The sequence below is a fragment of the Plantibacter cousiniae (nom. nud.) genome, from assembly GCF_977070315.1.
This window is the reverse complement of the sequence record NZ_CDRVEU010000003.1, coordinates 225,872-456,557: the sequence shown is the minus strand read 5'-3', so window position 1 is coordinate 456,557 and position 230,686 is coordinate 225,872. Positions and strand designations below refer to the sequence as shown.

208 protein-coding genes, 1 tRNA gene and 1 riboswitch (2 of these 210 cut by a window edge) are annotated in these 230,686 nt (G+C 59.2%); of the genes, 100 read left to right on the top strand and 109 right to left on the bottom strand.

The features are described from left to right. Positions 1–309 carry the 3' portion of a Nudix family hydrolase gene (locus ACW55A_RS08845; RefSeq protein WP_455808438.1) on the top strand. 642 nt of this gene lie to the left of the window's left edge, so only the last 309 of its 951 coding nucleotides appear in the window; its start codon lies beyond the left edge, outside the window; its stop codon occupies positions 307–309. Positions 310–581: 272 nt separating this feature from the next. On the opposite strand, the gene ACW55A_RS08840 is transcribed toward ACW55A_RS08845, so the two are convergent. The 3 genes from ACW55A_RS08840 to ACW55A_RS08830 are packed head-to-tail and all read right to left on the bottom strand — an operon-like array spanning position 582 to position 4,177. Beyond that, on the bottom strand, positions 582–1,160 hold the full coding sequence (locus ACW55A_RS08840; RefSeq protein ID WP_003363999.1) for a cob(I)yrinic acid a,c-diamide adenosyltransferase: 579 nt from the start codon (positions 1,158–1,160) through the stop codon (positions 582–584). 15 nt (positions 1,161–1,175) lie between these two features. Further along, positions 1,176–3,212, bottom strand: coding sequence for a sensor histidine kinase (locus tag ACW55A_RS08835; RefSeq protein WP_455808439.1), 2,037 nt, complete (start codon positions 3,210–3,212; stop codon positions 1,176–1,178). A 44-nt stretch (positions 3,213–3,256) separates the two neighbouring features. Then, positions 3,257–4,177: a putative 2-dehydropantoate 2-reductase gene (locus ACW55A_RS08830; protein ID WP_074805042.1), complete on the bottom strand. Its 921-nt coding sequence runs from the start codon at positions 4,175–4,177 to the stop codon at positions 3,257–3,259. A 169-nt stretch (positions 4,178–4,346) separates the two neighbouring features. Here ACW55A_RS08830 and ACW55A_RS08825 point away from each other — a divergent pair, with 169 nt between their 5' ends. Then, positions 4,347–4,826 (top strand): YajQ family cyclic di-GMP-binding protein, encoded by a 480-nt coding sequence (locus ACW55A_RS08825; protein WP_003304827.1) that lies wholly within the window; start codon positions 4,347–4,349, stop codon positions 4,824–4,826. A 121-nt stretch (positions 4,827–4,947) separates the two neighbouring features. Beyond that, complete coding sequence (locus tag ACW55A_RS08820) at positions 4,948–5,778, top strand: mechanosensitive ion channel family protein (RefSeq protein WP_003363993.1); 831 nt, start codon at positions 4,948–4,950, stop codon at positions 5,776–5,778. Positions 5,779–5,953: 175 nt separating this feature from the next. Here the strand turns inward: ACW55A_RS08820 and ACW55A_RS08815 are convergent, their stop codons facing one another. The 9 genes from ACW55A_RS08815 to ACW55A_RS08775 all read right to left on the bottom strand — a co-directional run bounded on the left by ACW55A_RS08815 (position 5,954) and on the right by ACW55A_RS08775 (position 15,744). Then, a complete protein-coding gene (locus tag ACW55A_RS08815) occupies positions 5,954–6,505 on the bottom strand; it encodes a hypothetical protein (RefSeq protein WP_498810883.1) in 552 nt (183 codons plus the stop codon). Between the two features lie 44 nt (positions 6,506–6,549). Next, positions 6,550–6,819 carry a PAAR domain-containing protein gene (locus tag ACW55A_RS08810; protein ID WP_003431441.1) on the bottom strand — a complete coding sequence of 90 codons (270 nt, stop codon included), beginning with the start codon at positions 6,817–6,819 and terminating at the stop codon, positions 6,550–6,552. Next, positions 6,816–8,366 (bottom strand): type VI lipase adapter Tla3 domain-containing protein, encoded by a 1,551-nt coding sequence (locus ACW55A_RS08805; protein ID WP_498810884.1) that lies wholly within the window; start codon positions 8,364–8,366, stop codon positions 6,816–6,818. The genes ACW55A_RS08810 and ACW55A_RS08805 overlap by 4 nt, the downstream gene beginning before the upstream one ends. 125 nt (positions 8,367–8,491) lie before the next feature. Continuing rightward, positions 8,492–10,282 carry a T6SS effector phospholipase Tle3 domain-containing protein gene (locus ACW55A_RS08800; protein WP_498810962.1) on the bottom strand — a complete coding sequence of 597 codons (1,791 nt, stop codon included), beginning with the start codon at positions 10,280–10,282 and terminating at the stop codon, positions 8,492–8,494. Beyond that, complete coding sequence (locus tag ACW55A_RS08795; RefSeq protein ID WP_498810885.1) at positions 10,192–10,551, bottom strand: T6SS effector phospholipase Tle3 domain-containing protein; 360 nt, start codon at positions 10,549–10,551, stop codon at positions 10,192–10,194. Before ACW55A_RS08795 ends, ACW55A_RS08800 begins: the two co-directional genes overlap by 91 nt. Then, a complete protein-coding gene (locus tag ACW55A_RS08790; RefSeq protein WP_498810886.1) occupies positions 10,548–13,109 on the bottom strand; it encodes a type VI secretion system Vgr family protein in 2,562 nt (853 codons plus the stop codon). The genes ACW55A_RS08795 and ACW55A_RS08790 overlap by 4 nt, the downstream gene beginning before the upstream one ends. Before the next feature lie 312 nt (positions 13,110–13,421). Beyond that, entirely contained in the window at positions 13,422–13,754 is a 333-nt protein-coding gene (locus tag ACW55A_RS08785; protein ID WP_044310423.1) for a hypothetical protein, read from the bottom strand. 28 nt (positions 13,755–13,782) lie between these two features. Further along, complete coding sequence (locus tag ACW55A_RS08780) at positions 13,783–15,333, bottom strand: AmpG family muropeptide MFS transporter (RefSeq protein WP_003431435.1); 1,551 nt, start codon at positions 15,331–15,333, stop codon at positions 13,783–13,785. Positions 15,334–15,387: 54 nt separating this feature from the next. Further along, positions 15,388–15,744, bottom strand: coding sequence for an MGMT family protein (locus ACW55A_RS08775; RefSeq protein ID WP_003431434.1), 357 nt, complete (start codon positions 15,742–15,744; stop codon positions 15,388–15,390). A 159-nt stretch (positions 15,745–15,903) separates the two neighbouring features. On the opposite strand from ACW55A_RS08775, the gene ACW55A_RS08770 reads away from it, so the two are divergent. After that, positions 15,904–16,911, top strand: coding sequence for a DUF481 domain-containing protein (locus ACW55A_RS08770; protein ID WP_003431433.1), 1,008 nt, complete (start codon positions 15,904–15,906; stop codon positions 16,909–16,911). A 54-nt stretch (positions 16,912–16,965) separates the two neighbouring features. Here ACW55A_RS08770 and ACW55A_RS08765 read toward each other — a convergent pair whose 3' ends face one another. Then, the gene (locus tag ACW55A_RS08765; RefSeq protein WP_498810887.1) at positions 16,966–17,724 is read right to left on the bottom strand and encodes an SDR family oxidoreductase; all 759 of its coding nucleotides are present in this window, start codon (positions 17,722–17,724) and stop codon (positions 16,966–16,968) included. Between the two features lie 278 nt (positions 17,725–18,002). On the opposite strand from ACW55A_RS08765, the gene ACW55A_RS08760 reads away from it, so the two are divergent. The 3 genes from ACW55A_RS08760 (at position 18,003) to groL (ending at position 20,740) form a co-directional block, all read left to right on the top strand. After that, positions 18,003–18,497, top strand: coding sequence for an FxsA family protein (locus ACW55A_RS08760; protein WP_003363969.1), 495 nt, complete (start codon positions 18,003–18,005; stop codon positions 18,495–18,497). 256 nt (positions 18,498–18,753) lie between these two features. Beyond that, positions 18,754–19,047, top strand: coding sequence for a co-chaperone GroES (locus ACW55A_RS08755; RefSeq protein WP_003304675.1), 294 nt, complete (start codon positions 18,754–18,756; stop codon positions 19,045–19,047). A gap of 49 nt (positions 19,048–19,096) precedes the next feature. Next, a complete protein-coding gene (gene groL, locus ACW55A_RS08750; RefSeq protein WP_002555022.1) occupies positions 19,097–20,740 on the top strand; it encodes a chaperonin GroEL in 1,644 nt (547 codons plus the stop codon). A gap of 82 nt (positions 20,741–20,822) precedes the next feature. Here the strand turns inward: groL and ACW55A_RS08745 are convergent, their stop codons facing one another. Continuing rightward, the gene (locus tag ACW55A_RS08745; protein ID WP_455808445.1) at positions 20,823–21,563 is read right to left on the bottom strand and encodes a phosphatase PAP2 family protein; all 741 of its coding nucleotides are present in this window, start codon (positions 21,561–21,563) and stop codon (positions 20,823–20,825) included. A gap of 177 nt (positions 21,564–21,740) precedes the next feature. On the opposite strand from ACW55A_RS08745, the gene colR reads away from it, so the two are divergent. The 5 genes from colR to ACW55A_RS08720 all read left to right on the top strand — a co-directional run bounded on the left by colR (position 21,741) and on the right by ACW55A_RS08720 (position 25,535). Continuing rightward, positions 21,741–22,424, top strand: a complete 684-nt coding sequence (gene colR / locus ACW55A_RS08740) for a two-component system response regulator ColR (RefSeq protein ID WP_002555020.1) — start codon at positions 21,741–21,743, stop codon at positions 22,422–22,424. Beyond that, positions 22,414–23,703, top strand: coding sequence for a sensor histidine kinase (locus tag ACW55A_RS08735; protein WP_003431432.1), 1,290 nt, complete (start codon positions 22,414–22,416; stop codon positions 23,701–23,703). The genes colR and ACW55A_RS08735 overlap by 11 nt, the downstream gene beginning before the upstream one ends. Positions 23,704–23,903: 200 nt before the next feature. Further along, positions 23,904–24,584 carry a class I SAM-dependent methyltransferase gene (locus ACW55A_RS08730; protein WP_003405955.1) on the top strand — a complete coding sequence of 227 codons (681 nt, stop codon included), beginning with the start codon at positions 23,904–23,906 and terminating at the stop codon, positions 24,582–24,584. A 19-nt stretch (positions 24,585–24,603) separates the two neighbouring features. Further along, on the top strand, positions 24,604–25,311 hold the full coding sequence (locus ACW55A_RS08725) for a lipopolysaccharide kinase InaA family protein (RefSeq protein ID WP_498810888.1): 708 nt from the start codon (positions 24,604–24,606) through the stop codon (positions 25,309–25,311). After that, complete coding sequence (locus ACW55A_RS08720) at positions 25,308–25,535, top strand: hypothetical protein (RefSeq protein WP_003363953.1); 228 nt, start codon at positions 25,308–25,310, stop codon at positions 25,533–25,535. The genes ACW55A_RS08725 and ACW55A_RS08720 overlap by 4 nt, the downstream gene beginning before the upstream one ends. Positions 25,536–25,555: 20 nt before the next feature. Here ACW55A_RS08720 and ACW55A_RS08715 read toward each other — a convergent pair whose 3' ends face one another. From ACW55A_RS08715 to ACW55A_RS08705, 3 genes are all read right to left on the bottom strand, one after another. After that, entirely contained in the window at positions 25,556–26,662 is a 1,107-nt protein-coding gene (locus ACW55A_RS08715; protein ID WP_248695140.1) for a DUF1513 domain-containing protein, read from the bottom strand. A 16-nt stretch (positions 26,663–26,678) separates the two neighbouring features. Beyond that, positions 26,679–27,743 (bottom strand): imelysin family protein, encoded by a 1,065-nt coding sequence (locus ACW55A_RS08710; RefSeq protein ID WP_003413318.1) that lies wholly within the window; start codon positions 27,741–27,743, stop codon positions 26,679–26,681. A gap of 61 nt (positions 27,744–27,804) precedes the next feature. Next, the gene (locus ACW55A_RS08705; RefSeq protein ID WP_498810889.1) at positions 27,805–29,232 is read right to left on the bottom strand and encodes a di-heme oxidoreductase family protein; all 1,428 of its coding nucleotides are present in this window, start codon (positions 29,230–29,232) and stop codon (positions 27,805–27,807) included. A gap of 208 nt (positions 29,233–29,440) precedes the next feature. Between ACW55A_RS08705 and ACW55A_RS08700 the strand changes: the two genes are divergently transcribed. Beyond that, positions 29,441–30,070 carry a pyridoxamine 5'-phosphate oxidase family protein gene (locus tag ACW55A_RS08700; protein ID WP_065350489.1) on the top strand — a complete coding sequence of 210 codons (630 nt, stop codon included), beginning with the start codon at positions 29,441–29,443 and terminating at the stop codon, positions 30,068–30,070. Positions 30,071–30,113: 43 nt separating this feature from the next. Here the strand turns inward: ACW55A_RS08700 and ACW55A_RS08695 are convergent, their stop codons facing one another. From ACW55A_RS08695 to ACW55A_RS08665, 7 genes are all read right to left on the bottom strand, one after another. Further along, complete coding sequence (locus ACW55A_RS08695) at positions 30,114–31,166, bottom strand: DUF6708 domain-containing protein (RefSeq protein ID WP_498810890.1); 1,053 nt, start codon at positions 31,164–31,166, stop codon at positions 30,114–30,116. After that, a complete protein-coding gene (locus tag ACW55A_RS08690) occupies positions 31,153–34,623 on the bottom strand; it encodes a toxin VasX (protein WP_498810891.1) in 3,471 nt (1,156 codons plus the stop codon). Before ACW55A_RS08690 ends, ACW55A_RS08695 begins: the two co-directional genes overlap by 14 nt. Next, positions 34,620–35,606 (bottom strand): DUF4123 domain-containing protein, encoded by a 987-nt coding sequence (locus ACW55A_RS08685; RefSeq protein WP_498810892.1) that lies wholly within the window; start codon positions 35,604–35,606, stop codon positions 34,620–34,622. Before ACW55A_RS08685 ends, ACW55A_RS08690 begins: the two co-directional genes overlap by 4 nt. A gap of 93 nt (positions 35,607–35,699) precedes the next feature. Beyond that, positions 35,700–37,022 carry an imelysin family protein gene (locus tag ACW55A_RS08680; RefSeq protein ID WP_498810893.1) on the bottom strand — a complete coding sequence of 441 codons (1,323 nt, stop codon included), beginning with the start codon at positions 37,020–37,022 and terminating at the stop codon, positions 35,700–35,702. A 179-nt stretch (positions 37,023–37,201) separates the two neighbouring features. Continuing rightward, entirely contained in the window at positions 37,202–39,253 is a 2,052-nt protein-coding gene (locus ACW55A_RS08675) for a putative bifunctional diguanylate cyclase/phosphodiesterase (RefSeq protein ID WP_003431422.1), read from the bottom strand. Positions 39,254–39,656: 403 nt separating this feature from the next. Beyond that, a complete protein-coding gene (gene sodB, locus ACW55A_RS08670) occupies positions 39,657–40,238 on the bottom strand; it encodes a superoxide dismutase [Fe] (protein ID WP_003313497.1) in 582 nt (193 codons plus the stop codon). 192 nt (positions 40,239–40,430) lie between these two features. Further along, positions 40,431–41,033, bottom strand: coding sequence for a LysE/ArgO family amino acid transporter (locus tag ACW55A_RS08665; protein WP_044310413.1), 603 nt, complete (start codon positions 41,031–41,033; stop codon positions 40,431–40,433). 94 nt (positions 41,034–41,127) lie between these two features. Between ACW55A_RS08665 and ACW55A_RS08660 the strand changes: the two genes are divergently transcribed. The 3 genes from ACW55A_RS08660 to ACW55A_RS08650 all read left to right on the top strand — a co-directional run bounded on the left by ACW55A_RS08660 (position 41,128) and on the right by ACW55A_RS08650 (position 44,044). Next, a complete protein-coding gene (locus ACW55A_RS08660; RefSeq protein ID WP_003431419.1) occupies positions 41,128–42,027 on the top strand; it encodes a LysR family transcriptional regulator ArgP in 900 nt (299 codons plus the stop codon). Positions 42,028–42,101: 74 nt separating this feature from the next. After that, positions 42,102–43,094, top strand: a complete 993-nt coding sequence (locus ACW55A_RS08655) for an NAD-dependent epimerase/dehydratase family protein (protein WP_003363927.1) — start codon at positions 42,102–42,104, stop codon at positions 43,092–43,094. 98 nt (positions 43,095–43,192) lie between these two features. Then, positions 43,193–44,044 carry a hypothetical protein gene (locus ACW55A_RS08650; RefSeq protein ID WP_003363925.1) on the top strand — a complete coding sequence of 284 codons (852 nt, stop codon included), beginning with the start codon at positions 43,193–43,195 and terminating at the stop codon, positions 44,042–44,044. Positions 44,045–44,170: 126 nt separating this feature from the next. On the opposite strand, the gene ACW55A_RS08645 is transcribed toward ACW55A_RS08650, so the two are convergent. The 3 genes from ACW55A_RS08645 to ACW55A_RS08635 are packed head-to-tail and all read right to left on the bottom strand — an operon-like array spanning position 44,171 to position 46,751. After that, positions 44,171–45,220 carry an alkene reductase gene (locus ACW55A_RS08645; RefSeq protein WP_003431417.1) on the bottom strand — a complete coding sequence of 350 codons (1,050 nt, stop codon included), beginning with the start codon at positions 45,218–45,220 and terminating at the stop codon, positions 44,171–44,173. Between the two features lie 21 nt (positions 45,221–45,241). After that, positions 45,242–46,408 carry an MFS transporter gene (locus ACW55A_RS08640; RefSeq protein ID WP_003431415.1) on the bottom strand — a complete coding sequence of 389 codons (1,167 nt, stop codon included), beginning with the start codon at positions 46,406–46,408 and terminating at the stop codon, positions 45,242–45,244. 28 nt (positions 46,409–46,436) lie between these two features. Next, positions 46,437–46,751 (bottom strand): ArsR/SmtB family transcription factor, encoded by a 315-nt coding sequence (locus ACW55A_RS08635; protein WP_003363918.1) that lies wholly within the window; start codon positions 46,749–46,751, stop codon positions 46,437–46,439. 164 nt (positions 46,752–46,915) lie between these two features. On the opposite strand from ACW55A_RS08635, the gene ACW55A_RS08630 reads away from it, so the two are divergent. After that, positions 46,916–47,515 (top strand): acyl carrier protein phosphodiesterase, encoded by a 600-nt coding sequence (locus ACW55A_RS08630; protein ID WP_003363917.1) that lies wholly within the window; start codon positions 46,916–46,918, stop codon positions 47,513–47,515. Here ACW55A_RS08630 and ACW55A_RS08625 read toward each other — a convergent pair. Both ACW55A_RS08625 and olsB read right to left on the bottom strand, forming a co-directional pair. Further along, positions 47,473–48,267: a lysophospholipid acyltransferase family protein gene (locus ACW55A_RS08625; protein ID WP_046719031.1), complete on the bottom strand. Its 795-nt coding sequence runs from the start codon at positions 48,265–48,267 to the stop codon at positions 47,473–47,475. The genes ACW55A_RS08630 and ACW55A_RS08625 overlap by 43 nt on opposite strands. After that, positions 48,267–49,022 carry an L-ornithine N(alpha)-acyltransferase gene (gene olsB, locus ACW55A_RS08620; RefSeq protein WP_003405915.1) on the bottom strand — a complete coding sequence of 252 codons (756 nt, stop codon included), beginning with the start codon at positions 49,020–49,022 and terminating at the stop codon, positions 48,267–48,269. Before olsB ends, ACW55A_RS08625 begins: the two co-directional genes overlap by 1 nt. Before the next feature lie 233 nt (positions 49,023–49,255). Here olsB and ACW55A_RS08615 point away from each other — a divergent pair, with 233 nt between their 5' ends. The 4 genes from ACW55A_RS08615 (at position 49,256) to ACW55A_RS08600 (ending at position 52,518) form a co-directional block, all read left to right on the top strand. Beyond that, on the top strand, positions 49,256–50,362 hold the full coding sequence (locus ACW55A_RS08615) for a serine hydrolase domain-containing protein (RefSeq protein ID WP_455808450.1): 1,107 nt from the start codon (positions 49,256–49,258) through the stop codon (positions 50,360–50,362). Next, a complete protein-coding gene (locus ACW55A_RS08610) occupies positions 50,359–50,688 on the top strand; it encodes an amidase (protein WP_455808452.1) in 330 nt (109 codons plus the stop codon). The genes ACW55A_RS08615 and ACW55A_RS08610 overlap by 4 nt, the downstream gene beginning before the upstream one ends. 89 nt (positions 50,689–50,777) lie before the next feature. Further along, positions 50,778–51,359 carry a YceI family protein gene (locus tag ACW55A_RS08605; RefSeq protein WP_011268811.1) on the top strand — a complete coding sequence of 194 codons (582 nt, stop codon included), beginning with the start codon at positions 50,778–50,780 and terminating at the stop codon, positions 51,357–51,359. 1 nt (position 51,360) lies between these two features. Then, positions 51,361–52,518, top strand: coding sequence for a phospholipase D-like domain-containing protein (locus ACW55A_RS08600; RefSeq protein WP_455808453.1), 1,158 nt, complete (start codon positions 51,361–51,363; stop codon positions 52,516–52,518). A 41-nt stretch (positions 52,519–52,559) separates the two neighbouring features. On the opposite strand, the gene ACW55A_RS08595 is transcribed toward ACW55A_RS08600, so the two are convergent. From ACW55A_RS08595 to ACW55A_RS08585, 3 genes are all read right to left on the bottom strand, one after another. Continuing rightward, entirely contained in the window at positions 52,560–52,793 is a 234-nt protein-coding gene (locus ACW55A_RS08595; RefSeq protein ID WP_003313478.1) for a DUF6124 family protein, read from the bottom strand. A gap of 572 nt (positions 52,794–53,365) precedes the next feature. Further along, positions 53,366–53,902: a type VI secretion system amidase immunity protein Tai4 gene (locus tag ACW55A_RS08590; protein ID WP_498810894.1), complete on the bottom strand. Its 537-nt coding sequence runs from the start codon at positions 53,900–53,902 to the stop codon at positions 53,366–53,368. 307 nt (positions 53,903–54,209) lie between these two features. Further along, the gene (locus tag ACW55A_RS08585) at positions 54,210–55,733 is read right to left on the bottom strand and encodes a fumarate hydratase (RefSeq protein WP_455808454.1); all 1,524 of its coding nucleotides are present in this window, start codon (positions 55,731–55,733) and stop codon (positions 54,210–54,212) included. Between the two features lie 179 nt (positions 55,734–55,912). Between ACW55A_RS08585 and ACW55A_RS08580 the strand changes: the two genes are divergently transcribed. Continuing rightward, a complete protein-coding gene (locus ACW55A_RS08580; protein WP_498810895.1) occupies positions 55,913–56,851 on the top strand; it encodes an iron-sulfur-binding ferredoxin reductase in 939 nt (312 codons plus the stop codon). Positions 56,852–56,998: 147 nt separating this feature from the next. Here the strand turns inward: ACW55A_RS08580 and pyk are convergent, their stop codons facing one another. Beyond that, positions 56,999–58,450 carry a pyruvate kinase gene (gene pyk / locus ACW55A_RS08575; RefSeq protein WP_498810896.1) on the bottom strand — a complete coding sequence of 484 codons (1,452 nt, stop codon included), beginning with the start codon at positions 58,448–58,450 and terminating at the stop codon, positions 56,999–57,001. A gap of 176 nt (positions 58,451–58,626) precedes the next feature. On the opposite strand from pyk, the gene ACW55A_RS08570 reads away from it, so the two are divergent. Both ACW55A_RS08570 and ACW55A_RS08565 read left to right on the top strand, forming a co-directional pair. Then, positions 58,627–59,022: a tetratricopeptide repeat protein gene (locus ACW55A_RS08570; RefSeq protein ID WP_003363891.1), complete on the top strand. Its 396-nt coding sequence runs from the start codon at positions 58,627–58,629 to the stop codon at positions 59,020–59,022. Between the two features lie 203 nt (positions 59,023–59,225). Continuing rightward, positions 59,226–59,585 (top strand): PilZ domain-containing protein, encoded by a 360-nt coding sequence (locus ACW55A_RS08565; protein WP_003363889.1) that lies wholly within the window; start codon positions 59,226–59,228, stop codon positions 59,583–59,585. Positions 59,586–59,613: 28 nt separating this feature from the next. Here ACW55A_RS08565 and ACW55A_RS08560 read toward each other — a convergent pair whose 3' ends face one another. The 3 genes from ACW55A_RS08560 to ACW55A_RS08550 form a co-directional block, all read right to left on the bottom strand. Further along, on the bottom strand, positions 59,614–60,957 hold the full coding sequence (locus tag ACW55A_RS08560) for a DUF58 domain-containing protein (RefSeq protein ID WP_455808455.1): 1,344 nt from the start codon (positions 60,955–60,957) through the stop codon (positions 59,614–59,616). Beyond that, entirely contained in the window at positions 60,954–62,012 is a 1,059-nt protein-coding gene (locus ACW55A_RS08555; RefSeq protein ID WP_248685412.1) for an AAA family ATPase, read from the bottom strand. The genes ACW55A_RS08560 and ACW55A_RS08555 overlap by 4 nt, the downstream gene beginning before the upstream one ends. Positions 62,013–62,197: 185 nt before the next feature. Then, positions 62,198–63,091, bottom strand: coding sequence for a LysR family transcriptional regulator (locus ACW55A_RS08550; protein WP_003363886.1), 894 nt, complete (start codon positions 63,089–63,091; stop codon positions 62,198–62,200). A gap of 283 nt (positions 63,092–63,374) precedes the next feature. Between ACW55A_RS08550 and speB the strand changes: the two genes are divergently transcribed. The 8 genes from speB to ACW55A_RS08510 all read left to right on the top strand — a co-directional run bounded on the left by speB (position 63,375) and on the right by ACW55A_RS08510 (position 73,820). Further along, on the top strand, positions 63,375–64,334 hold the full coding sequence (speB, locus tag ACW55A_RS08545) for an agmatinase (protein ID WP_240880284.1): 960 nt from the start codon (positions 63,375–63,377) through the stop codon (positions 64,332–64,334). A 368-nt stretch (positions 64,335–64,702) separates the two neighbouring features. Beyond that, positions 64,703–66,205 (top strand): purine-cytosine permease family protein, encoded by a 1,503-nt coding sequence (locus ACW55A_RS08540; RefSeq protein ID WP_498810897.1) that lies wholly within the window; start codon positions 64,703–64,705, stop codon positions 66,203–66,205. A 42-nt stretch (positions 66,206–66,247) separates the two neighbouring features. Further along, positions 66,248–67,108 (top strand): sugar phosphate isomerase/epimerase family protein, encoded by an 861-nt coding sequence (locus ACW55A_RS08535; RefSeq protein ID WP_455808457.1) that lies wholly within the window; start codon positions 66,248–66,250, stop codon positions 67,106–67,108. Continuing rightward, positions 67,105–68,139: an isopenicillin N synthase family dioxygenase gene (locus tag ACW55A_RS08530; protein WP_054082073.1), complete on the top strand. Its 1,035-nt coding sequence runs from the start codon at positions 67,105–67,107 to the stop codon at positions 68,137–68,139. Before ACW55A_RS08535 ends, ACW55A_RS08530 begins: the two co-directional genes overlap by 4 nt. 35 nt (positions 68,140–68,174) lie before the next feature. Continuing rightward, positions 68,175–68,969 (top strand): transporter substrate-binding domain-containing protein, encoded by a 795-nt coding sequence (locus ACW55A_RS08525; protein WP_096106761.1) that lies wholly within the window; start codon positions 68,175–68,177, stop codon positions 68,967–68,969. A 176-nt stretch (positions 68,970–69,145) separates the two neighbouring features. Further along, positions 69,146–70,663, top strand: a complete 1,518-nt coding sequence (locus tag ACW55A_RS08520) for an amino acid ABC transporter permease/ATP-binding protein (protein ID WP_122265440.1) — start codon at positions 69,146–69,148, stop codon at positions 70,661–70,663. Then, positions 70,660–72,261, top strand: a complete 1,602-nt coding sequence (locus ACW55A_RS08515; protein ID WP_455808458.1) for a 5-guanidino-2-oxopentanoate decarboxylase — start codon at positions 70,660–70,662, stop codon at positions 72,259–72,261. The genes ACW55A_RS08520 and ACW55A_RS08515 overlap by 4 nt, the downstream gene beginning before the upstream one ends. Positions 72,262–72,392: 131 nt before the next feature. Continuing rightward, positions 72,393–73,820, top strand: coding sequence for an aldehyde dehydrogenase family protein (locus tag ACW55A_RS08510; RefSeq protein WP_096127807.1), 1,428 nt, complete (start codon positions 72,393–72,395; stop codon positions 73,818–73,820). 154 nt (positions 73,821–73,974) lie between these two features. Here the strand turns inward: ACW55A_RS08510 and ACW55A_RS08505 are convergent, their stop codons facing one another. The 4 genes from ACW55A_RS08505 to ACW55A_RS08490 are packed head-to-tail and all read right to left on the bottom strand — an operon-like array spanning position 73,975 to position 78,467. After that, positions 73,975–75,192 carry a DUF4350 domain-containing protein gene (locus ACW55A_RS08505; RefSeq protein ID WP_455808459.1) on the bottom strand — a complete coding sequence of 406 codons (1,218 nt, stop codon included), beginning with the start codon at positions 75,190–75,192 and terminating at the stop codon, positions 73,975–73,977. Then, entirely contained in the window at positions 75,189–76,778 is a 1,590-nt protein-coding gene (locus ACW55A_RS08500) for a DUF4129 domain-containing protein (RefSeq protein WP_455808460.1), read from the bottom strand. Before ACW55A_RS08500 ends, ACW55A_RS08505 begins: the two co-directional genes overlap by 4 nt. Further along, positions 76,765–77,745, bottom strand: coding sequence for a stage II sporulation protein M (locus ACW55A_RS08495; protein ID WP_498810898.1), 981 nt, complete (start codon positions 77,743–77,745; stop codon positions 76,765–76,767). The genes ACW55A_RS08500 and ACW55A_RS08495 overlap by 14 nt, the downstream gene beginning before the upstream one ends. Then, entirely contained in the window at positions 77,742–78,467 is a 726-nt protein-coding gene (locus tag ACW55A_RS08490) for an RDD family protein (RefSeq protein ID WP_044308898.1), read from the bottom strand. Before ACW55A_RS08490 ends, ACW55A_RS08495 begins: the two co-directional genes overlap by 4 nt. A gap of 180 nt (positions 78,468–78,647) precedes the next feature. Here ACW55A_RS08490 and sbcB point away from each other — a divergent pair, with 180 nt between their 5' ends. Then, positions 78,648–80,078 carry an exodeoxyribonuclease I gene (gene sbcB, locus ACW55A_RS08485; protein WP_003431386.1) on the top strand — a complete coding sequence of 477 codons (1,431 nt, stop codon included), beginning with the start codon at positions 78,648–78,650 and terminating at the stop codon, positions 80,076–80,078. Between the two features lie 73 nt (positions 80,079–80,151). Here the strand turns inward: sbcB and mvaT are convergent, their stop codons facing one another. Continuing rightward, complete coding sequence (gene mvaT / locus ACW55A_RS08480; protein WP_002554971.1) at positions 80,152–80,532, bottom strand: histone-like nucleoid-structuring protein MvaT; 381 nt, start codon at positions 80,530–80,532, stop codon at positions 80,152–80,154. A 358-nt stretch (positions 80,533–80,890) separates the two neighbouring features. Between mvaT and purU the strand changes: the two genes are divergently transcribed. Both purU and ACW55A_RS08470 read left to right on the top strand, forming a co-directional pair. Beyond that, positions 80,891–81,742, top strand: a complete 852-nt coding sequence (gene purU / locus ACW55A_RS08475) for a formyltetrahydrofolate deformylase (protein WP_003363851.1) — start codon at positions 80,891–80,893, stop codon at positions 81,740–81,742. A gap of 76 nt (positions 81,743–81,818) precedes the next feature. Then, positions 81,819–82,019 carry a hypothetical protein gene (locus ACW55A_RS08470; protein WP_455808464.1) on the top strand — a complete coding sequence of 67 codons (201 nt, stop codon included), beginning with the start codon at positions 81,819–81,821 and terminating at the stop codon, positions 82,017–82,019. A 49-nt stretch (positions 82,020–82,068) separates the two neighbouring features. Here ACW55A_RS08470 and ACW55A_RS08465 read toward each other — a convergent pair whose 3' ends face one another. Next, positions 82,069–83,541 (bottom strand): inorganic phosphate transporter, encoded by a 1,473-nt coding sequence (locus ACW55A_RS08465; protein ID WP_003363847.1) that lies wholly within the window; start codon positions 83,539–83,541, stop codon positions 82,069–82,071. 205 nt (positions 83,542–83,746) lie between these two features. Continuing rightward, a complete protein-coding gene (locus ACW55A_RS08460) occupies positions 83,747–83,944 on the bottom strand; it encodes a hypothetical protein (protein WP_002554967.1) in 198 nt (65 codons plus the stop codon). Between the two features lie 857 nt (positions 83,945–84,801). Between ACW55A_RS08460 and pcaR the strand changes: the two genes are divergently transcribed. The 5 genes from pcaR to ACW55A_RS08435 all read left to right on the top strand — a co-directional run bounded on the left by pcaR (position 84,802) and on the right by ACW55A_RS08435 (position 90,150). Further along, positions 84,802–85,644: a pca regulon transcriptional regulator PcaR gene (gene pcaR, locus ACW55A_RS08455; RefSeq protein ID WP_003363842.1), complete on the top strand. Its 843-nt coding sequence runs from the start codon at positions 84,802–84,804 to the stop codon at positions 85,642–85,644. Between the two features lie 156 nt (positions 85,645–85,800). Beyond that, the gene (locus ACW55A_RS08450) at positions 85,801–86,658 is read left to right on the top strand and encodes a CoA transferase subunit A (protein WP_003363839.1); all 858 of its coding nucleotides are present in this window, start codon (positions 85,801–85,803) and stop codon (positions 86,656–86,658) included. Beyond that, entirely contained in the window at positions 86,658–87,437 is a 780-nt protein-coding gene (locus ACW55A_RS08445) for a CoA-transferase subunit beta (RefSeq protein ID WP_003363836.1), read from the top strand. Before ACW55A_RS08450 ends, ACW55A_RS08445 begins: the two co-directional genes overlap by 1 nt. Next, positions 87,437–88,636, top strand: coding sequence for a 3-oxoadipyl-CoA thiolase (pcaF, locus tag ACW55A_RS08440; RefSeq protein WP_455808465.1), 1,200 nt, complete (start codon positions 87,437–87,439; stop codon positions 88,634–88,636). The genes ACW55A_RS08445 and pcaF overlap by 1 nt, the downstream gene beginning before the upstream one ends. Before the next feature lie 212 nt (positions 88,637–88,848). After that, complete coding sequence (locus ACW55A_RS08435; protein WP_058408078.1) at positions 88,849–90,150, top strand: MFS family transporter; 1,302 nt, start codon at positions 88,849–88,851, stop codon at positions 90,148–90,150. Positions 90,151–90,217: 67 nt separating this feature from the next. Here ACW55A_RS08435 and ACW55A_RS08430 read toward each other — a convergent pair whose 3' ends face one another. The 3 genes from ACW55A_RS08430 to ACW55A_RS08420 are packed head-to-tail and all read right to left on the bottom strand — an operon-like array spanning position 90,218 to position 95,973. Further along, on the bottom strand, positions 90,218–91,678 hold the full coding sequence (locus ACW55A_RS08430) for an AdeC/AdeK/OprM family multidrug efflux complex outer membrane factor (RefSeq protein WP_003431378.1): 1,461 nt from the start codon (positions 91,676–91,678) through the stop codon (positions 90,218–90,220). Continuing rightward, a complete protein-coding gene (locus ACW55A_RS08425) occupies positions 91,675–94,809 on the bottom strand; it encodes an efflux RND transporter permease subunit (protein ID WP_044308897.1) in 3,135 nt (1,044 codons plus the stop codon). Before ACW55A_RS08425 ends, ACW55A_RS08430 begins: the two co-directional genes overlap by 4 nt. A 3-nt stretch (positions 94,810–94,812) precedes the next feature. Further along, positions 94,813–95,973: an efflux RND transporter periplasmic adaptor subunit gene (locus ACW55A_RS08420; protein ID WP_498810900.1), complete on the bottom strand. Its 1,161-nt coding sequence runs from the start codon at positions 95,971–95,973 to the stop codon at positions 94,813–94,815. 254 nt (positions 95,974–96,227) lie between these two features. Here ACW55A_RS08420 and pmeR point away from each other — a divergent pair, with 254 nt between their 5' ends. From pmeR to ACW55A_RS08405, 3 genes are all read left to right on the top strand, one after another. Continuing rightward, on the top strand, positions 96,228–96,887 hold the full coding sequence (gene pmeR / locus ACW55A_RS08415; RefSeq protein WP_003363819.1) for an auxin-lysine conjugate-binding transcriptional regulator PmeR: 660 nt from the start codon (positions 96,228–96,230) through the stop codon (positions 96,885–96,887). A gap of 292 nt (positions 96,888–97,179) precedes the next feature. Then, a complete protein-coding gene (locus ACW55A_RS08410; protein ID WP_003363818.1) occupies positions 97,180–97,383 on the top strand; it encodes a hypothetical protein in 204 nt (67 codons plus the stop codon). Next, positions 97,364–98,497, top strand: a complete 1,134-nt coding sequence (locus ACW55A_RS08405; RefSeq protein ID WP_032609153.1) for a DUF3396 domain-containing protein — start codon at positions 97,364–97,366, stop codon at positions 98,495–98,497. Before ACW55A_RS08410 ends, ACW55A_RS08405 begins: the two co-directional genes overlap by 20 nt. A gap of 14 nt (positions 98,498–98,511) precedes the next feature. Here ACW55A_RS08405 and ACW55A_RS08400 read toward each other — a convergent pair whose 3' ends face one another. Both ACW55A_RS08400 and ACW55A_RS08395 read right to left on the bottom strand, forming a co-directional pair. Beyond that, the gene (locus tag ACW55A_RS08400; RefSeq protein WP_498810901.1) at positions 98,512–100,008 is read right to left on the bottom strand and encodes an MDR family MFS transporter; all 1,497 of its coding nucleotides are present in this window, start codon (positions 100,006–100,008) and stop codon (positions 98,512–98,514) included. A gap of 127 nt (positions 100,009–100,135) precedes the next feature. Continuing rightward, complete coding sequence (locus ACW55A_RS08395) at positions 100,136–100,306, bottom strand: hypothetical protein (protein ID WP_164989056.1); 171 nt, start codon at positions 100,304–100,306, stop codon at positions 100,136–100,138. A gap of 165 nt (positions 100,307–100,471) precedes the next feature. Between ACW55A_RS08395 and ACW55A_RS08390 the strand changes: the two genes are divergently transcribed. Beyond that, positions 100,472–100,711, top strand: coding sequence for a hypothetical protein (locus ACW55A_RS08390; RefSeq protein WP_498810902.1), 240 nt, complete (start codon positions 100,472–100,474; stop codon positions 100,709–100,711). Here the strand turns inward: ACW55A_RS08390 and ACW55A_RS08385 are convergent, their stop codons facing one another. The 9 genes from ACW55A_RS08385 to bglX form a co-directional block, all read right to left on the bottom strand. After that, the gene (locus tag ACW55A_RS08385) at positions 100,712–101,335 is read right to left on the bottom strand and encodes a flavin reductase family protein (RefSeq protein WP_003406312.1); all 624 of its coding nucleotides are present in this window, start codon (positions 101,333–101,335) and stop codon (positions 100,712–100,714) included. A 143-nt stretch (positions 101,336–101,478) separates the two neighbouring features. Continuing rightward, positions 101,479–101,796: a hypothetical protein gene (locus tag ACW55A_RS08380; RefSeq protein WP_003363807.1), complete on the bottom strand. Its 318-nt coding sequence runs from the start codon at positions 101,794–101,796 to the stop codon at positions 101,479–101,481. A 591-nt stretch (positions 101,797–102,387) separates the two neighbouring features. Then, positions 102,388–103,713: an MFS transporter gene (locus tag ACW55A_RS08375; protein ID WP_003363806.1), complete on the bottom strand. Its 1,326-nt coding sequence runs from the start codon at positions 103,711–103,713 to the stop codon at positions 102,388–102,390. A gap of 215 nt (positions 103,714–103,928) precedes the next feature. Next, complete coding sequence (locus ACW55A_RS08370) at positions 103,929–105,476, bottom strand: hypothetical protein (RefSeq protein WP_498810903.1); 1,548 nt, start codon at positions 105,474–105,476, stop codon at positions 103,929–103,931. Further along, entirely contained in the window at positions 105,473–107,167 is a 1,695-nt protein-coding gene (locus ACW55A_RS08365) for a molecular chaperone HscC (RefSeq protein ID WP_044308891.1), read from the bottom strand. Before ACW55A_RS08365 ends, ACW55A_RS08370 begins: the two co-directional genes overlap by 4 nt. 166 nt (positions 107,168–107,333) lie before the next feature. Further along, positions 107,334–109,595, bottom strand: coding sequence for a PAS domain-containing protein (locus ACW55A_RS08360; protein WP_498810904.1), 2,262 nt, complete (start codon positions 109,593–109,595; stop codon positions 107,334–107,336). A gap of 337 nt (positions 109,596–109,932) precedes the next feature. Next, a complete protein-coding gene (locus ACW55A_RS08355) occupies positions 109,933–111,267 on the bottom strand; it encodes a sigma-54-dependent transcriptional regulator (RefSeq protein ID WP_044308889.1) in 1,335 nt (444 codons plus the stop codon). 6 nt (positions 111,268–111,273) lie between these two features. Then, on the bottom strand, positions 111,274–113,031 hold the full coding sequence (locus tag ACW55A_RS08350) for a sensor histidine kinase (RefSeq protein WP_455808469.1): 1,758 nt from the start codon (positions 113,029–113,031) through the stop codon (positions 111,274–111,276). Positions 113,032–113,100: 69 nt separating this feature from the next. Next, on the bottom strand, positions 113,101–115,398 hold the full coding sequence (gene bglX / locus ACW55A_RS08345) for a beta-glucosidase BglX (protein ID WP_060708217.1): 2,298 nt from the start codon (positions 115,396–115,398) through the stop codon (positions 113,101–113,103). 299 nt (positions 115,399–115,697) lie between these two features. Between bglX and ACW55A_RS08340 the strand changes: the two genes are divergently transcribed. After that, positions 115,698–116,411, top strand: a complete 714-nt coding sequence (locus ACW55A_RS08340) for a TPM domain-containing protein (protein WP_080376716.1) — start codon at positions 115,698–115,700, stop codon at positions 116,409–116,411. Positions 116,412–116,437: 26 nt separating this feature from the next. Continuing rightward, complete coding sequence (locus tag ACW55A_RS08335; RefSeq protein WP_003431360.1) at positions 116,438–117,055, top strand: TPM domain-containing protein; 618 nt, start codon at positions 116,438–116,440, stop codon at positions 117,053–117,055. Between the two features lie 56 nt (positions 117,056–117,111). Here ACW55A_RS08335 and ACW55A_RS08330 read toward each other — a convergent pair whose 3' ends face one another. Beyond that, positions 117,112–118,065, bottom strand: a complete 954-nt coding sequence (locus tag ACW55A_RS08330) for an alpha-xenorhabdolysin family binary toxin subunit B (protein ID WP_498810905.1) — start codon at positions 118,063–118,065, stop codon at positions 117,112–117,114. A gap of 59 nt (positions 118,066–118,124) precedes the next feature. Then, positions 118,125–119,348, bottom strand: a complete 1,224-nt coding sequence (locus ACW55A_RS08325) for an alpha-xenorhabdolysin family binary toxin subunit A (RefSeq protein WP_498810906.1) — start codon at positions 119,346–119,348, stop codon at positions 118,125–118,127. A 296-nt stretch (positions 119,349–119,644) separates the two neighbouring features. On the opposite strand from ACW55A_RS08325, the gene ACW55A_RS08320 reads away from it, so the two are divergent. From ACW55A_RS08320 to ACW55A_RS08305, 4 genes are all read left to right on the top strand, one after another. Further along, entirely contained in the window at positions 119,645–120,865 is a 1,221-nt protein-coding gene (locus ACW55A_RS08320) for a class I SAM-dependent methyltransferase (RefSeq protein WP_455808473.1), read from the top strand. Positions 120,866–121,006: 141 nt separating this feature from the next. After that, positions 121,007–122,155, top strand: coding sequence for an L-threonine dehydrogenase (gene yiaY / locus ACW55A_RS08315; RefSeq protein ID WP_455808475.1), 1,149 nt, complete (start codon positions 121,007–121,009; stop codon positions 122,153–122,155). Between the two features lie 23 nt (positions 122,156–122,178). Continuing rightward, on the top strand, positions 122,179–122,640 hold the full coding sequence (locus ACW55A_RS08310; RefSeq protein ID WP_003431350.1) for a GNAT family N-acetyltransferase: 462 nt from the start codon (positions 122,179–122,181) through the stop codon (positions 122,638–122,640). A gap of 504 nt (positions 122,641–123,144) precedes the next feature. Beyond that, on the top strand, positions 123,145–124,011 hold the full coding sequence (locus ACW55A_RS08305) for a pectate lyase family protein (RefSeq protein WP_498810907.1): 867 nt from the start codon (positions 123,145–123,147) through the stop codon (positions 124,009–124,011). A 133-nt stretch (positions 124,012–124,144) separates the two neighbouring features. Here the strand turns inward: ACW55A_RS08305 and ACW55A_RS08300 are convergent. The 12 genes from ACW55A_RS08300 to ACW55A_RS08245 form a co-directional block, all read right to left on the bottom strand. After that, positions 124,145–124,218: transfer RNA gene (locus tag ACW55A_RS08300), tRNA-Gly, on the bottom strand. Between the two features lie 158 nt (positions 124,219–124,376). Beyond that, positions 124,377–125,258: an alpha/beta fold hydrolase gene (locus ACW55A_RS08295; protein WP_455808687.1), complete on the bottom strand. Its 882-nt coding sequence runs from the start codon at positions 125,256–125,258 to the stop codon at positions 124,377–124,379. 126 nt (positions 125,259–125,384) lie between these two features. Beyond that, on the bottom strand, positions 125,385–126,077 hold the full coding sequence (locus ACW55A_RS08290) for a pseudouridine synthase (protein ID WP_455808688.1): 693 nt from the start codon (positions 126,075–126,077) through the stop codon (positions 125,385–125,387). Positions 126,078–126,112: 35 nt separating this feature from the next. After that, positions 126,113–126,349 carry a cysteine-rich CWC family protein gene (locus ACW55A_RS08285; protein ID WP_455808689.1) on the bottom strand — a complete coding sequence of 79 codons (237 nt, stop codon included), beginning with the start codon at positions 126,347–126,349 and terminating at the stop codon, positions 126,113–126,115. A 41-nt stretch (positions 126,350–126,390) separates the two neighbouring features. Continuing rightward, positions 126,391–129,726: a dermonecrotic toxin domain-containing protein gene (locus ACW55A_RS08280; protein ID WP_455808690.1), complete on the bottom strand. Its 3,336-nt coding sequence runs from the start codon at positions 129,724–129,726 to the stop codon at positions 126,391–126,393. 130 nt (positions 129,727–129,856) lie between these two features. Then, positions 129,857–131,674 (bottom strand): allophanate hydrolase, encoded by a 1,818-nt coding sequence (gene atzF, locus ACW55A_RS08275; protein WP_498810908.1) that lies wholly within the window; start codon positions 131,672–131,674, stop codon positions 129,857–129,859. 35 nt (positions 131,675–131,709) lie between these two features. Next, on the bottom strand, positions 131,710–135,411 hold the full coding sequence (uca, locus tag ACW55A_RS08270; protein ID WP_498810909.1) for an urea carboxylase: 3,702 nt from the start codon (positions 135,409–135,411) through the stop codon (positions 131,710–131,712). Positions 135,412–135,520: 109 nt separating this feature from the next. Continuing rightward, positions 135,521–136,138, bottom strand: coding sequence for an urea amidolyase associated protein UAAP2 (locus ACW55A_RS08265; RefSeq protein WP_002554928.1), 618 nt, complete (start codon positions 136,136–136,138; stop codon positions 135,521–135,523). 11 nt (positions 136,139–136,149) lie between these two features. Then, positions 136,150–136,875 (bottom strand): urea amidolyase associated protein UAAP1, encoded by a 726-nt coding sequence (locus tag ACW55A_RS08260; protein ID WP_455808693.1) that lies wholly within the window; start codon positions 136,873–136,875, stop codon positions 136,150–136,152. Then, positions 136,872–137,654 carry an ABC transporter ATP-binding protein gene (locus ACW55A_RS08255; protein WP_455808695.1) on the bottom strand — a complete coding sequence of 261 codons (783 nt, stop codon included), beginning with the start codon at positions 137,652–137,654 and terminating at the stop codon, positions 136,872–136,874. Before ACW55A_RS08255 ends, ACW55A_RS08260 begins: the two co-directional genes overlap by 4 nt. Further along, the gene (locus ACW55A_RS08250) at positions 137,651–138,466 is read right to left on the bottom strand and encodes an ABC transporter permease (RefSeq protein ID WP_455808697.1); all 816 of its coding nucleotides are present in this window, start codon (positions 138,464–138,466) and stop codon (positions 137,651–137,653) included. Before ACW55A_RS08250 ends, ACW55A_RS08255 begins: the two co-directional genes overlap by 4 nt. A 27-nt stretch (positions 138,467–138,493) precedes the next feature. Next, positions 138,494–139,561 (bottom strand): putative urea ABC transporter substrate-binding protein, encoded by a 1,068-nt coding sequence (locus ACW55A_RS08245; RefSeq protein ID WP_498810910.1) that lies wholly within the window; start codon positions 139,559–139,561, stop codon positions 138,494–138,496. A 63-nt stretch (positions 139,562–139,624) separates the two neighbouring features. After that, a riboswitch (guanidine-I (ykkC/yxkD leader) is annotated at positions 139,625–139,727 on the bottom strand. 394 nt (positions 139,728–140,121) lie between these two features. Here ACW55A_RS08245 and ACW55A_RS08240 point away from each other — a divergent pair. Beyond that, complete coding sequence (locus ACW55A_RS08240; RefSeq protein ID WP_248670523.1) at positions 140,122–140,583, top strand: hypothetical protein; 462 nt, start codon at positions 140,122–140,124, stop codon at positions 140,581–140,583. A 194-nt stretch (positions 140,584–140,777) separates the two neighbouring features. Further along, complete coding sequence (gene ung, locus ACW55A_RS08235) at positions 140,778–141,470, top strand: uracil-DNA glycosylase (RefSeq protein WP_003405314.1); 693 nt, start codon at positions 140,778–140,780, stop codon at positions 141,468–141,470. A gap of 24 nt (positions 141,471–141,494) precedes the next feature. On the opposite strand, the gene ACW55A_RS08230 is transcribed toward ung, so the two are convergent. From ACW55A_RS08230 to ACW55A_RS08215, 4 genes are all read right to left on the bottom strand, one after another. After that, positions 141,495–142,529, bottom strand: coding sequence for an AbrB family transcriptional regulator (locus ACW55A_RS08230; protein ID WP_003431330.1), 1,035 nt, complete (start codon positions 142,527–142,529; stop codon positions 141,495–141,497). Then, a complete protein-coding gene (locus ACW55A_RS08225; RefSeq protein WP_003363746.1) occupies positions 142,522–144,036 on the bottom strand; it encodes a tripartite tricarboxylate transporter permease in 1,515 nt (504 codons plus the stop codon). Before ACW55A_RS08225 ends, ACW55A_RS08230 begins: the two co-directional genes overlap by 8 nt. A 1-nt stretch (position 144,037) precedes the next feature. Then, positions 144,038–144,496: a tripartite tricarboxylate transporter TctB family protein gene (locus tag ACW55A_RS08220; protein ID WP_054082100.1), complete on the bottom strand. Its 459-nt coding sequence runs from the start codon at positions 144,494–144,496 to the stop codon at positions 144,038–144,040. Positions 144,497–144,558: 62 nt separating this feature from the next. Further along, the gene (locus tag ACW55A_RS08215) at positions 144,559–145,536 is read right to left on the bottom strand and encodes a Bug family tripartite tricarboxylate transporter substrate binding protein (RefSeq protein WP_003425279.1); all 978 of its coding nucleotides are present in this window, start codon (positions 145,534–145,536) and stop codon (positions 144,559–144,561) included. A 468-nt stretch (positions 145,537–146,004) separates the two neighbouring features. On the opposite strand from ACW55A_RS08215, the gene ACW55A_RS08210 reads away from it, so the two are divergent. Both ACW55A_RS08210 and ACW55A_RS08205 read left to right on the top strand, forming a co-directional pair. Continuing rightward, positions 146,005–146,676: a response regulator gene (locus tag ACW55A_RS08210; protein WP_003363740.1), complete on the top strand. Its 672-nt coding sequence runs from the start codon at positions 146,005–146,007 to the stop codon at positions 146,674–146,676. Further along, the gene (locus ACW55A_RS08205) at positions 146,669–148,051 is read left to right on the top strand and encodes a sensor histidine kinase (protein ID WP_003431327.1); all 1,383 of its coding nucleotides are present in this window, start codon (positions 146,669–146,671) and stop codon (positions 148,049–148,051) included. The genes ACW55A_RS08210 and ACW55A_RS08205 overlap by 8 nt, the downstream gene beginning before the upstream one ends. Before the next feature lie 10 nt (positions 148,052–148,061). On the opposite strand, the gene ACW55A_RS08200 is transcribed toward ACW55A_RS08205, so the two are convergent. Beyond that, the gene (locus tag ACW55A_RS08200; RefSeq protein ID WP_003431326.1) at positions 148,062–148,883 is read right to left on the bottom strand and encodes an HDOD domain-containing protein; all 822 of its coding nucleotides are present in this window, start codon (positions 148,881–148,883) and stop codon (positions 148,062–148,064) included. 110 nt (positions 148,884–148,993) lie between these two features. Continuing rightward, the gene (ygfZ, locus tag ACW55A_RS08195) at positions 148,994–149,935 is read right to left on the bottom strand and encodes a CAF17-like 4Fe-4S cluster assembly/insertion protein YgfZ (RefSeq protein WP_058416734.1); all 942 of its coding nucleotides are present in this window, start codon (positions 149,933–149,935) and stop codon (positions 148,994–148,996) included. Between the two features lie 152 nt (positions 149,936–150,087). Between ygfZ and ACW55A_RS08190 the strand changes: the two genes are divergently transcribed. Then, positions 150,088–150,342, top strand: coding sequence for an FAD assembly factor SdhE (locus ACW55A_RS08190; RefSeq protein WP_003363729.1), 255 nt, complete (start codon positions 150,088–150,090; stop codon positions 150,340–150,342). Next, positions 150,326–150,790: a protein YgfX gene (locus ACW55A_RS08185; RefSeq protein WP_498810911.1), complete on the top strand. Its 465-nt coding sequence runs from the start codon at positions 150,326–150,328 to the stop codon at positions 150,788–150,790. The genes ACW55A_RS08190 and ACW55A_RS08185 overlap by 17 nt, the downstream gene beginning before the upstream one ends. On the opposite strand, the gene ACW55A_RS08180 is transcribed toward ACW55A_RS08185, so the two are convergent. Continuing rightward, a complete protein-coding gene (locus ACW55A_RS08180) occupies positions 150,759–150,908 on the bottom strand; it encodes a hypothetical protein (protein ID WP_499140264.1) in 150 nt (49 codons plus the stop codon). The genes ACW55A_RS08185 and ACW55A_RS08180 overlap by 32 nt on opposite strands. Before the next feature lie 253 nt (positions 150,909–151,161). Here ACW55A_RS08180 and ACW55A_RS08175 point away from each other — a divergent pair, with 253 nt between their 5' ends. The 7 genes from ACW55A_RS08175 (at position 151,162) to ACW55A_RS08145 (ending at position 156,793) form a co-directional block, all read left to right on the top strand. Beyond that, on the top strand, positions 151,162–152,445 hold the full coding sequence (locus tag ACW55A_RS08175; protein ID WP_498810912.1) for a tyrosine-type recombinase/integrase: 1,284 nt from the start codon (positions 151,162–151,164) through the stop codon (positions 152,443–152,445). Positions 152,446–152,521: 76 nt separating this feature from the next. Further along, positions 152,522–152,944, top strand: coding sequence for a hypothetical protein (locus ACW55A_RS08170; protein ID WP_058822994.1), 423 nt, complete (start codon positions 152,522–152,524; stop codon positions 152,942–152,944). A gap of 348 nt (positions 152,945–153,292) precedes the next feature. Further along, positions 153,293–153,970, top strand: a complete 678-nt coding sequence (locus ACW55A_RS08165) for an HNH endonuclease signature motif containing protein (protein ID WP_058822993.1) — start codon at positions 153,293–153,295, stop codon at positions 153,968–153,970. Positions 153,971–154,114: 144 nt separating this feature from the next. Continuing rightward, complete coding sequence (locus tag ACW55A_RS08160) at positions 154,115–154,405, top strand: hypothetical protein (RefSeq protein WP_024669253.1); 291 nt, start codon at positions 154,115–154,117, stop codon at positions 154,403–154,405. Positions 154,406–154,610: 205 nt separating this feature from the next. Beyond that, entirely contained in the window at positions 154,611–155,009 is a 399-nt protein-coding gene (locus ACW55A_RS08155) for a hypothetical protein (RefSeq protein WP_498810913.1), read from the top strand. A gap of 41 nt (positions 155,010–155,050) precedes the next feature. Then, positions 155,051–156,319: an Ig-like domain-containing protein gene (locus tag ACW55A_RS08150; RefSeq protein ID WP_498810914.1), complete on the top strand. Its 1,269-nt coding sequence runs from the start codon at positions 155,051–155,053 to the stop codon at positions 156,317–156,319. Positions 156,320–156,517: 198 nt separating this feature from the next. Continuing rightward, positions 156,518–156,793: a hypothetical protein gene (locus ACW55A_RS08145; protein ID WP_498810915.1), complete on the top strand. Its 276-nt coding sequence runs from the start codon at positions 156,518–156,520 to the stop codon at positions 156,791–156,793. A gap of 301 nt (positions 156,794–157,094) precedes the next feature. On the opposite strand, the gene nadB is transcribed toward ACW55A_RS08145, so the two are convergent. Further along, positions 157,095–158,702, bottom strand: coding sequence for an L-aspartate oxidase (gene nadB / locus ACW55A_RS08140; RefSeq protein WP_498810916.1), 1,608 nt, complete (start codon positions 158,700–158,702; stop codon positions 157,095–157,097). 497 nt (positions 158,703–159,199) lie between these two features. Here nadB and rpoE point away from each other — a divergent pair, with 497 nt between their 5' ends. The 11 genes from rpoE (at position 159,200) to pdxJ (ending at position 169,552) form a co-directional block, all read left to right on the top strand. Further along, a complete protein-coding gene (gene rpoE, locus ACW55A_RS08135) occupies positions 159,200–159,781 on the top strand; it encodes an RNA polymerase sigma factor RpoE/AlgU (protein WP_002554912.1) in 582 nt (193 codons plus the stop codon). Positions 159,782–159,814: 33 nt separating this feature from the next. Then, entirely contained in the window at positions 159,815–160,405 is a 591-nt protein-coding gene (locus ACW55A_RS08130) for an anti sigma-E factor RseA C-terminal domain-containing protein (protein WP_003395810.1), read from the top strand. A gap of 8 nt (positions 160,406–160,413) precedes the next feature. Further along, positions 160,414–161,373 (top strand): MucB/RseB C-terminal domain-containing protein, encoded by a 960-nt coding sequence (locus ACW55A_RS08125; protein WP_248697723.1) that lies wholly within the window; start codon positions 160,414–160,416, stop codon positions 161,371–161,373. Between the two features lie 284 nt (positions 161,374–161,657). Next, complete coding sequence (locus ACW55A_RS08120) at positions 161,658–163,103, top strand: DegQ family serine endoprotease (protein WP_003363717.1); 1,446 nt, start codon at positions 161,658–161,660, stop codon at positions 163,101–163,103. 171 nt (positions 163,104–163,274) lie between these two features. Then, on the top strand, positions 163,275–165,071 hold the full coding sequence (gene lepA / locus ACW55A_RS08115; RefSeq protein WP_024660706.1) for a translation elongation factor 4: 1,797 nt from the start codon (positions 163,275–163,277) through the stop codon (positions 165,069–165,071). Between the two features lie 9 nt (positions 165,072–165,080). Next, on the top strand, positions 165,081–165,935 hold the full coding sequence (gene lepB / locus ACW55A_RS08110; protein WP_003363711.1) for a signal peptidase I: 855 nt from the start codon (positions 165,081–165,083) through the stop codon (positions 165,933–165,935). A 114-nt stretch (positions 165,936–166,049) separates the two neighbouring features. Next, positions 166,050–166,427: a DUF4845 domain-containing protein gene (locus ACW55A_RS08105; RefSeq protein ID WP_003384196.1), complete on the top strand. Its 378-nt coding sequence runs from the start codon at positions 166,050–166,052 to the stop codon at positions 166,425–166,427. After that, complete coding sequence (rnc, locus tag ACW55A_RS08100) at positions 166,424–167,113, top strand: ribonuclease III (RefSeq protein ID WP_455808705.1); 690 nt, start codon at positions 166,424–166,426, stop codon at positions 167,111–167,113. Before ACW55A_RS08105 ends, rnc begins: the two co-directional genes overlap by 4 nt. Then, positions 167,106–168,008 carry a GTPase Era gene (gene era / locus ACW55A_RS08095; RefSeq protein WP_003363707.1) on the top strand — a complete coding sequence of 301 codons (903 nt, stop codon included), beginning with the start codon at positions 167,106–167,108 and terminating at the stop codon, positions 168,006–168,008. Before rnc ends, era begins: the two co-directional genes overlap by 8 nt. 60 nt (positions 168,009–168,068) lie before the next feature. Further along, complete coding sequence (gene recO, locus ACW55A_RS08090; protein ID WP_003413003.1) at positions 168,069–168,752, top strand: DNA repair protein RecO; 684 nt, start codon at positions 168,069–168,071, stop codon at positions 168,750–168,752. 59 nt (positions 168,753–168,811) lie between these two features. After that, positions 168,812–169,552, top strand: coding sequence for a pyridoxine 5'-phosphate synthase (pdxJ, locus tag ACW55A_RS08085; RefSeq protein ID WP_005746594.1), 741 nt, complete (start codon positions 168,812–168,814; stop codon positions 169,550–169,552). 8 nt (positions 169,553–169,560) lie between these two features. Here pdxJ and cmoB read toward each other — a convergent pair whose 3' ends face one another. The 4 genes from cmoB to lon form a co-directional block, all read right to left on the bottom strand. After that, the gene (gene cmoB / locus ACW55A_RS08080) at positions 169,561–170,520 is read right to left on the bottom strand and encodes a tRNA 5-methoxyuridine(34)/uridine 5-oxyacetic acid(34) synthase CmoB (protein ID WP_054082104.1); all 960 of its coding nucleotides are present in this window, start codon (positions 170,518–170,520) and stop codon (positions 169,561–169,563) included. Continuing rightward, positions 170,517–171,260: a carboxy-S-adenosyl-L-methionine synthase CmoA gene (gene cmoA / locus ACW55A_RS08075; protein WP_003363698.1), complete on the bottom strand. Its 744-nt coding sequence runs from the start codon at positions 171,258–171,260 to the stop codon at positions 170,517–170,519. The genes cmoB and cmoA overlap by 4 nt, the downstream gene beginning before the upstream one ends. Positions 171,261–171,360: 100 nt before the next feature. Beyond that, complete coding sequence (locus ACW55A_RS08070) at positions 171,361–171,753, bottom strand: protease inhibitor I42 family protein (RefSeq protein WP_003363696.1); 393 nt, start codon at positions 171,751–171,753, stop codon at positions 171,361–171,363. A 198-nt stretch (positions 171,754–171,951) separates the two neighbouring features. After that, positions 171,952–174,369, bottom strand: a complete 2,418-nt coding sequence (gene lon / locus ACW55A_RS08065; RefSeq protein ID WP_455808706.1) for an endopeptidase La — start codon at positions 174,367–174,369, stop codon at positions 171,952–171,954. A gap of 178 nt (positions 174,370–174,547) precedes the next feature. Between lon and ACW55A_RS08060 the strand changes: the two genes are divergently transcribed. The 4 genes from ACW55A_RS08060 to ACW55A_RS08045 are packed head-to-tail and all read left to right on the top strand — an operon-like array spanning position 174,548 to position 178,880. Then, positions 174,548–175,222 (top strand): methylamine utilization protein, encoded by a 675-nt coding sequence (locus ACW55A_RS08060; RefSeq protein WP_044308864.1) that lies wholly within the window; start codon positions 174,548–174,550, stop codon positions 175,220–175,222. Continuing rightward, the gene (locus ACW55A_RS08055; protein ID WP_044308863.1) at positions 175,219–177,573 is read left to right on the top strand and encodes a bifunctional diguanylate cyclase/phosphodiesterase; all 2,355 of its coding nucleotides are present in this window, start codon (positions 175,219–175,221) and stop codon (positions 177,571–177,573) included. Before ACW55A_RS08060 ends, ACW55A_RS08055 begins: the two co-directional genes overlap by 4 nt. A 3-nt stretch (positions 177,574–177,576) precedes the next feature. Beyond that, positions 177,577–178,452 (top strand): DUF3034 family protein, encoded by an 876-nt coding sequence (locus ACW55A_RS08050; RefSeq protein ID WP_003363690.1) that lies wholly within the window; start codon positions 177,577–177,579, stop codon positions 178,450–178,452. Continuing rightward, positions 178,452–178,880 carry a group I truncated hemoglobin gene (locus tag ACW55A_RS08045; protein WP_003363688.1) on the top strand — a complete coding sequence of 143 codons (429 nt, stop codon included), beginning with the start codon at positions 178,452–178,454 and terminating at the stop codon, positions 178,878–178,880. Before ACW55A_RS08050 ends, ACW55A_RS08045 begins: the two co-directional genes overlap by 1 nt. A 302-nt stretch (positions 178,881–179,182) precedes the next feature. Here ACW55A_RS08045 and ACW55A_RS08040 read toward each other — a convergent pair whose 3' ends face one another. Then, positions 179,183–180,184: a GntR family transcriptional regulator gene (locus tag ACW55A_RS08040; RefSeq protein ID WP_498810917.1), complete on the bottom strand. Its 1,002-nt coding sequence runs from the start codon at positions 180,182–180,184 to the stop codon at positions 179,183–179,185. Between the two features lie 338 nt (positions 180,185–180,522). Between ACW55A_RS08040 and ACW55A_RS08035 the strand changes: the two genes are divergently transcribed. The 8 genes from ACW55A_RS08035 to ACW55A_RS08000 all read left to right on the top strand — a co-directional run bounded on the left by ACW55A_RS08035 (position 180,523) and on the right by ACW55A_RS08000 (position 188,390). Next, positions 180,523–181,896 (top strand): amidase, encoded by a 1,374-nt coding sequence (locus ACW55A_RS08035; protein WP_498810918.1) that lies wholly within the window; start codon positions 180,523–180,525, stop codon positions 181,894–181,896. A gap of 76 nt (positions 181,897–181,972) precedes the next feature. Further along, positions 181,973–182,854 (top strand): polysaccharide deacetylase family protein, encoded by an 882-nt coding sequence (locus ACW55A_RS08030; RefSeq protein ID WP_455808709.1) that lies wholly within the window; start codon positions 181,973–181,975, stop codon positions 182,852–182,854. 27 nt (positions 182,855–182,881) lie between these two features. Further along, entirely contained in the window at positions 182,882–184,222 is a 1,341-nt protein-coding gene (locus ACW55A_RS08025) for an MFS transporter (protein WP_003363677.1), read from the top strand. A gap of 10 nt (positions 184,223–184,232) precedes the next feature. Beyond that, entirely contained in the window at positions 184,233–184,994 is a 762-nt protein-coding gene (locus ACW55A_RS08020) for an SDR family NAD(P)-dependent oxidoreductase (protein ID WP_096105207.1), read from the top strand. 127 nt (positions 184,995–185,121) lie between these two features. Then, entirely contained in the window at positions 185,122–185,871 is a 750-nt protein-coding gene (locus tag ACW55A_RS08015; RefSeq protein ID WP_003363672.1) for an SDR family NAD(P)-dependent oxidoreductase, read from the top strand. A gap of 22 nt (positions 185,872–185,893) precedes the next feature. Beyond that, on the top strand, positions 185,894–186,193 hold the full coding sequence (locus ACW55A_RS08010; RefSeq protein WP_003431302.1) for a hypothetical protein: 300 nt from the start codon (positions 185,894–185,896) through the stop codon (positions 186,191–186,193). Beyond that, positions 186,190–187,197: a CobW family GTP-binding protein gene (locus tag ACW55A_RS08005; RefSeq protein WP_455808710.1), complete on the top strand. Its 1,008-nt coding sequence runs from the start codon at positions 186,190–186,192 to the stop codon at positions 187,195–187,197. Before ACW55A_RS08010 ends, ACW55A_RS08005 begins: the two co-directional genes overlap by 4 nt. Next, positions 187,194–188,390, top strand: a complete 1,197-nt coding sequence (locus tag ACW55A_RS08000) for an ABC transporter substrate-binding protein (RefSeq protein ID WP_003363666.1) — start codon at positions 187,194–187,196, stop codon at positions 188,388–188,390. Before ACW55A_RS08005 ends, ACW55A_RS08000 begins: the two co-directional genes overlap by 4 nt. A gap of 183 nt (positions 188,391–188,573) precedes the next feature. Here ACW55A_RS08000 and ACW55A_RS07995 read toward each other — a convergent pair whose 3' ends face one another. Next, on the bottom strand, positions 188,574–190,997 hold the full coding sequence (locus ACW55A_RS07995; RefSeq protein WP_498810919.1) for a glucose/quinate/shikimate family membrane-bound PQQ-dependent dehydrogenase: 2,424 nt from the start codon (positions 190,995–190,997) through the stop codon (positions 188,574–188,576). Between the two features lie 443 nt (positions 190,998–191,440). Here ACW55A_RS07995 and ACW55A_RS07990 point away from each other — a divergent pair, with 443 nt between their 5' ends. Both ACW55A_RS07990 and ACW55A_RS07985 read left to right on the top strand, forming a co-directional pair. Then, positions 191,441–191,668 (top strand): VF530 family protein, encoded by a 228-nt coding sequence (locus tag ACW55A_RS07990; RefSeq protein WP_187599223.1) that lies wholly within the window; start codon positions 191,441–191,443, stop codon positions 191,666–191,668. 52 nt (positions 191,669–191,720) lie between these two features. Then, a complete protein-coding gene (locus tag ACW55A_RS07985; RefSeq protein ID WP_003363659.1) occupies positions 191,721–192,380 on the top strand; it encodes a Pr6Pr family membrane protein in 660 nt (219 codons plus the stop codon). Between the two features lie 15 nt (positions 192,381–192,395). On the opposite strand, the gene ACW55A_RS07980 is transcribed toward ACW55A_RS07985, so the two are convergent. The 6 genes from ACW55A_RS07980 to ACW55A_RS07955 form a co-directional block, all read right to left on the bottom strand. After that, positions 192,396–193,163: a siderophore-interacting protein gene (locus tag ACW55A_RS07980; RefSeq protein ID WP_058408381.1), complete on the bottom strand. Its 768-nt coding sequence runs from the start codon at positions 193,161–193,163 to the stop codon at positions 192,396–192,398. Beyond that, positions 193,160–193,750: a PadR family transcriptional regulator gene (locus tag ACW55A_RS07975; protein WP_003431287.1), complete on the bottom strand. Its 591-nt coding sequence runs from the start codon at positions 193,748–193,750 to the stop codon at positions 193,160–193,162. The genes ACW55A_RS07980 and ACW55A_RS07975 overlap by 4 nt, the downstream gene beginning before the upstream one ends. Positions 193,751–193,837: 87 nt before the next feature. Next, entirely contained in the window at positions 193,838–196,975 is a 3,138-nt protein-coding gene (locus ACW55A_RS07970) for a transglycosylase domain-containing protein (protein ID WP_498810920.1), read from the bottom strand. Between the two features lie 154 nt (positions 196,976–197,129). Next, a complete protein-coding gene (locus ACW55A_RS07965) occupies positions 197,130–197,843 on the bottom strand; it encodes a hypothetical protein (RefSeq protein WP_096106709.1) in 714 nt (237 codons plus the stop codon). Positions 197,844–198,501: 658 nt separating this feature from the next. Continuing rightward, a complete protein-coding gene (locus tag ACW55A_RS07960; protein WP_498810921.1) occupies positions 198,502–199,167 on the bottom strand; it encodes a hypothetical protein in 666 nt (221 codons plus the stop codon). 110 nt (positions 199,168–199,277) lie between these two features. Continuing rightward, positions 199,278–200,408: an OpgC domain-containing protein gene (locus ACW55A_RS07955; RefSeq protein WP_455808713.1), complete on the bottom strand. Its 1,131-nt coding sequence runs from the start codon at positions 200,406–200,408 to the stop codon at positions 199,278–199,280. Between the two features lie 294 nt (positions 200,409–200,702). Here ACW55A_RS07955 and ACW55A_RS07950 point away from each other — a divergent pair, with 294 nt between their 5' ends. The 3 genes from ACW55A_RS07950 to ACW55A_RS07940 all read left to right on the top strand — a co-directional run bounded on the left by ACW55A_RS07950 (position 200,703) and on the right by ACW55A_RS07940 (position 202,634). Further along, positions 200,703–200,984, top strand: coding sequence for a type B 50S ribosomal protein L31 (locus ACW55A_RS07950; RefSeq protein ID WP_003363645.1), 282 nt, complete (start codon positions 200,703–200,705; stop codon positions 200,982–200,984). 151 nt (positions 200,985–201,135) lie between these two features. Beyond that, on the top strand, positions 201,136–202,227 hold the full coding sequence (gene ddlA, locus ACW55A_RS07945) for a D-alanine--D-alanine ligase (RefSeq protein WP_498810922.1): 1,092 nt from the start codon (positions 201,136–201,138) through the stop codon (positions 202,225–202,227). Further along, the gene (locus ACW55A_RS07940; protein WP_058416675.1) at positions 202,224–202,634 is read left to right on the top strand and encodes an NUDIX hydrolase; all 411 of its coding nucleotides are present in this window, start codon (positions 202,224–202,226) and stop codon (positions 202,632–202,634) included. The genes ddlA and ACW55A_RS07940 overlap by 4 nt, the downstream gene beginning before the upstream one ends. Positions 202,635–202,704: 70 nt before the next feature. Here ACW55A_RS07940 and metR read toward each other — a convergent pair whose 3' ends face one another. Further along, on the bottom strand, positions 202,705–203,622 hold the full coding sequence (gene metR / locus ACW55A_RS07935; protein WP_003431263.1) for a transcriptional regulator MetR: 918 nt from the start codon (positions 203,620–203,622) through the stop codon (positions 202,705–202,707). A 106-nt stretch (positions 203,623–203,728) separates the two neighbouring features. Between metR and ACW55A_RS07930 the strand changes: the two genes are divergently transcribed. The 3 genes from ACW55A_RS07930 to ACW55A_RS07920 all read left to right on the top strand — a co-directional run bounded on the left by ACW55A_RS07930 (position 203,729) and on the right by ACW55A_RS07920 (position 206,294). Continuing rightward, complete coding sequence (locus ACW55A_RS07930; RefSeq protein WP_498810923.1) at positions 203,729–204,463, top strand: hypothetical protein; 735 nt, start codon at positions 203,729–203,731, stop codon at positions 204,461–204,463. 123 nt (positions 204,464–204,586) lie between these two features. Next, complete coding sequence (locus ACW55A_RS07925) at positions 204,587–205,579, top strand: alpha/beta fold hydrolase (protein WP_054082112.1); 993 nt, start codon at positions 204,587–204,589, stop codon at positions 205,577–205,579. A 67-nt stretch (positions 205,580–205,646) separates the two neighbouring features. After that, positions 205,647–206,294 (top strand): DsbA family oxidoreductase, encoded by a 648-nt coding sequence (locus ACW55A_RS07920; protein WP_060708194.1) that lies wholly within the window; start codon positions 205,647–205,649, stop codon positions 206,292–206,294. Positions 206,295–206,473: 179 nt separating this feature from the next. Here the strand turns inward: ACW55A_RS07920 and aauR are convergent, their stop codons facing one another. From aauR to ACW55A_RS07870, 10 genes are all read right to left on the bottom strand, one after another. Continuing rightward, entirely contained in the window at positions 206,474–207,802 is a 1,329-nt protein-coding gene (aauR, locus tag ACW55A_RS07915) for a two-component response regulator AauR (RefSeq protein WP_072366763.1), read from the bottom strand. A 10-nt stretch (positions 207,803–207,812) separates the two neighbouring features. Beyond that, a complete protein-coding gene (aauS, locus tag ACW55A_RS07910) occupies positions 207,813–209,720 on the bottom strand; it encodes a two-component sensor histidine kinase AauS (RefSeq protein ID WP_044308848.1) in 1,908 nt (635 codons plus the stop codon). 60 nt (positions 209,721–209,780) lie between these two features. Next, positions 209,781–210,515 carry an amino acid ABC transporter ATP-binding protein gene (locus ACW55A_RS07905; RefSeq protein ID WP_003363626.1) on the bottom strand — a complete coding sequence of 245 codons (735 nt, stop codon included), beginning with the start codon at positions 210,513–210,515 and terminating at the stop codon, positions 209,781–209,783. Next, complete coding sequence (locus tag ACW55A_RS07900) at positions 210,512–211,177, bottom strand: amino acid ABC transporter permease (RefSeq protein WP_002554865.1); 666 nt, start codon at positions 211,175–211,177, stop codon at positions 210,512–210,514. The genes ACW55A_RS07905 and ACW55A_RS07900 overlap by 4 nt, the downstream gene beginning before the upstream one ends. Next, a complete protein-coding gene (locus tag ACW55A_RS07895) occupies positions 211,177–211,923 on the bottom strand; it encodes an amino acid ABC transporter permease (RefSeq protein WP_498810924.1) in 747 nt (248 codons plus the stop codon). The genes ACW55A_RS07900 and ACW55A_RS07895 overlap by 1 nt, the downstream gene beginning before the upstream one ends. A 128-nt stretch (positions 211,924–212,051) precedes the next feature. Further along, positions 212,052–212,966 (bottom strand): glutamate/aspartate ABC transporter substrate-binding protein, encoded by a 915-nt coding sequence (locus ACW55A_RS07890; RefSeq protein ID WP_003363622.1) that lies wholly within the window; start codon positions 212,964–212,966, stop codon positions 212,052–212,054. A 346-nt stretch (positions 212,967–213,312) separates the two neighbouring features. Then, entirely contained in the window at positions 213,313–214,851 is a 1,539-nt protein-coding gene (glpD, locus tag ACW55A_RS07885) for a glycerol-3-phosphate dehydrogenase (RefSeq protein ID WP_003431248.1), read from the bottom strand. A 520-nt stretch (positions 214,852–215,371) separates the two neighbouring features. Further along, positions 215,372–216,127, bottom strand: a complete 756-nt coding sequence (locus ACW55A_RS07880) for a DeoR/GlpR family transcriptional regulator (RefSeq protein WP_003363617.1) — start codon at positions 216,125–216,127, stop codon at positions 215,372–215,374. A 99-nt stretch (positions 216,128–216,226) separates the two neighbouring features. After that, positions 216,227–217,732: a glycerol kinase GlpK gene (gene glpK / locus ACW55A_RS07875; RefSeq protein WP_003363615.1), complete on the bottom strand. Its 1,506-nt coding sequence runs from the start codon at positions 217,730–217,732 to the stop codon at positions 216,227–216,229. 61 nt (positions 217,733–217,793) lie between these two features. Next, positions 217,794–218,651 carry an MIP/aquaporin family protein gene (locus ACW55A_RS07870; protein WP_003363613.1) on the bottom strand — a complete coding sequence of 286 codons (858 nt, stop codon included), beginning with the start codon at positions 218,649–218,651 and terminating at the stop codon, positions 217,794–217,796. 253 nt (positions 218,652–218,904) lie between these two features. Here ACW55A_RS07870 and ybaK point away from each other — a divergent pair, with 253 nt between their 5' ends. Continuing rightward, on the top strand, positions 218,905–219,474 hold the full coding sequence (gene ybaK / locus ACW55A_RS07865; protein ID WP_499140263.1) for a Cys-tRNA(Pro) deacylase: 570 nt from the start codon (positions 218,905–218,907) through the stop codon (positions 219,472–219,474). Positions 219,475–219,482: 8 nt separating this feature from the next. Here ybaK and ACW55A_RS07860 read toward each other — a convergent pair whose 3' ends face one another. Further along, complete coding sequence (locus ACW55A_RS07860) at positions 219,483–220,556, bottom strand: ABC transporter ATP-binding protein (RefSeq protein ID WP_455808720.1); 1,074 nt, start codon at positions 220,554–220,556, stop codon at positions 219,483–219,485. Next, a complete protein-coding gene (gene argF / locus ACW55A_RS07855; RefSeq protein ID WP_003363607.1) occupies positions 220,553–221,473 on the bottom strand; it encodes an ornithine carbamoyltransferase in 921 nt (306 codons plus the stop codon). The genes ACW55A_RS07860 and argF overlap by 4 nt, the downstream gene beginning before the upstream one ends. Before the next feature lie 453 nt (positions 221,474–221,926). Between argF and plzR the strand changes: the two genes are divergently transcribed. From plzR to grxD, 3 genes are all read left to right on the top strand, one after another. Continuing rightward, complete coding sequence (plzR, locus tag ACW55A_RS07850; protein WP_032609138.1) at positions 221,927–222,220, top strand: PlzR type 4 pili assembly inhibitor; 294 nt, start codon at positions 221,927–221,929, stop codon at positions 222,218–222,220. Between the two features lie 132 nt (positions 222,221–222,352). Next, complete coding sequence (locus ACW55A_RS07845; protein WP_455808721.1) at positions 222,353–224,461, top strand: molybdopterin oxidoreductase family protein; 2,109 nt, start codon at positions 222,353–222,355, stop codon at positions 224,459–224,461. 88 nt (positions 224,462–224,549) lie between these two features. Then, positions 224,550–224,876 carry a Grx4 family monothiol glutaredoxin gene (grxD, locus tag ACW55A_RS07840; RefSeq protein WP_002554852.1) on the top strand — a complete coding sequence of 109 codons (327 nt, stop codon included), beginning with the start codon at positions 224,550–224,552 and terminating at the stop codon, positions 224,874–224,876. Positions 224,877–225,002: 126 nt separating this feature from the next. Here the strand turns inward: grxD and bfr are convergent, their stop codons facing one another. The 4 genes from bfr to pyrC all read right to left on the bottom strand — a co-directional run bounded on the left by bfr (position 225,003) and on the right by pyrC (position 227,818). Then, positions 225,003–225,473: a bacterioferritin gene (gene bfr / locus ACW55A_RS07835; RefSeq protein WP_002554851.1), complete on the bottom strand. Its 471-nt coding sequence runs from the start codon at positions 225,471–225,473 to the stop codon at positions 225,003–225,005. A 200-nt stretch (positions 225,474–225,673) separates the two neighbouring features. Continuing rightward, positions 225,674–225,892 carry a bacterioferritin-associated ferredoxin gene (locus tag ACW55A_RS07830; protein ID WP_003350768.1) on the bottom strand — a complete coding sequence of 73 codons (219 nt, stop codon included), beginning with the start codon at positions 225,890–225,892 and terminating at the stop codon, positions 225,674–225,676. A 208-nt stretch (positions 225,893–226,100) separates the two neighbouring features. Next, the gene (gene rnt / locus ACW55A_RS07825) at positions 226,101–226,778 is read right to left on the bottom strand and encodes a ribonuclease T (RefSeq protein ID WP_003363600.1); all 678 of its coding nucleotides are present in this window, start codon (positions 226,776–226,778) and stop codon (positions 226,101–226,103) included. Then, positions 226,775–227,818, bottom strand: coding sequence for a dihydroorotase (pyrC, locus tag ACW55A_RS07820; RefSeq protein ID WP_003363598.1), 1,044 nt, complete (start codon positions 227,816–227,818; stop codon positions 226,775–226,777). Before pyrC ends, rnt begins: the two co-directional genes overlap by 4 nt. A gap of 149 nt (positions 227,819–227,967) precedes the next feature. Here pyrC and ACW55A_RS07815 point away from each other — a divergent pair, with 149 nt between their 5' ends. Continuing rightward, positions 227,968–228,870, top strand: coding sequence for a flagellar protein MotY (locus ACW55A_RS07815; protein WP_003363596.1), 903 nt, complete (start codon positions 227,968–227,970; stop codon positions 228,868–228,870). A 120-nt stretch (positions 228,871–228,990) separates the two neighbouring features. Further along, a complete protein-coding gene (locus ACW55A_RS07810; protein ID WP_003363593.1) occupies positions 228,991–230,208 on the top strand; it encodes an argininosuccinate synthase in 1,218 nt (405 codons plus the stop codon). A gap of 355 nt (positions 230,209–230,563) precedes the next feature. Here the strand turns inward: ACW55A_RS07810 and ACW55A_RS07805 are convergent, their stop codons facing one another. Continuing rightward, a protein-coding gene (locus ACW55A_RS07805; protein WP_058397258.1) for a hypothetical protein crosses the window boundary here: on the bottom strand, positions 230,564–230,686 show its final stretch. It continues 405 nt past the right edge of the window; only the last 123 of its 528 coding nucleotides appear in the window; its start codon lies off the right edge, out of view — the gene reads right to left on this strand; the stop codon is at positions 230,564–230,566.

Sequence of the window (230,686 nt, the reverse complement as noted above, 5' to 3'; positions counted from 1 at the left end):
TACGCCAGTCGCGGGCGTCCGTTCCCTGAGAACCGTTGGCTGGCGGCGTCATGCCATAACGCAGAAGAGCTGGCTTTGGCAGAGCAGATGGGCGTGGATTTCGTCACCCTGTCGCCTGTTCAGTCAACCCTGACCCACCCCGATGCGCAACCGCTGGGCTGGCAGCAGGCAACGCAACTGATTGCAGGCTTCAACAAGCCGGTCTTTCTGTTGGGTGGCGTAGGCCCTGCCGAGCGTCAACAGGCCTGGGAAAGCGGCGCACAGGGCGTGGCCGGGATTCGCGCGTTCTGGCCTGACGAGATCGTCTGACGCTCAGCAGAGGACGCAGAGCTCCCAGAACGGCATGCCCACGCAGAGTAACTAGCGTTATACACATGTCTGCTCTTGATTCTGGCCGCAGGCCGTGGGAGTGAGCTTGCTCGCGAAGAGGCCAGTAAAACCCCTGAAAATGGGGCGTCTGGACCAACGTCTTTGTGAGCGATGCGAACCGCCGCCCGCTCAATCCCACAAGGCCTATACATAACGCCAGGCCGCTGGCGTGAGGGTGTCTTCTGTGATGCTCCGTGTAATGGATATGCCCGTCAAACCGGCTTGGGCGCGGGCTGCCAAAGGATCTCGGCAATGCCCTGTCTTCTGGCGATCAATCGAGCAGCGACGAACAGCAGGTCCGACAGCCTGTTGATATACGCCAGCCCTGCGCCTTCCAGCGGCTCGACAGCATTCAGATGCTGACAGCGACGTTCTGCACTGCGCGCCAGGCTGCGGCAGATGTGCGCTTGGGCGATCAGCGATGAACCGCCTGGCAAAATGAAATTCTCCAGTGGCCCCAGTTCGTCATTCCAGACATCGATGGCGGCCTCCAGTCGCTCGACCTCGGCTTCGTTCAGCGCCTTGTAGGTCGGCATGGCCAGTTCGCCGCCCAGATCGAACAGACGGTGCTGACACGGTGCAAGTACTTCGATCACTTCCTTGAGGGCCGGGACGCGCTGAGCTTCATCGATCAACCCTGCCAGCAATAGCCCCAGCTGGCTGTTGAGCGTATCGACCTCACCGATGGCCTCGACGCGCGGATGATCCTTGGAGACCCGACGGCCATCGCCCAGACCGGTTTCACCGGCATCGCCAGTGCGCGTGTAAATCTTCGACAAACGAAAGCCCATTGATGCGATTCCTGATCAGGATTTTGAAATGACCTGCTGCTGAACGCTCACCTGGTTGGCCACCAGCGGTAGACGCAGCGTAAAGCAGGTGCCTGTGCCGAGAGAGGAATGTACCTCCATCTGGCCTTTGTGGTTGTTGGTGACAATGAAGTAGGACACCGACAAGCCCAGTCCGGTGCCCTGGCCGATTTCCTTGGTGGTGAAAAACGGCTCGAACGTACGCTTGCGGATGTTCTCCGACATGCCGATGCCGTTGTCCTCGACCTGGATCTCGGCCCACGGCGGATTGAGGCGCGTGCGCAGGGTGATGCGCCCGGGCTCTTCGCTCTCCGGCCGCTGGTGAATGGCCTGCGCGGCATTCTTCAGCAGGTTCAGCAGCACCTGCTCCAGCTCGTTGGCAATGCACGGCACCGGACCCAGTTCGGGGTCGAACTGACGGATGATGTGCTGGCCCTTGAAGTCGAAACCGATGGTCAGATCGAAGTCGTTACTGGCGATCTCCACGGCCTGATCGATCAAGGCAGGCAAGTCGCAGGGTGATAACTGACGACTGCTCAGGCGGCTGAAATTGAGCATGTGGCTGACAATTTTTGCAGCCCTGGCACCGGCCTGCTGAATGCCGTCGAGCAGTTTGGGCACTTCGCGGCTTTCCAGGTAATGGTTGACCTGCGCCAGATCGACGCCGTCGGCCTCGGCCTGCTCGATGTTCTTCGGCAGCTCCGGGGACAGCCGCCGGCGGATGTTCTGCACGTTGTGCAGAATGGCGCCCAGCGGGTTGTTGATCTCATGCGCCATGCCTGCTGCGAGCCCGCCGACGGACAACATTTTTTCCGACTGCACCATCATTTCTTCCAGTGATATGCGCTGGGTGATGTCATCGATCCGGATCACCACGCCGCGCCCGGCATCACCGGTCAATGGGTAGAACGTCAGCGCGTAGTGGCGGGACTCGTCATTCTTGATCCAGGTCACGCGCTCGATCTTGGTCACGCTGTGGCGCTCGACGGTGTGCTTGATCTGCGGCAGAAACGAGCGCATCGGCTCGAAGGCCAGGAAGATCGGCTGGTTCAGCGCTTCGTCCAGAGTCGTCCCGGACAATGCCGTCGCCTCCTGATTCCACTGGGTGACGTACAGCTGTTCATCCAGCGCGATCATCGCCGACGGCATCGAGTCGATGATGCTGTTGAGGTAGTTCTGGAAGCCGGTGAGCTTCTTCTCGATCTTGCTGCGCACCTGGACTTCCAGCTCCAGCTTGCGGTTGGTGTGGCGTGTCTCCTCCGCCAGCCCTTGGGCCTGATCGTAGGCTTCCTGCGAGTCGTCCCGCGCGCGCTTGAGTTGCTGTTCACGCGCTTCGATACGCGACAGCATGGTGTTGAACGCCTCGGCCAGGCTGCCGATTTCATCCTCGTTACCGGGTTCTGCGCGGAGTGCGTAGTTCTCTTCGCGGGTCACCTGCCGGGACAGTTCTTCAAGCTGATAAATAGGTTCAGTAATCAGGCGCCGAATCTGCCGTGCCACCACCAGCCATAGCAACACGCTGAACACCAGAATGCCCAGGCTGGCAGTCAGCGTACCGGTGTAAAACGCTGGGGGCAGCTCGCTGCTGGCAACCAGCAACAGATGCCCTGGCGGCTCGTCGCCCTTCGGTACGGTAATGACCTGCGTACTGCGAAATTCGGTCAGGCGCCAGTTGTCCATGTCTTTGAAGTGTCTGGGCAGCTCAAGGCTTTCGCCCTGATGCATCTGCTCAAGCCGCTCGCCGTTGTTGTCATACAGGGCTGCGGCACGTAACGGCCCGTAGCTTCTCAGTTCCTTGAGCAGCGCGCGCGCCTCATCAGGCGAGTACAAGGCCCGTTCGTTGAGGTTGGCGCTGCTAATCAGCCGGCCAATGGTCTGCAGGGCCTGCGGAGCCATCGCCTCCTGAGAGATGTAATAGGCCGCGCTGATGAAGGTCAGGTTGGCGACCAGCAGTACGGTGGTCATCAGGACCAGCAGGGCGGCCAGCAGTTTCTGGCCGACTGGCAGGTTTTCCAGGCGTTGGCGCAAGCGCATTGGGCAAGTCGCAGTGACGGGTGATGCGAGCAGGGTAGCGCGGGCTAGTCGGTACGCAAACCCTTGCTTGCCAGATGGGCTGTCAGACGCGTCTGCAAATGCTGCAGGTGCGGTGCGGGGCTGCCATGACGCGCTGCGGCTGCGCACGCATAACCCAGCAGGTAGCTGATTTCGGTGCGTCGTCCGTGAAGCACATCCTGATACATGGATGAATAGTTGGAGGCGGTCGCCTGGATGACCCGCAGCACTTCGGCATGCAGCTCCTGCGCGGCCGCTGGCTGGCCGCAGCGGCCCAGCAGCTCGGTCAGCTCGGCGCACAGCGTGGCGACCTCGCAGGCGTGCTCGAGCAGGCCACCATTACGGCAGTCATGCAGCACCGTCAGCGGGTTGATCGCGCAGTTGAGGGCCAGCTTGCGCCACAGGCGGGTCAGGATGTCCGGCGTCCATTGGTGGGGAATGCCACTGTCGTGCAAGTCCTGCAGAAGCGCGGGGGCTGTCGGGTTGGATGCATCCCCCAGCCAGTTGAAACCATGGCCAGCGAACCTGACGTGCCAGTCCGATTCCAGAAACGCGCCTTCGGTGCTGGAGGCAAACAGGCAGCGCGCGTGGGGGATTTGCGCAGCCACTGCGTCCTGGCTGCCCAGGCCGTTCTGCAACAGGATGACGTCGGCCTGCGCCGTCAGTCGCGGAGCCAGCTGAGCGACAGCCTGCTCGGCCTCGTAAGCCTTGCAGGTCACCAGCAGTCGTTCGATGGGTTGTCGATGGTCGGCGGTCTGCGCTTCGACCGGGTACGCATGGGCAATATCGTTCTCGACCAGCGTCACGCAGCTGCCATTGGCTTGATAGGCGGCCAGCCGATCAGCGTTGCGAAGGATCAACCGCACCGGCAGATTCGCGCGTGCCAGTCGCGTCGCCCAGAGACTGCCCAGGCTGCCTGCACCGAGAACATGCCATGTCACCGCCATCACAGCGGCACGTTATGGCGCTGAAGCGGTCTGCAGAAGGTGAAAACAAGGATGTGCATGGAAGGCTCACAGTGAACGCTGGAAAAGTCTCGTTATAATGAGCGTTCTTTCACACCGTCAAGTCATGCGTGCCCGAATTGTGCGCACGCCGTTTATCTGGAGAACATACATGCCCTCGTTCGACGTAGTGTCCGAATTGGATAAACACGAAGTCACGAATGCCGTCGACAACGCTATCAAAGAGCTGGACCGTCGCTATGACCTCAAAGGCAAAGGCACGTTCGAGTTCAAGGAACTGACCGTCACGCTGACTGCAGAAGCAGACTTCCAGCTGGAGGCCATGATCGAAATCCTCAAGCTGGCGCTGGTCAAACGCAAGATCGACGCGAAGTGCCTTGAGATCAAGGACGCTTATGCTTCCGGCAAATTGATGAAGCAGGAAGTCATCTTGCGTGAAGGCATCGACAAGGAGCTGGCGAAGAAAATCGTCGCTCACATCAAGGAAGCCAAGCTCAAGGTCCAGGCCGCCATTCAGGGCGAGCAGGTGCGGGTGACCGGCAAGAAACGCGATGACCTGCAAGAAGCCATCGCAGCGCTGCGTGCCTACGATTCGGGCATGCCGTTGCAATTCAACAACTTCCGCGACTGATCGTTGCATTGAAAGCCGGGGAACCCTGCGTTCCCCGGCCAGTCCGAATCGCCCTGAGCATTGAAATGACGGCAGGCCGCCGTAGTTTTGATCGCAGTTCGTGACGAGTAAGGAGATAACGATGGATTTAAACGCAGAAGTCGGTCATCTGTGGCAAGCGTCGCAGGCCTGGATTCCGATGATCATGGAGTACGGCAGCCGCTTGCTGCTGGCAGTCGTTACATTGTGCGTAGGCTGGTGGCTGATCAACCGGCTGACCGGCAAACTGGGCGCCTTGCTGGCCTTGCGACACGCCGATCTGGCCTTGCAGGGCTTTGTCAGCAACCTGGCCAACATCATTCTGAAAATCCTGCTGGTGGTCAGCGTCGCGTCGATGATCGGCGTGGAAACCACCTCGTTCGTGGCGGCGATCGGTGCGGCCGGTCTGGCGATCGGTCTGGCGTTGCAAGGCAGCCTGGCGAACTTCGCCGGTGGAGTACTGATTCTGTTGTTCCGCCCATTCCGTATCGGTGACTGGATTGAAGCCCAGGGTGTGTCGGGAACCGTCGACAACATCCAGATCTTCCACACCGTGCTGCGCACCGGCGACAACCGTACCGTGATCATTCCCAACGGCAACCTGTCCAACGGCATCATCACCAACACCAACCGTCAACCGACCCGCAAGATCACCTTCGACATCGGCGTCAGCCACGATGCGGATTTGAGGAAAGCATTGCAGGTCCTGCTGGACATGGCAGACGACCCACGCGTACTCAAGGACCCGGCCCCCCAGGCTGTGGTGGCTGCGCTGGGGGAGAACGCAATTACCTTGTCCCTGCGCGTCTGGACCAGCAGTGGCGACATGGGCGACGTGACGTCGATGTTCAACATCGAAGCGCGCGACCGCCTGAAGGACGCAGGCATCGAGATCCCACTGCCGCAACGGATTGTGCGGGTGGTTCAGGAATAGTTGTGAGTGCGGTATGAAAAAGCCCTGGCTCGTGAGAGTCGGGGCTTTTCTTTATTTGCAGGTTCAGGAAAAGGCTCTTTTCATGATTGATGATTGTCTGCCTTCAGCGATGCCCGGGCGCTTTACCGTCTGTTGATACGAACATGCCTTTCAGCTCTCCGGCACAAAAAGTAGGTTATTTACTGTAAATGTAACCGTCGTCGTCCTCATCTTCCTCGTTGATATCTTTGAGTTTTTCTTGATGAGGCACCGGGTAAAGACCCAGTACAGCCGCTATTCCCGCAGATATGCCCATGAGGAATGGGGTCGGCTCGGGATACTGCGAAAGTTTCCGATCGGGATCCTCTGTGGGATTAACGCCGCTGCCAGCGGGGAGCTTCATTATCTTCATACCATCAGCGGTGAGAATGCAGCGAGGCGGGACTATCTTGCCTTCAAACATTTCCACTATTTCGGCGTTGGGTAAGGGGGTGAGCGGCTCACTGACCTGTGCACCCGATTCGCTATGCGTGAACAAGAACTTCTCGCCGCTTTTCTCGATACGAATCCTTGGCTGATTCTTGGGCTTTGTGGCGTAGTCACCAATCAACTCGTCACACGGGGACACTGACTCTTGCGCACAGCCCGCTAATAGAACCATCCCGGCGACTAAATGCACCCCTACGACGGCCTGACAAAAACGCGTGTACATGTTTCTTCCTTGTTCCAATTGAGGGGGCAGTTCCATGTCGTTTCCTGTACTTGCGCTGCATGACCTGATCACGAAATATCCTAAATCACTCGCACATTCATGGCGTGGCTGGCCACACCCTGACAGCCGCACGCCAGTCGGTGGCCGTGCAGGACCACCGGTATGCCGTTCAGTTTTCGGGTGGGGTGGCCTTCGATAAAGGCGAATTCTCCTGAATGAAGCGGGCAGGTGGCTTTGTCGCCCAGCACGGCCGGAGGCTTGCCGTTGAGGGTGTGGGTGCCTGCCAGTTGGCAGGACACCACTCGGCCACCACTGCTGGTGGCGTCGCCCAGGCAGACGGGATAACTCACTCCGCAGGTGCCCCGCCGGTTGGCGAGCCGAAGGTGAACGGGTCTGCGCCGCGGTTCTGGCTGTTCTTCGCTTTGCGGGCTTCATCGGGCGGGCGGACCATTTGTACGGTCAGGCTGCCATCGGTGCCGGCGTAGACCACGGCACTGACGCCGCCATCCTTGTAACTGGCGATGGTCGCCAGATTGATCTCGACCAGCGCACCACTGACCCCGGTATTGCCCAGACGGCGGCCGATGTCGTAGCCCTCTTCGACATTGCCCAGCTCAAGACCGTGGCCGTCCTTGTTCAGGTCGTGCAGGGCATTGTTGAGGGCAATTTCCGCTTCAGGGTTGTTGGTGCTGTCGTAGAACACCCGCACAGGTTTCTGACCCTCAGGCAGTGTGTCTAGTGCCTTTAGCCAGGCGGCTTGCAAGGCTTTGGCTTGCAAGGCCGGTTTCAGACGCTTGCCGTTTTCATCCTGCATGGGCGCCTTGATCGGGCGGTGCAGATAGCCGAGTACCGGCGCAGCATCGAACTCCTTGACCTGATGCTGACCCCAACGGATTGGCAGCCAGGGGGAGGGCTCGAAGTTGCCAGGGCCGCGATTGCTGATGGTCTTCCAGAGGGTGGGGAGCTGGGATTGCCAGTAGGCGGTGGACATGGTGCTCGGGGCATCCGGTACCTTGGGATTATAGGTGCCTGCTCCTGCTTCATACAGATTCTTGTCACGCTCCCAGTAAAAAGCCCACAGCTTGCCCAGATCGCTACTTTTGTTTTGATTGTCATCTGAATCGTTAGTCGCATAGGGACGGATGTAGTGATCCACTCGATCCGATCGAGTAACCAGCAGGCCGGTCATGCTTTCAAATACCGTTGGAACTACTTGAGCGTTTTTTGGCATGCCCGGAGTACCTGCAACGCGTAATCCGTTTCGCGTGACATCACCGTCTTCACTTACTATTAGCGCTTGAGGTACTTGCAGGTTGTCCTCAAAAAAACTGAATAAACGGTTAAGTATTTTTTGAGCGTGAGTAGTGTTTTCAGCGTCTTGCCACAAGAATAACGTCACACCTAAAGTAGCGGCGTTGCGCCCGTTGAGAATGTTGTCGGCGGCACCTGTGTCTGATGGTTGTTTTGGGGGGGCAATTGCAAACGTCGGGATGGGCCAATATGGCACAGCCACATCTGCAGAATGTTGGAAGGCTACGCGTATATTGATGTCTCTAGTAGTCTCGCGTGAACTCAGACCGGGATTGTAGTCCTTTGCATCTGACGAGTATATTGAAACGAAATTGCTATTTTTTTTAACGATCTCTCGCCAGATTGACGATTGATGCCAGCCATGTACTGCCATTCCTACCCCCCGGATTTCCAAGGCGTAATTTCGTTTTTGAGTGGCCTGTTGATCTGATATCTGTGCTGCAACGTTGGATTTGTATGCCGCCAGTTCGACTTTTTCATGAGCAACGGCTTTGCCCCACCAGTGACCACTGTAGGTCAGCAGCACAGTGCCAAAAATAGCCGCAATGCCCCAGCGCGTTACCGAGTGTATGTCACGGAGTTCCATGTTGTTTTCCTGTGCGTTTAAATAGACTAGCAGGACAAATCCTATCCAGAGGGAAAGCAGTATTCCTATTATCCAGATATACGGCTTCAGCTTGGGTCGTATCAAGGCTTTCCTTGGGTACGCCGTCATTTAGAGACTCCGTTAATCTGAGAGCCTGTGAGTAAGGATGGCGGTGTTAATGGTACTAGCTCTGGCGGGGGGAATATGCCTCGTTCGTAGTAAGCATTACTGGCTTTCACCAATGCCTGAGCTTCGTCGCTAAGTTTTATCCAGCCAGGCAGTTTCTCAACAACTTCAAATTTCTTCTTGTCCATCTTCCAATCCGCAATCGCCACCAGCACATCACGCATCGCCGGGTCGTCCAGGCATTTCGCCTGACCAATCGCGATATCCATCGCCGTTACCCATTGATGGTTTTCCGGGCTTCGCAACAGGCCCGAGTGATAGCTATTGAAGTCCAGCACCTCGGTCGAATTGCTTTCATCCATGAACTCACGTATTTCGTCCGGCGTGTCCTCGCGCAGTATCTCGTAAGTATCCGAAGGCCTTGGTGCGCCGTCGCCTGTCAGTCTTCGCTTGATTATGATGCGGGTCTGTTGACCTGGCGCTTTGCCCATATTCCATTGGGCAAGCTCTCGCTCCAGGTCTATCGATCCTGTGTGGTTGCGCACAAAGTGCCATCTGAGCTTGGCCCTTGGGTTGCCCACGGCATTGGCTTTGTTAGCGTCATCGGGCCTGTCACGCCCTGATTTGTTCTGATCGCCCTTGTAATTCTCCTCCTCCCCGCCAAACATAGCGGGGGCGTGTGGTGGATACAGTTGTTCAGCGTTGATCAGTATCCTATGCCCTTCTTCTGTAGGGCCTTTCGAAAGGAGCCCTGCGAACCAACTGTCGCCGGCATAGCGAGATTCGTTTTTGGCGCGCAACAGGTCATAGCCTGGAGGCTTTCCAACCATGACCGGAGAATCGTCACGGTAGCGCTTGGTCCACATGCGTTGATAAAAGCGCACGGCCTTCAATTCAGCCATAGGGTTGCGAGTACTGTCTTTGCCATGGATGTCCCACACCCCAAACGTGCCGATGCCTCTTACGTCATCCAGTGCAACGGTGGTGTCGTCCGGGCAGAAATACAGGTATACCTTGCCGCGGTTATCACGCTCAGGGAATACCGTCAGGTTACCGACTTTGCCCTTGTCTTTGCGCGTACCTTGTGTCGGTGACCACTGCGGGCCGCTTCTTCCGCAGTAGGTTGCGGGGTTGCACAGGTCTGAAAGCGGCGGCTGGGTGTGGGGTGCCTGAGTCACCTGTGCCACGATGCGAGTCAGTGTGGTTAGCGTGTCTTGATCTTTGGGGGTGACTTCCGGGAACAGGCAGTAGGGCGTGTCCACCATGATGATGGTGTCCGCGCAACGATGCCCCCCGTCCACCAGCAGTGCTTGCGCCAGCAGGGTAATCAACGTGCCTTGGCTATGCGCCATGATCGTGATGGTTTCGTCGGGAGACACCCTGCGTATCTCCTTGACCATCATCGCGAGCCGGTGAGCAGCCAGCACGTAATAACGTCGATGTGGGTTATCCCCCAGAAAATGTGTGTTGGGTAGCGTCTTTCGGGCAATCTTAAGGCGCATGGTGAGTGGCAGGCCCTTGTCATACATTTCCAGCAGGTTATTGGTGGCATTGACAAAATAACCACCGGCCTTGCCAAAATGCCGATCCAGGCGATTACCTTGTATGTCCTGATACTGGTCACGCAGTTTAGTGGGGGCGTTGTTCTTGTCCCGGCTGATTTCGCTGGGGTCGGCCCGATATCCCCAATAAAAGGGAATCAGCAGGCTGCGCGTTTTCGGGTCGTCAGTATCACGTCTGTAAAGATGGGTGTCTGGGTCGTCGAGTAGCTGTTTATCTTGATCTTCCAGTTGTTGTTTGGCTCTGAGTTTTTTTTCGCGATGTCGTACTCAGCCCCGTATCGCCCCGGCACCAGATCCGGCCGGTCCAGTCGCTCATTCACCCCCTGACACAACCCGCTCTCCACCATGCTGTACGACGCCCCCGGGTCATTCACACCGTGCAGAAAGATCACTACGCCTGGCAAATCGCCGGGCACTTCCATTTTGCAGGTGGTGTTGAGGTTGGGGATCAGGCGTGTGTTGCCTTGGGCAACGGCGTATTCATCGGCGCCGTTCATTGCGCACCTCCTTTCGGGGTGCCGCTGCGCAGTGCCGATACTTGCGCCTGATGCATCATTTCGCGTTCCACGCGCTCGGTCAGTCCGTCTGCGTTCGTCATTCCTTTCACTAGGCTTCCATCTTCCAGTTTGATTTCATACGAGTGATCCGCTGCTGCCCGCGGGCTTTGTTCGCTGTGGCCGGGGTAGTGGAAGGTGACCTGCTGGGCGGCGGGGTCGCGGCCGAAAGAAGGGATCGCAGCGCTGTCGGTCTTGGGGCCGATCCAGTCGTGTTCGCTGGCGTGCACAGTGACTTTGCCCTGTGAGCCGATCTCGACGCCGCCGCCAATCTTGATGTAACTGCCGTCATCGGCGACCAGGCGGATGGTCGGCGCGGTGATGACCACTTCGCCTTCGACGGCCGAGACGTGCAGGTTTTTCTGGGCATTGAGGGCGATGTCGTCTTCCTGCGCTTGCACCAGCACCTTGCCGCGGTTGGCGATGGCGCTGATGCCTGCATCCTGAGCGAAGGCCGACAGCCCTTTGCCTGCTTGCAGGTGCATGGCCGCGCCGCTGGTCAATTGCAGGTTGTCCTGCGCAGTGGTGTCGTGATTTTCACCCGCATAGTGAACCTGCGAGCGTGGTGTGGCGCTGGCAATGCCGGCGGCAGCGGTCATGGCCAGTACCGGGTCGCCCAGGCCGTTATTGTCCGGCGCGGGCCATTGGTCGAGCGACTGGCGCAAGGCTTCCATACCTTTGACATCCACCGCCTGACTGCCACGTGCGGCTGCGGTTTCGCCGAGGGATTTGAACAGCTCGCCGCACTCGGCCAGCAGTTTGAGCAGCTCTTCGCGATCCAGCTGTGAGCCTTTTGCGTCGGTACGCGCATAGGTGGTCAGCAACATGCCTTGCGCGGCACGCAGGGCGATGGCGGCATCGGTGCGCAGTTCTGCGCCGTTGCCGCGTGGCTGAGCGGTGCCGTCAGTACGCGGATCGGTCAGTTTGCCCAGGTTGAGGGCAGTGGCCTGATGGGTCGTGCCCATGCGTGCGCGCAGCGAGCCCGGCGTGTCATCGAACAGCAGTTCGTTGAAGCCGCTGCCTTTGTGTTCCTGGGTGCGGATCCCCGACAGCGTGCGGTTGCCGGGCAGCCCCGAGGCCTTGCTGAAGCGTGGCGGCAGATTAATGTTGTTGTAGAGTACCGACGTCACCAGAGGCCGGTCGATATCGCCCGCCAGAAAGGTCACCAGCACTTCCTGGCCGATGCGTGGCATGAACTGATGCCCGAAGCCGCTACCGGCACTGGGCATCGCCACTCTTAACCAGGTGGTGCCTTGCGGTAGGCTGTCGCCGCGCTGCCAGTGGAACCTGACCTGTATCCGCGCCAGTTCATCAGTGAACACTTCCTCACCTTCCGGCCCGACCACGATGGCGCTCAGAGGGCCCGGAATGCTCGGGCGCGGGACGGTGATCGGATGACGGTAGGGGATTTTGTGGCGAATGCACACGAACTCGTTTGTGTAGCCCGCGCCTTCGTCCGACAGGTAATTGTTGCTGCCCTCATGCTTGACCGATATCAGCAGAAAACTGCGATCTTCAGCAGAGCCGCGGTCATGATCAAAATGTTGGGTCAGTTCAAAGGTGTGGCCAGGGTACATGGCGCGGCAGTTACTGTTGCCGGTGAATGTCTTGCCCTGAACTTCAATGGCCTCCAGACGCTGACGTACCAGGCGTTCACCGTCATTGAAGGTGCCGTGGCTGTAGTGATCGAGCACGTCATACACTTCATACGAATCGACGTTGCCCTGCTCGTTGAGACTCGGCATGCCAACCGGCAGCGAATTGCGCGGCTGCTTGTAATCGAAAGTCTGAATGGACATGCGCCCCGACTGCAGGCGTCGATGGCTGCGCCATTCGGTAATCGAATCCGCTGTCTCGGTAACGGATGCACTGTGATAACGAATGGTGGGCTGTTGCGGCAGGGGCGAGAGGTCACGCGAGTGATCAAGAATGATCAGCGTGTGCTTTTCCTGATTGTGATCGAAATAGAAGAACAACCCTTCGTGTTCCAGCAAGCGCAATACAAAGGTCAGATCGCTTTCACGGTACTGGGTGATGTAACTGTGTGTCTTGAGTGGCTGGCTGAGTTGAAACTCGAAATCGGGCAACGCGCCATAGGCCGCAAATACCGTTCGGATAACGGCTTCGATGGTCTGTTCCTGAAATATGCGCGAGTCGACGCGTCGCGAGAGCATCCACAGCCAGGGGCTCAGTGTTGCGCTGTAACGTGCCAGACCGCCGTCGCTGCCTTCCAGGCTGAAGGCACTGATATAGCCATTGATGAAGCGCGACTCGCCGGTGGCCAGCTCTATTGCCAGTTGTGCAGGCTGGCCGATCTGCGATTTGAGCTCCAGGCCGGCATCGCGACTGATCATCGATAACTCGAAACTGAACAGCTCGGACAGGCTTTCAGTGCCGGAAAAACGTTCCAGCAGGAGTTCCTGTTCGTCACGGGCAACGGTCGTCAGTTTGATCAGACGACGGTTTTGTGGCGCAAATAGCGCCGTTAGATCCTTTAACATTGTTGCTCCGTTATATAAAACCAGCCGCTCGTTCCGAGCGAGAGTGCTGATATAGAGAGGTGGGTGAGTCTATAGACTTCTTTCCGGGGGCACACAGTTAAATTGCAAAGGGCCATTACCGAGCGACATTACTCCTGAAGGCGCGGTGAGGTAGTGAGGAATGGCTAACGATGTCGTCGGCCAATTCATAAGAAGCTGTAGTGCGTTTCTTACGGCTTAATGAGAGACGCCACGAGGAAAGACTGTAAGGGGAGGGCGCGCGATATGAAAAAAGCCCTGGCGGGTGAGCGTCAGGGCTTTTTTATTCGGCGATTACTGCAGGCTTATATTGGCCAGCGTAACGATAATGCCGATTGCCGCGACGACGGCGGCGACTGCGTTGATCGAGAACACCGTGCGCAGGGTTGTGGAGAGTCTCCACGGTTTCACGGCGAATGCATAAATCATCAGAAAGATGATCGCGAAGATTTCAACCTGCGCGAGCAGCACTACGGCGCTGCCAAACGCCATTGACCCGGACAGGGCATCAGCATCTCGCGACAGATAATATGTCAGCAGGGTGCCGATGATGGGCAGCCAGATCCCCAGGCTGATAAGGATCAGGGGAACGGGGTTGAAAGCGCGTGCTTTGTTTTCGGTGTCCAATGTTGTTCCTTGAAGGGTTGGCCAGGGCTCAGGGCTTGTCGATAACGGAAGCCTCTTGAGGCGGCTCGGTCTTCGCCGTGCGTATCTCTCGGTTCCATTGCAGGATGATCATCACCAGCGTCGGAATGCCCAGCAGCGCGGTGATCAGGAAGAAGTTGTGGTAGCCGTACTTTTCCACCACCACACCGGAATAGCCGCCCAGCAGGCGCGGTAGCAGCAGCATGATGGAGCTGAGCAAGGCGTATTGCGTGGCGGAGAACTTCAGGTTGGTGAGGCTCGACAGGTAGGCGACGAACGCCGATGTCGCCAGCCCGGAACTGAGGTTGTCCAGCGAGATGGTGAGGATCAGCATCTTCACGTTCGGGCCCATGTCCGCCAGCAACAGGAACAGGATGTTGGTCGAGGCTGAGGTCAGGCCGCCGATGAACAGGATCGGCATGATGCCGAAGCGCACGATCAGCAGTCCGCCGATACCGGCCCCCAGCAGGGTCATGATCAGTCCGAAGATTTTGCTGACGCTGGCGATCTGGTCCTTGGTAAAGCCCTGATCGATGTAGAACACGTTGGCCATGACGCCCATCACCGTGTCCGACATCCGGTAGGTCGCGATCAGGCCCAGCAGCAGCAGCGCCTGCCAGCGGTAGCGCATGATGAAATCGTTGATCGGAGTGAGCACCGGTGCCAGTCCGCGGCGACCCATCGAGGACAGGCAGGCGATGGTCAGGAGCGTGTAGAGAATCGCGCGTAAAAACGCCCGGTCTTCCAGCAACAGGTCCATCCAGCTGGTGCCGTTGAACAGCACGCTGGCGAAGTCGGTATTGTAAAGTTGGGTAAACATCGCCGGTACGGAGACCAGCAGCACAATCAGCACGAACACCGAGGCCAACTGGTGCGAAAAGCCATAGCGCGCTGCCGACAGCTGGGTGCGCAGCGGCACCGGCGGCTCGCGCATGATCAGTGTGGTGACCAGGGCGGGCAGCATCAGCAGACCGAACAGCACATAAGTACCGGTCCACGCCGAATGCTTGTAGGCAAAGCCCGTCGAGCCGAAGCCCTCGGCGAAATACAGTGCACCCGCGGTCGCCAGCAGTGCAGCGACCCGGTAGCCGGACATGTAGCTGGCGGCGAGGGCAGCCTGTTGCGTGTCCTGGGCAATTTCCAGGCGATAAGCATCAATGGCGATGTCTTGCGTTGCGGAGGCGAAGGCCACCACTACGGCAATTGCGATCAGCCAGGACAAATGCTTCTGCGGATCGCAGAAACCCATGCCGATCAGGCCGAGAATCACCAGGCTCTGTGCCAGCACCAGCCAGGAGCGACGTCGCCCGAGTTTGCCGAGCAGGGGCAGACGCCATTGGTCGAGCAATGGCGACCAGACCCATTTGAAGGCGTAGGCAAGGCCGATCAGGCTCGCATAGCCGATGGTCTCGCGCGCGACACCGGCTTCGCGCAACCACACGGACAATGTCGAAAAGACCAGCATATAAGGCATGCCCGCAGCGAATCCGAGCAGCAGTAACACTAATGTCGACGGGCTGGCATATGCGGCGAGCGCGGCGCGCCAGGTTTTACGGGGCATGGGCTGGAATCTGCCTCAGGTTACGAAAACAAAGGGCGCACTCTAACCGCTGTGCTATAGGGGACGCCAGCCATGGCGCTGCATATCAACCCGATTATTCACAATGGTCACGCCCTCGGCGCGTAAACGTGCCCGTTGTTCGTCACCGGAAACGCTGCCGGGCGGCAGACTGAGCCGACCACCGGCGCCCAAAACCCGGTGCCAGGGCAGGGAAGAGCCGTCCGGCAGCTGGCTCAACGTACGTCCCACCCAGCGTGCAGCTCGGCCCAGGCCCGCCAGTTCGGCGAGTTGCCCGTAGGCGACTACTTTGCCTTCCGGTATCTGCGCCATCGTCAGGTAGAGGGCGGTGCGTCGCGCCTCGCTCGGCGATTGTCCTGCCGGGTAAAGTAATGTTAAGTCCGGGTCTGCCACGCGATAATCCTGTATAAAAACGATATTGATTGTCGTTCAGTGAACTTTTGGTTGTCCGGGCTGTCAGTTACCACCGTGCTTGGTGGTACATGGATCGTCCCGTCACCTCCCCCGCAGGAAAATGCCCGATTCCCGCCTTACAGAGCCTAGTTATCGCTTATGTTGTCCAGAACCCTGTTGTGCCTTGCAATCACTGCTGTTTCCACTCCATTGCTTGCCGATACCGTCTGGTTGAAGAATGGCGATCGCCTGACCGGCACAATCAAGGTGTTCGACGGCGGCAAGTTGCTGCTGCAGACCGAATACGGCGGCGCTATCGCGCTGGACTGGAAACAGGTCAAGACCCTGAAAAGCGATCAGCCGTTGCTGGTCAAGCAGGATGAGCATGGCGGCGAAGTCTCCAATTCGCTGCAGGCTGCGGATGACGGCAAGGTCGTGCTGGCCAATGGCGATGCGCCCAAGACCGTCGATCTGGCAAGTATCCATCAGATCATCAAGCCCAAGCCGGTTATCACGGATCTTGTCTGGAAAGGCAACATCGATGCGGCGCTGGATTTCCAGCAGGCCGAAAACGATACCAATGATTACAACGTCGCCTTCAAGACCTCGGCTCGTCATGGCGACTGGCGTCACAACGCCAAGGGCGATTACAACCGCGAGACCACCGACGATGTGGTTGGCACTGACAACTGGAGCGCCGAGTACTCGCTGGACCGCTTCCTGACCGAGAAATTCTTCTGGGACGGCCGCGTCAGCTACAAACGCGACAAGGTCGAGGATCTGTCTCGCCAGCGCGTCGTAGGTACCGGTCCAGGTTACCAGCTGTGGGATGACGAACTGGGTGCATTCAAGGTCGGTGCGCTGCTTAACCGTACCGATTTCGAGTTCTCCAACGACGAGAAGGAAAACTTCTATTCCGTTGCCGGCACCTGGGATTACAACCGTTACCTGATTGGCAAGAAGGTCGAATTCTTCACCAACGGCGAGCTGGGCAAGCCGCTGAGCTCCGTTGCCGATTACTCGCTGGATGTCGAGGCGGGGCTGCGCTACAAGGTGACCGACTGGGCGTCGCTTAACCTGAAAGCCGAGAAGAACGTCATCAGTGGTTCGAGCAATGGCGATGTCGACAAGACGCGCTACACCGCTGGCTTCGGCGTAAGCTGGTAAGCGAAGGGCGGGCGGCGCACACCCTGTGCGTCGCCCGCTGCTTTTACGCGCTGACTAGATTCGCATCGCGCCGTCCAGCTCAAGGATGCGTCCGCTGAAATAATCATTCTCCAGAATATAAGCCACCGAGTGTGCAATCTCGTCCGGCCTGCCCATGCGCTTGAGCGGGATCGCTGAGGTCATCTTCTCCAGGGCTTCGGGGCGCATGCTGCCGGTCATTTCGGTTTCAATGAACCCAGGCGCCACACCTGCCACGCGAATGCCGTAGCGGGCCAGTTCCCTTGCCCAGGTAACCGTCGCAGACGCCACGCCAGCCTTGGCTGCCGAGTAGTTGGTCTGTCCGATATTGCCCGCACGTGAAATCGACGAGATATTGATGATCGCGCCCTGACTCTTCTGCTCGATCATTTTCGCCGCCACTTCGCGGGTGCAGAGGAAGACGCCGGTCAGGTTGACGTCAATCACCGCCTGCCATTGCGCAAGGCTCAGTTTGGTCATCTCGCCATCCTTGACCTTGACCAGCAGGCCGTCACGCAGAATACCGGCGTTGTTGACCAGGCCATGAATGGCGCCGAAATCCTCGGCGACCTTGCTGACCGTGTCGACGACCTGTTCTTCATTGGCAACATTGCACAGATAAGCGCGAGCCTTGACCCCGAGTGCCTCACAGGCGGCGACAGCCTGATCGAGTTTCTCCTGATCGAGGTCCAATAGCGCCAGATTGGCGCCTTTGCCGGCCATGTATTCGGCCATGGCTCTGCCCAGCCCCTGGCAGCCGCCGGTGATGATTATCAGCTTGTCTTTCAATTCCATATGCGTGCCCAATCACAGTTGATCGTTTCCATGGCATCACTGGCGGGTTGCGAGTGCTTATGCCATAGCCAGAGCACGTTATAGGCTGTTTTTGCGCGTTCGTCTCGGCTCTGCCATCTAGCCCTGAAATACACCGATACACGTTTGTGAAGGCCTGGTTCAGCTCACTTGTGCGCATAATTTAGCGGTAAGCCAGATGCAGGGAGCTTGAATTAACGATCTTCTGACATCACATACGGTCTACTCGGAAGGCATTCTTCCCTTGAGGAACTCATTTGATGCGTGTTTTTTTGCTGCTGTTTCTATTATTCCCGGTACTTGAGCTGTTTCTGCTGGTTCGTGTCGGGATGTCCATCGGCTTTCTCTGGACGTTCCTGCTGGTCGTCGCGACGTCGATGCTCGGCTTGTTCGTGATGCGCGTAGCCGGTTTCGCGACGGCGCTGCGTGCACGCGAAAGCCTGGCGCGTGGCGAGTTGCCTGCGCAGGAAATGCTCGAAGGCCTGATGGTTGCCGTGGGCGGCGGCCTGCTGCTGTTGCCTGGTTTCATCAGCGACATTTTGGGTGTGATCTGCCTGCTGCCGATCACCCGTCGTCTGCTGATCAACAAGGTCCGCCAGCGCGCCCAGGATCAGGCCATGCGTCAGCGTGCCTTCGCCGATGATTTGCAGACACCTGCCAATCAGGGTGCTTCGAGTCATCGCCCGACGGCGATTCACCAGCCTACCCGCGAGCCCGACGTCATCGAAGGCGAGTTCGAGCATCGCGACAAGTAATCTTCCACACCCCCCGGCAGCGCGGCACCTCAGGGTGCCGCGTTCGTTTTGACCAGCCGGTTCGGGCGTAAAAAATTTCTACCCAAGACTTGTAATCACTTTGCTCGCCCTTATGTATGGGTCACCGCAAGGTTTCTGGCCTGAAGGCCAGACCGTATTCTGCGGTTCGCGCGTCGAACCGTAACCGGCAAGTCCGGATTTAAACCGGCCGGTGCACTCACCGGACGATCAAACAAACATAATCAGGAGATCGACAATGAAGCTTCGTCCTCTGCATGACCGCGTCGTCATCCGTCGCAGTGAAGAAGAAACGAAAACTGCCGGCGGTATCGTTCTGCCAGGTTCGGCTGCTGAAAAGCCTAACCGCGGCGAGATCGTTGCTGTGGGTACCGGCCGCGTGCTGGACAACGGCGAAGTACGTGCGCTGGCTGTGAAAGTGGGTGACAAGGTTGTGTTCGGCCCTTATTCCGGCAGCAACACAGTGAAAGTAGACGGCGAAGACCTGCTGGTGATGAGCGAGAACGAGATTCTTGCTGTCGTCGAAGGCTGAGTGCTCCCGCTGACTTCCGTTACTACTAAGTATTCAAGGAATAATGATCATGGCTGCTAAAGAAGTTAAATTCGGCGATTCTGGCCGCAAAAAAATGCTCGCCGGTGTAAACGTCCTGGCTGACGCAGTTAAAGCGACCCTGGGCCCTAAAGGCCGCAACGTTATCATCGAGAAAAGCTTTGGCGCTCCGCTGATCACCAAAGACGGTGTGTCGGTTGCCAAGGAAATCGAGCTTAAAGACCGTTTCGAAAACATGGGCGCGCAGCTGGTCAAAGACGTTGCCTCCCGTGCCAACGATGACGCCGGTGACGGTACTACTACCGCTACCGTTCTGGCTCAGGCTATCGTCAACGAAGGCCTGAAGGCTGTCGCTGCCGGCATGAACCCGATGGACCTCAAGCGCGGCATCGACAAGGCGACCATCGCCATCGTTGCAGAGCTGAAGAAGCTGTCCAAGCCTTGCACCGACACCAAGGCTATTGCCCAGGTCGGCACCATCTCGGCCAACTCCGATCACTCCATCGGCGACATCATTGCCGAAGCCATGGAAAAAGTGACCAAAGACGGCGTTATCACCGTTGAAGAAGGTTCGGGTCTGGAAAACGAGCTGTCTGTTGTAGAAGGCATGCAGTTTGACCGTGGTTACCTGTCCCCGTACTTCATCAACAAGCCGGACACCATGGTTGCCGAGCTGGACAGCCCGCTGCTGTTGCTGGTCGACAAGAAGATCTCCAACATTCGCGAAATGCTGCCGGTTCTGGAAGCAGTCGCCAAGGCTGGCCGTCCTCTGCTGATCGTTGCCGAAGACGTTGAAGGCGAAGCGCTGGCCACTCTGGTTGTCAACAACATGCGCGGTATCGTGAAAGTTGCAGCCGTCAAGGCTCCAGGTTTCGGCGATCGTCGCAAGGCCATGCTGCAGGACATCGCTGTTCTGACTGGCGGTACCGTTATCTCCGAAGAGATCGGCCTGAGCCTGGAAACCACTACCCTGGAACACCTGGGTAATGCCAAGCGCGTCATCCTGAACAAGGAAAACACCACCATCATCGATGGTGCTGGCGTGAAAACCGATATCGACTCGCGTATCTCCCAGATCCGTCAGCAAATCGGCGACACCAGCTCGGACTACGACAAGGAAAAACTGCAAGAGCGTCTGGCCAAGCTGTCTGGCGGCGTTGCAGTGATCAAGGTCGGTGCCGGTTCCGAAGTCGAGATGAAAGAGAAGAAAGCCCGCGTTGAAGACGCCCTGCACGCAACCCGCGCAGCCGTTGAAGAAGGCGTGGTACCTGGCGGTGGCGTGGCACTGGTTCGCTCCCTGCAGGCTATCGAAGGTCTGAAAGGCGACAACGCTGATCAGGACGTCGGTATCGCTCTGCTGCGTCGTGCAGTCGAAGCGCCTCTGCGCCAGATCGTTGCCAACTCCGGTGACGAGCCAAGCGTTGTTGTTGACAAGGTCAAGCAGGGTTCGGGTAACTTCGGTTACAACGCTGCTTCCGGCGAATACGGCGACATGATCGAAATGGGTATCCTTGACCCGGCCAAAGTGACTCGCTCTGCTCTGCAGGCCGCGTCCTCCATCGCCAGCTTGATGATCACCACCGAAGCGATGATCGCTGACGTGCCTGAAGACAAGCCAGCAGGCGGCGGCATGCCGGACATGGGCGGCATGGGTGGTATGGGCGGCATGATGTAAGCCGGCTTTACCCCTTAAGCTACGCCCATAAAGAACCCCGCCTTGTGCGGGGTTTTTTTATGGCCTTTCTGTGCCGGACCAATCAGTGCGTCGGTTGTATGTTGCTGTTCGCGAGGCCCTTGGGTTCGGGACGATAAAGCACGAAGTAATAAACCCCCAGGCAGATCAGCCAGCAGAACACTGCGGTCCAGATGTTATGGGAAAAGAAGTGCGCACCTTGCAGCATTCGCCCGACAGAGAAAACAGTTCCCAGGCCAAACGCCAGAGTCAGACCCATTTTCGCCATCCGTGGGCGACGGTCGCGAAGGGCGAAGAACAGTGCGAACAGGGTAAAGCCGGTCGCCGCATGCCCGCCCGGCCAGCAGCGTCCTGGTTTATCGGTCGCAGGGCGTGGGCTCAACAGTTCGCTGTAGGTTTCCTGACCACCGAATTCTTTCAGGCTCCAAGGGCATTGCACTGAAGTCACCACTTTCACCGGGGTAACGAAGGCGGTGGAAAGCGCCATGGACAGCACCAGGCAACCCAACTCTCTGCGCCACGGGATCAGGCGCTCTACCTTGAAGGACGCCGCGAAGCCGATCATGGCCAAAGCGCCGAATACCATGACCAGCTGTTTGGCGCGGTCGTGGAGAACGTCTTCGAGAAAATAACTGTGCCTGCCGACGAACTGCCCGCTGACGGGATCGAAGGCCAGCTTGGCGATGTCCATGTCCAGTGACGTCAGTTCCAGCAGCATGAGGATCAGCGCCACGGCAATGGGGATACCCAGGTAAATCCACGGGTTGATCGAACGGGAGTAGGGTGGGGCGACGGTTTTCGACATATCGAATCCAGATCTTTGAAGGGCATGCCGCGATTATTGTGTGCGACGGTTCGTCTCAAAGTGTGTCATGAGCCTTATGAATCATAGGTGAAAAAATCGTCATGCCATATCGGCGCTGGCCCTGACGCCCACTTCGTCTTAAGCTGCGCCAGCCCAAACTGCATATGAGAGTGCTTTATGCGAATTCTTCTGGTTGAAGACAACCGCGACATCCTGGCGAACATGGCCGATTACCTGGGCATGAAAGGCTATACCGTCGACTGCGCCCAGGATGGCCTCTCAGGACTGCATCTGGCAGCCACCGAGCACTATGACCTGATCGTTCTCGACATCATGCTGCCCGGTATCGACGGCTACACCTTATGCAAGCGCCTGCGCGAAGATGCCCGGCGCGACACGCCAGTCATCATGCTGACTGCCCGCGATCAGTTGGACGACCGCCTACAGGGTTTTCGCTCCGGTGCTGACGACTACCTGCTCAAGCCATTCGCCCTGTCTGAACTGGCCGCGCGGATCGAAGCGGTATTGCGTCGTGCCCAAGGCGGCGGGCGGCGTACCTTGCAGGTGGCCGATCTGGTCTATGACCTTGACACCCTCGAGGTGACACGTGAGGGGCGCATGCTCAAGCTCAACCCGGTCGGGCTCAAGCTGCTCGCCGTGCTGATGCAGAAGAGCCCGCATGTACTGCGCCGCGAGATTCTGGAAGAAGCCCTGTGGGGCGACGATTGCCCGGACAGCGACAGCCTGCGCAGCCATGTGCACCAGTTGCGTCAGGTGATCGACAAACCGTTTGGCAAACCGCTGTTGCAGACCGTGCATGGCGTGGGCTATCGCTTGGCCGAGGGCCGGGATGGAGTTTAAACAGAGTCTTGCCCAACGGATCATCATTGCCTTTGCATTGATGAGTGCACTGGTCGCCGGGTCGTTCGCCATCGGAATCATTTCCACCGTTCACCTGGTCGAAGAAAAGCTGATTTCCGCCGGCCTCGGGGGTGACCTCAACCGCCTGATGCTGATGGACAGTGTCAGCGACTGGAGCCACCGGCCCAAGCCCGACCAGTTGTTCTACTTTAGCAATGGTCCGGGTGACTTCGATCTGCCCAAGGATATTCGTCACCTCGAGCCAGGCTTCCACGAGGTGTTCCGTGGGCCGTTGTCCTACCACGCCATGATCGAGGTGGTGGATGGCCGGCATTACGCCCTGTTGCAGGATCAGAGCGATTTTGAAGAGCGTGAGCGGGTGCTGTTCGCCGTCGTGCTGGTCGGCTTCGTTCTGGCGCTGGCGCTGGCGGTGTTTCTGGGTTGGGTGCTGGCGCGCCGGGTCATGGCGCCTGTCGTACGTCTGGCCCGGCAGGTTCGTCACCGTGATCAGCTGCTTGGACTGGCACCGCCATTGGCGCCCGACTATGCCGCTGACGAAGTCGGCGAGTTGGCGGTGGCCTTCGATGCAACATTGGGTCGCTTGCGGCAGGCGCTGATCCGTGAGCGTATGTTTACCAGCGACGTGAGTCATGAACTGCGTACGCCGTTGATGGTGCTGGCCAGCTCTTGTGAGCTGCTGCTGGAAAACCCTGCGCTCGATCTGCGCGGCCGTCGTCAGGTCGAGCGTATCGGTCGCGCCTGCGAAGAAATGCGCGATCTGGTGCAAACCTTCCTCATGCTCGCGCGCACCCAGCGCGAAGACCCGGCCATGACGCCCAAGGCCACGCTGGTCGGGGTGGCCGAGCAATTGATCTCCCAGTGGCGTGACCCGATAGAGAGCAAGGGGCTGCAGTTGACCTACACGCCGCCTGCCGATGACCAGCTGTCCGATATTCGTTACAACGCGACCTTCCTGCATGCCGTGATGGGCAACCTGCTGCGCAACGCGCTGCATTACACCGATCACGGATTCATTGCGCTGACCCTGCACGCTGAAAGCTTCACCGTGGAGGACAGTGGCGTGGGCATTCCCGAGGAAAAACGCGAGGCGATGTTCGAGCCTTTCGTACGCGGCAACGAGCAGCGCGGAGAGGGGCTGGGCCTCGGGCTGTCACTGGTGCAGCGCATTTGCACCAATCAGGGATGGAGCGTCGATCTCACCCCTATGGAACCCCATGGTTGCCGGTTCAAGGTGACGCTCAACGTGGTCAAACCCTGACCTTCCTCTCGAGTAGACCGACCTGATTGGGTAGCGGCCAATTGACTGCACTTCGTCGATTGGCCACACACGGCCTCTAACTCTCTGTAAAATCTCGAAACACCTGACGTTAAAAGGTAACATTTTTTTCACATTCAGATGACCTGACGGTGACGGCGGTGCCTTTAGTTTGGCCCCCATCAACATCAGGAGCTGCTCTCATGAGCGATCGCATCGAACTCGAGTTTTCCCGAAAGTACGACAAGACACATGCCCGCCAGTACCTGGAAAAGCACCAGGACGGTATCTGGCGCAAACTGTCGCATCATCGCGATGAACAGCTGGCGAGAAAGGCTCTGCACATGGCCGGGGACCCGGGCCTGGTGCTGGACCTGCCTTGTGGTGCGGGACGCTTCTGGCCATTGTTGGCCGAGAAGCCGAACCGCTCGATCATTGGTGCCGATAACTCCGCAGACATGCTCAGCACCGCCTGTGCCTCGCAGCCGGCAGACGTTGTAAAAAGGGTACAACCTTTGCAGACATCTGCCTTTGCCATCGACCTGCCTGATAACGCAGTAGACAGCATCTTCTGCATGCGCTTGTTGCACCATGTTGGTCAATCCAGCGACCGGATGGCTCTATTGCGCGAGTTTCAACGCGTAACCCGTGACAGCGTGATCGTCTCCCTCTGGGTGGATGGCAATTTCAAGGCATGGAAGCGTGCGCGCCTGGAGAACAAGCGTCAGCAGAAAACTGGGCGGGAAAGTTACCAGAATCGTTTTGTGTTACCTGTTGTTACCGCAGAAACCGAATTTGAGCAGGCAGGATTTCGCATTCAGAACCGAATGGATTTCCTGCCCATGTACGCCATGTGGCGAGTCTATGTCCTACGTAAAAGGTAAAAAGATGGGTTTGCAGTCCGTGAAAGAACCAGTTGTGAACCCGATCCAGAATGAGTTCGATCAGTTCTGGAGCCAGCGTGGCGAATGGGTTGAAGAACCCAATGTGCGTCGCGGTGGAGAGAGTGGTGTGCAGCGGCTGGTCATGGACGATGGGCAGACCCTCTATGCCAAACGTCAGACAGGTCACATCTACCGTAGCCTGCTGCACCCGCTGGGCCGACCTACCGTGCTGCGTGAGCGCGAGGCGCTTGAAGGGCTTCGCAAGCTTGGCGTCGTCGTCCCCGAAGTGGTGTTTTGCGGTGCCGAGCGGGGCGAGGACAATGCCTGGCGGGCGTTGCTGGTGACGGTGGCGCTGGAGGGCTTCGAGGAAATTGAAAAATGGCAGGCTGCCGGAGGGCGCGAGCGCCATGGCGAGCTGTTCTATGAGCGCGTGCTCAAGGAAGTGGCAGACACTCTGGCCCGCATGCACCTTGGCCGCTGGCAGCACAGCTGTCTGTACATCAAGCACATTTTCGTGCGGGTGACAGGGGACGGGCCGGACGCCAACGTCGAGGTCGCCTTGCTCGATCTCGAAAAGGGCCGTCGTCGCCTTACCGCGCAAGGCGCAGCCCAACACGATATGAAACAGCTACGACGCCATTCGTCATTCAGCGCTGCAGACTGGCAGAAGTTGATCTACTTTTATCAAGCAGCGTTTGGCAGCTCTATCAAAGGTTTAGAGTCATGAAGCTAGAAATGGCAAGAGGTCTGTTTATCTTCGGTGCGCTGGCAGTTGCCACCGTCGCCGTGGCGGCGCTTGAACAACCGTCCACCCGCATACTTACCACGCAGCATGGCGAGGGCTACTGCCCACTGCCACGCGTGGCGAAGAGTCTGGTGAACGTACAGCCGGACCACGACCTTTTGCTGTTCATGTACAGCCTGGCGCAGGGTACCGGGGTTAAAAACTGAAGCCCTCACAGGCCCGGTATCTAACCCACCTCAGCCAGGTGAAGATGGTTGTCCCACAGCCCGGCCGGCAGGTCCAATGGCTGGGCCAGCAGCTGCGCTTTGCGGCAATCATAAAATCGGCAGCGTCCCTGGCCTGAGGTCACGACAAAGCCATCGGTCACAGCCCCCACGCCCGCGCAGTCCGGCAAGGGCGCATCCAGTTTCAATGCGCCACTGTCCAGATCCCAGATAAAGAAGCGGTTGCCGCGGGGTGCCGTCAGGGCCACCAGTCGCAGCTCGCTGTGTACTGCGACGCTGGCGGTGTAGTGGGCCATCGCGCGCAATTGCTCCTCTGCCACCGGAAACGCCTGGAATGGCTGGCCTGGACGCTTGATTGCCAGCAGCTCGGCCAACTCGTGGCTGTCGCCCATGAACTGTTGACCCGCGACGATGGTGCCATCGCTGGCGATGCCCATGTGGCGTACGCTGTTCATCTGTTGGGAAAGCGCTTCCTTGCTGAGCAAGGTGCCGTCACGCTGCATGATGACCAGGCTGGGTTGCATGGCATCGAGGTTCATCTCTACCCGACTTTCCGCTTCGGTGCGAATGCCGCCATTGGCGATCACCAGCGTTTCACCGTCCGGCATCCACGAGACCTGGTGCGGACCGATGCCATGCGTGGGGATCTCGGCCCAGTGCACCAGGCGCTCGTCAACGAAGCGGTAGACGCCCAATAAGCCGCGGCCTGGGTCACGGGTGTCGTTTTCCGTCGCATACAGCCATTCGCCGTCGCGATGGATCACCGCATGGCCGTAGAAGTGGCGGTCAGGCTGCGAAACGATGGTTTGCAGCAAGCGGCCATCGCGCAGATCGATCAGGTAGCTTTCAGTGCCAGGACGACGGGCGATGAACACCGCGAGTGGCAGGTCGGGATGATTGATGATGTCGTGGCAGCGCTGGCCCACCTGGGTCGCGAATACCTGCGTCCCGTCGAGCCTGAAACCCACCGCATAGTGCTTTCCGTCGCCATCGTCGCGAGCGGAAAGCAATAAGGGGCGTGTGTCTTTCTGCCGGAACAGTGTCCAGCCACCCAGCGTGCAGGCGCTGCGCAGAAGACTGCCGAGCGCCATGGCCTGACGTCGCAACATCACATGTACCTCTTGATCAATCGCCGTCGTTGGCGTTGAAACCCAACTGAATGCCGAGTGCCTTGGCCAGCTCGCCTTCGTGCAGGCGGTGCACGGCGTTCAGGCTGTCGTAAAACGCATTGAGTTGCTGGCGTCCTGCATCCGTGGCCAGCAGGTCGGCCAGTGGCGGCTTGAGTTCCGACAGCAATTTTCGGCTGTTAGCGTAGGCGGCGTCGATTTTGTCGGCCAGCGGTTTCTGCTCGGCGGGCAGCAGGCTGCGCAATCCCTTGTTGTCGACACCGGTCCACACCGTTTCGGCGCTGATCAGGCTGGCTTCCAGGCTGCTGAGCGACGACTTGCTGCGCCACGCATCTGCCTGGAATGGCTGCGGCTGCCCCTTGCTCTGACGACCCAGTGGCGTGCCAAGTTTCTTCTTCAGGCTGTCGAGCGCGGTGACCTGAACCCGCAGCAATTCGGCAATCGCCTCGTGGGAGTCGGCGTAGCGCTGATTGGGGAACTTGCTCAGTTGCGCGAGCATGCCGTCGGTGCTGTTCCAGCTGTTGAGGATTTCTTCGGCAAGCAGCTTTTGGCGCTCACCGATGGCCATCAGCAGCGGGCAGTAGCGCGCTTTCTGCTCGGCATTGGCCATGTCGATGTCAGCGTCGAAGAGGATGTATTCGTAGGCGGACAAACCCTGCACCACGACACTGGCCTTGGACAGTTCCTGAGCGGTGATCTGTGGCTGTGCAGTCACCAGTTGCTCGACCTGACGGCCCACCAGGTTTTTCTTGTCCGGCCAGAACTGTATTTGCCAGGCGCGGTTGCCTTCGGCCAGAGGACCGATCAACAGCGGTTGCAACTCTGCCCAGGTCTTCTGTGCTTTCAGAAAGTCGGCGCGGGCTGTGGCCAGATCAGTCTTGCCCTGGCAGAACGCCAATGCGCTGGCTGCCAACTGACGATCAGCCTCCACCCAACGGCTGTAAGTCGGCAGGATGACCTGTTTGGCAATCGCTGCGGACGTCACTGCCTGAGGATCGGATGGCGAGCAGGCACCCAAAGCAAGTGCCGCAAGGCTGGTCAGCAACAACTTGGGTCGGAACATGTCCGGCTCCTTATTTTTGAAAGGACGATGTTTGAACAGGAAGATTCTGCAAAGGGCGCAATCATAACGAATTCAGGAAGGCCAGCAGCGCTTCACGTTGCTGTGCGTCAAAAGCCAGAACCTGGCGCTGCGCCGCCTGGGCTTCGCCGCCGTGCCAGAGTATCGCCTCAAGCACATTACGTGCGCGACCGTCGTGCAACAGTTGGGTGTGTCCGCTTACGGTGCCGGTCAGGCCGAGCCCCCACAAGGGCGGGGTGCGCCACTCACTTCCGCTGGCCTGGAACTCGGTACGGTTATCGGCCAGCCCTTCGCCCATGTCGTGCAGCAGCAAGTCGCTGTACGGGCGAATCTCCTGATTGGCCAGCTCAGGCTCGGCGGCGTCGCTACGGGTTTTGAAAGAGGGGGTGTGGCATTGCTGGCAGCCCGCCTGGAAAAACAGGTTCTTGCCTGCCAGCACCTGCGGGTCGTCGACCTTGCGACGTGCTGGAACAGCCAGGTTGCGGGTGTAGAACTCCACCAGACGCAGGATGTTGTCGCTGACTTCCGGTTCGCCATCCGGACCGTTGCCATTGGGCGCGGCCAGGCAATCGGTCTGGGCCGGCGTGCAGTCATCGAAAGGCCGCAGGCTGGTGGTCAGCCCCATGTCGCCGGAAAACGCGTGCACGTTCTGCTGGTTGAGGTTCGGCTGTCCGGCTTTCCAGCCAAACCTGCCCATCACTACTTTTTGCCGAGCATCATCCCAGACCCAGTTGGGACGTCCCGAGATGCCATCGGCGTTCTTGTCATCGGGGTCGGCATTGGCAAGGATGGCCTCATCGGCAATGGCCTCGAGCAAGCCCAGGCCGATCATCGGCGGAGCTACGCGTGCCGAGATGTGCGTATCGGGGTGCATGGGGCCGTAGCCCAGCTGGGTAATCCTGAGGGTCGGCTGGCGCAGCTCGACTGAGGTGCCATCGCGAAATTCGACCGTTAGCGCATCGTACTCGACCCGCACCTTGCCCTCGGGCGCTACGCCGGGGTTCGACATGTCCTGCAATTGCCCGCCGTAAACCGGTTCGGGCAGCACACCGTTGCGCTTTATAAGGTCGGCATAGGCCGGGTCATCAGGAATCGACAGCCTGACCAGCATCGACACGGCATTGCTGTCGCCAGCTTCCGGCGGATGGCCGCGACCGTCCTTGATATGGCAGTTCTGGCAGGCATTGGTGTTGAACAACGGCCCAAGCCCGTCGCGAGCCGTGGTAGTCGAGGGCGCAATCACCCACGGGCTGCGGAAAAAGCTGTTACCGACACTGAAGTCCAGCCGCCGCACGGGGGACAGATTGGCCGAGGGCATCGAGAAAGCGTTCTGATCGCTCTTCCTGACGGTGGCGCTGCCAGCGGACAAGGCTTCTCCCGGCTCGGCGTGCGTGAAACGCGGGGCGTCATCGCACGCGCTCACGGCCAGAGTCGTAAGCAAGGCAAGGGATAGACGGAGCCGCGTACTCATACACATCCTGCAACGAGGCGAAAATCGGGGCGTGCAAGCTTAGCAGCCTCGTGCGGTTTGAATAAGAGGGATTATCGTTTGCCTGCTCTTACGTAATGCGTTGTTACGAATCTCTGAGGCTGGTCTGGTCCCGGCATTTTTGCCTATGCTGCACATGTCGAAGTTGACAGCACACACGCAGATAAAACACCCAGCAGAGACCACATCAATGGATAACCCGGAAAACAGCGCGTTCGTGACCACCACCGAGGCACTGGAAGCGCTCTATGGCCCGATTGCTCCTCCTTCCATGACCAAGGAAGTCGACCATATTCACGCGGTTTACCGGCCCTTCATCGAGTCGGCACCCTTTGTTGTGCTGGCCTCTGCCGGGCCTGACGGCCTTGATGCGTCCCCGCGTGGTGATCAGGCGGGCTTCGTGCATATCGAGGACAACAAGACGCTTTATCTGCCTGACCGGCGCGGCAACAACCGCATCGACACCTTGCGCAATATCATCAGCGACCCACGTGTCGCGTTGCTGTTCCTCATCCCTGGCGTGGGCGAGACCTTGCGGGTCAACGGAACAGCGCAGATATCGGTTCAGCCCGAACTGTTGTCGCGTTTCGAAGTGAACGGCCAACTGCCCAGGTCGGTGCTGCGCATCTCCGTGACCAGCGTGTACTTCCAATGCAGCAGGGCAACCATCAGGTCCGGTTTATGGGATGCAGCCCGGCACATCGAACGCAGCGCGCTGCCGACTGCCGGGCAAATACTAAAAGCGGTTTCGGCCGAGCAGATCGATGGTGACGCCTATGACAAGGCTTTGCCGGGACGCATTGCGGATACGTTGTATTGATCATGGCTGATACCGTATTGCGCCTCTTGTGGTCATCTCTTGATCAGACACCGGTTTTGCTCTGATTTTTTTCCTTCTCAAGAAAGTAGTCAAAGATACTCATACCCTTGCGAAGACTTTTGCGGACTTCTTCACTTTCCTTGATCAGCTCGGCGCTAGGAGATTGCCATTGTTCGCGGGGCAGGGGTTTGGACCAGTCCTGTACTGCTTTGGGAAATGCCGTTTTCGGCAGTTGCTTGACCCAGCTGGCGACGTGGCAGGGCAACGTCCAGCCGCTGAAAAACTGGATCAGCAGAAAGCCGAACAGGTAGCGCAAGCAGCCGTGGTCAAGCAGATAGTCACGGCGACACATGTGGAAAAACGCCACAGTGCCTTCCTCCAGGTCAGTGCCCATCATGGGCTTTCGCAGGGCGCTTGGACCTTCTTCCATGTAGGCGCGGATCGCTTCCCACTCGCTGACTGCCATGCCGAGCGTGAAGGTAGGCACCGTGAGCCACATCACCTGGCTATCCGAGGCGTCTACGAAGCCGATCATCAGAGCGAATTTCTGCTGAGTGCCGTATTGCGTTGCAACTGTGCTGCTGCTGACGCAGGCAATTATTTCTTCCCAAGGGATAAACCGGGGCGGTTGGCCACGCTTGGCGACATAGGCCACCTCGCGGCGCTGACGGTTGAAGCGGATGGGGGGAGTGGAGATTTGGTGAATAGCTTGAAGTAAAAATAAGCCGTAGCTGCTTATCAAAAATGAAAAGAACCCCCAAATAGGCCAATTAGGTGAAAAGGCGGTGACTACGATTTCGAACACCGGGCGCCCAGTGTTTATATGATCAAGGGCTCCGAGCCCAAGACATATCGTGAAAATGAACAAAGCGATGCCCACTATAACGCCTAGGTAACAGCGAACTGAAAATTCTATTTTTGGAACGCCCATCGCAAAGTCAAGATAAATTTCATTGGTGGCTTGATGGAGTTGTTGCGGGCTAGTAACCGCCACGCCCGTTATTAAAGGAAGTGGTGCAAGATAAAAAATACTTGTGCTGGATTGATGTTCGGTATCGCCAGCTTGACGGGAGCGATTATAGTTATAATTGGTCATCCAGAAACTCTCTTTTGATCTGAACGGTCGGCAATGCAATTTTCTCCGTCTGGTAGGTTGGTACCGCTTTTATTGGTTTGTTTAGCACATCCATACCTAGTGCTATGCGGTAAGTTAGATATCCTCTGTCTGCGTTTAAGTAAGTTGATGCTAATGCTGGCTTAACAGCCAAGTGTAATGCCAACATGGCATTGTGTCCCTGCCAGCCTATTGGGATTTCCAACGCCAATGTTAAAGGTGAAACAGAAAAAACAGACAGCTTATTTCTAAGCGTCTCGCTAACATTCTGTTTATGAGATGAGTGTTGAAGCTCAGCTTCCCACCGTAGTGAAGTGTCTTCAAAGCTGGCTTGGGTCAAGCCTGGCAATACCAGGTGCAAACTACGTACAGATTCACCCTCTGTAAGTCCATGAGTAATACCGTTATCAAAAATAGTAGGCAGCAGGTTGATCTCTGCAAGTCGTTGTGAATGAGTGCTCCAATCCCAGGCTTGGGGCTCGTTACCCCACATACAGTAGAGCAACCACTGTTGCTGTTCCTCCAGGTTGGAGTAGTTGAATATGGCCTCGCCGCCCAGCTGAAGTGCGGTGAAGGCGAGTCCCCAAGGTGTGAGCTGAATCGAAAGTCTTAGGAATCTTGGTCCTCTGGTAGACCACGCTATGCTTGCCACTTCTTTTTTAGAGTAAGTGGTATCAAGGTAAATATCCTTCAATATGCCTATCAGTTCTTTGCCGGTCTGTAGCGTCAAGGCAGCGTTCACGCCGGTAGCGCCAACGTCACCTGTCAGCGCCATGAGCGCTCCTATTTTTTCACCCGATGTGCTGCACATCAGCGCTGTTTGCCATTTTTCCCAATTATTCCATGCCGTACCTGCTCCGCCCAATAAACTCAGCGGAGCAATAAATGCTCCCAACCCCAATCCTATTTTTCCGAGACGAGCAGTGAGCAGCTTTCCTCCCGTTTCAGAACTTTCGACCGCTAGGGCTCGGAGAGCATTATCGATCATTGCAACGTACACCGCTTGAAAGACTGATAACGCTGCCGAAGCCACACTACTGAACCCACCGATAGCTATTACAATTTCTTTAATGGTTCTACGATTGTCAGAGCCTCTCCAAACACTCCAAACCTCCCCCAGATTCCCAACCTGCAGACACACCGCCAGTAACGGAAAGAAACTCCCCTTCAACGCAGCCGCAGCTGCCCCTTGAGTCGCGTACCCCTTAAATGCTCCCGCCCGCACCTTTTTAATTTCGTCATTGAGCGCTTGCAGTTGCGGGTCAGTGATGTCCAGTCGCACGCCAATCGCGCCGTTGCGCGGGTTACCGGTCGGGGTAATGGCTTTTTCCAGGTCTCGGCGCAGCGCGTTGCGTTTGTTGCGGGTCTGGAGCAGCTGCTGGTTGATGTATTGCCGCTCGTACAGCAAACCTTGGTGTTGATCCGCTGTGAGTGTGCGGCGGTTGATGAGTTTGGTAAGGCAGTTGCGTTCTCTGATGAGGTCGTCTTCGCTGGCAAGCAGCTGATTCAAGCGCGCGAAGTTGTCGCGAAATTTTGTCACGTCGGCTTCGTCGGCAATTCGCAGGGTGACGGCTTCCTGTTGCAGCGCCACCAGCATGCCCAGTCGTTGGGCTCGATTGCTTGCTCTGCCGAAGTTGTCCAGATGCTGGCGTAGTTGCGGGCTGTTCAGCTTCTGTTGCATCTCAATCAGCCAACGCTCCAGATGCAGGGCGACGGCCGGGATATAACTGGCATTGACGGCTTGATGAAAGGGTAGGGCGGCGGGGTCCAGGTTCAGACTGTTGGTCCAGTGATTGCCCATGATGTGGCTGATATCAGCGATGCGCCTTTGCGCATCGGCCAATCCGTCGCTGAAGTTGCGAATATCATCCAGCCACTTGAGCAGGTTGCCTGATTTGGCGCGCAGAAAGTCCATGTCCAGACGCCCATAGAACACCGGCAGAATGTAGTGGGGGTTATCGTGAAAGTAGTCGCTGACCTTCCGCAGGCTTTCGTCGGTGCGGCACAGGTCGCGGGTGCAGTTGAGCTCCATCGCCAAGGCGCTTTTCAACTGGTCGGGATGGTCTGGATCGAAGTACCAGGCACTTCGATAGAGTTCCCCCTGAGTGAACAGGCTCACGCGATCGTGGGTAATATCGTCGAGTCGTTGCGTCCAGCGTTGAAGGTGCGAGCGCTCCTGGGACAGATAAGCGTGCATTTCTTGGTGGCGAACGAGATCGTAAATACCTCGTGAGCCGAGTCCGACGCCGTTCAGCGTGCCCTGGCTGTTCTTTTCCAGCGCTTCAATGTCGTCTTCCAGTTGTTCATGGAGTGGTTGGCCAAGCGCGAGCAGCATCTGTGAGTGCTTGTTTTCCATGTTCAGTCTGGCAAATCTGGCTTGCGGCCGTTCGGTGTAGGCGCCCCCGCGCATGGCGGAATACTGCCCCGCTGAAGTAGTCGCTGGCACAGGTCCCTGATGGTGTTCCCGGTGCCAGTCATTGCGCGCATTGAGGTAATCATAAATGCGGCTGCGTTGTTCAGGCGTGGTGTTCTTCAGCAGTTTCGAGTCCGGGTTTGTCTGCCGGGCAGTGTTGTCGCCAACGCTCATCAGTGTGTCAATGTAGCTGGCCGTTATGTAACGCATTTCATTGTCGTTACGCTCACGCCACTGGTTGAGCCAACCCACCACCTCGTCCTGTTCCTGCGCAAGGTCGCGCAGCATGCCGATGCTGTCGTCGAGTACCAGATACAGGTGATTCAGTTCGTAGAACGGGTTGAGTGTGTTTTTCAACTCGCCGATATGCGCCTCGCGAAACAGCGGCAGATGCTCCCAGACATAGTCCTGTTGTTCCTCCTCTGGCATATCGGGTGTAGTGCATTGTTGTGCCGGCAACTCGGCGAGTTCGGCAAGCTGCTCTCTGACTTGCTGTTCGACGCGAAGGTGGACGCCGCCTTGCTGGCAATCGGCTTCAGCCAGATTTACTTTCTGCATGAAATAGAAACGGTCTGCTGCGCTGTCCAGCACGCGGGTGCATTTGGCTGCTGTCCATTGCAGTTCGGCATAGGCAACATGCAACGTCGTATCGCGGGCAAAGATCAGGGTATGCTCGCCAATCGTGGTCTGCCTGACATCCTGAGCGACTTCCCGGTCCTGCCAGAGCAGTTTGGTCGGTACGCCGCTTTCAAGGCGATACTCATGCAGATAGCCGCTGCTTTCATCAATCACATACAGATAGCCGTCACGTACCAGACGCAAGCCGAGCGGTCGTTTCAAGTCTCGGTAGCCGTCGGTATCCGACGGGTTGTGAAGCCGTTCCACGCGGCCGTAACGCAATGGCAATAGCTGGACTTTGGTGCCCATCAACGGGCAGTTACTCGTACTGTTGCGGGCATCAATATGGGTTCTTGCTCTGGCCTCCCAATAGGCTTTGTCTACAGGCGAAAGTGTTTTGCGACTCATGGCCGGGTTGCTCCGTGCTGTTCGCGACTGCGTTTCACTGCCAGCCAGTTGGCCTGTTGAATACGCTGAGATGGCGTCAGAGAGGACTTTTCATCCATCAGCGTTCTGATATCAGGATGCGAGTCGTCCGGCTGGGTAGCCAGAAAGCAGATGACGTTGGCGTAATGGAAAATATCCGCTTCGCTGTTGAAGCCTGCTTCATAGGCTGTGAAGGCCAGTGCATGCACATGGCCGTATCGCGACTTCAGACCTGTGGATGTGAGGTAGGCCGGAAAAAATGTGCGCAGGTGCTGGTCAAGACTGATCACGATCAGGCGAAACGCAACGTCACTGATGGCCTCCATCTGCCGATCGCTCATCCGATACAGGATCGTGTTGTCATGAATGGCTGACTCACCATGACGCTCGTGCTTTATCCAGTGTTCAGTGATGACATCTGCTGCATAAACACTGTCGATAGGGCCGAACAACCGATTATCGGTATGTGCCGGATGAAGCCCGAGCAGCGCGTTTGCGACGGGCGGGTCTGAAAGGTTCAAATAGCAGGCCTCGCCTGCTGGTTTGTCAACGAACACCAGCCAGCGCAGATGGTCAGCCACCGTCTTGTGGCTGGCATCACTGAATAGCAGCAGACCCCATTCTTCGCGCGCGTGAGTCAGGAAACTTGAAAATGTCGGGTCGTATGGGCCATCGATCTGAATCAGGGCGGGCGAGATATCCAGCAATTCGCTGAAGCGGGTTTGCAGGAACAGCAGTGTGCAGACAGGGGAGGGGTTCCACTCGAAAAGCTTTCTTCTCAGATCGGGAAGATTGATGGCGTTGAGCAGCAGATAGGCGTTTTTCGCCCATGGCAGATCATCAGGGCCGGATTCAAATTCAAACATGAGCGCGCTTTGAAGGGGAACGAGGCGCGGATACTCGGTGGTGTGGTGTCTGCCTTCAATACCCGAAAACCAGTTTAGGAAAGGCCCTACAAATATCACTGAAAGATCTTTGGCCTACGGGTCGATCAGACACAAAAAATGCCGGTCAGCGAACTGACCGGCATCAATGGTTGCCGCAACAAACGCGTTTGATCAGAACTCGTGATCGGCGTTGTCCGGGTTCAGGTCAGTGATGCCCAGCTTGCCAGCCGCCTGTTCGATGGCGCCTGTCTGTTTGACCAGCGCGGCGATGGCGTCACGCACCACCTGATTGCCAGCTGTGTTGCCGGCAGCGATCAACTGGTCGAAATGCTCGCCCTTGTTCGCATGATCGACGATGACCTGCAACTTGGCCTGCGTGTCGTCCAGGTCGGCGCGCAAGGTGGCGTCGGTGGCGGGATCTACCTTGGCGACCAGAGACGAAAGGCTCGGCCCGCTGACCTTGCTACCGTCGGTGCGGGTGTACTCGCCCAGATAAACGTTGCGAATGCCCTTGCCGTTGTAGAAGTGCGAGTTGTGCGTGTTGTCGCTGAAGCAGTCGTGTTCGTCTTCGCTGGAGTTGGCTTCCAGTGCGACTTTCATGCGCTCGCCCGCCAGTTCACCCAGCGACAGGCTGCCCATGCCGAAGAGCATCTTGCGCAGGCCGCTTTCACCGGGTTCGGCTTCCAGCGTGGCGCGGTAGTTGTCGGGCACGCCGGCCTTCCAGTTACCGGACATTTCTTCGAGGTCGCTGACCAGCAGGTCGGTGACGGCCTTGAGGTAGGCACGGCGGCGATCATTGTGGCCGCCGGTCGCGCCAGCGCCTTCCAGGTAATCGCTGGCCGGACGTGCGCCGGCACCAGGGCCGGTGCCGTTCAGATCCTGGCCCCAGAGCAGGAATTCGATGGCGTGGTAGCCGGTGGCGACGTTGGCCTCGGAACCGCCCAGCTCGTTCAGGCTGGCGAGTTTTTCGGAGGTGATTTCCTTCACGTCGACCTTGTCTTCGCCGACCTGAATTTCGGTGTTGGCGATGATGTTGGCAGTGGCGCCCGGGTTGCCCAGCGCGTGCTGGTAATCCTTGGCCACATAGTCGATCAGGCCTTCGTCCAGGGGCCAGGCGTTAACCTGTCCTTCCCAGTCGTCGATGATGGTGTTGCCGAAGCGGAAGACTTCGCTCTGCATGTAAGGCACACGCGCAGCGATCCACGCTTCGCGGGCCGCTTTCAGGGTTTCATCGTTGGGCTTGGCCAGGAAGGCGTCGACGGCAGTGCTGAGTTTTTTCGCGCCGGCCTCGGCATCGTCGAACACGGCGGACACCATGTTGGCGTAGTTCGCGACCACAGCCTTGGCCGCCGCGTCGTCAGTCTGGGCCGCGGCTGCCGGAGCAGCGGCTGGCGCGGGTGCCGGGGCGGCAGCCTTGTCCTTGCCTTCGCCACAACCGGCGAGAGAGATAGCGATGGCCAACAGACTAGCGGTTGCCAGAGGCATACGAATCATGACGGAATCCTGCGTCGATAAAGGTGATGGCGGGGTGCGCCCATAAAATCTGCGACATAATGCGAAAGATTTGCATTCGGTGTAAAGGCAAAAAGCCTGTGTCGGCGTATTCGGACATCCGGCAGGTTGTAACAGTCGGTTTCAAGATGACGTGAATGGCCGGAAGTGTGCAGGTCGGCTCACAGGCTGGTGGCGTGGTCCTGACGCGACTGCTTGAGGTAGGCCAGCAACTCCCGACCCTGCAACGGCTTGCTGTACAGATAGCCCTGGCCTTCATGACAGCCCTCGGTCACCACGTAGGCCTCCTGCTCGACGGTCTCCACGCCTTCGGCAATGACTTGCATGCCCAGGCTTTTGCCCAACTGGATAATGGCTCGCACGATAGTGGCGTCATCGTCGTCGTCAATCAGGTCCTGCACGAAGCTGCGGTCAATCTTGATCTTGTCCAGCGGCAGACTTTTCAGGTAGCTCAGCGATGAGTAGCCGGTGCCGAAGTCATCAATGGCAATCAAGGCGCCGGAGCGTCGCAAGCTCAACAGGTGCTGGGCGGCGGTGTTGATATCTTCCATCAGCCCGGTTTCGGTCACTTCCAGTTCCAGGCTGCGCGGTGGCAAGCGGTAGATCTGCAGCAGGTTGTTGACCACACGCGGCAACTCCGCGTGATGCAACTGCACAGTCGACAGGTTGACTGCCATGCGCAAGTCGGTAAAACCCTGGTCGAGCCATTCGCGCAGTTGGCGGCAGGCCTGATCCAGCACCCATTCCCCGATGGCGATGATGCTGCCGTTCTGTTCGGCCAGCGGGATGAATACGTCCGGCGGCACCAGGCCATGTTCCGGATGCTGCCAGCGGATCAGCGCTTCCACGCCGACGATACGGTGATCGCGATAGCTGATCTGCGGTTGATAGACCAGATACAACTGATTGAGTGGCAGGGCTTCGCGCAGGTCTTTTTCAAGTTCGCGGCGGCGGCGCATTTCGCTGTCTACGCTGGCGATGTAGAACTGATACCGGTTACGCGAGCGGGCCTTGGCCAGCGTCATGGTCTGCTCGGCTTTTTGCAGCAGCTTCTCGGTGCTGTCGCCGTCTTCGGGAAACAGGGTGATGCCGATGGTTGCCCGCAGTCGAATCTGTTGATCACCGACGATGAAAGGCGCTTCCAGCTCATCCAGAATATTTTGCGCCAGCTCTGCCGCCTCGTAGGGCTGCTCGATGTTGGATTGCACCAGCGCAAACTGGTCGCCACCCAGGCGCGCCAGTGCCCCGAGTCGCACGCTGTGCGCGCGCAGACGGTCAGCGAGTGCGAGCAGCAATTGATCGCCGGACTGGTAGCTGAACTGTTCGTTGATGCCTTTGAAGTCATCCAGACCCACGCACAACACCGCCACTCGGTGTTGCTGGCGTCCTGCATCGTCCAGAATCCTGTCCAGCCCGGTCTGCAACTGAAGTCGGTTGGGCAGACCGGTGAGGAAATCGTATTGCGCCATGCGCTGCAGGTTGTTTTCGGCCTCATGGCGCAGGTAAGTGTGGCGTTCGATGGAGGCCAGCAACTGGTTGGCGGTGTTGACCCAGATCCCAAGTTCGTTTTTCTCGTGGCCTTTAAGCAACGGCAATTGGTGTTCGCTGGGGCGGTCGGGGTTGATCGCGATCAGGTGCTCGATGATCTTCGACAGCGGCTTGGTCAGCAGCCAGTGATAGACCAGATACAGCACCAGCCCCATTGCCAGCGCACGCAGCACGCCCGCGACAAAGATGATTCCGGCATTGACCAGAAAGCTTTCACCGTAATTGGCCGTGTCCAGCGTGATGCGCAGGTCGCCGTAATACTCGCTGTAGGGGCTGCGGCCTACCAGTTGAGTGGTGAAGCTGCGTTCCTGGCCAAGGATGAGGTCTGTCAGCCACCGCGTAGGGGACGTCTTCAGCGGCCGGTCTTTCTCGGCGAGCAGGCTTTCGTTAGGGTGCCCGATGGACGCCATGCGCACCGAGTCATCCTGAAACAGGCCTTCGATGACCTGCATGCCCATCTCGCGGTCCAGGCTGTAGACGGCCTGTGTCGACGGATCGCGGAACATGCCGAGAATCCGCTCGGCGTCGCTCGCCACAGCCTGACGTGTCTTGTAGGCGTCGAAGACGATTTGCGCACAGCTGAGCAGGACGCCTACCAGAAGCGCCGAAAGCAGCACAACGCGCAGCAACTTTACCGACAGGCTGTTCTTGAGTTCCAGCTTCAATGGCCGTTCCTTAGTTAGTGTCGGAGGGCATATCGCCTCATGACCCTCGAAAAACCAGACCCGCACGCCGTGACCTTGTCACAACCGGTGCGCCTGGCTGATCTTCGCGTTCCTTGCACCTGCTGGCCAAAGCCACCTCAATGCGTCGGGTGGCCAGGTAGGTAACTAGAGCAGAACACTGTAAAGAATTACGTCATAGAGAATTAAGTTGTATTACGAGTCAGCGAGCGTTTTCCGACAATACACAAAGTACGAGCGGCAGGCGAAAAAAGATTTGCGATTCGCCTGACCGGCAGGCAGGCGGTTGACGCTATATGTGAAACAAACGTCTGGCAGGCGGCCCTTACAGGCCTGGAAACATAAAAAACCCGACGCGAGGCCGGGTTTTTCGATGAGGCTGGAATCAGGCTGCGAATTGCTTGGCCACGAAGTCCCAGTTCACCAGGTTCCAGAACGCTTCTACGTACTTCGGACGCAGATTGCGGTAGTCGATGTAGTAGGCGTGTTCCCACACATCGCAGGTCAGCAGCGGGGTGTCGCCGCTGGTCAGCGGGTTGCCGGCACCGATGGTGCTGGCCAGTGCCAGGGAGCCATCAGCCTTCTTCACCAGCCAGCCCCAGCCGGAGCCGAAAGTGCCGATGGAAGTCTTGCTGAACTCTTCCTTGAACTTGTCGAAGGAACCGAACGCCTTGTTGATGGCTTCGGCCAGAGCGCCGGTAGGCTCGCCGCCAGCGTTAGGAGCCAGGCAGTTCCAGTAGAACGTGTGGTTCCAGACCTGAGCGGCGTTGTTGAAGATACCGCCCGAGGAGGTCTTGATGATCTCTTCCAGGGTCTTGCCTTCGAACTCGGTGCCAGGCACCAGGTTGTTCAGGTTCACGACGTAGGTGTTGTGGTGCTTGTCGTGGTGATATTCCAGAGTCTCCGCAGAAATGTGCGGCACCAGAGCGTCTTTGGCGTAGGGCAGTGGCGGCAATTCAAAAGCCATGGTTTATCTCCTTTCAGGTCAATTGCGGTAGTCGCACGGCCGATCACGGGCGGCCAGATACAGCATGCACCGGGAGTTTTACTCTTTTGCGGCGCAGACCCCGGATCATAGCACCGGGTCTGCGCCTTAACCACGCAACAACTGTGTGGGATAGAGGTTCCCACGGGTTTGACTCTGCGGTCATGAAATCCGTCAGGCCGAGCGGATCAACTGCACGGCCACGCTGAACATCATCACTGCGATCATCAGGTCCAGCATCCGCCAGGTGGCAGGTCGGGCCAGCCAGGGAGCCAGCCATGCCGCGCCCAGGGCGAGGCTCGAGAACCACAGCAGCGAAGCGCTGGCTGCACCGGCGACATACGCGCCAGGCACGCCCTGTTGTGCGCCCAGCGAGCCAATCAGCAACACGGTGTCCAGATAGACGTGCGGGTTGAGCAAGGTAACGGCCAATGCGCTGAGCAACACGGTGCGCAGTGATTTTCTGCCAACCGCTGCGCTGTGTTCCAGGCTCTGCCGCGAGCAGGCGCGGCGTAATGCCTGCAGGCCATACCAGCTCAGGAATATCACGCCGCCCCAGCGTGCCACCGCCAGCAGCATCGGATTCTGCGCCAGCACATTGGCCAGACCGAACACGCCTGCAGCCACCAGGATGGCGTCGCAGACAATGCACAGCATCGCCACGGCCACATGATGTTCACGACGCAGGCCCTGAGCCAGCACAAAAGCATTTTGAGTACCGATAGCCATGATCAGGCCTGCCGCGATCAGCAGCCCATTGAGGTAGCTTTGCCACATGAGGATGTTCCATTGAGCGGATTCAGGTAGCCATTCTCAGAGGGTGAGGGTTATAAGGAAAACCAATAATCTTCATCGCTCATTAGGAAAACTGATGTTCGATTACAAATTGCTGTCGGCGCTGGCGGCCGTGATCGAGCAGGCCGGGTTCGAGCGCGCCGCTCAGGTGCTTGGGCTTTCTCAGTCAGCAGTCTCGCAACGCATCAAATTGCTGGAGGCGCGCATTGGCCTGCCGGTGCTGGTACGCGCCACGCCGCCGAGCCCGACCGACATCGGCCGGCGCCTGCTCAATCACGTGCAGCAGGTCCGCCTGCTGGAGCGCGATCTGCAAAGTCAGGTACCGGCACTGGACGAGGAGGGCATGCCCGAGCGTTTGCGAATCGCCTTGAATGCCGACAGTCTGGCAACCTGGTGGGCGCCGGCCATTGGCGCGTTTTGTACGCAACACCGTTTGCTGCTGGATCTGGTTGTCGAAGATCAGGACGTAGGCCTCAAGCGCATGCGCGCCGGTGAGGTGGCGGCCTGCCTGTGTGGCAGCGAGCGTCCGGTGGCGGGGGCCCGCAGCCAGTTGCTGGGGGCCATGCGCTATCGGGCGCTGGCCAGTCCCGCGTTCATCGCCCGCCATTTCCCGGACGGTGTCAGCCCAGAGACGCTCGCCAGATCCGCTGCCTTGGTATACGGCCCGGACGATCTTCTGCAGCATCGGTATCTGGCTATGTTGGGTGTTCAGGACGGCTTCGAGCATCATTTGTGTCCTTCCTCCGAAGGTTTCATCCGTATGATCGAGGCGGGCATGGGCTGGGGGCTGGCGCCCGAGTTGCAGGTGCGCGACCAGTTGCGCAACGGCACGCTGCTCGAATTACTGCCGGACCGTTGCATCGATGTGCCGCTCTACTGGCATCATTGGCGCAATGGTGGGCAGCTTCTGACGCGCCTCACCGAACATCTTGCGCAACATTCGGCTCACTGGCTGGTGCCGCTGAGCGAAGACTGATCGTCAACAGGATCATGTGTAATCCATGCAGGCAGGGTTTTGCCTTTCCTGCAGACGCGTTAACGGAGCGGTAAATGAAGATTCTGGTCACCGGCGCGAGCGGCTTCATCGGCGGACGCTTTGCGCGTTTTGCCCTTGAGCAGGGCATGAGCGTGCGGATCAATGGCCGTCGTGCCGAAGGTGTCGAGCACCTGGTCAGGCGCGGTGCCGAGTTTATTCAGGGCGACCTCGCCGATCCTTATCTGGTGCGCGCACTGTGCGATGACGTGGAAGCGGTCGTGCATTGCGCGGGCTCGGTCGGTACGTGGGGACGTCGCCAGGATTTCATGCAGGGCAACGTGCAGCTCACGGAAAACATCGTCGAGGGCTGCCTGAAACAGAGGGTGCGAAGGCTGGTTCATCTATCTTCGCCGTCGATCTACTTTGATGGCCACTCGCACCGTGGCATCAAGGAAGAGCAGGTGCCCAAGCGCTTTCACAATCACTACGCGGCCACCAAGTACCTGGCCGAGCAAAAGGTCTTCGGTGCCGAAGAGTTCGGGCTGGAAGTCATTGCCCTGCGGCCACGCTTTGTCACCGGCGCGGGCGATAACAGCATTTTCCCGCGTCTGCTGCACATGCAGCGCAAGAGGCGCCTGGCGATTGTCGGCAACGGCTTGAACGTGGTGGATTTCACCAGCATGCAGAACCTCAACGAAGCCCTGCTGAGCAGCTTGCTGGCAACGGGTTCTGCACTGGGCAAGGCCTACAACATCAGCAATGGCACGCCGGTCCCGCTGTGGGACGCGATCAATTATGTGATGCGGCAGATGCACTTGCCTCAGGCCACCCGTTATCGTTCATACGGGCTGGCCTACAGCGCCGCGGCGATCAATGAGGCCGCCTGTATGCTGTGGCCGGGCAGACCTGAACCTACCCTGTCGAGAGTGGGCATGCAGGTCATGAACAGGGATTTCACGCTTGATATCAGCCGCGCCAGGCATTATCTGGATTATCAGCCCCAGGTCAGCCTGTGGACGGCGCTGGATGAATTCTGTGGCTGGTGGCAGGCACAGCACGCGATCTGAATGCGGCAGTGGCACAGTGAGATTGATTCTGCGCTGTTGTTATACTGCCCAACTTTGATCTACGAACTTTGATTTAACAGCTTCCTGAAGGGTTATTCATGCGCAACGATCCCTACGACGACGTCGATGACGTTCCCAGCCTGAGCGCCAAGGACGATGATGACGACTTCGCGCCGAGCAATAGCGCACGCGAGCGCACCACCGTCTATTCGCGCACCACGCCTGTAGTCAAGGTCAAGGCGCCGAGCACCGGGCCTTTGTGGGCATTGGTCGGTGCGTTGTTCATTGCTTTCTGCGGTCTGGGCTGGTGGAGCTTTCAGCAGGTTTCCCTGATGGAGCAGCAGTTGGTGGCGACTCAGGAAAGCTTTGCGCGCATCAGCGAAGAAGCGGCGGGGCGCTTGCAGGATATTTCCGGCAAGGTGGTCGCGACCGAAGCGCTTTCCAGTGATGGAGAGGCGCTCAAGCAGCGTATCAAGTTGCTGGAAGCGCAACTGGAAGATCAGGACAAACAACGCGAAGGCGTTGAAGGTCAGCAGGGCAGTCTCGACAAACGTCTGGAGCAGATGGCCGCGCAAACCGCCCAGCAGCAGAGTGAAAACGCGCAGTTGCAGGAACAGCTCAAAAGCGTTGTCGCTGAACTGACCACGCTCAAGGCCGCGTTGCCTGACCTGAAGACCGCTCAGGCGGATCAGGGCAAGCTGGATGCGCAGATCAAAAGCGTGGCGGCCGATGTCGCCACGTTGAAAAAGCAGGGCAACCCGTCTGCCGCTGTCGAACGCCTGGAACAGGACCTGATGGTGCTGAAAAGCGAACAGGAAAACCGCCCGGCGCCTTCGGCAGAAGCCAATACGGCCGAGTTCGATGCGTTTCGTGCTCAGGTGACTCGTAACATCAATACCCTGAACAGCCAGATCCAGAACCTGTCGCAACAGCTCAACGCACGCCGTTGACCTTGGCATCCTCTGCCGCCTTCAGTGCGGCAGTTCGCCGAGGGAGCGCTGGCCAGTAAATCCAGGTGCAGATACGAAGAAACCCCGATTCCTGCGAATCGGGGTTTCTGGTCTTACGACAGCGGTTTACATCCGTGGGTAGTCGATGTAGCCGACTGGCCCTTTGCCGTAGAACGTTTCCGGATGGGCTTCATTCAGAGGCGCATCGCTGGCCAGACGCTCGGGCAGGTCCGGGTTGGCGATGTAAGGCACGCCAAAGGCAATGGCGTCGGCCTTGCCTTCTGCCAGCCAGGCGTTGGCAGTGTCCTTGGTGAATTTCTCGTTGGCGATGTAGACGCCGCCGAAATCCTTCTTCAACTGTGGGCCGAGGCTGTCTTCAGCATCACGCTCACGGGCACAGATGAACGCGATACCGCGCTTGCCGAGCTCTTTAGCCACGTAGCTGAAGGTTTCGGCGCGGTTTGCATCGCTCATGTCGTGCATGTCGAAGCGAGGCGAGAGGTGAACGCCTACACGGCCAGCGCCCCAGACTTCGATGACGGCATCCGTGACTTCCAGCAGCAGACGCGCACGATTTTCCACCGAACCGCCGTACTCGTCGGTGCGCTGGTTGGTGCCGGTCAGCAGGAACTGTTCAAGCAGATAGCCGTTGGCGCCATGCACTTCCACGCCGTCGAAGCCCGCCGCCTTGGCGTTTTCCGCACCGACGCGATAGGCCTCGACGATGTCACCGATTTCCGCCAGTTCCAGCGCCCGCGGGGTTGGCAATGGGGTGATCGGGCGCATCAGGCTGACATGGCCTTCGGCTGCGATTGCACTTGGCGCGACCGGGGTTTCGCCGTTCAGGTAGGCAGGGTGGGAAATACGGCCCACGTGCCACAACTGCAGGGCAATGCGGCCACCGGCGTTATGCACTGCCTTGGTGATGTTGCTCCAGCCACGCACCTGATCGTTGGACCAGATGCCCGGGGTGTCGGGGTAGCCCACGCCCATTGGCGTCACAGAGGTGGCTTCGGTCAGGATCAGGCCCGCCGAGGCACGCTGAACGTAATACTCGGCCATCATCGCGTTCGGTACACGGCCTTCATCGGCACGGCAGCGCGTCAGTGGGGCCATGATGATGCGGTTGGGCAGTTGCAGATCGCCCAGGGTGATCGGGTCAAAGATAGTCGTCATGTGTCGAATCCTCGTAATTGATCAATGCGTAGCAGGTGCCAGCTCGGGGTTGCCGGTCTGGCGAAAGGTAATCAGGGTAATCAGCAGCGCCAGCACGGCCAGGATGGCGGCGGCCAGCGGTACGCTGGTCAGGCCCAGACCGTGGGCGATGACGCTGCCACCGACCCAGGCGCCCAGCGCGTTGCCGACGTTGAAGGCGCCGATGTTCAGGGTTGACACCAGGTTCGGTGCGGCTTTGCCGAACGTCACCACGTTGATCTGCAGGGCCGGGACGGCGGCGAAGGCCGCGACTGCCCAGAGGAACAGGGTGATTTCAGCCGGGATCAGCGCGGTGCTGGTCCAGCTGAGCACGGTGGAGATCACCGCCATCGAGACGAATACGCCAATCAGCGTGGACGCCAGGCGGCGGTCGGCCATCTTGCCGCCGATCACGTTGCCGGCGGTCAGGCCCAGGCCGATCAACAGCAGGGTCCAGGTCACGCCGTTGGGCGATACGCCGGTGACTTCGCCGAGCAGTGGGGCGATGTAGGTGAACAGGGTGAACATGGACGCTGAAAACAGCGCAGTCATGGTCAGCGACAGCCAGATGCCGGCCCCTCTGAGGGCGCCGAGTTCAGCGCGCATGTCGAGCTTTTCTTCGTTGCGGTTGGTCGGCAGGAAGCGGATCAGGCCGATCAGCGCAATCACCCCGATGACCGTGACGGCCCAGAAGGTCGAGCGCCAGCCCGCGTATTGACCCAGCGCAGTACCCAGCGGCACGCCCAGTACGTTGGCCAGTGTCAGGCCGGTGAACATCAAGGCCACCGCTGAGGCACGCCGGTTGGCGGGCACCAGACCTGCGGCAACCACCGAGCCGATGCCGAAGAACGCACCGTGACACAGTGCAGTCACCACGCGGGCGAACATCAGGACGTTGTAGTCACTGGCCAGCGCACAGAGCAGATTGCCGATGATGAAAATCCCCATCAGCGTGACCAGCGCGGCCTTGCGCGGCAGTTTTGCCGTGGCCATGGCCATGAACGGTGCACCGACAGCGACGCCCAGCGCATAGCCGGTCACCAGCCAGCCTGCACCGGGGATCGATACGCCGAGGTCGGCTGCCACATCGGGCAGCAGGCCCATGATGACGAATTCGGTGGTGCCGATGGCGAAGGCGCTCAGGGCCAGAATGAGTAGCGAAAGAGGCACGGGGCAACTCCTGGTAAACGTTGGAAAATCAGGTCGGGTTGTTCAGTTCTTCAACCAGCGCCTGAACGAATGCCTGTATGACTTCTTCGTTGCGTCTGAAGAAATGCCATTGGCCGACCTTCTTGCTGCTGATCAGACCAGCGCGTTGCAAGGTCGCCAGATGGGCCGAGACAGTGGATTGTGACAATCCCGCACGCTGATCGATCTGTCCGGCGCACACGCCGTGTTCGATCGAGTACTCCTGGGCGGGAAAGCTCGCACGCGGGTCTTTCAGCCAAGTCAGGATTTCTCGGCGGACCGGGTGGGCCAGGGCTTTTATTATGTCGTCGAGGTCGATCTGCATGTCGTTCTCACAGGCGGTGTAGCGATATATCGCGATAGAACGAACCTTATATCTATATTTCGCGATATACAAATATGATTATGTGCTTAGGATCAGCCAAATCGCTATATCGGGTTATAACGATATATGGACAGCGGGCCCGAAAGCGGCCTAGGCTTGCAGCCATGAACTACTTGGCACATCTTCACCTTGGCGGGCACCGGCCCGCCCAATTGCTTGGCAGCCTGTATGGCGATTTCGTCAAAGGTCCGCTGCCGGGACGTTTTCCTGCGGAACTGGAGGCGGCGATTCGTCTGCACCGCAGCATCGACGCCTTCACTGACAGTCATCCGCTGATCAAGGCCTCCATTGCCCGCTTTCCGCTCCAGAGACGGCGCTATGCCGGCATCATGCTCGATGTTTTTTTCGATCACTGCCTGGCGCGCGACTGGCATCGTTATGCCGACCTGCCGTTGGACGCATTCACCCGCAAGGTCTATGGCACGCTGGCTGCCGAGCCACAATTGCCCGAGCGGCTGGCGCTGATCGCACCGCGCATGGCGGCGCAGGACTGGCTGGGGTCGTATCGGGATTTCGGAGTGCTGGAGCAGGTGTTGAGCGGGATATCCCGACGCCTGTCAAAACCCGAAGGGCTGGCCGGCGGCATGCAGGAACTGCAGGCGCTGTACCAGCCCTTGAGTGCGGATTTCGCCGAGTTCTATCCGCTACTTGAGGATTTCGCTCAGGCCGCTCGGGCCGGACGCGAAACCACGTCGCTCGGCTGAACCGGCGGCTCGCCAAACAACGCCACCTGAACGGCCTGCTGGGCCTTGAAGGCCAGTGCGGCGCGTTCCTGGTCAGCGGTCGGAATCGGTGTCAGCAGGTGAATATGCACATCGCTCTGCTCGTTGGCGAACAGTCGGCGCAAGTGCGACAGCAAGTCATCGTCGCCAATGAATGGGGCGATCGGGTCCGGCTTGCCGTCACGCGAGTAACCAATGGCCACCGGCTGGATCGGCACGCCAGCGTCGATGGCGCTGGACAGCAGACGACCGTGAAAGGTGCGCAGGCTTTTGCCGTCCGTGGTGGTGCCTTCGGGGAAGATCAGCAGCGCGTTGCCTTGCTGCAGATGGTTGCACATCTGCTTCTGGATCAGACGGCTGTCGCCCGATCCGCGACGAATGAACAGCGTACCGGCCTTCAGCGCCAGCCAGCCCGCTACCGGCCAGGTCCGCACTTCGGCCTTCGACAGAAACGACAGCGGCGCGAGCATGCCGAGCAGGGCGATGTCGGTCCATGACACATGGTTGCTGACCCACAGCATGGGTTGGGTTGGCAGTTGACCTGTCACGGTGACGCGAAACGGCAGGGCATTGGTCAGGCGTGCCATGAACCAGCGGCTCCAGCGCTGCCTGCGCTCCATCGAGCCTCCGATCCTGGTGCGTTCCAGGACCGCGAACGCGCTGGCAATCGTCAATCCGAGCGCTACGACCAGTAGCACCCGGACTACGCGGGCATAGCCGCGCAACCGGCTCATCACACGGCCGCCTTGAAGTGGCGGGCATAGCGCGGGCACAAGTCGTCGCGCTTGAGCAGGATGAACACGTCGGCCACCTGGAAGTCTTCGTCCCAGCACGGTTCGCCGCAGATCTTGGCCCCCAGACGCATGTAGGCCTTGAGCAGCGGTGGCATCTCGCAGATCACATTGCTCGGGATGTCGAGGGTCGGCAGCGGATTCTTCGGCTCGGCGCGCAGGTGCTCGTTGCACAGGTAGCGTTCGCGCAGGCGTTGCATGATCGCATGGGCCTGAATACCGCCGTCCTGCATCGGGATGCTCGCGCAGCCCATCAGGTAGCTATAACCGCCTTCGTTGAGCACCTCGGCCAGTTCGCTCCACAACACTGCGATGGTGCCGCCGTTGCGATAGGCCGGATCGACGCAGGTGCGACCCAGTTCTAGGATCGGCCCTTGCAGATTGACCAGCCCGTGCAGGCTGAATTCCTCTTCGCTGTAGAAGCGTCCCAGCGTGTTGGCGGCCTGATGGTCGAGCAGCCGGGTCGTGGCAACCAGACGCCCGGTGTTCAGGTCGCGTACCCCGATGTGCGAGCAGTGAACATCGTAATCGTCGATGTCCAGGCCTTGTTCAGCGCCGTTGAGACGGGCGTTGAACTCTTCGCTGAACACACTGAAACGCAACGCCTGTGCTTCCTGCAAGGCGCGCGCTCCAATCAGGCGCTCGGCCTGAAGACGACGTTCAGAAGTGTTGTCACGAATGCGGGCGATCTGGGTCATACGAATCTCCATGAGCCAGCCTTGCAGATGCAGAAAGGGCTGGTGACTGATTTGTCCAGGCGCTTTGCCGTACTTGCAGGCTAGGGAGATGGCGTGTCATGCCTGTGAAGCTTTGGTGATGGTTGTGTGACGGGAAACGCTGTGGCCATTTCCTCTGCGTCTGCTCTTCGGTTGATAGCTGACCGTCATGAAACGCTGATACGGTGTGCGGATCATTCTGTAGAGGCCTTGTCATGCCGCGTGGATTTGTCCGTCTGTGTCTGGTTCTGATCCTGGGCTTCAGTGCCCAGGGCGTCGTTGCTCAAACATGGCCGGCAGAGCAATGGCCTTCTCAGTCTGTGCCGCGATCGGCGGCCATCGAAGAGCTCGAGGCCTACGCCTTCCCGCCCCGTGACGACGCCACGCGCAAGGGCATTCGCACCGATGCGCTGCTGGTGGTTCGTGATGGCGAAGTCGTGTACGAGCGCTACGGCGGTGTGACCACCGCGCAAACGCCGCACCTGACCTGGTCGATCAGCAAAAGCATCATGGCGACGGTGCTGGGGGTGGCGTTTGCAGAAGGACGCTTTCAACTGAATGATCCGGTGGCGAAGTTCTACCCGCCGTTCAAGGCGCACCCCGATATCGCCATCAAAGACCTGATGCACTGGGCTTCGGGTCTGGATTGGCAGGAAGACTACGAATACGCACCGCTCAACTCCTCGGTGGTCGCCATGCTCTACACCCGCGGGCGCGACGACATGGCGCGCTTCACCGCCGATCACCGCGCTGCCCACCCCCCCGGCAAGACTTACCTCTACTCCAGCGGCGATAGCACCGTTCTGGCGGCGGCCTTGAAAAAGATGGTCGGCGATGATGCTTATCCGGGTTACCCATGGACCGCGCTGTTCGACCCGCTCGGCATCCGCAGTGCGGTCTGGGAAACCGATGGCGCGGGTACATTTGTAGGTTCTTCCTATGCCTACATGACCGCCCGCGATCTGGCCCGCATCGGCCTGCTGATGCAGCGCGGCGGGCAATGGCAGGATCGGCAGTTGCTCAACAAGGAGTGGATGGGCTTCGTGCTGACGCCGTTTGCCGGTGAGGGCGTGGATGCCAGTGTTGAAGTGCCCGCTGGCCAATGGTGGCTCAACCGCACTGCCGATGGCGGCAAAGGACCGTGGCCGGACGCTCCCCCTGACACCTTCGCGGCATTGGGGCATTGGGGGCAGGCGCTGTATGTGATTCCCGATCAGAAGCTGGTGATCGTGCGCTATGCCGATGACCGCGACAGTACCTACAACCACAATGAGATGCTCAAGCGCGTACAGGCCGCGTTTGGCAAGGAGGGCGGTCAATGAGCACGCGCCGAATGTTCATCCTGCGCCGTCCCTTCAGCAGCCTGCTGTTGCTGATGGTTGCCGCACTTGCCGTGATCGCCTGGCAGTACCGTGTGAACCTGCAGGCGTTCCCGACCATCATCAGTGCCTACACCGCCAAGGAATACTGCTCGTGCAGGTACGTCATGAATAATTCCGAAGTGTATTGCCAAGGCTACATCAAGCAGTATCTGCCCAGCACGCTGGTCGACGACAGCAGTCAAAAACGGGTCATTGCCAGCGGCCTGGGACGCACTAGCAGCGCGTCCTGGCAGGGTGAGCGACAGGGTTGTCGCCTGCTGCCATGAGGGCCTGATGAATTGCCGCCGAACGCGGGCGTTTGCCAGCGGTCAGACAGGCGGATAAGGTGGCCCTCAATTGCACGTCTGGAGTCTGCATGCTCACTATGAATCGCCTGCTGCTGGTCATGCTGGCCGCAGTGGCGTTACCTGCCCATGCGAACTGGTATCTGGATAACGAGTCGTCGCGACTCTCGTTCACCTCGACTAAAAATGCCGATATTGCCGAAGTGCATCGCTTTCTGGTGCTGCACGGCAAAGTCGACGCCAAGGGGCTGGCTGAAGTGGAAGTTGAAACCGATTCAGTCAGCACCGGCATTCCGCTGCGCGACGAGCGCCTTCGAGAGCAGGTGTTTCAGGTGCGCAAGTTTCCGGCTGCTCAGATCAATGCGCAGTTAGACATGCGCCCGATCAATAACCTCGCGCCCGGCGCACAACTGGAACTGCGTTTACCGCTGACCGTCAGCCTGCGCGGCAAGACCCACAGCTATAACGCCGAGCTGCTGGCGACGCGTCTCGACGAGCGGCGATTTCAGGTCGTGACGCTCGAGCCGCTGGTGATCCATGCCCAGGATTTCGATATGGCCCCGGACTTCAAGGCCTTGCGCAACGCCGCAGGATTGTCGGCGGTGAGCCTCTCGGTCCCGGTCGGGGCTGTCCTGATCTTCACGGCGCGCTGATATGAACGGTGCGATTTTTCCGTGGCGTGAAAACAACCGCTTTCAATTGCTGATCGACGGCCCTGCGTTCTTTCCGCGCATGATCGCAGCCATCGATCGCGCCGAGCAGCAGGTCGATCTGGAGTTGTACCTGGTCGAAGCCGGGGCCTGCGCCGACGCTATCGTGCGCGCGCTGGTCGAGGCGGGCAGGCGTGGCGTGATTGTGCGCTGTCTGTTCGATGACTTCGGTTCCAAAGCCTTCGACGCCGGCCTGCGCAAGCAACTGACCGATGCCGGTGTGATTCTGCGTTTCTACAATCCGATCCACTGGCGGCGCGGCGTGCGCAACTTCTACCGCGACCATCGCAAACTGCTGGTGGTGGACAAGGCCTTGGCCGTGGTGGGCGGCACGGGTGTGACCGACGAGTTCTGGGAGCCGGACAAGGACGCCAGCCAGTGGCACGAAGTGATGGTCGAAATCACCGGGCCGCTGGTGATTGACTGGCAGGCGCTGTTCAACCGGCAGTTTCACGCCAACGCCCGGCGTTTCGCCTGGCGTCCGAAAGAAAACTTCGGTCTTGATCACCTGCCCAAGGCCCCGACAACCGGTGAGGGCCTGGGCCGCGTGGCGTATGCCGATTCCCGCCAGCACCGCGACATCCTGCAATCGCTGGTGCGTGCGCTGAACACCGGGCAAAAGCGGATCTGGCTGGCAACCCCTTACTTTCTGCCCACCTGGAAAGTTCGCCGCTCTTTGCGCAGGGCTGCGGCGCGTGGCGTTGATGTGCGTTTGCTGCTGACCGGACCACGCACCGATCACCCGTCCGTACGCTACGCCGGTCACCGCTACTACCCGCGCCTGCTGCGTGCCGGGGTCAAGGTGTTCGAATACCAGCCGTGCTTTCTGCACCTGAAAATGGTCCTGATCGACGACTGGGTGAGTCTTGGCTCGTGCAATTTCGATCACTGGAATCTGCGCTTCAACCTGGAAGCCAACCTCGAAGCCCTCGACCCAGGGCTGACCCGCGACGTGGTCGCCAGCTTTGAAAAAGACTTCGCCCTGAGCGCCGAGACCACGCTGGCAGACTGGAAGGCCAGACCGCTGTGGCGACGGGTCAAGCAGCGCTTGTGGGGCTGGATCGACCGGCTGGTGGTGAACTTGCTGGATCAGCGTAACTGAGGTTTGCGCGGGGCCGAGCGTGGCCCCGGGTTGTCATCCGGTCAAACGATGCATTCCAGTGAGCGATCAACCATGGCTTTGGCCATCTCGGCCATGTGCAACACCGAAAACGCCAGATCACGGCTGGTGCCCTGAGTGCTGTCGCCGGACTCATAGGCCGTCGTGATGATGCAGCGCAGCAGATCCGAAGCGTAGTTGAGCGCTTCCTCCTGGCTGACGGATGCGTTGACGGTGAACAGGGCGGTGGGCGGGTCGGGGACGATTTTATCGGGCATGTTTGCAACTCCTGATCAATGAAAGGAGCCGCCCCTTTCGCTACCAAACGATCAGGGTGGCGGCCGTACGCAGGTTGGTAGACCGGTGACCAGGCAAGCCGGTGCGTCCGAAGACGCCAAGCGCACGGCCACCATAAACGCAGGCCGAAAAAATGCGCCTTGAGAAGGTGGCGCATTGCGCACAGGTCACTCAGGTCTACCAAACCTGATCGCTGATTGGGCAGCTACCGATGAAGGCTAGAGACCTGAATAGCCAAGCGCAAGAGGCCGGGATTTTCTCGGAAATTTCCTTCAATTGGAAGGGAGGCGTCCTGCTGATAATTCCTACAAGAATTATCGAGATGGGTTTTCTGAAGATGTTTTCGGCGTAGGTGGGGGGTAGTGACGAGGGCTGTTCGTCAGTACTTCAGCAAGCAGTACATCACCGAGGGCGAGACGTTAAGCAGCTATCGGATCACAGTGAATCAGCATGATGTGTCTGCGCCCTATAGATAATGTGCGGAGTAGGGTGCTTGTAATGAAAATAGCCTGTGCAGCGTTTGCCGGACAGGCTTGTTGCATGAAGGGAGTGGTTAAGGCTTTTTGATATTCTGCATGTAGGTATGATTTGGATCGGTAACGACTTTCTTCGTCAGCGCGTCGAGCTCCTTGCTGTGATACATATCCAGGCATTTCAGCAGGTCGAATTTTATACCCTTGATCTGGGATTCGGCCAAAGGGTTTGTGTAGTCGCGCGCGAGGTGTTTTTTTACCAGGGCCTTGACGGCAAGAGGACTTTTTTCCCAATCATAGTTGGCCCACTCGCGCAACGCTGTGACGCTACTGCCAGCGTCAGTCCCGACGTTGGCACTGAATTTGTAAGCGCTTGCAATGCAGGTGGCAAGAACCATGTCTTTATAGTTTTGCGCGTGTGTTCTATACATACCTTCCGGCGATGATGGCTGAGCAGATGCATGAATAGTAAGCGCGGTGAGCGAGCAGCAGGCCAGTACGGTCGTAAAAAGTGATTTCATTGCGTAAGGCTCCAGAAATTTGTCATGGCCAGCAATCTCGACACAGTCCTTGTAATGATCATCCAGTGCTTCACCCGGTATGCCTGAAAAATACATTTATTTTTCATGAGCCCAGTGGTTTACAGCCAGCAGAAGAATAAGCTGTGTTGCGAGGAGGGACAGGGGCAATGAGCCTCAGGAAGGTACCGAACCATCTCGGTTTGTTGTCTGAAATGTATTACGGACTGATCGCAAGGGCACGATGTTTCTAGCCACTGTGCCGTATTATTCAGGAAGTAAGTTACCGGGTTATATTGGCAACAGACTGACGCGTCTATTTGAGCCGATCGCAATTTCAGGTTCAGTCAGTTACTCAGCAAAAACCCGGCTTGCGCCGGGTTTTTATTGTCTTGCAGATCAAAGCTTACTGCACTTCCACTGCCAGACTGTCGCTGATCTTCTTCTGCCAGATCTGCGGGCCGGTGATGTGAACGGATTCACCGTTGCTGTCCACCGCAACGGTAACCGGCATGTCCTTGACCTCGAACTCGTAGATCGCCTCCATGCCCAGTTCGGCGAACGCCACGACTCGGGATTTCTTGATCGCCTGAGCCACCAGATAGGCAGCACCACCAACGGCCATCAGGTACACGGCCTTGTGGTCACGGATCGCTTCGATGGCGGTCGGGCCGCGTTCGGATTTGCCGATCATGCCCAGCAGGCCGGTCTGGTCGAGGATCTGACGGGTGAACTTGTCCATCCGGGTGGCCGTGGTCGGGCCTGCCGGGCCAACGACTTCTTCGCGTACCGGATCAACCGGGCCGACGTAGTAGATGAAGCGACCCTTGAGGTCCACCGGCAGGGTTTCGCCCCTGTTGAGCATTTCGACCATGCGCTTGTGCGCGGCGTCGCGGCCGGTGAGCATCTTGCCATTGAGCAATACGGTTTCGCCCGGTTTCCAGCTCTGCACTTCTTCCGGGGTCAGGGTATCGAGGTCGACGCGGCGGGCCGATGGGCCGGCTTCCCAGACGATTTCCGGGTAGGCGTCCAGCGATGGAGCCTCCAGCGAAGCAGGGCCGCTGCCGTCGAGTACGAAGTGCGCGTGGCGGGTGGCGGCGCAGTTGGGGATCATGCACACCGGCAGCGACGCAGCATGGGTCGGGTAATCCATGATCTTGACGTCGAGCACGGTGGTCAGACCGCCCAGGCCCTGAGCACCAATGCCCAGCTGGTTAACCTTCTCGAACAGCTCCAGACGCATCTCTTCGATACGATTCTGCGGACCGCGAGCCTTCAGCTCATGAATGTCGATGGACTCCATCAACACTTCCTTGGCCATGACCGCAGCCTTTTCTGCGGTGCCGCCGATACCGATACCGAGCATGCCCGGCGGGCACCAGCCAGCGCCCATGGTCGGAACGGTTTTCAGAACCCAGTCGACGATCGAGTCGGAAGGGTTGAGCATCGCCATCTTCGATTTGTTTTCCGAGCCGCCACCTTTCGCCGCGACGTCCACTTCCACGGTGTTGCCCGGGACGATGGAGTAATGAATGACGGCCGGGGTGTTGTCCTGGGTGTTTTTGCGAGCGCCTGCCGGATCGGCAAGGATCGAGGCACGCAGCACGTTCTCAGGCAGGTTGTAAGCGCGACGCACGCCTTCGTTGATCATGTCGTCCAGGCCCATGGTGGCGCCGTCCCAGCGAACATCCATCCCCACGCGCACAAAAACCGTGACGATGCCGGTGTCCTGGCAGATCGGGCGGTGACCGGTCGCGCACATGCGCGAGTTGATCAGGATCTGGGCGATGGAGTCACGAGCGGCAGGCGACTCTTCACGCAGATACGCCTCGTGCATGGCCTGGATGAAGTCTACGGGGTGGTAATAGGAAATGAACTGCAGTGCGTCTGCAACGCTCTGAATCAGGTCGTCTTGCTTGATCACGGTCATGCGGCGCGCTCCTCTGTAAGGACGGGAACATTCAATTACGCTATCGGCGGCAGTCTGGAACTGCGGCTTGAACCAGAGCTGTCAGGTTGGCCGTAGCGGGCGCAAAAAGGCGCGGCAGTATAACCCGCCCGACAGGCCAGTCTGTACAATCGCCGTTATTTTCTGCACAGGCCGTTTTGATGCCTCAATTGCATGTGGGTGAGCTTAGCTGGTCGGTGGCGTCGGCCAGCAATCTGCTCGACGCCCTGAACCATGCCGGTATTCCGGTCCCTTATAGTTGCCGTGCCGGCAGTTGCCACGCGTGTCTGGTGCGCGTCGTAAAGGGCGAGCCTGAAGACGCGTTGCCCGACGCGCTGCCTGCTGAAAAGCGCCAGCAGGGTTGGCGGCTCGCCTGTCAGTGCCGAGTGGCAGGAGATCTGGCTGTCGAGGTGTTTGACCCGCAGCGCGATGGCCTTCCTGCCACAGTAGCAGGCTGCGACTGGCTCTCTGCGTCGGTGCTGCGCCTGCGTCTGGAGCCTGCGCGACCACTGCGCTATAGCGCCGGGCAGCATCAGGTGTTGTGGACTGATAGCGGTGTTGCGCGACCATACTCGCTGGCGAGCCTTCCCGGTGAGGATGCGTTTCTGGAGTTTCATATCGACTGCCTGCAGCCCGGGGCCTTCCGTGACGTTGCCCGCCAGTTGCAGGTGGGTGACGCCCTGAGGCTCGGCGAGTTGCGTGGCGGGGCGCTGCGTTACGACCCGGACTGGCAGGAAAAACCCGTATTGCTGTTGGCCGCCGGCACCGGGCTTGGCCCTTTATGGGGTGTGTTGCGCGAGGCGCTGCGCCAGGACCATCAGGGCGCCATACGTGTGATTCATCTGGCCCGCGACAGCCAGGAGCATTATCTGGCCGATGAACTGCACGCCCTGGCTGAACGTTATCCCCAGCTGCATGTTCAGCTGGTTACTCCGCAGACGCTACAAACAACCCTGGCTGAACTGCGCCTGTTGTCGCGGCACGCAATGGCGCTGGTGTGCGGCAGTGCTGACAGCGTCGAGATGTTTGCCAAACGGCTGTATCTGGCCGGGCTGCCGCGTAATCAGTTGCTGGCGGATGTGTTTGTGGCGCGCGAATAAATAAAAGGCACGTTGGTTAAAGCTCTCGTTCCGTATGCTCCCACGCCCTACGGGCAGAAGCCTGAAAGCCCAACTTCCCGGGCTGACACAATGCAAAAAGGCCCCGGCTCTTGCGAGACGGGGCCTTTGGCTTGCAGTGTGCTGCGATCAGACCAACGGGTCGCCGACGTGCAGAATCTTCATGCCGTTGGTGCCGCCGATGGTGTGGTAGCTGTCGCCCTTGGTGAGGATGACCCAGTCACCTTGCTCGACCAGACCACGCTTGAGCAGTTCATCGACTGCGGCCTGGCTGACCTGACCTGGCGGCAGGGCTGCCGGGTCGAATGGCACGGTGTAGACGCCACGGAACATCGCTGCACGCGCCTGAGTGCCACGGTGCGGCGAGAACGCGTAGATCGGCACCGAAGAGCGGATGCGCGACATGATCAGCGGGGTATAGCCGCTTTCGGTCAGTGCGATGATCGCCTTTACACCCGGGAAGTGGTTGGCGGTGTACATGGCCGCCAGCGCGATGCTTTCATCACAACGGGTGAAGGAGTGACCGATACGGTGGCTGGAAGTCTTGCCGGCCGGGTGCTTTTCAGCGCCGATGCAGATACGGGCCATGGCCTGAACCGCTTCGATCGGATAGGAGCCTGCAGCACTTTCGGCCGACAGCATCACGGCGTCGGTGTAGTCGAGCACGGCGTTGGCCACGTCGGACACTTCGGCACGCGTCGGCATCGGGCTTGAGATCATCGACTCCATCATCTGCGTGGCGACGATCACCGCCTTGTTGTGGCGACGAGCGTGCAGGATGATGCGTTTCTGTACGCCGACCAGTTCGGCATCACCGATTTCAACGCCCAGGTCACCACGAGCGACCATGACCGCATCACTGGCGCGGATCAGCTCATCGAGCACTTCGTCGTTGGCAACGGCTTCGGCACGTTCGATCTTGGCCACCAGCCAGGCCGTACCACCGGATTCGTCGCGCAGCTGGCGAGCGTATTCCATGTCGGCGGCATCGCGCGGGAAGGAAACGGCCAGGTAATCCAGGTCCATCTCGGCAGCGAGCTTGATGTCCTGCTTGTCTTTTTCGGTCAGTGCCGGCGCCGTCAGGCCACCGCCACGACGGTTGATGCCCTTGTGATCGGACAGCGGGCCACCGATCAGCACGGTGCAGTGCAGTTCGTCGGCGGTCTGGGTGTCGACGCGCATGACCACGCGACCATCGTCGAGCAGCAACTCGTCGCCTACGCCGCAATCCTTGACCAGATCCGGGTAGTCGATACCCACGATCTGCTGATTGCCACTGGTCAGCGGATGAGCGGTAGAGAAGGTGAACTTGTCACGGACCTTCAGCTCTATTCGCTTGTCGGTGAACTTTGCAATACGGATCTTCGGACCCTGCAGGTCGCCCAGCAGAGCGACGAAGCGCCCGTGTCTGGCGGCGATTTCGCGGATCAGCCTGGCGCGAGCCTTGTGCTCGTCCGGAGTACCGTGAGAGAAGTTCAGACGAGCAACGTCGAGACCCGAAAGGATCAGTTGTTCGATGACTTCCGGCGAATTGCTGGCAGGGCCAAGTGTGGCGACGATTTTGGTGCGGCGAACGGTCATGCACAAACTCCTTAATTGAAGCGCAGCGAGAGGCTACTCCTGTCTGGGTCTTTAGTCATTGTTCCTTTGCACTACCGTGTCAGGGTCAGGGAGGGCAATCGGCTGACAACCGGCGCTCTATTGGCCTGAAGAAACAGGCCATGACGCCGATACAGGGCAGAGAACAGGAGAGTCCCATGCGTATTGTAACGATTGTTGTATTACTGACTGCGCTCAGCGGTTGCACCCGCTGGGCGATGAATTCCAACCTTGATCACGCCTACCGTGCCTATCAGGAAGGTGATTGTGATCGGGTGATGCTCGATCTCTCCAAGGTCGAACGCCAGAGCCGCTCACGCCGTTATGTCCAGCCGGAAGTGTCGATGTTGCGCGGCCAGTGCCTGGAACGGCAGAAATTGTACGTCGATGCAGCGCAGACTTATCAATTTCTGATGGCCCAGTATCCAGAGAGCGAATACGCCTTCCGTGCACGCGCCAGACTCGACACGCTGGCACAAACGGGTCTTTATCCCAAGGCTCAGCCGGCCAGAACCATACCTGTACCTGTTCGAAACGCTCCTGTATCGAAATAATTACCCTCGTTTGAATGGAAGGCGTTGTGTTCGGGTGGCTTTCGAATAATTCTGAGCTAGGCTGAGGTCACACATTGGACGAGCTGCAGGGCACCGGGTCGAGGCTGTTTCCTGGATCGCTTCTGTAGTGCAGCGCAGTTGAAGTCCGCAACGAATACACGGTGTTGCCTGGGCGCAACACCCGACTCGGAAGGCAGCCTGCCATGTATAAAGAGCGGAAAATCGAACGCCATCAACTGCAGGATTATCTGCAGGTTTTCAATCGCCATACTGGCAAGCTGATGGGCTGTCTGGGGAATGTGTCCGGTGAGGGGCTGATGCTTATCAGCAGCCTGCCGATCCTGGTGGGCGCCAGGTTCGATCTGTGTCTGAAATTGCCGAATGGCAATGTCGGACAGCCCATCGACGTGAGCGCCACGTGCCTCTGGTGTCATGAAGATGAGACACCTGGCAGTTATGACTCCGGTTTTGAATTGTGCCAAGTCTCGACAGAGTATCTGGAGTTCGTGCAGCTGTTGCGACAGTACTTCTGTTTTTACCCTTCCTATGAAGCCTCTGCCTGAGGCTGCTGCCTGACGGGCAGGACGTCGTTCATAACGCCCCTGCCTTTTTCCAGCTCATGTAACGGTTGACCAGCTGTGGCCCCAGTTCTCCTGGTCGCGCATCCATGATCACGATGCCTTGCGCACTCAAACGGTCGTGCAGCGAAGTACGGGCGTTGAGAAAGTCGATTGTCCCGCAATAACTCAGCGCTTCATCGTACGTGTGTACCGGTGACTGACGCAGGCCGTCGAGCACTTCTTCGCGCAGACTGGCGATCAGTACCCGATGCTGTTTGCCAAGCTGTCTTGCGGCGGCCAGCAGCTCCTCATCGTCTTCATCGCGCAAGTTGGTCATCAACACCACCAGTGAGCGTCTCTTATGACGAACCATCAGCTGGCGCACAGCGGCGCTGTAGTCAGCGGGGCGCCGGGTGGTCTGCAGGTCATAGACCGAGTTGAGCACGCGATTCAACTGCCCGGGCCCCTTCACCGGAGCTAGATAACGATCCTGCTCGCCGGCAAAGGTCGCAATGCCGACAGAATCACCCTGACGCAGCGCGACATAACTCAATAGCAGGCAGGCGTTGAGCGCATGATCGAAGTGAGACAGTTCGCCGTCCTGACTGCGCATTCGGCGTCCGCAATCCAGCATGAAAACGATCTGCTGATCCCGCTCGTCCTGATACTCCCGTGCAATGGGCGCTCGCTGGCGGGCGGTAGCTTTCCAGTCGATCTGGCGCAGGCTGTCGCCCTCGCGAAACTCACGCAACTGGTTGAACTCCATGCCCAGCCCGCGACGTTGCAGCTGGCGCACACCCAGTTGGCTCAGCCAGTTATCCACCGCCACCAATTGCCCGCCGCAGAAGCGGGCGAAATCCGGATAGACCCGCGTGGTGCCGGGCACTGCCAGGTAGCGTCGTACTGTCCACAGGCGCCAAGGCCCCGGCAGGCTGATTTCGCACCGTTCAAACGTGAAATGACCCCGGCTTGAGGGGCGCAGGCGATAGCCGATGCTGCCTTTTCCGCGTGCGGCCAGGGTGAGGGACTGAGGCAGGTTTTCGTGTTCCAGCCCGTGCGGCACATGATCGAATAGCCGCACAGTAACGGGTCGGCCACCGTCGTGTTGCACGTCGAGTCGGGCTTCGTTCCAGCGGTCCAGCGCCAGACTGCCCGCCAGCTCGCGCTGCACGCGTGGCGAGGGGCTTCTGAGCAGCCAGATCGCATCCAGCAGGCTCACGGCAACGAGGGCCAGCAATGCTCCCCAGTAAAGGTCATCGATTTTTGCCGGATACTCGATGCTCAGCCCACGAAGCGTGCCGAGCAGCAAGGCCACGCCCATCAGTCCGCCGAGCCAGCGCAGCAGCGTTATCGACGGTTTGAGGACCTGTGTCACAGGCGCGGGGCCGAGACCTGATCGAGGATCTGCCTGAGCACCTGATCCACCGACAGCCCTTCGATGTCCAGCTCCGGCGACAGCCTGACCCGGTGTCGCAGCACCGCCAGTGCACAGCCCTTGATGTCGTCCGGGGTCACGAACTCGCCGCCACGCAATACGGCTCGGGCCCGCCCGCCACGCACCAGCGCAATCGAAGCGCGGGGGCCAGCGCCCTGACTCAGACCCGGCCAGGTGCGCGTGCTGCGTGCCAGCCGCACGGCGTAGTCCAGCACCTGCTCATCAATCGGCAGCTCGCTGGCAATACGTTGCAACGCCTGAACCTCGCGGGCCTGCATGATGACCCTGAGCGGTCGCACGTCCAGCATGTCAGCCCGGGACGAGCGGGTGACCTGGCGCACCATGTTCAGCTCTTCCTGCGCATCAGGATAATCCATGCGCAGTTTGAGCATGAAACGATCCAGTTCAGCTTCAGGCAATGGATACGTGCCTTCCTGCTCGATGGGGTTCTGGGTCGCCAGCACCATGAACGGCTGCGGGATCGGCAGGGCGCGCCCTTCAAGGGTGACTTGCCGCTCCTGCATCGCTTCGAGCAATGCGGCCTGGGTCTTGGCCGGTGCCCTGTTGATTTCGTCGGCCAGCAGCAGGTTGGTGAACAGCGGCCCCTTGCGCAGCTTGAACTGCTCGGTCTGCATGTCGTACACCGCATGGCCGGTGACATCGCTGGGCATCAGGTCCGGCGTAAACTGGATGCGGGCGAATTCGCAGCCGATACAACTGGCCAGCGCCCGAACCAGCAGCGTCTTGCCAAGCCCCGGAACACCTTCCAGCAGTACATGTCCGCCGCCGATCAGCGCGGTCAACACGTCGTCGATAACCGCATTTTGTCCGATCACGGCCTTTTGCAGCTCGTTGCGCAACGCCTGGGCCAGCTGGCTGGCGCGTTGACGCTGTTGCAACTGGGTGCTTGCCGCAACGGTCGGGCTGACAGGCTCGATGCAGGGCTCGATAAATGGCTCGGTGCTTACCGATGGGTCGGGCGTTTGCTCGCTCATGCGTTCCGGCGTCCTGTTGACGGTTGCCTGTGTTTATCGTCGGTAAATCAGGCGCTAAGCTGATTTGGCTTTTTTCAAGTTTCTCAGTGTGCTGAAAAGAGGGGGGAGCGGTCTACCACTCCGTGTGAAATTGCACTTGTACCCGGGTTATCTCCGAGCGCGACGATTGCCTCCGCTGCGCATTGTCACCCCGCCTCGAACCAGCCTTTGAGCCGATCACGAAAGCTCTGTATCAACGGTTCCCTCGATCTGCCCCTACGCAACGCCAGAGAAAACGGTGCCTGATAGCCGAACGTCGTCGGCAGCAACACCTTCAAGCGTTTCTGATCCGCCCAGAATTGCGCGTAATGCTCGGGCAGGTAGCCGATATACGCCCCCGACAGCACCAGAATCAGCTGGGCCTCCATCGACTCCACCGTAGCGGCGCTATGTTTGAACCCATGCCGCGCCAGTTCTGCCTGGCTCCAGTAGCCGCGTCCGACCATACGCTGCCGGGTGATCACTTCTGCCGGAATGCGGCGCTGGTCGAACAGTTCATGGCGATCGCTGCAATACAGCCAGTGTTGTTCGCGATAGAGAGCCTGATACATCAGGCCGCTCATACGAACCGAGAAGGCACCGATGGCCAGGTCCAGGCGATTTTCCTGTACGCCCAGTTGCAACTGCGCCGGGCTGAGAACACTCAGGTGCAAGTGCACGGCAGGGTGCTCCTTGCTGTAGGCACCGATAACGTCCGCGAGCGGCAGGGCCGGGTCGCTGACAGTGGAGTCGAGAACGCCGAGGTTGAGGGTGCCGCGCAGTTCACCCTTGAGGGCAGCGCTGTAGCGTTCGAAGCCCTCCAGTTCAGCGAGCAGCCGCAGGGTTTCCTGGTGGAACAATTCGCCTTTGCTGGTCAGACTGAATCCACCGCGGCCCCGATGGCAGAGAACCAGACCAAGCTGGCTTTCGAGTTGGCTCATGTAGGTGCTGATTGCAGACGTGGAGAGGTTGAGCTCCTGCTGCGCGGCGGCGAAGCCCTGATGGCGCACAACGCTGGCGAAGATGCGCAGCAATTTGATGTCAGGCAGGACAGAGGACATTGGCGTCTCCGATGGCAGGCGCAGCGTGGCTCGGGTATTTCCGGTTCAGGCCGGCTGGCGTGTACCGCTATGTTCAGGCAGTGGGTATGTAACGTTCTTGCCGTGGGCTGAGCCCCTTCACGCAGGTGCAAAGCCGGCGGGAGTGTGGAGAGGATCAGGGGCAGAGTGTATCCATAGATAGTTTAGAAATCTCTGAACTGATTTTTTGTCTGCAGCGATTCTTCCGGCTGCCAGGCGTCACCAGAATGACCTCACATTAATGACAACACGGTGAGGCACTCCTGTGGACACGACTTTCCACCAGCCCCTGAGCGGCAACGAGATGCCTCGTTTTGGCGGTATCGCCACCATGCTGCGTTTGCCGCATGTGCAGAGCGCTGAAGAGCTCGACCGGCTGAACGCCGCGTTTGTCGGCATTCCGCTGGACATCGGCACCTCGCTACGTTCCGGCACTCGTTTCGGGCCACGGCAGATCCGCGCCGAGTCGGTGATGATTCGTCCTTACAACATGGCCACGGGGGCCGCGCCGTTCGATTCGCTGAACGTGGCAGACATCGGTGACGTGCCGATCAATACCTTCAACCTGCTGGATGCAGTACGCATTATCGAGCAGGAGTACGACCGGATTCTGGGGCACGACATCGTGCCGCTGACGCTGGGCGGCGATCACACGCTGACGCTGCCGATCCTGCGCGCCATTCACAAGAAGCATGGCAAGGTCGGGCTGGTGCATATCGATGCGCATGCCGACGTCAACGATCACATGTTCGGCGAAAAGATCGCCCACGGCACCACATTCCGCCGTGCGCAGGAAGAGGGCCTGCTGGACAGCAACCGTGTTGTGCAGATCGGTCTGCGTGCGCAGGGTTATACCGCTGAGGATTTCAACTGGAGCCGTAAACAGGGCTTCCGCGTCGTGCAGGCCGAAGAGTGCTGGCACAAGTCATTGACCCCGCTGATGGCAGAAGTGCGCGAGAAGGTCGGCGGCGGTCCTGTGTATCTGTCGTTCGACATTGACGGTATCGACCCGGCCTGGGCGCCAGGCACCGGGACACCGGAGGTCGGCGGGCTGACCACGATTCAGGCGCTGGAAATCATTCGCGGTTGTCAGGGGCTGGACTTGATTGGTTGCGATCTGGTCGAGGTGTCGCCGCCGTACGACACCACCGGCAACACCTCGCTGCTGGGTGCCAATCTGCTCTACGAGATGCTCTGTGTGCTGCCTGGTGTGATACGCCGGTGATTCGCGAAGCCGGGTTGATCCGTACGGCTGAGGAACGTCGTTGCAGGCGTGCGAGACGATTGTGTTCGGCTACGACAGCGGGCAATGGCTGGCCTGGCGCGCACGCTTGTCGGTGGTGACATCGGTTTAAGGATGGTTTGTTCGCAACAATAACAATGAGCACGACACACGTTTCATTCGCGGGAGCGAATGTGGTTCGCGAACCGGTGGGCAAGACTCACGCACCGGTGTAGTCGCGTGCTGACGTTGGAAGTGTGCCGGAAGTCGATTGAATGGAAACCCCCCCGTCCGTGGTTAACGGGCGGCTATAAAGGGTCAGCGTGCCTGCGCTGGCCTTACAACAACCGTGACAGGCGCTGGAGCAACACATGAGCCATTCGACGCGTATCGAAACCTTTGGTGTGGAACAGATACCCGACACCCAACGCGATGCTTCCCCTATCGATCTGTTTCGTCTGATCTTCGGCGGTGCCAATACCTTTGCCACGGCGGTGCTGGGCAGTTTTCCGGTGTTATTCGGGCTGTCGTTCCAGGCCGGCGTCTGGGCGATCGTTCTGGGCGTGACAATGGGCGCGTTGATCCTCGCGCCGATGGGCCTGTTCGGTGCGATCAATGGCACCAACAACGCGGTATCTTCCGGCGCGCATTTCGGTGTGCACGGGCGCATCATCGGTTCGTTTCTGTCACTGCTGACCGCAGTGGCCTTCTTTTCCCTTTCGGTCTGGAGCTCTGGCGATGCGCTGGTCGGCGGCGCTCAGCGGCTGGTCGGCCTGCCGGAAAACAATACCAGCCTGGGGCTGGCCTACGGGCTGTTCGCAGTGCTGGTGCTGATCGTATGCATCTTCGGCTTTCGCTTCATGCTGTGGATCAACAAGGTCGCGGTCTGGGCATCCAGCCTGCTGTTTCTGTCGGGCATCCTGGCCTTTGCAGGGCCGTTCGATCCGGGCTATGCCGGCAGCGTCAATCTGCTGCAACCGGGCTTCTGGGCGGCCTTCACCGGGTCGGCCTTGCTGGCGATGAGCAACCCTGTTTCGTTCGGCGCCTTTCTCGGCGACTGGTCGCGCTACATCCCGCGCGACACCTCCAGATCGCACATCATGCTGGCAGTGCTCGCGGCTCAAGCCTGCACGCTGATCCCTTTTCTGTTTGGCCTGTGCACCGCGACGCTGGTCGCGACTCATGCGCCGCAGTACATCGAGTCCAACAACTATGTCGGTGGCTTACTGGCGATTTCACCCGGCTGGTTCTTTTTACCGGTGTGCCTGATTGCGGTGATCGGAGGGCTGTCTACCGGCACCACGGCGTTGTATGGCACCGGACTGGACATGTCGAGCATGTTCCCGCGTCTACTCAACCGAGCCGCAGCCACGCTGTTGATCGGTGTGGCGGCGATTGCCTTTATCTTCATAGGTCGCTTCACCTTTAATCTGGTGCAGAGCGTGTCGACCTTCGCAGTGCTGATCATTACCTGCACCAGCCCATGGATGGTGGTGATGATCCTCGGCCTGATCAGTCGTCGCGGTTTTTACCACGCCGATGACTTGCAGGTGTTCACCCGTGGCCAGCGTGGCGGGCGTTACTGGTTTCACCACGGCTGGAACTGGCGCGGGCTGGGCGCGTGGATTCCGAGTGCGGCGGTGGGCCTGTGCTTTGTCAATCTGCCTGGCCAGTTTGTCGGGCCGCTGGGCGAGTTGGCCGCAGGCATCGACATCAGTCTGCCGATCACTCTGGGCCTGGCGGCGCTGCTGTACCTGACCTTGCTGCGCTCGTTTCCGGAGCCAGTTTCAGTGTATGGCCCCAAGGGCGCGCACCCGATGCTGGGGCGCAAGGCCATCAGCAGCGCCACCCCGTCAGCCACCGCCCATTCGTGATCCGCGCTGTGCCACTGCGGGCACAGGCGGCGAGGTTTGCCCATGAAACTGGAACTCTTTCGTACACTGTGGGGCTATCGCGGCACTTGGCAGCAGGCGCTGCTTGAGGCGCGTGAAGCGGGCTTCGAGGGCTTCGAGGCGCGCATCCCCGAGCAGACAGCCGAGCGTGCAGCGTTCGCGGCGTTCCTGCGGGATAACTGTGTGCCGTACATCGCCACTCTATTCACCTCCAGCCAAGTGCTGCCGGTGCAGGCGGCGACGCCTGCCGAGCATCTGGTGGATTTCGCCGGCAAGCTGCAACAGGCTGCCGAACTGGCGCCGCGGTTTGTCAATGTGCTGGCCGGCAACGACCGCTGGCCGCTGGCTCAGCAAGTGGATTTCTTTGGCGAAGCGCTGGAAATCGCCCGGCGCAGTGGCCTGACCTGCAGCTTCGAGACGCACCGCGCGCGCTCACTGTTCAACCCATGGCTGACCCTGCAATTGATCGAGCAGGTGCCGGATCTGCGTTTCACCAGTGATATCAGCCATTGGGTGGTGACCTGTGAGCGCTTGCTCGATGACCCTGCCGACGATCTCAGCGCTTTCGTCGAGCGTGTGCACCACATTCAGGCCCGGGTCGGTTATGACCAAGGGCCGCAAGTGCCGCACCCGGGCGCGCCGGAATACGCCGCCGCGCTGGCATTCCATCAGCAGCACTGGGCAGCGATCTGGCGCTCGCAGCGCGCCCGTGGCTTTGCCGGCACCACGCTGACGCCGGAGTTCGGGCCTGATGGCTACCTGCATCATTTACCGTTCACCAATGTGCCAGTAGCCGATCTGTGGGGCCTTAACGCCTGGATGGGCCGTACCGAGCGTGAACACTTTTCTGCGCTTTTCAACCGTCCGGGGAGCCTGCTGCCATGAGTCAACCTTCTGCTTTCACCCACGTTCCGCTGGTCGATATCCACGGCCTGTTCAGCGAACGTCTGGACGATCGCCAGGCAGTGGCCAAGGCTCTCGGCGAAGCGGCCCGGCGTGTGGGCTTTGTGTATATCACCGGTCACGGTATCGCGCCTGAACTGATCGAGAATCTGCACCGCGCTGCCGAGCAGTATTTCGCCCAGCCGCTGGACGCCAAGATGCGACATTACATCGGCGCTTCGCAGAGCCACAAAGGCTTCGTTCCCGAGGGCGAGGAAGTGTACGGGACTGGCAAGCCGGACCATAAAGAGGCGTTCGACATCGGCTTTGAAGTGCCCGCCGACAACCCATTGGTACTCGCCGGCACACCGCTGCTGGGGCCAAACGACTGGCCGGCCTTGCCGGGCTTTCGGGCGGCGGTGCAGGCCTACTATCAGGCGGTATTCGCTCTGGGGCATCAGTTGTTCCGCGGTTTTGCTCTGGCGCTTGACCTGGACGAGCATGCCTTCGATGACATGGCCCGCTTTCCACCTTCCAAGCTGCGCCTGATCCACTACCCGTTCGATGGCGATGCCCAGGACGCGCCAGGCATTGGCGCGCACACTGACTATGAGTGTTTCACCATTCTTCAGGCCGATCAGCCGGGTCTGGAGGTCATGAACGAGCGGGGTGAGTGGATCGATGCACCGCCGGTGGAAGGGGCCTTTGTGGTCAATATCGGCGACATGCTGGAGGTAATGACCGCGGGTGCATTTGTCGCCACGGCGCACCGCGTGCGCAAGATTCAGCGAGAGCGTTATTCGTTCCCGCTTTTCTATGCCTGCGACTACCACACCCTGATCAAACCCCTGCCGCAGTTCGCGGACGGCGAGCAGAACTACGCGCCTGTCGCCATTGGCGAGCACATGTGGGCTCAGGCTTTGCAGACCTACCAATACCTTCGCCAGCGTGTTGCCGATGGGCAGCTTGCCCTGCCTCAGCACGCCAGAAAGCCTTCAAGCTTCGGGCACCTGAAAAACCAGAGCGTGACTTAGTGATCTGCCTTTTCCCTCAATCTGGAATGACGACTATGCCAAACACCACGTTTTCGCGCTTCGCCACATGTCTGTTGGGCCTGGCCCTGTTTGCCGGCAGCGTTCAGGCTGCGCCCACCGCCACACCCGGTACGCTGAAAGTCGGCATGGAGATTTCCTATCCACCGTTCGAGTCCTACGAGGGTGACAAGGTGGTGGGTTTTGACCCCGAGGTGGCGAACGAGCTGGCCAGGCAACTGGGCGGTATGAAGGTCGAGTTCGTCGACACACGCTTTCCGAACCTGATCCTGGGCCTTAACGCCAACCGCTTCGACACCATCATTTCCGGCATGTACATCACTGATGAGCGGACCCGGCAGGCCGAGGCGATTCCATATGCGCAGGTGGGCGCAGCCATCATGGTACGCAGCGACAGCGCCGCGAAACCCCAGCAGCCTGAAGACTTGTGCGGCCTGAAGGTCGGTTTGCAGCAAGGCACCAACTGGATCAATCAGCTCAAGGCCGTGTCAGCCGATTACTGCGTCCGGCAGAACAAGGGCGAAATCGCGATCAGTGAGTTTCCGACCACGGCAGAGGCGTCGCAGGCACTGATCTCCGGCAATATTCAGGCACATCTGGAGATCTCGGCGGCGGCGAAAATGATCGTCGACAAGGCCCGTGGCCGCATCGTGATCAGTTCTGAAAAGTCCCTCTACCCGCAGACGCTGGGCATCTATGTGAAGAAGGGCAACGGCGAACTGATTGAAAAACTGCGCGATGTGGTCGAACGCTACAAGCAGAGCGATGCGTACCGTGAGCTGCTGAGCAAGTACAACCTGGAACCGGCGTAAGTCACGGCTGCCCGCACACTTCACAGCCAGCGGCTTTTTGTCACGCGCGCGCATCGCGCAGCCGGCAAAGAGCTGCTTGCGCGAATGCGGTGCCTGCTTAACGGCCAGAGACGGTCCTGCGGCGACAGCGGTTCGCCGCTCGGCCTTCGCCATCCATCTGCTGCACCGAGGTCATCATGGCATTCGAATGGGCCTATTTTTTCTCGCTGTTCTCCGTACAGGCTTTCTGGAAAGCCTGCCTGACGGTGGTTCAGCTCAGCGTCCTGTCCTGGACGGCAGGTCTGGCACTGGGTTTCCTGCTGGCCAGCGCCAGGCTGTCGACACATGCGTGGTTGCGCGTGCCGGCCAGCCTGTACATCTGGCTGTTTCGTAGCATCCCGTTGCTGGTGCTGCTGGTGTTCGTTTACAACCTGCCGCAACTGTTTCCGGCCTCAAGCAGTGTCTTGTCGCAGCCGTTTTATTCCGGGCTGATCGCCCTGGTACTGACCGAAACGGCGTACATGGCCGAGATTCACAGAGGCGGGCTGTTGTCAGTGCTCAAGGGCCAGCGTGAAGCCGCCAGAGCGCTGGGCATTCGCGGTCTGGGCGCGCAGCGTCTGGTGGTCATTCCGCAGGCGATTCGTATATCGCTGCCAACGCTGACCAACGAATACGTGACCATCGTCAAACTGACGTCGCTGGTGTCGGTGATCTCGCTCAACGAGTTGCTGCTGGTTGGCCAGCGCCTTTACGCACAAAACTTTCTGGTGCTGGAAACCCTGGCGGCAGTAGCGATGTACTACGTGCTGATCGTCACGCTGTTTGGCTGGCTGTTGCAATGGGCCGAGCGTCATCTGGACTTGTCGCGCAAAAACGCACGGACCCTGGAGGATGCGCAGACCGATGCCCTGCGCCAACCCGCAGGGTCTGGCAAGCCACGTTGCGTGCCGGTTCCGGGACAACCCGATGCCCTGCTGCTGCGCGGTATCCACAAGCGCTATGGCAACCACGAAGTACTCAAGGGCATCGACCTGCTGGTCAGGCCCGGTGAAGTCATTTCGATCATTGGTCCGTCCGGCTCCGGCAAGACTTCGTTGATCCGCACGATCAACAATCTGGAAAGCATCGATCAGGGCGAGATTGTCCTGTTCGGCAATGACTTCATTCGCGCAGGAGAACGCGCCGACTCTCCGGTGATCCGGCAGGGCATCCGGCGCATCGGTATGGTGTTCCAGAACTTCAACCTGTTCCCGCACCGTACCATTCTCGACAACGTCATTCTCGCGCCGCGTTATCACGGCCTGGCCAGCACCGCTCAATTGCGTCGCAAGGGCCATGCGCTGCTGGATCGTGTCGGGTTGCTGGCGCATGCCGACAAATACCCGCATCAATTGTCGGGCGGCCAGCAGCAGCGTGTGGCGATTGCCCGTGCGCTGGCGATGGAACCGGACATCATGCTCTTCGACGAACCGACTTCGGCGCTGGACCCGGAGTTGGTCGGCGACGTGCTCAACGTCATTCAGGATCTGGCTGCCGAGGGCATGACCATGCTGATCGTCACTCATGAGATGGATTTCGCGCTGTCGATTTCCGATCGCATCGTGTTCATGGAGAACGGCCATGTGGTCACTGATGCCTCGCCCGCGACTATCCGCCAGGACGGCGATCCGCGCGTGCGACGCTTTATCGGCCTGGAACAGGAGCGCGCAGCATGACCACCTGTGGAGAGTTTCTGGTCAGACAACTGAGCGCCTGGGGCGTCGACACGGTATTCGGCATTCCCGGCGTGCATACGGTTGAGCTGTATCGCGGCTTGCCGGGCAGTGGCATTCGACATATCACGCCGCGCCACGAACAAGGCGCGGGCTTCATGGCCGACGGTTATGCACGGGTCAGCGGCAAGCCCGGGGTGTGCTTTATCATTACTGGCCCGGGCATGACCAATATCCTCACGGCAATGGGCCAGGCGTATGCGGACTCGATCCCGATGCTGGTGATTTCCAGCGTCAACGAACGTCATCGGCTGGGTCTGGGCAATGGCTATCTGCACGAGTTGCCGAACCAGCGCGCGATGGTCGCCGGGGTCAGTGCCTTCAGCCACACGCTGATGAGCGTCGAGGAACTGCCTGCGGTTCTGGCACGGGCCTTTGCCGTCTTCGACAGCCAGCGTCCACGGCCTGTACACATCGAGCTGCCGCTGGACATTATCGTCGCCAGCGCCGCGCACATGACACTGCAGCCGCGCCAGATCATCGATCGACCCGCGCCGGACCCTACAGCCATTGCCCGGGCCGCTGCACGGTTGCGCTCGGCCCGGCGTCCGCTGTTGCTGCTCGGCGGTGGCTGTGTCGCAGCGATGGAGCAAGTGCGCGAGCTGGCGGCCCGGCTGGATGCACCGACGGCCCTGACCATCAACGCCAAAGGCCTGCTGCCGGCCGGGCACCCGTTGCTGCTGGGCAGCAACCAGTCGCTGATGCCGGTTCGGCAATTGGCGCTGGACGCCGATGTGGTGCTGGCGATTGGCACCGAGCTGGGCGAGACCGATTACGATGTGGTGTTCGACGGCAATTTCAGGATTGGCGGCGAGTTGATTCGCATCGATATCGATGCCGGGCAGTTGACCCGCAACCATCCTCCGAGTCTGGCGATCCTCAGCGATGCCACTGCGGCAATAAGTGCCTTGCTTGCCGAGTTGCCAGTGCGTGCGGTCAATAAAGCCAGCCCGGGTGCCCAACGAACCGCGGCGGCGCAGGAGCAACTGGCCGAAGGCTTCAGTGCCTGGGCGCATTACCGAAAACTGTTCGAGTGCGTGCTTGAAGTGCTGCCCGAGGCGCGTTTTGTCGGTGATTCGACGCAGACGGTGTACAGCGGCAATCACCTGGTGGAGCTGGACAGCCCACGTCGCTGGTTCAATGCCTCTACCGGTTACGGCACCCTGGGCTACGGCTTGCCTGCGGCCATCGGGGCCAGACTGGCCGAGCCCTCGCGCGCGGTGATCAGCCTGATGGGCGACGGCGGCATTCAGTTCACCCTGCCGGAACTTGCCAGCGCCGTGGAGGCGCGGGTCGGCATTATTGTGTTGTTGTGGAATAACCAGGGCTACGGCGAGATCAAGCGCTACATGGAGCGCCGCGACATCACGCCGCTGGGCGTGGACATCCATACGCCGGACTTTCTGACCATCGCCCGAGGGTTCGGCTGTGTGGCTGAACGTGCTCGCGATTACCAGCACCTGCAGGCGCTGCTGCGTGAAGCGCCGGATGACCGGCCGCTGATTATCGAAATCGAAGAGGCGCCGCCGTTTGCGCCTTGAGCCGCCGCGCGTCGTCACCGCCGCCGCTGCGAGCCAATCCGCTTCAGCCGCAAATCGGTGGCGTCTGCCTGGCGGATAAAGCCTGCCCGGTGCAATTGCGTCCTGCATGGAATTCTTGATGGAGCTCTGCCATGAACACCCCGCATTACATCAACGGTCGTTGGCTGGAAGGCCAGGGCGCCGACGTTCTGATCGTCCACGAGCCCGCTCTGGGCCAGCCCTTCGCCGAAGTGATCAGCGCCAGCAGCGCGCAGGTCGATCAGGCTGTCGCCGCTGCCCGCGCTGCGCTTCCCGTCTGGAAAAATACGCCTGCTGCCGAACGTGCCTCATTGCTGCGCGGCTTTGCTGATCACCTCGCGCAGCGCCGCGAAGCCTTGATTGCGCTGCTGATGCGCAATAACGGCAAGCCTCGTCATGAAGCCGAAGTCGATCTGGATGACGCCGTGGCAACGTTCAGTTACTTCGCCCACCTGATCGAGGCTCAGCCCACCCATCGCGAGGTTGAACTGGCCGCCTCCGGCTTTACTTCGCGTACCCGCCTGGAGCCGGTGGGCGTAGTGGGTCTGATCGTGCCGTGGAATTTTCCGCTGGTCACCAGTGCCTGGAAACTCGCTCCGGCGTTGGCTGCCGGTTGCACTGTGGTGCTCAAGCCCTCGGAGGTCACGCCCCTGATCGAGCAGGTTTACGGCGAAATTGCCGACGCGCTCGGCTTGCCCGCCGGAGTGCTGAATATCGTCAGCGGCAGGGCTGATACCGGCGCAGCGTTGAGCAACCATCCAGGTCTGGACAAGCTGTCGTTCACCGGCAGCAACGGTGTGGGCCGCCAGGTCATGCACAGCGCAGCGGCGTATTGTCGGCCGGTGACGCTGGAGCTGGGCGGTAAATCCGCGATTATCGTATTCGACGATTGCGACCCGGATCAGGCGGTGGAATGGATCGTCGCAGGCATCTGCTGGAACGCCGGGCAAATGTGCTCGGCCACCTCGCGGCTGTTGGTTCAGGAGGGCATCGCCGAGGCATTGATTCCTCGTTTGCAGAAGGCATTCGAAGCGCTGCGGGTCGGTAATCCGCTGACTGAAGACGTCGACATGGGACCACTGAGCAGTGAGGCGCAGTGGCACAAGGTCCGTGAGTATTTCACTGTTGCCCGGGAGGAGGGTATGCAGTGTCTGACCGGTGGAACAGCACTGGCACGTGATGGTTGGTTCGTCAGCCCGACGTTGTACCGCGACGTGCCTGTCAGCAGTCGCCTGTGGAGTGAAGAAATCTTTGGTCCGGTGCTGTGCCTCCGCTGTTTCAGCACTGAACAGGAAGCTGTCGACCTGGCCAATGACAGCTGCTTTGGGCTGGTTGCGACGGTTGCCAGTGCTGATATCGAGCGCGCCGAACGGGTGGCCGATGCGCTGGAAGTAGGGCATGTGTGGATCAACTCGATCCAGGCGGTATTTGTCGAAACGTCGTGGGGCGGCAACAAGGGCAGCGGTATCGGGCGTGAGCTCGGGCCTTGGGGACTAGCGGCCTATCAGGCGGTGAAGCATGTGACCCGGTGCCTGGGGTAGGTCTCTTTCTGCCTGGAAAGAGCCTCCCTTTATTCGTTATACGCTGCTGGACGTGGTTTATCGGACAGGGCTCACTGGAATGATCCCTATTCGGCCTGGCATTCACACACCGGGTGATTGATGTACAGAAAAACGGCCCTCTGCGGGTGCCGGGTTACAAGGCATTCCTGAGCGTTTGCAGGTGGGCTACCTGGCGGGTGAATTCGCTGTGTGACAGGCGTTGCGGCGGGCGAGGGCGCAGTGCGTCGCTGATGGCGCTGGTGGGCTGACGGGTCAGGCGTGCAAGCACTTGCCACTGTTCGGCAACGACCAGCCGCTCGAAACCGGGATGCAGTTGGCGGGCGCGACGCAGGATGTCCTGTTGCAGGCGTTTGATCAGCGCCTGCTGCCCGGTGTGTTTGCGCAGGAACTCGGCGCTGGCGCGCAGGTGCTCGGTCAGTTGGCGGCGTGCAAGTGGCGCGGGCCTGCGCAACGGGCCCTCGCGCAGACCGATGTGCCAGAGACCCAGGCCGATCAGCAGTGCCAGCGTCAGCAGCGCCTGAGGATAGTTGCGCAGCAACAGGCTCAGCAGGTTGTCGTGTTCGGTTTGCAGCACCAGGGTCACTTGGCTGTCCTGCGTCAGATACCAGAGCAGCCAGGCATTGTCATAGTGGCCGATCGAGCGGGTTTTCCACAGGTTGGCGTCCGTGACGACGGTGATCAGCCCGTTGCCCCGGCTTATTTGCAGCAGGTGTGTGGCATCGGCGCTGTTGGCCCAGGATTGAGCGTTATCTTCCGGGTCTTCGAGGTGAAACGCCGGATCGAAACTCATGTAGGCCGGGGCGCTCTCGTTTTCCAGGTACAGGCGGGTCAGCTCCGGCCAGGGCATTTTCTTGCGTTTGGGGGCGGGCGTCATCAGCGGGATGGGCAGTGGCGGCTGAGCGTCGGTCAACTGCTGTTCCTTGGCATTGATGTCTTTGGTGAGGTACTGATGAATCTGCAGACTGTCCAGCAGCAGATCGCCGCTGCGGCCTTTTTGTTCGTCCCAAAGTTGTTCGGCGACGAACAGCAGGTGCCCGCCTGCCTCGGCCCAGTTCAGCAGCTTTTGGGTTTGCGCCGGGGTCATGTCTTCCCGGTCATCGAGCAGCAGCAGGGTCTGGGTGCTCTGAGTCGGGTCGGGAAGTTGAGCCAGCGTGTCGATGGTATTGACCGTGATGGAGCGGCCACGCAGAAAATGTTCGGCCGCCAGCCAGGGATTGGCCTTCGCCTGTGGCGAGGGGCCCTGATCGACCGTTTTCTCGTAGCGCTCGAGCTGAGTGCTCAGAAACAGCGCGCCGCCTGCCAGCAGCAACAGGGCCAGCAGCCCGATCAGCAGGCCGGTGCGGCGGTTCATGGCTGCGCTGCCTGGCTGAACAGACGACGCCAGCCATCGCAGAGTTCCTGCCGGGCATGGGCCGGTGGCAGGCGATGTCCATAGGCGAGGTTCTGCCAGTGCAGGGTCAGCGTGTGGCTGAACTCACTCAGCCGCGGCTGGTTGAGCGCGGCGATACGTTCCAGCACCTGACTTTCGGTATCGGCATTTTTTAATGGCAATCGATAGTCGCTCAGCAAGCGGCTGAGCAGGGCGCGATACAACAGACCCAGCGCTTCGCGAGGCTGGCTGTTCCAGAGCTGTTCGGCCCGGCCGGCAACATCGTCGGGCAGGCTTTCGGCACTGACTTGCAGGCCGAAAAGTTGCTCCGGCGCCGGGCGGGTGGTTTTTACCTTGCTGACCTCTCGGCCTGCGAAGGTCCTGAACCAGTCCCGATAACGGAAGATCACCAGCCCCACAAGCACGATGACCGCGGCCCACAGCAGCACTTCAATCAGGCTGGCCAGGGCGCTCGCTGCGCGCAGAAGCCGATTGAGCCAAGTCATCAGCCAGCTCTGGTCGCGCGCGTCCCGAGCCGCAGACTGGCCTTTCTGTTTTTCAGGAAAGCGCCAGCCGGTTTCAGTCTTTGGATTACGGAAGGGCGGTTGTTGCAGAACGTTCTGGATCTGGCTGCGTGCCGCCTCGCTGGTCAGGGACTGGCGGGTCAGGCGCGGTGTGTCGGGCGCGGCCATGGACGGGGCAGGGTCCGTCTGAGCGGTTTCCGGCAATGGGCAGCTGTAGCTGGGTTGATCGGCCCAAGCCGGTGCTGGCGCTGCAGAAAGTACCAGCCCGACGCCCATCAACACCGCATAGGCCGTGCCGATCAGGCGCTGCCGCAGGCGCCGGAAGATCAGCTCTATATCCCAGGCTTCAAGAACCGTGCGGCGATTCAAATACAGGGTGAAGCCGCAGGCGACATACACAGGCTCCCAGATGACCAGCGCCAGGGCATAGAAAAGGTTAGTCAGGTGGTCGATCCACAGCCACTGGTTTTCAACGTCGAGCAGACTCATCCAGTGCCAGTCGATCTGGATCTGCTGCGGTATCAGGGCGTAGAGCAGGATCAGCAGGCCTATCCACAGTGCGTATTCCAGGTGTGCGCCAACGATGGTGAGCAGCTGTGCGGCACGCAGGTCTTTCTGGCTGAGCAGGCTGATGCGCAGGGCGCGCTCGGTACCTGCCAGATGCTCCAGTTGCTGCACCGGCAGTTGGAAACTGCGACTCAGGGAAAGACGTCGCCACAGGAGGCTGGGCAGCAGTTGCTCCTTCAGGGTCGCCGGCCATGCCTTGAGGGCTTGTCGCAGTGTCGGCGTGGCACCGAACAGTGACTGCGAAAGGATCAGCAGCGGCAACCGTTCGAACGCAGGTTTGAGCCACCAGAACAGCAGGATGGCGGCCGTGGGGTAATCCCAGAGCAACGCACTGAGGATGCCGAAAAAGGGCAGGGTGACGATTGCCCAACTGCTCATCAGCACGCGGCTGTGCCGCCCGGCGAGCAGCACGCCCAGGTCGATGGCTTCCCAGGGCAAGCGCGGGCGTATGGCAACGGTCGACTCAGTCAGGCGCATGAGGTGTACGTCCTGCCAGAGTCAGATACGCGGCCACCATCACCCACAGGACGGTACCTGTCACGTACTTGAGAAGTGGTCCGGGCCAGGTCATCGATGACCAGTATGCCTCGATGAAGGCTGCGATCAGCAGAAACAGGATTACCCCGCCGACCAGTTGCATACTGGCCCGCGCGGCGATGCGCAGCGCGGCACTGCGCGTCAGCCTTCCGGGGGCCAGCAAGGCCCAGCCCAGCTTGAGACCCGCCGCCCCGGCGAGGGCGATGGCCGTCAGCTCGAAGGCGCCGTGACCAATGACGAAGGGCCAGAAGGTCTGTCCGTATCCGATGTATGTCAGGTGCCCGGCGATTGCGCCGGTCATCAACCCGTTAAAGAGCAGGAAGAACAGGCTGCCCAGTCCGAACAGCAAACCGCTGGCATAGGTCTGGAAGGCGATACCGATGTTGTTCATGATGTAGTAGCCGAACATCATCCAGTCCGTATCGGAACCCCGCTCGACGGGCTGTCCGACCCGGCTGGCAGACGGGTCATACATGCTCTGCATGTCTGCCAGTTGTTCGGGGCTGACGACGCTGTAGATCAGTTGTGGAAAACCATACACCAGCAACGCCATGCCGATCAGGCTGCCGAACAGCAGGAGGCTGGCAACCAGTACAAAGCGCCACTCGGCCCGCACGCGTCGCGGAAAGCCGCTCAGAACGAAGCTCAGCAGTCGTACCCCGGCAGTGCTGCGGTGACGGTAGAGTTGCTGGTGACCGCGCATGGCCAATTGGTGCAGGGGGTCGACCAGATGGCTGCTGTAGCCGCGCTCCTGGGCCAGCGCCAGATGGTGGCAGAGGCGTCGATAATCGCCGGGAAAGCTCTCGCCGTCGCTGACATCGCCCTTGCCCTGTTCAAGGGCCGTCAGGCGCTGCTCAAAGCGTTGCCACTCCTGCTGATGGCGGGTTTCAAACAGGCTCTGCTTCATGTCGGCCCCAGCAGGTTGCGGGCGATGCCGTTGACATGAGCGACCGCCGTGTCGGCGGGGATACGCAAGGGTTCGGCAAGGATGGCCGCCAGTTCCTGGGTTCGTGCGCTGGACAGTTCACCCTGCCGCTCCGCCAGACCGAGCACCGCCCGCTGTTCATCCAGATGCAGGGCAAAGGGCACCATGACCGGTTCGGCCTGCGGCAGGGTAGGGCGCGCCACCGGCCGGTCGCTGTAAATCACCAGCGTTCCGGCGGCGAGATCACCCAGCCGTTTGAATAGCGGATGGTTCAGACAAGTGATCGCCCCCAGCCCGTAGCCCAGCGGGAGCATGTCGACGAAGCGCAGCAGATTGCGGATCAGCGACGAAGACCAGTCTATGGGCGTGCCGTCGTCATGCACCACCCGCAGCCCGAGCAGGCGCTTTCCGGGTGTGCGTCCCTGGTTGAGCACTTCAAACAGCACCATGTACCACCAGTTCAGCAGAAAAAACACCAAAGCGGCCAGACCCATGCCGAGCTTGTCGAACAGTTGCAGAAGCACAAAGAACACGCCGATGAGGGCTGCGCGAATAGCAAAGTCGATGCCGAACGCCAGTGCGCGGGAAACCAGCCCGGCAGGGCGCAGAAGCATGTCGATGCCTTCTGGCGTCTCGATTTCAATGCGCGTGTCCAATGGCGTGGGCAGCGCTGCATTCCTTGGCGAAGCGGGACGGGATGACATTGTCGGAAGGACGCGCCTGAAAACGAAAACTGATGCTAGCTACCGCCGCGGAGCTAAGCAACCGACCATTCAATACGCGGGCTGTAAGAAAACATTTCCCGGTGCGCCGGATACGACCCGATTAGCCAATGACACCTGTCACGCCCTACACTTCGCGGGTCTTTTGTTCAGGATCAGCCCGTGACTTCCAGCATCTTCTGGTACGACTACGAAACCACCGGTATCAACCCGCGCAATGATCGTGCGCTGCAGATGGCCGGGATTCGCACGGATACCGACCTCAATGAAATCGCGGCTCCGGTCAATCTGCACTGCCAGCTCAGCGATGACATCCTGCCTCATCCTGCCGCCTGCATGATTACCGGAATCACTCCAGCCACGCTGGTAGAAAAAGGCTTGTGCGAGGCCGATTTCATGACGCGCGTACATGCCGAACTGTCGGCACCGGGTACCTGTGGCGCGGGTTACAACACCTTGCGTTTTGATGACGAAGTCACGCGCTACAGTTTTTATCGCAACTTCTTCGACCCCTATGCCCGCGAATGGCAGGGGGGCAACAGTCGCTGGGATCTGATCGATGTTGTCCGGGCTGCCTATGCATTGCGCCCCGATGGCATTGTCTGGCCGGAACAGGACGGTCGGGTCACGCTGAAACTGGAGCGGCTGACGGCTGCCAATGGTATTGATCATGGACAGGCGCACGACGCGTTATCCGATGTGCGTGCAACTATTGCTCTGGCCCGTTTGATTCGTGAAAAGCAGCCGAAGCTTTATGACTATTTGTTTGCATTGCGCAGCAAACAGAAAGTCCAGGAGCAGGTTCGCCTGATGCAGCCTCTGGTGCATATTTCCGGACGCTTTTCTGCGGCGCGCAATTACCTCGGCGTGGTGCTGCCGTTGGCATGGCACCCGCATAATCGCAATGCGCTGATCGTGTGTGATCTGCACCTGGATCATTCACCGTTGTTGCACGAGGACGCTGAAATACTCAAACGGCGTTTATATACGCGGCACGACGCGCTGGGCGACGGCGAATTGCCCGTGCCGCTCAAACTATTGCATATAAACCGCTGCCCGGTGATCGCGCCGCTGGGGGTGCTGCGTAGCGAAGATCAGCAGCGGCTGCAACTGGACATGGCCGGCTATCAGGCGCGCGCAACGCAATTGAGTGAACACCGCGAAGTTTGGCACGATAAACTGGCGGCCGTTTACGGCAAGGACGATTTCGCCGCAAGTGAAGATCCCGAACAGCAGTTATATGATGGTTTTATGGGGGACCGTGATCGTCGACTGTGTGAGCAAGTTCGGCAGGCCGAACCCGAACAATTGGCGCGTGACGCCTGGCCGTTTGATGATGCCCGATTGCCTGAATTGTTATTCCGGTATCGCGCTCGTAACTTTCCTGACACCTTGAGTGGCGAAGAGCAAACACGCTGGCGGGATTTCTGTCAGCAGCGATTGCGCAGCCCGGAATGGGGCGCTCCCAACACCCTGCATGACTTTACGGCCGCATTGATAGAATGCTCCCTTAGTGCCGCGCCAGAGCAGTTGGAGGTGTTGCGGCAATGGCAGGATTATGCAAACGAACTGAGTAACCGTCTGGGCGTATAGAAAATACCGGGCAATAAAAAACGCCAGCAAGCTGGCGTTTTTGCAATCGCGATGAACCGCGACCTTGTGAAGCTTAGCCCAGCAAAGTGGCCCAGCTTTCAACGTCGTCGCTGCCCCACTTGGCTTTCCACTCTTTCAGCGTCTTGTGGTTGCCACCTTTGGTTTCGATGACTTCACCGTTGTGCGGGTTCTTGTATTGCTTGACCTTGCGCGCGCGTTTGGTGCCGGCAGGTTTAACAGCGCCGCCACGAGGGGCCTTGTTTACCTTGGCATCCGGATCCAGCAGGGCAATGATGTCACGCAGCGACTTTTGGTATTCGCCCATCAGCGTGCGCAGTTTGCCTTCGAATTCCAGCTCGGTTTGCAGTTTGTCGTCTTGCGACAGGTTCTTCAAACGGGCTTGCAGTTCTTTGATGGCTTCTTCTGTGGCGCGGTATTCGTTGATCAGGGACATGAGGAGACCTTATGTTGTGAGGGTTGCAGGGATACAGTGCGGCAATAATAGTCACTGTAAATGAGCAAGTAAACATTAAATAAAAGTTTTATTTGAATTATTTAGCAATATACACGCGTCCTACAGACCTCTGAACTAGGGGTGGGCCGTGCGTCCTTCAAAAGATCGCCGCTATAAAGCCCTCCTTATTACAGGTTTTGTTTAGCGGCGGACCCCGTAAAAACCCATACTGGCAAGGTGCAATCTTTGGCCTTGGCGGTGTGCTTTTTCGGCATCTGAATTCAGGCAACAGAGATACTGCAGTTTTGCTGCGCAGCCGCTAGAATAGCGGCTTTGCGAAGTTCTGGAGTTTTCCCTAATGCGCACTTTTCGTCTGGTGATTGCTTGCCCGGACCGTGTAGGCATCGTTGCCAAAGTCAGTAACTTTCTGGCGTCCCATAACGGCTGGATCACCGAAGCGAGTCATCATTCTGACAATCTCAGCGGCTGGTTTTTCATGCGTCACGAGATTCGTGCCGACACCCTGCCTTTTGACCTGGACGGGTTCCGTGAAGCCTTCACGCCGATCGCCGAAGAGTTTTCGATGGACTGGCGCATTACCGACTCGGCGCAGAAGAAGCGCGTCGTGCTCATGGCAAGTCGTGAATCGCACTGTTTGGCTGACCTGCTGCACCGTTGGCACAGTGACGAACTCGACTGCGACATCGCCTGTGTGATTTCAAACCACCAGGACCTGCGCAGCATGGTCGAGTGGCATGACATCCCTTACTACCATGTTCCGGTGGACCCGAAAGACAAGGAGCCTGCGTTCGCCGAGGTATCGCGTCTGGTCGGTCATCACCAGGCCGACGTCGTGGTTCTGGCGCGTTACATGCAGATCCTGCCGCCACAGCTGTGCCGTGAATATGCCCATCAGGTCATCAATATCCACCACAGCTTCCTGCCATCGTTCGTCGGCGCCAAGCCTTATCACCAGGCCTCGTTGCGTGGCGTCAAACTGATCGGTGCGACCTGTCACTATGTGACCGAAGAGCTCGACGCCGGTCCGATCATCGAGCAGGACGTCGTGCGCGTCAGCCACCGTGACAGCATCGAAAACATGGTTCGTTTCGGCCGCGACGTGGAAAAAATGGTGCTGGCCCGCGGCCTGCGCGCTCACCTGGAAGACCGCGTTCTGGTTCACGACAACAAGACAGTCGTCTTCGACTGATCTATCTTTTCCGGAGCGCGCCCGTCGCGCTCCCGACTCAATGTCGGCAATGGTGCAACGCGCAAGGTGACCGCCAATGACCGATCCTCTCGACAAAGCCACTTCCACCGCTCCTGCAACGCTTGGCGAAGGCTGCCTGAGCCGCTATGACCCTGCTGAACTGACTGCGGAAAACGGCACTGATTTCGACGGAGCCGCAGCACTGTGGCGCGAGCTGCAGCAAGCGCAAGCGCCTGATGAAGGGCTTGAAAAGGAGGGGACGCAAGAGGGGAAGTGAGTCAAACCCTTGAGCGGCGCCGTGCATGCACCGCCCAAAGGGTTTCAGATCAGGCCAGGGCTTTGGAAGCCAGCCAGAACAGCGCTGCGGACAAGGCGACGGTCGCCGGCAGGGTCAGCACCCAGGCCAGCAGGATGGTGCGCACGGTTCCGCCTTGCAGGCCGCTCTTGTTGGCGACCATGGTGCCAGCTACACCTGAAGACAGAATGTGCGTGGTGGAGACTGGCAGACTGAACACGTTGGCCAGACCGATCGCGCAGGCGGTGGTGATTTGCGCCGACATGCCTTGTGCGTAAGTCATGCCCTGCTTGCCGATCTTCTCGCCGATTGTCAGGACCACGCGTTTCCAGCCGACCATGGTGCCGATGCCCAGCGCCAGTGCCACTGCGAGAATCACCCAGAACGGTGCGTATTCGGTGGTGGTGGTCAGGTCCTTGCGAAGTTTTTCCAGGTCGGATTTTTCACGCGCAGACAGGTCCGGAAGTTTGCCGACTTTGCGGGCGGTGTCGTCCAGGCACAACAGATAGCGACGTACTTCGATGCGGCTTTCAGGGGCCAGCGCGTGGTAGTCGGACACGCCTTTCAGGCGGTCGAGCAGCGCGTCGATGGTAGGTTCGGTCTGCTTCGGATTACAGGCGGAGCTGGACGGCAGGTCGCCTTTTTCAGCTTTACCCATCGCCAGATATTCACCCAGCGTGCTGCTGTTGCGCTGATAGAACTGGCTCAGGTGCTGGGTCGCATCGCGGGTACGTTCGATCTGATAGGTGGTGCTGGTGAGGTCAAGCACGAACTGGCTGGGCACGATACCGATCAGCACCAGCATGATCAGGCCAATGCCTTTCTGGCCGTCATTCGAACCGTGTACGAAGCTGACCGCCATGGCGGAAATGACCAGCACCAGACGGTTCCAGAACGGCGGGTGCTTCTTGTCGTCCAGCTTGCGGCGCTGGTCGGGGGTCTTGTGCATCTTCGACAGCGGGCGCCACCATTTCAGGGCAACCAGCACCAGACCCGCAACTATAAAGCCGGCCAGCGGCGAGAACACCAGCGAAGCACCGATATCGATCGCTTTTTGCCAGTTCACGCCATCGGCCAACGGGATATCGTTGAGCAGCGCATTGGCCAGACCCACACCGAGTATCGAGCCGATCAGCGTATGCGAACTGGAGGCCGGAATACCGAAGTACCAGGTACCGAGGTTCCAGGTAATCGCCGCCGCCAGCAGCGAGAACACCATGGCCAGGCCATGTCCGGTGTTGACGTTGATGAGCAGCTCGACCGGCAGCAGATGGACGATGGCATAGGCAACGCCTACGCCGCCCAGCAACACGCCGAGAAAGTTGAATACACCGGAAAAGAACACGGCCAGATGAGGCGGCATCGCTTTGGTGTAAATGACTGTCGCCACCGCGTTGGCGGTGTCATGAAAGCCGTTGATGAACTCGAAGGTGAGGACGAAAGCCAGGGCGAGCAACAGGCTCACAAGCACCCAGGCATCAAGCCCGCTGAATAAATCGATCATGTAGGTTTTCTGACCGGGTCTGAAGGGGGCGCGATTATGACAGAAAAAATACCGAACGACTTGTCGTCACCGCCAGGTGTCGCCTCAAACCAAAAAAAAGACGCATGAGCGCCGCCCCGTTGAATGCTCAATGAGGCAGTAAGGCGTGTAATTCAGGGTGCTGGAAGTGAGAGGCGAATCGGGCAGGGTCATCAGACCCGCGCTGTCACGGCTCTTCTTTCAGGCCTTCTTCCATTTTTTGCAGTTCTTGCTTGAACGCTTGGTCCAGCAGGCTGGCTCTTTTGCGCCAGGGCTTGCGTTCTGGTTCCGGTTGCGCGGCGTAGGTGGTGATTTCACCGCCGTAGACATCCTTGTAGCGTTGCTCCTGGCGCTCAAGTTCCGCGCGCAGTTCATCTTTAGTCACTTTAATACCTGTTTGAGTCGAATGGGCTCTGGCGATGACGCAAAACATTGCAAGTATGTTCACTCCAGTCTGGCTGTATACCCAATACAGTCAGCGACCTGTTCGGACAATTGCGCGAAAGGTTTACCGGACATGCCTGTTGTTGTCTGCGGCTACGTGCACCAGAGAAAAACACCTGTCGTAGCGACACTCGTTTGATTTCAAGCGCAGGGCTTGCGCTGGCAGGCCTGCTTAAGGTCTCGCTGCGAGGGTGCACCGCGACAACGCGCCGACAGGACAGTCGAGGCGGGAATCGGGTGAACGGATCAATCGTTGCGAGGGTAGTGCCGACCAACTGACGGATACTATCTCCAAGAACTTCTGCTACGTCAACAACAGAGGTTGAATGAGTTCACAGGTCTGGTTTTTTTGTACGATTGTTCCGAAGTTTCAGTGAGCCGTTTATATGACATAAGTTTTATAAAACAGTTTTCACTTTCGACGACAAAATGTTGGCGAAGAAATTCAATGCCTTTTATATGCAGGATGTGTGGAGTTACGCGGCGGGCACAGAACGGGAACGTGATGACGAGGAGGGGGTCGCAAGCGTCGGTCGCGCGGAAGGTGCCTGAATAATGAAAACGGCCTTGCTTGGTGAGCAAGGCCGCTGCCTTGGACTTCTCAGTGGGTACCTGACCAGTATTTCCAAGAAGTCACTTCATGGCAGAGGTAAAGGTATAAGTATATTTACATGGGGTCAATTGCGATTATCGGCCACCTGTTCGATAATCGCACAGGTGGGTGCGGGTTTCGCTTCTCTAAAAAGTGCTGAAACCTGCGGTTTACAGGGCTTCAAGGCAGTTACATAAGGTGTGTCAATGAACGACGAACTGCGTAAATCTTTTGCCTCATTGGCACCGCCCATCGTGGCATCGCCCGCAAAGCGCATTCAGGCGCTGACCGGTGACCCGGATTTCATGACGTCGCTGGCGCGTGGGCTGGCCGTGATTCACGCCTTTCAAGAGCGCAAGCGGCACCTGACCATTGCGCAGATCAGCCATCGCACGGAAATCCCCCGCGCGGCAGTTCGCCGTTGCCTTCACACGCTGATCAAGCTCGGTTATGCGACCACTGACGGCCGTACCTACTCGCTACTGCCCAAGGTGCTGACCCTGGGCCACGCCTATTTGTCATCGACGCCACTGGCAACGTCTTCGCAGCCTTATCTGGACCGTATGAGTGACCAGTTGCATGAGGCGTGCAACATGGCCACGCTGGAAGGCGACGACATTCTTTATATAGCGCGCTCTGCCACGACGCAGCGGCTGATCTCGGTCGACCTCTCCGTGGGCGGCCGTCTTCCCGCGTACTGCACGTCCATGGGCCGCATTCTGCTGGCCGCACTCGATGACGTGTCGTTGCATGAATACCTTGACCATGTGGATCTCCAGCCTAAGACCAGCCGCACCATTCGCACGCCGGAAGCCTTGCTCGAATGTCTGCAACTGGTTCGGCAGCAGGGCTGGTGCATTGTCGATCAGGAACTGGAGCAGGGGCTGCGTTCGATTGCCGTGCCGGTCTATGATGCGTCGGGCCAGGTGCTGGCCGCGCTGAATGTCAGCACCAGTGCCGGGCGTGTGGCACGCAGCGAGCTGGAGCAGCGCTTTTTGCCGATCATGCTCGATGCCAGTCGTGACCTGAGCACGCAACTGTTTACCTGACGTGGCCGTGTTTTCGACTGATTGAATTCGTTCGATTACCGAACGTTTAGTCGATTATCGGATTGTTTGCCCTCGTGCTCAGGCATAACCTCATTTTCATTCCGGCGCAGGTCTTCGCGCTGATCATTGAACGTGATGTTGGGTTCGGAGCACCTCATGGCAGACATTCTTTCTCTACGCGATGCGGTGAAGCAACTGGTCAACGATGGCGACACCGTTGCGCTGGAAGGCTTCACTCATCTGATCCCCACGGCCGCCGGCCATGAAATCATCCGTCAGGGTAAAAAAGACCTGACCCTGGTGCGCATGACGCCTGACCTGATCTACGATCAGTTGATCGGCGCCGGTTGTGCGAAGCGGCTGATTTTTTCGTGGGGCGGCAACCCTGGGGTTGGCTCCTTGCACCGTTTGCGCGATGCCGTTGAAAAACAGTGGCCGCGTGAAATGGAAATTGAAGAGCACAGCCACGCCGACCTCGCCAACGCCTATGTCGCTGGCGCGTCAGGTCTGCCGTTTGCGGTGCTGCGCGCTTATGCCGGGTCCGACCTGCCGAAGGTCAACCCGCTGATCAAGACGGTCACCTGCCCGTTCACCGGCGAAGTATTGGCAGCGGTGCCTTCGGTACGTCCCGACGTCACCGTGATTCATGCGCAGAAAGCCGACCGCAAGGGCAACGTGCTGTTGTGGGGCATTCTCGGTGCGCAGAAAGAAGCCGCGCTGGCTGCGAAGCGTTGCATTGTGACGGTGGAGGAAATCGTCGATGACCTCAAGGCACCGATGAATTCCTGCGTGCTGCCAACCTGGGCGCTGAGTGCGGTGTGCCTGGTGCCAGGTGGCGCTCACCCGTCTTATGCGCACGGCTACTACGAGCGTGACAATCCGTTCTATCAGGCCTGGGACCCGATCGCCCGAGACCGGGAGACGTTCACGGCGTGGATCGATGAATACATCCACGGCACCGCAGACTTCAGTGAATTCCAGAGCAAGCTGGCTCGCGCTTCGGAGGCCAAATAATGACTTACTCCACCAGTGAAATGATGACCGTTGCCGCAGCCCGTCGCTTGCGTAATGGTTCTGTGTGCTTCGTCGGCATCGGCCTGCCTTCGAAGGCGGCGAATCTGGCACGTCTGACCTCTGCGCCCGACGTGGTACTGATCTACGAGTCGGGTCCGATCGGCGCCAAGCCCACGGTGTTGCCGCTGTCTATCGGTGATGGCGAGTTGGCTGAAACCGCAGACACAGTGGTATCCACCAGCGAAATCTTTCGTTACTGGCTGCAGGGCGGCCGTGTCGATGTCGGCTTTCTCGGCGCGGCGCAGGTCGACCGTTTCGGCAACATCAACACCACCGTGGTCGGCGATTACCATCATCCAAAAGTGCGTCTGCCGGGAGCCGGTGGTGCGCCGGAGATCGCCGGGTCGGCCAAGTCAGTGCTGATCATTCTCAAGCAGTCGGCGCGTTCGTTCGTCGACAAGCTGGACTTCATCACCTCGGTTGGCCATGGCGAAGGCGGCGATTCGCGCAAGCGTCTGGGTCTGCCCGGTGCTGGCCCGGTGGGCATTATCACCGACCTGTGCATCATGGAGCCGGAAGCCGGCACCCATGAGTTCGTCGTGACCACGCTGCACCCTGGCGTGACCCGCGAGCAGGTTATTGCCGCAACCGGCTGGGCGATCCGCTTTGCCGACACCGTTGTTGTGTCCGAAGAGCCTACTGATGTCGAACTGACGGCGCTGCGTGATCTGGAAGCACGAACCGCTGCGGCTCACGGCCAGGTTGCAGGAGAAGCGTGATGCGTGAAGTATTCATTTGCGATGCGATTCGTACGCCCATCGGTCGGTTTGGTGGCGGGTTGTCTTCAGTGCGTGCAGACGACCTGGCCGCGGTGCCGATCAAGGCGCTGATGGAGCGCAACCCGTCGGTCAACTGGGAAGAGATCGACGAAGTGTTCTTCGGCTGTGCCAACCAGGCCGGCGAGGACAACCGTAACGTTGCGCGCATGGCTGCTCTGTTGGCCGGGCTGCCGGAAAGCGTACCAGGCGTCACCCTCAATCGCCTGTGTGCTTCCGGAATGGACGCCATCGGCACCGCTTTCCGGGCCATCGCGTCAGGTGAAATCGAGCTGGCAATCGCCGGAGGCGTCGAGTCGATGTCTCGTGCGCCCTTCGTGATGGGCAAGGCCGATGCCGCGTTTTCGCGCAACATGAAGCTGGAAGACACCACCATCGGTTGGCGCTTTATCAATCCGGCGATGAAAGCGCAGTACGGCGTGGACTCAATGCCCGAGACAGGCGACAACGTTGCAATCGACTTCAGGATTTCTCGAGGCGATCAGGACGCTTTCGCCCTGCGCAGCCAGCAACGCACTGCCGTTGCCCAGGCTGCGGGCTTTTTCGAGGAAGAGATCGTGCCGGTGCGGGTCGCGCACAAAAAGGGCGAAACCATTGTCGACAAGGATGAGCATCCGCGTGGCGATACCAGTCTGGAAACCCTGAGCAAACTCAAGCCGGTCAACGGCCCGGACCGCACAGTGACTGCCGGTAATGCGTCCGGGGTCAACGACGGTGCTGCGGCGCTGATTCTAGCGTCGGCCGAAGCGGTGAAAAAGCATGGCCTGACACCCCGTGCCCGCGTGCTTGGCATGGCCAGCGCGGCGGTTGCACCTCGGGTGATGGGCATTGGCCCGGTGCCAGCGGTGCGTAAACTGGTCGAGCGGCTGGGCTTGGCGGTGACCGATTTCGATGTCATCGAACTCAATGAAGCATTTGCCAGCCAAGGTATTGCGGTGCTGCGCGAACTGGGTCTGGCGGACGACGCGCCGCAGGTCAATCCCAACGGCGGGGCAATTGCCCTTGGCCACCCGCTGGGCATGAGTGGCGCGCGGCTGGTGCTGACGGCGCTGCATCATCTGGAGAAAACCGGCGGGCGCAGAGGCCTGGCAACCATGTGCGTCGGCGTCGGGCAGGGGCTGGCGCTGGCCATCGAGCGGTAAGCCCTCCCGTTTCAACCTGTTGTCCAGCAACCCGGATCGTTTGTCTGCCTCCACGAAAAGGCGGGCCGATGATCCGGGTTGTTGTTCGTCCGGGCACTGGATGTTCAACCCTGCCGATTTTTCCTGGTGGCTGAATTGCTCTGACTTATTGTGCTCGATTAAAGACGGTGTTACAGATTGTTTCTTATGGACAGTTCTGCTTGGGGAAAATAATGACTACAACATCAAAAGCACCGCATTACACCGGCGAGGAGCGAAGCAAAAGAATTTTCGCCATTGTCGGTGCTTCATCCGGCAACCTGGTCGAATGGTTCGACTTTTATATCTACGCCTTCTGCGCGATTTATTTCGCACCGGCTTTCTTTCCTTCCGATGATCCGACCGTTCAGTTGCTCAACACTGCAGGTGTGTTTGCCGCTGGCTTTCTGATGCGTCCGATTGGCGGCTGGCTGTTTGGTCGTGTCGCAGACAAACATGGTCGCAAGAACTCCATGCTGATTTCGGTCACCATGATGTGTGCCGGATCATTGATCATTGCCTGCCTGCCGACCTATGCATCGATTGGTGCCTGGGCGCCGGCCTTGTTGCTGATGGCGCGCCTGCTGCAAGGCCTGTCGGTGGGTGGCGAGTACGGCACCACGGCCACTTACATGAGTGAAGTGGCGTTGCGTGGCCAGCGTGGCTTTTATGCTTCGTTTCAGTACGTGACTCTGATCGGCGGGCAACTGCTGGCGGTGTTGACGGTGGTCATCCTCCAGCAATTCCTGACCACCGAAGAGTTGCGTGACTACGGCTGGCGCATCCCCTTCGTGATCGGTGCTGCCGCAGCGGTCATCGCCTTGCTGCTGCGTCGCACCCTCAACGAAACCACCACAGCCGAAAGCCGGCAGGACAAGGACGCCGGCAGTATCGCGGCACTGTTCAAGCATCATGCCGCAGCCTTCATCACAGTGCTGGGTTACACCGCCGGTGGCTCGCTGATTTTCTACACCTTCACGACCTACATGCAGAAATACCTGGTCAACACCGGAGGCATGGAAGCCAAGACCGCCAGCTACATCATGACCGGCGCGCTGTTTCTGTACATGTGCATGCAACCGTTTTTCGGCATGCTCGCGGACCGCATCGGCCGTCGCAATTCGATGCTTCTGTTCGGTGCGCTGGGTACGCTGTGTACAGTGCCGATCCTGATGACGCTCAAGACCACCACCAACCCGTTCATTGCCTTTGTGCTGATTACCCTGGCACTGGCGATCGTCAGCTTCTACACCTCGATCAGCGGGCTGGTCAAAGCCGAGATGTTTCCACCTCAGGTTCGCGCACTGGGCGTCGGGCTGGCGTATGCGGTGGCCAACGCGATGTTCGGTGGCTCGGCTGAGTGGGTTGCGCTGAAACTCAAGAGTGCCGGGATGGAGAACAGTTTTTACTGGTACGTGACGGCCATGATGGCGGTAGCGTTCCTGTTCAGTCTGCGCTTGCCCAAAGAGCCCAAGTACCTGCATCAGGATCATTGATCGCAGGGTTTGTTTCGGCCACAAAAAAACCACCTGATCAGGTGGTTTTTTTGTGTGCCGCTGTCAATCAGAACAGCTGAACCGAAGGCTTCTCCTTGGAGATGGTTTCGGTCTGTCCGGTTCTTTCATACCAGCCGCCGCCGAGGGCCTTGTACAGGTTGACCTCGCTGGTCAGCTGCGACAGGCGATCGGTGATCAGCGTTTGCTGCGCACTGAACAGCGAGCGCTGGGCGTCGAGGAAGGTCAGGTTGCTGTCGATGCCGATCCGGTAGCGACGCTCGGCCAGACGGTAGTAGTCCTGGTTGGCTGCGACGAAGTCGCGTTGCGCCTGGAGCTGCTCGTCATAGGTCTTGCGTGAGGCCAGGCCGTCGGACACTTCCTGGAAGGCGGTCTGAATCGCCTTCTCGTAGTTGGCGACGCTGATTTCCTTCTGGATTTTCGAGTAGTCCAGGCTGGCGCGCAGGTTGCCGGCGTTGAAGATCGGGATGTTGATGCTTGGCTGGAACAGCCAGGCACCCGATCCGCCCTTGAACAGGCCGGACAGCTCGCTGCTGCTGGTCCCGGCACTGGCCGTCAGGCTGATGCTCGGGAAGAACGCTGCACGTGCCGCGCCGATGTTGGCGTTGGCCGCCTTGAGCGAGTGCTCGGCCTCCAGAATGTCCGGACGACGCTGCAGCAGGTCGGACGGCAGGCCTGCCGGCATTTCGGTCAGCATGTCGGAATCGAGCAAGTGGCTGGCCGGCAGATTGTCAGGCAGGCTGGTGCCGAGCAGCAGCACCAGGCTGTTCTGATCCTGGGCAACCAGGCGCTGGTACTGGGCCAGTTTGGCACGCGCGCTTTCGACGGCGGTGCGCGACTGGCTCAGGTCCAGTGCCGAAGAAACGCCGACTTCGCTGGCACGCGAGGTCAGACGGAAGCTTTCTTCGTAGGTCTTCAGGGTGTCCTGCGTCAGCTTGAGCAGTTCCTTGTCGGCCTGCCAGGTCATGTAGGCATTGGCGACGCTGGCCACCAGACTGATCTGGGTGCTGCGACGCGCTTCCTCGCTGGCAAAGTAGGTCTCCAGCGCCTGCTCGCTGAGGCTGCGGACCCGGCCGAAGAGGTCCAGCTCGTACGAGCTGACGCCCAGGCTGGCCGAGTAGCTGCTGGTGATGCCGGACTGACCGGTTTGCGACTGGTCGGCTGGCACGCGCTGACGTGTACCGCTGCCGGTGGCCGAAACAGCAGGGAACAGGTCCGAGCGCTGGATACGGTACTGGGCGCGGTAGGCGTCGATGTTCAGCGCCGCAACCCGCAGGTCACGGTTGTTGAGCAGTGCAGTCTGAATCAGCTGTTGCAGCGCCGGGTCATTGAAGAAGTGCCGCCAGCCTTGTTCCGCGGCGGCCATTTTGGCGCCTTCGACCGGCGAGTACGCCGGCCCTTGCGGATATTGTGCGGCGACCGGTGCTTCCGGCTGCTTGTAATCGGGGATCAAAGAGCAGCCGCCGAGAATGAACGCGGTAACTGCAAGTGAGATCAATGACTTGCTCATTGGCCAGCCTCATCGTGTGAAATATGTTTCTGCTTGCTCTTGAAGAGCCCCGAAACCGTTACGAAGAACAGGGGCACCCAGAAGATCGCCAGAATAACTGCGGTGATCATACCGCCAATTACGCCTGTACCGATCGAATGCTGACTGCCCGAACCTGCGCCCGAGGAAATCGCCAGCGGTACAACGCCGAGGATGAAGGCCATGGAGGTCATGATGATCGGGCGCAGACGCATGCGGCAGGCCTCGATCGCCGAGTCGACCAGGCTCTTGCCCTGTTCGTGAAGCTCTTTGGCGAACTCGACGATCAGAATGGCGTTTTTCGCCGCCAGACCTACCGTCACCAGCAGCCCGACCTGGAAAAACACGTCGTTGGACAGACCGCGCAGGCTGGTTGCCATCAGTGCACCGATAACCCCCAGTGGCACCACGAGGATGACCGCGATCGGAATCGACCAGCTTTCATACAGCGCCGCCAGACAGAGAAACACTACCAGCAACGACAGGGCATACAGGGCAGGGGCCTGCGATCCGGACAGGCGTTCCTCGTAGGACAGACCGGTCCACGAAATGCCGATGCCTTGTGGCAGCTTCTTGGCCAGCGCCTCGACTTCAGCCATTGCCTCGCCGCTGCTGTAACCAGGGGCGGGAGTACCGAGCACTTCCTCTGCCGCCACGCCGTTGTAGCGTGACAGTTTCGGCGAGCCGTAGGACCATTTGCCGCTGGCGAAGGCCGAGAACGGCACCATCTCACCCGCGCTGTTGCGCACGTACCATTTCTTCAGGTCTTCAGGTGTCATACGCGCACCTGCATCGCCCTGGATGTACACCTTCTTCACACGGCCACGGTCGATGAAGTCGTTGACGTAGCTGCCACCCAACGCGATGGACAAGGTGTTGTTGATGTCCGACAGAGTGATGCCCAATGCACTGGCGCGCTCATCGTCGATGATCAGTTGGTACTGCGGTTCGTCGTTCAGCCCGTTCGGACGTACACCCGCCAGAATCTTGCTCTGTGCGGCCATGCCGAGGAACTGGTTACGCGCTTCCATCAGCTTGTCGTGACCCACGCCGCCCTGATCCTGCAAGTAAACGTCGAAGCCGGTTGCGTTACCCAGTTCGAGTACCGAAGGCGGGACGACCGCAAACACCATCGCGTCGCGCAGGCTGAAGAAATAGCCCTGAGCCCGTTTGGCCAGTTCGAAGACGCTGTTGTTGGAATCACGCTCCTCCCACGGCTTGAGCATCACGAAAGCAATCGCCGAGCTTTGACCGCGGCCCGCGAAGTTGAAGCCGTTTACCGAGAACACCGACTTCACTGCGCCGCTTTCCTTGGTCAGCAGGTACTCACGCATCTGATCGATGACTTCCTGCGTACGCGCGGTCGAGGAGCCGGCCGGTGTCTGGATCTGGGCGAAGATAACGCCCTGGTCTTCTTCGGGCAGGAACGCAGCCGGAATACGCATGAACATGAACACCATGCCCGCACAGATCAGTATGTAACCCAGATACGCAGGCCACTTGTGCTTGAGCATGTTGCCGACGCCGCGCTCGTAACTCAGAACGCTGCGGTCGAAGGTGCGGTTGAACCAGCCGAAGAAACCACGTTTCGGTTGCCCGTGCTTCTCGTGATCGATGGGCTTGAGCATGGTGGCGCACAGCGCCGGGGTGAAGATCAGCGCGACCACGACCGACAGGGCCATGGCCGAGACGATGGTGATCGAGAACTGCTTGTAGATCACCCCGGTGGAGCCGCCGAAGAACGCCATTGGCAACAGAACCGCCGAGAGCACCAGTGCAATACCGACCAGCGCGCCCTGAATCTGAGTCATGGATTTGATCGTGGCGTCGCGCGGGGAGAGCTTTTCCTCCTCCATGACCCGCTCGACGTTTTCCACCACGACAATCGCATCGTCCACCAGCAAGCCGATGGCCAGCACCATACCGAACATGGTCAGGGTGTTGATGGTGAAGCCGAAGGCGGCGAGGATACCGAACGTACCCAGCAAGACCACCGGAACCGTCATCGTGGTGATGATGGTTGCGCGGAAGTTCTGCAGGAACAGGTACATCACCAGGAACACCAGCACGATCGCTTCGATCAGGGTGTGCACCACGCCGTTGATCGATTCGCTGACCACCGGTGTGGTGTCATACGGGTACACGACTTTCATGCCAGGCGGGAAGAACGGCTCCAGCGAGGAAACGGTCGCGCGGATGGCCTTGGCGGTGTCCAGTGCGTTGGCGCCGGTGGCGAGCTTGATGGCCAGACCGGAAGCCGGTTTGCCGTCGAACTGCGAGTCGGTGCTGTAGTTCTCTGCGCCCAGGCCCACGGTGGCGACGTCTTTCAGGCGAACCTGCGAGCCGTCGGTGTTGACCTTGAGGAAGATATTGCCGAACTGCTCGGCGGTCTGCAGACGGGTCTTGCCGATGATCGTGGCGTTCAACTGCTGGCCGCTGATCGATGGCAGGCCGCCCAACTGGCCGGACGACACCTGGACGTTCTGCGCGGTGATCGCGTCTTTCACGTCCACTGGCGTCAGCTGGAAGTTGTTCAGCTTGGCCGGATCGAGCCAGATACGCATGGCGTACTGCGAACCGAACACCTGGAAGTCACCCACACCGGAGGTCCGCGAGATCGGGTCCTGCATGTTCGACACGATGTAGTTGGCCAGGTCTTCTTTGCCCATGCTGCCGTCTTCCGACACCAGGCCGATCACCATCAGGAAGTTCTTCACTGCCTTGGTGACGCGGATACCCTGTTGCTGCACTTCCTGCGGCAGCAGCGGGGTGGCGAGGTTGAGCTTGTTCTGTACCTGCACCTGCGCCGTATCCGGGTTGGTGCCCTGATTGAAGGTCGCCGTGATGGTCATGCTGCCGTCGGAGTTACTTTCCGAGCTGACATAACGCAGGTTATCGATACCGTTGAGCTGTTGCTCGATGACCTGAACCACCGTGTCCTGCACCGTCTGGGCAGACGCGCCCGGATAGGTGACCTGGATACCGATGGCCGGCGGTGCGATGCTCGGGTACTGATTGATCGGCAGGCTGGAGATCGACAGCGCGCCGACCAGCATGATCACGAGGGCAATAACCCAGGCAAAAATGGGTCGATCAATAAAAAATTTCGACATGGGTTACTCCCCTTTGCTGCCTGCGGCTTTATCAGTGGCCGGGGCAGGTGCCGGGTTTGCTCCTTTGACGTTGGTCGCTTCGGCGACTTTCACTTCGGCGCCGGGTTTGACGTACTGCAAGCCTTCGGTGATGACGCGATCGCCTTCCTTCAGGCCGTCTTCGATCAGCCAGTCGCTGCCCACGGTGCGATTGGCCACCAGCGTACGCATTTCAACCTTGTTGTCCTGATTGACGACCATGGCGGTCGGCGTGCCTTTCAGATCGCGGGTCACGCCTTGCTGCGGTGCCAGAATGGCTTTCGAGTTGACGCCAGCCTGCAATTGGGCGTGAACGAACATGCCCGGCAGCAGACGGTGTTCAGGGTTCGGGAACACGGCACGCAGGGTCACGGAGCCGGTGGTCTGGTCAACCGACACTTCGGCGAATTCCAGTTTGCCTTCCTGGCCGTAGACGCTGTTGTCTTCCAGTGTCAGCTTGACCTTGGCGGCGTTGTCGCCGGCTTTCTGCAGCTTGCCGCTGTCCAGATCGCTGCGCAGCTTGAGCATGTCGGCAGACGACTGCACCACGTCGACATAGATTGGATCGAGCTGCTGGATGGTTGCCATCGCGTCGGTCTGCGCGCTGCCCACCAATGCGCCTTCAGTCACCGCAGAGCGACCGATACGGCCGGAAATAGGGGCCAGCACCTTGGTGTAGCGCAGGTTGATCTGGGCGGTCTGCAGGGTAGCCTGAGCTTCCTGGGTGGAGGCCAGCGCCGTGTCGTATTCCTGACGGCTTACCGCTTGCTCGCTGACCAGTTGCTTGTAGCGATCGGACATCGACTTGGCGGACTGCAGGGTGGCCTTGGCGCTGTTGGCGTTGGCCTCATAGACAGCGGGGTCGATCTGATAGAGCTGCTGACCGGCTTTGACATCGCCACCTTCGGTGAAGAGACGCTTGAGAATGATGCCGTTGACCTGAGGGCGAACCTCGGCGACGCGGAAGGCGGTGGTCCGGCCTGGCAGCTCGGTGGTCAGGGTATACGGCTGTGCTTTGATGGTAACGACGCCTACCTGAGGGGTTTGCGCAGGCGGGGCGGCCTGTTCCTTCTTGCTACAGCCACTGAGCAGGGTTGCCAGGGCGACGGCAGTGACCAGAACGGTAACAGCTGGCTTGAATTGCATGAAGATCCTCGGGGCAGGAGCCTGTTATCTCAACAGTACGTTGAAGTGTAAAAAAATATTTCGGCTAGATAAGTAGCATGCTAAGGAATATACTTACATTCGCGGCTGTTTGTAAACACCGCAATGCGCATTCGGCCACTATTCAGGGAGCCGGGAGCCGATTCGGGACAAGGCGAGACAAATGCCGCCCGGCCATATCTCAAGGCATGACGCAAGACGCGTGCCTGAGGTGAATTTTTTGAGGTCTTATTGCCATGGTTCGTCGCACCAAAGAGGAAGCTCAAATCACTCGCAGCCAGATCCTGGAGGCTGCCGAGCAGGCTTTTTATGAGCGAGGCGTCGCCCGCACCACGCTGGCTGATATTGCGACGCTTGCCGGTGTGACGCGAGGCGCCATTTATTGGCACTTCAATAATAAGGCCGATCTGGTGCAGGCCATGCTCGACAGTCTTCAGGAGCCTCTCGACGAAATGGCGGAGGCCAGTCAGAGCGAGGACGAGGAAGACCCGCTGGGCTGCATGAGAAATCTGTTGATTCACCTGTTTCATGAACTCGCACTGGACCCGAAAACCCGTCGCATCAATGAAATCCTGTTTCACAAGTGCGAGTTTACCGACGAGATGTGTGATTTTCGTCGTCAGCGCCAGGACAACGCCATACAGTGCCACGACCGTATCACCCTGGGGCTGAACAATGCCGTACGCCAGGGACAATTGCCCAAAGGGCTGGACACGGCCCGGGCTGCAGTGGCCCTGTTTGCCTACGTCAATGGCATCATTTACCAGTGGCTGCTGGTCCCGGACAGCTTCTCGTTGCCCGCAGAGGCCGAGCAACTGGTCGACGTGTGTCTGGACATGCTGCGCTTCAGTCCGACGTTGCTGATCAATGACACTCGCTCAACGACTGGCGTCTGACTGAACATGACCTGCGGCACCCGCCGGTTCCGCCTGCCAGCGACTCTGTGCAGAGCCTAACTCCAATTCGTGCCTCTTATATAGCGGGTTTACCGATCGTTTATCGGTATTCATGGATTGCGCTCGCCGTGCAAGCATCGGCGAGCGTTGATCTGACAAGATATTGTAGGAAGCAGGTAGGACATTTCCTGATACATGTAGCTGATTTCCCAAAGTAAATTCCGAGTATTGCTCCGCAGGAAAACTCCCTTCACTCTTCGCCCCCTGAAAGAACAGAAGAGAGGAAAGTTGCATGTTTTTGCCGGATCTTGCGCTTATGTGCCCTGAAATCATCGCCAGTTACGTTGATGTCCAATCGGGCGGGCAGGGCCTCGGCTACCCCATGAGCGGGGAGATTTCCGGGCTGATCAAAACCTGTGAAGGGCATGCACGCACGCGCAAAAACCTGACTTCCGCGAATAATGGGAGGGCGGAGCATGTCGGACACTGCAACTGACGCTGTGAGGTTATTGGCCAGGATCACGCAACAATCCGAGCGTGTGGCCATGGATTCCGTATTGGGCACACCGGTCATTCGATTGGGGTTGATCACCACGCTGTATTTTCGCAACGGCCACAGCGTGGAGATGAAGCGTCGCGTCGAGGCCTGTTTTTCGCGCTTCTATGACGCGTTCAAAACGAAACTCAAATGGCAACTGTTCAAACGCATGCGGCGCCTGAGCGGCACCGGGTTTGCCTCGACCCGGCGTCAGATTGTCGAGAGTCCGCCAGACGAGCAGTTCATCTGGTCTATCGCCAGTGCGACTCAGGCTGAAGTCGCCACCTACAGCCTGTTTGTGATGAACACCTCGGAGGGGCAGGCCGACAACGATCGATCGTGTCTGAAAATGGTCTTGCCCTGGTCGTATCTGACCGAGCCCGAGGGGTTGAAGCATTACGAGAACTGGATCAGGTACCTCAGCAGCGAACTGCAGGCCGAGCACGGCTTTGGTGGTCTTGCCTGCGTGTTGCCGTGTGACGGTCATCAGTATTTGCCTTGGGAATATCGGCTGGCTCAGGATTACAGCGGGCTGATGGTCGACCCCGGCCCGCACATTGAAAGCCTGCGTCTGCTGGACCGTATCAAGGGCGTCAGTTGGTACACCGTGCTCGGTGATGCGTTCGTCAGGCAGTTGGGAGGCAGCGACAAAATGCGCGGCGAGATGAGTGCACACAGCGAGATCGTGTTCCACACCTACCGCAACGGCCTGATCATTCGCGCCGGTGAGGTGCCCGAGCTGGGTGGGCGAGGGCTGCCGCCGCCAAAGCCTTATGTGACGGTCAACAGGATGATCAAGCCAATCCGCTTGCAGGACACCGGCAATCTTCATCCCTACCTGGCTCCAGGAATTGGCTTTACCGATGAAACCACTGCGCAGTGGTATGCGCGATTCGATGAAAAGCCGCTGCCGCCGGTCGATGCCGGGCAAGTATGCCCTCGCTCAGGCAGCTGGTTCAGCAGCGCTCAGTCGGGCTCCCGTCGGCACTTCGATGAGGGCGAACTGATGCCTGCGTTTGCCCATATAAAGAGCAAGAAAACGCAGTGGTTCTGGGCCGGGATGCCTTCCTGAGCCCGAGAAGCGAATCAGTCCCGTCCTCGCAATAGCGTATTGGGCATCACTGCGGCTGCCGCCAGGCCGAGCAGCGAAATGGCCGCGCTGGTGATCAGCAGGTTTCTGAAGGTCAGTGCCAGTTCGGCGCGCAGGGTTTCCAGCGCGGGTCCGGTGGCCGCGTTCAGACTGTCGAGCAGGACGTTGCCGGAGCTGCCTTCGCCACCCAGCGCCCCTGCACCGAGTTGACCGACGCCGGTGTGCTGCAACATGGCCAGCAGCAGCGCCGACATCAGTGCCACGCCCACGGCGCCACCCAGCGAGCGGAATAGATTGGTCGTGCTGGTGGCCACGCCCATATCCCGCGGCTGAACCGAATTCTGAGTGCCCACCAATGAGGTGGGGAACTGCATGCCGGTCGCAACCCCCGTGAGAATCATGAACAGGCTCATCACTATCAGCGATTGCGGCGGCGTGAAGGCCATGCCCAGAATCGCAATCGGCATCAGCAGCGCACCGGTCAGGATAAGCGGCTTGTAGCGCCCGGTATGCGCGGTGCGTCGCCCGGCGAAATAGGCACCCATCGGCATGCCGATCGCCAGCGGAAGCAAGTGCAGGGCGGCGCAGTCTGCTCCGCCACCGGTGACGGTCTGGTAACGCAGCGGCATCAGGACAATCAGGGAGATGGCCTGAAAGCTGGTGAAGAACACGGTGCACCAGCACAGCACCGCGCTCTTGTTGGTGAACAGATGCATGGGCAGCAAGGGTTCGGCCGTGCGACGTTCATACCAGACGAAAATAGCCAGTGTCAGCAGAGCGGTGCCCAGTAACAACTGAACCTCGGTATCGTCCAGACCGTGCCCTTGGCCAATCTCGGTAATCCCCAGCAGCAGCGCTGTCAGGCCGATGATCATCAGCACGGTACCCAGATAATCGATAATCGGCTTGCGTTGCGGTACTGGCAGGCCGACGAGGGTCCGATACGCGACGATCAGCGCGGCGGCCCCCAATGGCAGATTGATCAGAAACACCCAGCGCCAGGACAGGTATTCAGTCATCAGGCCACCGAGCACCGGCCCGGCGACGCTGGCCACGGCGTACATGCTGCTGAAGTAACCCTGATAACGGCCGCGCTCACGAGGTGGAACGATGTCGGCGATGATCGCCTGGCTGACCGAAACCATCCCGCCCGCACCGATACCCTGAAGGACGCGCGCCAGCACCAGTTGTTCCATGCTTTGCGCCAGACCACAGAACAGCGAGGCCAGGGTAAAAATCCCCAGCCCGAACAGCATCAGTTTACGTCGCCCGTAAAGATCGCCGAGCTTGCCGTAGATCGGCACAGCCACGGTCAGCGACACCATGTAGGCGGAAATAACCCACGCCAGTAGATCGATGTCCCTGAACTGGGCGGAAATGGCAGGCATCGAGACCGCGACGATGGTTTGGTCCAGCGCGCTGAGCAGGACTGCCATCATCAACGCAAACAGGATGCTACGAATGGCCGGAGGCGTATGAGTAAGACTGGTCAAGGCAAAACCTGATGGCAGTGTTGACCCGCCGCAAGTGTGGCGGGAGAGTCTGGCCAGTCTAATCCGATAGCTTGCTAATCGATAGGTGCCTTTGCGGAATGGCGATGCAATTCACGCTGTGCGAGCCTCATCGCAAGGCGCTGAAGGTGGCATCGGTTGGCACGCAATGGCCAAACGTACAGCTGGAGACATAAGGGGCCTGGCGCGCCAGTTCGTTACGATAGGCGCCGGCGGTGTAGACGGCCAATACCGCCAGAGCTCCTGCGACAACCATGCATTTTCTTGTTATTGCTTTCATGACGCACTCCTTACCTCGGCTACAGAGCAGTTTGAAAGAACTGATTAGAGTGTAGGACAAGGTTGGGTTTTGCGTCGGCTGCCGTTATCGCTGAATGCCGCATGTCGGACGAACCGGAAGACGCGCTAGAATTCGCGCTTTGACGTATTGGCAGGGTTGAGACACATGGCACGCAAGGAATACAACGGGTTTGAAGTGGTCTCGGCAGTGATGCCGTCCGAGCAGGGTTATAACGCGGCGATTGCCGTAAAGGCGCTGGGTGCCGGCGGCGCACCGCGCTTCCATGCGCTGCTGCCGGACCAGAAATTCAAGACCGCCGATGATGCCGACCTGGCCGCTGTGCAAGAGCTGCAGCGGCTGGTCGATATTGATGCAGAGGGCGAACCGGTCTGGGCTGACGTCTGATCAGGCGCCTGGGCGGAACATCTTGAACAGCGCTTCCGGGCCAAGCTGGAAGTAATCCGCCGGGCCGCCGCCGCGCAGAATCGGCTCGGCGGCGGCAGTGTCGTAAACGCCATCCTTGAGCAGTGACTTGTCGATGTGCACCGCCACGACCTCGCCCAGAATCAACCAGCTGGGCACCAGTTCCTTGTCGGCGCGTTGCAACTGAATGATCTGCGTCACCTTGCACTCGAACGACACCGGCGTTTCGAGTACACGCGGCACCGAGACGATCTGCGAGGCCAGTGGTGTCAGGTTTGCCAGCTCGAATTCGCTGACATCCGGCGCTACCGGTGCGCAGCTCTGGTTCATGGCTTCGGCCAGCGAGCGGGTCGCCAGGTTCCAGACGAACTCGCCGGTCTGCTCGATATTATTGAGGCTGTCCTTGCGACCCACGCTGCAGAACCCGATGATCGGCGGCACGTAGTTGAACGCATTGAAGAAGCTGTAAGGTGCCAGGTTGAGTTTGCCGTTGGCATCCTGCGACGAAATCCAGCCAATCGGGCGTGGGCCTACAATCGCGTTGAACGGGTCGTGCGGCAGGCCGTGACCCTTGGAAGGCTCGTAGGAGTGAATAGCGTCTGACATGCTCGGTTCCTGATGGGCTCAATAATGGATGTCAGCATAGTGCTGCGCATTTGCAGAGGATGCCAGAGCAGTTCGCGTGTTTCACTCTGAGCCAGACATGAAGAAGCCCGACATTGGCCGGGCTTGGGATGTTGCGTGAGCGATCAGCCCAGACGATTGGCGCCTACGCGATCTGCACCGTCTGCCGCAAGACGATTGGCACCGACGTGGTCTGCACCATCGGCAGCCTGACGGTTGGCACCTACACGATCTGCACCATCAGCGGCCAGACGATTGGCACCGACGTGATCTGCGCCGTCAGCAGATACGCGGATCGAGCCGACGTTGGTATGTTTGGTACCGCCTTCAGCAACGAGGGTGGCGCTGGACAGGTCGCTTTGAACGTGGGTGACTGGAAGTGCAAATGCGCTGGAAGCCAGAACAGAGATAGCCAGGCCAAAGATCAATGTGTTGGTTTTCATGATGATGTCTCCAATGAGTGTCGGGTGAGTTGTCATCCCGGTATGGAGGCAATGCTACGCGCCAGCGGATTATTAAGAAGTTAATAGGATTGCTAGCGATCATCGCTGAAAATGATAGTTGGCTGTAATGCTCTGGTTTCGGGCCTTTCAGGCGGGGTTGCATTATTGTGGTGCAATTCTTGAAAAGTCTTGTAATAAAGGCCCTTGACAAATTAAAAGTACAGTTAATTCAAGCGGTTGTTACTGAAAGTTGGCCAAATGATGCACCGCCCTGTAACACTCTGTTGCAGGTCATGGATGTAATTGATTGTTTTGTAGCGGCTGATGTATCGATGCGGACGATGATATTGATCGTTGTAAGCGAGCTTGATGACTCTCGTGCCTTGGCAGAGTCCTCAGCGTTATATACAGGTCTCGATAAGCCCGAAAAATGGAGTGAACGGGGCGGCGATCCCCATTGCTCACGAAGAGTCAGTCATAACGCTCTATTTCTGGAGGTTGTACCGGCCTCTTCGCGAGCAAGCTCGCTCCTACGAGATTTATATATAACGATGAGAGCGGAGCCTGGGCACGAGAATCGTCGCAATCCGATCAGTCAGTTTCGATGCGCGAGTGCTTGCGGGTATCTTTCATGAACACATACACCAGCAGCGAGCAGGCGATACAGGCAGTGACGTACCAGTAGTAACCGGTTTCCATACCGATGCTCTTGAACCACAGCGCGATGTATTCCGCAGTACCGCCGAAGATCGATACCGTCAGGGCGTAAGGCAGGCCGACGCCCAGCGCGCGGATCTCGGTCGGAAACAGCTCGGCCTTCACCACTGCGTTGATCGAGGTATAACCGCTGACGATGATCAGCGCCGCCATGATCAGGAAGAACGCACCCCACCATGTCTGAATGGTATGCAGCGTGGTCAGGATCGGTACGGTACACAGCGTTCCCAACACGCCGAACGCAATGAGGATCGGACGACGCCCGACCTTGTCGGACAGCGCGCCGACGACCGGTTGCAACAGCATGAACAGAAACAGTGTTGCCGCTGATATCGACGTCGAGTCGGTGATGCTCATGCCGACGGTGTTGACCAGATACTTCTGCATGTAAGTGGTGTAGGTGTAGAAAGCCAGTGTCCCGCCCATGGTCAGACCGACGACGGTCATCAGTTCCTTGGGATGACGCATCAGCGTGCGCATCAGGCTTTCCTTGGGCTTTTCCTTCTTCTTGCGCGTGAACGATTCGGTTTCTTCCATGCCACGACGCAGGAACAGCGCGACGATTGCGCACAGGGCACCGATGACGAACGGGATGCGCCAGCCCCAGGCATACAGTTGCTCGGTGGTCAGCGTCTGTTGCAGCACGATCAGCACGCCCAGTGCGATGAGCTGGCCGGAAATCAGCGTCACGTACTGAAAGCTGGAGAAAAAGCCGCGACGTTCCTTGGTGGCCATTTCGCTCAGGTAGGTGGCGGACGTGCCGTATTCACCGCCGACAGACAGCCCCTGCAGCAAGCGGGCGAACACCAGCAGGATCGGAGCACCGACGCCGATGCTTTCATAGCCTGGTGTCAGGGCAATGATCAGCGAGCCGAAGCACATCAGCAGCACCGAGGCCATCAGCGCAGCCTTGCGCCCTTTGTAGTCGGCGTAAAGCCCCATCAGCCAGCCACCGATGGGCCGCATCAGAAAGCCGACGGCGAAGATCGCGGCGGTGTTAAGCAGCTGCGCGGTGGTGTCGCCCTTGGGAAAGAAGGCTTTGGCGAAGTACAGCGAGAAGGCGGCGTAGACGTACCAGTCGTACCACTCGACCATGTTGCCGACCGAGCCACTGAAAATCGATTTGAGACGGCTGGAGGTGGTTTTCTGGCCAGCAGCAGTAGCAGCCGACCCATGGGAGGCGGGATTGGAGGTTTCCATGATGGTCCTTGTTTTCATTATTTTTGGAAGGAGGCATTGGGTGCCCTACCTGTTACATAGCAGGAGCTGTGCCACACCATGAGGGCTTGTTCTAGAGCCGTCGGGAATCTTTGATGAGCAAGAATCCGCTTATCTGCCCGGTTGAGGTAAGCGGATTCTTGCCGATGGGGGCGCTCGCAGCAGGGCGTTCTGGTCGATTGCCGACAGAAGACCGCTCAAGCGCTCAGTTTGGAGGAGAGCAACAGCGCCGCCATGACGATGCTCAGCGTGCCGATGATCACCATGATCGTGTGCCTTGCATAAAACTGCCGAATCCTTTGCCGGATAGGCGCTGTTTGAAACAGGTAGCGATAAGGCGACACGGCGACCCACAGCACCGCCAGCACCAGATAAGCCAGAAGTGTCCGCGGGCCGTCGAGCACCTGGACAAGGCCCAGAAACAAAAAGGGGAGGCCATGCCGCAAGACCAGCGCCTGGGCACCGGGCCAGCTCAGCACCTTGGGCAGTAACTTGCTGCTCAGCCACGCATCGGCTGGCTCTGCCAGAACCATCAGCGGACGCCATATGCAGATGAAGATGAAGAAGCCGACGGTTGTCCAGAGTGGTGACAGGAACAGCACGAGGACCCGCGTTCCCGGATCGTACTCCACACCTTCAGGTGCCAGCGGGGGTGCCAGCAACGCCAGCAGAAACGCGCCTATGTAGACCCAGATGAGCGGCGTGAAGTCGCTCTGCTCACGCATGAGTTTCCAGGCGCTTAGGTCCGCTTCGGGGTAGCGCTTGAGGACGTCGGGGTAGTGAACGGTTAACTGCTCCTGAATATGCGCGCAGGCGTTCCACACCGAAGCGTCTTGCTTGACTGCGGTACGGATCCGCGCGGCCAGACGTGGCGGCTTGAACATCAAATGCGCGGCCTTGCCTTCGGCAGTGCTCGGTTTGGCATCGAGCAGGCGTTGCAGATGCTCGGCATACTCCACTTCTTCGTATCGCTGGCGCAGCGCCTGCCAGAGGTCTTCGGGACCGGGGTGGAGGTTTTGCTGCAGGTTCCAGCCAAATACCGCGCGCGTCTGTTCCAGCAGGTCAGAGGTCACAGGGTGGCTGGCAATCAGCAAGACCATGCACCTGCATTGCAAATGCTCGCGACGCTCCAGTTCTGTCAGCCAGGGCTGTTGTTCAAGCGCCCGAAGTTCTTCAATGAAGCGCGCATGCTGCCCGTTCTCGATGAGTGCGCTGAACGCTTCGAACGCCTCGCGCAATATCGCCTCTGCCAAGGCGTGCTGCTGGTAGCTGCTGATATGAATGCTTTGCCATACCGTCAGCCAGCGCAAATGCTGAAATGCAGCTTTGATCAACTCGACACGGCGCGCCGAGTCGTTCAGGCACTCCAGCAGCAACAGTTGTTGAAAGCGCTCCGCCTGTCCGTGCTCCATGGCGATCTGCTGTTGCTCGGGCAGATTCTGCGCAGTGGTCTGCCTGACCTGTTGAAGCCAGTCCATGCCATCGGGCTGCTCGATAACAGTCGTTGTCAGGAGGGGGGCAGGCGAGGGCTCAGGCAAAGGCTGGCGCAGCATGACGGGCGGGTCATCTTCGTCCGCGCGTGATCGTGCCAGCTGCAGCGCCTCTTCATAGGCATCACGCAGATTCTGGAAGGCTGCCGGGTCTTCATCAGGACGGTTGACCTTCAATAACCGGGCATATTGTCGTTTGATGCTGCGCTCGTCGGCATCGTTATTCAGCTCAAGTACGGACCAACAGTCGATCATCTTGCGCCCTGCTCGAACGTGTCGACTTCCTGTTTGAGTTGCTTGCGAATTTCGCTGATCTGCCGCTCGTCCTGCGTCTCCAGCACATGCTGAAACTGGCTGGTCCAGTGATCGATAAGTTCTCGATCGCTGCCCAGGCATTCCTGGTACAGGCGTTCAAGTCTGGCGATCAGGTGAGTGTTGGCCTGCTGTTCGCGTGGATGGACTTTGAGCGCTTCGAGTACCTGAAGGCGTTCCTGTATTTCATCAGGCGTCATCACGCCAGGGTTGTTTTCGATAACCAGCTTGTGACGTTCCCCGGTCAGCTGTGTCATCACATCGGCCTCCAGCAGGCCGTTGTTGTCATAGGTAAAGCGTACATCCAGCGCTACTTCGCCGGCCTTGGCTTTGGGGATCGGAATGATGAGCTCACCCAGCGCAATGTTGTCCTTGACCATGCGACTTTCGCCCTGAAAGATCCGCACCATGACGTGTTCCTGATCATCACTGACGGTCTGAACTGTTTTTACCCGGCTGACCGGTACGACGCTGTTGCGTTCGATAATGGGCAGGTAATGACCGCTTTCATAGCGATTGGCAATTTGCGCGATGGTCTCGATTCCCAGCGTGTAAGGGCATACGTCGGTGAGGACGATCTCCTCCAGCGCTGCGTCCCGCTGCTTGAGCGCCGCTTGCACCGCGGCGCCCTGTGCGACGATTTCATCAGGGTTGAGTGCGATGGAAGGGAAGCGCCCGAACAGGCTCGCGGCGAGCTTGCGGATCAGTGGCATCCGCGTTGTGCCGCCCACCAGCAGAATCTCATCCAGATCGGCGACGCGTATCCTCGCGTCTCGAAGCGCACGCTCGGCCGGAGCGCGCAGGCGGTTAAGCAGGGGCGCATAAAAATCGCTCATCTGCTCTTGAGTAATGGTTTTGCGCCATTCCCTCTCGGCGTGACGCAATACGAAGTCGGCACTTCCGTCCTGACCCAAAGCCCTGCGCACTCGCTCGGCTTCGCGCCGCAAGGCCGGGGCAATCAGCTCCGTTGACGGGAAGTCCGGCTCATCGCGGTGCAGGTTCACGAAGTGCTCGACCATGACCTGGTCGAAATCTTCACCCCCCAGAAAGTTGTCGCCCGCACTGGCACGCACTTCCATCACGCCGTCGAAGAGTTCGAGGATCGAGATGTCGAACGTACCGCCACCCAGATCGAAGACCAGAAACGAAGTTTCGCCTTCCTTCTGGTGAAGGCCATACGCGAGTGCCGCCGCTGTCGGCTCGTTGATGAGCTTCTCGACCTTGAGCCCCGCCAGCTCTCCGGCAATACGCGTGGCTTTACGCTGAGCGTCGCTGAAATAGGCCGGAACGCTGATCACCGCTTCCGTGACAGGCTCGCCAAACGCGCGCTCGACATCAGCTTTCAGGCTTTTGAGGACCAGCGAGGACAACTCTTCCGGGCGGTAAGTAGCAGAGCCCAAGCGAATTTCCTGGGCACTGCCCATGTAGCGTTTGAACAGGGCCGTGGTTTTTTCCGGGTGAGTCTGCAGTCGTTCGCGGGCCGCCTTGCCGACCAGAATCTGCCCGTCATCGTCCAGCCCGACAACGCTGGGGGTGAGAGTTTCACCCAGTGCGTTGGTCACCAGTTCACTGCTGCCGTCGCGCCATACAGCCACCAGGCTGTTGGTGGTCCCCAGATCAATACCAACGATCATCTCGAAAATGCTCCCTGCTCTAAGAGTGTTGCGATGTTTTGCGTGATTCTGAATCAATGCAACCGGTGTTGTCTTGGTTTTATGCGTGGGAAGTGCCGGGGTTCACTCATGCGTATCAGGCATTAGTGAATCCGCTGGCATAATGGATTCAGACCAATCCACACCATCAGTGCTCGCCGGTACGACTGACGGCCTTGTGCAGAATCGCCGCCAGATCATCTTTGGAATAGGGTTTCTGCAGCAGGTCGAAGCGGTGTGTTTCGTCCTGAGCGATCGTCGCGAACTCAGTGCTGTACCCGGTGGTAAGAACCACCGGCATCCACGGATAGCGCGCTTCGATTTCGGCGTACAGCTCCAGTCCGCTCATGCCCGGCATGGCGATGTCCGAGAACACCACATGAAAGTTTTCCGGGTTGCCGGAGAGCTCTTTCAGCGCCTCGGCGGCACTGCTCACCCAGAGCACCTGAAAGCCCAATTGCTCAAGCATCGGGCGTGTATAGGTGCCGATGTCCTGATTGTCCTCGACCATCAGCACGCACAGCCCTGGCAATGGGGGGAGGATATGGCGATTATCTTCCTGGATCACTTCGTGACGTTGTGCACTGGGCAGGCACAGCGTGAAGCGGCTGCCCTTGCCCAGCTCGCTTTCAACCAGAACTTCACCGCCCGACTGTTTGGCAAAACCGAATACCTGCGACAACCCCAGCCCCGTGCCCTGGCCGACACTCTTGGTGGTATAGAACGGTTCGAAGATCAGCCCCAGCTTCTCCTTGGCGATACCTGCGCCGGTATCGGTCAGCGATACCCTTACATAATCACCCTCACCGAGTGAAGCGGGCTGATCGTCGGCAGCACAGGCAGCGCAATCAACCTTTATGACCAACTTACCCGCGCCGGACATGGCATCGCGGGCGTTGACCACCATGTTGACCAGCGCCGTGTCGAACTGGCTGCCGTCGGCAAAGATGAAGCACGGCTCGGCAGGCAGGTCGATGCTGACCTGAATACGTGCGCCGGTAAGCGTGTCCATCATCTCGCCAATGCGCGCCACACTCTTGCAGACATCGAACACTTCCGGCTGCAAGGCCTGGCGGCGGGCAAACGCCAGCAACTGTCCGGTCAGGCGAGCGGCTCGGTCTACCGTGCTGGAAATGGCCTCGACATACTTAACGCGACGGGACTCTTCGAGGTTTGGCGATTTCAACAGGTCGCTGCAGGAGCGGATCACCGTCAACAGGTTATTGAAATCATGCGCCACGCCGCCGGTCAGTTGACCGATGGCTTCCAGCTTCTGCGCCTGGTGCAGGGCGTCCTGCGAAAGCCGCAACGCTTCATTGGCCTCTTCCTCGGCCTGAATGTCACGGCCGACGGCATGGATGAATTGTTTGTCCGGCACGGCAGTCCAGGAGATGGTCCGGTACGACCCGTCCAGATGGCGATAGCGGTTCTTGAAGTGAGGAATAGTGCGGCCGTTCTCCAGCCCGCTCATGGCGGCCAGCGTACTTTCCACGTCTTCAGGGTGCACCAGTGCCAGGAACTGGCTGTTGAGCAGTTGCTCTTCCGACCAGCCCAGAGCCTGATTCCAGGCCGGATTGACTGCCGAGACGATCCCGTCGAACTGCGCCACCAGCATCAGGTCGGTCGACAGCCGCCAGATACGATCACGGTCCTGGGTGCGTTCGATCACGCGCTGCTCGAGTGTCTCGTTGAGCGACAGCAACGCTTCTTCAGCGTCTCTGAGCTGGGTCATGTCTCGGGAAACACACAGAATCTTTTCCGGTTTGCCATCCTTGCCGAAAATCGGGCTGACCTGCACATGCCACCACTTGGTGGTGCCGGCCATGGTCTGCGCCGAGCCGGTGAAGCTGGCGTTTTGACCCGATCTGGCCGCTTCGACCGCAGCGATGGCGTCCAGATTGCCCTGGTCCTGCCAGAAGTCGGGCCAGGGGCAGCCGCGAATCGCGTTGAAATCGCTGACTTCCATGATCCGCTGGCCGCCTTCGCTCATGAAGGTCAGGCGCGAGTCGAGGTCCAGCACCTTGATGCAGTCGTTGATGCTCGACAGCACACGGTCCGTGAACGCTTCGTTCTCCGACTGACGGGCTTCAGCCATGACCTGCGAAGTGGTTTCGTTGACCCGGCAGAATACCCCCTCGATGAGGCCGCTATCGCCGTACAGTGGAGAATAGGACAGCGACCACCAGGTCTGCTCGGGTTTGCCATTACGGACGATGGTGCGCTGAATATTGTCGGATCGGCGGCTTTGTCCGGCCAGCGCGTGCTCGGCGAGTGGCCGCACGGCGTCCCAGGCATCGCCCCACACCGAGGCAATGGGTTGGCCCTGCGCCTGTCGTGCCGCAATGGGCAGCACCTGAGAGTAAGCGTCATTGAAGAACAGAATGTAGTCAGGGCCCCAGAGCAGGTACATGCTATCCGGGCAACTGAGCATCAGGTTCATTGAAGACAGTAGCGCTGCGGGCCATGCTTGCTTCGGTCCAAGCGCGGACGTAGACCAGTCCGTCTCTCGGATAAACCGACCCATTTCGCCGCCTCCCAATGGGAGGTCGAGGGGAGTATTCACGGTAGAAAATGCCCCATCTTTCGGACTGTCAAAGTGAGCTGAATAGCCAGGCGGGCATGATGTCATTATGCCTTGCCAGTATCCAGCCATCACGACCGCACATGGCCGTGACAGTATGCAGACCCGGCGCTGCGGGAAATGTTCGGTTATCGCCGGAACAAGCTGTACGGAATATGCGCAGCCCTCATTCGAGGAACGTTTCGCGTACCAGAGCATGGCGCTGCATCTTCTCGTTCAGCGTCCTTCGAGGCAGTTGCAATTCATTGAGCACCGCCTTGATGTCGCCTTTGTGACGGGCCAGCGAGGCGCGCAGGCATTGTGCTTCGAAGGCCTCCTGACGCGCCGCCAGCGAGTGCCCCGGCCATTGCGTATCAGGTTGCGGCAGGGCTTGCTCCAGCCCCAGGGCCTGGCGCTCGGCGGCATTGGCCAGCTCGCGCACGTTGCCTGGCCAGTCATGGCCGAGCAACTGACCTAGATGTGCGGCATCCAGCGCTGGCGCTTCCCGGCCTACACGTTCGGCGGCGGCGCGGGCGAAGTGGCTGAACAGTTGCGCGATGTCTTCAAGGCGCTCACGCAGCGGCGGCAGGCGCAGCTCGGCAACGTTGAGGCGGTAGGCCAGGTCTTCGCGGAAGCGCCCGGCACGCGCTTCTTCGAGAAGATCAGGCTTGGTCGCCGCGATGATTCGCAGGTCGACGTCGATACTCTGATTCGAGCCCAGCCGCTCAAGGCGCTTGTCCTGTAGAACACGCAGCAGCTTGACCTGTTGCGCCATCGGCATGCTCTCGATTTCATCAAGGAACACCGTGCCGCCGTGGGCATACTCCAGGCGACCGACGCGCTTGCCCTGTGCGCCGGTGAAGGCGCCGCTCTCGTGGCCGAACAGCTCGGCTTCGAACAGGTGCTCCGGGATGGCCGCGCAGTTGAGTGCGACAAAAGGTTTGGCGGCGCGCGGCCCAAAATCATGCAGGCAGCGAGCGACCAGCTCCTTGCCGCTGCCGGTCTCCCCGCGGATGATCACGTTGACCGGCAGTTGCGCCAGTTCCAGCACCTGGCGACGCAGGGTCTGCATGCCGGGCGATACGCCGAGCAACGTGGCGTCCAGGCGGGTTCTGGCATCGGCCTGCTCATGCAGGCGGCGGTTTTCCAGCACCAGCTGGCGTTTCTCGAGGGCGCGCCGCAGGTTGCTGATCAGGGTTTCCGGGCTGAAGGGTTTTTCCAGAAAGTCATAGGCCCCTTCGCGCATCGCCTCCACAGCCATCGGTACGTCGCCATGGCCGGTCAGGAGGATGACTGGCAGGTCGCGGTCTGCGCCTTGCAGCCGGGTCAGCAACTCCAGGCCGCTCATGCCCGGCATGCGCACATCGGTCAGCACGACGCCGGGGAAGTGCTCCGGTATACGGTCCAGGCACTCTTCGGCGCGGGCGAAGACCTGCACCTCGAACCCCGACAGCGTCAGCCATTGCTCGACGGCTTGCCGAATGGGCGCCTCGTCGTCTACCACGATGACCGAATTCAACATGCCGGGTCAGGCCTCCAGAAAGTCATTGGGCAAGCTGAACCAGAACTCGGCGCCGTCCGCATGGTTTTGCGCCGTCAGTTGTCCGCCCAGTTCATGAATGATGGCGTACGACACAGCCAGGCCAAGGCCCAGGCCGTCGCCTACCGGTTTGGTGGTGAAGAACGGATCGAAAATGCTCGGCAGATCCTTCGCAGCGATCCCGCTTCCGTTGTCCCTGACGCTGAGCCGCCACTGGTTGTCGACGGCGTCGATACGCACTTCAAGGCGCCTGGAGCGGCACTCGCGCATGGCGTCCAGCGCATTGCGCAGCAGGTTTATCAGTACCTGTTCCAGGCGGATGGCGTCGCCGCGCACCCATGCCGGACGTGACACATGCAGAACGCAGTCGACGTGCTCCTCGCGCAGGCGCGGGTCGAGCAGCAACAAGGCCTGATCGACCACCGTGGCCAGGTCCAGCCGTTCGCGCAGTCCGCTGGGGCTCTTGCGTGCGAAGGTCTTCAGGTGGCTGGTCAAGGCGGTCATTCGTGTCAGTTGCTGATCGACGGGAACCAGTGCTTTGCAGGCTTCATCGATTCGGCCCTGATCGAGCAGCAGCCGCAGGGTCGCCAGTTGCATGCGCTGGGCGGTCAACGGCTGGTTGATTTCGTGGGCCAGCGCTGCCGACATCTGCCCCAGCGCCGCCAGTTTGGCCGACTGCACCAGACCGTCCTGCGCGGTTTGCAGATCACGCGTGCGTTCTTGCACCAGGCGCTCCAGTTCATCCCGGTTGCGCTCTCTCAGTCGCGCCAGTCGCCAGCGCTGATAGAGAAACAGACTCAGAAATACCAGCGCCAGCCAGATACCCGCGGCGGCCAGTCCTGCATTGCGAACGTCCTCACTGGCCGCGGGCGGCTTGCGCAGCAGATGCAGAGTCCAGTTCTCATCCGCAAGGGGCAGCGACTGCCAGAGATAATCCGTGGTGCCGTCCGGGCCTTCGACACGGCTCAAATGACTGTTTTCGCTGAAGCTGTCGAGGACCCGGCTGCGTAGCGGTGACAATACCTTCTTGTCGTACTGGCGGGTGCGCAACAGGCTGGCACGATCTTCCACCGAGATTGGCAGCAGCTCGCGATAGCGCCAGCCTGGTTGATTGGCGATGAACACGATGCCTTTCTCATCGCTGACCAGCAGCAGGTCCTCACCCTGATCCCACTCCTGCTCAAGGCTCGGGAACTCCAGCTTCACGACCATCGCCCCCATGAACCCGCCGGTATCGTTCAATACCGCACTGGACAGAAAGTACCCTGGAATTCCGGTGGTCACACCGACCGCATAGAAACGCCCGGTGCCCTTGGCGCGGGTTTGCAGGAAGTAGGGTCGAAAAGCGTAGTTGTGGCCGACATAGCTATTGGGCGTGCGCCAGTTGCTCGCGCCAATCGCCAGACCCTGCCGGTCGAGCAACTCCAGCGTCGACGAATGAGCCGCGCTGTTGATCTTTTCTAGCTTGAGGTTGAGGGCGTTCTGCACCTCCCCGGTCACCGGGCCGCCCAGCGCGGCACGAATTTCGGGGTCCAGCGCCAGAACGGAGGGCAGGGCGCGATAGCGCTCGATCAGGGTGTGCAGGGTATTGGCATACAGTGCCAGCTGTCCTTCGGCACGCGCGGCATCTTCCGACATGGCGTGACGCTGCGCCTGACGCATCGCGAGCCCGGCGCACAGGGCCGCACCGGCCAGGATCAGCAGCACGTACAGGGTAATGCGCCAGTAGCGATGCTTGAGCGTCATGTCGCAGCCTGATCGGACCCTGTCGGCGCGTTCCCGAGCGAATGCTCACGAACGCGCCACGCGCAGGGTTTACAACAGATTGAAGGTCGCTTCTTTCACTGCTTGCGAGTCCAGACCGATCATGACCTTGAATTCGCCAGGTTCCGCCACGTGCTTGAGCTCGCTGTTGTAGAACTTCAGATCGTCTTCACTGAGGGTGAAGGTCACGACTTTTTCTTCTCCGGGCTCAAGCATTACCTTTTCGAAGTTCTTCAGTTCTTTTACCGGACGGCTGATCGACGCTGCCACGTCATGCAGATACAACTGCACAACGGTTGCACCGGCCACCTTGCCGGTATTCTTCACGGTCACGCTGGCAGTCACCTTGCCTTTGCGCGTCATGCTGGCGTCCGACAACTTGATGTCCGAGACGTCGAACTGGGTGTAGCTCAGGCCGTAACCGAACGGAAACAGCGGGCCATTGGGCTCCTCGAAGTAGTGCGAGGTGTAGTTGCCTGGCTTGCCTTCGTGATACGGACGGCCGGTGTTCAGGTGCGCATAGTAGACCGGCAGTTGACCGATCGAGCGTGGAAACGACATGGCCAGCTTGCCCGACGGGTTGTAGTCGCCGAATAGCACATCAGCCACTGCGTTGCCGCCTTCGGTGCCCGGAAACCAGGTTTCGAGCATGGCGTCAGCCTGTTCCTGTTCGTCGACCAGAACCAGCGGACGGCCATTCATCAGCACCAGCACCAGTGGTTTGCCAGTGGCCTTGAGCGCCTTGATCAGGTCGCGCTGTTTGCCCGGAATGTCCAGGCTGCTGCGGCTGGCCGACTCATGCGACATGCCGCGCGACTCGCCGACCACGGCAACGATCACATCGGCCTGCTCGGCGACCTTGACCGCTTCGTCGATCATTTCCTGCGCCGGGCGCGGATCGACCTCTACTTCCTTCTCGATGAAGTTCAGGTAGTTGAGGACGTGTTCGTTGTCACTGACGTTGGCACCGCGCGCATAAACCAGCTTGGCCTTGTCGCCGACCGCGTTGGCCAGCCCTTCATACACCGTCACCGACTGGTTGGGACGACCCGCTGCCGACCAGCTGCCGAGCATGTCGAGGTGACTTTGTGCCAGTCCGCCAATCACTGCGATGGTGCCTTGTTTCTTCAGCGGCAGTGTCTCGTTCTGGTTTTTCAGCAGTACCAGTGTCTTGCGCGCCACATCGCGAGCTTCGGCACGGTGCAGGCGGTCATCGGAATAGGTATCGGCAGGGTCATCGGCAGCGACGCCGATGCGGCCGTAAGGCGAGGCGAACAGACCCATGTCGTACTTGGCACCCAGCACTTCACGCACGGCGTTGTCGATTTCCTTCATGGAAACTTCGCCGTCTTTCACCAGGCCAGGCAACTGCTCGCCATAGGCCGCGTCGTTCATGCTCAGGTCGACGCCCGCCTTGATCGCCAGCTTGGCGGCCTCGCGGAAATCCTTGGCCACGCCGTGGTCGATCAGTTCCTTGAGCGCACCGTGGTCGCTGATGGTCACGCCCTTGAAGCCCCAGTCCTTGCGCAACAGGTCCTGCATCAGCCATTTGTTGGAGGTCGACGGCACGCCGTTGATCGAGTTGAGTGCGACCATGATGCCGCCGGCGCCGGCATCGATGCCGGCCTTGTAGGGCGGCAGGTAGTCCTGGTACATGCGCGTCATGCTCATGTCCACGGTGTTGTAGTCGCGTCCGCCTTCTACTGCGCCATACAGGGCGAAGTGTTTGACGGCAGCCATGATGCTGTCATTGGCTGCGACGTTCTTGCCCTGGAAGGACCTGACCATCACGTCGGAAATGCGTGACACCAGGTAAGTGTCTTCACCGAAGCCTTCGGAGCTGCGGCCCCAGCGAGGGTCGCGGGAAATATCCACCATGGGGGCGAAAGTCATGTCGATGCTGTCGGCACTGGCTTCTTTGGCCGAGACCCGGGCCATCAGTGCGATGGCGTCCATGTCCCAGCTGGCGGCCATGCCCAGGCTGATCGGGAAAATCGTGCGATGACCGTGAACCACGTCGTAGGCAAAGAACATCGGAATTTTCAGACGGCTTTTGGCGACTGCGGCTTCCTGCAGCGGACGATTTTCCGAACGGGTAATGGAGTTGAACGTTCCGCCGATTCTTCCGGCGGCAATTTCCTTGAGAATTTGCGGCTGTGGCATTTCCGAACTGATACTGATGAGTCGTAACTGACCGATCTTTTCGTCCAGAGTCATTTGTTTCATGAGTTTGCCGATGAAGGCATTCTTGGCTTGAAGCGTTGTATTGTCCGTGGCGGCAGCGGTCTGGGCCATCACCGACTGACTGGCCATACCGACCAGCAAACCTAATAAACACAGCTTATTCATGAATAATTTCTCAAGGCTTTTGTCAGTAACTCGCGTTTAATGTCCGACAGCCAGTTTTTGGGTTATGGACCTTTGGCGTTATGGTTCGCACGGGATGCAAGGATAGTTGCTATCCGCTTCACTGTACGAAGTCTCCCCAAGGTGTGTACGAAAATGGCGTTTTGATTGATTTTTGTACAGACCCTGTCGATCAAATAGTGACCGCATCAGGTGTTGGCGGTGGATTATGCCGGGGAACTTGTGTTTTGGCTAAGGCGTGTCGTTTCAATGGATTCAAAAAAACACCGGAGGTCTGGATTTTGAAGTCTGTTTCACAGTGGATGTTATACGTGGTGATGCTGTTGGGAGGGGTATTGCGTGCCGAGGCAGAGCCAGAAGCACTGGTTTTTCCGCCGATGACCGGCAGTGTGGTGGATGCCGCACAAATGCTCGACAGCCAGACTACGGTTCGTCTGGCGAGACTTCTAAGCGCCCACGAAAAGGCGACCGGGGAGCGTGTGGTGGTGGTGACCCTCGCGGATCTGCAGGGCGCGAGCATCGAAGAGTTCGGCGCTCGACTCGGGGACACCTGGGGCCTGGGGCTGCACGGCAAGGATGACAGTGTTCTGCTGGTGGTCTATCGCGACAAGCGCAAGGTGTTCATGGAGGTCGGTGGAGCGCTGAAGGATCGTCTCAATGACGCCCAGGCTTCTCTGATCATCGACATGCTGATGACTCCGGAGTTTGACGACAACCGGTTTGCCGTCGGTATAGAGCGCGGTACACGTGCGATCATCGCGGCACTGGGCGGGCAGATCCCCGATTACCCCGAGCCGACAGGTCAGATGTCCGAATATGACGAGCAGACCAATGACGACCAGGTCTGGCTGATCGGTATCGTGTTGACCCTCATCGTTCTGGGGATTGTAATCATCAGCGTCAGAAGGAGCGGCGTCACCCGCCCCTCACGTGAAAGAGCCGCTGATCGCAGTGGTGGACGTTTCGGCGGTGGCGGTGCTTCCGGTAACTGGTAGTTGATTGATTCGGGAATGAGGGAACCATGGCTTTACTGAACAAAGACGAGCAGCGGCAGGTTGCCGAAGCGATCGACCGCGTCGAACAGCGCACTGACGCCGAGCTGGTCACGGTGCTGGCCTCACGTGCCGACGACTACGCCTACATGCCGCTGATCTGGGCCGGGCTGATCGGCCTGCTGCTGCCGGGTACGGTCAATTACTGCTTTCAATGGCTGAGCGCTGACGAGTTGATGCTGGCGCAGATGAGCACGTTCATTATCGTGGCGCTGGCGTGCCGCATCCCGAAAGTATCCGCCTTGCTGGTGCCGGTCTCGGTCAGACGCTGGCGTGCCGGCAACCTCGCGCGTCGGCAGTTCCTCGAACAGAACCTGCACAAGACCCATGACGGCACCGGCATTCTGGTATTTGTCAGCGAGGCCGAGCGTTATGTCGAAATTCTGGTCGACCATGGCATCGCCAGTCGTCTGCACGACGACACCTGGAAGGCGATGGTTGATGTGTTTACTCAGCAGGTTCGGGACGGGCAGATTCTGCAGGGATTTCTGGGTTGTATTCACGCCTGTGGCGAGTTGCTTGCCGATCACGTTCCTGTGACTCATGGCAGGAATGAGCTGCCCAATCGGCTGGTGGTGCTGGGGTAAGGCCAAAAGGCAGGTGTCGAGTTTATCGACACCTGCCTTTCTTGAACCCGTGCGGGTCAGACGATACGCTTTACGTCGTAAAACGATTTTATGTAAGTCTGCAGTTGTTCGACCTGCTGGCTGATCAGCGTCGAAGTATCAACGGGCGACGTTATCTGATCCAGAAAATGGTAGAGCGATTGATAAACCTTTTTCGCCTCTTGTACCCAAAGCGCTTTGCTCTGCGCAACGCCTGCGAGCGCTGTCAACTCATCGAGTTTTTCTTTGATTGCCTTTGCTTCCCGGGTAGCCGTGCGGGAATCGTCGAGCAGAGCGTTATAGCGCGACCTCAGTCGGTCGCGTTCTTCAATGAGGTCAAGGTATTTCAAGGCGCTGCTGACCTTGTCGAGTAATTTTCCGAGTCTGGCAATCCCGGCGTTGACCAACTCAAGTTCCGGCGATGTCATGTTGACCAGCTTGAGTTCCTCCGGAGTAGGCAGCATTTCCTTGAACACATCGGCAAGGTTGTATTTTTCAAATGTCGTGATCGTTGTATCAAGCAGGCGTCGGTCTGCAGCGATTAAAGCCATTGCGCTTTCCAGCGTGGCTGAGCGCTGGGTTATGCTGTCGATCTGTTGCTGGAGTGTTTCCAGCAAACGATTATTTTCCAGCGTCAGGTTGATCTGCGCCATATCATCGCTGTGTCCGGCAATCGCTTGAGCGCTGCGGCGCACCACGGCGGTCAGATTCGATACCTGCCGAATGCGCTGCCCGTTCAGCTGGCTGATCGCTTGTTGTTTCTGTTTGTTGCTGAGCCTTGTGTCGGCTTCAATCAGTTGTTGTTTCTGATCGATCGACTTCAGGTATACGTTATTCAGCTGTACGGTGACAGTGGCCAGTGCCTGGCTATAGACCTTGTCTGCACTTATCAAGGCGTCCTGAAGCGGCCGCATTTTTTCTTTCATGACCGGCAGAAAGTCCAGCTTCAGCGCGGTCACGTGCGCAAGAATATTCTGGCGGGCGGTTTTCATGACTTCAGTGTCAGGCGGGGTGAGGATCAACAGCTCACCCAGGGTTTCAGTGCTCATGATTATCGTCCTATTACAATGACGGGTTGCTGTTCGCGTTTAAACTGATCCAGCGCACTATTAAATATCTTCAATAGCTCAGTCGTTTTGCCTTTTATTTCCAGCCACGGCATGACAACGCCGTGAAACTGCATGGCGAAAATCAGCAGTGCCTGATCGTCTCTGATCGCTGCCAGTTCGTTTGCGGAACTGTCTATGTAGGCGGCCAATAGGGCCCAGAGGTCTTTCAGGTGAGTGGCGCCCTTATGAGCGTCCAACATGCGAATATACATATCATCAAACAGCAGTTGCAGGCTGCGCACGGCGGCTGCCAAGGGGATTTTTTCCTTGAGTATTTGAACTTTCTGACGCTTGGACGCTACCATTCGATTTTTTTCTTTTCGAATTTTTTCCGCGTTGGCGCCAAAAATACCTCCGGTTATAGCGACCCCGATGGGGCCGCCGAAAACACCCCAGGCAATATTATTCAGTGTGTTTTTATACTCTTTGTTTTTCTGCTCGATTTCTCTCGTCAGCTGTTCGATATCTTGTTCCAGCTCCTTGATTTGCTGGTCCAGGTCCGAGCGCGTTGCCAGTTTTACCTTGTCATTGATGCCGGGAATGAGCTGGACGCTCAGAACGGTGCTGAACGTATCGATGTGTTGCGCCAGCGTTTGCGCAGCGTGCTGATGGTTTTTTATTTGTGACGCGGTGTTCTTCAGAAATTCGGCCAGCGTGACACAGACCCTCTGATCAGTTTCACCCAGAGGTACCGGAGGCGTGTTGCGGACCTCTTCAATGGATAAATCGGCAACGGTCAGATCCAGCTGTCTGGCAAAATCCATCTTTTCAATGTAGTTGATGATCTGCTGACCCTGCCCCGAGAACTGTGTGGCAAACAGGTCAATGTTGGTTCCGGTGTGCTTGATGCCATTCTCGATCCCCGACCAGCTTTTGCCGTGACTGTTAATGGCCTTGTAGGTCTTCAGCATGTCTTTAGGCTCAAGCCCGGGAATGCCACTTTTGGTAAAACCCAATTGCTGTTCGACGCGAGCGAGTGACGTGGGGATATTAAGAGCATGTCGTTCGTAACGCTTCAGGCTAAGAATGTCTTCCTTGGTTAGAACAAGGCCGGCGCTTCGGCCACCACTTTTTTCATCATCAAAGACAGCGTTCAGATACTCTAAGGGTTTCAAGGTAATCCGAGCGATGTTTTCGTTTTCCAACAGGGCTGCTTGACTCAACATAATGCACGTTCCTTGTGCGAGTTATTCCAGTAGAACAAAGGACTCTAGAAGTGTGTTCTGATTGTCTGTAATCAGCCAAGGCGACTATAAAGATGTTTGTATGCCGTGCAAGTAATGGCGCGTCGTTTTTGACAAGGATTACTTTACCATTTATGTGCGTTTCTTCAGGGCGTGTACGACCGCGCGAACAGTGTGTGTAGTCCCTGAAAAATAGGGGTGCCCATGACGCTCTGACGCGCCTAAAATGCCGGTCTGATTTTTCGAGTCCCGGACGGGACGCTTGAGGCACATTTTCAATGTCAGTCATTACCTCCACGTCACCCATCGCTGCGACTGATCATCGCGCGCAGTTCCTTGGCCTGCTGGAGACCAGTCTGCTGCAGAACTCGTTGATCAAGCTGGTCCTGGCCAAATACGTGGGTAGCGAGGCCGATCTGCAGCGCGTTATCATCAAGCCGCTGACCGTCAAGGAACAACCGTGCCTGAGCTTCGTGTATCGCTACAAGACTCGTGACATCACCAAGAATTTTTCGCTTGCTGAAGCAGTAGCTGTTATTGCCAGCCTGATCCCTGAATCGTTCAAGAACGCGCACCTGTTGTCGCTGACCGACGAGGTGCAGCTGGAATACAGCAAGAAGGGCAAGACCACGCTGTTCAAAAGCAAGGCGCAGCAGGAGCGTCAGGCCCCTTCAGCCGGGCATGACCGCGAGAAGAAGCGCTACCTGGAACTGACCCGGCCGTTCCTGACCGACTTGGGTGTGACCAATCGCCAGCATGAGCTGATCCCGGCCATGTCGCGCAAGTGGAAGCAGATCAACAAGTTCATCGAAGTGTTTTCCCATGCCTTGAGCTCATCGCCACTCAAGCTCGATCAGCCGATCAAGGTCGCGGACTTTGGCTCAGGCAAGGGCTACCTGACCTTCGCCATTCACGATTACCTGTGCAATACCTTGCAGGCGCAAGGGCAAGTGACCGGTGTCGAGTTACGTGAGGACATGGTTACCTTGTGCAACAACGCTGCGGCGGGCCTTGAACATCCCGGCCTGACGTTCCAGCACGGTGATGTGCGTACTGTCGCGCCCAGCGCGCTGGATGTGATGATCGCGCTGCACGCCTGTGACATCGCGACCGATTACGCCATTCATATGGGCATTCGTTCCGGTGCCTCGATCATCATGTGCTCGCCGTGCTGCCACAAACAGATTCGTCTGCAGATCCAGAGTCCTGCCTTGTTGAAACCGATGCTGCAATACGGTCTGCACATGGGCCAGCAGGCAGAGATGGTCACCGACAGCCTGCGCGCGCTGTTGCTGGAGGCATGCGGTTACGAAACCAAAGTGTTCGAGTTCATCTCGCTGGAGCACACCAACAAGAACAAGATGATCCTCGCGGTCAAGCGTGCCGAGCCGGTCGATCCGGCCCAGTTGCTGGCACGCATTCAGGAGCTCAAGACGTTCTATGGCATCAGCGAGCAGTGCCTTGAAACGCTCCTTGAGGCGGACGGTTTCATCCGCTGAAACAGCCACCCTGCGCCAGCAGACCGAACAGTCTTCGACCAACGGTCTGCCAGTGGGCTGCTTCGTTGCTCCAGGTCAATGGTTGTACCTCGCGCAAGGCGGATGCTTGAGCTATCTCCAGGCATCCCACGAGGGTCCGTCATGATCAGCACTTTTTTCATCCCCGCTGTGAACATCATCGGCACTGGCTGCATTGATGAAGCCATGCTCGCCATACGCAACTACGGATTTCGCAAGGCCCTGATCGTCACGGATGTGGGCCTCGCCAAGGCAGGAGTGGCCAGTCAGATCGCCGGGCTGCTGGTGGAGCAGGGCATCGACTCGGTCGTGTACGACGGTGCCCGCCCCAACCCGACCATCGCCAATGTCGAGAACGGCCTTGCCTTGTTGCAGGAGCGCCAGTGCGATTTCGTCATCTCGCTGGGCGGCGGCTCGCCCCACGACTGCGCAAAAGGCATTGCCCTGTGCGCGAGCAATGGAGGGCATATCAGCGACTATGAAGGCGTCGACCGTTCGGCAAAACCGCAGTTGCCGCTGATTGCCATCAATACCACCGCCGGAACCGCAAGTGAAATGACCCGCTTCTGCATCATCACCGACGAAGCCCGGCACGTAAAAATGGCGATCATCGACCGCAACGTCACGCCGCTACTGTCGGTGAATGACCCCGACATGATGGTCGCCATGCCCAAATCGCTGACCGCCGCCACCGGTATGGATGCTTTGACTCACGCAATCGAAGCCTATGTCTCCACGGCTGCCAACCCGATCACTGATGCCTGCGCGTTGCAGGCCATGGCGCTGATCGCCAACAATTTGCGCGACGCATTCAACAACGGGGCAAACATCACTGCTCGCGAGAACATGGCCTATGCCCAGTTCCTGGCCGGCATGGCGTTCAATAACGCCTCACTGGGTTACGTGCATGCCATGGCGCACCAGCTGGGCGGCTTTTATGATTTGCCTCACGGTGTGTGCAACGCGGTACTGCTGCCACATGTGCAGCGCTTCAACGCCAGCGTCAGCGCTGCACGCCTGACCGACGTTGCACACGCCATGGGCAGCAATATCCGTGGGCTCTCTCCGGAAGAAGGCGCCCAGGCGGCCATCGACGCCATTCGTGCATTGTCAGCTGCCGTGGAAATCCCGGCAGGCCTTGCTACGCTGGGCGTCAAGGAAGAAGACTTCCCGATGCTGGCCACCAATGCCCTGAAAGATGCCTGTGGCCTGACCAATCCGCGTCCTGCCGATCTTGAGCAGATTCAGGATATATTTCGCCAGGCACTTTAATTCTTTCTGCAAAAAGGCTCGCAATGGACATGCTTCGGCCCTACACCCTCGCAGATCGTGAGCGTTGTCTGGATATCTTCGACACCAACGTCCCACGCTACTTTGATCCAGTGGAGCGCAAGCAATTTGCCAGTTTTCTGATGGCTCCGCTGGGCCAGTACTTTGTCGCCGAGCGTGACGGCGAGGTTGTTGCCTGTGGTGGCTATCTGGTGTTGTCAGACCCGGAAGTGGCAGAGCTGACCTGGGGCATGGTCATCAGCGATCGCCACGGCAGCGGCCTTGGCAGATTTCTGACCGAGGCCCGGCTGCAGCGCATGCGGTCTTTACCGGGCGTCACCCGAGCCTTTATCGATACCAGTCAGCATGTTCAGGGGTTCTACTCGAACCTGGGCTTTGCTGTTGTCTCGGTCGATGTCGACGGGCATGGGCGCGGGATTGACAGCGTCAGGATGGAGCGAGAGGTTTTCGTGAGCGAGGGTGCCTGAACGGCGGCTGACCAGCACCATGGAAGCGGAGCAGGCCAGGCCGCAGTCCGTTTAGCATCCAGATTGTCCTCGCGATTCCCGCGAGCATGACGGGAAGCTCAACCGATGACGCCCCCTGCGTTCTCTTTTGCAAAGCGGCTATCTGAAGATCGCTGCCACTCTGGTTCTGCTCCTGTCGGGAGCGCAATGCTTGCGCGCAGCAGACATACCTGATGGCTTTGCCAAGGGCGTGACCGGCGGAGGCTCCGCTGCTGCCGTGCATCCCTCCACGCTGGATGAACTTCGATCAGCGCTCTGCTCGTCTCATGACTCACACGGGGTCTGCACCGATGACACACCGCGAGTGATTGTACTGGACCGCACGTTCGACTTCCGCACGAGCGTGATTGCCAACGGCAATACAACAACCACTGAGCCTGGCTGCGTCGTGAAACCTTGCCCGCAGGGGGGGAGCAACTTGCACTGAATGGTGCGAACAACTTCTGCCAATCAAGGCCGCCCGTTATGGTGACCTACGATAACGCGGGGCTGAAACCACTGAAAGTCGGCTCCAACAAGACATTGATCGGGCTTGGCGACAAGGCAGGCATTCAGGGCGCTGGGCTGTTCATTGGCGACGGCGCGCATAACGTGATCGTTCGCAACCTGACGCTTTCGGATATCAATCCACGTGTCGTATGGGGCGGCGATGCGCTGACCCTGAACAAGGCTGATGGCGTCTGGATCGATCACAATACCTTCGCGCGGATCGGCAGACAGATGATTGTTACGGGCTGGGGCTCTGCGTCACACATCACCATTTCCAGCAATGAGTTCGACTGCCGAACGCCTTACTCGTCTACCTGCGATGGCCATCATTACTGGGTATGGCTGTTCCTCGGCAGTCAGGACATGCTGACGCTGTCGAGAAACTACGTACACGACACCTCCGGCAGAGCACCGCATTCAGGCGGTATGAACAATGCGCAGGTTCTTGCCCAACTGGTCAACAACGTCTTTCAGCGTATGACCTACCAAGGCGCAATCATGTCGCGGACCTCATCTTCACAGTTGCTGGTTGAAGGGAACGACTTCGAGAACGTAGCCCACCCACTGTTCAACGATAAGGATCAGCCAGGTACGGCATTCGCCTTGTTCGATCCGGTTTCAGCGGCTGCAAACAACGTGTGCATGAGCGTGATCGGCAGGCCTTGTGTGGCGAATCGGCAACAGGATAGCGGCGACGACTATCGCCCGCAGGACGCCTCTGCCCTGCAGGCGTTCCGCGAGTATCGGCAGTACCTGGTGGTGCCGGTTTCGGCGCAAGAAGCCAAGGCGCGGGTGCCGGGAGAGGCGGGGGTGGGGAAGGCCAGTGCCGGTCTACTGCGATGACTTCGATGTTTGAGTTGCATTGACGTGTTTCTGGGTTTTGCTATCTGAGAGTGGAGGCGGGGAGAGGGGGAGTTTTGAACGGCAAGGGGGAGGAATTTCAGGAGTGCAGAGCAGATTTTGTGAAAGACTGAAATGGAGCGGGTAGAGGGAATCGAACCCTCAACTAAAGCTTGGGAAGCTTTCGTTTTACCACTAAACTATACCCGCTCTGAGAGCTGCTCTGAGCGGCTGACTTTGTACCAGAACCCTGCCCTGATTTGAAGCGCTAATTTCACTGCGCAGCGCTTTGCCTCCTGATACTCACCCCGAAAACCAACCGCCAGATGATACTGCTGCGCAGCTGACGGTGGCTTCGTGTGCGGTTTTCAGAAGGTCAGGGACGGGTAGTCCTGAGCGCGGTTATGGGCGTTGCGTGGCGTCTGTGCCGGTTGCAGAAAATTCATCAGCACCTGTTTCGAGTCACGGCAGGCGGCCTTGTGTTCCATGTCCAGAAAGTGGCCGGTAGCGTCGATGGTGCTGAAGCAGCAGTCGCGCAGGTATCTGGAGAAGTGGGCGGCGTCGTTTGCGCAGGTGTATTCGTCCAGGGCTCCGTTGATGAACAGCACGGGGACGGTGATGTTCTTGCCTGCGGTCAGGTAATTGTCCGGGTCGAGCTCCAGGACCTGGCTGAAGTGGTAATGCATCTGGTTATACTCGTGAGCATCCAGGCTGCTGATATGACGGAAATTGAAGCGCTTGAACAACGCAGGCAGATGCTTGCCGACGGTGTTGTTGATCAAGTGGCCCATGTCATAACGGCTATGCGCGCCCAGGTGCGTGATGCCGTGACACAGGTAGTCATGCATCTTCTCGTTGATCACTGGGGAGAACGAACTGATTACCGCGCTTTCGATGCGTTTTGGCCGATGCGCCAGGGCAACCAGTGTGGCCGCGCCGCCCCATGAGAACGACAGCACGTGCTCGGCGTTGAAGTGATCGATCAGTTCCAGCAACAACTGGCCTTCTTCCTCCCGGGTCAGTGGCGCGCCATGCAGGTTGTGCGGTTTGGATTTGCCTGAATAGGGCTGGTCGTAAAGCACCACGTTGAAGGTCGGGTAGAGATTGCGGACGGTCTGGGTAAATGAAGCGGTGGTGGCCAATGAGCCGTTGACCAGAATGATGGTCTTGGCGGCGGTATCGGTGCGATAGAGTTCGGTATAAACCCGAAACTGTCCTTGTATGTCGAGCACTGCTTTTTCTGGCGACATAGGTGTCACTCCTGGCGTAGACAGGTATGCGTACCTATGACGTTGCACAAGTTTCGTGACAGACAGGCGATAGTCGATCAAAAGCCTGTGCCGATCCGACCAGCGTTTGTCAGGCGGCCATGACGTTCAAAACAGGTCGATTTCCCCGACGTTAAGCGCGCGGTAGCTGCCGGGGGGCAGGTCGTGGTCCAGCGCCAGCGCGCCGATGTTTTCCCGATGCAGGCGCAACACTTTGTTGTCGAAGTGGCCGAACATTCGTTTCACCTGATGATAGCGGCCTTCGACAATGCTCAGGCGCGCACTGCGCGGCCCCAACAAGGTCAATTGCGCCGGCTGTGTGGTGATGTTCTCGAATGCGAAATACAGGCCTTCGGCAAACTTCGCGGCGTAGCGCTCGTCGATCGGTTGCTCGGTCTCGACGTAATACACCTTGGGCATTTTGGTCTGTGGCTGAGTCAGTCGTCGCGACCATTGACCATCGTTGGTTAGCAGCATCAGGCCGGTGGTATTGAAGTCAAGCCGTCCGGCGATGTGCAGTTCGTGCTTGTCAGGCTCGTCCAGCAAGTCGAGCACGGTCGGATGCTGCGCATCGCTCGTCGCGCTGACACAGCCTTCGGGTTTGTGCAGCATGAAGTATCGGGCAGCTTTGCCTGCCTGGAGGATTTCTTCTTCAAGCGCCACACAACTGAATTCGCGTACTTCGTGATGCGGGTCGCGGGTTGCCTGGCCGTCTACCTGCACTCGTCCGCTGGCCAGCGCCAGGCGCACTTGTTGACGATTGAAGCGTGGCAGGTTGCTGAGGAAACGATCAAGGCGCATGGCAATAACAGCGAGCGGAGTATGGGGTGCGCATCTTACTCTGTGGCCCGGCGTGCCTGTGGACTTGGCGCTGCATCTTCGATCCCGGCGCAGCGCGGGCACAGACAGGCCTTGTCGCGAAGGTTATCCGGCAGCGCTGCCAGCAATGCAGGGTCGATGCTTTGCGAAAAGCACCAGCAGGGCTGGTCCACGGTGCGCGGATCGGCCAGGCTGCATTGGTTGCTGAAGCCGCACAAGGGGCACAGCGCGGTGTCAGGGGAGACCGTTGTCATGTCGGAGGTAAGTGCCGTGCTGGATGATCGGGGTGTTTGGTTCAGGCCATATTAGCAATCACCGAGCTCGCTGTCGGGGCATGATAGACGGGTGAACGGTTCATCAGCGCCGATATCGCCGCACACCGGCAGTGCACCAGCAATATTCTGTCGTAATGGATGCCTTGAATGGATAGGCTTTCGAACAGGTCGGCCAGCGATGGTGGGGGCATGCCAAAGCGATTGCGTACTGTCAGAACATCCATCGGCGTCGGCGGGAACCAGCCGCGCAAGGGCGACGCCCGCGAGTTGCCCACCACGCTTGCGATCTCGTCATAACTCTCGCTGGTCGTCGTCTGAAACTTGGACAGGCTGTAGTTCTTCAGTCTGCCGGGCAGCGAAGTGCCTGCTATCAGCTTGTTGGTGAGAAGCAGGGGTTCAAGCGGCGTGGGCTGCATCACGCTGTGCACTGCCGTGTTGGAACGTGCGAATGGCCGGGCATCCTTGTTGACGACCCGATGCAGTTTCGGGTCCACCAGTTCGTAGCCATGCGGCGCGTAGGTGCGAATCTCCGTGCCATTGGGGATCTTCACGGTTCGGGACCACGGCGTGTAGTACCCGTGGCTGCTGACCACCAGAGTGCGCGCCTGACCTCTGTCCGACGTCCATAAAAGGAACCTTCTACCCAGCTTCCAGGCATGGACCTGCAACAGGTTTGACGAGACGGCAGTGCTGACAGTCCAGCGTTTGAGCAGGGCGTCGGTGTGAAAGAACTTCTCCAGCCGGGTCTGGCGCGGTGTGACAAACTGCCTGCGCAACGGTCGTGTGCCGAAGGCCCGGTCGAGCGTAATCGCTACGGTTTGGGAACTGCTCACGGCAGGTTTTACGATTCGGCTCAGTGAGCGCAGCATCCTTGGCGTGTGCGGAGCCAGTTGCAGCAAGCCCAGCGTTAGCGTGGCCAGCAGCGCCTGGTTTTTCTCTGCGTAACGGCTGCCCGGCAGATGCGTTGCGGTAATAGCCAGCGAGGTGATGCCAATCTCTGTCGCCAGGGAGGCGACAAGCGCAGGTGTCAGCAACAATGACATCGGCACCAGCAGCCGCTGTAATTGCTGAAGCCGTTCGGTCCAGTCCGCCAGTGTTACCTGCGTCGACGTGACGATCTGATCCTCTGCGTCATCCAGTGCGTTCTGCTTGAGCAGTTGGTGCAGAAAAGCGAATGGCGTGTCTTCCAGCCTTTTTTCACACAACGACTGGCTCATGGCCTGGCGCGTGTCAGGGTTGTAAAGCGCATCGGTCCAGGGGCGAAGGATGGAAACGGGCGGGTTGGGCGCCTGTGTCCCGGCCCATAATTTGAGCAGGTAGTCCAGGCGCTGGTGATGGCGGCGGGGAACATAGCGCATGACCGTCTCACGCCATTCTGGATTGGCTGCTGCCCGGTTCAGATGCAGCTTCAGCGTCGTGTCATCTGCAAACTCGATGAACGCATCGGCATGTCCTGCCTGATAAAGCACGTTCGGCAAGCCCGGCTGCTCAAGTACCAGCAGGCCGGTGTATTGCTCCTGCATGCCGTCGGTCAACGCGCCTTGAACGAAAAAACCGAGTGACCGCCATTGATCGGGCGCAGCCGGCGCAAGGGTTTCCACGAGCAGATCGAAGGTGCCGCGCGTGAGGCTGCCGCGCTTCAGGCTGATCAGCGCCTGGCTGATGAACGTGGTTCTGAACGCCTGTTCTATGGGGGCTCTCTGCTGATCCCAGAAGTCGTGGATGCGCTGAGTCATCCAGGTCAGAAAGTCGAAAGCTCTGATGTAGTCCTCGAGCGCCTGCGGGCTGATCTCCAGTACCTGACCCTGCTCATTGTCGCCCTGTCCGGTGGGGTCGAAAAAGACCACGGTACCGCCGCCGTGATCGTTGTAGCCAGCAGGATGATCGACTCGATAATTGCTCATCAGCGCCTCGCTCAGGCTGATCGGCCTAGGGTCGGGCGTGTGCACATACGTAGGCGGCAACCGGGGGTTGCCTAAGGGGTTGCTCGAATAGCCAGGTTGATAAGCAATGAACACCTGCTCGGGGTTGAGCGTCAGCGCGTGGTTTTCCTGCAGATAGTTCGCCATGACCTGGCCGGCCATTTTCGACGCAACCGGGATCTGCTCCAAAATGCTCGGCTGTGTCTGCCACAGGTCGGCTGCACCTGCCAGCGCCAGGCCGCGAGCGACTGGCCTGAGCAGGTCGAGCGTGCTGCGCGTGTGGCTGTCGGCAAGAAGCCCGGCGAACGAAGCCTGGGTCAGTGCGCTGAACAGGTCGCCTTCGATCAGTGGCGCCTCGACAACGATGCCGGCGTGCTGCTCAAGCGAAAGAAATACCTGGCCGTAGAGCCCTGAGGCGTTCATGGCCGTCAACAGCCGCTTGCTCATCTGGCGTGGATCATCGCTGATATATTCGATGACGTTACCCTTGGCACCCAGAATGTGAATGAAACAGTGCGACGTGGTTTTCGAGCTGATCTGAAATATCCCCGGCACCTGTTTGCCATTCAGCGTCAGGACCCGGACCTCGGATTTTTCACCTCGTCCGCTCATGCTGATCGTGTCGGTGTCGACGGGAGACCGGTCAAGTCCCATGGCGTCCCGCGCCAGCCAATAACCGTCCCGGCTGATGTGCCTGTGGTTGAGCTGCCGAGCCAGGTTGTCAAGGAACGCCAGCCGCGACAAGGTGCGCCAGGTCGCCTCGTGGCGGGCTCTGAACGCCTCCAGTACGGCGTTGTAATTGCGTTTGAGCGGCAGCTCGCCGATCAGCTTGAACATTCGCGCCGTGGTCAGCGCTGGCGTGTCTTCGCATAGTGAAAAGTCGGCAAGGGTGCTACGAGACAGCGCCTGGAAATGCGCGGGGTCGAAACTGGCCAGCGCTACATCGGTCAGCGACAGGCTGACGCTGTAATGCTCGTGTCCATTGTCGTCCACAGCAGGTCGGTCATCATCGCTGAAGGTGATTTGCAGTACGTCCGGGTCGAGTGCCTTGCCGCTCTGCTGCCTGAGCAGCGTGGTCAGGTGCTGGCGAACGTAATCCTGTCGGGTCGGTGGAAAGTCCATGTCCAGTTGGCAGGCTTTCAGGAGCAATGTCGAGTCGGCAATCAGCCGGAAACCTGCGCTGCTACGCATGGCTCTGAGTTGACGTTCGATGTGTGGCGCGGCGTCTTCCGGCTCGCTTTCTTCGGCTATCGCAGGCAACGGCGTCGGTTCGGGCGCTGAAAAGCCGTCTGGCAGGATAAACGGCGCCGACGCGTTCAACGTGTCGTGCCTGCTATTGCTGTGCTCGGGGCGCAGAATGCTGGTTTGTTCCAGCAGCAAAGAGGACGGGTGAAACAGTGTGTCCTGACGAAGCGGACTCCAGATGGGATTCATGACGTGCGGTCAAAATGAGTGAATGCCCATTATTTCGGGAAGCGCGATGTGGAAGGTCATAACTATGTAGTGCGACTGCTCGTCACGTTGAAAGAGCGAGGCGGCACGTCTGAGCATGCCGCTTTTATGCTTAATGCTGTTGCTGCACGTGCGCGCGCCAGCCACCGAGAGGGCTGATGTCGCGGGCACCCTCCAGACCATAGGCTTCGCAGATGAAACCGGTCTCCCAGCGACCGTCGGCCAATTGCACTTTGCCCAGCCCGAGCGGTGCCGGAATGCCGGTCAGAAACGACCCCAACTCGATACTTGGCAACTCCCAGACCTCCACGTCGATGGCTACGCCGTGTTCGGCCACCCGCACCATGCCAGGCCTGAAGGGCGGACCACCGGCCAGCGCATACAACCGATAGTCGGCCGAGCTTTGCGTGGTTTCCAGCAGGCGTGCCCCGCGTTGCCTGAGCTGCCAGTTCAAGGCCAGCCCGTCCAGATGGGCACCGCAGACCACCAGCCGCGCCATATCGTTGCGCGCAGTGGTCTGCGGCACAGTCAGCCGAGGTGATTCGCCGCCAATCAAGGGCAGGGCGGTTTGCCGCTGCAAGGCGTCGGCCAGACTGAGCAGGTACTGATCGGTGAATGCCCGTCCGAACAACGTCACGCCCCACGGCAGACCGTTGCCCATGAAAGCGCTGGGCACGGCGACGGCGGCGTAATCGAGCAGGTTGACGAAGTTCGTGTAGTAACCCAGCTCCGAATTGCGCAACACCGGCTCGGCCGCCAGCTCTGCCAATGTCACCGGGCGGCCGATGCTTGGCGTCACCACGCACTCCAGCCCTTCAAGTGCCCGATCGCACGCTGCCTTGAGCGCTTGCAGGCGGTATTGCGCGCGAAACGTATCGACTCCACTGACCTGGGGAGCCTTGGCCAGCACGTCGCGTATCACCGACAATACCGCGTCAGGGTGTTCTTCCATTAACTGCCCGGCGACGCTGTAGCGTTCGGCCACCCACGGCCCCTCGTACAACAACCGCGCCGCTTCGAGAAACGGTGACAGGTCCACCGTGACCGCTTCGCCACCCAGCGCGGTCAGGTGGTCGATGGCAGCGTTGAACAGCCTCGGCCCTTCGGTACAGCCGAAGAACTGCAGGTCCTCGGCGCGGGGTACTCCGAAGCGAAACGGGCGAGGTGCGCCAAAAGCCGAGGCGTCGTTCCACAGCGGGTTGCGACGACTGTACTCGTCGCGCGGATCAAACGTGGCGATCAGCGCCAATAGCTCGCTGGCTTCCCGTGCTGTGGCGGTGAAGGTCGAGACACAATCCTGCGTGCGGCATGCGGGCACCAAGCCTGCCGTGGAAATCAACCCCTTGCTGGCTTTCATCCCCACCAGGTTGTTCAGGGCCGCAGGCACCCGGCCCGAGCCCGCCGTATCGGTGCCCAGCGAGAAACTGCTGACGCCCAGCGCCACGGCCAGCGACGAGCCGGCGCTCGAGCCGCCGGACGGGTACTCGTTCAACACGCTGTTGGGGCAGGCGCCATAGGGCGAGCGGCTGCCGTTCAAGCCCGTGGCGAACTGGTCCAGATTGGTCTTGCCCATGGGCACTGCGCCCAGCGCGATCAGTTGCGTGACGACGCTTGCCGAGTGTTCGGGTGTGTAGGCATAGTCCGGGCAGGCCGCGGTGGTTGGAATGGCCGCCAGATCAATATTGTCCTTGATCGCGAAGGGCACGCCGAACAGCGGCAGGTCTCTGGGATCACGATCGTCCAGCGCGGCCAGGTAAGGCTCAAGTTCAGCTGCGCTGAGCAGGTGGATGAACAGGTGATAATCGCTGTTCAGCCGTGCGGCCTTTTCGCGCAGCGCCAGGATCAGCTGGCGCGGTGATATCCGGCCTGACTGGTAGGCCGCGCGGACGGTGTCCAGGCGCAGGTCATTGAGCAGTGCTGTGTCGTTCATGACGGGATTCCCTCGAAAGTAAAACGTCGGTCGATTCAGTCTGCGGCCAGCACCACGACCCGTTGCCCTGCGCGTACTGCCGAGCCGGGTTGCACCCTGACGTCCTGCACCACGCCGGCGATCGGGGCGAGCAGGGGGATTTCCATTTTCATCGACTCCAGAATCACCAGCACATCGCCCGCTTCCACGCGGTCGCCCGGTTGCACCTGGACTTGCCAGAGATTGCCGGCGATGTGGCTGTCGACGCCTTGCTGACCGGGTTGCAGAGGCTGTGCTTCAGTGTTCGGCGCCACGCCTTCATCGCTCTCAAAATCGGCCTGCCCGTTAGCGATCCAGCGTTCGCGCTCGGCGTTGAAGGCGGCGTTTTGCTGGGCGCGGAATGCCGTAATGCCTTCGGCTTCGCGGATCAGGAAGGCCTGGTAGTCAGCCAGATTCAGGGTGCTGTGTTCGATGTTAAGGGCGAAGCGACCCAGCGGGAAGTCGCGGCGGATACGCAACAGTTCGTCGGCGCTGACCGGGTAGAAACGGATCTGATCGAAGAAGCGCAACAGCCATGGTTTGCCCTCGAAGGCGGCGACGTCGCGATAGCGATTCCACATCTGCAGCGTGCGGCCGACGAACTGATAACCGCCGGGGCCTTCCATGCCGTACACGCACATGTAGGCGCCGCCGATTCCCACCGAATTCTCGGCGGTCCAGGTGCGCGCCGGGTTGTACTTGGTGGTCACTAATCGATGACGTGGGTCCAGAGGCGTGGCGACCGGTGCGCCGAGGTACACATCGCCCAGCCCCATGACCAGATAACTGGCATCGAACACCGTGCGCTGTACTTCATCGAGGTTGGGCAGATCATTGATGCGGCGGATGAACTCCAGGTTGCTCGGGCACCAGGGGGCGTCCTTGCGCACGGTGGTCATGTATTTTTCGATGGCCAGTTGGCAGGCCGGGTCATCCCAGGACAGTGGCAGATGGACGATGCGCGAGGCCACTTGCAGGTCTTTCGCGGCGCACACGGCGTCCCACTCTCCGGCGACGATGTCGAGCAGTTGCCGAAGCGGCAGTTGCTCGGGGCGGTAATGGACTTGCAGTGAGCGAATGCCCGGCGTCAGATCGATCACCCCCGCCAGCGCCTTGGCCTCCAGCGCAAGCATCAAGGCATGGCCGCGCAGACGCAGCACTAGATCCAGCTCCGGCGCCCCGATTTCCAGGAGCAGATGGGTATCGCCGGACAGGCGCGCAACCAGGCGTTTATCGTCCTGACCGATGTCGAGAATGATCGGGGAGGGCAAATCCTCTATGCGGACAACTTTGCTCCCACAGGAGTTTGCGGTGCTCTGTGGGAGCGAGCTTGCTCGCGAAGAGGGCGTTGCAGTCGATGGATTTACTGCGTCTGGAATATAGCCTTCGCGAACAAGCTCGCTCCCACGGGTGTTTTTCCAGTGAGATGTTGAGTTCATCGCTGCATGACACGCCTCGACACTCACCGGATGAAACCGGACCTTGTCGCCAGCCTTCAATTGCCCTAGCTGCCACAGGTCCGCTTCGATGATGGTCACCGGGCACACGAATCCGCCCAGGCTGGGTCCATCCGGGCCCAGGATTACCGGCATGTCGCCGGTGAAATCCACCGCGCCGATCGCATAGGGGTTGTCGTGAATGTTGGACGGGTGCAACCCCGCCTCGCCACCATCTGCACGCACCCATTCGGGTTTGGGGCCGATCAGACGTACGCCGGTGCGGCTGGAGTTGAAATGCACTTCCCAGTCGGTCGCAAAAAACCTCTCGATGTACGCTTCGGTGAAGTATTCCGGGGCCGCATGCGGGCCGTAAATGACCCTCATCCGGCGGATATCTGTCAGCGCTTCAAGGGCTTCATCGGCAATCCGTTGTCCCGCACTGCGTTCCACCAGAGGCGCGACGTGCAGCACATCGCCGGCCCTCAGCGCGCGACCTCCGTGACCGCCGAACTGGCCGAGGGTAAAGGTACTTTTGCTGCCCAGATAATCCGGCACGTCGAGCCCACCGCGCACGCACAGATAGCTGCGTACACCGGCACCTGCGATGGTGCCCAGCGACAACGTCGCCCCGGCGTGCACCAGAAGCGCGGTATTCATGGCACAGGATTGGCCATCGACGGTGATCGGGATATGCGCACCGGTCACTGCGACCACCGCATCGGTGTTGAAGCGCAGTAGCGGCCCACTCATGGTGATTTCCAGCGCGGCGCATCCTTCCGGGTTGCCCAGCAGGCCATTGCCCTGGCGCAACGCGCGGCTGTCCATCGGACCGGATGGCGGTACGCCGACCGCCCAGTAGCCCAGTCGTCCCGGATAATCCTGAACGCTGGTCTGCGTGCCGCCGCTCAACACCTCGAAGGTGTCAGCGTGATACACCAGATCTTCCAGGCAGCGGGTCCACGGCTGGCCACTGGCGAACGGCGCGTCGGCAATGATCTGGCGCAGATAGTCGCGATTGGTTTCCACACCGTACAGACGCGTTTCGTTCAGCGCATCGATCAGTCCGGCGCTGGCGTCCTCGCGGGTCGGTGCCCAACGGATCAGCTTGGCGATCATCGGGTCGAAGTACGGCGGTATCTCGCAGCCGGCCTCGACCCAAGTGTCGATACGTAGCGTCCGGCCATCGGCAGGCGGGAAATCAGCCGCAGTCAGCAAGCCAGGGCAGGGCTGAAAGTCACGCCCCGGATCTTCCGCGTACAGCCGCGCCTGAATCGCATGGCCAACCGGTTTCAGGCCGGCCTGCAACTGATCCAGCGGCGGTAGATCACCGGCAGCCAGTTGCACCATCCAGCTGACCAGATCCACGCCCCAGACCTGCTCGGTGACGCCGTGCTCGACCTGCAAGCGTGTGTTCACTTCCAGAAAATAGAAGCGCTGATCGTCACTGTCGAAGACGAACTCGACCGTCCCGGCGCTGCGATAATTGACTGCCCTGGCGAGTTTGACAGCCGCTGCGCAGAGTTCTTCGGCCATGCCGTGCGGCAGGTTCGGGGCCGGGGTTTCTTCCAGTACTTTCTGATTGCGCCGCTGTACCGAGCAGTCGCGTACGCCGAGCGCCAGCACCTCGCCCTGGCCGTCGCCGAACACCTGTACCTCCAGATGGCGCGCGCGCTGGATGTATTTCTCGATGAACACACCCGCGTCGCTGAAATTGTTCTGGCCAAGGCGCTTCACCGCCTCGAACGAGTCGGCCAGTTCTTCAGCGCTGCGGCACACTCGCATGCCGATCCCGCCACCGCCTGCCGTGCTCTTGAGCATGACCGGATAGCCGATGGTACGGGCCGCCGCGATGGCTGATTCAAGGCTGTCGAGCAGTTCGGTGCCTTCGAGCATGGGCACGCCATGCTGTCTGGCCAGTGCGCGAGCAGTGTGCTTGAGGCCGAATACGCGCAGTTGCTCGGGCGTTGGCCCGACGAAGGCGATACCGGCGTCTTCGCAGGCTTGAGCGAACGCGGCGTTTTCGGAGAGGAACCCGTAGCCGGGATGAATGGCTTTGGCGCCGCTGGCTTTGGCAATGGCGAGGATCTTGTCCACCGCCAGATAGGTTCCGGCTGCGCCACCTTCGCCCAGGCTGTGGGCTTCGTTGGCCTGCATCAGGTGCAGGCTGGCAGCGTCGGCTTCGGAATACACCGCCACGCCCTTGACCTGCAAGGTACGCAGGGTCCGCAGGATGCGGCAGGCAATGGCGCCACGGTTGGCGATCAGCAGTTTGTCGAACATGGCATAACCCCGGAAACCCAGTCGCGCTCGGTTTCGTGATGGGAAGCGGGCCGTCCCGCTATTGATCAATCTACGCAACGGTCGTCCGTTGCTGAGGGCAGGTGCCGGGTCAGTCGCGAATCAACAGCTGCGCAGGCGTCGGGTTGTAGCCATTGCAGGGGTTGTTGAGCTGCGGACAGTTGGAAATCAGCACGATCACGTCCATTTCAGCGCGCAGCTCGACGTATTTGCCGGGCGCGGAAATACCGTCTTCGAAGGTCAGGCCGCCTTCGGCTGTCACCGGTACGTTCATGAAAAAATTGATGTTCGGACCGATGTCGGCCTTGCTCAGGCGGCCGTCATGCACACAGGCGCGCAGGTAGTTGTCGCGGCAGCTGTGCATGTAGCGCTTTTCCAGGGCGTAGCGCACGGTGTTGCTCTCTTGCGCGCACGCGCCACCGAGTGTGTCGTGGCGACCGCAGGTGTCATCGACAATGGTCAGCATCGGCTGGCCGAGGTTGGAAAACAGCACGCTGCCGGTGGTCAGGTACACGCTGTTCTGGCGGCGCAGGGTGCGCTGCACATCGTAGCGCTCACGCGGGTTGCTCAGGCTGAAAAACAGCGTGTCGACGGCCTGGTTGCCTTGCAGATCGAGGATGCGCACGGTCTGCCCGGCCTTGACTTCGGCCAGGAACGGCTCGCCTGCCGGTATGGTTGCGTCGCAGCAAAGGTGAGTGTGTGAATTCATGACAGGGCTCCTCAGGCGAACAGGCGGTCGGTGTTGATGAAGCCGCGCTCGTTTTCCGGGCGCGATGTACGGCAGTGCTCGGCAACGCTGGCGTCGGCCTTCATCCAGCTGAGCTTGAGCGGTTGCGGGGCATATTCCGGGTTGGGGTCCATCGGGTGTTGCAGCGCGGTCAGTACCACCAGCGTGTCCATTGGTGCGTAGAGTTCGATGTAGTCACCGGCCTTGGAGTTGTTCGGCGCGAAGTGCAGGGTTCCTGTCTCGTCGACATCGACACGGCTGAACAGGTTGAGGGTCATCAACAGGTCGGACAGCCCCAGCCCCCATTTGCCCAGCTCGACCAGCAGGTTGTCGACGCCATTGCGGAAGAAGCCGTTGCGCAATTCCTGATAACGGCCCTGGCCGTATTTTTCAGCGACTTCCTGCGCATTGAGCACGCCGCCGATGCTGTCGCTCCAGCCGCAGGTGTCAGTGACGATGGCCGCCAGCACTCGGCCCATGTCCGAATACAGGCAATAACCGTTGCTCAGGCGAGCGGTGTGCTGGCATTTGAGGCTGTCGGGCAGGTTCAGCCGCTCGGTTTTTTCGTGGGCGTTGAGCAGGGTCAGGCTGACGTTGGCGTTGCCGTGCAGGTCGGTCAGGCGCAGCAATTCACCGCGCTTGAGGACGAACGAACGATGGCCGCCACCGGGCAGCAGTTCTTCGGCGAAAACCGGATAAAGCGTGGTTGAGTCAGTCATTGAACGGGCTCCTCTGAAACGTTGAGCAGCGAATCGATGGCGGCGCGCTCGGCGCGGCGTTCGCTGTTGAGGGGGATGTCGTAAGTGATGCGCGCGCCATAGGCTCCGGGCGCGTGCGGGTCGTGGCGCACCTTGTCGAATACCAGCAGGCGGGTGCCGAGGTTGAAGCCTTCGGACAGGTCGTGGGTGACCATGAACACGGTCAGTTTCGTTTCGCGCCACAGGTCCAGCAGCAGGTGATGCATGTCCTTGCGGATACCGGGGTCGAGCGCGCCGAACGGCTCGTCCAGCAGCAGGACGCGGGGTTTCATGATCAGCGCCTGGGCAATCGCCAGTCGCTGTTGCATGCCGCCGGACAATTGCGTCGGGTACTTATCCAGCGCATGCCCCAGGCCGACCTTGCCGAGCAACTGTGCGGCGTGCTCGCGCGCCTCGTTTTTTGCTTGGCCGAACAGACGGCCGAGCAAGGGCGAGCGGGGCAGCTCCAGACCCAGTGCCACGTTGTCGAGCACCGACAGGTGCGGGAATACCGAATAGCGCTGAAACACCACGCCTCGGCTGGCATCCGGCTCATTGCGCAGCGCCGTCCCGTCCAGCGTGATCAGACCGCGACTGGGGGTTTCCTGACCCAGCAACAGGCGCAGAAAGGTCGATTTACCGCAGCCCGACGCACCGACCAGCGTGCAGAATTCGCCTTCGGCCACGTCCAGGTTGAGGCCCTCGAGCACCACCTGGTCGGCGTATTGCTGCCAGACATTGCGCACATTGATAAAGCTCATGCCCGCGCTCCTTCGTACCAGGGAAAGGCACGTCGGGTCAGGGCCTTCAGACCCCAGTCCATCAGCCAGGCGAGCAGGGTGATCCACACCACATAAGGCAGAATCACGTCCATCGCCAGATAGCGCCGCACCAGGAAGATCCGGTAGCCCAGACCGTCAGTCGAGGCAATCGCCTCGGAGGCGATCAGGAACAGCCACGCCGAACCCAGCACAAGGCGCAAAGCGATCAACAGGCGTGGCAGCAATTGCGGCAGGATCACCCGCAGGATCAGTGTCCAGGTCGAGGCGCCGAGGGTTTGCGCCTTGATCAGCAGTTCGACCGGGATTTCACGGGCGCGCTGTTCCAGATCACGGGCCAGAATCGGTGTGATACCGATCACGATCAGCACCACCTTCGACAACTCGCCAAGGCCGAACACGATGAACAGAATCGGCAGAATGGCCAGCGGCGGCACCATCGACAGTACCGTCAGCAAGGGCGACAGCGTTGCGCCGCACAACGGCAGGATGCCCGCTGCGATGCCCAGACACAGACCCAACAGCGCGCTGATCCCCAGGCCGATGGCGAGGCGTTGCAGGCTCGATGCGCTGTCCTGCCACAGCAGGTAGTCACCGCTGCGCGGGTCGGAAACGAACGCCATGCGCTTGACCGCATCGGCCATCTGTACCGCGCTGGGCAGCAGTTTGTCGCTGGGGTTTTCCGCAAGCCGGGTGGCCGAGCCCATGAAATAGGCGAACAGCAACAGGGCGAACGGCAGGATCACCAGTATCAGGCGACCGGCACGGTCCGGATGGCGGTTTATCAAACGCATGGCAATGACCTTTCTACTGAACGTGATTTACAGCTTGCCGTCGACGGCCATCTGCACGTAGCTGGGGTCAAAGTGCAGCTTGAGATTGCCCTTGTCGCCGAGCATCACGCCATTGGCGAACGACATGCCGACGGCATCGGCATCGCGTGCGCCTTCGCCGAGCAAACCGTGGGCGAACGAGAAGTCAGCCACCTTGCGCTGGGTGTCCGGCAGCTGTTTGCTGGTCGCGAACTCAAGGGCTTCCTTGGGCGTGGCAAACAGCTTGGTGGTGTCCAGTTGCGCCTGGAAGCCGGCCAGATCGGTCCCCGATGCCTTGGCCATGTGTTCCAGCGCAGCCTTGCTCTGAGCGGTTTTGGCGTTCATCAGCGCGACCACTTCAAACCACGCGCCAGTCAGGGCCTTGCCCAGGGCCGGGTTGTCTTTCAAGGTCTGAGTGTTGACGACCATCATGTCCATGATCTCGCCAGGAATCTGGCTGGAGTTGAACACTTCGGTGACGCCGGGCCTGGCCTTGATGTCCGAAAGCATCGGGTTCCAGGTGGTGACCGCCTGTACATCGTCAGTATTGAAGGCTGCCGAGATATCGGCATCCGAGGTATTGACCACCTTGAGGTCTTTTTCACTGAGCTTGACGCTGTCCAGCGCTCGGGCCAGCAGGTAGTGGGAGACCGACAGTTCGACCAGATTGACGTCCATGCCTTTCAGATCGGCGACTTTCTTGCCTTCGCCCTTGAGTACGATGCCGTCATTGCCATTGGAGAAGTCGCTGACGATCAGTGCCGTGCTTTCCACGCCACCTGCGGCCGGGATGGTCAGGGCGTCCATGTTGGTCATGGTGCAGCCATCGAACTGTCCGGCGGTGTACTGATTGATGGATTCGACGTAGTCGTTGAGCTGGGTGACATCGATCTTGATGCCGTACTTTTTCGCCCACTTGTCGACGATGCCCTGGCTACCTGCGTATTCCCACGGCATCCAGCCTGCGTAGATGGTCCAGCAGACGTTGAAGTGATCTTTCTGGGCGGCATTCGCCGAGAGGCTCAACGCAGCAAGCAGGCCTGCCGTCAGCAGGCCGAAGAGACGAGACTTTTGCATGTTGAGAAATCTCCAGTAGTGAAAAAAGGCGGCCAGGAGCAACTTGACACCACTGGTGTCCCTGTCTCCCGGGCTTTTGTCCCGCCGTGTAACCTCTACTGGAGGTCGCCAACTCTCGGACCAGCCACTTGCCTGGCGGCAAGCCGGAACCCTAGTCGGCTATTGCAAATTGTGGTGCCGCGAACCTGTGTTGACTCCTGCACACCCATCATCAAGCGAGAGTTGTGCCAACTTGTGCCGCGCCTTGTTTTTCAAGGGCCGGGCGAGTCGTCTTCGGTCATCTGTCGCAGGAGTCGCCTTGTGCTGGTGCGAGGGTGCACCGTGATGAGGCAAAGGTGGGTGAAATGTTTTGTAGCATCTTTGTAGAACGTTGAAATACGCCTTCAGGCCTTGGTTGCAGAGCCTTTGCGAGACGGTGACGGGCCATTCATAGCCAGGCCTCGACGCTGCCCCAAGGCACTAGAGTGCCTTTTCGATGTCAGATAATTCGTCCGCCAACCGCTTTGGCGGACGCCGACCAGCGTCGCTGGATTGGCCCAATCGCGGTCCGGGAGGCCGCCATGTATCGAAGACCCTTGCTTATCACGTTGCTGACCCTTTTCCTTTCTGGTTGCTACGCAGGTCCCGGTTACTACGAATCCGATGTGTACACGCAGCCGACTGTCATTGGCGGCGCCTACGCGTATGACAATGGCTACCGCTCTACCTACTACCAGGAGCGACGCATCTATGTGGCGCCTCAACCGCGCTATTACACCCAGCCTCGCTACTACGCCCCGGCACCCCGCTATTACGCTCCACCGCCCCCGCCGCGCTACTACCAGCCGGGACGTCCACCGGGTTATGGCTGGAGAAACGATGGCTTTCGCGGCAATGGCGGTTTCGGCCGCAATGACGGCTTCGGACGCAACGACGGCTTCCGTGGCGACCGAGGCTGGGATGATCATGGTGGGCGTGGCGGACGAGATGGCCGTGATCATGGAAGAGGCGGGCGCGGCGATGGTCGTGGTGGGCATCGATAGCTGAAGTCTGCGTGCTCACTGTCATGCCAACGCAGCAAACTGACTGCTGTGAACTGACCAGCGTGCCGATGCCCCGCGTCGGCACGCTTTTCTTTAGGCTCTGCGTCCGATCTTGAGGGCGCATGTCGCAACCGGCATTGACTTTGCGGCCCGGCTTTCCTAGTGTCCGCGCATTGTTTTTACCGGATGTAACCATGACTAGCGACGACCGCATCAAGCTTGAGCCCAGCTGGAAAAACGCCCTGCGTGACGAATTCGAACAACCCTACATGGCTCAATTGCGCGAGTTTCTGCGTCAGGAGCACGCGGCCGGCAAGGAAATCTATCCGCCCGGGCCACTGATTTTCAATGCGTTGAACTCCACGCCGCTGGATAACGTGAAAGTGGTCATCCTTGGCCAGGACCCGTATCACGGACCGAATCAGGCGCATGGCCTGTGCTTCTCGGTGCAACCGGGTGTGCCGACGCCGCCATCGCTGGTCAACATCTATAAAGAGCTGAAACGCGACCTGAACATCGATATTCCGAACCACGGTTGCCTCCAATCCTGGGCTGATCAGGGCGTTTTGTTGCTGAACACCACCCTCACTGTCGAGCGCGCCAACGCGGCTTCCCATGCAGGAAAAGGCTGGCAGCACTTCACCGACCGGATCATTCAAGTGGTCAGCGAGCACCAGCCGCATCTGGTGTTCCTGCTGTGGGGCGCTCATGCGCAGAGCAAGCAGAAACTGGTCGATGCGACCAAGCATCTGGTGCTGACCTCCGTCCATCCGTCGCCGTTGTCAGCCTACAAAGGCTTCCTGGGCAATGGACACTTCGGACGGGCCAACAAGTACCTTGAGCAAAACGGCATCGCGCCGATCGACTGGCGCTTGCCTGCACTTTGATTTGAGAGGATTCCAGCAACCTGTTCAGTCAGCGAGCCGTTTGCTCCAGCGCCGGTACAACGGCTCGGCAAGAAACAGCACGAACAGCAGGCGCATGACCTGCATGGCCGTGACCAGCGGCACCGACAGTTGCAGCACTTCGGCGGTCAGGCTCATCTCTGCGATGCCGCCGGGCATCATGCCCAGCGTCAGTGAACGCAGGTCCAGGTGGGTGAGGGCGCTCAGCGCCAGTGCCGCCAGCGCGGCGATCAGCATGGTCAAGGCAGTGCCCAGCAGCGTGCGCGCGAGGAACGATGGCGCACGCCGAAAGAACTCTCGATTGAAATGACAACCCAGCCCGCTGCCGATCAGCAACTGACCGAGCTGACTGGCACCGTTGGGCAGGCCGATTTTCAAATCCCAGACCACGCTCGCCACGGCACTGAGCAACAGCGGGCCGAACAGCCAGGGATTGGGCTGTTTGAGGCGTTGCCACAGCCAGGCCAGCGCAGCCCCGAGCGGCAGCAGAACGGCCAGCCAGCGCCAGTCCACGATGCTGGCATGCAAGGCGGGTGCGCCATCACCCAGCAGGTATTTGAAGATCGCCGGCACGCACAGTACTACGGCAAGTACCCGCAGACTTTGCGCGGCAGCGACACTGCTCAGCGTTGCACCGTTACGTGCGCCGAGGTTGACCATCTCCCCGGAACCGCCCGGCATGCTGGAGAAGAACGCGGTAGGGCGATCCTCTCCGGTACGCAGCATCAGCCACACGCCGACCAGGCAAGACAGACTGGTGACCAGGGCTCCGATGAAAATCAGCCCGAAATGCGCCAGTACCTGTTCGATGACCACCGGCGTGAAGTGCAGGCCGATGCCAATCCCGATGATCAACTGACCGAATTTGCGACCGCCGGGAATCTGCGCCAGTTGCCAGGGTGTCAGGCAGCGCACCAGGATGATTGCCAGCAACGAGCCCACCATCCACGGCAACGGCCAGCCGACCTGGCTGGCGAGGTAGCCGCCCAGCAGGCCGACCAGCGGCGTTGCCCACCATTGGCGCAGAGACGAATCAGCCATGCGCCGCAGCGGCCTGCTGTCTGGCGCGCTTGCGCCAGATGCGCAGCAGCGGGAACAGCAGCATGAACACGGTCACCACCCAGACCCCGAGAGTGATCGGGCTGGACCAGAGGATCCCCAGTTCGCCGTTGGAGATCGACAGGGCGCGACGCAGGTTCTGCTCCATCAGACCGCCAAGGATGAACCCGAGCAGGATCGGCGACAGCGGGAAGTCCAGCTTGCGCAGGATGTAGCCGAAGATACCGATACCGACCATCAGGAACAGGTCGAACGTGGTGGCGTGCACCGCATACACACCGATGCCGGTGATGATCGCAATCACCGGGACCAGTGCCCAGTTAGGTACGGCAAGGATGCGCGTAAAAAGGCGAATCATCGGGATGTTGAGGATCACCAGCATGATGTTGGCGATGAACAACGACGCGATCAGGCCCCAGACGATGTCCGGCTGCTGTTGAAACAGCATCGGGCCGGGCGTGATGTTGTACAGCGACAAGGCGCCGATCATTACCGCCGTGGTGCCTGAACCCGGCACGCCCAGCGTCAGCATCGGCACCAGGGCGCCGCAGGCCGTTGCGCCGATGGCCGTCTCGGGTGCGGCCAGGCCACGCATGTCGCCCTGGCCGAACTTGCCGCTGGCGCCGGCGATGCGTTTTTCCGTCATGTAAGCGACCGCGCTGGCCAGCGTCGCACCGGCGCCAGGCAATACGCCAAGGATGAACCCCAGCAGACCGCAGCGAATGTTCACCACGAACACGGCAGCGGCTTCCTTGACGTTGAACATCATGCGCCCGGTGGCCTTGACGGCCTCCTGACCGCGATGGGTCTTCTCCAGCAGCAAAAGGATTTCGCTGATCGAAAACAGGCCCAGCACCAGCACCACGAACTGAATGCCATCGGTGAGGTGAATATTGTCGCCCGTGAAACGGTATACCCCGCTGTTGGCATCGATACCTACTGCAGACAGGAACAGCCCGATCAGCGCGGCAATGAACGTCTTCAACGGCCGGTCACCGGCCATCCCGCCCAGACAGACGATCGCGAAGACCATCAGCACGAAGTATTCCGCCGGGCCGAAGGCAATCGCCCATTTGGCGAGCAGGGGCGCGAACAGCACCATGCCGCAGGTGGCGATGAACGCGCCGATGAACGAACTCCATGCCGACAGCGACAGTGCAACCCCGGCCAGGCCCTGACGGGCCATCGGGTAACCGTCCAGGGTGGTCATCACGGTGGACGCTTCACCCGGAATGTTCAGCAGGATCGAGCTGATACGCCCGCCGTATTCGCAGCCCAGGTAGACGGCTGCCAGCAGAATCAGCGCCGATTCGGGCGGCAGGCCCAGTGCGAAAGCGATAGGGATCAGCAGCGCCACACCGTTGATCGGTCCAAGCCCCGGCAGCAGGCCGACGACAGTACCGATCAATGTTCCACACAGCGCTGTGATCAGGTTGTAAGGCGTCAGGGCGACACCGAAGCCCTGGCCCAGATAACCGAAAGTATCCATTTTAATTCTCCAGAACGCTGAGCAGGCCCAAAGGCAGGGGGACGTCCATGGCCTTGTCGAACAGCAGGTACAGGCCGACGCTCATCAGAATCACCACCACCACGCTCGGCAGCCAGCGACCGCCATACAGGCGCGCCATGGGAATGCCGATCAGAATGCTGCTGAGGATGAAGCCCAGCGGTTCGAACAGCCCCGCGAATATCAGCAGCAGGACGATGCACACGCCGATCTTGATCAGGGTCTCGCGATCCAGCTCCGGGTCTTCCTCGGTGTGCACGATGGGTGTGGGTCTGATCAGCAGGTACAGCAGGGCGACGCTCATCAGCCCGAGCATCAGCAGCGGGAAGGCGCGTGGTCCGACCGGTTCATAGGAAAAAGGTGCCTGATAAGGCCAGGCCATGAGGGCCAGGCCTGCGCATGCCAGTAACAGCAGGCCAGCGAAGATACGTTGTATGACCATGAGAAGCTCCTGAGTCGCGCCCCTGCAGCGGGTGCAACTGAATGTCAGTCAATTGAGTTCAATTACTGAATCAGGCCGAATTCCTTGGCCATCAACTTGTAGTCGGCGACCTGCTTCTTGACGTAGGTGTCCAGTTCCGCGCCGGTCATGGCAAACGGGAACAGCTCGCGCTGGTCGCGCAGTTTGGCGAAGTCCTCGGAAGCCAGGATCTTGTCGAACGAGGCTTTCCACCAGTTGTAGTCTTCGTCGCTGACCTTCGGCCCGAGGTAGAAGCCACGTACCACCGGCCAGACGATGTCGTAGCCCTGCTCCTTGGCGGTGGGGATGTCTTTCATTTCAGGTTCGTCGATACGCTTTTCGGCGAACACCGCTAGCAGGCGCATATCGCCGCTCAGAATGTGCGGCATGGAGTCGGAAATATCGGTACTGCCCACCTGGATGTGGCCGCCGAGCAACGCGGTGGCGATTTCACCGCCGCCTTCGAGTGCCACGTAGCGCAGTGCGCGCGGGTTGATGCCGGCGGCCTTGGCGATCAATGCGGTCTGCATCCAGTCCTGGCTGCCCACGGTGCCGCCTGAGCCGATAACGACTTTGCTCGGGTCGGCTTTCAGCGCCTGGACCAGATCGTCGAGATTCTTGTAGGGCGAGTCGCTCTTCACTGCGATGGCGCCATAGCTGGTGCCCACGGCGGCGAGCCAGCGCACTGCGTTCTCATCGAAACGACCGAATTTGCCCTGCGCCAGATTGAGCAGCGAACCGCTGGACCACGCGACCAGTGTGCCGGCATCGGCGGGGCGCTGCGCAACGACGGCGTTGTAGGCCACCGCGCCGACACCGCCTGGCATGTAGGTGACGCGCATCGGCGAGGTCAGAATCTTCTCGTTGATCAGCGCGCTCTGCACCAGTTTGCAGGTCAGGTCGAATCCGCCACCTGGCGAGGCAGGGGCAATGCATTCCGGACGTTTGGGTTCGGCAAGCAACTGGCTGGCAATCAGCATGCACCCAGCGGTAGCGGCTATGTGGCGCAGGGAAAATTTCATGTTCAGTCTCCAGGGATATTGTTGTTTTTGGCAGAGAGAAGCTGTTCACCATGCGCTTTTGTCACGCGCACGGGAAAACCTGTGTGCTGTGTCACAGGGGTGGGCGTTTGCGCTGAAGTGGTGTTTTGAAGCAGGTGGCGTGAGGAGCGCGCAGAGCAGTCCTCGACGGGAGGTGCTCCATGGGCTGGCAAGCCTGGACGGGCGTAGACATGACGTGACTCCGTTTAGCAATTTATTGTTTTTATTGTTCAGACGCATCCGGGCGCCTGTTTTTACGTACCCTTTTATCGGGTCGTCTCGCGATGCTAAACGACAAACCTTTCGTAAACCTTTCAGTTGCCTTTCACGTCTTGATTAGCGAGCCGCGAATCGTTTCTGCCCTTCACAGACGGCGGCCGGCCTGTAAACTCCACCGCCACGAGCCTCGATACCCAGATCGATAACAACAGTGACAATCAGGAGACGGCGATGCGTGTTCTTCTTGTGGAAGATCATCTGCAATTGGCTGAAAGTGTCGCGCAGGCGCTCAAAAGCGCGGGTTTGACCGTTGATGTGCTGCATGATGGCGTGGCTGCCGACCTGGCATTGAACAGCGAGGAGTACGCGGTCGCCATTCTCGATGTCGGGTTGCCGCGCATGGACGGCTTTGAAGTGCTGGCGCGTCTGCGAGCGCGCAGCAAAAACCTGCCGGTGCTGATGCTGACGGCGCGCAGTGACGTCAAGGACCGTGTCCACGGCCTGAATCTGGGTGCCGACGACTACCTGGCCAAGCCTTTCGAACTCTCCGAGCTGGAGGCCAGGGTCAAGGCTTTGCTGCGGCGCAGCGTGCTGGGTGGCGAGCGGCAACAGCGCTGCGGCGTGCTGGCCTACGATCTGGATACGCGACGTTTCACACTTGGCGAAGAGCTGCTGACCCTGACCTCTCGCGAACAGGCAGTGCTGGAAGCGCTTATCGCCCGGCCGGGTCGGGTGATGAGCAAGGAGCAACTGGCGGCGCAGGTGTTCGGGCTCGATGAAGAAGCCAGCCCCGACGCCATCGAGATCTATGTCCATCGTCTGCGCAAAAAGCTCGACGGGCATTCCGTGGCGATCGTGACCTTTCGCGGTCTGGGGTATCTGCTGGAAAGCCGCGATGATTAACGACAGCCTGCGCTGGCGGTTGTTGTGGAACCTGGCCCTGCTGCTGGTGGTGTTGATGCTGGCCAGCGGCATGAGCGCTTACTGGAATGGCCGCGAAGTGGCCGACACCGCCTATGACCGTACGTTGCTGGCTTCCGCGCGAACCATCGCTGCCGGCCTGACCCAGCGTGATGGCACGCTGAGCGCCGACATTCCCTACGTGGCGCTGGATACCTTCGCCTACGACAGCGAAGGGCGCATCTACTATCAGGTCAATGACATTCATCAGAAGCTGATTTCCGGTTATGAAAACCTGCCTTCGCCGCCGCCCGGTACCTTGCGTACCGACGATTACCCGGCCCTGGCGAAATTTTATAACGGGATCTATCAGGGCCAGGATGTGCGGGTTGTCAGTCTGCTCAAACCGGTGACCGACCCGGGCATGAACGGCACCGCTGAAATCCGCGTTGCCGAAACCCAGGAAGCGCGCAAGGGCATGGCGCGCAGCCTGATGGCCGACACATTGCTGCGCCTGGGCATGCTCGGAGGGGGCGCGCTGCTGCTGGTCTGGTTCACGGTCAGCGCGGCATTGCGACCACTGGAGCGCCTGCGCACCGCCGTCGAGGAGCGTCAGCCGGATGATCTGCGCGCCTTGCCGATGGTTGAAGTGCAGCACGAGCTGCGTCCGTTGGTGGGGGCGCTGAACCACTTCACCGAACGATTGCGCGTGCAGTTCGAGCGCCAGGCGCAATTCATCGCCGATGCCGCCCACGAACTGCGCACGCCGCTGGCCGCCTTGAAGGCGCGGGTCGAGCTGGGGCTGCGCGAACACGACCCGGAGCATTGGCGCAGCACGCTGGAGTCGGCGGCGCTCGGCACCGATCGACTCACGCATCTGGCCAACCAGCTGCTGTCCCTGGCACGCATCGAAAACGGCGCCAGGGCCATCGCCGAGGGCGGGGCGCAACAGCTGGACCTCAGTCAATTGGCCAGAGAGCTGGGCATGGCCATGGCACCGTTGGCTCATTCCCGGGGCGTTGCGCTGGCGCTGGAGGCTGACGAGCCGGTCTGGCTGCGCGGCGAGCCGACCTTGCTGAACGAGTTGCTGAGCAATCTGATCGACAACGCGCTGGCCCATACCTCGCCGGGCGGCAACGTCGTGTTGCGGGTCTATGCGCCGGGCGTTCTGGAGGTCGAGGATGATGGTCCCGGCATTCCGCCCGATGAGCGTGAGCGGGTCTTCGAGCGTTTTTATCGCCGCAGCCAGCAGGGCAGCGGTGCCGGGCTCGGCCTGGCGATTGTGGGCGAAATCTGCCGGGCACATCTGGCCAGGATCACCTTGCACGAGGGGGCTGAGCGTGGCTTGAAGGTAAGGGTCAGTTTCAGCGCCACCTGATGGGGCGAAACTAGTAGAGCATGCTCTTGGCTTCGTCCATCTGGGCGCTGAGCACGCCTTCGCCTCTGGCGAGCCTCAGCTGGCTGTAGGCAGGCAGGTCGACCATTTCGATGAGGCTGAAGGGATGGTCGGTATTCCTATGGATATGCACCGTGGCGATCTGTACCAGGTCGGTGTAGTCAGGGCTTTTCGAGACGCGCGCGAAGTTCTGGAACTGGCCCGGCACACAGGCCAGCGGCTCGGGGAAATCCCATGAGCGCAGCAGGCGCTCGCCGATGACCGGATGAATGCTGTCGATTACGTGGTTGAGGCTGATCGGGTCGGACAGCAGCTCGTAATGGTCTTCGGCATAGGTCAGGATCGGCAGGATCCCGATCAGGTGGATCAGCCCGGCGAGCGTGGCCTGATCGGGTTTCAGACTGGTGTAGTGCTGACACAGGGTGTAGCTGATACCGGCCACCTGCAGGCTTTGCTTCCAGATATCGCGCATCTTCTGCTCAATGACCGGCGACTTGGCGTGGAACATCTGCTCGACCACCAGCCCGATGGCCAGGTTGCAGGTGTAGTTGACGCCCAGGCGTCGAATCGCGGTATTGACGTCGCTGACTTCAAAATTCGGGCGCAGCAGGGGGCTGTTCGCAACCTTGATAAGGCGCGCGGAAAGGGCTGTATCGCTACCGATGACCTTGCTCAGGGCCGAAATACTGATCTCGGTGTCCTCCGCAGCCAGGCGAATCCTCAGTGCCACTTCCGGCAGGGTGGGGAGAAACAAGGCATCTCTGTCGATGGCCTTGATCAAGTTTCTCTGCACCTCGTCAGCCATCTTGCTCATGTTGCATCTCGCAGCTGTTGGGGGTGTCCAGAGTTATCCGCGCGCTCTTCAGAGCGCCAGGCTGTACTGGATCGCTCTAAAGACACTAGGAAGCTGAATGTGTTCGTCTGCTAGCGCTGAGTTTCGAGTTTGCTGTCCAGTGTGTAGGGCAGTTCACTCATTTGCAGCGCCGCGCCTTCTGGCGAACCAAGATTGATACGACCGTCTTCTGCCGCATCACCCTGCAATACCGCGAGCAGCTCGATGTTCTGCCCATCCTGTGCCGCAATGACGACGTTGCCCACGGCGCTGGCATGCACCGGTGAGAACAGTGCCGTACCGGGCTGCGGGATCTCTTCGCCGCTCAGGGTCAGGCGGTAAAGCCTGCGCTTTAGTTTGCCAAGATATTGCATTCTGGCAACGATTTCCTGGCCGGTGTAGCAGCCTTTCTTGAAGCTGACGCCGCCAACCGCTTGCAGATTGATCATCTGCGGAATGAATTCTTCGCGGGTGTTGCCGAACACCTGGCCGATACCGACACGGATCTGGCCCAGCAGCCAGTCGTTCAGCGGGGCTTCGCTCAACTGCGATGCCAGACGCGCTTTGATGCTGTCTGCCTGTGCGCTGCGCACCCAGAGCTCGGCCCGGCCTGGCGAGACGCGGATCGCGATCAGATCATCGGCGCGCACCACGCTATCGGTTTCCTGTGGCAGATCCAGCCCCAGGCTGACCAGCGCAGCGTCCCCGTCCTGCAGACCGAAGCGCACCCAGTCTGCGCTTTCATCCGTGAGCTTCGATTTGGAGAACACTGCGTATTTGCGCAGGTCGAGCAATTGCGCCTCGATCAGTTCGCCAGCCATCGCCAACAGGCAACCGTCGCCCTCGAACACGATGCGAAAACTCGACTGCATCCGGCCTTTCTGCGTGCAACGGGCACCCAGGCTGGATTTGTCTTCATTCAGATAATTGAGGTTGCACGTCAGCTGACCCTGAAGAAACTTGCTGGCATCCACGCCGCGAACGGCGAGAACGCCCTCATGGGTTAGCGTGCAGAAAAAAGCTGTGTGGGCCATGGTCATCGCAGATTGGGAAAAAAGTCCGGGGGCACATCATAGTGCCGAGTCGAGGTTATGCATACGGGTACATGAAAACTGCTGCGACCATTGCGAGATTCGCGCGCCCGGCTCACGGCTGTATACTTGCCGCCTACTTTGAGGAGCGCTCCATGGTCGAAGACGTTGAACTCAACCGCCTTTACTGGCACAGCCGCCGCGGCATGCTTGAACTGGACGTGCTGCTGGTGCCGTTTGTCCGTGAGGTCTATCCACATCTGAATGACGTAGACCGCGATTTGTACCGCCGTCTGCTGACCTGTGAGGATCAGGATATGTTCGGCTGGTTCATGCAGCGCGCCGAATCCGAAGACGCTGAATTGCAGCGTATGGTTCGCATGATTCTGGATCGTGTCCAGCCCCAGTGATCGCTTTGAATGTCACTGGCAGGCTTCGCGTCTGCTGGTGACGGCGTATCTTGCGGTTCAGTCGCTGGCACTGGTCGCGTTGTACTGGCTGGACATCGCCGTGTGGGCTGCGGCGCTGTGTGCGCTGATGTGCCTGGAGCACGCTGTCCGCGTGATTCCACGCTCCATCCTGCTGACGCATCCGGCGGCATTCACTGCACTCAAGCGCGATCATCAAGGCTGGCAGCTGTGGAATGCATGTGACGGCTGGCAGCCTGTGCAGTTATGCCCCGACAGCCTTGCCTTGCCGTGGGTGGTCATTCTGCGTTTTCGCCCGATTATCGCCGGTCGGCCAGCACGATCAATAAACAGTTGTTGTATCCCGCATGACGCATTGACGCCGGACATTCATCGACGTCTGCGTGTACGTTTGAAATTCAGTCGGCATAGGTGGGCGGCACCAGAATAGTGTCCAGCGCCTCCGGCAACATATCGGGATAGTCCAGCGTGTAATGCAGGCCGCGGCTTTCCTTGCGCTGCATGGCCGAGCGGATCATCAGTTCCGCGACCTGCGCCAGATTGCGCAACTCGATCAGGTCACGGCTGACCTTGTAGTTGCTGTAGAACTCGACCCTTTGAGGCTAAACCCAATGGATACAGGGGTTTCAGCCGATGACCGTCAACCACCACTCCCAAACTGGGACAAACCTGTTACAAACTGCCCTCGCCAAGCCATACCACTATCGCCGGTCTGGTCGCTTTTACCTTCGCCTTCGCCTTCAAGGCACCGCTAAGGGTTTCTTCACGCTATCGCTTAGGACCACCGACAAGGCCACCGCTATGACCATCTCCAAGGACATCCTCACGACCCTCAAGGCGTACCATTTCGATAACCCTGAGGCCACTTGGGACGAACTCCGTGAGCGCCTCATAGACATCGCTGAGTCCTGCCTGACGATGGCCCACGGCGATAGCTCGCTGATTGCCTATGATATGATCAACGATGAGCACCATGAGGCTCTCCGTGAGGCGAGCGCCAAGATGCCTTTGAGCGTCAACCAGCAACGCGCAGTTGGTAAGGCACTGGATATCGTCGAGGCTGCTCAAGAGCGCCTGAAGGGGAGGCCGGGAAAGCTGGTAGGGATCGTAAGGGACCTGAAGGCTGAGGCTTGTGGCACGTCTGTGGCCCTGTCTCCGTCCCTATCTGTATTATCTTCTGAAGCATCCAAGCCATTGACCTTCAAGGTTCTCTCAGGGCTCTACATGGACGAACTCAAGGACAATGTTCAATCCAGCACCATGAGGGACGTGAAGTCTACTTGTGAGGCCATTGGGGCCATCCTTGGGGAGCTGGACTTAAAGGCCCACACTCGGGAAGACATGAAGAACCTTAGGGCAAAGCTTCTTGAAGATCGTAAGCCATCCACTGTGAGGAAAATCCTGACCCGGCTATCCACGGTCATGGATTGGGGTGTGAATAACGACTACCTCGCTAAGGCTCTCACAGATGGTCTCAAGCCCACCAAAGGTGCCGACAGCGCTCGTGAGGCGTTCTCTCAGGACCAAGTAAAGGCCCTCATGGCCCACACTAAGACCCTGCCAGTGGACTCATGGCAACGCTGGGCGCTGTCCCTTGGGGTGATCACTGGGGCACGCATTGAGGAACTTCGGCAGTTGACCAAGGCTGACGTCAAGCAGGTCGCTGGTGTCTGGGTGATCGATATCAATAGGGAAGATGGCAAGACGGCAAAGACCAAGAACGCTTTGAGGGTCATTCCGTTGACCGATGGGGCCTATGGGTTTGATCTTCAGGCGTTCCTTGAGTTTGTCGATCAGGCTGACTCTCGGTTGTTTACGCTGGGCGGTGGTCAGTTCTCTGTGCTGCTCAATGGGATGCTCAGGGATGTCTTGAACCTGAAGGCTGATCGGACCCAGACCTTCCATTCATTGCGTCATTCCCTGGCAGGCGCTTTGAAGGCCGCTGAGGTGCCTGTAGGGACCGCTGAGTCGATCTTGGGGCACGCTTCCGGGTCTATTAGCTACGACTTGTACGGGGCTGGAGCATCTGTCGAGGTGGGGCGGATGGGAGACGCGCTTGAAAAGGCGTTTTCGATAGATATGTGATGTCATATAGGTTTCGAGCATCGCCCTTGTGATGTCGTACTGGTATCATTGTCTGCATTGACTAAGGAGGTTGTGCATGCGTAAGACTTTCAAGGGATGCGCGGGGTTGCTGGCAATTGCTATTTTTCAGCTCATTAGTTTCTCGACCTTCGCGGAGACAGCGTGGATACGTATAGCTGAAACAGATGACGGCACAAGATTTGAGACCAAGCCCGGCTCATTTGAGTTCTCGGAAACCAGAGGAAAAACACCTGTCGCAGTATTGGTTGGAAGGCAATTCATAGTAAAATCAAAAAAGATAGAATTACAAAAGTGGTATGTCACTGCTACCGACTGCAAGAACAAGATGGGCAAGCTCACTACGCTGAGTGTTAGTGGTGAGTTTCAGTTTGAAAATGACTTTGTATTCGATGGCGGAACAGTTGCTTCAACGGTCGCTAAGTTTATTTGTGACGTGGCTGGCCAAAGTATAAAGAATGCCGCCAGTAAGGGCTTGTGAGTTTTCAATTACTATGCCGCATCGTATGTACCACCTCTCAAACCACTGAGTTAGCGATTTAGGGGGGTGGAAGAGTTGATTTATTCCACTTTCTCATTCCACGTAATGTAGGTTTCCTCCTCTGCTTCGACCTGGAATCTAAGCAACTCACTGGCTGCTCACTCTGCTGCCTTCACTTAGCGTCATGCTGGTGAAGGTTTTTCCTGATCCAATCTGTGAGGCATTCCTGAAATACCCTGAAGGTCCCATGTTTGTTGGTCGAAATGGTTGTGACCATAGCTGTAGGATTTAAAACCCTCACTATTGCACTACACCCAGTCACCAATCCACAAACACGGGAGACCACCAATGACGATACCAACCAAGATCCGCCTTCAGGGCACCAACGTGATGGCCTGCGTGCTACCACCGATACAAATCCTTGAGGCACGCTACAAGCTCGCTGAGGACCACGACGGAATCGTAGCTCGTGACTTCAAGCTCATCCCAGGCAAGACCCGTAGAGGAACCGTAGAGGGGGCCCCTGTGGGCTCCTACACCAATGGATCGTTACGGCAGCAAGTCGAAGTCACATGGATGGACGGCGAAACCAAGCATAAGATCCGCGTACAGAAGGCCCGCATTGTTTATAGAATGGCTCATGGCCCGTTCGATGAGTCCCTTGTCATTGATCATATCGACGGCAATCCAAACAACAATCATCCAAGCAACCTGAGACCGCTGACCTACCACGAGAACATGGGCAACCGTGTCGTGGGGCTTCAGGGTCGGAAAATGCCTAAGAGGGATTCAGACTTGCCAGTCGGCGTGACCAGAGACAAACACTTCACCAAGGGCGAGCGATTCATTGCAAAGGCAACCATCCGTGGCGTCACTCATCGGGCCATCTTTGAGAACCCCAAATCTGCTCAACACTGGCTTGCTTCTGTCCGTGAGGCTGGCCTCGGTGATGGTGCTCGTAAGGATGCTCATGGAGTCATAGTTGGGGCACCTCAGTGGAAGGTTATGAAGGCAAAGCAGGGTTAATAATCCTACACCTATAGACACCCTCACTATTGGTAAAGACCCTCTGAGACTCCCCTGTGAGATATCTAAAGATTAGCCATAAGCTAAGTTAATTGGCATTCATAATAATGAATTCTCCTTAGCCATTTTTCTGTAGGAGATGCTATGCAATTCTACTTCGTACTTGACGGTCTCAGTATTGAACAGACCAATACCTTGTTATCTATTGAGTCATCTATGACTGGTCGATCAGCAACCGCTATATTCAACCTGAAGACCCTCGCTGTCCGCACCAATCGAGACACAGACAAGGCCAAAGCATTTGTTACAAGTAAGCTGGGAGCATTCCTCATGGAAGCCCTTGAAGGTTTACTGATTGCGACTGGTCTGGATTTGATCATGCTGTACCACACCGTAAAAGGCGTACCTGTGGTTCTCACTGCTCGCCCTAAATAGCAAACGATCGTCGCCACGATTGTCCATAAAGATATCCTCTCAGGTTCCGCCATTTCCTGTTAGATCATCTGCAATAACTACTAAATCCCAGAACCTTTTGATCGACCTTGAAGATGCCCACGAGGCTTACTCCTTGGCCGTCTGGTCGTGCGCGTGTCTATGGCGCAAGGTCGATCAAAGGGTCACCAATAGGAGATCCAAACCCATGAACATTAACATCACCAAAGTCCTGAAGAACGAAGTAACTGTGTCGGGCCAGACCCTCAGCCGTGAATACGTAGAAAACATCATGCTGCCTATGTTGGTCGCTCAATGCGGAACCGTTAAGAGTCGCCAATTCGAGATCGTCCAAGTGTTTCATGAGGCCGGTCTTTCGCTCCAAGCGATTCCTGATGTTGCCCGCGAGTACCACGGAGACAAAGCCGCAAAGGCATCTGAGCGAGCGCGTCAACAACGTGAAGCCGATGCTCATGCCGAGCGCTGCCGTGAGTGGACGCCTCGTGAACTGGCTCAGGCCAAAGCTGACAAGGAAGCCCGCGCCGCTGCCATTCGTGAGCAAGGTGCCCGTGTCCGTGCGGCATCCCGTGGTAACTCCGGCTGGTAAACCAAGACCGAACTCAACTATCTAATTCAGGAGAGAATTCTATGAAACCTAATCAGTACGTAGCACCGCATGTAGACACCGTTAAATGGAATATCAACGCTATTGACGATAACAATGCATCAATCCACTTCAGCACTTCCGATGTGCGAGCAGAGGCACTTGCAAGCACTGATCCATTGGTCTATGTACAAGCCCTTGTGGAAGCCGCCGAGGACTTCTTGAATGGCGATCAGTGGCGCGAAGCTGCTATGGAGAGAACCCCTTGCGAGTTCCGTCCTGCGGGCTCTGAGGCTACCGGTCAACAGGTCATCACTATGGCTGATCGCTCCGTTAAGTTTGACCCTCGCAAGAACTGGGATAACCAAACCATTAGCAAAGGCGAAGTCTTGGCCGGGTCGATCATCTTTACGGAACCTACCGATTCCGCTTTGGTTATCAGTCACCGTGTGACGATCCTCGACCATAACTTGATTGCTGTTTTTACTGAAGCGTCGATGGCTCAAACCGCTGACAAGATCTTGCGTGACATTGAGTTAAGCGCGGCGGGTAAGATTGCTGGCATCCTTTCGACCGCTGCAAGCACCGAGGCTTTCTCTGAAGTTAAGCCAACTGGCAAGCCTGTAGAAATCGCTGAGGATCTTATCGACCTCCTGACGATGCACATCAATCAGACCGTGGGCACCTCATTGTCTGACTTCGTGGTGTTGCTGCCTGTGTCGATGGTGGCTGTACTTGAGCGTGCTGCCCAGCGTGCTGGTGTGGGTGAAATCGAGAACCTTATTGGCGCGTCTGTGCAGCCTTACAGCGGTACTGACTACGGCCTGTTCTTGCTGCCGAAGATGTTCACCTCTCTGAGCTACCGTGAGAACCGTGAGGGCGACATCTGGAAGATCATTGCGACCCGCAACGGCAATGCCCAGGCATGGGACATTGAGATTATGACAACCGTAGACATCGTGGCTAACGGCAAGGTCAAGGTGAAGCTGACCGAAGATGGTCTTCAGACTGAAACTGTAGCGTTCCCGATGATCACCAACGTGAAGCTGTTCACTCCGGTGTCGGGCGTATCCCTCAAGGTCTCCTCTAAGGACCTCGCCGTGGGTGCTTCATACTCAAACGCTGCCACTGTGTCCCCTGCAAATGCCACCAATCAGAGCATCACATGGACCACATCTGATTCGTCAGTCGCAACGGTATCCCCAACGGGTTCTGTAAAGGGTCTCAAAGTGGGCAAGGCAACAATCAAGGTAACGACTGCTGATGGTGGCTTCTCGGCCTCCTACACAGTGAATGTAACTGCCGCTGCTTAAGAAAGCTTGAAGTATGACCCGTAAGACCGGCCCGCGAGGGATCGGCAGGGTCAGCACTACACCTGCCCGTCGCTGGGCAATCAACCAATCCAGTCTTTCTGATAGTGCCTTTCATGCCACGCCGGGTCCCTTTGTCGGGGGCTGGATGCTCGGCTGTGGGTGCGACCTGAAGGGCACTACCAAAAGGAAATCGACACTATGAACATGACCAACACCGTAACCATGACCACCGTTGAAATAGCTGAGCTGACTGGCAAGGCCCACAACAACGTCCTTCGAGATGCCCGTAAGATCATTGGGATGGTCAACGCGCTCAAATCTGAGCTGGTTGAATCCAAGAATGGGGGGGGGCATCTGTTCAAGATCACCCATAAGGGCCTTAATGAGTGGCTCAAGGACAAGGCTGAGAGCATGAACAATGCTGTCAATAAAGCTCAGGACAAGACCGACCGTTGGGGCCGAATCGCCAAGTAACCTCAAGGAGAACCTCATGGACACGCTACAGGCTGCCTATTGGGTCTGCGTAGCTGTTCATGTGGCCTTCTGGCTGTATGGGAAACTCAAGGTCCCTCAATGAAAATCTGATAGAAAAATCTGAATGACCACCTTTCACATGCATCCCAGCGGTTACCCCCGTAGGCCCTCGCGCAGGTCGTTAGCTGCTCGCCAGCTCAGAGCCGGACGGTGCGGTAAGGACCCCAGGGCTGGGACAAATATGGCCCAAAGCTGTTACAAACGGGGCCTTAGGTGCTACGCTTGGGGCTCCTAACGTGCCTCATTTGTCGGGTGTAAGGATCGTATCCTTCGCCTCTGGCAGCATCTCTGGATAGTCCAGCGTGTAGTGCAGACCCCGAGATTCCTTGCGTTCCATGGCAGACCTGATCATCAGTTCCGCTACCTGAGCAAGGTTCCTCAGTTCAATCAGGTCTCTGCTTACTCGGTAGTTGCTGTAGAACTCGTCGATCTCATCCAGCAGCAGGCGTACGCGGTGTTGAGCGCGCTGCAGGCGTTTGTTGGTGCGCACAATGCCGACGTAGTCCCACATGAACCGCCTCAGCTCGTCCCAGTTGTGCGCGATGATCACGTCCTCGTCCGAGTCGGTGACCTGGCTGGCGTCCCAGGCAGGCAGGTCGGCGGGCATCTGCACGTCAGCCAATTGCTTTTCGATGTCTGCGGCGGCCGATCGGGCATAGACGAAGCACTCCAGCAGCGAGTTGCTGGCCATGCGGTTGGCGCCGTGCAGGCCCGTGAAGCTGGTCTCGCCGATGGCGTACAGGCCCGGCACATCGGTATGCCCCTTGCTGTCCACCATCACGCCGCCACAGGTGTAATGCGCGGCCGGAACCACCGGTATCGGCTCGCGTGTGATGTCGATGGAAAACTCCAGGCAGCGCTCGTAGACGGTTGGAAAGTGCGTCTTGATGAAGGCTTCCGGCTTGTGGCTGATGTCCAGATACACACAGTCGATGCCCAGTCGCTTCATTTCATGGTCTATCGCGCGGGCCACGATATCGCGCGGGGCCAGTTCTGCCCGCTCGTCGAAGCGCTGCATGAAGCGCTCGCCGTTGGGCAGTTTGAGGTAGGCCCCTTCGCCACGAAGTGCTTCGGTGACCAGAAAACTCTTGGCCTGCGGGTGATACAGGCAAGTGGGGTGAAACTGGTTGAACTCAAGGTTCGCCACCCGGCAGCCGGAACGCCAGGCCATGGCGATGCCGTCGCCACAGGCGCCGTCAGGGTTGCTGGTGTACAGATAGACCTTGGCGGCGCCACCCGACGCCAGGATTGTGAAGCGCGCGCTGTAAGTATCCACTTCGCCACTGTGGCGGTTGAGCACATAGGCACCGAGGCAGCGCTGGCCGTCCAGGCCGAGGCGGCGTTCAGTGATAAGGTCGATGGCAGCGCGCTGATCGAGCAGTTCAATGTTGGGTCGCTTGATCGCCTGTTCCAGCAGGGTGCGAAAAATCGCTGCGCCCGTGGCATCTGCAGCATGAATGATCCGCCGATGGCTATGGCCGCCTTCACGCGTCAGGTGAAATTCAAATCCGCTTTCGTCGGTGTCTGCGTCATCGCCACGGGTAAAAGGTACGCCTTGATCGATCAGCCATTGAATCGCCTCGCGGCTGTGCTCGACGGTGAAGCGCACAGCGTCTTCGTCGCAAAGGCCGCCGCCTGCGTTCAGCGTGTCCTCAACATGAGATTGCACGGTGTCGGTGTCATCCAGTACTGCCGCAACGCCGCCCTGTGCCCAGAAGGTCGAGCCATTGGCGAGATCGCCCTTGCTCAGGACTGCAATCCGCAGGTGGTCGGGAAGGGTCAGTGCCAGGCTCAACCCGGCCGCGCCGCTGCCGATTACCAGTACGTCATGCTGAAAATGTTGACTCATCTGCGAATTCTGCCCTTGGCGACCACTAGTATAAGTATTGGGGTAACGGCACAATAGCCTCGCCTACATGGCAATGTGAGACCACGGCGGGTCTGGATTGTGCTCCAGTCCTCGACGTCATGCCTATTGATTTCCTTTTGTTGAGTTGCTGGAAATGCTCCAGTGTATTGATTTAAGGGAGTTTTATGCAGTTTGCGGCTCACGCCAGCGGTTGTGCCAATGGAACTTTTCTTAAAGAACCATGCTCAATAGCAGGTTGCCTACACAGGAACAGCGTCGATTTCGCAGGGTTAGATAAGTGATCATCAACTGCGAAACCGGCGACAAGACTATTCGCGCAGCCGACCGTGTCGAGCTGCGTTTTTCGTGCAGGCTTTACGATGGCTTGCAGGAAACTTGCTTGAAGGGGGAGAACTTTTGCGAAAAGCCCGAGTCTATGTTTGCGAGCCTGAACAATATCAGTTGCAACACTCCTTCATGCTTAACGAGGAGTGTTCATGCTAACCCAGGAAGAGGATCAGCAGCTTGTCGAACGCGTACAGCGTGGCGATACGCGAGCATTTGATCTGTTGGTGCTGAAGTATCAGCACAAAATTCTAGGGTTGATCGTGCGATTCGTGCACGACACCCATGAGGCTCAAGACGTTGCACAGGAAGCCTTTATCAAGGCTTATCGTGCTCTCGGAAATTTTCGCGGCGACAGTGCTTTCTACACCTGGCTGTACCGCATCGCCATTAACACGGCGAAGAACTATCTGGTTTCGCGAGGTCGGCGGCCACCGGATAGCGATGTAAGGTCTGAAGACGCGGAGTTCTACGACGGCGACCACGGCCTCAAGGACATCGAGTCGCCGGAGCGTGCATTGTTGAGGGATGAGATCGAGGGCACCGTCCATCGGACCATCCAGCTTCTCCCGGAAGATTTACGTACGGCACTAACTTTACGTGAATTCGATGGTCTGAGTTATGAAGACATTGCGAGCGTCATGCAGTGTCCTGTTGGTACCGTGCGCTCTCGGATCTTCCGCGCTCGGGAAGCCATCGATAAAGCCCTGCAGCCGTTGTTGCAGGAATCCTGAGACAGCGGCGATAGCCCAAGAGAGGAACCCGCCATGAGTCGTGAAGCCCTGCAGGAATCGCTGTCCGCGGTACTTGATAATGAAGCGGACGAACTGGAATTACGTCGGGTATTGAATGCCATTGACGATGCCGATACTCGCGCCACCTGGTCGCGTTACCAAGTTGCTCGTGCAGCGATGCACAAAGAGCTGTTGATCCCTCATCTGGATATCTCGGCTGCTGTATCTGCCGCGATCGCCGACGAAGTCAGCCCGCTCAAGGCAGCTCGCGGTCCTTGGCGTACGCTGGGTCGCCTGGCCGTTGCAGCGTCGGTTACCGTAGCCGTTCTGGCTGGTGTCCGCCTGTACAATCAGGACGACATTGCCGGTGCGCAACTGGCACAGCAGACCCAACAGCCTGCAAACCTGACTGTTCCGCAAGTGAAAGGCCCGGCCGTACTGGCTGGCTACACTGAAAGCGCCGAGCAAGCGCCTGGTCCTATGGCCAATGGTGTATTGCAGGGCGGTGGTCAAGGTGACCAGCGTCTGCCGGGCTATCTGCGTCAGCATGCCCAGGAAGCAGCGTTGAAAGGCACTGAAAGCGCGTTGCCATACGCTCGTGCTGCGAGTCTGGAAAACCGTTAAGGAGGATCATGCGAGCCGTCCCTCTACTGCCGCTACTGCTTGGTGGATGGCTTGCCCTCCCGGTACAGGCTGATGATGCGCAAGACGCAATCAATCGTCTTGCCAAGGTTGATCAGCAGCAGAGCTATCAGGGTACTTTTGTATACGAGCGCAACGGTAGTTTTTCTACCCACCGAATCTGGCACCGCATAGCGGACGGTCATGTTCAGGAGCGCTTGCTGCAACTTGATGGTTCTGCTCAGGAAGTGTTGCGTGTTGACGGGCTTACCCAGTGCGTCAGCGGCACACTCGAAGCGGGTGTGGCCAATCCGGCCGACTCATCTGCCCGCGCCTTCGATGTCAAAAGACTCTCCGCCTGGTACGACATAAAAGTTGTCGGCAAATCCAGAGTGGCCGGTCGCCAGGCAACCATCGTTGCGCTGTCCCCCAAGGACCAGCATCGATACGGCCTCGAACTTCACCTGGATAACGAAACCGGTCTTGTGCTCAAGTCGCTTCTATTGAGCGAGAAGGGGCAGTTGCTCGAACGTTTCCAGTTTACCGATCTCGACACCGCCGGTGTTCTGTCCGAGCAAGCGCTCAAGACCAGTGCCGATTGCAAACCCGTGTCTGTGGTGAAAACCAAGCCCGAAGCGTCCATAAGTCCTGTGGCCTGGCATTCGGACTGGCTGCCGCCGGGTTTCGAAGTCAGCAGCAGTGGCGTGCGCAAGGACGCCTCCACGCAATCCTCCGTTACCCATCTGATGTATGGTGACGGTCTGGCGCGTTTTTCGGTGTTCATCGAGTCGGTGAAAGGCGGATCTTCCTCGGATATTCGCACCCAGCTAGGCCCTACAGTGGCTGTTTCGCGCCGTCTCACCACGCCGCAGGGCGACATGATGGTAACGGTCGTCGGAGAAGTTCCGATGGGCACTGCGGAGCGCATAGCATTGTCGATGCGTAACGACGAACCTCCAGCCAATAAATAAACATTTGAAGTCACGGATCCCAGGATGTAAAAATTTTCATCCTGGGTTACAGAAGCCGCCAGGCCACACTCAACCTGGCTCGGGCACAGGCGCTGAAATGTTTGGTGAGGTTTGCAGATTGCAAAAGCTCTGTTTTTTTTCTATAGGTCACAGCCTCGCAGCTCTGGCCTTTTGTCGTTTCCAGAGGCCATGTCGCTGATCCAGAGATGAGCATCGCTGCTTGAGGTCTTTGAGTCGGTTGCTTCGGACTGCTTAATTTTTTCCTCGTTACGAACGGGAGCCATATGTCGATACCACGCATGAAATCCTACTTTTCATTGATTGCCGCTGTGCTGATGCTCGGTCAGGTTGCTACGGCTCAAGCCGAAAACCTGCCGGACTTCACCGGGCTGGTCGAGCAGGCGTCGCCCGCAGTGGTGAATATCAGTACGCGCCAGAAGTTGCCGGACCGTGCCGTCGCCAATCAGCAAATGCCTGATCTGGAAGGCTTGCCGCCGATGCTTCGCGAGTTTCTCGAGCGCAGCATGCCGCCGGGTTCGCGTCCGCCAGGTTCGGGTGCTGGCAAGGGTGATCGCCAGCGTGAGGCCCAGTCCCTCGGCTCGGGTTTCATCATCTCTCCTGACGGCTACGTGCTGACCAATAATCACGTAATCGACGGCGCTGACGAAATTCTCGTACGCCTGTCCGACCGCAGCGAGTTGAAGGCCAAGCTGGTGGGTACCGATCCGCGTACCGACGTTGCCGTCCTGAAAATTGAAGGCAAGGACCTGCCAACTGCCAAGCTGGGTAATTCCAATACGCTCAAGGTCGGCGAATGGGTCCTGGCGATCGGCTCGCCGTTCGGTTTCGACCATTCTGTGACCAAGGGTATCGTCAGTGCCAAGGGGCGCAGCCTGCCTAACGATACCTATGTGCCGTTCATTCAGACCGACGTGGCCATCAATCCGGGTAACTCCGGTGGCCCGCTGTTCAACATGGCGGGCGAGGTCGTCGGGATCAATTCGCAGATCTTCACGCGCTCCGGTGGTTTCATGGGGCTGTCGTTCGCGATTCCGATCGACGTCGCCATGGATGTGGCCAATCAGCTCAAGGCCAATGGCAAAGTCAGCCGCGGCTGGCTGGGTGTGGTCATCCAGGAAGTGAACAAGGACCTCGCCGAGTCGTTTGGCCTGGACAAGCCTGCCGGCGCGCTGGTTGCGCAAGTGCTTGAAGACGGCCCGGCTGCCAAGGGTGGTGTGCAGGTGGGTGACGTGATTCTGAGCGCCAACGGTCAGCCAATCGTCATGTCGGCTGACCTGCCGCACCTGATCGGCAACCTCAAGGACGGCAGCAAGGCCGAACTTGAAGTGATTCGCGACGGCAAGCGTCAGAAGCTGACGGTCACCGTCGGTGCACTGCCTGATGAAGGTCAGGAAATGGGCGATGTTGGCGGTACGGGTGCCGAGCGCAGCAGTAATCGTCTGGGCGTATCGGTGATCGAGCTGACCGCCGAGCAGAAGAAATCCCTGGATCTCAAAGGTGGTGTGGCGATCAAGGAAGTCACAGGCGGCCCGGCTTCGCTGATCGGTCTGCAGGCGGGTGATGTGATCACTCACCTGAACAATCAGGCGATCACGTCCAGCAAGCAGTTCACCGAGGTGGCGAAAAGCCTGCCCAAGGATCGCTCTGTCTCGATGCGTGTTCTGCGTCAGGGCCGTGCGACCTTCATTACCTTCAAGCTGTCCGAGTAACCGGTCGGTTTAAGAGGAAAGGGTGGCCATGGCCACCCTTTTTTGTACCCGTTTGTTTACCGTGCGCCGATCCAGGTGCCTGTAAGCGTGACGCCTCTTGCTTAGTTCAGGTACAATTCCCGGCTATTTTTCGGCGGGCAATCTGCCTGCAACCTTTTTGAGTGTTGATCCGTGAGTGATTTGAGTCATATCCGCAATTTCTCCATCATCGCCCACATTGACCATGGCAAGTCGACGCTGGCCGACCGCTTCATTCAAATGTGCGGCGGCCTGACCGAGCGCGAAATGGAAGCGCAGGTGCTCGATTCCATGGATCTTGAGCGCGAGCGCGGGATCACCATCAAGGCCCATAGCGTTACCCTGTATTACAAGGCCAAAGACGGTATTACCTACCAGCTGAACTTCATCGACACCCCCGGGCACGTCGACTTCACCTACGAAGTCAGCCGTTCTCTGGCCGCGTGCGAAGGTGCGTTGCTGGTGGTCGATGCAGGGCAGGGCGTCGAGGCGCAATCGGTCGCCAACTGCTATACCGCCATCGAGCAGGGCCTTGAGGTCATGCCGGTACTGAACAAGATGGACTTGCCGCAGGCCGATCCGGACCGCGTCAAGGAAGAAATCGAGAAGATCATCGGCATCGACGCCACCGATGCCGTGGCGTGCAGCGCCAAGAGCGGCATGGGCGTGGATGAGGTTCTCGAGCGTCTGGTCGCAACCATTCCGGCACCGACCGGCAACATCGAAGATCCGCTGCAGGCGTTGATCATCGACTCCTGGTTCGACAACTACCTGGGCGTCGTGTCCCTGGTGCGTGTGCGCCACGGCCGCGTCAAGAAGGGCGACAAGATTCTCGTCAAGTCGACCGGCAAGCTGCATCTGGTCGACAGCGTGGGCGTGTTCAACCCCAAGCACACGGCAACCGTCGATCTGAAAGCGGGCGAAGTGGGCTTCATCATCGCCGGCATCAAGGACATTCACGGTGCGCCGGTCGGTGACACCCTGACCCTGAGCACCACGCCCGACGTCGACGTGCTGCCCGGCTTCAAGCGTATTCAGCCACAAGTCTATGCAGGCCTGTTCCCGGTCAGCTCGGACGACTTCGAAGACTTCCGTGAAGCGCTGCAAAAGCTGACCCTGAACGACTCTTCACTGCAATACCTGCCCGAGAGCTCCGATGCGCTGGGCTTCGGCTTCCGCTGTGGCTTCCTCGGCATGCTGCACATGGAGATCATCCAGGAACGCCTGGAGCGTGAATACAATCTCGACCTGATCACCACCGCGCCAACCGTAATCTTCGAGCTGTTGCTGAAGACCGGCGAAACGATTTACGTCGATAACCCATCCAAGCTGCCTGACCTCTCGGCCATCGAAGACATGCGCGAGCCCATCGTTCGCGCAAATATTCTTGTGCCGCAGGAGCACCTGGGCAACGTCATTACGTTGTGCATCGAAAAACGTGGCGTACAGCACGACATGCTGTTCCTCGGCACGCAGGTCCAGGTGAGCTACGATTTGCCGATGAACGAAGTGGTTCTGGATTTCTTCGATCGTCTCAAGTCTGTCAGCCGCGGTTATGCTTCGCTGGATTATCATTTTGATCGTTACCAGTCGGCCAACCTGGTCAAGCTCGACGTTCTGATCAACGCCGAGAAGGTCGACGCCCTGGCCCTGATCGTTCACCGCGACAACGCACACTACAAAGGGCGTGCGTTGACCGAGAAGATGAAAGAGCTGATCCCTCGACAGATGTTCGACGTGGCAATTCAGGCGGCTATCGGCGGTCAGATTGTGGCCCGGACAACCGTCAAGGCGCTTAGAAAGAACGTATTGGCCAAATGCTACGGCGGTGACGTCAGCCGCAAGCGTAAATTGCTGGAGAAGCAAAAGGCCGGTAAGAAACGCATGAAGCAGGTCGGCAACGTGGAAATTCCACAGGAAGCCTTCCTTGCAGTGCTCAGGTTGGAATAGTCAGGTCCTATGTCACTAAATTTCCCGCTGTTGTTGGTCATCGCTGTCTTCGTCTGTGGCGTGCTTGCACTGATTGATCTGGTCATCCTGGCGCCTCGCCGCCGGGCTGCCATTTCCAACTATCAGGGCAGCGTGGGCGAACCTGACATTGCTGTCGTGGAGCGCTTGAACAAGGAGCCTTTGCTGGTCGAGTACGGCAAATCGTTCTTCCCGGTGTTGTTCATCGTGCTGGTGCTTCGTTCGTTTCTGGTCGAGCCGTTCCAGATTCCTTCGGGCTCCATGAAGCCGACACTGGATGTGGGTGATTTCATTCTGGTCAACAAGTTCGCGTACGGCATTCGCCTGCCGGTACTGGACCAGAAGGTGATTCAGATCGGTGATCCGCAGCGTGGCGACGTGATGGTGTTCCGTTATCCGAGCGACCCGAGCGTCAATTACATCAAGCGTGTCGTCGGTCTGCCGGGTGATCGTATCCGCTACACCAGCGACAAGCGGCTGTTCATCAATGGCGAGCTGGTCGCCAAGAAGCTGATCGGCACCGAGCCCGGTACACTGGGCAGCGCGGAACTGTATGAAGAGCAGCTGGGCGAAGTCGAACATCAGATCCGTCAGGAAATGAGCCGCTACCGCGCGCCGCCTGATAGTGAGTGGACAGTGCCTGCCGCGCACTACTTTATGATGGGCGACAACCGTGACAACTCCAACGACAGCCGTTACTGGGATGATCCCAACATTCCCAAGGACGAGCTGGGCATGGTCCCGGACAAGAACATCGTAGGCAAGGCGTTCGCGGTGTGGATGAGCTGGCCCGAGCCGAAACTGAGCCACTTCCCCAATTTTGCGCGCGTAGGGCTGATCAAGTAATCGATGCGGCGCTGCCTGAGCAGCGCCGCATGTCATTTGGGCTGACTGGAAACGCCTCTGAAGCATGAGTCGACCCGGTCAGGAGGCGTTGCACTCTTGAGGTCGAAGTCGAACATGACGTTCTCTACTTCTCAAAAAGGCTTTTCTTTCGTGGGCTGGCTGTTGGTGCTGGCGCTGGTCGCGTTTGCGACGAGCACGGCCTTCAAGCTGGTTCCGCACTACCTCGACTACATGACGATGAAGAAAATCATCGAAGCGGTCGACACCAACAAGACCCTGGACATCACCACGGTCGACGATTTTTACGGTTATGTCGGTAAGAACATGCAGGTCAACAGCATTCGGGATATAGATTTGAACAAGGCGTTGAAAGTGACGGTGGAGAACAATGCGTTCCAGGCTCATTTGAACTATGAGCAGCGTGAACCGTGGTTCCAGAACATCGATCTGGTGTTGAAGTTCGACAAGCAATTCAGTGTGGGTAAACCGTGAGCGTATCCTTGAGCCGCCTTGAGCGTCAGCTCGGCTACACCTTCAAGGATCAGGAACTGATGGTCCTGGCCCTGACCCATCGCAGTTTTGCCGGTCGCAACAATGAGCGTCTGGAGTTTCTCGGTGATGCCATTCTCAACTTCGTGGCGGGCGAGGCGCTGTTCGAGCGTTTCCCCCAGGCTCGCGAAGGCCAGTTGTCCCGCTTGCGGGCGCGGCTGGTGAAGGGCGAGACCCTGGCGTTGCTGGCCCGTGGTTTCGATCTGGGCGAGTACCTGCGCCTTGGCTCGGGCGAGTTGAAAAGCGGTGGTTTCCGTCGTGAGTCGATTCTCGCCGACGCGCTCGAGGCGCTGATCGGGGCGATCTATCTGGATGCAGGCATGGAGGCGGCGCGCGAGCGCGTCCTGGCCTGGCTGACAACCGAGTTTGACAGCCTGACGCTGGTGGACACCAACAAGGACTCCAAGACCCGACTGCAGGAATTTCTCCAGTCGCGGGCCTGCGAACTGCCGCGTTACGAGGTGGTGGATATCCAGGGCGAGCCGCATTGCCGGACGTTTTTCGTCGAATGCGAGATCAACCTATTGAATGAAAAAAGCCGAGGACAGGGTGTCAGCCGCCGGATCGCCGAACAGGTAGCCGCCGCAGCAGCACTCATCGCCCTGGGCGTGGAGAACGGTCATGAATGATACAACCGCAACACGCTGTGGCTATGTTGCCATTGTCGGCCGTCCCAACGTAGGCAAGTCCACGCTGCTCAACCACATTCTCGGTCAGAAGCTCGCGATCACCTCGCGCAAGCCGCAGACCACGCGCCACAACATGCTGGGCATCAAGACTGAAGGCGCCGTGCAGGCAATCTATGTCGATACTCCCGGCATGCACAAGAATGGCGAGAAAGCGCTCAACCGTTACATGAACAAGACCGCTTCGGCGGCGTTGAAGGACGTCGACGTGGTCATCTTCGTCGTCGATCGCACCCGCTGGACGGACGAAGACCAGATGGTTCTGGAGCGCGTTCAGTATGTCCAGGGGCCGGTCATCCTGGCGATCAACAAGACCGATCGCATCGAAGACAAAAGCGATCTGATGCCGCATCTGGAGTGGCTGCAGGGTCAGTTGCCGAATGCGTCCATCGTGCCGATCTCCGCGCAGCATGGTCACAACCTCGAAGCGCTGGAAAGCCTGATTGCCTCGCACCTGCCCGAGAATGACCACTTCTTCCCGGAAGACCAGATCACCGATCGCAGCAGCCGCTTTCTGGCTGCCGAACTGGTCCGCGAGAAAATCATGCGCCAGTTGGGTGCCGAGCTTCCGTACCAGATCACCGTCGAGATCGAAGAATTCAAGCAGCAGGGCCGCACCCTGCATATCCATGCGCTGATTCTTGTCGAGCGCGATGGACAGAAGAAGATCATCATTGGCGACAAGGGCGATCGCATCAAGCGCATCGGCAGTGATGCGCGTCGTGACATGGAACTGCTGTTCGACTCCAAGGTGATGCTCAACCTGTGGGTCAAGGTCAAAGGTGGCTGGTCCGATGACGAGCGCGCACTGCGTTCCCTTGGCTACGGCGACCTCTAAGCTGTCCTTTCGCCCGACCTTGCTATGGTCGGGCGAACACTTCCCTTTCGAGCCAGCCTGATGAGCACGCCTACCGGCCAACCTGCTTATGTGCTCCACAGCCGTGCGTATCGCGAAAACAGCGCGCTGGTCGACTTCCTCACGCCTCAGGGCCGTCTGCGTGCCGTGCTGCGCAGTGCCAAGGGCAAGGCGGGTTCGCTGGCACGCCCATTCGTGCCCCTCGAGGTCGAGTTTCGAGGGCGGGGCGAGCTGAAGAATGTCGGCCGCATGGAAAGCGCGGGCGTCGCTACCTGGATGACCGGCGAGGCGTTATTCAGCGGCATGTACCTCAACGAGCTGCTGATTCGCCTGTTGCCTGCCGAAGATCCTCATCCTGCCGTGTTCGAACATTACGCTGCCACGCTGCTGGCCCTTTCTCTGGGGCGTCCGCTGGAGCCGTTGCTGCGTTCGTTCGAATGGCGGTTGCTGGATGACCTGGGCTATGGCTTCGCGATGGACGCCGACATCAACGGCGAACCGCTGGCCATTGATGGCATGTATCGCTTGCAGGTCGATGCCGGGCTCGAGCGTGTCTACCTGCTTCAGCCCGGTCTGTTTCAGGGCGCGGAATTACTGGCCATGTCCGAAGCGGACTGGAGCGTCCCCGGTGCGTTGTCCGCTGCCAAGCGTCTGATGCGTCAGGCGCTGGCGGTACACTTGGGCGGTCGCCCGTTAGTCAGCCGTGAACTGTTTCGCAAGCCTTGATCAGGCTTTATTCTCTACAGCCTGCTTCGACCAGCTCGCCCATTTTTCTGGAGACCACCGTGACCCAAAGCACTCGCATCCTTCTCGGCGTGAACATCGACCACGTAGCCACCTTGCGTCAGGCCCGTGGCACGCGCTACCCGGACCCGGTCAAGGCTGCCCTGGACGCCGAAGAGGCAGGCGCCGACGGCATCACCGTTCACTTGCGTGAAGACCGCCGCCATATTCAGGAGCGCGATGTCCTGCTGCTCAAGGATGTCTTGCAGACCCGCATGAATTTCGAAATGGGCGTGACCGAAGAAATGCTCGCCTTTGCCGAACGCATTCGTCCGGCGCACATCTGCCTGGTGCCTGAGACACGGCAGGAGCTGACCACCGAAGGCGGTCTGGACGTGGCAGGGCAGGAAGCGCGGATCAAGGCAGCGGTCGAGCGACTGGCGAAGATTGGCTGCGAGGTCTCGCTGTTCATCGACGCTGACGAGCGTCAGATCGCCGCTTCAAAGCGCGTCGGTGCACCTGCCATTGAACTGCATACCGGTCGCTATGCCGATGCTCAGACCCCGACTGAAGTCGCCGAAGAACTGCAGCGGGTCGCCGACGGCGTAGCGTTTGGTCTCGCCCAGGGCCTGATCGTCAATGCCGGTCACGGCCTGCATTATCACAACGTCGAAGCCGTCGCCGCGATCAAGGGCATCAACGAACTGAACATCGGCCACGCGCTGGTGGCTCATGCTCTGTTCGTCGGCTTCAAGGCGGCAGTGGCCGAGATGAAAGCGTTGATCGTGGCGGCGGCCAGATAACTAATCCCTCAGGGTTTGCGCCCCACGATCACCGCACGCATGGGGGCAGGCAGGCCCTCGATAGTCTTGCTGTGATCGGTGGGGTCCAGATAGTCGCTCAGGGACTGGAAGCGCATCCACTCGGTGCTGCGCTGTTCGTCGACCGTTGTGTGGCTGACGTCGACGCAACGCACATCGGTGAAGCCGGCACGGCGCATCCACAACTCCAGCGCGGGGACTGAAGGCAGGAACCAGACGTTGCGCATCTGCGCATAACGATCTTCCGGGACCAGCACTTGATGGACATCGCCCGGCACTACCAGGGTTTCCATCACCAGCTCGCCGCCTTTTACCAGGCAGTCTTTCAAGGCCAGCAGGTGGTCGATGGGGGATTTGCGGTGATACAGCACGCCCATCGAGAACACTGTGTCGAAGCCTTCAAGATTGGCGGGCAAATCTTCCAGCGCGAACGGCAGGTGCCAGGCGGGCAGGTCAGGCAGATAGCGCTGCATGGCCTGAAACTGACAGAAAAACAGCCAGTTGGGGTCGACCCCGATCACGCTGTCGGCCCCGGCGCCAAGCATGCGCCACTGGTAATAACCGTTGCCGCAGCCGACATCCAGAACGCGTTTGCCCTTCAGGTCCAGGTGTGGCGAAACCCTCGACCACTTCCAGTCCGAGCGCCATTCAGTGTCGATGTGCACGCCGAACACATTGAACGGCCCCTTGCGCCACGGTGACAGGCCCAGCAGTGCCTTGCGCAGGACGGTGCGGGTCTCGCCGTTGCACTCGGCTTCCAGGGTAAAACTGTCGAGCAGATCGATTCGCTCGGGCTGCAGGTCGGGCAAGGCATCCAGCGCACTTTGCCAGCGCTGCAGGTCACCGTGACCCTTGGCCATCTTGGTGTCGAGCTGGGCCTGCAGGCCATTGGCCCAATCGGCCAGAGGGGTTCCCGCCAGACGACGGACGAGGGGAGCGAGATCAATCATGGCAGGGCAATCAACGAGGTGAAGTTAAGGCATTGAAACCAGGGCACCACCTTGGAAAAACCTGCGGCAAGCAGGCGTTGGCGGTGTTCTTCGAGGCTGTCGGGTTTCATGACGTTTTCGATGGCGCTGCGCTTCTGGGCAATTTCCAGGTCGCTGTAGCCGTTGGCGCGTTTGAAGGCGATGTGCAGGTCGGTCAGCAGAGCCTGTTCCTGCTGGTCGTCGAAGCGCAGTTTTTCCGAGAGGATCAGCGCACCGCCGGGCACCAGCGCATCACGAATGCGGCCGAGCAATGCCAGACGCTGTTCGGGGGCAATGAATTGCAGGGTGAAGTTCAGCGCCACCACCGAGGCGGGTTTGAACGCCAGCGCGAGGATGTCGCCTTCGAGGACCTGCACCGGCAGCAACTCCTGAAACATGGAGTTCTGCGCGTTGAGGTATTCACGGCAACGCTCGACCATGGCACTGGAGTTGTCTATCGCAATGACTTCGCAGCCCTCACCGCGCACATGGCGGCGCAGGGCCTGGGTGACAGCGCCCAGAGAACTGCCCAGGTCATAGAGCACAGTATTTGGCTGCGCAAATTGCGCGGCCAGCACACCGAGGTTTTCGACAATCGTCGGATAACCGGGCACCGAGCGTTTGATCATGTCCGGGAATACCCGCACCACGTCCTCGTTGAAGGCGAAGTCAGGCACCTGGGCCAGCGGCTGGGCGAAAATGCGGTCGGTTTCTTTGCTCACGGCGGTTCCGGCGAAGGCTTTGAAAAGCCGGCATTCTAGCCAAGTTGCTGCCGGGATGCATGGTGCAGTACGTGCTGTCGGACAAGCCGTGCGCAAAGCCTCACTTCACGCTGATGGCGCACTCGAAGGTCTGCTCCGGGACGACTTCGGGTGCCCAGGGTTGCTGATAGACCATCATCAGCCGGCCGGTCCCGGCATCGGTGGCCTTGAAGCGCCAGACCGATTGCCCGCCGTCGCCGACCATCTCCTTGCTCTCGGCGCTGGCATACACCTCAGGCCCCAGGCTGCGCAGAATATTCTGGGCCGGGTTCTGGGTCAGCCAGCGAAAGCCGGTGGTGGGGTTGCTGGGCAGGGTCAGGATCAGCGTCTGCCCGGACGTGAGTGTCAGCGGGCAGTCGCTTTGCGTGTCGATGGAAACAATGTTTTTCGGCGTCTGAGCGCACGCCGTCAGCAGCGCAAGGCTCAGCGGGGCAATGAAACGGGCAGGGGTCATGGCAAGTTCCGGTATCGCGATACGAGGCGCAAGGATAACTGATCGGAGTTTTGTGAGGGAGTACGACCGGTGTCGCGCTCTGGATCGGACGCAGAGCGTCCAGAACTGCATTCCCATGCTGAAGCGTGCCGGAATGAGAGGTGCCCGATAGAACACCTCTCGTGCCCGTTCAGCGTAGGACCTGCGCAGTATCAATCTTTAGAACAGCACCTTCACCACGTCCGCAAAGCGTTTGGCGAAGTGCACGGTAATGCCTTCCTTGAGGTAGTCCGGCAGTTCCTCGAAGTTGCCACGGTTAGGTTCCGGCAGGATCAGTTCGTGGATCTTCTGGCGTCGCGCGGCAATGACTTTTTCCCGCACGCCGCCGATCGGCAGCACGTGCCCGGTCAGAGTCAGTTCGCCGGTCATCGCGACGCCTTTTTTCGGCGGCTGGTTGCGGGCCAGGGACAGCAAGGCGCTGGCCATGGTCACACCCGCACTCGGACCGTCTTTCGGGGTGGCACCTTCGGGAACATGTACGTGCACGAACGCCTCATCGAAGAACTTCGCATCACCACCAAACTTCGACAGATTGGCGCTGACGTAGCTGTAGGCAATTTCAGCCGACTCTTTCATCACATCGCCCAATTGCCCGGTCAGCTTGAAGCCACGGTTGAGCGTATGAATGCGCGTCGCCTCGATGGGCAGGGTAGCGCCGCCCATGCTGGTCCACGCCAGGCCGGTGATCACGCCGGTGCCGGACAGTACTTGTTCGCTGCGGAATACGGGCATGCCCAGCGACGCTTCGAGGTCTTTTGGTCCGATCTTGATCACTGAATCGGGCTCGTCGAGCAGTTTGACCACTGCCTTGCGCACCAGCTTGCCAAGTTGCTTCTCCAGATGCCGCACACCGGCTTCGCGGGCGTAGCCTTCGATGACGGCGCGCAGGGCGCTGTCGCTGATGCTCAGCTTGCTTTTGGCAACGCCTGCTTTCTCCAGTTGTTTGGGCCACAAGTGGCGTTTGGCAATCGCCAGCTTCTCTTCAGTGATATAGCCGGACAGGCGAATCACTTCCATCCGGTCGAGCAGCGGGCCGGGGATCGAGTCCAGCGTGTTGGCCGTGCACACGAACAGAACCTTGGAGAGGTCCAGACGCAGGTCCAGGTAGTGATCGAGAAACTCGACGTTCTGTTCCGGGTCCAGGGTTTCCAGCAGCGCGGATGCAGGGTCGCCCTGATAGCTCTGGCCCATCTTGTCGATTTCATCGAGCATGATGACCGGGTTCATGACTTCAACCTCTTTCAGCGCCTGCACCAGCTTGCCCGGTTGCGCACCGATATAGGTACGGCGGTGACCCTTGATTTCGGCCTCGTCGCGCATGCCGCCCACGCTCAGGCGATAGAACGGCCGCCCCAGCGACTCGGCAATCGAGCGCCCGACGCTGGTCTTGCCCACCCCTGGCGGGCCGACCAGCAGCACGATCGAGCCGCTGATTTCACCCTTGTAGGCACCGACGGCGAGGAATTCCAGAATCCGCGCCTTGATGTCGTCAAGCCCGGCATGGTGCTGATCGAGCACCTTGCGCGCGTGTTTGAGGTCCAGCTTGTCGGCGCCATAGATGCCCCATGGCAGCGAGCTGGTCCAATCCAGGTAATTGCGCGTCACGGCGTATTCGGGCGAGCCGGTTTCCAGCACCTTGAGCTTGCCGATTTCTTCGTCGAACTTCTTGCGCGCCTGTGGCGGCAAGGTCTTGCCTTCGAGGCGCTGCTCAAACTGTTCAATGTCGGCGCTGCGATCATCCTTGCTCAGGCCCAGCTCCTGCTGAATGACCTTGAGCTGTTCCTTGAGGAAGAACTGCCGCTGATGCTCGCCGATCTTGCGGTTCACTTCGGCAGAGATTTCCTTCTGCAGGCGTGCAACCTCGACTTCCTTGCGCAGCATCGGCAGGACTTTCTCCATGCGCCTGAGCATCGGCACGCAGTCGAGTACCTCCTGCAGTTCGACGCCGGTGGCCGAGGTCAGCGCGGCGGCGAAGTCAGTGAGCGGCGAGGGATCGTTGGGGCTGAAACGGTTGAGGTAATTCTTCAGCTCTTCGCTGTACAGCGGGTTGAGCGGCAGCAGTTCCTTGATCGCATTGATCAGGGCCATGCCGTAGGCCTTCACTTCATCGGTCGGTTCATTGGGCTGCTGCGGGTATTCGACTTCTACCAGGTACGGTGGGCGGTGGTGTTTGAGCCAGGTACGGATACGCACACGGCTCAACCCCTGCGCGACGAACTGTAAACGACCATTTTCGCGACTGGCGTGGTGAACCTTGACCAGAGTGCCATACTCGGGGAGTGCGTCGGTCTTGAAGTGGCGCGGATCTTCCTGCGGGGTGTCCATGAAGAACAGCGCCAGCGAATGATGCTCGGACTTGCTGACCAGCTCCAGCGTTTCGGCCCACGGCTCTTCATTGACGATGACAGGCAGGACCTGCGCCGGGAAGAACGGACGGTTGTGGATCGGGATGATGTAAACCTTGTCGGGCAGGTTCTGGCCGGGCAAGGCCAGCGAGGTGCTGTCGGAACTCAGAGACACGTCGTGCTCGTCTGCGTCATTGGGCAAGTCTGGCGAGTCTGTCTGCTGGTCGCTCATGGGGCACCTGAGAAGTTGAACATGGTTCTTAGATGGGGCAGCGGCTCTCAGGTTTCAATAGCCTTGGTCGATAGTCTGTAAAGCGGTTGGAAAACCGTTGTTTATTAGCGGGCCTGTCAGGGCTGACAAGGACGGGCTTACTTCATTTACGGCACTGCCGGTATGGGTTGAATCAGGCATGACCAACGTATTTATTTCTGCATTAGTGGCAGGACTGTGGATAGCATCGGCTGCAAACGCATCGGCTTCCAGCTTTACCGCCCAGGTAACGGACAAGGAAGGCAAGCCCCTTGCAGATGCGGTGGTAACGCTCAAAGGGCCGCCCGATCCTTCACCTGTTGTGTTGAAGGCGTCAATGGACCAGCGTGATCAGGAGTTTGCGCCACATGTACTGGCCATCCACGCCGGCACTCAGGTCAAGTTCCCCAACAGCGACAACATCCGCCATCAGGTCTACTCCTTTTCTCCGGCCAAGCGCTTCGAGTTGCGGCTTTACGAGGGCACACCCTCGGATCCGCTGTTGTTCGACAAGCCTGGCGTGGTCGTACTGGGCTGCAACATCCATGACTGGATGGTCGGTTACATCTACGTCACCGACGATTCATGGTTCGGCGTGACCGACAGCAACGGCCAGCTCAAGCTGGATCAGCTTCCGGCCGGGCATTATGCCGCGACCCTCTGGCATCCGCGTATCGCGGATATGCAGCCTGTGTCGGGCGGCGAGCTTGAGTTGCCGGCAGCAGGCCTCACTCAGCGTTTCAACCTCGCGGTCGAAGCGGAAGCCGATGACAAACCCGGCAAGCCCGCACCCGGCGGTTTCGGTGACGCCTTTCACAAGGCCGCACATGAATGAAATTTAGAGCCAGCTTTCAGGCGCGCATTGCCGGGGTTCTGATTGTCCTGTTGCTGATTGTCGTGAGTGCGGTCTATCTCGCCGTCAAGGTTGCAACAGGCGAGGCGGTGCGCACTCAGGCCCAGGCGCAGCTGGAGGTGGGTAGCCGCGTCTTCGAGCGTCTGATCGATCTGCGCGGCAAACGTCTGCGTGACACCGTGCAACTGGTGGCAGCCGATTTCGGCTTTCGTGACGCGGTGGCCAGTTCCGACGCCTCGACCATTCGCTCGGTGTTGCTCAACCATGGCAAACGCATCAATGCCAGCGACATGTTTCTGCTGGGCATGGATGGCGTAGTGATTGCCAGCACCGTGCCGAAAGTCCCCGAAGGTTCCAGATTTGTCTATGACCAAGCCCTGCGCAATGCCAAACGTGCCGGTCAGTCAGTGCTCATTGTGCCCGGCGGCGGAGACCCTCATTTGCTGGTGGAGAGCACCGTTCTCGCGCCATTGCCGATCGGCCGCGTGGTCATGGGCTTTACCATCGACAGCGGTATTGCCGAAGAACTGCGTTCGCTCAGCGGTCTGGAAGTGTCTTTTCTCACCGTAGAAGACGGTAAGAACGGTGAACTGATCAGTACCCAGCCAGAGGCCCTGCACGCGGGCCTGATTGAGCTGATGCGCAGCTCCTCGGAAGGCCAGATGCTGCTTACCGAGCAATCGAACCTTAACTTTCTCAGCCAGACCCTGATGCTCGCCAACACCAGTATTGGCGGCGACGGGCAGGTTATCGCGCTATTACAGAGCCCTCTGGACAAGGCCTATCAGGCATTCGCGCCGCTGAATGAGAAGATCTTCTGGATTTCCATGGCCGCTTTGGTGGCGTCGCTGATCGGCACACTGGCACTGGCGCGAAGCGTGTCGCTACCGGTACAGGCCCTGGCCACGGCGGCCAAACGTATTGGTGATGGCGACTATAAAACGCCGGTCACCCTGGTTCGCAGCGATGAGCTGGGCATGCTCGCCGAAGCGATCAACACCATGCAGCAGGGCATCGCGGTGCGCGAGGGGCAATTGGCGCACAACGCGCTGCACGACAATCTGACCGGGCTGCCCAACCGGGCGCTGGTGATGGAGCGTCTGGGTAGCTCGATTGCTGCAGAACGTGCGTTGGCTCTGTTGTCTCTGAGTATCGAAAACCTCGCCACGATCGGCGAAAGCGTGAGCGTTGAAGGCGTGGAGCAGTTGTTGCGCCATGTGGGCCAGCGCCTGCAAGGAAATCTGCGTGCCGGCGATACCGTGGCACGTCTGGGGACCAACGAGTTTCTGCTGTTGCTGGACAACACGTCCAGCGCGGGTGCAGTGGGCATGGCAGACGCCCTACAGCGTCTGCTCAGTGAGCCGCAGCGTATCGACAATCACGAGCTGGAGCTTGAGTGCTGCATTGGCATCACGGTGTATCCGGAACACGGTGATTCCGCCCAGGAATTGCTCAACCGTGCGGCAATTGCCCGCAAGGACGCCGCGTTCATTCCCGGTCGCCTGCAGATTTATCAGGATGGACGTGATCTGGCCCACCAGCGGCAGATCACGCTGATTCGTGACCTGCGCAAGGCCGCTCAAAATGGCGAATTCACGCTGCATTACCAGCCCAAGCTGGATATCCGTCAGGGCTATGTGCGTCAGGCCGAAGCGCTGTTGCGCTGGGCTCATCCGCAGTTCGGCAATGTCTCGCCCGCCGAATTCATCGTCCTCGCCGAGCGTACCGGGAGCATTTACCTGCTGACCAACTGGGTGATCGAAGAGGCGATTCGCCAACTGGCCGAATGGCGTCAGCGCGGTCTGGTCCTGCAGGTGTCGGTGAACATTTCCGCTGATGACCTGCTGGGTGATGATCTGGTCGGTTATGTCATGAAATTGCTCAAGCAATACGCTCTGCCTGCCGAACAACTGGTATTCGAGATCACCGAAAGCGCAGTCATGAGCGAACCGGAAAAAGCACTGATCGTCCTGCATCGCCTGCGTGATTGCGGCATCAGTCTGTCAGTCGACGATTTCGGCACCGGTTACTCGTCATTGGCTCACTTGAAACGTCTGCCCGTGCAGGAGCTGAAAATCGACCAGTCTTTCGTGCGCAATCTGGATGAAACCAGTGAAGACGCAGTAATCGTGCGGTCGACCATTGAAATGAGCCACAACCTCGGACTGAAGGTGGTGGCAGAAGGTGTCGAGTATCAACACAGCCTGGACCTGCTCCGGCGTTGGCACTGCGATACGGCCCAGGGTTACCTGATCAGTCGACCGCTGACCGCGTCGGCGTTCGAGGCATGGATTGCCACGTATCAGGCCTCACCCGGTCTTATGGTGAATTAATCCATGTTGCACAAAACCTCGCTGCTGTTGGGGTCTTTGCTGGTGGGCATGGCGGGGGTTGCTTCGACGCCCGCCCTGGGCGACAACGGCCGGTTGATCGCCACGGGTGGCGCTACCAGCATTGAAGGCAGCGCCGGCGGCGGCATAACCCCGTGGGCGGTGATTACCGGCTACAGCGAGCAAGGCGAGTGGGGCGCTACCGCCTTCGCCACGCATGTGGATCTGCCGGACTACAACCTTGATGTGGCAGGCCTGGCGGTCGCCTATGGCAACCGCGTGGAGTTTTCCTACGCTCATCAGCGTTTCGATATCAGCAACCTGCAGCACAGGCTCAGCCTGCCGGACGATAACCTCAGTCAGGACGTGTTCGGCGTCAAGGTGCGGCTCTTCGGCGACCTGATCTACGAAAGCCTGCCGCAGGTTTCTCTGGGGGTGCAGTACAAGCATCAGAACGATTTCCTGATTCCCAGCCTGGTCGGCGCCCGACGTGACTCGGATGTCGAAGGCTACCTGACGGCCAGCCGCTTGTTCATGGGCGCGGCGTTTGGCTACAACGTTGTGGTAAACGGCGGCGTGCGTTACAGCCGCGCCAACGAAACCGGACTGTTGGGGTTCGGCGGCGATCGGCGCGACAGCCGCAGCCTGCTCAAGGAGAGCTCGGTAGCCGTGCTGTTCAATCCGCGCTGGGCACTCGGTGTCGAATATCGCGAGAAGCCAGACAACCTGTCGTTTGCGGGCGAAAGTGACTGGGCCGATGTGTTTCTCGGCTATTTCCCCAACAAGCATGTGTCCGTGGTCCTGGCTTATGCCCGTTTGGGCGAAATCGCCACGCTGGACAACCAGAACGGCACCTATCTGTCTGTGCAGGGGAGTTTCTGATGAGGCGTATGCTGATAGCCATGATGCTGACGCTACTGGCCGGTTGCGCGCAGCAGCAACAGCCACCCAAGGATGACAGCCTCTACCAGGACCTTGGCCAGCGTGCCGGTATCCAGCGCATCGTCGAAGGTATGCTGATCAACGTGGCCAGGGATGAGCGGATCGTCGAGCATTTCAAGAAAGTCGACATCGTGCGTCTGCGCGACAAACTGGTCGAGCAACTCTGCGTCGAGTCCGGCGGCCCGTGTCGCTATACCGGCGACAGCATGGCCGAGGCGCACAAGGGCCAGCACCTGACGCCCAGCGATTTCAACGCGCTGGTCGAAGACCTGATCGCCGCGATGGACACCGAAAAGGTCCCGGTCCCCGTACAAAACCGCCTCATCGCCCGCCTGGCACCGATGCGCGGCGAAGTGATCGGCAAGTGATGGGTAGCCCTGAAACACACTGACTATCGTGCCAATCCTCCCCGTCCAAGATCGGACGCAGAGCGTCCAGAACAGCGTTCCCACGCTGGAGCGTGCGGAACGATAATCTTCAGGGAGGGCACTTGCGCGAGAACACTATCGTGCCAATGCTCCGCGTTGGCATGCCGTTCGTGACGCTCCGCGTCACAAATCGACGCCGCGCCGCGTGTTCAGGGTCGGACACAGAGCGTCCAGAACTGCGTTGCCACGCTGGAGCGTGGTAACGCTAGTCTCTGTCGCGTTAACTCCAACTTTGCCCCATCTCAACTCAACCGCGTCAGATACCCCGGCACTTCCTGCTCCGGCAATACCGACAACACTTTCAGGCGTTGCAGCATGCGCTGGCGGGCGCGTAACAGGTGTTCCTTGAGGTTCAGTGCGGCGGCGTCGAAGGCGCCGTGCAGCAGCAATTCAATGATCAGCCGGTGTTCGGCGAGCATCGTTTCATCGGCGCCAATGCTCAGCAGGCGGTAGAAAATCCGGTTGATGATCATCGGGCTCTGCGCCTGGCTGATCAGCATGGCGATCTTGCGATTTTGCAGTCCGCCCAGGCATTGCTGATGCAGGTCGTCCTCAAGGCGCTCGATCTCCTCAAGGCTGCACTGTTCGGCGTTTTGCGCCTCGATGACCCTGGCCAGCATTGCCTCCAGGGTTTCGCGGCTCAGCTGCGGCGCCGTCTGGCGCAAGGCTTCGGGCTCGAGGCAGGCGCGCAATTCGTAGTCTTCGGTGATTTCCCGGGCCGTCAACGGCCCCGCCAGCCATTGCGAGTAAGGCTCTTTTTCCACCAGGCCGCGATCCCGCAGACGCATCAGCGCCTCACGAACCACTGCGCGGCTCACTCCGTAATGCTGCGCGGCGCTTTGTTCATCCAGCCGGTAGTGACCAAAGGCGATACAGGCCGACAGTGCCGCACCGATCTCATCGTGAATACGTTCGCCGAGCGGGCGGGTATCGACCAGTTCTTCGCTGCTGTCCAGCCCGAACTGCTTGTGGCTCAGGCTCAGACGCAGCGGCTCGACTTCCTGCGCGTCAGGATTGACCAGATAACCCCGGCCGTCGAAGCGGCTGATCAAGCCTTCTTCATGCAGCAGGTTGAGCGCCTTGCGCACCGGCACCCGGCTGGTGCCGAACAGTTCTGCCAGCGGTGCTTCAAGCAGCACCAGTCCATTGGCGGCCGCGCCCGAGACGATGGCGTTACGCAACACCTCGCGGATCATGGCGTAGCGCGACGCGGTGCGCGGGTCCTCTTCTGACATCGGTTTCATACACTTCTGGCGGTTGACGGACGATTCTCGCACAGAAGCGCTGTTGTCACCTTGGCACACGTCCTTATGCTCGCTCATGGGGCCACCGTTACTTTTTTGCACTGAAATGTATCTTTTGTAAAAGATACATTATTTCTTTATGACGATCCTGTTCGCCCACGACGCCTTATCGCAACTGATTGATGCCTTTGCAAAAAGGTTTCTAGTACGGCGTTTCCAGCGCGAAAGGGCCGTCAGCTCGATCGGGTCAGGGCGTCGCGACATGCAGATTGGCATGGAACCTGCCTTTGTTAAATGTACATTTTATTAATAAGTACATTTTTAAAGGGGTGATGTCCATGACCGATACCGGGAGTCACAGCGTTACCGGTGATGCCTGCGCACTGGCCGAGGATTTTGCCCAGAGGCGCAGTGACCCTGTGCAGGCTCTGGACAAGGCCCTGCAACAGGCGGCACGCGCCGATCATGTGTTCATTTCCATGAGTATCGAACGGGCACGCAGGGAAGCCGAAGCGTCTGCGGCCCGCTGGCAGCAAGGGCAGCCATTGAGCCCCTTCGACGGCGTGCCCATCGCCTGGAAGGATCTTTTCGACGTGGCAGGCAGCGTCACAACCGCCGGCGCCGCGGTGCGCAACAACCTGTCTCCCGCGCTGCTGGATGCGCCGAGTGTCGGGCTGCTGGCACGGTCCGGGATGGTCAGCCTGGGCAAGACCAATCTCAGTGAATTCGCTTATTCAGGGCTGGGCCTGAACCCGCATTTCGGTACGCCGATCAACCCCAACAGCGACGGCTCGCCACGTATTCCTGGCGGTTCGTCTTCGGGTTCGGCAGTCGCCGTCGCCAACGGAACCGTACCGATCGCCATGGGCACCGATACCGCCGGTTCTATTCGTGTGCCGGCAGCGCTCAACGGTCTGGTGGGGTTTCGCAGCACCAGCCGCCGCTATAGCCGCGACGGCGTTTTCCCGCTGGCGCTGACGCTGGACAGCGTCGGGCCACTGACCCGCAGTGTGCGCGACGCTCTGGTGATCGACGATCTGCTCTGTGCGCGCAGCAAACCTTCATCGTTGATACCACGCAGCCTGGCCGGTCAACGTTTCCTGCTCGATCAGGCGGTGCTGGAAGACGAACGCGTCACGCCGGCCGTTCGCGACAACCTGTTGCGTGCTGTTGAAGCCTTGCGTGCAAGCGGTGCGCTGATCGAGGTCAAGCCTTGCCAGGCATTTCAGGCCACGTTGCTGTTAACCCAGCAACAGGGCTGGCTTGGTGCAGCCGAGGCGTTCGCGCTGCATCAGGCGTTGCTCGACAGCGACGCCGCCAGCCAGCTTGATCCCAGGGTTCGCAAGCGCCTGGAGGCAGCCCGTTCCATGCCGGCCAGCCTGCTGGTCAATCTGTACGCTGCGCGCGAACGGTTGCAGGAGCAGTTGACCCTCGAACTGGACGGCGCGCTGCTGATTACTCCGACCGTGGCCCATGTGGCGCCGCCGCTCGCACCGCTGCTGAAGGACGACGATCTGTTCGTTCAAACCAACCTCGCCACGCTGCGCCTGACCATGCCCGGCAGCCTGCTGAACATGCCCGGCGTGTCACTGCCCAGCGGCCGCGATGCCTCGGGCTTGCCCACCGGGCTGTTGCTCAGCGCACCGGCAGGCGAAGACGCACGGCTGCTGCGTGCGGCGCTGACCGTGGAGTCATTGATCGCAGCCCCTTGAATACGTTTTGCAGTGCAAACCGGCCCGCGTGCCGTACAGCGCGAAGCCGATCTGATTAACCCGTGGGAGAACAACGATGGCCAAAGAAATTCTGTGTGCGTTTGGTGTGGATGTGGATGCCGTTGCTGGCTGGCTGGGCTCCTATGGCGGCGAGGATTCGCCGGACGACATTTCCCGCGGCCTGTTCGCCGGTGAAGTCGGCGCTCCGCGTCTGCTCAAGCTGTTCGAGCGTTACGGTCTGCGCACCACCTGGTTCATTCCGGGGCACTCCATGGAGACCTTCCCCGAGCAGATGAAAGCCGTGGCGGATGCCGGGCATGAAATCGGTGTGCATGGTTACAGCCATGAAAACCCGATTGCGATGACCCCGGAGCAAGAGGAGATCGTCCTCGACAAGTCCATCGACCTGATCACGCAAATGACCGGCAAACGCCCGACCGGCTATGTCGCGCCATGGTGGGAGTTCAGCAACGTCACCAACGAGCTGCTGCTCAAGAAAGGCATCAAGTACGACCACAGCCTGATGCACAACGACTTCCACCCTTACTACGTTCGGGTGGGCGACAAGTGGACCAAAATCGATTACAGCCAGCATCCGGATACCTGGATGAAGCCGCTGGTACGTGGCGAAGAAACCGATCTGGTGGAAATTCCGGCCAACTGGTACCTGGACGATCTGCCGCCAATGATGTTCATCAAGAAGGCACCGAACAGCCACGGTTTCGTCAACCCTCGGCACCTGGAAGAAATGTGGCGCGACCAGTTCGACTGGGTCTATCGCGAACACGAACACGCTGTATTCACCATGACCATTCACCCGGACGTGTCTGGTCGCCCGCAAGTGCTGCTGATGCTGGAGCGCTTGATCGAGCACGTTCAGAGCCATGCTGGCGTCAAGTTCGTCACTTTCGACGAGATTGCCGACGATTTCGTGCGTCGCAATCCCCGTACCTGCTGATTCATTGCCCAGTCCGAGGCGTCACTCATGTCCATTTACAATAAGCTCGACCTGACCGGCTGGAAACCTGAGCAACTGACTCCGGAGCAAGTACGGTTTGCCACATGGATTGCGTTTTTCGCGTGGGTGTTTGCGGTATATGACTTCATTCTGTTTGGCACGCTGTTACCGGAAATCGGTCGGCATTTCAGCTGGAGTGAGGTCGAACAGGCCGAAATCGCGACCTGGGTCGCGGTCGGCACCGCGGTGGTGGCTCTGGCCATCGGCCCGCTGGTAGATCGCCTGGGACGGCGCGTGGGTATCATTTTCACCGTGAGTGGCTCGGCGATCTGCTCGGCGCTCACGGCCATCGGCGGAGCATGGGGCAAGTCGCCCCTGATCCTCATTCGTTCGCTGGGCGGTCTGGGTTATGCAGAGGAAACGGTCAATGCGACCTATCTGAGCGAGATCTACGCCGCATCCGACGACCCGCGACTCACCAAGCGCCGTGGCTTCATCTACAGCCTGGTGCAGGGAGGCTGGCCGGTCGGTGCGCTGATCGCGGCTGGTCTGACGGCGGTGCTGTTGCCGGTCATCGGCTGGCAGGGTTGCTTCGTGTTTGCGGCTATTCCGGCCATCGTCATCGCTATCCTGGCGCGCAAGCTCAAGGAAAGCCCGCAGTTTCAGATCCATCAACGCATCACCCAATTGCGCAAGAAGGGCGACCTCAGTCAGGCGCAGGCCGTGGCGCAGACCTACGGGGTGGATTACGAAGAGCACAGCAAGGCCGGTATCGGCGCGGCCTTTCGCGGTTCTTCGCGCCGCGCGACCCTGGTGATCGGTGCTGCGATCCTGCTCAACTGGGCGGCCATTCAGGTATTCAGTGTGCTGGGTACGACGGTGATCGTCAGCGTCCACCATATCTCGTTCGAGAACTCGCTGATCATTCTGGTGCTGTCCAACCTGGTGGGCTATTGCGGCTACCTGTGTCACGGCTGGATGGGTGACCGGATCGGTCGCCGCAATGTCATCGGCCTTGGCTGGATGCTCGGCGGCCTGGCGTTTGCCGGCATGCTTTACGGGCCAAGCAACATGGTGACGGTGGTCGGCTTGTACAGCCTGGGGCTGTTCTTCCTGATCGGCCCGTACTCGGCGGCCTTGTTCTTCATCAGCGAAAGCTTCCCGACCAGCATTCGTGCCACGGGTGGCGCAATCATCCATGCCATGGGCCCGCTCGGTGCTGTGGTCGCAGGCTTCGGCGCCACATCGGTACTGAGCGCAGGCGGCGACTGGCAGACCTCGGCGTTGTACTTCGGCGCAGTGCCTTGCTTCCTGTCGGGTGCACTGATGTTCGCCGCTAAACACGTGCGACCTGAAACGGTGAAATGAGGAGCAGCACATGACGCGTAAAGTTGCAGTGATAACCGGTGCCGCCAGCGGCATCGGTCAGGCGCTGGCAGTGGCGTTTGCCCGCCAGGGTGTGGCGGTGGCAGGCGGGTTCTATCCGGCTGACCCGCATGATCCGGACGAAACCCGCAGGCTGGTGGCGGAGGCGGGCGGCGAATGCCTGATGCTGCCGCTGGATGTGACCTTCACCGAATCGGTCGATGATCTGGCCGCGCAGGCAGTCAAGGCGTTTGGCCGCATCGACTATGCGGTCGCCAATGCCGGGCTGTTGCGCCGCGCGCCGTTGCTGGAAATGACCGACGAGCGCTGGAACGAGATGCTCGACGTGGACCTGACCGGCGTGATGCGTACCTTCCGCGCCGCCGTCCGGCACATGGGTGAGGGCGGGGCGCTGGTGGCGATTTCCTCGATTGCCGGTGGTGTGTATGGCTGGCAGGACCATGCCCATTACGCAGCGGCCAAGGCCGGCGTGCCAGGGCTGTGCCGGTCACTGGCGGTGGAGCTCGCCCCGAAGGGCATCCGTTGCAACGCGGTGATTCCCGGCTTGATCGAGACGCCGCAATCGCTGGACAGCAAGAACTCGCTGGGGCCGGAAGGTCTGGCGCAGGCGGCCAAAGTCATCCCGCTGGGCCGTGTCGGTAGATCGGATGAAGTCGCTGCGCTGGTGCGTTTTCTATGCAGCGATGAAGCCAGTTACCTGACCGGGCAAAGCATCGTGATCGACGGTGGCCTGACCGTGCGCTGGCCCGAGTAGAGCGATTCGGATCGGCAGCGAGCCTGCTCGCGAAGCGTTCAGTACAGACGCTGGGAATGGCGTGTCAGTGACTGAGCGTTCGCGAGCAATACGCAGTGATCCCCAAACCAACCGAGGAACCCGACCCATGCAGCAACTCAAACAAAAGCGGGCAGTGATCACCGGAGCAGGCAGTGGCATCGGCGCAGCCATCGCTCGCGCCTATGCGGCTGAAGGCGCGCGTCTGGTGCTGGGCGATCGAGACGCCCACAGCCTGGCGAAGATCGCTGCAGAGTGCCGTCAGCTGGGCGCTCAGGTTCAGGAGTGCGTGGCCGATGTCGGCAGCACCGACGGCGCGCAAGCCAGCGTCGATGCCTGTGTCGAGCAGTTCGGAGGTATCGACATTCTGGTCAACAACGCGGGCATGCTGACCCAGGCGCGTTGCGTCGACCTGACCCTCGATATGTGGAACGACATGCTGCGCATCGACCTGACCAGCGTCTTTGTGGCCAGTCAGCGTGCATTGCCGCACATGATTGCCCAGCGCTGGGGGCGCATCATCAATGTTGCTTCGCAACTGGGCATCAAGGGCGGTGCCGAACTGACCCATTACGCCGCCGCCAAGGCCGGGGTGATCGGTTTCAGCAAATCCCTGGCGCTGGAAGTCGCCAAGGACAACGTGCTGGTCAACGCCATTGCACCCGGCCCTATCGAAACCCCACTGGTCGCCGGGATCAGCAGCGCCTGGAAAACCGCCAAGGCCGCCGAGTTGCCACTGGGCCGCTTCGGTCTGGCCGAGGAGGTCGCCCCGGTGGCGGTGCTGCTGGCCAGCGAGCCAGGTGGCAATCTGTTCGTCGGTCAGACCCTGGGCCCCAATTCCGGCGACGTCATGCCATGAGCAAACAGCTGGAGAACACCTGATGTGTGGATTGTGCGGGCTATTGGGTGAAGACGTGCACTGGAGCGATCCGCTGGCTGCAGAACTGCCCCGACGGCGTGAGCGCTTGCGGCGTATTGCTGCAATCAACAAGGTGGTCGCGCCGTTTCGCCTGAAGGTCGAAGATTTTCAAGGCGTTTCCTATCTCCTGCTCGGGGCCACCGGCAAGCAGGAACTGGCGACCGGGCTGGAACAGCTCTGGCAGAAAGCCGAGTTGCTGATCGGACGGCCGCTGGACCCGCTTGATTCACGGCTGCTCGATCATCTGCAGAGGTCATCATGAGTATTGCCCTGAACGTGATTACCGGCTTCCTCGGCAGCGGCAAGACCACGTTGCTCAAACGCCTGCTGGCCGATGAAAACATGGGTGACACCGCGCTGCTGATCAACGAATTCGGCGATGTGGGTATCGATCATCTGCTGGTTGAAGAGGTCGCACCGGATACCGTGCTGTTGCCCAGCGGCTGTGTCTGCTGCACCGTCCGCGGTGAATTGAAAGACGCGCTGCTCGGTCTGCTGGAGCGGCGTAATCGAGGTGAAATTCCTGCATTTCGCCGGGTGATTCTGGAGACCACCGGTCTGGCCGATCCGGCCCCGATTCTCACCACGCTGAGCAACGACCCGCAATTGCGCGGGCGTTTTCACATCGGTCTGATTGTCACGCTGGTGGACGCTTGTCACGCGACGCTGCAAGAGCGTCTGCATCCGGAATGGCTGGCGCAGGTCGCGGCGGCGGATCGTCTGCTGTTGAGCAAAACCGATCTGGTCGATGAGTCGGTACTGGATAGCCTGCGCGAGCATCTGCAAGCGCTGAATTTTTCTGCGCCATTGCTTGATACGGCGGACGTCCACAGCGGCGATCAGTTGCTGCTGGGCGAGGGCATGCGCAGCGACGAACCGGCCGCTGAAGTGACCCGCTGGCAACTGCATCGGGTGCTGTCGACTTCCGCGCGGCATGGTGATGCGCAGGTCTGTTGCCTGACGTTCGAGCGCCCTCTGGACTGGGTCGGCTTCGGGGTGTGGCTGTCGATGCTGTTAAAATGCCACGGTGAACGAATCCTCCGCGTCAAAGGGCTGCTCAACGTGAACGACAATCAGGCTCCCATCGTGATTCATGGTGTGCAGCATTGCCTGCATGCGCCGGTGCATCTTGCCGCCTGGCCGGGCGAGGATCGCACCTCGCGGCTGGTGTTCATCCTGCGCGGTCTCGATCCCGATCTGCTGCGTCGTTCGTTCGAAGTCTTCTCTGGCAGTTTCGCGCCACCGCTCAACGAGTCGGCAGCATGACCATCACCTTGCGCGTGCTGGGCACCTCCGTGACCCTGCTGGAGTCTTTGCGTGAGCGGGCCGAGCAGGAACTGGGGATCAAACTGATCTACCAGATTCATGACGTGCAAACCGCGCAACGCATCGCGGTCATGCAGCCAGACAGCTACGACCTCTACGACCAGTGGTTTCATAACGTGGATTTCGTCTGGCCTGCCCGGGCGATTCAACCCATCGACACGCGGCGCATCGCGCTGTGGCACGAAATCAACGACTTGCCCAAGCAGGGCCGTCTGCGGCCTACCGACCAGCCAGGCAGCGGCAGTGTGCCCAGCGAGCGTTTGTTCGTGCAGCACGACGGCAGTCTGGGCAGCGCGGTGACCGAGCGCATCAGCATGTTGCCGCTGACCCATAACGCCGACAGCTTCGCCTATCGCCCCGAGCGCTTGCCGGAGGGCTTGACCTCTGCGGACGAAAGCTGGGGCTGGCTGCTCGACCCGGTGTGGGGCGGGCGCATCGCCTTGCAGAGTGACGCGGCCATCGGCGCATTGGATGCCGCGCTGGCGGTGCAGGGGGCGGGGCTGGCGAGCTTCAAGGACATCGGCAACATGAGCATCGAAGAAATCGATCGGCTCGCTGATGTGCTGGTGCGCAAACAGCAGCAAGGGCATTTTGGTGCGTTCTGGTCAGGCGACGAAGAAGCCGCCGAACTGATGCTCAGCCCGAACATCGACATTCAGAGCCTCTGGTCACCGACCCTGGTCAGGCTGCACCGTGCGGGGGTCAAGTACCGTGTGGCGGTGCCCAAAGAAGGTTATCGCGGCTGGTTTGGCGGGCTTTCCCTGTCACGCCACGCCAAGGGGCCGGTGCTGGATGCGGCGTACGCGTATCTCAACTGGTGGTTGTCGGGCTGGCCCGGCGCAGTGATGGCGCGGCAAGGCTACTACATCGGCAATCCGGCACGCAGCCGCGATCACCTCAGCGCTGCCGAATGGGATTACTGGTACGCCGGCCTGCCTGCGCGCGAACAACTGCTCGGCAGCGACGGCTTGCCGCTCATCGACGCCGGAGAAGTCCGCGACGGCGGGTCCTACGAAGAGCGCATGGGCCATATTGCCGTGTGGAATTCGGTCATGAACGAGCACAACTACCTGGTCCGCCGCTGGAGCGACATCCTGCGCGCCAGTGACAAAAGCAGCGCCAAGGCACGCTAGTCAGTCGCACTGGAGAGAGGACGCAGAGCGTCCAGAACTGCATTCCCACGCTGGAGCGTGAGGAGCGATAGTCGTCTGCCGCAACCCTGCCCGGTAGCTGGATCAACCGGGATCCCGCTTCAGCGGCGACAAAAAAAAGCGGCTACCTCTCGGTAGCCGCCGTTCATTGACCTCAGCAACGCATCACTTCGGCAGTTTGAACGCCATCACGTAGTCACCCTGTTTGGTGCCCAGTGAGCCGTGACCGCCTGCAACGACCAGCACGTATTGCTGACCGTCCTTGCCGGTGTAGGTCATCGGGGTGGTTTGCGCACCTGCGGGCAGGCGGGCTTCCCACAACTGCTTGCCGTTACGCACGTCATAAGCACGCAGGTACTGGTCAAGCGTAGCGCTCATGAACGCCAGACCGCTGGCGGTGGTGAACGTACCACCCAGGCTTGGAACGCCCATGGTCAGCGGGAGCGGGATCGGCGAGCTGTCGCGCACGGTACCGTTCTTGTGCATCCAGATGGTCTTGTGGTTGGTCAGGTCGACCGCCGCCACGTAACCCCACGCGGGTGCCTGGCAAGGCAGGCCCATCGGCGACAGCAGTGCTTCCAGGATCACACCATAAGGCGCGCCCTTGTTCGGCTGTACGCCTTCGGTTTCGCTCTTGCGGCCCGGGCCGCCTTCAACTTCGGCAGACGGTACCAGCTTCGAACGGAAAGCCATGTAGTTAGGATTGACGAAGGCGATCTGACGCATCGGGTCGACGGAAATACCGCCCCAGTCGAACACGCCGAAGTTACCCGGATAAACGATCGAACCCTGCAACGACGGTGGCGTGAACGGACCATCGTAGCGCAGCGACTTGAAGTCGATCCGGCACATCATCTGGTCAAACGGCGTCACGCCCCACATGTCGCGCTCCTTGAGCGGCGGCGGCATGAAGTTCAGGTCGGACTTGGGCTGGGTCGGCGAGGTGTGATCGCCCGCGACAGCGCCTTGCGGGACCGGCACTTCATTGATCGGCACGATCGGTTTGCCGGTGCTGCGATCCAGCACGTAGATGCTGCCCTGCTTGGTCGACGCCAGCACTGCGGGTTTGACGCCGTCAGCGGTTTTCATGTCCAGCAGCGTCGGCTGACCGCCCACGTCCATGTCCCACAGGTCATGGTGAGTGAACTGGTAGTCCCAGCGCACGCGGCCGGTAGCGATGTCCAGTGCAACCAGGCCCGCGCTGTACTTCTCGGACTCTGGCGTACGGTCGCCGCCCCACTGGTCAGGTGTCTGGTTACCCATCGGCAGGTAGATCATGCCGAGCTTTTCATCGACGCTGAACATGGACCACATGTTCGGCGAGTTGCGGGTGTAGATCTTGCCTTCGGCAATCGGTGCAGTTTCTTCCGGATTGCCGCTGTCCCAGTTCCACACCAGACGGCCGGTGTGCACGTCATAGGCGCGGATCACGCCGGACGGCTCGTCCATGGAGACGTTGTCAGTGACGTGGCCACCGATAATCACCAGGTCCTTGGTGACCGCGGGTGGCGACGTGGAGTAGTAGCCGCCCGGAGCGAAGGTGCCCATGTTGGCGGTCAGGTCAACCGAACCCTTGTTGCCGAAGTCTTCACACATCTTGCCAGTATCGGCGTTCAGCGCGATCAGACGGGTGTCGGCAGTCGGCAGGAAGATTCTGCGCGGGCAGGCAGCACTGGCAGTGGCCGTGCCGTCAGCAGCCGGGACCGTCGGGCTTTGCGCCGGGGCGCTGGCGGCGTAGGCAGCGTCGTCATGATAGGTGACGCCACGGCAGGTCATGTGCGCCCAGCCCTTGAAGTTGGCAGCGTTCTGAGTGCTGAGCTTCGGATCGAAGCGCCAGATTTCCTTGCCCGAATCCGGGTCAAGCGCGATCACCTGGCTGTGCGGCGTGCACACATAAAGCATGCCGTTGACCTTGAGTGGGGTGTTCTCGGCAGTCGTTTCCCCCGGATCGTTCGGCCCCGGAATGTCACCCGTGCGATAGGTCCAGGCCGGCTCCAGCTTGTTGACGTTTTCCGGCGTGATCTGCGCCAGCGGCGAGTAACGGTCACCGAAGGCGGTGCGGCCGTAGGACTGCCAGTCGCCGTCAGGCATGGCTGGGGCGGTGTTGGTCGTGCCAGCCGTCTCGCGGTCCAGCTGGCCTTCGATACGGCCCGGGTTGGTGAACTGGCTCGCCAGCGCGGTCAGGCCGGCCAGCACCACAGCGATGCTCAATGCACCGGTGCCCATGCGTGCCGGACCGTTGCGCAGCAACGGTCTGCGGAACCATGGCAGCAGCAATGCGATACCCAGTGCGAACCACAGCGCCAGGCGTGGCACCAGTTGCCACCAATCGAGGCCGACTTCCCACAACGACCATACAGTGCTCGCGAACAGCAGCAGTGCATAAAGGCCCAGCGCAGCCGCACGTCCGGTGATCAGCAACACGCCGGTCACGGCGAAGCCGATACCGGCCAACAGGTAATACAACGAGCCATCCAGTTGCAGCAGTCGGGCACCACCGACCAGCAAGGCCAGCCCCATCAACAGGATCACCAGCCCGAGCAGGGTCGGCAACAGGCGATTTCTATTTGAAGCACCGTCAGTGCTCATAATGCGAATCTCCGCGAGAAGTAAGTAATTGAAATCTTGTTTTTAAGCATCGCCTGCCCTGGCGCCATTCCTTGAAGCTGCTTGTTGAGACGAATCGCCGACGGTGGAATTAAACCGTCAGGCAGAGCGCGGCTGCACGTTCGGCTGGCGCGGTCGTTGAGTCGTAGACCATTACCGCCCGAATTCGTGCATAGGCTTTTTGTCCGAAGGAACATCTGCAGAAGGGGGAATCTTCAATCCTTAACCCGGCAATGATAGGGCGCTAACGATTTTTCTAAAAGCGAAAAACCTGACATGGATCATTGCAACGCCGGCAACAGTGCTGCAGGTCGACGGTGTTTTATGAAAGCGCGGCGCTTACAATGGCAGACTTTCGGGAAGCACCTGCGTACTCCAGAGATCCGTTCAGGTTCGTCTCTTCTTATTTCGTTGCAAGGCTCATCATGACAACACCCCACTCCGACCCGTTGCACGGCGTCACGCTGGAGCAGATCCTCAGGGCGCTGGTCGAACATTACGAATGGTCCGGCCTCGCCGAACGCATCGATATTCGCTGCTTCAAGAGCGATCCGAGCATCAAGTCCAGCCTGACCTTCCTGCGCAAGACACCCTGGGCGCGGGAAAAGGTCGAAGCGCTGTATGTGAAATTGCATCGCAGCAAGGGCTGGTAACAGGCCCGCCAGACAGTCCGGCATGGACGCCGGCACGCAAGGATACCGATTGATGCTCAGTGAACATCCACAACCTGCGCAGGGACAGCGCTATTACGCCCTTGTGGCCGCTTGTCTCGGCTGGTCGGGATTGGTGATTCAGCTTTACCTGATCCTGATTGGCCGTTATGCCGATCACGCCAGTCTGCTGGGTGGGCTGGTGCGCTTTTCAAGTTTTTTCACCGTACTGACCAATACGCTGGTAGCGGTCGCCCTGAGTTGCGCGCTGACGACACGGCAGTCGGCAGGCCACCGGTTTTTCCGGCATCCGGTGGTGTGTGGTGGCATTGCGGTGAGTATTGCGCTGGTGGGCATCGCCTACAACATTCTGCTGCGCCACTTGTGGCACCCGGAAGGCTGGCAGTGGGTGGCCGACGAACTGCTGCACGACATAATGCCGCTGGCGTTCGTGCTCTATTGGTGGCTGTACGTGCCCAAGGGCACGCTGCGCCTGAGCCATGTAGTGCTCTGGGCGATCTATCCGATCGTCTACTTCGCCTATGTCCTGCTGCGTGGCCACATGTTCGGTGATTACCTGTACCCGTTCATCGATGTCGGCACGCTCGGTTTCCCGGCGGCATTCATCAACGCGCTGGGCGTGCTGCTCGGTTTCGTGCTGATCGCATTGGTGCTGCTGGCAGTTGATAAACGGGCGTCTCGTCGTACCCGGTGAGTCGCCCGGTCCTGCTCATTCTTCAGTGCTGTCCAGCTTCCAGTAACCGGCGGCCTTGACGAAGTCCTCTTCCAGGCCGAACTCGTCGAGCAGCACACGACGTAACTTGCGTGACAGCGCGGATTCGGTCGCGACCCAGGCGTACAGCTTGCCCTCGGGCATCTCCAGACGACGCGTGACGTCCAGCAGACTCTGTTCGCCGCGTACGATCCAGATCACGTCGACCTGTGCGGCACTGTCGAACACCTGCTGTTCCTGCGGGCTGGCCACTTCGACCACCACCAGCGCAGCACGATTGGCGGGCAGCGATTCAAGGCGTCGGGCGATGGCCGGAATGGCTGTTTCGTCGCCGATCAGCAGGTAGCTGTCGAACATGTCCGGCACCACCATCGACCCCTTTGGACCGGCGATGTGCAGGAATTGCCCGGGCGCTGCCTGCGCGGCCCAGGTGGCCGCCGGGCCTTCGCCATGCAGAACGAAATCGATATCCAGTTCCCCGGTTTCTTCGTCGTAGCGACGCGGCGTGTAATCGCGCATCGGCGGGCGCGGCGTGTCCTTGTCGCCGGCAGGGTTCAGGTTTTCCAGCGCGGCCTGCTCTTCTGCCGTTTGCGGGAAGAACAGTTTGACGTGGTCGTCGGTACCCAGGCTGATGAAACCCGCCAACTCCGGCCCCTGCAAGGTAATGCGGCGCATCAGGGGTGTCAGTTCCGTGACCCGCACCACCTGCAGCTTGCGACGCTTGATTTCATGCATGACGCGATGGATTGACTGGGGCGAATTCATGCCGACTCCTCCGAGGCAGGTTGAGGCCCATCGACGACAGCCTTGGCCGTGCTGTTGAGCAGTTCGCTGACGCGCAAAATCTCTTCCGGGCTCCAGCGGCCATGGTGCATCTGCAGCGCGTGGCGCAGGTTGTGCACCGCTTCGTGGATTTCCGGCGGACGATCGTGGCCGCGCAGTGAGCGCTTGCTGACATCGATGCGCATGCGCACACCTTCCAGCGCCACGGCCTGATCTTCCAGGGATTGGCGACCCGCATCGGTGATGGTGTAGAGCTTCTTGCCGGCCTGGGCATCGCCGACCACCATTTCGCTTTCTTCAAGAAACGTCAGGGTGGGGTAGATAACGCCGGGGCTGGGGCAGTACGCACCCTCGAACAGACCTTCGATCTTGCGGATCAGGTCATAGCCGTGGGCGGGCTGTTCGGCGATCAACGCCAACAGCAGTAATTTCAGATCGCCAGGGGCGAAAACCCGAGGGCCACGTCCACCGCGTTCACGGCCCGGGCGTTTTTCAAAGCCGTCGCGATCTTCACCTGGTTCACGAAGATGCGGCGGACGGTGGTGGGGAGGGTGTTTATCTTCACGCATGTTTTTGCTCTCTTGTTACAAGTTAGATATACCTTAAGATATATCTTTTTGTAATCACAGAGCTGGCAGACGAGCGGTCATTGCCGGTCAGACACCCTTGGGCGGATCGGCAAGCGAGGCGTTGCACATCGCCTGTCCGTGGTTCTCCAGGTACGGCGTCAGGATCGGTGCCATGCCTTTGAGCACCTGCACCGGCAACGCCGAGGTGAAGCGAAAGCCCTCGGCAGCACGTCCCGGCACAAACGCCGTCAGCGCGCCAAAGTGGTTGTCGCCGATATAAAACACAAAAGTCGCCGTGCGGTTGATTGCCCTTGAGCTGAGAATACGCCCGCCCGCACCGACGCTTTCGATCCTGTTGTCGCCGGTGCCGGTCTTGCCACCCATCGCCAGCACACTGCCGTCCTGCATCTTGAACGTGCCTTGCACGCGTTTGGCCGTGCCGCCATCCACCACTTGCGACAAGGCCTCGCGCATTGCCGCTGCGACCTCCGATGGCAACACACGCTTGCCCAGTTCCGGGTTGATGCTCAGTTGGGTGTCGTAAGGCGTATCGGCAGCAAAGTGCAGACTGTCGATGCGCACCGCAGGCAGGCGGATACCATCGTTCTGGATGATGCCGATCAGCTCGGCAAGCGCCGCCGGACGGTCTCCCGAACTGCCGATAGCCGTCGCCAGAGAAGGCACCAGATGGTCGAACGGATAACCCACGCGCTGCCAGCGTTGCTCGATGTCCAGAAACGCTTCGACCTCCATCATGGTCCGCACACGGCTGTCGCGAGCGCCTTTGTGGCGACTCTTGAACAGCCAGCCATAGACTTCCTGACGCTCGAAACGACTGGCGGCCACTGCGTCCTTGAACTGCGCGTCCGGATGTTTGAGCAGGTAGCCTACCAGCCACAGTTCCAGCGGATGGACGCGGGCGATGTAGCCTTGATCGGGCAGATCATAAGTGCCCGGTCCGTAACTCTTGTACAGCTCGGCAAGACGTTTGTCGGCGAGTTTCGAGCTCGCCCTGGGCTCGTCCAGGTGGGCGCGGATGAACGCGTTGAATGTGCCCTGATCAGCGCCCGGCAGCAGATAACGGTGCACCGCAGCCAGACGGATCGCCGTCGGGTGAATGCCGTCGAGGAAGGTGTCGAGTCGCTCCTGCGTGGTCTTTTCCTTGTAGCGTTTCCAGAAGCGCAGCAGGAATACCGTGCCTTCGCGGTCGGCAAACTGCGCCAGGTATTCCTGGCGGCGCGGGTTGTCATCATCCTTGAGCAGCTCGGCGCTGTTGTTGGGCGCCTGATAGGTGCTGTAGCGAACGACATCGCGCATCAGGCGGATGAACGGCAGGTTGATCGACTCACGCAGCGACTCGCGCAGGGTTGGAATCCGCTCGTTGTCTTCGCGCCGGAAATTATTGAAACGGTGCATGCCGCCACCGGTGAAGAACGCTTCTGCGGGGCTGGCCGAATAGGTGCGGTCGAGTGCAGCCGACAGCATCTTTGCCAGGTCATGGTCCTTGTTCAGCAGCAGATAATCCAACGCCCAGCGGGTCAGCCGATCCGGTTCCTCGACAGGGATTTTGCGCAATTGCGCAGGGTTCAGGCCCGCATAGCGCCCATGCAGTTCGGCGATGATCTCCAGATACGTCGTCAGCACGCGCATCTTCGCCGTCGAGCCCAGCTCCAGCTTGCTGCCTTCGTTGATATCGAACGGCTGATCAGTGCTGTCGGTCTGGACCCTGACCCGCGAGCCGTCCACGCCGCGTTCAAACAGCGTGAAGCTGTAGCGCACCTGTGTTGTGCTGGCCGGGGTCAACAGGCGCTCGCCCATCAACCCGATCCTTGCGGCAAATTCAGGGTTGACCAGGTCGCGCAGGTACTGGCTGACGCTGCGCTGCAATTCGCCATGCAGGGTGCTGGTGGCGGACAGGTCAAGACGGTCCAGATCGTAGAGCGGGCGATTGAGCAGATTCGACAGGCGAGTGCGCGCAACACTGATGCCCTTGTTGGTTTCGATGGGCTGCAGGGTCGGTTGCTGCGCCCAGTCGCGGTAGGTGACCTGGGCTGCCAGCGCGGCATCGGCCAGCGGTCGGTCGATGATGTTGGCCTGGGCCAGCAACCGAATGTGGCTGTCGGTCAGTTCTGCCAATTCCTGGCGGCCCTTGGCCAGATAGTGCGACGGACGACGCTGGGCGATTACCAGTGAGAGCACTTCACGTAGCGCCAGCGCCTTGTCGGCCAGTGCCTGTTTATCGCCGGGATTAGAAGCCAGTATCTCGTTGGTTTTGCCGAAGTCTGCGCCGAACCACACCCGCAGTCCTTCAGCCAGACCATGCACTTCGCCATGCCCTGGCACCGCAGACAGCGGCACGCTGTTCAGGTAGTCACGCACCACCCGCTGGCGCACGGCGAGTGTCTCGGTCCCCGGCTGATAGGCGCGAACGCTGGCGGAAATCATCTGCCGCAGCTTTTCAGAACCCGACAGCGTCAGCCCGTCTGGGGAGTGACGGTATTTTTCCAGCTGAGTGGCCAGCGTGCTGCCCCCAGCCGACTGGCCGGGGAGGGCAAACATCTTCGCCAGTTGCGACCAGGCGGCTTTGACAAAACGTGGCCAGTCCACCGCAGGGTTGGCCATGGGCTGCTGCGGATCGAGCAGGTCGCGGTTTTCGATGAACAGCAGGCTGTTCACCAGCAATGGCGGAATGGCGGCAAAGGTCGGGTAAAACTGCTGTGGGTATCTGAATTCGTACAGCGGCTCGTTTCGGCAATCGGTGATCGACAGCCCAGCCTGGGTCTTTTCCTCGTAAGGCACGAAAAATCCATGCCGGACGTAACGCAACAGTTCCGGGGAAAAGCGGGTCTGGCGCGTGATCACGTAGTCGCGTTTGAGCAGGCGCGACAGGAATTCATCCATGGAAGAATAGCCAAGGCGCCTGTCGAACGGCCCGTCACCGGGATACACCACGTCATGACTAGGTCCGGGCTGCATCGAGTAACCCAGGCTCGCGGCAAAGCGGCTGAATTCGCGCGCCTGAAGCCTGGAGGTTCTGCTCTCCACGGCCACCGCAACGCCCAATGCAACCCCGGCCAACACCACCACGACCCAGAACACCCGCCATCCGTATCGCTTGCGACGCGGATATTTGGGCGTACGAGGATCATCCTCACGATCAGCGGATAGCGTCTCTTGCTTGCTATCGGAATGCCGAAATGCGCCCATAGTCGATTGTCCGGTCATCCTGTCAAAGCACCTGACCCAAGCTTAGACGCTGGATGGGATTATGGGAGGGAATTGTCTGGAGGTTTTCGAGGGAGGATGGCGCGCAGTGGGGACGAGCGTCATGAACTAATCCCACTGCAGCCACACATGAACTACAGTGGCGCTGGCTTGATCAGACGTGAAGATCAACCAACGGTTTGCGCTCTTCTTCACGCTTCGGCGCATTGCGCTCGATCTGGTAAATGATCGTGTCCATGAAGTTGCCAATGTGGTTGCGGCTGAAGACCTGCCCGTAGTCGATAACCTTGCTGTAATTCTCAAGGTTGAGTGTGTGCTGGTTGCCGAATTTCTCCGTGTAGTGATCGAGTAACGTCATCACAATTTTTGCGTGCGCACGCAGATCCTCCTTCAGTTGTTGACGTTCGTTCAGCTTCTCGGTCAGGTACGCGAACTCTGCCGGGGTGAGCACATCGTCCGGGTCGGTCACCTGGATGTCCTGATTAAAACCCAGCGTGAAGCCGAAGTGCTTATTTGACAGCTCCGTATTAAGGTAAAAAAGCTGCTGCTTGAAATCGTGAAAATTGTCGTACATACGGCATAGGGTCTTGTCAAAATCTTTAGTTAAGTCACCCAGGTATGTACTTCGGAGTAGGTTCGATATCTCTTCAGACATACTTTCCAGCATAACCCGTCCTGCCGCCGACGTTTTGTAGTCGGATAACCAGGGTGTTTCCTCGGTGGTATAGAACTCAGCGTTCGGATCACGCACGTTATCACGCGCCTGAGGAATGTTGATTGGCGGAGCAGCAGGTGAGGTGAGGGAACTTGAGCCCGAGAGAGTGCGCTGTTGATTTTGTGATGCAGAAGCTAAAGGGTTGATATGCATGCTAAGCGCTCTTTGGTGTCAATGATAACTAGCTAGCGGCAGACCTTCGCAAAACTTTGCCTGATAAGTGTGTAGGGTTTTTCCTAGGCTGTAGTGGTGATTATTTTTTGTAGGAAGTTTCCTTGATTTTAATGTGAGGGTTGACTCGGCGCTTAACTTTCTATTGCGTCAATTGAGCTGCTCGACGAGCCGGAAGTGATAAGGATTCCAAGTGGATATACTAACCTTGGCTGGTTGGCAACGCAGATTTATAAGGAGGCTATCTTTGAGGCGAGATTTACCGATACTAAGGGCGCGCCTCTGGAAGGAGGTATGGCGATTCTTGACCTGAGTTTTGGCAAAGGAGAACCCTCAATCGAGCATGTTGTAACCAGCAATGCTGATGGGTTTGTCTCTCAGCGTATCGAGTTTGGACGCTGCTATGGGGGTGTGGAGGCCCAGGACTTTGTGCACACCCAGAGAGGTTTCAACACGTGGAGAAGCCACTATAAGGTAGCCGGCTATACCGTACACAATTTTTCATTGGGGCCGATGACTGCGACCCCTCATATTTTTTACATGGGACACATCTGCACACAAACCGTTCTGCGAACTGTTGTTCCTCGCGGTTAACGCCTAACTCAGCCTGGCGAATCATTTATCTCGCCAGGCTGATGTATCATACCGCCAACGAAATATACGAAAAATCTCGTTTCTCAGCATTGCTCTGGACTTGCTGTATCCATTCGTCCTGCATTTTTTGTACGCTGGTGTTCATGATTTTGCCATAGTCGATCACGTCCTGAAAATTGCTGATATCCAGTTTATATCGGCCGCCAAATGTTTCATGGTCGTGGTCTACCAGGGTCATGATGGTCTTTGCGTGATGTTGGAGTTGCTCTTTGAATTCTCTGAACCCGTTGATGGCGTGGGTAAGAACTGATGTGTCGTTTTCAGTCAGGCTGTTATCGTAGTCAATTATCTTGATGGATGCACTTTCGCTCAGTGTGAAACCGAAGTTTTTACGTGCAATGTCGGGGTGGGTTTCTTGCAGTTCTTTTCGAAAGCTATCGTAGGTGACATTTACCAGTGCAAGCTCCACTACGTCTAGTCTCTTTTTGTGAGCTACGTAGTCAAGCCTGTTTGTGATGTGTTCGTTGATCGACTCCAACAGCCACGGCTCTTTCTGATATTCGTAAAATACATGTTTTTCTGTCGTTTTGACTTCAGATGCAATGGCCTCTTGAAGACTGACATCTTCTGTCGGATCAACATGTTTAGCGCCGGTTACCAGCCCCATCTGTTGCGGGATGTTTGCCGGATTTGAAACTCCATTAATGTTCAAAGCGTTGCCCTCTCTTTGGTCTCATACCGAATAGCGGCCAGTTCCTGAAAAACTTGGCCTGATAAACCAGTAGGACGTTTCCGAGAGGGCGTGCAAACGTGACGCTGTTCTCAAGTAGTTAACAGGCGGGGCGATTTCCCCAGCCGCTTATTCAACTCCAGCCCATTGGCCATCAGCATCATCAACCCCAGGCCGACAATCGCGGTCGTCACTTGCATGGGCCATGTATCGCCTGCCAGTGCATTGGCCATGTCTGCCAGTGGCGCGAGCAATACGCCCAGACAGAAGACTTCCAGCGAATAGCGGCCCATGCGGCAAGTCTGGCGGGCGGGCCAGTTTTCGAGCCAGGTGCTTGAGGCTGGCAGCAGTCGGGCGACGACGTAGATCAGTGCAAGGAAGTGCAGCAGGCGCGCGGGTGCCAGGTCGGTTTTGCTGATGGGGTACAAGGCGTCGAGGTGCAGGGTCGAGACTAGCGCGCTGTGCAGGCCGGGCCATTTTTCACTGAAGGTCAACATTCCGGCAATCACCACGTAGGCGGCGGCCACCATGAACAAGGGTTGTTGGCGTAACGGAGGGTGCTTAACTGTTATGGCTGTTTCGCTGCGCAACGCGCACGCACCGCCGAGCACGAACAGCAGCTGCCAGGCGACCGGGTTGAAGTACCAGACACCGCCGCCTTCGTAGGCGCGCAGGTTCCAGCCGAATAGCGGCACCATCAGGTACAGCGCAATCGACAGGCCGACGGCCACTTCGAGTTTGCGCAGCATCACTGGCAAGGTCAGCGGCAAGGTCAGCAACAGCACGATATACAGCGGCAACGGGTCGGTCAGGTTCGGCTTGAAGCGCAGCAGCAGTTCATCAGCCAATGCCTGTTGCGGGTTGCCGACGAAGTATTCAAGGCCCATCTGCTGGACCATGTCGCGCGTCTCGACATGATTGTTGGCGACGAAGACGATGCCCATCAGCAGGGTCAGCAGAAAGATATGCACCACATACAGCACCCAGGTCCGGCGCAGGATTCGCACACCAGCCACCAGCATGCCGTCACGTCGAGCGATCCGCCCGTAGGCCAGGATCGAGGCGTACCCGGCGAGGAAAACGAAGATTTCCGCTGCGTCGCTGAAGCCGAAGTTGCGTACGGTCAGTTGCGCCAGGGGATTGTCCGGCACGTGATCCCAGAAGATGAAGATCAGCGCCAGGCCGCGAAAGAAGTCGATTCGATGATCGCGTCCGTTAGTCATAACGGTGGACTCTTGAAAGTGCTGATGAGTAAAGATAGGCCACAGAGGCTCAGGTTCCAGGCCGGCGACTAGTGACGTTCGGCGGCGCGGCAGGGTGCCGCTAATCGAGGGCAATTGCAAAGGCGCGCTATTGCAGAATGTCTCTGGCTCAGGCGTTCCGGTGGCTTCACGCCGGCCGCTGCACCGTGTGCGTGTTCGATCAACCTCACCAATGATGCCAATCAACAGCAATCATTCTCATCTTCCGTTATGTTACTGTATAACTATTGCAGTCAACTCACTGGAGAGATCACGATGAAACCCGATATCCATCCTCAATACCGCACCGTGCTGTTCCACGACACCGCTGCCGACGTTTACTTTCTGATCGGCTCCACCGTAGACACAGACCGCACGCAACAGCACACCGACGGCACTACCTATCCTTACGTTGCACTCGACGTTTCCAGCGCCTCGCACCCGATGTACACCGGGCAGCAGCGCAAGACCACCACCGAAGGCCGGATCGCGGGTTTCAACAAGCGTTTCGCCACCTTTGGCTCGACTGGCAAGAAAGAAACCGCAGCCGCTCAATGAGCGGTCTGACCTCCCGGTCGTGGGCATTTCGTATGGATTGCCCACGACCGGGATTTTTTTGTCTGAATTTCAGGCCTGCGACCAATCATCTACTGGACTAACAGCCGACATTGCTTTTATCTTCGCGGCCTGAAAAACAGGAGTAACCGCTTTGAAAAAGTCAGTCGCCATCGTTTTCGGTGGGCAATCCAGCGAGCATGAGGTTTCGTTGCAGTCGGCACGCAACGTGATCAATGCGATTGATCGTGAACGCTATGCGCTGACCCTGATCGGCGTCGACAAGCTGGGCCGCTGGCTGCATTTCGACGAAGCCGATTACCTGCTCAATGCCACTGATCCTGCACGGATCAAACTGAGCGCATCGGGCAAGCCGTTGTCCTTGCTGCCGGGCAGCATGGGCGGGCAGTTTGTCGACGTCGAGTCAGGTCAGCCCCTGGCTGCCATTGATGTGGTATTTCCGCTGATCCACGGCGCGTTTGGCGAAGACGGTGCGTTGCAAGGTCTGCTGCGCATGCTGGCCGTGCCCTTTGTCGGCGCCGATGTGCTGTCCTCTGCGGCCTGCATGGACAAGGATGTGACCAAGCGTCTGCTGCGCGATGCGGGCATAGCCGTCGCGCCGTTCAGGGTCCTGTCGCGTGGAGAGAGCCTTTCTTTCACGGAAGCTGCCGACCAATTGGGGCTGCCGATGTTCGTCAAGCCGGCCAACCAGGGTTCATCGGTGGGCGTCAGCAAGGTGTCTGACGAGGCTGGTTTTGCGGCGGCACTGGCGCTGGGTTTCGAGTTCGATCATAAGCTGCTGATCGAGCAGGGCATCGTCGGCCGGGAAGTGGAGTGCGCCGTATTGGGTAACTTCGATGCGCAGGTCAGCGTCTGTGGAGAAGTGATTGCCAACGATGAATTCTATGCCTACGACACCAAATACCTGAACGGCGATCAGGCGCGCATCGCCATCCCCGCCGAGCTGCCCGCCGATCTGAGTGATCAGGTGCGTGACGTCGCGTTGCAGGCTTACAAGGTGCTGGGCTGCGCAGGGCTCTCGCGGGTCGATTTTTTCGTCACCGAAGGGCGCGACATCATCATCAACGAGGTCAACACGCTGCCGGGCTTCACCTCGATCAGCATGTACCCCAAGCTCTGGCAGGCCAGCGGTCTGTCGTATGCCGAGCTGATCCATCGCCTGATCGTTCTGGCGCTGGAACGGGCTGATCAGGCGCGGCTGCTGAAAACGGAGATCTTCGCATGAAGATCATCCGCATCGCGGCGGCGCTGCTGATCGGCGCAGACGGCCGGACCCTGCTGGTGCGCAAGCGCGGTACCCGGGCCTTCATGCAGCCGGGCGGCAAGATCGAGCCCGGTGAACCGGCACCGCAGGCGCTGGCCAGAGAACTTGAAGAAGAGCTCGGGCTGATCGTCGATCCGGCGCAGGCAGTGTTTCTCGGTGAGTTCACGGCACCCGCCGCCAATGAGCCCGGTTTCGAGGTCAACTGTCAGTTGTATGAGGTCAGGACCGACGCCCAGGCAGTGCCTGCCGCCGAGATCGAAGAAGTGCTGTGGGTTGACGCGGACAGTCATGCGGGTTTGCAACTGGCTCCGTTGACCCGCGATCTGATCCTGCCGCTGTATCTTCAGCGGCAGGCTGCACGCAGCTGAACGGCGCAGTCGTCCTGCATCGCGGTGCAGGACGACACTGTCAGCGAACCCTATTTCAGCGAATCAGGTGTCAGCGAACCACACTCACCCCGTCGAGCGTCGAAAACGAGGTGTCCTTGGCTGTCAGCAGGAAGTCACGCATGTACGGTGCGTCGAGCATGTCGGCGCGGATACCGGCGTAGAGCGTCGCGAACAGTCCTTTCTCGCCCAGCCGCTTGGCCTTCACATAGCCGCGTGAGCTGTATTCATGCAGCGCCCAGTGCGGCATGCCGCAGACCCCGCGCCCGCTGGCGACCAGTTGCATCATCATCACCGTCAGTTCTGATGTTCGTACCTGTGCCGGTTCGATGTCGGCGGGTTCCAGAAAGCGCGTGAAGATATCCAGCCGGTCGCGTTCCACCGGGTAAGTGATCAGCGTTTCAGTCAGCAAGTCTTCCGGGACGATGTAAGGCCTGCTTGCCAGCGCGTGTTGATTGGCCACCGCCAGCATCGCTTCATAGGTGAATAGCGGCACATAGGTGATGCCGGGCAATTCCAGCGGGTCGGAGGTCACCACCAGGTCCAGATCGCCACGCGCCAGGGCAGGCAAGGGTGCGAACGAGAAGCCGGAAGACAGGTCCAGTTCCACCTCGGGCCAGGCATCGCGGAACTGGTCGATGGTCGGCATCAGCCACTGAAAACAACTGTGGCACTCGATTGCCATGTGCAGCCGTCCCGCCGTGCCACCTGCCAGTCGAGCGATGTCGCGCTCGGCACTGCGCAGTTGCGGCAGCATGGAGTCGGCCAGTTGCAGCAGGCGCAAACCGGCGCTGGTAAAGCGCACCGGTTTGGTCTTGCGCACGAACAGCGGCATGCCCATGCGCTCTTCCAGCTCCTTGAACTGATGGGACAGGGCCGACTGCGTCAAATGCAGGCGCTCGGCTGCTTCCACAAGGCTGTCGGCCTCGCGCAGTGCATGCAGGGTTTTGAGGTGGCGTATTTCAAGCACGTTCAGTGCTCCATGAGCAGTATTTGTGATCAACACGAAAAAAATGAGTTTGTCTCATGTTGTGTCAGCTGTCGACAATAGGCCCATCTTTTATGGAGGACGCATCGTGGCCCTGACTCAACACCCTGACTATTTTCACATTGGCGCAGACCGTGAATTGCGGCACGCTCTGCAGGCTTTCTGGAAACAGGATCAGGGTGTTGCGATAACTGATGCCGAACTGCGCAACTGGCTGATGGCGCGTTACCCGCAGCAGGTGCCACACCTGAAACGCGACCAGCGTTTTCTGCCCGCTTGGGCACCGCTGCTGGCGAGCGTCGCCGAAGCGTGCGAGCAAGGCCGCAAACCTGCGTTGATCGGTCCGCTGACACTGCTCTGGCTAAGTGACGTTCAGGGTGACGAAGTGGATCGCCTCGACCTGCTGGAGCATCTGCTGCCGGTGTATGGCGAGATCTTCGGGCGTCTGGCGGCGCGCGGTGTCGAGTGGATTCAGATCGACGAACCGATCCTGGCGCTCGACCTGCCGCTGGCATGGAGCAACGCCTTCGAACGTGCCTATCACATTCTTCAGTATTCGCCGTTGAAGAAGCTTATTGGCCTCTATCACGGTGACCTGCGGCCCAACCTGGGTGTCGCGGCCTTGCTGCCGGTTGCAGGGTTGCATCTGGACAGCGTGACCGAACCGGAGCTGCTGGCCCCGGTGTTTGATCGTCTGCCGGTTTACAAGGTTCTGTCCCTGGGCGAGTGCGATACGCATTCGAACTGGCATCAGGAATCGCTCCTCGAAGCGCGCGCCCGTTTTGGGGAAAACCTGATGGTGGCGGACCAGGTCGCTGCGTAACGCAACACTCGATTAACGACCGCTCAGCGCCATTCATCAAACTGTCACGCAAGTGTGGCAGCGCGCTTGGGAAAACATCATCAGACTCGCGGCCTACTGGGGATCTGTTTTTTGGTGTTTTTCATGCGGGTTTTAATTTTTCTGGCCGCGCTTCTGTGCGGCTTGCCGTCTTTTGCGGCCGATCGTTGTGATACCGATGTTCCTGTACAGATGGCTGACCTCAAGGAAGTGCGGATTGCGTACCAGAGTATTGGTAGCGAGTCCGACCCTGCCTTGCTGTTGGTGATGGGGCTGGGCGGGCAGTTGATTCATTGGCCGGACGAGGTCGTGGTCGCGTTGTGTCAGCAGGGCTATCGGGTCATTCGCTACGACAATCGCGATGTGGGTCTGTCTTCTTGGGTACAACAGCCAGCGGATGCCAATCTGACGTTCGAAGTGCTGCGTTATAAACTTGGCCTGCCTGTCTCGGCACCCTATTCGTTGACTGATATGGCCGACGATGCGCTGGGGTTGATGGATGCATTGCAGATTCGTCAGTTTCACGTGTTGGGCGCGAGCATGGGCGGCATGATCGCTCAGCATCTGGCTGATCTGGCGCCGTCGCGGGTCGAAAGCCTGACACTGATCATGACCAGTTCCGGTGCGCAGGGTCTGCCCATGCCCAGTGCCGCGTTGATGCAACTGCTGGCGCGGCGCGGCGCGCCCAATCGGGAAGTGGCGATCGAGCAGCAGGCCGATTTGCTTGCAGCGCTGGGCAGCCCGCAGGTCAAGGATGATCGCCAGCAACTGCTGCATCAGGCGGCCGTTTCCTATGATCGGGCGTTCAATCCCGAAGGCGTGAAACGCCAGATCATGGCGATTCTGGCCGAGCCCAGCCGCGTGGAACTGCTGAACCGTCTGCGTCTGCCGGTACTGGTGGTTCATGGTACGGCTGACCCGCTGTTGCCGGTCATGCATGGCGTGCATGTGGCCGCGCACATTCAGGGCAGCCAACTGCGCTTGATTCCGGGTCTGGCACACCGTTTTCAGGAGGCCTTCAAGGCGCCGTTGCTTGGTGCAGTGCTGCCGTACCTGAAAGCCCAGCATGAAGACGGTCGCAACCTGGCTCAGTTGTAAGTCTGCCTGGTTGTCAGGCATGGGCAGAGGTGTATCGTGTGGCCTTTGCTTACCGAAAAGGGCCGACATGACAACTGCACTGAAGATCGACTTCATCTCCGATGTTTCCTGCCCCTGGTGCGTCATTGGTCTGCGCGCGCTGGATCAGGCGCTGGAGGCACTGGGGGATGAGGTGCAAGCGCACATTCACTTCCAGCCTTTCGAGCTGAACCCGAACATGCCTGCCGAAGGGCAGGACATCAAAGAGCACATCGCCGAAAAGTACGGCTCCACGCCGGAACAGATCGAAGGTATTCACCAGACCATCCGTGAACGCGGTGCTGAACTCGGCTTCACTTTTGCCAGCGGCGAGCGGCGTATCTACAACACGTTCGATGCCCATCGACTGTTGCACTGGGCCGAACAGCAAGGCAAGCAGCACGCGTTGAAGCAGGCGTTGTTCGAGGCCTATTTCAGTGACCTGAAAGACCCGTCCAGTCACCAGACTCTCGCGGATGTGGCGCAGAAGGTCGGCCTGGACCGTCTGCGTGCTCAGGCCATCCTGGACAGTGACGAGTACACCACCGAGGTTCGCGAGGCCGAGCAGCTCTGGACGTCTCGCGGTATCACCTCCGTGCCGACCATGGTCTTCAACGACCAGTACGCCGTCTCTGGCGGTCAGCCGGTCGAGGTATTCGTCAGCGCAATCCGCCAGATTATCGGTGAATCGCAGTAACGTACTGCCCGTGCGGGATCGGACGCAGCGCGTCCGGAAGGCATGCCCACGCGGAGAATGGGCACGACAGGTTTCTTGAGAACGCCTAGCGTTCCGCACGCTCCAGCGTGGTAATGAGTGGGTCACGCTCTGCGTCACAGATCTGCGCTACGCCGCACGTTCAGAATTGGGCGCAGTGCTCAAAGCCCGTATTTCTTGACCTTGTCAAACAGTGTGGTCTTGGCCATGCCCAGTTCCTGACTGGCCTGGCTGAGGTTGCCGCCGCTGCGTTGCAAGGCGTCGCCGAGCAACGAGCGCTCGAAGGCTTCGACCGCTTCGGCAAATCCCAGGCTCTGGTTTTCACTGACCGTGCCTGACTGCTTGAACGCTGGCAGGCCAAGGGCAAAGCGTTCAGCCACGTTGCGCAGTTCGCGTACATTGCCCGGCCAGTCGTGGCTCATCAGGTTCGAACTGGTCTGTTGATCCAGCATGGGCGGTTCGCGGTCGAAGCGTAACGACGACAACTGCAGGAAGTGTTCGAACAGTTGCAGAATGTCTTCGCGGCGCTCACGCAAGGGCGGCAGTTCAAGCGTGACGACGTTCAGGCGGTAATACAGGTCGCTGCGGAACTGATTGGTCTTGCCCAAGGCATTCAAGTCGGATTTGGTTGCCGCTATGACCCGGCAATCCACGGCAACGCTCTGGTTGGAACCCAGCCGCTCGAGGGTTCGCTCCTGCAGGACGCGCAACAGCTTGATCTGCAGATTGACCGGCATGCTTTCCACTTCATCGAGAAACAGCGTGCCGTTGTGCGCGTGTTCGATCTTGCCGATGCGCCGTTTGCCCGCGCCGGTGAACGCGTTGGCTTCATGGCCGAAGATTTCCGACTCGAACAGGCTTTCCGCCAGCCCGCCACAGTTGAGCGCCACGAACTGGCTGTCCTTGCGCCGACTGAAATCGTGCAGGCAGCGCGCGACCAGTTCCTTGCCCGTGCCGGTTTCGCCTTCGATCAGTACGTTGGCCGAGGTGTCGGCGACGTTGGCGATCAACGCACGCAGGTTTTGCATGGCTGGGGAGCGGCCGATGATCCGGCCTTCCAGCGAATCGCGCTCGGCCAGTTGCTTGCGCAACGCCCACACTTCACGGGCCAGGCCGCGTTGTTCCAGTGCGCGTCGGGTGACGTCCACCAGACGCTCTGGAGAAAAGGGTTTCTCCATGAAATCGTAAGCGCCATCGCGCATAGCGTTGACGGCCATGGTGATATCGCCATGGCCGGTGATCAGCACCACCGGCAGGCTGCTGTCACGTGCCTTGAGACGGCTCAGCAACGCCAGGCCGTCGATGCCCGGCAAGCGAATGTCGCTGATGACGATACCGGCGAAGTTGTCACCGATGCGCTTTAGCGCCTCTTCAGCGCTGGCAACGCCTTCGCTGGCGATGTCCTCCAGCGCCAGGGCCTGCTGGCAACCGAGCAATACATGCGGATCGTCTTCAACGATCAGGACAGTCAGGTCGCTGTTTATGCTCATGGGTGTCGTCTCATGTCGGGCTGTCCGGGTGGCGGGCATCGGGGATAAACGGCAGGCTCAGGACAAACGTCGTACCGCCGTCCTGCGGATGCTCTGCGCTCAGGCTGCCTCCGGCTGCGGCGGCAAGGCTCGCCGACAGCGTCAGGCCCAGCCCCAGGCCTTGTTCGCCCGGTTTGGTGGTGAAGAAAGGTTCAAACAGATGCTTGCGCGCCTCGGCGTCGACGCCGCGCCCGTTATCACGTACCCGCAGACGGTATCGGCCGTCGACAACCGATCCGCTGAGCCATAACTCCGGTTGCGGCAGGTCGAACATGGCATCCAGTGCGTTGCCGATCAGGTTGACCAGAATCTGTTCCAGGCGGGTCTGGTCGATGGTCAGGGTGGCGTCGACGAAGTCTCGATGCACTATCAGGCCGGACTGCTCCAGACGCACGCTCAGTAACTGCGCCGCCGCATCGACAGCCTTGCTCAGTTGCGCCTGGCCCTGATCGTCGCCGCGTCTGGCGAATGCGCGCAGGCTGGCGGTGATGCGGCCCATGCGGTCGACCAGGTCATTGATGGTACGCAGGTTGGTACTGGCGGTATCCAGCGCACCTCGTTCCAGAAAGCGCACGGTGTTGCCGGACAAGGTGCGCAGTGCGGCCAGAGGCTGGTTCAGCTCATGCGCAATGCTGGTCGACATCTGGCCGATGGCTGCCAGCTTGCCGGCCTGTACCAGCTCGTCCTGCGCCTTGCGCAAAGTGTCTTCGGCCTGCCTTCGTTCACGAATCTGCGCCTTGAGGCGTTCGTTGCTGGCCCGCAGGTGTTCGGTGCGCTCGGTGATCTTGCGTTCCAGTTCGTTGTTGGCCGCCTGCAGCGCTTCCCTGGCAGCAAGCCGGGTCGAGATCACTTTGCGCCGCTCGTTCCAGGCAATCAGCAGAAAGGTCACCAGCGCGCAGGCCACGGCGACCAGCATGCCCTGGTTGGCCGCTTCACGGCGCAGATCCTCCAGCGGAGTAAGCAGTGTCAGGTGCCAGGCGGTGTCATTCAGCGGGCGGCTCTGGGCCAGATAACTGACCTTTTTGTGTTCGCGGTCGACACTGATGTTGGCGGGGAAAACCAGTGTTTCGACGCCTTCAGACAAGGTTTCCCGTTCCAGTGGCACCAGTTCGTTGAGCGGCCACCAGTAATATTGCAGGCTGCGAGCCAGACGCTCCTTGATCTCGGCGGTGAGCGGACGTACTGATTTCAGACGCCGAGCCGGGTCGCTGGAGAGGATGATGATGCCATTCTCGTCGCTGACAAATGCCTCCAGGCGCGCCCGCTGCCAGCGTTCTTCAAGTGCTTCGAGGCGTACCTTGATCACCGCAACGCCGATGATGCGGCCTTTGTCTTCCAGCCCATGCGCCAGGTAATAGCCCGACTCACCGGTGGTGGTGCCGATGCCGTAAAAGCGCCCGGGCAGGCCACGCACGGCATCCTGAAAGTAGGCACGGAAAGACAGGTCTTCGCCCTGATAACTGTCGGCGTCACGCCAGTTGCTGGTGGCCAGCACACGTCCGGTGGTGTCCATTACGTAAATGGCACGGCTGCGGCTGCGTCGATTCAGCCCTTCGAGGTAGCGGTTGACCTGCTGCTGAAGCTCGGGTCCCGGTTCGTTCAGCAACTGCGACACGCTGGATTCCAGTTCCAGCACGCTGGGCAGGTAGGTGTATTTGCTGATTTCGCTCTCGACCGTGCGGGCGTGCAGCTCCAGTTGGCGTTCGCCGGTTTCGCGCAGTCCCTTGATGGCGCTGTGTTCACTGACCAGATAGGCGATATAGCCCAGCCCGATCATTAGCATGAGGATCAGCGGCGGTAGGAACAGTTGGCGGATCAGACGGGGTTTCACGGCGAGTGATGGCGGGGCGGCGCGATAAAGAGTGGGGTCGCATTTCATCACAGTCGTCCTGGACCGAACAGCTGCCCGCGGATGAGCGGGCAGCCGTTAAAGTACTGCCTAGTGCTGCAGAATCTTGGCGAGGAATTGTTGGGCACGCTCCGAGCGTGCGCTGACGTCACCGAAAAATTCTTCCTTGGCACAGTCTTCGACAATCTGTCCCTTGTCCATGAAAATCACCCGGTTGGCGACTTTGCGCGCGAAGCCCATTTCGTGGGTCACGCACATCATGGTCATGCCTTCCTGGGCCAGTTGCACCATCACATCGAGCACTTCATTGACCATTTCCGGGTCGAGCGCGGACGTGGGTTCGTCGAACAGCATGACCACCGGGTCCATCGCCAGCGCGCGCGCGATGGCGACACGCTGTTGTTGCCCGCCGGAAAGCTGGCCGGGGTGCTTGTGCGCATGCTCGGAAAGGCCGACGCGCTCCAGCAGCTTCAGTCCCTTCTCGGTGGCTTCGGCCTTGCTGCGGCCCAGCACCTTGATCTGCGCGATGGTCAGGTTTTCGACAATGCTCAGGTGCGGAAACAGTTCGAAGTGCTGAAACACCATACCGACCCGCGAGCGCAGTTTCGGCAGGTTGGTCTTCGAATCGGAGATCGATGTGCCGTCGACAACGATATCGCCTTTCTGGAACGGTTCCAGCGCGTTGACACATTTGATCAGGGTCGATTTGCCGGAGCCGGACGGGCCGCACACCACAACCACTTCGCCCTTGCTGACCTCGGTGCTGCAATCGGTCAGTACCTGGAAGTCCCCATACCACTTGTTGACGTTTTTGATGGAAATCATACGGCAAACCTTTTTTGCAGGCGCTTCACCAGCAGCGAGGCGGCAAAGCTGATCGTGAAATACACCAGACCGGCAATGATCAGGAACTCGTTGGCGCGCCCGATGATGTCGCCACTGGAGCGCGATGCGTTGAGAAAATCGACGAGGCCGACGGTGTACACCAGAGAGGTGTCCTGAAACAGAATGATGCTCTGTTGCAGCAGCAGCGGGGTCATTTTGCGAAAGGCCTGGGGCAGGATGATCAGTCGCATCATCTGCGAGTAATTCATGCCCAGCGCCTGAGCAGCGCCCATTTGCCCCTTGGAGATCGACTGCACGCCGGCACGGACGATTTCGCAGAAGTACGCGGCTTCGAACATCATGAAGGCCACGACGCAGGAGGCGAACGCACCGATGGGCGTGTCTTCACCGGTAATCCAGCGCAGCACGAACGGCACGGCCAGGTAGAACCAGGTGATCACCAGCAGCAGCGGGATCGAACGGAAGTAGTTCACGTAGGCACCGGCCACATTGGCCAGCAGCTTGTTCGATGACAGGCGCATCAAGGCCAGCAGCGTACCGAGTACCAGGCCGCCGACGACACCCATTGCCATCAGCTTGAGGGTCATGACCATGCCGTTCCACAGGCCGGGAATGGCCGGAACGATTCCAGTGAAGTCCATTATTTGCCCCCCAGTGAGATGAGTCCCGGTACGGCGACTTTCTTCTCGATCACACGCATCAGCAGCATCAGGCTCATGTTCAGCGTGAAGTAGATGAGGGTCGCGAGGGTGAAGGCCTCAAACAGGTTGGCGGAGAATTCGGCGGTCTGTTTGGTCTGCGCAAGCAGCTCCATCAGGCCGATCAGCGACGCGACCGAAGAGTTCTTGAACACGTTCAGGAATTCGGAGGTGAGCGGCGGAATGATGATCCGGTAAGCCTGCGGCAACAGCACGTTCCAGTAGATCTGTGGCAGCTTGAAGCCCATGGCGCGTGCGGCCGATTCCTGGCCCTTCGGCAGTGCTTCAATGCCGGTACGCACCTGTTCGCAGACCCGGGCAGCGGTGAACAGGCCAAGGCAGACCACTACGCTGAGGAACGCGGAGGTGGTCGGGTTCAGGTCCTGCTTGTACCACTCCTGCAGGTTTTCCGGCAGCAGGTCGGGCACCAGGAAGTACCAGATGAACAGCTGCACCAGCAGTGGCACATTACGGAAGATTTCCACGTATCCCGTGGCGATACCTGACACCAGACGGTTTGGCACGGTGCGCATGACGCCCAGCACCGAACCCAGTATCAGGGCAATGATCCAGGCAATGACAGCGATGGCGATGGTCCAGCCCAGGCCGGAGATGAACCAGTCCAGATAGGTCTCGCTGCCGACGCCGGTGGACTTGAAGAATACGCCCCAGTCCCAGTTGTAATTCATCAGGGTCTCCCCCTCTTTTTATTGCTATCGAAATGCACGCACTGTCGTCTGTCGAGAATGACGAGGCGATCCCGGACGAGCGCTGCCCGCCCGGGATGCAGTCAGTTCAGACTGGCTGAACCGGTCTCTCAGGCTTTCTTGTCGTCAGCTGGCTTATCGGTCGGGTTCTGAATCAGTTCCTTGAGCTTGTCGCTCATCGGGAAATTCAGGTTCAGACCTTTCGGAGGGACAGGGGACATGAACCACTTGCTGTAGATGGCGTTGATGTCGCCCGACTTGTAGGTAGCGACAATGGCGTCATCCACGGCCTTCTTGAACGGGGCATCGCCCTTGCGGACCATGCAGCCGTAGATCTCGTAGGATTGCGCTGTACCGGTCACTGCCCAGTCGTCCGGCTTCTTGGCCTTGGCCATTTCGCCTGCCAGCAGCGCGTCGTCCATCATGAAGGCGACTGCACGGCCGGACTCGAGCATCTGGAAGGATTCACCGTGGTCTTTGGCGGAGATCACGTTCATGCCCATCTGCTTGTCAGCGTTCATCGCCTTGAGGATGCGCTCGGACGTGGTGCCCGCCGTGGTGACGACGTTCTTGCCTTTCAGGTCGTCGAAATCCTTATAGCTGGAATCCTTTTTCGACAGCAGGCGCGTGCCGACTTCGAAGATGCCGATGGAGAAATCGACTTGCTGCTGGCGCTCGACATTGTTGGTTGTCGAGCCACATTCCACATCGACGGTGCCGTTCTGAACCAGCGGGATACGGGTCTGCGAAGTCACCAGGTTGTACTTGACCTTGAGGTCAGGCATGTCCAGGTCTTTTTTGATGGCTTCGACGATTTTCAGCTGGATGTCGTGGGAGTAGCCCATCGGCACGCCAGAGGCATCAGCGATGTAGGAAAACGGGATGGAGGCGTCACGATGGCCCAGCGTAATGGTGCCGGATTCCTTGATCTTCTTCAGAGTGCCAGTGAGTTCGGCGGCGAAAACCGGCGTGCTGATCAGAGCGGCAGCGATGGCTGCGCCCAACAGGTGGGGAACGATGCGCATGGGTGAGTCCTTGATGTCATTTTTTATTGATGGGGCCGCAATCAGAGTCGGCCCGCTTGTTGGCGAATGCTTCAACGGCGTCCACATCCAGACACACGCTCTTGTCGAAACGCTCGGTTCAGAATGTAGAGCATGAGTCGTGCCAGACCGTTTTTGGAATTCAACACGCTGAATTTAAAAGGGTTTTTTTAGATCGGCTCTGATGCTACGGACAAATGCGTCCGGGAAGCCGAATAAAGCGGGGGGCGATTGTTCGGAAAACCGAATGGAAAGGGGGGCGGGAGGAGGGCAGTAAGGAGGGAAACCTGTTCACCGCACGATGGGTGAACAGGTTGCAAGCGGATTATCAGGCGGCTTCGAAAGAGGCTTTGTTGCGCACGACGGTTTCCAGGTAGCTGCTCACGGCGGCCTGTTCCTCAGGCGTCGTGAACAGGCCCAGCTTGGTGCGGCGCCACAGGATGTCTTCGATGCTGGTGGCCCATTCCTGATCGCACAGGTAATCGACCTCGCGGGTATACAGGCCTGCACCCAAATGCTGACCAAGGTCTTCCAGACTTTGCGCGCCCTCCAGCAAGCGCCAGCTGCGGCTGCCGTAAGTGATCGACCAGCGCTTGGCGATAGGCGCGGGCAGCCAGCTGAAGCGGCGGGTCATTTCTGTCGCCAGCGCTTCGGCGGTGGTCATGTCTTCGCCGCCAGGCAGGGCAGCGTTGGCCGTCCAGCTCGGTTTCATCTGTTTGAAGAACGGTGCCAACTGCGCCATCGCCGATTCGGCCAGTTTGCGGTAGGTGGTCAGCTTGCCGCCGAACACCGACAGAATTGGTGCCTCGTCCGCGCCGCCTGACAACGAAAGCGTGTAATCACGGGTAATGGCAGAAGGATTATCGGACTCGTCGTTGCACAGCGGGCGCACGCCAGAGAATGTGTGGAGCACGTCTGCGCGACTCAACTGTTTCTTGAAGTGGTCGTTGGCCACTTTCAGCACGTAATCCATCTCGCCTTCGGTGATGTCCACCTTGTTCGGATCGCCCTGATACTCACGGTCAGTGGTGCCGACGATGGTGAAGTGCTCCAGGTACGGAATCGTGAACACGATGCGCTTGTCTTCGTTCTGCAGAATAAACGCGTGCTCACCCTCGTAGAGTTTCGGCACGATCAGGTGGCTGCCTTGAATCAGGCGGATGCCGTAAGCCGAATCGAGCTTGAGGTCTTCACGGATGAACTTGGCTACCCACGGACCTGCCGCATTGACCAACGCCTTGGCGTGGATCGAGAACAGGCTGCCGTCGCTGCGCTCAAGATGCAGATGCCACATGCCCTTGATACGGCGGGCGCTGACACAGCGGGTCTGAGTATGAATGTGCGCACCGTTTTCACGAGCGGACATGGCGTTGAGCACTACCAGGCGCGCGTCGTCGACCCAGCAGTCGGAATATTCGAAACCGCGGGTGATGCTCGAGTTGAGCGGGCTGTCCGCACCGAAATGAATGGTCCGCGATGCGGGAAGTTTTTCGCGCTTGCCAAGGTTGTCATAAAGGAACATCCCGGCACGAATCATCCAGGCCGGACGCAGGTGTGGGCGGTGAGGCAGAACGAAGCGCATTGGCTTGACGATGTGCGGCGCTTTGGCAAGCAGCACTTCACGTTCTGCCAGTGCTTCACGCACCAGGCGGAATTCGTAGTGCTCCAGATAGCGCAGGCCACCATGAATCAGCTTGCTGCTGGCCGAAGACGTATGGCTGGCCAGGTCGTCCTTTTCGCAGAGAAAAACCGAGAGGCCGCGACCGGAGGCATCCGCTGCGATACCGACACCGTTGATGCCACCGCCAATAACGGCAATGTCGTAGACCTCTGAGAGGGGCGGGGTTGGCACGTTGGTGTGGGGCATTGGTGGCCTCCTGGACAATTCGTGAGCAGTGCTCGAAAGGCGAATCTGAACATTAATGTTCATTTTCGAAAATCATAGCTCAATAAAATGACCCTTGCCAGCACGTATCGATTGAAAATACTGATGATGGTGTCAGGAAAAGAACAAATATGAACATTGTAGGGCGGGAATTGTTACCGGGAGGATCGGTGCACTGCCTGCACTGAATTGCTCTGGATCAACGGTCTGCGCTGCATCGCTTGAACCGGGGAGGACGCAGAGCGTCCGGAACGGCATACCTACGCAGAGCATGGGTACGATAGTGTTCTTCAAGACACCTATCGTTCCTCACGCTCCGGCATGGGACTGCCTTGGGTGACGCTCTGCGTCACAGATGCGTGCTGCGCCATATGTACACAAGTCTTGTGGAAGCGAGCTTGCTCGCGAAGAGGCCGGTACAGACTCCAGAAAATAGGGCGCTCGACGCACCGTCTTCATGAGCAATGCGGACCGCCGCGCGAGCACCGCTCGCGCCTGACAATCACACCACTTCCAGACGAATCTTGTGCTGATTCAGCAACTGCTGCAGTGCGGGCACGGGTGGCTGGTCGGTGACCAGGCAATCGATGAGGGTGATCGGCCCCAGGCGGACCATGGCGTTGCGTCCGAACTTGCTGGAGTCAGCCGCCAGCAGCACTTTGCGTGCGTTGGCGATGATCGCCTGGGACACCCGTACTTCCTGATAATCGAAATCCAGCAGGCTGCCGTCTTCGTCGATGCCGCTGATGCCCACCAGGGCAAAGTCCACTTTGAACTGGGTGATGAAGTCGATGCTGCCCTGGCCCACCACGCCACCGTCACGTCGCACATTGCCGCCTGCTATCAACACCTCGAAATCATCCTTGGTGCTGAGGATGGACGCCACATGCAGGTTATTGGTGATGATCTTCAGGTTGTTGTGGTTGAGCAACGCACGGGCGATGGATTCGGTGGTGGTACCGATATTGATGAACAACGAGGCGTTGTCCGGGATCTGCGCGGCGATGGCCTCGGCGATCCGTTGTTTTTCGTCGCGCATCTGGTCCGCACGCATGGCGTAGGCAGTATTTTCGATGCTGGAGTCATAGGCCGCGCCGCCGTGGTAGCGGCGCAACAGGTTCATTTCCGCCAATTGATTGATATCACGGCGAATGGTTTGTGGGGTCACGACGAACAGCGTCGCCATCTCCTCGATGCTGACATAACCACGGTCACGGACCAGTTCGAGGATCTGTTGTTGGCGGGGAGGCAGGTTCATTGTTTTTCCTTGGACGCCCTCTACAAATGGTGCCCATCATGCCGCAGGAAAGTGCAACCTGTCAGCCGGAATCCTGCTCCCCTCCTTACAACGGCGCTGTCACTCTTCGTTTTCGTGCGGTTCCCAGTCACGAGTACGCGCGACTGCTTTCTGCCAGCCTGCGTAAAGTTTTTCGCGATGCGCCTCTTCACACGATGGCTCGAACACACGCTCGATCACCGCCTTGTTACGCAACTCGTCCAGGCTGCTCCAGAAGCCAATCGCCAGACCGGCCAGGAAGGCTGCACCCAGTGCCGTGGTTTCACGCATTTGCGGACGCTCGACGTGGGTGCCGAGGATGTCTGCCTGGAACTGCATCAGGAAGTTGTTGGCCACGGCACCGCCGTCCACGCGCAGCGACTTGAGGCGTTCGCCGGAGTCCTGTTGCATGGCATCGAGCACGTCGCGGGTTTGATAGGCGATGGATTCCAGCGCTGCACGGATGATGTGATCGACTTTCACACCGCGGGTCAGGCCGAACAATGCGCCTCGTGCGTACGGGTCCCAGTAAGGTGCGCCCAGACCCGTGAACGCCGGCACCAGATACACGCCGTTGCTGTCCTTGACCTTGCCAGCGAAGTATTCGGTGTCCAGCGCGTCGTTGATGAGCTTGAGTTCGTCGCGCAGCCACTGCACGGTCGAGCCACCGTTGAAGACCGCGCCTTCCAGTGCATAGGCCACTTCACCACGCGGGCCGCAGCCGATGGTGGTCAGCATGCCGTGCGCCGACTTCACGGCTTTCTTGCCGGTGTTCATCAGCAGGAAGCAGCCGGTGCCGTAGGTGTTCTTGGCCTGGCCGGGTTCGACACACATCTGGCCGAACAACGCCGCCTGTTGGTCGCCTGCGATACCGGCAATCGGGATGCCGCTTTTGCTGTGACCGTAGACCTCGGAGGAGGCTTTGACCTCTGGCAGTATCTCGCGCGGGATGTCCAGCACGTCGAGCATGCGCTGATCCCATTCCAGCGTATGGATATTGAACAGCATGGTCCGCGAGGCGTTGGTGTAGTCGGTGACGTGAACCTTGCCGCCGGTGAATTTCCAGATCAGCCAGGTATCGATGGTGCCGAACATCAGCTCGCCTTTGCGGGCGCGCTCGCGGCTGCCTTCGACGTTGTCCAGAATCCACTTGACCTTGGAGCCGGAGAAGTACGGGTCAATCACCAGACCTGTGGTGTCCTTGATGTACTCCTCAAGACCGTCGCGCTTGAGCTGCTGGCAGATCTCGGTGCTGCGGCGGCACTGCCAGACGATTGCGTTGTAGATCGGGCGGCCGGTGTCGCGCTCCCAGATGACCGTGGTTTCACGCTGGTTGGTGATACCGATGGCGGCGATCTGGTTGTGGTGCAGATCGGCCTGCGCCAGCGCCTTGGTCATGCAGGCCGTCTGGGTGGCGAAGATTTCCATCGGGTCGTGTTCGACCCAGCCTGCCTGCGGATAATGCTGGACGAATTCGCTTTGGGCAGTGCTCACCACGTTGGCGTCGCGGTCGAAGATGATGGCGCGCGAGCTGGTGGTGCCCTGGTCAAGAGCAATGATGTAGTTCTTGTTCTGTGTGTCAGTCATGTCGATTGCCTTGCATTTATTGGGTGGGATTCAGTTGAGTGAGATTCAAATTGAGGGGTGCTCAAGATGAAGCCTGAACTTTGCCGCGAACCACAGGAGCCTCTTTTTCATTTTCAACAGGAGCGGCGCTGGGCAGATGACGCGCAATCAGCGCGCGGTAGCCAGCAGCACCAAGGCAGGCACCCAGAATGGGCGCAAAAATCGGAACCAGGAAGTAAGGAATGTCACGACCGCCGGTGAAGGCCATTTCACCCCAGCCAGCGAAGAACGTCATCAGCTTCGGACCGAAGTCGCGCGCCGGGTTCATGGCAAAACCGGTCAGTGGGCCCATCGAGCTGCCTATCACGGCTACCAGCAGGCCGATCAGCAAGGGCGCCAGCGGGCCGCGCGGCAAACCATTGCTGTCATCGCCCAGAGCCATGATCACACCCATCAGAATGGTGGTGATGACCACTTCGACCAGAAAGGCCTGACCGACCGAAATGGCCGGGTTTGGGTATGTCGAGAATACCGACGCCAGTTCAAGACTCTGCTCGCTGCCGCGAATGATGTGGTGAGCATGTTCGAAGTCGAAAAAAAGGCTGATGTACATCAGGTACACCAGACCCGCTCCGCAGAACGCGCCTGCGATTTGCGCCGAGATATAAAAGGGCAATTTACGTTTTTCAAAACCGGCGAACAGACTCAGCGCGATGCTGACGGCCGGGTTGAGGTGGGCACCTGAAATGCCGGCGCTGAGGTAGATCCCCATGCTGACAGCCATGCCCCAGATGATGCAGATTTCCCAAAGACCGAAAGTGGCTCCCGCGACCTTGAGCGCTGCAACGCATCCTGTGCCGAAAAAAATCATCAGGGCGGTGCCAAGAAATTCAGCCACACATTGCCCGGTGAGCGTCGGTTGTTTTAGTGCGATGGACATGGATACCTCATTTTTGTTTTTGTCTCGGCACCCTGAGACAGGCGTGGGTGCTCGTTATTCGTGCGTCTCAGAAAAAACCCCATTTCTGATCGCCGGTGCGAGTTATACCGAAAAACCGCTTTCGATAATATTCGTAAACGAAAAAATATAGACAAGAAACAACGCTGTCAAAGGTCGGAACCGAACGGTCAGTAAATCGCCAGGACCCCGCGAGGACCCGGCAAGACCGCTTTACACCGGGGAATTCAGGCTGTTGCCAAAAGGCCATCAGTGTCGCAGGTGGCGTGAATCAAGGCATGTTCACTTTACTTCGCTTAAAGTGATGGGCATTCGGAACCTTTTGGAGCGCTGCATGACACCCGCACTGGATTTGCTGAAAAAACATCGCGCCGAACATCGCATTCACAGTTATGAACAGGATCCGAAAGCGCCTTCATATGGGCTGGAGGCGGCGGAAAAGCTGGGTCTGGAGCCTGCACAGGTGTTCAAAACGCTGCTCGCCAGTACCGAAAAAGGCGAATTGCTGGTCGCCGTCGTGCCGGTCGTCGGAACACTTGATCTAAAGGCTTTGGCGCAGGCTGCCGGGGCAAAAAAAAACGAAATGGCTGACCCTGCAGCGGCGCAACGCTCGACGGGTTACCTGTTGGGTGGCATCAGCCCCTTGGGCCAGAAGAAGCGTCTGCGCACCTTTATCGACGAAACTGCGCAGCGCTTTGACAGCATTTACGTCAGTGCCGGGAGGAGGGGACTTGAGGTCGAGCTTTCACCAGCGGTACTGGCTGAATATACCCAGGCCAGATTTGCCCCGATCGGCAGGGAATGATCTGCGTCTCAGTGGTTGAGCGTATGCACAGCCACGCTGCCGGGTGCCGGGAACAGCACCAGATGGTCTGCTGCCACACGAATGCCGACTTCCTCACCCTGGCGGTGATCGGCGTGGCTGGGGAAAATGGCTTCCAGCTGACTGCCGGTCGACAGTTGCAGGCGATACAGCGTCGAGGCGCCTTGAAAGGTTCGACCGATGACCCGTGCTTTCAGGTCACTGTGCGGCGCGTAGACGATGTCGTCAGGGCGTAGCAAGACATCCACAGCGGCACCGCTTACGCCCGGGTATGCCCGGTTGCCGCGCAGAATGCCGAGTTCGGTATGCACCGATTCCGGATTCATCATCTGCCCGCGAATGAAATAGCCCTGGCCGATGAAGCTGGCAACGAACGGCGTGCGCGGTTCGTGGTAGAGATTGTAAGGTGTGTCCCACTGCTCCAGGCGCCCCTCCTTGAATACGCCTACGTGATCGCTCACGGCAAAAGCCTCTTCCTGGTCATGAGTCACCAGAATCGCGCTGGTGCCCCGCGCCTTGAGGATATCGCGCACCTCATGGCTCAGGCGCCGGCGCAACTCGCCGTCCAGGTTGGAGAAGGGTTCATCGAGCAGCAGGAGTTGCGGCTCGGGCGCCAGTGCTCTGGCCAGCGCCACTCGCTGTTGCTGGCCACCGGACAGCTCGTGTGGATAGCGCTTGCCCAGCGCGCCGAGGTTGACCAGTTCAAGCAACTCGGCGATCACTTTATCCAGGCGCGGGTGGTTGCGAATGCCGAATGCGATGTTTTCGGCGACACTCAAGTGCGGGAACAGCGCGTAATCCTGAAACACCATGCCGATACGGCGTTTCTCCGGCGGCAGGGTCCAGCCCGGACGGGAGATCACTTCGCCCGCCAGAGTGATCTCACCCGCATGGATCGGTTCGAAGCCGGCAATGGCGCGCAGTGTCGTGGTCTTGCCGCAGCCCGACGAGCCGAGCAGGCAGCCTATGTCACCCGCGTTGAGGTGCAGGTTCAGATCCTGCACCACGCGCTGGTTCTGATAGCCGCAAGCGAGGTTGCGCAGGTTCAGCAGCAACGGGTTCATGCGGGTTTGCAGGCCGGCGCGACGAGAAACTCCAGCAGCGCTTTCTGCGCGTGCAAGCGATTTTCCGCCTGATCCCAGGCGACCGAGCGTGAATCATCCAGCAGGTCGACACTGATTTCTTCGCCGCGATGGGCAGGCAGGCAGTGCATGAACAGCACATCCTTGTCAGCCAGGTCGAGCAGGGCACGCGTGACCTGAAACGGCGCGAACAGCTTTTTGCGCCGCGCGGTTTCCTCTTCCTGGCCCATGGAGGTCCACACATCGGTGCTGACCAGATGTGCGCCGGCAACTGCGGCTTTCGGATCGCGGACCACGGTGACGCGCTCGCCAGCCAGTGCCAGGAATTCGGCGTTTGGCTCGTAGCCGGCAGGGCAGGCCACACGCAACTGGAAGTCGAATTGAATCGCCGCTTCTATATAGCTGTTGCACATGTTGTTGCCATCGCCGATCCAGGCAACGGTCTTGCCCTGGATCGAGCCGCGATGCTCCAGGAAGGTCTGCATGTCGGCGAGCAACTGGCACGGGTGCAGGTCATCGGACAGGCCGTTGATGACCGGCACACGGGAATTGGCGGCGAATTCGGTCAGATTGCTGTGCGCATAAGTACGGATCATGACCGCATCGAGCATGCGCGACATCACTTTCGCGCTGTCGGCAATCGGCTCGCCGCGGCCCAATTGGGTGTCTCGATGGGACAAAAAGATGGCCTGGCCACCGAGCTGAATCATCCCTGCTTCAAAAGAAAGACGGGTACGTGTCGATGATTTCTCGAAAATCATCCCCAATACCCGGTTCTTCAGCGGTTCAAAAAGTACACCGCGATTTCGCAGGTCTTTAAGCTCTACGCCACGACGGATCAAGCCCGAGAGTTCATCCGGGGTGTAATCCATCATCGAGAGAAAGTGCCTGGCGTTCATGATTAACTACCTTTTCTGCAACAGACCGCAGGTTATCAAAGCCGGTTTTTATCGATAAAACGGGCGAGACCTGCGGCGGAAGCCGCACGGGGCGACGAATAAGAAAGGCGCGATGGTATAAAAAAATGTCGCGTCTTACCAATAGCATGCGTTTTTCTGAAACATGGACACTACTGGCGTCCCGGATAGAAGGGACGCCGTTATTCTGTATTGACGGGGCAAAAACTGGCTACGCTGAGAAGGTTGGCAGCCATCTGCACTTTTTCAGAAGGCAGCATTTGTACACTGCTCAAATAGCGCTTGGCAATTAGTACCAATCCTGTAGCAGTCCATGTTTGCGCGGGCGTTGCCTAATGGGATGCGCTTCACGGGCTTGAAACAAGGACCGTTTCTTTAATCCCTGACGTGGGTTATAAATCGTTGCCGATACATTACTGATCGAGGGGTGGGGGAATGGACTCAAAAGAGCATCAATTAACGGAGTTGCTCGGGCTCACCGCCCGCACGCTTACCCATCTGACAGCCTCGATGACCTCAATGTCTTTCGAACTGCTGCGCAGCGAGGACGAAGTCACGCGTACGGCGGGGCGGCGCATGATTGATCGCATGGCCACTATCAGCTCCGGTCTGGACGAGCACTGGCGCCTGATCGGCGATCTGACCGGCGTCCACCTGGCGCAGGAACAGATCGAAACCGTGGCCGAAATGCAGCAACAGCGCAAGGTCGTCACGCCTATCGGCGGTTGATTCGGCCACCTCATCCGCGCGCCTGATGCCCCTCGATTCACGGGCCGAACATCAGTGGCGCGGGGCATGGCAAGGCAGCATAGTGAGTGTTCGGCAATCAACCGGATTGCCATGACAAGATCTGAGGCTGTGATGACCCGGACTGAACACTACCGAGCCTGCCACCTGTGCGAGGCCATTTGCGGTCTTGTGATCGAGACCGTCGTGGAGGCGGATTCTGCGCCGCGCATTGCCTCGATCAAGGGCGACCCGCTGGACACGTTCAGCCGCGGTCATATCTGCCCCAAGGCGGTTGCGCTGCAGGACATCCAGAACGACCCTGATCGCTTGCGACAGCCGATGCTGCGCAGCGGTGATCAGTGGCAGCCGATTGCCTGGCAGCAGGCGTTCGATCTGGTGGCGGAGCGGCTCTACGCCATTCAGCAGCGCCATGGGCAGAACGCGGTAGCGGTCTATCAGGGCAACCCCAGCGTGCATAACTACGGGTTGATGACCCACAGCAATTACTTTCTCGGTCTGCTCAAGACCCGCAATCGTTTTTCGGCGACGTCGGTTGATCAGTTGCCGCACCACCTCACCAGTTTCCTGATGTACGGCCACGGCATGCTGTTGCCGATTCCGGATATCGATCACACCGACTTCATGCTGATTCTCGGCGGTAATCCGTTGGCGTCCAATGGCAGCATCATGACGGTACCGGATGTCGAAAAACGTCTGAAAGCAGTCCAGCAGCGCGGCGGCAAACTGGTGGTCATCGACCCGCGCCGCAGTGAGACGGCTGCCATCGCTGACCAGCATCTGTTCGTACGTCCGGGCGGTGATGCGGCGTTGCTGTTCGGGCTGCTCAATACGCTGTTCGAGGAGGGGCTGACCCGCGAGAGCCATTTGCCCGTCGACGGCCTGGAGCAGGTTCGCCACGCCATTGCCGGCTTCACTGCTGAGGCCATGAGCCCGCGCTGCGGTATTGCTGCCGAGCAGATCCGGCAACTGGCGCGGGATTTCGCGGCCGCTGACAAGGCGGTGTGTTATGGGCGAATGGGCGTGTCGACTCAGACCTTCGGTACGCTGTGCCATTGGCTGGCACAACTGGTCAATCTGGTGACTGGCAACCTGGACCGAGTGGGTGGCGCGCTGTGCACAGAGCCCGCCGTCGACCTCGTCAGCTCGACATCCGGTGGTCATTTCAATCTGTGGCAAAGCAGGGTGTCCGGCCTGCCGGAGTATGGCGGCGAGTTGCCGGTTTCGGCGCTGGCCGAGGAAATGCTCGTGGAAGGGGAAGGGCAGGTTCGCGCGCTGGTGACCGTTGCGGGTAACCCGGTTCTGTCGACGCCCAACGGCCGTCAGCTGGAGCAGGCGCTCGAAGGGCTTGAGTTCATGCTCAGCATCGATCTTTACATCAACGAGACCACTCGCCATGCCGACTTGATTCTACCGTCCACCTCGACGCTGGAGAATGATCACTACGACACCACCTTCAACGCCCTGGCCGTGCGTAACGTCACGCGCTTCAATCGGGCCATTTTCGACAAGCCCGAAGGTGCGCTACACGACTGGGAAATCTTCGTCGGGCTGGCCAGCGCTTTTGCTGCCAAGGCCGAGCGAGCGCTGAAACCCACGTTGCCGCCTGCGCAGATGATCGATCGCGGGCTGCGTGCAGGTCTCTATGGCGATGCATCACCCCATAAGCTGTCACTGGAAACCCTGGACAGTCATCCGCACGGTCTTGATCTGGGGGCGTTGAAGGCCAATCTTGCAGAGCGCTTGAAGACCGCCAATGGGCGCATTCAGGCCGCGCCTGAGGTGATCATGGCCGACTTGGCGCGCTTTGCTGCCGAGCCTGCTCCCCAGACCGGCGAGTTGCTGCTGATTGGCCGCCGGCATGTGCGCAGTAACAATTCCTGGATGCACAACTACCATCGGCTGGTGAAGGGCAAACCCCGGCATCAGCTGTTGATGCATCCTGACGATCTCGCGTGCCGTGGTCTGAGCGACGGCCAGCAGGTTCGCGTCAGCTCCCGGGTCGGGATGATCGAGGTTCAGGTGCTGGGCAGTCTGGACATGATGCCCGGGGTGGTCAGCCTGCCGCACGGATGGGGGCATTCACGTGCGGGAGTAAAGATGGCGATCGCACAGAGCCTGCCTGGCGTCAGTGCCAATGACCTGACCGACGAACGGCAACTCGACGCGCTGTCCGGCAACGCGGCGTTGAACGGCGTACCTGTGCAGGTCGTGGCGTGTTAAGCCTCAAGACAGAGCGTCATGCTCGGGATTTCGTTACAATGCGCCACCGTGCCGACAACTGAGTCGGATATTTCAGCCGAGGTGCTCCATGGATATCATCGAAACGATCAAAGAGCAGATTGCCAACAACACCATTCTGCTTTATATGAAAGGCGCTCCGAACGCTCCGCAATGCGGCTTTTCGGCCAAGGCTTCCCAGGCATTGATGGCGTGTGGCGAAAAGTTTGCCTATGTCGACATTCTGCAAAACCCTGAAATCCGCGCCAACCTGCCAAAGTACGCCAACTGGCCGACTTTCCCGCAACTGTGGGTTGCCGGTGAGCTGGTCGGTGGTAGCGACATCATCACCGAGATGATGGCTGACGGTTCGTTGCAGACGTTGGTCAAGGAAGCATCCGCCGCCAAGGCCGAGTAAAGCCTCGCGCAGAGCGTCGCACGATAGTCGCGATTATCGCTTCGTACGCTCCAGCCTGGTCTTACGCACAAGAAAAAGCCCGCTCTCGATTGAGGCGGGCTTTTTCATTGCGGCGCTATGGGGGAATCAGTCACCCATCTGCGACTGCAGGTAGTTCTCGATACCGACTTTTACGATCAGACCCAGCTGGGTCTCCAGCCAGTCGATTTGCTCTTCCTTGGGCTCAAGGATGTCTTCCAGCAGCTCACGGCTGCCGAAGTCACCGACGGTCTCGAAGTGAGCGATCGCGGCTTTCAAATCGGCCAGACCTTTTTGCTCGATCTTCAGGTCGCACTCCAGCATTTCCTTGGTGTGCTCACCGATGAGGATCTTGCCCAGGTCCTGCAGGTTTGGCAGCCCTTCCAGAAACAATGTGCGCTTGATCAGCTTGTCAGCGTACTTCATCGCATGGATGGACTCTTTATATTCGTGGCCACCCAGCTTTTTCAGACCCCAGTCTTCGTACATGCGCGCATGCAGGAAATACTGATTGATAGCGACCAGCTCGTTCCCGAGGATCTTGTTGAGATGCTGGATGACGGTAATGTCGCCTTTCATGTTCGAGGTCCTGCCGGTGGCTTGTGTATATAAGTGCCGAGTGTGAGCTGAGCTTAAACGCCTGTCAAACCTAAGTTGTTGAATAATAAGTGAAATTAAATAGGAATAAGAATGTTTGAGTTCCGCATCTTGACGCTAAGCGCTTGAATTACAGGCATAAAAAAACCGGACGCGGTGTCCGGTTCTTTAAAAGAGGGGATTCAGGCAGCTGAAAATTTTGCCGGATAGGCCAGCAAGGCATGGCTGGTTTGCAGCTCGGTCAGCGTATCACGCACCACTTCCTTTGCCAGGCAGGCGCATTTTCCACATTTACTCGCAACGCCCAGTGTTTCACGGACTTCACGATAACTGCAGCAGCCTTCCAGAATTGCATCCCGGATTTGACCGTCGGTGACACCTTGGCAGAGGCAAACATACATAAGCTATGGACCGTCGCTGGTTTATTGCTTGGTGCCGAGGAGCTTAATGTTAATGAGAATGCTTGTCAAAACTGTTTTGGGTTGTATTCAGGTCGAGCGATGAGCGGTTGTTTTCGCAGGAATCGCATTACCGGTCGGCCTCGGGATGGTCGAGTTCCGGACATGAAAAAACCGGCACAAGGCCGGTCCATTCACAGACGTGACGACCTCAGTCGTCGAAATCTTCCCAGCCGCCCATTTCTTTCCAGCGATTGACGATGCCGCAGAACAGCTCGGCCGTCTTCTCGGTGTCGTAACGGGCCGAGTGCGCCTCGCGTCCGTCGAAGTCGATGCCGGCAGCCTGACAGGCCTTTGCCAGCACAGTCTGACCATAGGCCAGGCCGGCGAGGGTAGCGGTGTCGAAGCTGGAGAACGGGTGAAACGGGTTGCGCTTCATGTCCATCCGCGCGACGGCGGCATTGACGAAGCCGAGGTCGAAGCTGGCATTGTGGCCTACCAGCACCGCACGTTTACAGCCATTGGCCTTGAGGGCCTTGCGCACGCCGCGGAAGATGTCGTTCATCGCGGTTTCTTCGCTGACGGCCATGCGCAGCGGGTGATCGAGCTTGATGCCGGTGAATTCCAGCGCCGCCGCTTCGATGTTGGCACCCTCGAACGGTTCTACGCGGAAGAAATAGGTGTGTTCCGGGAACACGAAGCCTTTTTCATCCATGCCGATCGTCACCGCAGCGATTTCCAGCAAGGCATCGGTGGCTGAATTGAAACCGCCGGTTTCTACGTCGACGACCACGGGCAGGTAGCCGCGAAAGCGCGCCGCCATCGGGTGACGGGAACCGCCGCCACCGCCGTGGCCTTCGTGTTCGTCGTCAAAATGATCTTCACTCACGCGTGTTCCTCCAGACGCCAGCGCAGCTTTTCACCAGCCCGCAGCGGGATAACAGTCAACTCGCCAAACGGCAGGCTGGCAGGGGCGGTCCACTCGTCACGCACCAGCGTGATGGTGTCCTGATTGGCGGGCAAGCCGTAGAACGCCGGACCGTGGAGGCTGGCGAAGCCTTCCAGCTTGTCCAGAGCGTTACGCTGCTCGAAAGCTTCGGCATACAGCTCGATGGCTGCGTAGGCGGTGTAGCACCCGGCGCAACCGCAGGCGTTTTCCTTGGCATGCTGGGCATGCGGCGCCGAGTCGGTGCCCAGGAAGAACTTGCCGCTGCCGCTGGTGGCCGCGTCGAGCAGGGCCGTCTGATGCGTATTGCGCTTGAGGATCGGCAGGCAATAGAAGTGCGGACGAATCCCGCCGACCAGCATGTGGTTGCGGTTGTACAGCAGGTGATGCGCGGTGATGGTCGCCGCGACATTGGCTGAAGCCTCATTGACGAACTGCACCGCTTCACCGGTGGTGATGTGTTCGAACACCACTTTGAGGGTCGGGAAGCGCTCGACTACACGACGCAGGTGCTCATCGATGAAGACCTTCTCGCGATCGAACACGTCGATTTCGCCACGCGTCACTTCCCCGTGCACCAGCAGCAGCATGCCGACTTCGGCCATGGCTTCGAGAGCAGGAAAGATCTTGTCGATGCTGGTGACACCGGAATCGGAGTTGGTGGTCGCGCCAGCCGGATACAGCTTGGCCGCATACACGAAACCACTGGCCTTGGCGGTGCGGATGTCGTCGGGCGTGGTCTGGTCGGTGAGGTACAGCACCATCAACGGCTCGAAGCGGCTGCTGGCCGGGCGTGCAGCCAGAATGCGCTGGCGATAGGCATCGGCTTGCTGCGCATTGCGCACCGGAGGCACGAGGTTGGGCATGATGATTGCGCGGCCAAAAGTTCGCGCTACGTCAGCAACGGTATGAGGCAAGACAGCTCCGTCACGGAGGTGAATATGCCAGTCGTCGGGACGCAGGAGGGTCAGGCGGTCAGACATTGGGGATTCCAGGCGGGTCAAACTCGCTGGGAATGCTACCGGAAAAGACTCTCTCAGGCATCCGCTATCAAGTTTTGCATGAAGTTACCGATAGCTCCCTTGTCAGTCGGTAATTTTCTGTTTCGCGTTCATTTCCAGTGGAGCCTCCCGTGCGCCAGCGATATTTAGCCCTGCTCAGCCTGTTTGCCAGCCTCCCGGCGATGGCTATCAGTTTCCAGACGCGTCTGGAGAGCATCGAGTGGAAGGTCGAAGGCGATCAGTTCGAGTGCCGTCTGACTCAACCGATCACCGACTTCGGTGCCGGTGAGTTCGTGCGCCGCGCGGGCGAGCAGGCGACGTTTCGCCTCAAGGCTTCGTACAACATGCTCGGTAACGGCTCCGCGACATTGCTGGCCGCTGCGGCACCGTGGCAACCGGGTCGCGGCGATATCAACCTGGGATCGGTGCGCGTCAGCAATGGCGACATTCCCTTCAATACCTCCCAAGCCCAGGCCGGACGTCTGATCAGCGGTCTGATGGACGGTCGCAGTCCGCTCATTCGCCACTACACGCGAGATGGCGGCCAGATGGAAGTGCGTCTGCTGCCGGTCAAGTTCAGCAAGGCATTCAGCGATTACCAGGCATGCACTGCCAAGCTGTTGCCGATGAACTTCGATCAGATCAAACAGGCCGAAGTGGGTTTCCCGGGCGGCGGTATCGAGCTGGATGCGCGTGCCAAAGCGCGTCTGGACAACATGGTTGCTTATTTGAAGGCCGACCCGACCGTGAATCGTATCGAACTGGACGGCCATTCGGATAACAGTGGCAATCGCCTCACCAACCGTGACCTGTCCCGCCGTCGCGCGCTGGCGGTCATGGATTATTTCAAGGCTCAAGGCATACCCGAGCAGCAAATCACCCTGCGCTTTCATGGCGAGCGCTACCCGCTGGCGCCCAACACCAATGAAGCCAATCGTGCGCGCAACCGTCGGGTGAACGTGCACCTTGAGCGCGTCGCGCCCGATGAGCGCCCGGTGCCGGTTGCGTCTGCCAGCGCAGCACACACTTCTTAAGACCTGTAAAAGGCTCCTGCCAGACGTCGCCTTGTCGTCACAAGCTGTCGCGCCCCTGTAAATTTTCCGGTTTGAACGGTAGAATCAGCGGTTTTCCGTACAACCCGGTGGAGTGATGGCATGGCGGACGTAAACAAGGTAGTTCTCGCGTATTCCGGTGGCCTGGATACTTCGGTAATCCTCAAGTGGCTGCAAGATACGTACAACTGCGAAGTGGTGACCTTTACCGCTGACCTGGGTCAGGGTGAAGAAGTCGAGCCGGCACGCGCCAAGGCGCAGGCCATGGGCGTGAAAGAAATCTACATCGATGACCTGCGCGAAGAGTTCGTGCGTGATTTCGTCTTCCCGATGTTCCGTGCCAACACCGTCTATGAAGGCGAGTACCTGCTGGGTACCTCCATCGCCCGTCCGTTGATCGCCAAGCGTCTGATCGAGATCGCCAACGAAACCGGCGCTGACGCCATTTCCCACGGCGCGACCGGCAAGGGTAACGATCAGGTGCGTTTCGAGCTGGGTGCCTACGCGCTCAAGCCAGGCGTGAAGGTCATTGCTCCATGGCGCGAATGGGATCTGCTGTCGCGTGAAAAACTGATGGACTACGCCGAGAAGCACAACATTCCCATCGAGCGTCACGGCAAGAAGAAATCCCCGTACTCCATGGATGCCAACCTGCTGCACATTTCTTATGAAGGCGGCGTGCTGGAAGACACCTGGACCGAGCACGAAGAAGACATGTGGCGCTGGACCAAGTCCCCTGAGGACGCGCCAAACGTTGCGACCTACCTTGAGCTGACCTATCGCAATGGTGACATCGTTGCGCTGGATGGCGTCGAAATGACCCCGGCCACTGTGCTGGCGACCCTGAACCGCATCGGTGGCGAAAACGGTATCGGCCGTCTGGATATCGTTGAAAACCGTTATGTGGGCATGAAGTCCCGTGGCTGCTACGAGACGCCTGGTGGCACCATCATGCTGCGTGCTCACCGCGCCATCGAATCCATTACCCTGGACCGCGAAGTCGCCCACCTCAAGGACGAACTCATGGCCAAATACGCCAGCCTGATCTACACAGGCTACTGGTGGAGCCCTGAGCGTCTGATGCTGCAGCAGATGATCGACGCGTCTCAGGTTCACGTGAACGGCGTTGTGCGTCTGAAATTGTACAAGGGCAATGTGATCGTCACCGGTCGCAAGTCGGATGATTCGCTGTTCGACGCCAACATTGCCACGTTTGAAGATGACGCAGGCGCCTACGATCAGGCCGATGCAGCGGGCTTCATCAAGCTCAACGCACTGCGCATGCGGATTGCAGCCAACAAGGGCCGCAAGCTGTTCTGATACCGCAAGTTGTTCGACAATTGCAGCCCGTACAGGGCTGCACTTCAAATACTATCGAAAGGGGCATTCCTTCCGGACGTCATGTAAAAAGACGTTGAGCCAGTGAAACCGGTGGTTGATATACAGGGTACATGTACTATGCAAGATAGCAGCGTGTAGCCGACTGCAGAAATATCATGTGTCACGGGTATTCAGTCGTTGAAGATCTTCTTACCGTTAGCGTCGAAAAAGTGCTTATTTGTTTTAGTGTATTCCTACAACAGTTGTAGACGTTCAGGGCAGGGAATAACAGAGTTTTCCATCGGCTCCCTGAAAGGTATCGCACGCTGTCTCTTTTTTGCCTCGTTATTCAGCGTCAGTCGCTCTCCCGTCGCTGGCTGAACTCAAACCGGTACGCCTTGCCGATGCCGAGTACCTGGCGAAGGCTCAGATCGAGTATCCCGGCAATCTCGGACGCGGTGTAGCCCAATGCCGAGTA

Coding starts and splice junctions, on each gene's coding strand:
- ACW55A_RS08840 (WP_003363999.1), bottom strand. CDS start 1,160: ATGGGCTTTCGTTTGTCGAAGATTTACACGCGCACTGGCGATGCCGGT.
- ACW55A_RS08835 (WP_455808439.1), bottom strand. CDS start 3,212: ATGCGCTTGCGCCAACGCCTGGAAAACCTGCCAGTCGGCCAGAAACTG.
- ACW55A_RS08830 (WP_074805042.1), bottom strand. CDS start 4,177: ATGGCGGTGACATGGCATGTTCTCGGTGCAGGCAGCCTGGGCAGTCTC.
- ACW55A_RS08825 (WP_003304827.1), top strand. CDS start 4,347: ATGCCCTCGTTCGACGTAGTGTCCGAATTGGATAAACACGAAGTCACG.
- ACW55A_RS08820 (WP_003363993.1), top strand. CDS start 4,948: ATGGATTTAAACGCAGAAGTCGGTCATCTGTGGCAAGCGTCGCAGGCC.
- ACW55A_RS08815 (WP_498810883.1), bottom strand. CDS start 6,505: ATGGAACTGCCCCCTCAATTGGAACAAGGAAGAAACATGTACACGCGT.
- ACW55A_RS08805 (WP_498810884.1), bottom strand. CDS start 8,366: ATGGAACTCCGTGACATACACTCGGTAACGCGCTGGGGCATTGCGGCT.
- ACW55A_RS08795 (WP_498810885.1), bottom strand. CDS start 10,551: ATGAACGGCGCCGATGAATACGCCGTTGCCCAAGGCAACACACGCCTG.
- ACW55A_RS08790 (WP_498810886.1), bottom strand. CDS start 13,109: ATGTTAAAGGATCTAACGGCGCTATTTGCGCCACAAAACCGTCGTCTG.
- ACW55A_RS08780 (WP_003431435.1), bottom strand. CDS start 15,333: ATGCCCCGTAAAACCTGGCGCGCCGCGCTCGCCGCATATGCCAGCCCG.
- ACW55A_RS08770 (WP_003431433.1), top strand. CDS start 15,904: ATGTTGTCCAGAACCCTGTTGTGCCTTGCAATCACTGCTGTTTCCACT.
- ACW55A_RS08765 (WP_498810887.1), bottom strand. CDS start 17,724: ATGGAATTGAAAGACAAGCTGATAATCATCACCGGCGGCTGCCAGGGG.
- ACW55A_RS08760 (WP_003363969.1), top strand. CDS start 18,003: ATGCGTGTTTTTTTGCTGCTGTTTCTATTATTCCCGGTACTTGAGCTG.
- ACW55A_RS08755 (WP_003304675.1), top strand. CDS start 18,754: ATGAAGCTTCGTCCTCTGCATGACCGCGTCGTCATCCGTCGCAGTGAA.
- groL (WP_002555022.1), top strand. CDS start 19,097: ATGGCTGCTAAAGAAGTTAAATTCGGCGATTCTGGCCGCAAAAAAATG.
- ACW55A_RS08745 (WP_455808445.1), bottom strand. CDS start 21,563: ATGTCGAAAACCGTCGCCCCACCCTACTCCCGTTCGATCAACCCGTGG.
- colR (WP_002555020.1), top strand. CDS start 21,741: ATGCGAATTCTTCTGGTTGAAGACAACCGCGACATCCTGGCGAACATG.
- ACW55A_RS08735 (WP_003431432.1), top strand. CDS start 22,414: ATGGAGTTTAAACAGAGTCTTGCCCAACGGATCATCATTGCCTTTGCA.
- ACW55A_RS08730 (WP_003405955.1), top strand. CDS start 23,904: ATGAGCGATCGCATCGAACTCGAGTTTTCCCGAAAGTACGACAAGACA.
- ACW55A_RS08720 (WP_003363953.1), top strand. CDS start 25,308: ATGAAGCTAGAAATGGCAAGAGGTCTGTTTATCTTCGGTGCGCTGGCA.
- ACW55A_RS08715 (WP_248695140.1), bottom strand. CDS start 26,662: ATGTTGCGACGTCAGGCCATGGCGCTCGGCAGTCTTCTGCGCAGCGCC.
- ACW55A_RS08710 (WP_003413318.1), bottom strand. CDS start 27,743: ATGTTCCGACCCAAGTTGTTGCTGACCAGCCTTGCGGCACTTGCTTTG.
- ACW55A_RS08705 (WP_498810889.1), bottom strand. CDS start 29,232: ATGAGTACGCGGCTCCGTCTATCCCTTGCCTTGCTTACGACTCTGGCC.
- ACW55A_RS08700 (WP_065350489.1), top strand. CDS start 29,441: ATGGATAACCCGGAAAACAGCGCGTTCGTGACCACCACCGAGGCACTG.
- ACW55A_RS08695 (WP_498810890.1), bottom strand. CDS start 31,166: ATGACCAATTATAACTATAATCGCTCCCGTCAAGCTGGCGATACCGAA.
- ACW55A_RS08690 (WP_498810891.1), bottom strand. CDS start 34,623: ATGAGTCGCAAAACACTTTCGCCTGTAGACAAAGCCTATTGGGAGGCC.
- ACW55A_RS08680 (WP_498810893.1), bottom strand. CDS start 37,022: ATGATTCGTATGCCTCTGGCAACCGCTAGTCTGTTGGCCATCGCTATC.
- sodB (WP_003313497.1), bottom strand. CDS start 40,238: ATGGCTTTTGAATTGCCGCCACTGCCCTACGCCAAAGACGCTCTGGTG.
- ACW55A_RS08665 (WP_044310413.1), bottom strand. CDS start 41,033: ATGTGGCAAAGCTACCTCAATGGGCTGCTGATCGCGGCAGGCCTGATC.
- ACW55A_RS08660 (WP_003431419.1), top strand. CDS start 41,128: ATGTTCGATTACAAATTGCTGTCGGCGCTGGCGGCCGTGATCGAGCAG.
- ACW55A_RS08655 (WP_003363927.1), top strand. CDS start 42,102: ATGAAGATTCTGGTCACCGGCGCGAGCGGCTTCATCGGCGGACGCTTT.
- ACW55A_RS08650 (WP_003363925.1), top strand. CDS start 43,193: ATGCGCAACGATCCCTACGACGACGTCGATGACGTTCCCAGCCTGAGC.
- ACW55A_RS08645 (WP_003431417.1), bottom strand. CDS start 45,220: ATGACGACTATCTTTGACCCGATCACCCTGGGCGATCTGCAACTGCCC.
- ACW55A_RS08635 (WP_003363918.1), bottom strand. CDS start 46,751: ATGCAGATCGACCTCGACGACATAATAAAAGCCCTGGCCCACCCGGTC.
- ACW55A_RS08630 (WP_003363917.1), top strand. CDS start 46,916: ATGAACTACTTGGCACATCTTCACCTTGGCGGGCACCGGCCCGCCCAA.
- ACW55A_RS08625 (WP_046719031.1), bottom strand. CDS start 48,267: ATGAGCCGGTTGCGCGGCTATGCCCGCGTAGTCCGGGTGCTACTGGTC.
- olsB (WP_003405915.1), bottom strand. CDS start 49,022: ATGACCCAGATCGCCCGCATTCGTGACAACACTTCTGAACGTCGTCTT.
- ACW55A_RS08615 (WP_455808450.1), top strand. CDS start 49,256: ATGCCGCGTGGATTTGTCCGTCTGTGTCTGGTTCTGATCCTGGGCTTC.
- ACW55A_RS08610 (WP_455808452.1), top strand. CDS start 50,359: ATGAGCACGCGCCGAATGTTCATCCTGCGCCGTCCCTTCAGCAGCCTG.
- ACW55A_RS08605 (WP_011268811.1), top strand. CDS start 50,778: ATGCTCACTATGAATCGCCTGCTGCTGGTCATGCTGGCCGCAGTGGCG.
- ACW55A_RS08600 (WP_455808453.1), top strand. CDS start 51,361: ATGAACGGTGCGATTTTTCCGTGGCGTGAAAACAACCGCTTTCAATTG.
- ACW55A_RS08595 (WP_003313478.1), bottom strand. CDS start 52,793: ATGCCCGATAAAATCGTCCCCGACCCGCCCACCGCCCTGTTCACCGTC.
- ACW55A_RS08590 (WP_498810894.1), bottom strand. CDS start 53,902: ATGTATTTTTCAGGCATACCGGGTGAAGCACTGGATGATCATTACAAG.
- ACW55A_RS08585 (WP_455808454.1), bottom strand. CDS start 55,733: ATGACCGTGATCAAGCAAGACGACCTGATTCAGAGCGTTGCAGACGCA.
- ACW55A_RS08580 (WP_498810895.1), top strand. CDS start 55,913: ATGCCTCAATTGCATGTGGGTGAGCTTAGCTGGTCGGTGGCGTCGGCC.
- pyk (WP_498810896.1), bottom strand. CDS start 58,450: ATGACCGTTCGCCGCACCAAAATCGTCGCCACACTTGGCCCTGCCAGC.
- ACW55A_RS08570 (WP_003363891.1), top strand. CDS start 58,627: ATGCGTATTGTAACGATTGTTGTATTACTGACTGCGCTCAGCGGTTGC.
- ACW55A_RS08565 (WP_003363889.1), top strand. CDS start 59,226: ATGTATAAAGAGCGGAAAATCGAACGCCATCAACTGCAGGATTATCTG.
- ACW55A_RS08555 (WP_248685412.1), bottom strand. CDS start 62,012: ATGAGCGAGCAAACGCCCGACCCATCGGTAAGCACCGAGCCATTTATC.
- ACW55A_RS08550 (WP_003363886.1), bottom strand. CDS start 63,091: ATGTCCTCTGTCCTGCCTGACATCAAATTGCTGCGCATCTTCGCCAGC.
- ACW55A_RS08540 (WP_498810897.1), top strand. CDS start 64,703: ATGAGCCATTCGACGCGTATCGAAACCTTTGGTGTGGAACAGATACCC.
- ACW55A_RS08535 (WP_455808457.1), top strand. CDS start 66,248: ATGAAACTGGAACTCTTTCGTACACTGTGGGGCTATCGCGGCACTTGG.
- ACW55A_RS08530 (WP_054082073.1), top strand. CDS start 67,105: ATGAGTCAACCTTCTGCTTTCACCCACGTTCCGCTGGTCGATATCCAC.
- ACW55A_RS08525 (WP_096106761.1), top strand. CDS start 68,175: ATGCCAAACACCACGTTTTCGCGCTTCGCCACATGTCTGTTGGGCCTG.
- ACW55A_RS08520 (WP_122265440.1), top strand. CDS start 69,146: ATGGCATTCGAATGGGCCTATTTTTTCTCGCTGTTCTCCGTACAGGCT.
- ACW55A_RS08515 (WP_455808458.1), top strand. CDS start 70,660: ATGACCACCTGTGGAGAGTTTCTGGTCAGACAACTGAGCGCCTGGGGC.
- ACW55A_RS08510 (WP_096127807.1), top strand. CDS start 72,393: ATGAACACCCCGCATTACATCAACGGTCGTTGGCTGGAAGGCCAGGGC.
- ACW55A_RS08505 (WP_455808459.1), bottom strand. CDS start 75,192: ATGAACCGCCGCACCGGCCTGCTGATCGGGCTGCTGGCCCTGTTGCTG.
- ACW55A_RS08500 (WP_455808460.1), bottom strand. CDS start 76,778: ATGCGCCTGACTGAGTCGACCGTTGCCATACGCCCGCGCTTGCCCTGG.
- ACW55A_RS08495 (WP_498810898.1), bottom strand. CDS start 77,745: ATGAAGCAGAGCCTGTTTGAAACCCGCCATCAGCAGGAGTGGCAACGC.
- ACW55A_RS08490 (WP_044308898.1), bottom strand. CDS start 78,467: ATGTCATCCCGTCCCGCTTCGCCAAGGAATGCAGCGCTGCCCACGCCA.
- mvaT (WP_002554971.1), bottom strand. CDS start 80,532: ATGTCCCTGATCAACGAATACCGCGCCACAGAAGAAGCCATCAAAGAA.
- purU (WP_003363851.1), top strand. CDS start 80,891: ATGCGCACTTTTCGTCTGGTGATTGCTTGCCCGGACCGTGTAGGCATC.
- ACW55A_RS08470 (WP_455808464.1), top strand. CDS start 81,819: ATGACCGATCCTCTCGACAAAGCCACTTCCACCGCTCCTGCAACGCTT.
- ACW55A_RS08465 (WP_003363847.1), bottom strand. CDS start 83,541: ATGATCGATTTATTCAGCGGGCTTGATGCCTGGGTGCTTGTGAGCCTG.
- pcaR (WP_003363842.1), top strand. CDS start 84,802: ATGAACGACGAACTGCGTAAATCTTTTGCCTCATTGGCACCGCCCATC.
- ACW55A_RS08450 (WP_003363839.1), top strand. CDS start 85,801: ATGGCAGACATTCTTTCTCTACGCGATGCGGTGAAGCAACTGGTCAAC.
- ACW55A_RS08445 (WP_003363836.1), top strand. CDS start 86,658: ATGACTTACTCCACCAGTGAAATGATGACCGTTGCCGCAGCCCGTCGC.
- pcaF (WP_455808465.1), top strand. CDS start 87,437: ATGCGTGAAGTATTCATTTGCGATGCGATTCGTACGCCCATCGGTCGG.
- ACW55A_RS08435 (WP_058408078.1), top strand. CDS start 88,849: ATGACTACAACATCAAAAGCACCGCATTACACCGGCGAGGAGCGAAGC.
- ACW55A_RS08430 (WP_003431378.1), bottom strand. CDS start 91,678: ATGAGCAAGTCATTGATCTCACTTGCAGTTACCGCGTTCATTCTCGGC.
- ACW55A_RS08425 (WP_044308897.1), bottom strand. CDS start 94,809: ATGTCGAAATTTTTTATTGATCGACCCATTTTTGCCTGGGTTATTGCC.
- ACW55A_RS08420 (WP_498810900.1), bottom strand. CDS start 95,973: ATGCAATTCAAGCCAGCTGTTACCGTTCTGGTCACTGCCGTCGCCCTG.
- pmeR (WP_003363819.1), top strand. CDS start 96,228: ATGGTTCGTCGCACCAAAGAGGAAGCTCAAATCACTCGCAGCCAGATC.
- ACW55A_RS08410 (WP_003363818.1), top strand. CDS start 97,180: ATGTTTTTGCCGGATCTTGCGCTTATGTGCCCTGAAATCATCGCCAGT.
- ACW55A_RS08405 (WP_032609153.1), top strand. CDS start 97,364: ATGTCGGACACTGCAACTGACGCTGTGAGGTTATTGGCCAGGATCACG.
- ACW55A_RS08395 (WP_164989056.1), bottom strand. CDS start 100,306: ATGAAAGCAATAACAAGAAAATGCATGGTTGTCGCAGGAGCTCTGGCG.
- ACW55A_RS08390 (WP_498810902.1), top strand. CDS start 100,472: ATGGCACGCAAGGAATACAACGGGTTTGAAGTGGTCTCGGCAGTGATG.
- ACW55A_RS08385 (WP_003406312.1), bottom strand. CDS start 101,335: ATGTCAGACGCTATTCACTCCTACGAGCCTTCCAAGGGTCACGGCCTG.
- ACW55A_RS08380 (WP_003363807.1), bottom strand. CDS start 101,796: ATGAAAACCAACACATTGATCTTTGGCCTGGCTATCTCTGTTCTGGCT.
- ACW55A_RS08375 (WP_003363806.1), bottom strand. CDS start 103,713: ATGGAAACCTCCAATCCCGCCTCCCATGGGTCGGCTGCTACTGCTGCT.
- ACW55A_RS08370 (WP_498810903.1), bottom strand. CDS start 105,476: ATGATCGACTGTTGGTCCGTACTTGAGCTGAATAACGATGCCGACGAG.
- ACW55A_RS08365 (WP_044308891.1), bottom strand. CDS start 107,167: ATGATCGTTGGTATTGATCTGGGGACCACCAACAGCCTGGTGGCTGTA.
- ACW55A_RS08360 (WP_498810904.1), bottom strand. CDS start 109,595: ATGTACCTGCTCTGGGGCCCTGACTACATTCTGTTCTTCAATGACGCT.
- ACW55A_RS08355 (WP_044308889.1), bottom strand. CDS start 111,267: ATGTTGAATTCGGTCATCGTGGTAGACGACGAGGCGCCCATTCGGCAA.
- ACW55A_RS08350 (WP_455808469.1), bottom strand. CDS start 113,031: ATGACGCTCAAGCATCGCTACTGGCGCATTACCCTGTACGTGCTGCTG.
- bglX (WP_060708217.1), bottom strand. CDS start 115,398: ATGAATAAGCTGTGTTTATTAGGTTTGCTGGTCGGTATGGCCAGTCAG.
- ACW55A_RS08335 (WP_003431360.1), top strand. CDS start 116,438: ATGGCTTTACTGAACAAAGACGAGCAGCGGCAGGTTGCCGAAGCGATC.
- ACW55A_RS08330 (WP_498810905.1), bottom strand. CDS start 118,065: ATGAAAACCGCCCGCCAGAATATTCTTGCGCACGTGACCGCGCTGAAG.
- ACW55A_RS08325 (WP_498810906.1), bottom strand. CDS start 119,348: ATGTTGAGTCAAGCAGCCCTGTTGGAAAACGAAAACATCGCTCGGATT.
- ACW55A_RS08320 (WP_455808473.1), top strand. CDS start 119,645: ATGTCAGTCATTACCTCCACGTCACCCATCGCTGCGACTGATCATCGC.
- yiaY (WP_455808475.1), top strand. CDS start 121,007: ATGATCAGCACTTTTTTCATCCCCGCTGTGAACATCATCGGCACTGGC.
- ACW55A_RS08310 (WP_003431350.1), top strand. CDS start 122,179: ATGGACATGCTTCGGCCCTACACCCTCGCAGATCGTGAGCGTTGTCTG.
- ACW55A_RS08305 (WP_498810907.1), top strand. CDS start 123,145: ATGGTGACCTACGATAACGCGGGGCTGAAACCACTGAAAGTCGGCTCC.
- ACW55A_RS08295 (WP_455808687.1), bottom strand. CDS start 125,258: ATGTCGCCAGAAAAAGCAGTGCTCGACATACAAGGACAGTTTCGGGTT.
- ACW55A_RS08290 (WP_455808688.1), bottom strand. CDS start 126,077: ATGCGCCTTGATCGTTTCCTCAGCAACCTGCCACGCTTCAATCGTCAA.
- ACW55A_RS08285 (WP_455808689.1), bottom strand. CDS start 126,349: ATGACAACGGTCTCCCCTGACACCGCGCTGTGCCCCTTGTGCGGCTTC.
- ACW55A_RS08280 (WP_455808690.1), bottom strand. CDS start 129,726: ATGAATCCCATCTGGAGTCCGCTTCGTCAGGACACACTGTTTCACCCG.
- atzF (WP_498810908.1), bottom strand. CDS start 131,674: ATGAACGACACAGCACTGCTCAATGACCTGCGCCTGGACACCGTCCGC.
- uca (WP_498810909.1), bottom strand. CDS start 135,411: ATGTTCGACAAACTGCTGATCGCCAACCGTGGCGCCATTGCCTGCCGC.
- ACW55A_RS08265 (WP_002554928.1), bottom strand. CDS start 136,138: ATGAATTCACACACTCACCTTTGCTGCGACGCAACCATACCGGCAGGC.
- ACW55A_RS08260 (WP_455808693.1), bottom strand. CDS start 136,875: ATGACTGACTCAACCACGCTTTATCCGGTTTTCGCCGAAGAACTGCTG.
- ACW55A_RS08255 (WP_455808695.1), bottom strand. CDS start 137,654: ATGAGCTTTATCAATGTGCGCAATGTCTGGCAGCAATACGCCGACCAG.
- ACW55A_RS08250 (WP_455808697.1), bottom strand. CDS start 138,466: ATGCGTTTGATAAACCGCCATCCGGACCGTGCCGGTCGCCTGATACTG.
- ACW55A_RS08245 (WP_498810910.1), bottom strand. CDS start 139,561: ATGCAAAAGTCTCGTCTCTTCGGCCTGCTGACGGCAGGCCTGCTTGCT.
- ACW55A_RS08240 (WP_248670523.1), top strand. CDS start 140,122: ATGTATCGAAGACCCTTGCTTATCACGTTGCTGACCCTTTTCCTTTCT.
- ung (WP_003405314.1), top strand. CDS start 140,778: ATGACTAGCGACGACCGCATCAAGCTTGAGCCCAGCTGGAAAAACGCC.
- ACW55A_RS08230 (WP_003431330.1), bottom strand. CDS start 142,529: ATGGCTGATTCGTCTCTGCGCCAATGGTGGGCAACGCCGCTGGTCGGC.
- ACW55A_RS08225 (WP_003363746.1), bottom strand. CDS start 144,036: ATGGATACTTTCGGTTATCTGGGCCAGGGCTTCGGTGTCGCCCTGACG.
- ACW55A_RS08220 (WP_054082100.1), bottom strand. CDS start 144,496: ATGGTCATACAACGTATCTTCGCTGGCCTGCTGTTACTGGCATGCGCA.
- ACW55A_RS08215 (WP_003425279.1), bottom strand. CDS start 145,536: ATGAAATTTTCCCTGCGCCACATAGCCGCTACCGCTGGGTGCATGCTG.
- ACW55A_RS08210 (WP_003363740.1), top strand. CDS start 146,005: ATGCGTGTTCTTCTTGTGGAAGATCATCTGCAATTGGCTGAAAGTGTC.
- ACW55A_RS08205 (WP_003431327.1), top strand. CDS start 146,669: ATGATTAACGACAGCCTGCGCTGGCGGTTGTTGTGGAACCTGGCCCTG.
- ACW55A_RS08200 (WP_003431326.1), bottom strand. CDS start 148,883: ATGAGCAAGATGGCTGACGAGGTGCAGAGAAACTTGATCAAGGCCATC.
- ygfZ (WP_058416734.1), bottom strand. CDS start 149,935: ATGGCCCACACAGCTTTTTTCTGCACGCTAACCCATGAGGGCGTTCTC.
- ACW55A_RS08190 (WP_003363729.1), top strand. CDS start 150,088: ATGGTCGAAGACGTTGAACTCAACCGCCTTTACTGGCACAGCCGCCGC.
- ACW55A_RS08175 (WP_498810912.1), top strand. CDS start 151,162: ATGACCATCTCCAAGGACATCCTCACGACCCTCAAGGCGTACCATTTC.
- ACW55A_RS08170 (WP_058822994.1), top strand. CDS start 152,522: ATGCGTAAGACTTTCAAGGGATGCGCGGGGTTGCTGGCAATTGCTATT.
- ACW55A_RS08165 (WP_058822993.1), top strand. CDS start 153,293: ATGACGATACCAACCAAGATCCGCCTTCAGGGCACCAACGTGATGGCC.
- ACW55A_RS08160 (WP_024669253.1), top strand. CDS start 154,115: ATGCAATTCTACTTCGTACTTGACGGTCTCAGTATTGAACAGACCAAT.
- ACW55A_RS08155 (WP_498810913.1), top strand. CDS start 154,611: ATGAACATTAACATCACCAAAGTCCTGAAGAACGAAGTAACTGTGTCG.
- ACW55A_RS08150 (WP_498810914.1), top strand. CDS start 155,051: ATGAAACCTAATCAGTACGTAGCACCGCATGTAGACACCGTTAAATGG.
- ACW55A_RS08145 (WP_498810915.1), top strand. CDS start 156,518: ATGAACATGACCAACACCGTAACCATGACCACCGTTGAAATAGCTGAG.
- nadB (WP_498810916.1), bottom strand. CDS start 158,702: ATGAGTCAACATTTTCAGCATGACGTACTGGTAATCGGCAGCGGCGCG.
- rpoE (WP_002554912.1), top strand. CDS start 159,200: ATGCTAACCCAGGAAGAGGATCAGCAGCTTGTCGAACGCGTACAGCGT.
- ACW55A_RS08130 (WP_003395810.1), top strand. CDS start 159,815: ATGAGTCGTGAAGCCCTGCAGGAATCGCTGTCCGCGGTACTTGATAAT.
- ACW55A_RS08125 (WP_248697723.1), top strand. CDS start 160,414: ATGCGAGCCGTCCCTCTACTGCCGCTACTGCTTGGTGGATGGCTTGCC.
- ACW55A_RS08120 (WP_003363717.1), top strand. CDS start 161,658: ATGTCGATACCACGCATGAAATCCTACTTTTCATTGATTGCCGCTGTG.
- lepB (WP_003363711.1), top strand. CDS start 165,081: ATGTCACTAAATTTCCCGCTGTTGTTGGTCATCGCTGTCTTCGTCTGT.
- ACW55A_RS08105 (WP_003384196.1), top strand. CDS start 166,050: ATGACGTTCTCTACTTCTCAAAAAGGCTTTTCTTTCGTGGGCTGGCTG.
- era (WP_003363707.1), top strand. CDS start 167,106: ATGAATGATACAACCGCAACACGCTGTGGCTATGTTGCCATTGTCGGC.
- recO (WP_003413003.1), top strand. CDS start 168,069: ATGAGCACGCCTACCGGCCAACCTGCTTATGTGCTCCACAGCCGTGCG.
- cmoB (WP_054082104.1), bottom strand. CDS start 170,520: ATGATTGATCTCGCTCCCCTCGTCCGTCGTCTGGCGGGAACCCCTCTG.
- ACW55A_RS08070 (WP_003363696.1), bottom strand. CDS start 171,753: ATGACCCCTGCCCGTTTCATTGCCCCGCTGAGCCTTGCGCTGCTGACG.
- lon (WP_455808706.1), bottom strand. CDS start 174,369: ATGAGCGACCAGCAGACAGACTCGCCAGACTTGCCCAATGACGCAGAC.
- ACW55A_RS08060 (WP_044308864.1), top strand. CDS start 174,548: ATGACCAACGTATTTATTTCTGCATTAGTGGCAGGACTGTGGATAGCA.
- ACW55A_RS08055 (WP_044308863.1), top strand. CDS start 175,219: ATGAAATTTAGAGCCAGCTTTCAGGCGCGCATTGCCGGGGTTCTGATT.
- ACW55A_RS08050 (WP_003363690.1), top strand. CDS start 177,577: ATGTTGCACAAAACCTCGCTGCTGTTGGGGTCTTTGCTGGTGGGCATG.
- ACW55A_RS08045 (WP_003363688.1), top strand. CDS start 178,452: ATGAGGCGTATGCTGATAGCCATGATGCTGACGCTACTGGCCGGTTGC.
- ACW55A_RS08040 (WP_498810917.1), bottom strand. CDS start 180,184: ATGAAACCGATGTCAGAAGAGGACCCGCGCACCGCGTCGCGCTACGCC.
- ACW55A_RS08035 (WP_498810918.1), top strand. CDS start 180,523: ATGACCGATACCGGGAGTCACAGCGTTACCGGTGATGCCTGCGCACTG.
- ACW55A_RS08030 (WP_455808709.1), top strand. CDS start 181,973: ATGGCCAAAGAAATTCTGTGTGCGTTTGGTGTGGATGTGGATGCCGTT.
- ACW55A_RS08025 (WP_003363677.1), top strand. CDS start 182,882: ATGTCCATTTACAATAAGCTCGACCTGACCGGCTGGAAACCTGAGCAA.
- ACW55A_RS08020 (WP_096105207.1), top strand. CDS start 184,233: ATGACGCGTAAAGTTGCAGTGATAACCGGTGCCGCCAGCGGCATCGGT.
- ACW55A_RS08015 (WP_003363672.1), top strand. CDS start 185,122: ATGCAGCAACTCAAACAAAAGCGGGCAGTGATCACCGGAGCAGGCAGT.
- ACW55A_RS08010 (WP_003431302.1), top strand. CDS start 185,894: ATGTGTGGATTGTGCGGGCTATTGGGTGAAGACGTGCACTGGAGCGAT.
- ACW55A_RS08005 (WP_455808710.1), top strand. CDS start 186,190: ATGAGTATTGCCCTGAACGTGATTACCGGCTTCCTCGGCAGCGGCAAG.
- ACW55A_RS08000 (WP_003363666.1), top strand. CDS start 187,194: ATGACCATCACCTTGCGCGTGCTGGGCACCTCCGTGACCCTGCTGGAG.
- ACW55A_RS07995 (WP_498810919.1), bottom strand. CDS start 190,997: ATGAGCACTGACGGTGCTTCAAATAGAAATCGCCTGTTGCCGACCCTG.
- ACW55A_RS07990 (WP_187599223.1), top strand. CDS start 191,441: ATGACAACACCCCACTCCGACCCGTTGCACGGCGTCACGCTGGAGCAG.
- ACW55A_RS07985 (WP_003363659.1), top strand. CDS start 191,721: ATGCTCAGTGAACATCCACAACCTGCGCAGGGACAGCGCTATTACGCC.
- ACW55A_RS07980 (WP_058408381.1), bottom strand. CDS start 193,163: ATGAATTCGCCCCAGTCAATCCATCGCGTCATGCATGAAATCAAGCGT.
- ACW55A_RS07975 (WP_003431287.1), bottom strand. CDS start 193,750: ATGCGTGAAGATAAACACCCTCCCCACCACCGTCCGCCGCATCTTCGT.
- ACW55A_RS07970 (WP_498810920.1), bottom strand. CDS start 196,975: ATGACCGGACAATCGACTATGGGCGCATTTCGGCATTCCGATAGCAAG.
- ACW55A_RS07965 (WP_096106709.1), bottom strand. CDS start 197,843: ATGCATATCAACCCTTTAGCTTCTGCATCACAAAATCAACAGCGCACT.
- ACW55A_RS07955 (WP_455808713.1), bottom strand. CDS start 200,408: ATGACTAACGGACGCGATCATCGAATCGACTTCTTTCGCGGCCTGGCG.
- ACW55A_RS07950 (WP_003363645.1), top strand. CDS start 200,703: ATGAAACCCGATATCCATCCTCAATACCGCACCGTGCTGTTCCACGAC.
- ACW55A_RS07940 (WP_058416675.1), top strand. CDS start 202,224: ATGAAGATCATCCGCATCGCGGCGGCGCTGCTGATCGGCGCAGACGGC.
- ACW55A_RS07925 (WP_054082112.1), top strand. CDS start 204,587: ATGCGGGTTTTAATTTTTCTGGCCGCGCTTCTGTGCGGCTTGCCGTCT.
- ACW55A_RS07920 (WP_060708194.1), top strand. CDS start 205,647: ATGACAACTGCACTGAAGATCGACTTCATCTCCGATGTTTCCTGCCCC.
- aauR (WP_072366763.1), bottom strand. CDS start 207,802: ATGAGCATAAACAGCGACCTGACTGTCCTGATCGTTGAAGACGATCCG.
- aauS (WP_044308848.1), bottom strand. CDS start 209,720: ATGAAATGCGACCCCACTCTTTATCGCGCCGCCCCGCCATCACTCGCC.
- ACW55A_RS07905 (WP_003363626.1), bottom strand. CDS start 210,515: ATGATTTCCATCAAAAACGTCAACAAGTGGTATGGGGACTTCCAGGTA.
- ACW55A_RS07900 (WP_002554865.1), bottom strand. CDS start 211,177: ATGGACTTCACTGGAATCGTTCCGGCCATTCCCGGCCTGTGGAACGGC.
- ACW55A_RS07895 (WP_498810924.1), bottom strand. CDS start 211,923: ATGAATTACAACTGGGACTGGGGCGTATTCTTCAAGTCCACCGGCGTC.
- ACW55A_RS07890 (WP_003363622.1), bottom strand. CDS start 212,966: ATGCGCATCGTTCCCCACCTGTTGGGCGCAGCCATCGCTGCCGCTCTG.
- glpD (WP_003431248.1), bottom strand. CDS start 214,851: ATGCCCCACACCAACGTGCCAACCCCGCCCCTCTCAGAGGTCTACGAC.
- ACW55A_RS07880 (WP_003363617.1), bottom strand. CDS start 216,127: ATGAACCTGCCTCCCCGCCAACAACAGATCCTCGAACTGGTCCGTGAC.
- glpK (WP_003363615.1), bottom strand. CDS start 217,732: ATGACTGACACACAGAACAAGAACTACATCATTGCTCTTGACCAGGGC.
- ACW55A_RS07870 (WP_003363613.1), bottom strand. CDS start 218,651: ATGTCCATCGCACTAAAACAACCGACGCTCACCGGGCAATGTGTGGCT.
- ACW55A_RS07860 (WP_455808720.1), bottom strand. CDS start 220,556: ATGAACCCGTTGCTGCTGAACCTGCGCAACCTCGCTTGCGGCTATCAG.
- argF (WP_003363607.1), bottom strand. CDS start 221,473: ATGAACGCCAGGCACTTTCTCTCGATGATGGATTACACCCCGGATGAA.
- plzR (WP_032609138.1), top strand. CDS start 221,927: ATGGACTCAAAAGAGCATCAATTAACGGAGTTGCTCGGGCTCACCGCC.
- ACW55A_RS07845 (WP_455808721.1), top strand. CDS start 222,353: ATGACCCGGACTGAACACTACCGAGCCTGCCACCTGTGCGAGGCCATT.
- grxD (WP_002554852.1), top strand. CDS start 224,550: ATGGATATCATCGAAACGATCAAAGAGCAGATTGCCAACAACACCATT.
- bfr (WP_002554851.1), bottom strand. CDS start 225,473: ATGAAAGGCGACATTACCGTCATCCAGCATCTCAACAAGATCCTCGGG.
- ACW55A_RS07830 (WP_003350768.1), bottom strand. CDS start 225,892: ATGTATGTTTGCCTCTGCCAAGGTGTCACCGACGGTCAAATCCGGGAT.
- pyrC (WP_003363598.1), bottom strand. CDS start 227,818: ATGTCTGACCGCCTGACCCTCCTGCGTCCCGACGACTGGCATATTCAC.
- ACW55A_RS07810 (WP_003363593.1), top strand. CDS start 228,991: ATGGCGGACGTAAACAAGGTAGTTCTCGCGTATTCCGGTGGCCTGGAT.